Consider the following 230,686-nt stretch of genomic DNA (forward strand, 5'->3'; position numbering starts at 1 on the left):
TCAGGCGAGCGGCCTGCGCACCCGCTGGCTCCACTATGGCTTACTGTGCATGGTGTCGCTGACCATCGTGGCCACTCTAAAGGCGGTGGGGATTATTCTGTCGATTTCACTGCTGATCGCGCCCGGCGCGGTAGCGGTGCTCATCACCCGGCGCTTCCACATGGCGCTGCTGGTGGCGGTCGCCGTTTCAGCCATCGTGTCGGTTAGCGGCGTGTATGCCTCGTTTTATCTCGACAGCGCGCCTGCACCGACCATTGTGGTGCTGTTCGCGGCGGTGTTTATCGTGACGTTTGGGGTTACCAGCGTGAAGGCCCGTCGGCAGGAGAGCGTGACAGCAGGGTGATCGCCTGCTCGCCGTGCTGCTGCCAGTGCAGGGTGAAGGTGGCGCCTTCGTTAAAGCCTGCCAGTTGACGGGTCAACGTCAGCGTAAGCGTCTTATCGTCGAGCATGGTGACGCGGGCGCTGTCAAAACCCATCCAGGCCTGAACCCGCGGGAAGAGGGCCTTGAACAGGCTCTCTTTGGCGCTGAACGCCAGCGTCAGGGCGAGGGCAAACGGGTATCCCGAGTGGGAAAGCACGCGCTCTTCCCAGGCATCAATGATGCCGTCTTTAATTTCTCTGGCTTCATTTTCGGGCAGGATGGTTTCGCAGTCGATGCCGATAAGCGCGAGTCTGTCGCGAACCACCACCGCCATGGCCTGCGTGCCGCTGTGGGTGATACTGCCGGAAACGCCCTCCGGCCAGAGCGGTTCCCCGCTGGGGCCGATGGCGGGAATGGTGCGATCGTTCAATGCGTGCGCAGCAGCGATGCGTCCGGCGAGGTGGTCGGCCTTGCGCTTGCGTCCTGCGTCAGCGAGCTGTGCGTGATGGGGGAGCCAGAGGAGATCGGCGTCGGTGAAGGTGGCGGGATCGAAGGTGACGCGGTGGAGGGTGTGGCCGGCGAGAGAAAATGTGCTGTGGGTGGTGTGCATGGTTTTCCTCTATCAGCAAGTAGTGCGGCCTGATGCCCTCACCCCGGCCCTCTCCCACGGGGAGAGGGAGCAAACATTAAAAACGGCAACGGGGTTGCCGTTTTACTTTTACCTAGAATCGCGTATTCACGCTCATGTACCAGGTGCGACCCGGTTCATTATACGTATACGCACCCGCACCGTACATATACGCACCGGTGGTGGCATTTCCGGTCGTCTGGGCATTACCCGCGCGCCACTGACGCTTGTCGAAGACGTTGTCCACGCCGCCGGTCAGGCTGACGTTTTTGGTCATGTCCCAGGTCGCGCTCAGGCCAACGATGCTGTACGGGCTGATTTCGTCTTTCTCAGACCCGGTCACCGGCTGGCCTTTGTAGTTGTACTTCTTCGGCTGCTGCTTGCCGTACCAGGTAAAGGTCGACTGGAGCGAGACGTCCTGATGCACCTGCCAGCTCAGGGTTGAGTTCAGGGTGTATTCCGGAATGATCGACAGACGGTCGCCGGTCTCCTTGTTCTTGCTCTGCAGCATCCAGGTGATGTTGTTGGTCCAGTTAATCGTGTCGCTGACCGGCACGTTCAGGGAGCCTTCCAGACCTTCCACCACCGCCTTCGGCACGTTTTCCCACTGGTAGATGTCCGTCTGCACTTTACCGGACGAGGTGTGACCGATTGGCGCGTAGCCCGCTTCAATCTTGTCGCGGTAGTCGTTGCGGAACCAGGTCACACCCGCCAGCCAGCCGTTGCGTTTCCACTCCAGGCCAATCTCTTTGTTGATGCTGGTTTCGGCTTTCAGGTCGTCGTTGCCCATCATGTAGCAACCCACGCCGTCAGAGCTAGCGTAGCAGCCCTGGCCTTTACTGTAGAGCAGGTAGTTCGGGTTGGTCTGGTACAGGCTCGGCGCTTTGTAGGCGCGCGCGATCCCCATCTTCAGCGTAAAGTCATCCCCCAGAGCCTGCGACAGGTTAAGCGACGGGCTCCAGTTGTTGCCGACGATGGTGTGATGGTCGAAGCGCAGGGCAGGGGTCAGCATGGTGCTGTCGGTCAGCTCCATGTTGTTTTCGGCGAACAGGGAGAAAATCTCCGCCGAGGTGTACGGGCTGCGGTCGTTGCTCATGCCCGGAATGGTGCCGCCCTGCAGGGTTTGCGTGAAGGAGGTGGAGTCCTTCATGCGCTGCTGGTTCCACTCGGTGCCCAGAGTCAGGTTCTGGTTGACGAGGAAATCGATCGGCAGGTTGATTTCGCTGTGCAGCATCACGTCGGCCAGGTCGGTGTCGGTGAATTTATCGCTGTTGAACAGGCCTTCCGTACCGCCCGCCAGCCCTTCGCCCAGGCGGGAGTTACGGGTGTGTTCGTACTGCGCCCAGTTGCTGGTGGTAATGCCGTTGTCCCAGCCGCCGTTCCAGGTCACTGCGAAGTTCTGGCGATAAATACGGTTAGTCTCTTTGCCGTAGTTCTTCTTCACCAGCGCGCTGTCGTTGTTGGTGTTCTGCGTATCGCCCGCGTAGAGGTTGTTCTGGCGGCTGTAGCCCGCCTCAAACTCCAGAGACTGCATCGGCGCGAAGTCCCAGCGCACCACGCCGTTGATGTCTTTGTTCTCCACCCCTTCACGGCCCGCAGGGAGGGTGTTGGCGTAAGCGCCGGTACGCTCAGACTGGTGGCCCTGGTTGATGTCCCACGCGTCGGCCTGGGTCTTATCCAGGTTACCGAACATGCGGAAGCTGAAGTCGCCGCCCAGCGGGCCGCTGAGGCTGAAGTTGGTGCGTTTGGTGGAACCTTCGTCCTTGTGTTCAGGCGCGTTCAGGTAGGTGTTCCAGGAGCCGTGCCACTGGTCGTCGAATTTTTTGGTGATGATGTTCACCACGCCGCCCGCCGCGCCGTTACCGTAGCGTGCGGCAGCCGGGCCTCGGATGACCTCAATGCGCTCGATCATCTCCGGCGGTACCCAGCCGGTATCGCCGCGCGTATCGCGCTCGCCGCGCCAGCCCAGACGGATGGAGTTACGGCTGGTGACCGGCTTGCCGTCGATCAGGATAAGGGTGTTTTCCGGGCCCATGCCGCGAATGTCAATCTGGCGGTTGTTCCCGCGCTGGCCGCTGGTGGAGTTTCCGGTGAGGTTAACGCCCGGCATGGTGCGGATGATTTCCGCCACGTCGCGCGCGGGCGGGTTTTTGCGGATCTCGTCGGCGGTGATGGTGGAAACCCCGGGCGCCTGCAGGTTCTGCTCGGCGGCGGTGATCACCATGGTGTCTTCGTGCTGCGCGGAGGCGGTGTTGTCGTCTGCCATGGCGGGCAGCGCGACACCATAAATCCCTAAATTGACCAGCAAGGCCAGAGAGTGAATCTTCTTATTCATTGTACGTCCCGCTTTTATGGTTATTTAATGAACGCGCTTCCCACAGCGCGGGCATTACGCTATTGCAAATGCAAATAGTTATCAATAATATTATCAATAAAATTTGTCCTGAAACAAAAAAGTCTGTTAAACATGGGGTTATAAGGGTGACGGCGTTAACAACCGGAAGTGAAGCGTGGTGGCAGTCCAAAAACGGGCCGGAATGGAAGCCTGAACAAGGGAAATATCGCGTCACCTTCTGGTGGCGAGACCCGAAAGGCACGCAGAAAACGTCGGCAATCAAACGCGTTTGGCTCTACGTTACCGGCGTGACCGACCATCATCAGAATGCCCGCCCGCAATCTCTTGAACGCATTCCGGATACCGACGTCTGGCAGTGGCAGGGCGAGTTCAACCCGGAATGGCGCGGCAGCTACTGTTTTATCCCCTCCGTAAATGAAAACGATTTTGCCGATACCGTGTTTGAAGGCCAGCAGCCGGACCGCATGGCGCTGCGCGAAGGCTGGCGCAGGCTGCTGCCGCACGCGGTTTCCGACCCGCTGAATCCGCAGAGCTGGCGCGGCGGGCGCGGTCATGCCGTCTCGGCGCTGGAGATGCCGGAAGCGCCCGTTCAGCCCGGCTGGAATCAGCCCAAAACGCCCTTCAAGGCGCCGATCTGCATTGAATGGGAAAGCGCGCGCCTGAAAAACCGCCGTCGCGTCTGGATTTTCACCACCGGGGATGACGGCCCGGAACGTCCGCTGGCGGTGCTGCTCGACGGGCAGTTCTGGGCCGAAAGCATGCCCGTCTGGCCCGCGCTGGCGTCGCTTACCACCGAGCGCAAACTGCCGCCTGCGGTCTACGTATTAATTGATGCGATCGACATGGAACATCGCAGCCGCGAACTGCCCTGTAACCGCGATTTCTGGCTGGCGGTGCAGGAAGAACTTCTCCCTCATGTAAAACAGCTCGCGCCCTTCAGCGACCGCGCCGACCGTACCGTGGTCGCGGGCCAGAGCTTTGGCGGCCTCTCTTCGCTGTACGCTGGCCTTAACTGGCCGCAGCGCTTTGGCTGCATCCTCAGCCAGTCCGGATCCTACTGGTGGCCGCACCGCGGCGGGCAGCAGGACGGGCTGCTCATCGAACAGCTTAAAGCGGGTGAAAAAAACGCACGCGGGCTGCGCATCATCCTTGAGGCCGGGCGCAACGAGCCGCTTATCTTCCGCGCGAACCAGGCGATTTACGCCGAACTCCGCGCGCAGCAGGTTTACTGGCGTCAGGTTGACGGCGGACACGACGCGCTTTGCTGGCGCGGTGGGCTGACGCAGGGGCTGATGACCCTCTGGCAGCCGCTTATTCAATAACGGAGTCTGTATGGAATTCAGCAATCCTTTCGATAATCCGCAGGGACAGTTCGCCATTTTGCAAAACGACCAGGGCCAGTACAGCCTGTGGCCGCAGCAGTGCGAACTGCCCGCGGGCTGGCGCGTGGTGTGCGAGGCACAGTCTCAGGAGGCGTGCCAGCAGTGGCTGGCCGAACGCTGGCGCACGCTTGAACCGTCCCATTTTGCGGAGGGGAGCGCATGAACCGTCTACCTCTCGTCGCCGCCCAGCCGGGTATCTGGATGGCGGAACAGCTTTCCTCCCTGCCAAACGCCTGGAGCGTGGCGCACTACACCGAGCTGAAAGGCGATATCGACGCGCCGTTGCTGGCTAAAGCCATCGCTGAAGGCATGATGCAGGCCGATACCCTGCGGATGCGTTTTGCCGAGGATAACGGCGAGGTGTGGCAATGGGTGGATGACGCCCTCATTCTGCCGGAGCCGTCCATCGTTCGCGTTACCTCTCATGAAGATGCCGTGGCGCTGATGGAGGCCGATCTCAATCAAAACCTGCGCGTAGAAAGCGGTCAGCCGCTGGCGTTTCACCAGCTGATTCAGGTGGGGGAAAGCCACTGGTACTGGTATCAGCGCTATCACCATCTGGTGGTGGATGGCTTCAGCTTCCCGGCCATTACCCGGCAGATCGCCGCGATTTACGCCGTGTGGAAAAAGGGTGAACCGACGCCCGCATCCCCGTTTACGCCGTTTGCCGAAGTGGTGGAGGAGTACCAGCGCTACCGTCAAAGCGAGGCGTATCAGCGCGACGGCGCCTTCTGGGCAGCGCAGCGCAGGCAGCTTCCTTCTCCGGTCTCGCTCTCTTCCGCGCCGCTGCCGGGACGCGCCGCCACCACCGATATCCTGCGCCTGAAAATTGCAACGGACGCTCGCGCCTTTAGCCAGCTTACGCAGGCGGCAGGGCAGACGCAGCGCACCGATCTGGCCCTTGCGCTGGTGGCGCTGTGGCTGGGCCGCCTGACCGGGCGCCTGGATTACGCCGCCGGGTTTATCTTTATGCGCCGCATGGGCTCCGCCGCGCTGACCGCGACCGGACCGGTGCTCAACGTCCTGCCGCTGGCGGTGAATATCAACCCGCAGGAGAGTCTGCCGGCGCTGGCGCTGCGCCTGGCGAACCAGCTGAAAAAAATGCGCCGTCACCAGCGCTACGACGCCGAGCAGATCGTGCGCGACGGCGGGCGCGCCGCAGGCGACGAAGCGTTATTTGGCCCGGTGCTGAACGTCAAGGTATTCGATTATCAGCTGGATATCGACGACGTGGAGGCCATCACCCACACGCTGGCAACCGGCCCGGTGAACGATCTGGAGCTGGCGCTGTTCCCGGACGAGCAGGGTGGCCTGAGTATTGAGATCCTCGCCAATAAACAGCGTTACGATGAAGTGACGCTCATCCGCCACGTCGCGCGTCTGAACGCGATGCTGCTGCAGTTTGCGGCCAACCCGGACCTGCGCTGTGGCGAAGTGGAAACCGTTTCAGAGCAGGAATATCAGCAGCTGGCTCGCATCAACGATACCGGGCTGGCGCTGCCGTCCACCACGCTGGCGGATCTGGTGGCGGAGCAGGCGAGCAAAACGCCGGACGCCCCCGCGCTGGCGGACGCGCATATTGAGCTTAGCTATCGTGAGATGCGCGAGCAGGTGATCGCGCTGGCAAACCTGCTGCGCGCGCGCGGCGTGAAGCCGGGCGACAGTGTGGCGGTGGCACTCCCGCGCTCGGTGTTCCTGACCCTGGCGCTGCACGGCATCGTTGAGGCCGGTGCCGCGTGGCTGCCGCTCGACACCGGCTACCCGGACGACCGCCTGCGGATGATGCTGGAAGATGCCAAACCTTCGTTGCTCATTACTACCGACGAACAGCGTTCGCGCTTTAGCGATCTGCCGATTACGGCATTTAGTTACAACACACTGTTACCGGCTGCGGAGGTGGAACCGCTGCGCCTGGCCAGGCCGGAGCAGACGGCGTACATCATCTTTACCTCCGGTTCGACGGGGCGCCCGAAAGGGGTCATGGTCGGCCATACCGCCATCGTTAACCGCCTGAAGTGGATGCAGGATCACTACCCTCTGGACGCGACGGACGTGGTGGCGCAGAAAACGCCGTGCAGCTTTGACGTATCGGTGTGGGAGTTCTGGTGGCCGTTTATCGCCGGGGCGAAGCTGGTGATGGCAGAGCCGGACGCGCACCGCGATCCGCAGGCGATGCAGAGCTTCTTCGCGCAGTACGGCGTGACCACCACCCACTTCGTGCCGTCGATGCTGGCGGCCTTTGTCGCCTCGCTGACGCCGGAAAACGTGGCGTGCTGCAAAACCCTTAAGCAGGTGTTCTGCAGCGGCGAAGCGCTGCCGACCGAGCTGTGCCGCGAGTGGGAGCAGTTAACCCATGCGCCGCTGCACAACCTCTATGGCCCAACGGAAGCGGCGGTGGACGTCAGCTGGTATCCGGCTTATGGTCCCGAGCTGGCGGCGGTGGAGGGCAACAGCGTGCCGATCGGCTTCCCGGTGTGGAACACGGGGCTGCGCATTCTGGACGCGATGATGCGCCCGGTGCCGTTTGGCGTGGCGGGGGATCTGTATCTCACCGGCATTCAGCTGGCACAGGGGTATCTGGGCCGTCCGGACCTCACCGCCAGCCGCTTTATTGCCGACCCGTTTGCGCCGGGCGAGCGGATGTATCGTACCGGTGACGTCGCCCGCTGGCTGGACAACGGCGCGGTGGAGTATCTGGGCCGCAGCGACGATCAGTTAAAAATCCGCGGCCAGCGCATCGAGCTGGGCGAAATCGACCGGGCGATGCTCGCGCTGCCGGACGTGGCCCAGGCCGTCGCCCACGCCTGCGTGTTCAACCAGGCGGCGGCGACGGGAGGCGATGCCCGCCAGCTGGTGGGGTATGTGGTCTCCGAATCCGGTTTACCGCTGGACCGCGACGCGCTGCTGGAATCGCTCAAAGCCCAGTTGCCGCCGCATATGGTGCCGGTGGTGCTGCTGCAAATCAGTACGCTGCCGCTCAGCGCCAACGGCAAGCTCGACCGCAAGGCGCTGCCGCTGCCGGAGCTGACCAGCAAAACCTCCGGCCGCGCGCCGGAGACGGAAACCGAAACCGCCGTCGCGCAGGCTTTCTCCGCCCTGCTGGGCTGTGAGGTCAACGATATCGAAGCCGACTTCTTTGCCCTCGGCGGACACTCGCTGCTGGCGATGCGCCTGGCGGCGCAGCTTAGCCGCGTGTTCGAGCGCAAGGTGACGCCGGGGCAGATTATGGTCGCCTCGACGGTGAGCAAGCTCAGCGCGCTGCTGGATTCACAGATGAGCGACGAGCAGGCGCAGCGTCTGGGCTATGAAACCCTGCTGCCGCTGCGCGAAGGCAACGGCCCGACGCTGTTCTGCTTCCATCCTGCGTCCGGTTTTGCCTGGCAGTTTAGCGTGCTGGCGCGCTACCTCAGTCCGCGCTGGTCAATTACCGGCATTCAGTCTCCTCGACCAGAGGGGCCGATGCAGCAGTGTGCGGATCTGGATGGGGTGATTGAGCATCACCTGAATACGTTGCGTAAGCAGCAGCCACAGGGGCCATATTATCTGTTCGGCTATTCTCTCGGCGGCACGCTGGCGCAGGGCATTGCTGCGCGTCTGCGCGAGTTGGGTGAAGAGGTGGCCTTCCTCGGACTGCTGGACACCTGGCCGCCGGAAACCCAGAACTGGGCGGAGAAAGAGGCCAACGGCCTCGACCCGGAGGTGTTGGCGGAAATTGAGCGCGAGCGTCAGGCGTTTATCGCCGCGCAGCAGGGGCAGGGCTCCAGCGAGCTGTTTAACGCTATCGAAGGCAACTACGCCGACGCGGTACGGCTGCTCACCACGGCGCACAGCGCGCGGTTTGACGGCAAAGCGACGCTGTTTGTCGCCGAACGTACGCGAACGATGGATCCGCAGGTCGCGTGGGCGCCGTGGGTGGCGGAGCTTGAGGTGTACAGCCAGGACTGCGCCCACGTGGATATTATTTCACCGCAGGCGTTTGAGAAAATTGGGCCAGTGTTGAAGGATATATTGGGGTAACGTCAAAAGCGCCGGGTGGCGGCTGCGCCTTACCCGGCCTACGGGAGCCGAGTGTAGGCCGGGTAAGGCGTAGCCGCCACCCGGCAATTACCGCCGACCTAACGGCACCACCAGAGGCGTGCCCGCTACCGGATCGTCAATAATCATGCAGCGCATGCCGTAGATCCTCTCGATCAGATCCGGCGTCACAATCTCTTTCGGCGCGCCCTGAGCCACAATCTCACCGTCTCGCAGGGCAATCAGATGCGTAGCGTAGCGGCACGCCTGGTTTAAGTCGTGCAGCACCGCCGCCAGGGTATACCCCTGAGTGCGGTTCAGCTCGCTCAGTAGCTCCAGCAGGTCAATCTGATGGCTGATGTCGAGCCAGGTCGTCGGCTCGTCCAGCAACATGATGGAGGTCTCCTGCGCCAGCACCATCGCGATCCACGCGCGCTGACGCTGCCCGCCGGAGAGTGTGTCCACGCTTTGCCGGGCGAGATCGGTAATTCCCGTCGCCTGCATCGCGCGGTTCACCGCCTCGTCGTCCTCTTTGCGCCAGCGGGTAAACAGCGGCTGGTGCGGGTAGCGCCCGCGTGAGACCAGCTCCTGCACCGTGATGTCTCCCGGCGTGGTGGCGTTTTGCGCCAGCAGCCCGATGCGCTTGGCCACCTCTTTGCTGGCGAAGCGCTGGATCTGCTCCCCGTCGAGGAACACGCTGCCCTCAGCCGGCGTCATCAGGCGGCTCAGCGTGCGCAGCAGAGTCGATTTACCGCAGCCGTTCGGCCCGATAATCGCGGTGAAGTGGCCGTCCGGAATGGCAACGGATAAGTCACGGGCAATGATTTTTTTGCCGTAGCCGAGGGTGAGGTTTTCGCCGCGCAAGCGGGTGGTTGAATCTGTCATTTCTTGCGTGACTCCTGAACGAGCAAGACGATGAGGTAAATCCCGCCGAGGCTGACGGTCACTACGCCCACCGGCAGTTGATAAGGCATAAACAGCCGCTGGGCGCAGAGATCGGCGGCCAGCAGCAGCAGCGCACCGCACAGCGCCGCCTGGGTTAAGCCCCAGCGCGCCGTCCCGCTAAGGCGGCGGGCGATGTGCGGTGCCACGAGGGCGATAAACGAAATCGGCCCGGCAATCGCGGTGGAGGCGGCGGTCAGCAGTACGGCGACCAGCATCAGCATCAGGCGCGAGCGCTCGACGCCCACGCCCAGCGCGCAGGCGCTGTCGTCGCCCATCTCCAGCAGACGCATACGCCGCACCAGCAGCAGCGCGCCGATAAACATCAGCACAATCAGCGGCGCGGCGGGCCAGGTTTTGCCCCACGTCAGGCCGTTGAGGGAGCCGGCGTACCACAGCCCGGCGGAGAGCGCGGTTTCCAGCGAGGCCTGCAGTAAAAGCCAGGTGTTAAAGGCCATCAGCATGGCGCGGATGCCGATCCCGATGACGATCAGGCGGAAGGTGTCGATGCCGTTGCGCCAGGCCAGCGCCCAGATCAGTAAGGACGTCAGAATGCCGCCCGCCATCGCCGTAAAGGTAATCGCCGTCAGGTGCTGACCAAACAGCACCATCGCCACCAGCACGCCGCTCCAGGCCCCGGTATTGAGGCCCATCACGTCCGGGCTGCCGAGCGGGTTACGCATCAGCGACTGGAATATCGCACCGCTCACGCCTAGCGCCGCCCCGACCAGAATCGCCATCGCCACGCGCGGCAGTCGCCACTCCGTCACCACCATGGTGACGTTGCGCGGCGCGCTGCCGAGCAGGGCGTTAACCACCTGAGTAAAGTCGAGCGACACCGCGCCGCTGCGCAGGCTCCAGACCGCCAGCAGCAGAATGGCGAGAAGCAGCAGCGAGACGCTGGTCAGTAAACGGCGGGACGGGGCCATCATGCGCCACCTCCGCGTTTACGACGAACCAGGAAGATCAGCACCGGTGCGCCGATAAAGGCGCTGACCACCGAGACGCGCAGCTCGCCGGGTACCAGCAGGCGGCCCAGCACGTCGGCAAACAGCAGCAGGGCAGGGGTTGCCAGCAGCGTCACCGGCAGCGACCAGCGGTGATCCGCCCCCACCAGCCAGCGCGCCATGTGCGGCATCATCAGACCAATAAAGGCGATCGGGCCGACTACCGCGGTCGCGCTGCCGCACAGAACCGTGATCGCCAGAAGACCAATCAGCTGCGTGCGCGCCACCTGATTGCCGAGGGCGGTGGCGGTGTCGCTGCCGAGGCTCAGGCTGTTGAGCGATCGGCTCAAAAACAGCGTCACGGCGGCAGCGATAGCGACCGGGATCGCCACCACTTTCAGCGTGTCGAGGGTGCGGATATCCAGCGAGCCAGCCTGCCAGAAGCGCAGCTGGTCGTAGACGTCCGGGTTGAGCAGGGCGATGCCGTTGGACAAGCCTTCCAGCACTGCCGCGAGCGCCACGCCCGCCAGCGTCAGGCGTACCGGACTCAGCTGCCCGCCGCCCTGGCTCCCGGTAAAGGCGACGACCAGCGAGGCGGCCAGCGCGCCGCAGAAGGCCATCACCAGCTGTTGGGTGGGCGACGTCAACCCGAACAGCGCCGCGCCGAGCACGATGGCAAAGCTGGCGCCGGAGTTGACGCCGAGAATGCCGGGGTCCGCCAGCGGGTTGCGGGTAAGGGTTTGCATCAGGGCACCGGCAAGGCCAAGCGCGCCACCCGCCAGCAGCCCGGCAAGCGTGCGTGGCAGTCGGGCGTCGAGCACGATAATGCAGTCTGCGCTCTGGCAGGTGCCGGTAAGCGCATCAACGATAACGGACGCGGGCATCGGCTTCGCGCCGATCAGCAGGCTGAGTGCAACCGCAAGGCTCAGGAGCAGCAGTAAAACGGGCGCGGCAGCGGCGCGCACCACAGAAGAGGAAAACGACATAGCAACATCCATGATTTGATAATGATAGTGATTATCGTTATCTATCTTATTTGGCTATGTTAGCATGTGCGCCCATTGAATGGGTAGAAATAGACTCAAGGCTTTGTCATGAATCAAAAATCCTGGCTGCTCAACCTCAGCCTGCTGAAAACGCACCCGGCGTATCGCGCCGTGTTTATCGCTCGCTTTATCTCCATTTTGTCCCTCGGCCTGCTCGGCGTGGCCGTGCCGGTCCAGATCCAGACCATGACGCACTCCAGCTGGCTGGTGGGGTTATCCGTCACCTTAACCGGCGGGGCGATGTTCATCGGCCTGATGGTCGGCGGCGTTCTGGCGGACCGCTACGAGCGTAAAAAGCTGATCCTGCTGGCGCGCGGCACCTGCGGCGTGGGCTTTATCGGGCTGTGTCTGAACGCGATGCTGCCGGAGCCGTCGCTGATTGCCATTTATGCCCTGGGGCTGTGGGACGGCTTCTTCGCCTCGTTAGGCGTGACGGCGCTGCTGGCGGCAACGCCCGCGCTGGTCGGGCGCGAGAATCTGATGCAGGCGGGGGCGATCACCATGCTCACCGTGCGCCTCGGCTCGGTGATTTCACCAATGGTGGGCGGCCTGCTGCTGGCGACTGGCAACGTGGCGTGGAACTACGGGCTGGCGGCGGCGGGGACCTTTATCACCACGCTAACGCTGCTGCGCCTGCCGCTGCTGCCACCTCCGCCGCAGCCGCGCGAGCATCCTCTGAAATCGCTGATGGCCGCGATTCGTTTCCTGTTCAGCAACCCGCTGATTGGCGGCATTGCGCTGCTCGGCGGCCTGCTGACGATGGCGAGCGCCGTGCGCGTGCTCTACCCGGCGCTGGCGGGCGAGTGGCAGATGAGCGCCTCGGAGATTGGCGTGCTGTACGCCGCCATTCCGCTCGGCGCGGCGTGCGGGGCGCTGACCAGCGGCAACCTGGCGCAGAGCGCGCGTCCGGGGCTGATTATGCTGCTTGCCACGCTGGCCTCGTTTATCGCCATCGGCTTCTTTAGCCTGATGCCGGTGTGGGCGCTGGGCGTACTGTGCCTGGTGATTTTCGGCTGGCTGAGCGCCATCAGCTCATTGCTTCAGTACACCCTGATCCAGACCCAGACGCCGGAAGGCATGCTCGGGCGCATTAACGGCCTGTGGACGGCGCAGAACGTCACGGGCGATGCGATTGGCGCGGCGATCCTCGGTGGGCTGGGGGCGATGATGACCCCGGTGGCGTCGGCGAGCAGCAGCGGGTTTGTATTGGCAATTATTGGTGTGATTTTATTAATGACGTTGGCAGAATTGCGCCGGTTCAGGCAGGAGAGTGTGTTGAACGACGGTGCGGCCTGATGCCCTCACCCCGGCCCTCTCCCACAGGGAGAGGGAGGGAAAATACCTACTTAAACAACGCATTCAATCTGTCTAACACCAGCATCGCGCTGTAATAATCCAGGCGGAACGTCTCGGTTCCCAATGCCCAAACCCGTTTGTTTTTCACCGAAGGTAGATGCGCCAGCAGCGGGTTGGCGTAAATCGCATCCACGTCTTTCTGGTCGCCGGCAAACACAAACAGCCCTTCGCCGTTCAGCCCCGTCGCCAGGTTTTCCCCACCTAACTGGATAATGTCGTGGCGTTTGCCCTGACTTTTTGACGTGTGCAGCCCGGCGGGCAGAGCGGCCAGCGTAAAGCCCAGCTGGTGCAGCAGCTTGCCCTGCGCCGATTCCGCGGTCCACAGGTTGGCGCTGTGCGCGGCGGCGGTGTAGACGATGGCGTTCACCGGCTGCGGCGGCAGCTTCATCTGCTCTTTCACCTGCGCGAGCTGTTTATCAAACTCGGCAATGCGCTCTGCGGCCTGTTTTTCCTGTCCGGTAATGCTGCCCAGTTGGGTCAGTAGCGCCTGCCAGCTCTTGTCGTCGTAATTAATGATAAGCGTCGGGGCGATGGCGGAGAGCTGATCGTACAGCGCCAGCGCGGAATCCCCGCCGGTGGCGCCGATCAAAATCAGGTCCGGCATTTGCGCCGCTACCGCTTCGGCGCTCGGCTCGCCGATGTACAGCCGCGCAACCTTACGCTGTTTCGCGATATCACCCCACTGGCGCAGAAAACCTTGTGCATCCGCCACGCGGTTGTTCGGCGTGGTTGCGCCGCTGGCGATGACCGGCGCGTCAATTGCCAGCAGGGAGCCGGTTAAGGTCACGCTGGTGGAGACAATGCGCGTCGGTTTGCGCTCCAGCGTATGCACGCCGCGGCTGTCGGTCACCTGGCGCGGCCAGTCTGCGGCGGTGGCTGAGGTTAGTCCTAAAACAAAAAGTCCTGTCAAAAAGAGGGCATTGCGGCAAACGGCAGGGAATTTCACTGAGCGGCATCCTGTTTTTGTTGAAGATAATGCTTCTCATTTTCATGGTTGTGAGGGAGGGATGCAAGCGTTTGTCGCACAAGTCTTTACCCGATGGTTGACAGCGGGGCGATGTGGGATTAGGTTAGCCGACGAAAATATAAATGATAATCATTATTGCTTCTTTTATCATTTTGAGGAGGATGATATGGACACGTCCCTGGCTGAGGAAGTTCAGCACGCCGCGACCACGCTGGAATCAGACAGCTTTTTCTTTATGTCGCCTTATCGCAGTTTTACTACCTCAGGCTGTTTTGCCCGCTTCTCTGAACCTGCCGTCGGCGGCGACGATCCGGCAGGGCACTTCCAGCAGAAATTAGCCCAGGCTTTCCGGAATGCAAAAGCCAGCGGCATCGCCCATCCCGTCATGGTAGGGGCCATCCCGTTCGATACCCGCAAGCCGTCGTCACTGTTTATTCCGCAACGCTGGGAGACGTTTTCCCGTCCTGCGCGTCAGCAGTCCGCGCGCTATTTCTCCGGCGCGCAGGCGCTGAAGGTGGAACAGCGCACCGAGATCCCCGCTCAGCCCGTTTTTGAAGAGATGGTCGCCCGCGCCGCGTCGCTGACCGCCACGCCGCAGGTGAACAAGGTGGTGCTGTCGCGTCTGATTGATATTGCCACCGACAAACATATGGACAGCGGCGCGCTGATGGAGCGTCTGATCGCCCAGAACCCGGCTAGCTTTAACTTCCACGTGCCGCTGGAAGACGGCGGCGTGCTGCTCGGCGCCAGCCCGGAACTGCTGCTGCGCAAAGAGGGCAGGCACTTTAGCTCTCTGCCGCTGGCAGGCTCCGCGCGCCGTCAGCCGGACGACGTGCTGGATCGCGAAGCGGGTAATAAGCTGCTGGCTTCCGAAAAGGACCGTCACGAGCACGACCTGGTCACCCAGGCGATGAAGGCCATTCTGGCGCCGCGCAGTCACCGCCTGAGCATGCCGTCTTCCCCGCAGCTCATCACCACGCCAACGCTGTGGCATCTGGCGACGCCGGTTGAAGGTGACGCGCGCGAGAACGAAAACGCCCTGACCCTGGCCTGCCTGCTGCACCCGACCCCGGCTCTGAGCGGTTTCCCGCATCAGGCGGCGAAAGAACTGATCGCCGAGCTGGAGCCGTTCGACCGCGAGCTGTTCGGCGGCATCGTCGGCTGGTGCGACAGCGAAGGCAACGGCGAGTGGGTGGTGACCATCCGCTGCGCGCGTCTTCGCGAAAATAGCGTTCGCCTGTTTGCCGGCGCGGGCATTGTCCCCGCCTCCTCGCCGGTGGGCGAGTGGCGCGAAACCGGCGTGAAGCTCTCCACCATGCTCAACGTGTTTGGCCTGCACTAAGGAACACTCATGACCATTCCCTTTACCCGCTGGCCTGAGGAATTCGCCCGGCGCTACCGTGAAAAAGGTTACTGGCAGGATCTGCCGCTGACCCACATCCTGACGGACCATGCGGACAGCGATGCCGTGGCGATTATCGACGGCGATCGGCGCATCACCTACCGCGCGTTTCATCAGGCGGTGAACAATCTGGCGTCCGCCCTTCAGGCGCAGGGGCTGCACCGCGGCGAGACCGCGCTGGTGCAGCTCGGCAACGTGGCCGAGTTCTACATCACCTTCTTCGCGCTGCTGCAGATCGGCGTCGCGCCGGTGAACGCGCTCTTTAGCCATCAGCGCAGCGAGCTGAACGCCTACGCCGTGCAGATCAAACCCGCCGTGCTGATCGCCGATCGCGACCATGCCCTGTTCGCGGGCGATGATTTTCTTAATACCTTCGTGGATGAACACCGCTCGGTTCGCGCCGTGCTGCTGCGCGGCGATAAGGGCGCACATGCTCTGGAAGCGGCGACTGCGCGTCCGGCGGACAACTTCATTCCGAACCCGACGCCCGCCGACGAAGTAGCGTTTTTCCAGCTCTCCGGCGGCAGCACCGGCACGCCGAAGCTGATCCCGCGCACGCACAACGATTACGACTACAGCATCCGCCGCAGCAACGAGATCTGCGGTATCACCGCCGAAACGCGTTACCTGAACGCGCTGCCCGCGGCGCATAACTATGCCATGAGCTCGCCGGGATCGCTGGGCGTCTTCACGGCAGGCGGCTGCGTGGTGCTGGCGAACGATCCGAGCGCCACGCTCTGCTTCCCGCTGATTGAACAGCATCAGATTAACGTCACCTCGCTGGTGCCGCCTGCTGTCAGCCTCTGGCTTCAGGCGATTGCCGACGGGGCGGGCAACGCGCAGCTTAAATCACTGAAGCTGCTGCAGGTGGGCGGCGCGCGTCTGTCCGCCACGCTTGCGGCGCGTATTCCGGCGGAAATCGGCTGCCAGCTTCAGCAGGTGTTCGGCATGGCCGAAGGGCTGGTGAACTATACCGCGCTCGACGATACGCCGGAGCGCATCATCAATACCCAGGGCCGCCCGATGTGCCCGGACGACGAAGTGTGGGTGGCGGACGAGGACGGCAACCCGCTGCCGCGCGGTGAGGTCGGGCGTTTGATGACGCGCGGACCGTATACCTTCCGCGGCTATTTCAACAGCCCGGAACACAACGCCAGCGCCTTCGACGCCGACGGCTTTTACTGCTCCGGCGATCTGATCGCCATTGACGAGCAGGGCTACATCACCGTACAGGGGCGTGAGAAGGATCAGATCAACCGCGGCGGTGAGAAGATCGCCGCCGAAGAGATCGAAAACCTGCTGCTGCGCCACGAAGCGGTGATCCACGCCGCGTTGGTGAGCATGGAGGACAGCCTGCTGGGCGAAAAAAGCTGCGCGTATCTGGTGGTGAAACAGCCCCTGCGCGCGGTCGAGGTGCGTCGTTTCCTGCGCGAGCAGGGCGTTGCCGAATTTAAGCTGCCGGACCGCGTGGAGAGCGTGGATGCGCTTCCGTTAACGCCGGTCGGCAAAGTCGATAAGAAACAGCTGCGCCTGTGGCTTGCTGAACGGGCACAGGGCTGAGGAACAGAGTATGGCCATTCCAAAATTAACCGCTTACGCGCTGCCGACTGCCGCAGAGCTGCCGACCAACAAGGTGAACTGGAGCTTTGAGCCGGAACGCGCCGCGCTGCTAATCCACGATATGCAGGAGTATTTCCTGAACTTCTGGGGCGAAAACAGCGCGATGATGCAGCAGGTGGTGGCGAACATCGCCAGACTGCGCGCCTGGTGCAAAGCGCACAACATTCCGGTGTACTACACCGCCCAGCCGAAAGAGCAGAGCGACGAAGATCGCGCCCTGCTGAACGACATGTGGGGGCCGGGCCTGACCCGCTCGCCGGAGCAGCAGCGCATCGTCGCTGAGCTGACCCCGGACGAAGCGGACACGGTGCTGGTGAAGTGGCGCTACAGCGCGTTCCACCGCTCGCCGCTGGAGCAGATGCTAAAAGAGACGGGCCGCAACCAGCTGCTGATTACCGGCGTTTACGCCCATATCGGCTGTATGACCACCGCCACCGATGCCTTTATGCGCGACATCAAGCCGTTCTTCATTGCCGACGCGCTGGCGGATTTTACCCGCGACGAGCACCTGATGTCGCTCAACTACGTGGCAGGACGCTCGGGCCGCGTGGTGATGACCGACGAACTACTGCCGTCCGTTCCGGCCTCGAAAGCCGCGCTGCGCGAGCTGATCCTGCCTTTACTGGACGAGTCCGACGAGCCGATGGATGACGAAAACCTGATCGACTACGGTCTGGACTCGGTGCGCATGATGGCGCTGGCCGCCCGCTGGCGCAAAGTGCACGGCGATATCGATTTCGTAATGCTGGCAAAAAATCCAACAATCGACGCCTGGTGGGCGCTGCTCTCCCGCGAGGTGAAGTAATGGGTTTTGATTTTACCGGCAAAACCGTCTGGGTAACGGGCGCGGGGAAGGGGATTGGCTACGCGACGGCGCTGGCGTTTGCGGAGGCGGGCGCAGAGGTAACCGGGTTCGACCTGGCCTTCCCGCAGGGCGATTACCCCTTCGCCACCGAGACGCTGGACGTGGCGGATTTTGCTCAGGTCAGCGATACGTGTGGCCGTTTGCTTAATACCCTCGAACGTCTGGACGTGCTGGTCAACGCGGCGGGCATTCTGCGCATGGGGGCGACGGACCAGCTCTCGCAGGAGGACTGGCAGCAGACTTTTGCGGTCAATGTTGGCGGCGCGTTCAACCTGTTCCAGCAGACGATGGGCCAGTTCCGCCGTCAGCAGGGCGGGGCGATTGTCACTGTGGCATCCGACGCGGCACACGCGCCGCGCATCGGCATGAGCGCCTACGGTGCCTCGAAAGCGGCGCTGAAAAGCCTGGCCCTGACCGTCGGGCTGGAGCTGGCGGGCAGCGGCGTGCGCTGTAACCTGGTGTCGCCGGGCTCAACGAACACCGACATGCAGCGCACCCTGTGGAAAAGCGACGATGCGGAGCAGCAGCGTATTCGTGGCTTTGGCGAGCAGTTCAAGCTCGGTATTCCGCTGGGCAAGATTGCCCGTCCGCAGGAGATTGCCAGCACGGTGCTGTTCCTGGCATCCGATGCCGCCAGCCATATCACCCTGCAGGATATTGTGGTGGACGGCGGCTCCACGCTGGGGGCCTGATGATCTGGAAACGTCATTTATCGCCTGAAGAACTGAACGCCACCAGCGTGAACACCCTTGTGGCACATCTGGGCATCGTTTATACCCGCCTCGGGGACGACACGCTGGAAGCGGAGATGCCGGTGGATGCGCGCACCCATCAGCCGTTTGGCCTGCTGCACGGCGGGGCGTCGGCGGCGCTGGCGGAAACGCTGGGCTCAATGGCCGGTTTTCTGATGACCCGCGACGGGCAGAGCGTGGTGGGCACGGAGCTGAACGCCACGCACCATCGCGCCGTCTCTCACGGTAAGGTGCGCGGGGTATGTCAGCCGCTGCATCTGGGGCGTTCGAGTCAGAGCTGGGAGATCGTGGTATTCGACGAACAGGGGCGGCGGTGCTGCACCTGTCGGTTGAGTACGATGGTGCTGGGGTAGGCCATTCGGCTGAAAGTGATCGGCTTAACACTGTGGTGTAAATCTCTGGTTTGACCACGCATTATTGCGTTTCAAAGTTGTTAAATTTTATCCGTTGTTCTAGAAACAAAATGTAACATCTCACTGTTTCACAGCAACGGATAACAGCTATGAACAACTCAGGGAAATACCTTACATGGGCGGTGCTCTCCGTTGTGGGAGCCTTTGCCCTGGGCTATATCGCCCTCAACCGGGGGGAACAGATCAATGCGCTCTGGATCGTCGTCGCCTCCGTCTGCATTTATCTGATCGCGTACCGTTTTTATGGCCGCTATATCGCCAATACCGTGCTGGCGGTTGACGGCACGCGCATGACGCCTGCCGTGCGCCACAATGACGGTCTGGACTACGTGCCGACCGACAAAAAAGTGCTGTTCGGTCACCATTTTGCGGCGATTGCCGGGGCGGGTCCGCTGGTGGGGCCGGTGCTGGCGGCGCAGATGGGCTACCTGCCGGGGATGATCTGGATCCTCGCGGGCGTGGTGCTGGCGGGGGCGGTGCAGGACTTTATGGTGCTGTTCGTCTCCACCCGCCGCGACGGCCGTTCGCTGGGCGAGCTGGTGAAAGAGGAGATGGGGGCAACCGCCGGGGTGATTGCCCTCGTGGCGACCTTTATGATCATGGTGATCATCCTCGCGGTGCTGGCGATGATCGTGGTGAAGGCGCTGACCCACAGCCCGTGGGGGACCTACACGGTTGCCTTCACCATTCCGCTGGCGCTGTTTATGGGGATCTACATACGCTACCTGCGCCCGGGCCGCATCGGTGAAGTGTCGGTGATTGGCCTGGTATTCCTGGTATTCGCGATTATCTCCGGCGGCTGGGTGGCGGAAAGCCCGACCTGGGCGCCGTTCTTCGACTTTACCGGCGTACAGCTGACCTGGATGCTGGTGGGCTACGGGTTTGTGGCGGCGGTGCTGCCGGTGTGGCTGCTGCTGGCCCCGCGTGACTACCTCTCTACCTTCCTGAAAATCGGCACCATCGTCGGGCTGGCGATTGGCATTCTGATTATGCGTCCGACCCTGACCATGCCGGCGCTGACCAAATTTATCGACGGTACCGGTCCGGTCTGGACCGGCAACCTGTTCCCGTTCCTGTTTATCACCATCGCCTGCGGCGCGGTGTCGGGCTTCCACGCGCTGATTGCCTCCGGGACCACGCCGAAGATGCTGGCGAATGAAAATCAGGCCTGCCTGATTGGCTACGGCGGCATGCTGATGGAGTCCTTTGTGGCGATTATGGCGCTGGTTTCCGCCTGTATTATTGACCCGGGCGTGTACTTCGCGATGAACAGCCCGATGGCGGTGCTGGCCCCGGCCGGAACCGCTGACGTGGTGGCCTCTGCCGCGCAGGTGGTGAGCGGCTGGGGCTTTGCGATCACCCCGGAAACGTTGACGCACATTGCTGATGAGGTGGGCGAACAGTCGATCATCTCCCGTGCGGGCGGAGCGCCTACGCTTGCGGTGGGCATGGCTTACATCCTCCACGGCGCGCTGGGCGGGCTGATGGACGTATCGTTCTGGTATCACTTCGCCATTCTTTTTGAGGCGTTGTTTATCCTGACGGCGGTGGATGCGGGAACCCGTGCGGCGCGCTTTATGCTGCAGGACCTGCTGGGGGTGATCTCCCCGAACCTGAAGCGTACCGACTCGCTCCCGGCTAACCTGCTGGCGACGGCGCTGTGTGTGCTGGCGTGGGGCTACTTCCTGCACCAGGGCGTGGTGGATCCGCTGGGCGGGATTAACACCCTGTGGCCGCTGTTCGGTATCGCCAACCAGATGCTGGCAGGCATGGCGCTGATGCTCTGCGCGGTGGTGCTGTTCAAGATGAAGCGCCAGCGTTACGCCTGGGTGGCGCTGGTGCCCACCGCGTGGCTGCTGATCTGTACCCTGACGGCGGGCTGGCAGAAAGCCTTCAGCCCGGACAACAAGGTGGGCTTCCTGGCGATCGCCAACAAGTTCCAGGCGATGATCGACAGCGGTAAGATCCCGGCGCAGTACACCGAGTCCCAGCTGTCGCAGCTGGTGTTTAACAACCGTCTGGATGCCGGGCTGACCATCTTCTTTATGGTGGTGGTCGTGATGCTGGCGTTGTATTCTCTCAAGACCGCGCTGGCGGCGTTGAAAAACGATAAGCCAACAGCGAAAGAGACGCCGTACGAGCCAATGCCTGAAAACCTGGAAGAGATTGTCACCCAGGCGAAAGGGGCGCATTAATTTAACTAAATATATCCCTCACCCCGGCCCTCTCCCCAAAGGGGAGAGGGTGTTCAAATTCCCTCCCCCCCTTTGGGGAGAGGGTTAGGGTGAGGGGAAATAGCGAGAAACGACCTATGTTCGACACCCTTTCCAAAGCAGGTAAGTATCTGGGCCAGGCCGCCAAAATGATGATTGGTGTGCCGGATTACGACAACTACGTCGAGCATATGCGCGTCAACCATCCGGACCAGACGCCCATGACCTACGAAGAATTTTTCCGCGACCGTCAGGATGCCCGCTACGGCGGCAAGGGCGGGGCGAAGTGCTGTTAACCCTCTTTAGGTAAATAGAGGCTGATTTGCTCCTGTTTACAGCCGTAGACGACCGCCAGCTTTTCGCGGGTGCGCTTTTGCGGTCTGGAGTCCAGCGCTTCCAGCTGTGACACGGCAGACTGGCTAATGCCGAGTTTCTCAGCCACCTCTTGCTGGGACATGCCGCGCAGGATACGCCACGCGGCCTGCAGGCTAACGTTCTCGTTATGCATGATGTCGCACACTTCACCCGGTAAACCTACGTTATCGTAGATGTCTGATTCGTAAGGGATGTCTTCCCAGTCGTTTTCATTATCGTCGTCGTACTCCAGCATGGCTAAGCGCATGCGAAAATATTCACCGTAGGGAATGACAACATACTGTTTTTTTCCTTCTTCATCCTTGATGAACTGAATAGTCATATTCCGTATGCTCCTCATGAAGGTAGGTGGTGGTTGTCCGGCGTTTTACCGCCACTACGTAACAGGTGTCACCCGGCGGGTCCCCGAAGGTGTAAATGATCCTGTAATCGCCTAATCGCAACCTGAAGTGGTTTTCGGGAGAAGATAATTTCTTGATATCTGAGACCGGTGACGCTTTATCATCCATCTTCTCCAGCCTGAATTTAATGCGGTTTTGATACCGATTATCGATTTTAGAAAATTGCTTCTCAGCTGTTTTTGACCAGACAATCTTCATCCGTACCTCCACTGTACGCCCACACAAAACATAAGGAAATAATAAGACTATTAGATAAATTCTGAATTTCTAATGGGCTACTGTAGAGCGGAGAAAAAACGGGAGAAAGCGGCAAAACGCAAACCTTCAAGGCTGCTCGGGAAGGCCTCTGCCGGGCGACAGAGGCTTGCAGAAAATATGCGATCAGGCGTTCAAACCGCCGTCTACGTCCAGACCGGTACCGGAGATCTGACCAGCAGCCGGGCTGGCAAGGAAGGTGACCGCCGCCGCGACGTCTTCCGGCTGACCGTAGTGACCCAACGCAATAAGCTGACGCTGAGCGTCAGCCTGTTCCCCGTCTTCCGGGTTCATATCGCTGTTGGTCGGGCCGGGGTGCACCAGGTTAACGGTAATGCCGCGCGGTCCTAAATCACGGGCCAGTCCGCGGGTGAGGGAGTTAAGGGCAGATTTGGTCATCGAGTAAACGGCAATGCCCGGCTGCGCCACGCGGTTTGCCAGACAGCTGCCGATGTTGATGATGCGCCCGCCGTCGGACATGTGCACCAGCGCTTCCTGAATGGCAATCACCACGCCGCGGATGTTGACGTTGATAAGGGCGTCAATGTCCGCCAGCGTCATGGACTCCAGCGGGCCGCCGCGCGCGATCCCGGCGTTGTTGACCAGAATGTCCAGCCCGCCAAGGGAACGCGCCGCATGGGTGACGGCATCCTGAATCGCCTGTGCGCTGGCGCTGTCCGCCTGCACGGCTTCGCTATGTCGTCCCAGTGCCTTAATCTCATCGGCGACCGCCTGGGCTTTATCGGCCGATTTTTCATACGTAATAATCACATCCGCACCGGCGCGCGCCAGCGAGAGTGCAATTGCCCGACCCAACCCGCGGCTGGCGCCGGTAACCAGCGCCTTTTTACCTGTTAAATCGATCTGCATGATGACCTCGTTACGAAAGTGGTAAGAATCATCATTAGGTATAGCCTGTCGGCGAGATTAACGGCTGAAGGATTCCACTTTCTCAAACGCGGCGCGCAGGACGTCAGGCGTTAACGCAACCGGCAGATAGTGAATCGACTCCACCGGGCGCAGGGTGTGGGCAATGACCTTATCCAGCGCTTTCCGGTTATTAATGTCGACGTCCAGCTCGCGAAGCGTGGTCGGCAGGTTAAAGCGCTGGTACGCCGCCACCAGCTGCGCCAGCACGTCGTCCTGACCGAGCAGGGCGCTCTGCACCAGAATGCCGTAGGCTACCTTGGTGCCGTGCAGGTATTTTTCCGTCTGCGGCAGCACGGTTAAGCCGTTGTGTACCGCATGCGCTGCCGCCACGCGCGTATAGCGTTCGCCCAGGCCGCCGACCATCCCGCCGCCGGCGATAATCGCATCCACCACGTCCCGGAACGCCTGCGTCTGTTCACCGCGCTGCTGGTCGGCCAGCGCTTGCTCACTGTGTTCCAGCAGCACGTCGCGGATCGCCAGCGCGCCGTTGATGCCCAGCCGCACCGTTAGCGGCAGATTTTCAGGCTGCGGGGCAAGCACTACCGCCTCATACCACTTCGCCAGCGTATCGCCGATGCCCGCCAGCAGATATTCCGCCGGGGCGTTAAGGACGATCTGCGGCTCCACCAGCACCAGGAAGTTGGCGTCGTCGAAGATCTCAAAATGCAGCGCCTGACCGGCATCGTTGTACCAGACGGAGAGCGGGGTCCACGCCGCGCAGGTGGCGGCAATGGTAGGGATGCCCACAAACGGCACCCCTAAGCGGCGCGCCACGGCCTTGACGGTATCCAGTACCGCGCCGCCGCCGATGCCAATCACCACGCTGGCGTCGCTGCCGGACTCGTTCACCAGATGGGTGACGTCGCGCTCGCTGCAGTGGCCTTTAAACAGCAGGTGTTTCGCCCCCGGCGCGTTAAAGCTCTCCGGCAGGAACGGGCGCGCACCTTCGATAGCGCGCTCGCCGTAGATCCACACCGCGCGGGAAAGCTGTTCCGGGGTAAAGAAGTTATCCAGCTGCGCAAGGCTTCCGGGATGAGAGAAGTAGTTCGCCGGGCCGGGCACGACGCGGATATCGGTGTTGCTCATGGTGTTGTCCTTTTTAGCAAGCGCTAACCCGATGTTATGTCTGGACATCCGGATGGCTAATAATATTTCGCTTTAAGTTATGCCTTTTCCGTCGTTGTCAGTCAACCGGAGCTGTGAAAAATTCGATAAATCAGAAGAGTAATGAAGGATTTACGCGGATGGTTTCCAGTCGCCTTGAAATGCGCGGTATCAGCCTGGCCTTTTCCGGCTTTGAGGCTCTGTCGCGCGTCGACTTTACGCTGAGCGGCGGGTCGGTACATGCGCTGACCGGTGCCAACGGCGCGGGGAAATCGACCCTGATGGCGGTGCTGTGCGGCACGCACGACCACTATGAGGGCGAGATCAGCATCAACAATCAGCCGGTGAGCATCCGTGAACCGCTTGATGCCAAACGGCTGGGGATCCACCTCGTACAGCAGGAGGTGGATGTGGCGCTGATCCCGGGGTTAAGCATCGCTGAAAACATTATGCTCGACCAACTGGCGCTGCCCGGGCATCGCTTCAACTGGCGCGGCGTCCGCCAGCAGGCGAGGCAGGCGCTGGCGCAGCTTGACGTTACGCTGGACGTGCGCCGTTCCATCGACAGCTGTTCGCTGGCCGAAAAGCAGCAGATTTTGCTGGCGCGCGCCTTGTCTCATCACTGCCGTTTTTTGATTCTTGATGAACCCACCGCGCCGCTGGACGCGCACGAGAGCGAGCGTCTGTTTACGGTGGTGAGACGTTTAAAGCAGCAGGGCATCGGCGTGGTGTTTATCTCCCACCGCATTCACGAGCTGAAGGCCATCTGCGACACCTTAACGGTGCTGCGCGACGGCAGGCTGATCGAATCCGGCCCGATGGCCGATCTTAGCGGCGAAGCGATCGTCGAGAAGATGCTCGGCCACGTGCTGAGCGATATCTATCCGCCCGCGCGGCCCCCGCACGGCGAAGAGACGCTGCTGCGCGTTGAGGGGCTGCACGACGACGCGCTGCTGAAAGATATCTCCCTGCACCTGCGCAAAGGCGAAATCCTCGGGATTGCCGGGCTGGCGGGGGCGGGGAAAACCGAACTTTGCAAGGCGCTGTTTGGCGCCACCAAAAGCCGCGTGGCGCGCGGTGAGCTGAATCATCAGGCCTGGACCCCGCGGGACCCGGCGGATTCGGTGCTGCGCGGGCTGGCGCTGGTGCCGGAGGAGCGGCGCAAAGAGGGCATTTTTATCGACGAGCCGGTGAGCATGAACCTTGCCGTGTGCGCCGATAACAGCTTTTCGCGCTGGAGCCTGTTCGGCCATCGTCAGGCGTGGCGCTGGGCGGAAGAGGTGATTGCCCGCGTCGGCGTGCGCGCCCGTGGGCCGGGGCAGGTGCTGCGACGTCTGTCCGGTGGCAACCAGCAGAAGGTCGCCATCGGTAAATGGCTGCGCAATGACGCCAGCGTGCTGATATTCGACGAGCCGACCAAGGGCGTGGACGTGAAGGCCAAAACCGACCTGTTCCAGCTGATTGACGGCCTGGCGCGCGAGGGCAAAGGGGTGATTTACGCCTCGGGCGAATTTGCTGAACTGGTGGGATTGTGCGACCGCATCTGCGTGCTGTGGGACGGGCGTATCGTGGCGGAAATCGCCGGGGCGGAGGCCCGCGAAGAGACACTACTTTATTATTCAACCGGAGGAACGGCGTCGTGAGCAAGGCCCTTTCAGTAACGGCGGCAGCGTCTGGCCGTCAGCAACTTTTTGATTTTCTCTACAGGTGGGGCATGCTGTTGACCGTCGTCGCGCTGGTGGCCGTCTTTGGCCTGGCGTCGGACAGCTTCCTCGATCCGAACAACATCATCAACATTCTGCGCTCGATTGCCATCGTGACGGTGATTGCCGTTGGCGTGTCAATTTCGTTGACCGTTGGCGGGTTCGATCTCTCCGTGGGCTCCACCGCGTCGCTGGCGAACGCGCTGGTGATTTCCCTTTTCGTCTGGCACGGCTTAGGTACCACCGAGTCGATTCTGATCACCCTCGCGCTCTGCACGCTGGTGGGGCTGTTTAACGCCTTTCTGATCGTCATCCTGCGTATTCCGGACATGCTTGCCACGCTTGCCAGCCTGTTCGTCATTCAGGGCGTGGCGATGACCTACAGCTACGGCGGGTCGATTACCGAGAACATGGTGCTGCCGAGCGGCGACATGGCGGAAGGGACCATTCCGGCGGCGTTTAGCCTGCTGGGGCAGGTGCCGACCATTGTGATCGTCATGCTGGTGGTGACCGTGCTGGCGCAGCTTGGCCTTTCGTTGACCACTCACGGACGTCGTATGTACGCCATTGGTGGCAACCCGGAAGCGGCGCGCCTCTCCGGCATTCGCACCACGCGCTACAAGGTGGCGGCCTACGTGATTGCCTCGCTGCTGGCGGGACTGGGCGGGATTTTGCTGGCTTCGCGCATCGGTTCGTCGCAGGTGAATGCGGGCGGCGGATACCTGATGGATGCGGTGGCGGCGGCGTGGATTGGCTTCTCGCTGGCAGGCTCCGGCAAGCCGAACGCGCTGGGCACCCTGGTCGGGGCGGTCATTCTCGGCGTGCTGTCGAACGGGCTGGTGATGCTCTCCGTGCCGTATTACGCCATGGACATTATAAAAGGGCTGGTGCTCGCGGTGGCGCTGGCGATTACCTACATACAAAAACGCTGACAACACAACGGGATAAAAAATGAAAAAGATTGCACTCTCCTTGGTGGCACTTGGATTGCTCACTGCTCTGCCGGGCTTTGCAGCAACACCCGCGCCGCTTCCGGCTGCCATTGCGAACCATGACGGCCCCATTCGCATCGCGGTGATCCGTAACCTGGGCTCGGACGACAACACCACGCAGTTTGTTGCCGGGGCGATTCAGGAAGGGAAAAAGCTCGGCTTTAAGGTCAGCACCTTTTTAAGCAACGGCGATGACGCCAAATTCCAGGACTTCGTTAACCAGGCCATCAGCCAGAAGTATGACGGGATTATTCTCTCTCAGGGGCGCGATCCGTACTCCACCGCGCTGGTGAAGAAAGCGGTGGATGCCGGTATCAAAGTCGCCGTCTTTGATACCGCCGTTAACGGCGAGATCCCGGGCGTGACCGTCACCCAGCAGGACGATGCCTCTCTGACGAACCTCTCTTTCGGCCAGCTGGCGAAAGATTTCAACGGCAAGGCCAATATCGTCAAGCTGTGGGTCGCGGGCTTCCCGCCGATGGAGCGCCGTCAGGCAGCCTATAAAGCGCTGCAAAAGCAGTACCCGGATATTAAAGAGCTGGAGTCCATCGGCGCCGTCTCCTCTGATGTGCAGGGCGATACCGCCAACAAGGTGGGTGCGATCCTGGCGAAATACCCGAAGGGCAAAATCGACGCCATCTGGGGCACCTGGGACGCTTTTAGCCAGGGCGCGTATAAGGCGCTGAAAGAAAATGGACGCACCGAGATCAAGCTCTACAGCATCGACATCTCCAACCAGGATCTGCAGCTGATGCGCGAACCGGGCAGCCCGTGGGCAGTGAGCGTGGCGGTGGATCCGAAGCTGATTGGCGCGACCAACGTGCGCCTGATCGCCAATAAGATTGCCGGGGAAGCGACGCCAGCAACTTACGATTTCAAAGCGGCGGCCATTCCGCAGGCGCTGCTGACCGCCCAGCCAGGGGCGGTGAACGTGGCGTCTCTGGGGAAAATCATTCCGGGCTGGGGCCAGACGGAAGATTTTATCGCGCCGTGGTTTGCGACGCTGGAAGCGAAAAATAAATGAGCATGCTTCCTACGCCAGAATACAGCCGCAATATGCGGCTGATTGGCCACAGCGACCAGGGCGGTCGTCCGGATGGCGTGCAGCTGATGGTGCATCGCGGTTTCGCCTATATCGGCCATATGGTGTCGCAGGGCTTTTCGATTGTTGACGTGCGCGACCCGAAAAACCCGAAAGCGGCGGGCTACGTGCCTGCGCCGCCCGGCACCTGGAACGTGCACCTGCAGGCGCATGACGACCTGCTGCTGGTGATCAACGCCCGGGATCTGTTTGCCGATGCCCGCTTTGCCGACGAGAAGGTCTACTACACCCGCCAGGTGGGGGAGACCGTCAGCGACGTGCAGGACAAAGGCTGGAGCGCCGGGCTTCGAGTGTTCGATATCTCCACGCCGGACAGGCCGCGTGAAATCGGCTTTCTGTCGCTAAGCGGCATCGGCATTCACCGCATCTGGTACGTTGGCGGGCGCTGGGCCTACGTGTCGGCGCTGATCGACGGCTTTACTGACTACATCTTCCTGACCATCGACCTGGCGGACCCGCGTAAGCCCGAGGTAGCGGGGCGCTGGTGGCTACCGGGGATGAACCAGTCCGCAGGCGAACAGCCGAACTGGCCGGAAGGGAAACGCTACGCGCTGCACCACGCGATTATCGCGGGCGATACCGCCTACGGCAGCTGGCGCGACGGCGGCCTGACGCTGCTGGACGTGAAAGACCGCAGTCAGCCGAAGCTCATTAGCCACCGTAACTGGAGCCCGCCGTTTGGCGGCGGGACGCACACCGCGCTGCCGCTGCCGGACCGCTCCCTGCTGGTGGTGCTGGACGAAGCGGTGCTGGATAACCAGCAGGACGGCGAGAAGCTCATCTGGCTGTTTGATATCCGCGAGCCGTCGAACCCGGTAAGCATCTCGACCTTCCCGCAGCCGGATGAAACCGACTACATGGCGAAAGGGGCGCACTTTGGCCCGCACAACCTGCACGAGAACCGGCCCGGGAGCTTTGTCAGCTCGACGCTGATTTTTGCGACGTATCAGAACGCGGGCGTGCGCGCATATGACATTTCCAACCCGTATCGACCGGTGGAAACCGGGGCGCTGGTGCCCGCCGCGCCGGAGAGAATGATGGACACGCGGCCGAATCGCCCGCAGGTGATCCAGTCCTGTGACGTGTTTGTGGACGCGCAGGGAATTATCTACAGCACGGATTATAACGGCGGGCTGTCGGTGATTGAGTATTTGGGGTGAGGGCGGTTGTTGCCCCTCACCCTGACCCTCTCCCCAAAGGGGAGAGGGGAAAAATCAGCTGTACTGCCGCACTCGTGCTACCAGCTCTTCCGCGCTGTCGATGCGGTCGGCAATGACAATCAGCGCTTTACCGAGCGTTATCGCGTGGCGCAGGCACTCGTGGCGCATGGCTTCATCCTGGATGGTGTCGATATCCGCCACGTGGGAAAGCCCGACGCTGCGGCGAATGAGCTCGGTACCGCAGAAGCCGATGGCGTCATGCCATACTTTTTTCAGGAACGCGGAGGCATAGCCTGGCGCGCTGAGCGCGGCGTCGCGGGATTTCTCGTTTGCCAGCGCCTGGAAGCGCTCCGCAAAGGTGTTCCACAGCTCCTGAATATCGGTCAGGCGCTGCTCGCGAGCGGCGGCAGCATCGCGAATGCCCAGATGCCCCGGCAGGCCGCAGAAGTTCAGCAGCAGGTTGCCGATGGCGGTGCCGATGTCAAAGCCAATCGGCCCGAAATAGCCAAACTCGGCGTCGATGGCCTTCAGGCTGCCGTCGGCGACAAAAATTGAGCCGCTATGGATGTCCCCGTGCAGCAGCGCTTCGGCGTGCGAGAAGAAGCGGTGCTTCAGGGAGGCTACGGCAACTTTAAGTTGGGCGTCGTCGCGCAGGGCGGCGACGTCATTTTCCAGCTCGGCCGGGTAGCTGTTGCGCTCGTGGATCTGGTACGGATCGTTGAAGAACAGATCTTCGGTGATCTCGCACATCTCCGGGTTGATGAACTTCGCCACCTGCGCTTTTTTCTCGTGCGGGTGCAGGTAGAAATCGCTGGTGTGGAACAGCGCGTGCGCGAGATATTCGCCCAGCTGCTGCGCCGCCTGCGGGTAGTAAATGTTGTTGATCAGCTCGCCGCGCCAGATGCGATGGCTGGAGAGATCTTCCATCACCATTACCGCCAGTTCCGGGTCAAAATGGTGGATTTTCACGGTGTGCTGCGGGCTGTGCCGGTAGTGCTCGACCAGGGTTTGCGCTTCAAGGCGGGCGCGGTCCAGCGTCAGCGGCCAGGACTCCCCGACGCAGCGCACGTAGGGCAGAGCCTGCTTAACGATGATGCGGCTCACGCCCGCGCTGTCGAAAATTTTAAAAACCAGATTGAGGTTGCCGTCGCCTACCTCCTGCGCCTCTACCAGCGATGAAGGATCGTCAAGCCCGCCAAACTGCCTGGCATACTCCACGGCGTCCTGAGCGGTAAAGGTACGGTATTGCGACATGGCCTGCTCCTCACGAATTTCCTAATTAAGACATGTAGACGTCTATACATCTGGATTTCATCCTGACACAATGTGCTACAACAACGCAACAGGGAATTAACGACATGCAGACATTACAGACGACCAGCCTGCGGGTGGGGGATAATCAGCTCTTTATTCTCGACCAGCAGGCGCTTCCGCAGGAGAAACGCTGGCTGGATGCTTCGACGGTCGAGGCGCTGGTTGGGCACATTCATGCCCTGCGGGTGCGCGGCGCGCCGCTGATTGGTCTCTCTGCAAGCCTGCTGCTGGCGCTGCTGGCGGAAAACGGTAAAAGCCGCGACGAGCTGGCGGTGGCGCTCGAAACCCTGCGCGCATCCCGCCCGACGGCGGTGAACCTGATGAACAACCTCGACCGCATGAAGATTGCCCTGTGGCAGGAAGATTATGTTCCGGCGCTGGTGGCCGAAGCGCTGCGCCTGATTGACGAAGACAAACGGCTTTGCGACGCGATAGCGAAAGCCGGCAGCGCGCTGGTGAAGCCCGGCAGCCGCCTGCTGACCCACTGCAACACCGGCGGGCTGGCAACGGCGGGCGTCGGCACCGCGCTGGGCGTGATTGCTCGCGCGCACCAGGAGGGTAACGTAAGCAGCGTCTGGGTCGATGAAACCCGTCCGCTGCTGCAGGGCGGTAGATTGACAGCGTGGGAGCTCGGCGAGCTGGGTGTGCCGTACCAGCTGATTACCGACTCCATGGCCGCCAGCCTGATGGCGAAAGGGCAGGTAGACGCTGTGTGGGTGGGCGCAGACCGCATTGCCGCCAACGGCGACGTGGCGAACAAGATCGGCACCTATTCTCTGGCGGTGCTGGCGAAATTCCACGGCATTCCGTTCTACGTTGCTGCCCCGCAAACGACCCTCGACCCGGACTGCCCGAACGGTGACGCGATCCCGATTGAGCAGCGCGCCGCCAGCGAGGTGATGGGCGTAGCCGGAAGCTTTGGCGCAGTGCAGTGGGCGCCGGAAGACGCGCAGGTCTATAACCCGGCGTTTGACGTTACACCTGCCTCGCTGATTAGCGGCTGGGTGCTGGATACGGGCGTGGTCACACCGGAAGAGGTGGCAAACGGGAAATTTGCCTGAGTCCGGCTATCCTTTAAGGGGTTCCCTTACGAGGACAATATCGTGACGCTCGATCCTGAAACTGACTTAAAACTGGAGCGTGTGGTGGACGCACCGCGTGACCTGCTGTGGCTCTGCTGGACTACGCCGGAGCACATCAAAAACTTCTTCATTCCTGCTCCCCATAAGGTGACCGAATGCGACCTCGACCTGCGGGTGGGCGGGCGGTTCAACACCGTGTTTGAGGTAGACGGTCAGCGGATGGATAACCGGGGCGTGTTTCTTGAAATCGACCCGGGTAAAAAGCTGGTCTTTACCGACGGCTATACCGAAGGCTGGAAGCCGGCCGAGAAGCCGTTTATGACGGCGATCCTGCTGCTTGAGGATGTGGGCGAGGGCAAAACCCGCTACACGGCGATTGCGCGCCATCCGACGAAGGAAATCCGCGAGCAGCATGAACAGATGGGCTTCCACGAAGGATGGGGGATTGTGCTGGATCAGCTGGTGGGATATGTGAAGGGACTGGAGCGTTGAAGCTCGAGCGGCCTGATGCCCTCACCCCGACCCTCTCCCACAGGGAGAGGGAGCAAACACTAAAAACGGCAGCTATAGCTGCCGTTTTGCTTTTACCTATGCCAGCCTTGGATACGCATCCGCGATCGCATCGCCCGTAAACTGGGCCACCCAGCCCTCCGGGTTATCGAAAATACGAATGGCGGTAAAGTTCGGCTCTGAGCCCATATCAAACCAGTGCGGCGTGCCCGCGGGAACGGAAATCAGGTCGTTTTTCTCGCACAGCACCTGATACACCTCATCGCCAATGTGCAGGCAGAACAGCCCTGCGCCTTCCACGAAGAAGCGCACTTCGTCCTCGCCGTGGGTGTGTTCGTTCAGGAACTTCGCGCGCAGCGCCTCTTTCTGCGGATTGTCGGCGCGCAGGCTGATTACGTCCCAGCTCTGATAGCCTTTCTCCGCCACCAGCTTGTCGATGGCATGCTGATACGCGGCGATCACTGCCTCGGGCGCGGGATCCTGCCCTAAATCACGATCCGCGTCCCAACGTTCAAAACGTACGCCTTTAGCGTTCAGTTGCTGGGCGATCTCGGCGGCGTCGGTGCTGTGCCACTGCGGCTGGCTGGCGTCTTTGTCGGAATAAATGGTCAATGCGCTCATGAAGGGATCTGCTCCGGATTAATCTCGTCAAACTGGTGGACCTGATGGTGATGGCTTGCGCCGTCATCATCGCCGCGAATCAGCTGCAGCGTGCGAAAGCCTGCCCGTTCAGCCGCGTCCAGCTCCTGATGGATATCAGACAGGAACAGGATCTGCGACGGGGCGATGCCCGTTTGCGCCGCAATGTTTTGATAAGACTGCACCTCGCGCTTGGCACCGATGTGGGTATCAAAATAGCCGCTGAACAGATGAGTAATATCACCTTCGTCGCTGTAGCCAAATAACAGTTTCTGCGCGGCGACGGAGCCAGAGGAATATACATAGAGATCAATCCCCTGCGCTTTCCACTTTTCCAGCGCGGGCAGCACGTCCGGGTAAAGGTGGCCGGTAAAGTCGCCGTTCACGTAGCCGTCGTGCCAGACGATCCCCTGCAGCGCTTTCAGCGCCGTCGATTTGCGGTCCTCATCCATAAAGGCAAAAAGGGCCTCGATAAGCTCGCTGACGCTGGCGTGCGGACTACCGATTTCATCACGCAGGTTGTCCAGAATGGATTTGACCGGCTCGGCGTACTGCTGCGCGGTCACAAAGGCCGCCAGCCGCTCACGCGCGTAGGGGAACAAAACATCATGGACAAAACGAATATCGCTGGTGGTCCCTTCAATATCCGTCACAATCGCGCGAATCATACTCTCTCCAGTTGTCGTAAACGCATTTCGCATTCAAATAAGAATTCTAGTCCTTCCAGATGACGCCGGGCCTCGGCCACGTCGCGTCCCCAGCAGGTTAAGCCATGACCGCGCAGAAGAAAACCATAATTAAGCGGGCGTTCCTGGGCGTAATGGGCGATTCGCGAGGCGAGGGCATCGATGTCCTGATCGTTATCAAATACCGGAATGGCGACTGTATCCAGATGCGTGGTCTGCCCGGAGAGCGATTTTTGCATCTCAAAGCCGCTGATGTTCAGCTCGGTATCTTTGACCAGACGCGACAGCACCGTGGCGTTAACGGTATGAACGTGCAGGACGGCGTTGGCCTGCGGGAACAGGCGATAGATGAGGGTGTGCAGTCCGGTTTCCGCCGACGGTTTTCGACCGGACGGCGCGCGGTTGGTGGCGATTTCAACCTGCAAAAAATCTTCCGTCGTCAGGCTGCCTTTGTCTTTACCGGATTCGCTGAGCCAGCACAGGCGTTCGTCCTGGCGCACCGACATGTTGCCGCCGGTGGCGGGAGCCCAGCCTTTAGCGCCAATCCAGCGGCAGGCGTCGACCAGATGTGTGAGTTGCAGGTTGTCTGTCATTTCCTTTTACCCTCGCGGCCAGGAATATTCATATGGTTTATACCCGTCATACTTCAAGTTGCAGGTGCGTTGGCTGCACTCACTCACCCCAGTCACGTACTTTTGTACGCTCCCGGGGATTCGTTCCCTTGCCGCCTTCCTGCAACTCGAATTATTTAGGGTATAGACGTCTAAGCGTCTTGATTGCCAAAGACTAACATCGTGTTATAGTGGCAGCAACATAAGTATTACAAGCAGGCAAAACAAAATGAGCAATAACGCATTGATCCCGCAGAGTAAACTTCCCGGTCTCGGTACCACCATTTTTACGCAGATGAGCGCCCTGGCGCAGCAGCACAACGCCATTAACCTTTCGCAAGGGTTCCCGGATTTTGACGGGCCAGGCTATTTGCAGGAGCGCCTGGCGTACCACGTTGCGCAGGGGGCGAACCAGTATGCGCCGATGACCGGCGTGCAGGCGCTGCGGGAGGCCATTGCGGATAAAACGGCGGAGTTGTACGGCCATAAGCCTGATGCGAACAGCGAGATCACGGTGACGGCAGGGGCGACCGAAGCGCTGTATGCGGCCATTACCGCGCTGGTGCGCGCGGGCGATGAGGTGATCTGCTTTGACCCGAGCTATGACAGCTACGCGCCTGCGGTTGAACTTTCCGGCGGCGTGGTGAAACGCGTGGCGCTGCAGCCGCCGCATTTCCGTCCGGACTGGCAGGCGTTCGCGGCGCTGCTGAGTGACAAAACCCGTCTGGTTATTCTGAATACGCCGCACAACCCGTCGGCGACGGTGTGGCAAAAGGGCGATTTTGCCGCGCTGTGGCAGGCCATCGCCGAACGTGAAATCTATGTCCTGAGCGACGAGGTGTATGAGCACATCTGTTTCGCGAAAGAAGGGCACGCCAGCGTGCTGGCTCATCCGCAGCTTCGTGAACGCGCCGTAGCCGTCTCGTCATTCGGTAAAACTTATCATATGACCGGCTGGAAGGTGGGGTACTGCGTGGCGCCCGCCGCCATCAGCGCTGAGCTGCGCAAGGTGCACCAGTACCTGACGTTTGCCGTAAATACTCCGGCTCAGCTGGCGCTGGCAGATATGCTGCGCGCTGAACCACAGCACTATCGCGACCTGCCGGATTTTTACCGTGCACGCCGGGATCTGTTTGTGACGGCGCTGGGCCAAAGCCGCCTGGAAATTTTGCCGTCTGAAGGAACCTACTTCCTGCTGGCCGATTACAGCGCCATTTCCGATTTGGACGACGTCAGTTTCTGCCAGTGGCTGACGAAAGAGGTCGGCGTGGCCGCCATTCCGCTGTCGGTGTTCTGCGCCGATCCCTTCCCGCACAAGCTGATCCGTCTCTGCTTTGCGAAGCAGGAATCGACGCTGCTGGCCGCGGCGGAGCGTCTGAACACGCTCTGATTATTTCACCGTCCAGGCTTCTGAGTAACGGCGGTCTGCAAACAGCTCCAGCAGGCCGTTGATTTGCTTGAGGCGCAAGACTTCATCGCTGTCCATTCCCAGCTCCTTGCTTATTCTCTCGTCATTCCAGCCAAGCTGCACCAGTTCGCGAACGATCTCCGACATTGCGTTAATCTGGTGTCGACCCCGCGCCCGGTTGTGCCGAATGGTTGCGGCCATACGGTTATGTTTATCCTGTCGATCCTGGCGTAGGCAGGTGACGGGGAGGTATCCCTTAAGCTGGTGCTTCAATGCCGCCCGGTTTTTGCCAATTTCATGCCGATGAAATCCATCCACAATTTCGTAATGTTGCGGTTCGCTTTCGGTCACAACAATAGGTTGGGTGAATCCATCGAGTTCCAGCGACTTACTGAGCAGCCGCTTTTCTGGAGGAGCCACGTTATTGGGGTTGTAGTCGTTAGCGCTAATAGCGTCCTGTCTGATCCAGAGGACGCAGTCTATCGGTTGCTCGCGAAAAGGGCTGTTTTTATGGATCGCTTCGCGAAAAGCATTTATGGCGTTAATGCGATCCTCTTCGGGAAGTGACTGAAGGTACGTTTCCATCTCGGTGATTAGTCTTTGTCGCATAATATTCCCCACTCCTTGCGTTTTGCCTTCACTCTGTCGCTGTAGCGCTGATAATGTTTGGGTTTATTTGGGCTGAACGATAGCGCTCTGCACCAGTAGTCGTTATTAAGGATAACCTTGCAAATACGACGCCAGGAGGGAATGTCTTTGGCACCGATATCACCGTCCTGCGTATCGGGAATATCCTCTATGCCTCTCTTCTGATACCAGTGCAGATAAACGGCGATTTTATTGCGGTAATGCTCAGCGGTATTTTGCGGCATGCTGTCGAGGAGCAGCATGGCATATTCGCGCCAGCAGAGGTGTTCGGGTTTCAGGATTTTCCGGTGGCCGTAAAAATGGTTATCGTGCCCGGCGTAAATCCCCCCGCTGCGCACGCCGCTGACGCGCTCGCACATCATTGCCCAGCGTTCGGGTTCTACAACGTGGTAGAGCCATAATCCCTGACGCTGTTCCGGGCCAAAGGGTTCGCAGATGCGCATGTAGCGTGGCGGCACACCGGCCTGAAACATCAGGTCATAGAGTGGGTTATAGCAACTCCCCGATTTAGCGAACCAGGTCCAGATATCGGCGGTTTTCCAGTCGTAGAGAGGGTAGATATACCAGGCATGCCCCCCCGGCGCGACGGTCGTCCAGGGTTTATCGTCGGCAAACCGCTGCTTTCGTGCTGAAGCGATAGCCAGAAAACGGTTGTAGGATTCATCAGCACGAATACCAATCAGTACGGCCGCCGGGCGGTTGCGTGAATACCAGTCGGAGAAACTGCGAACAAAGACTTCAAACGTCATGCCTGGCTGGTAGAAAGGAAAAAAAGTGGGATCGGTTACTGCATCTTCAGGAGGCTGGCGAACCCAACGGGTGCCCGGTTCCCAGCATTGCCACTCTGGCTGAAATTGCGACAGGGAATTTTGCGTTGTCAGGGGGAGGGCCACCCACCAGAAATGGTCAATGACATCGCTGTACAATTCGCGCATATGTTCAATGTGGGCGATGGTATAAGAAAATTGCGCTTCCCAGTCGATAAACAGCACATCTATTTTTGTTTTCATCTGTCGCGCCCGAAGGGCAACCAGATGCAGCATGACGGTGGAGTCTTTACCGCCAGAAAAAGAGACACAGGTTCTGGGTAAATTCTCGAGAGTCCATTTTATTCGTTCCTGTGTCGCACTAAGAACATCCTGGTGCAGGGGGTACTTATAAATTGACATGTGCATTCTCATCCTGAGTAATTAATGCCGGGCTTAAGTGTCAATACTAAGGTGAGAATTATATCAGTCAAATAATAAATAAATGTATAAAGTTAATGCCGATTGTTTCTATAACGAGGGTGTATGTTTCAGTAATATCGTGGCTCGGCATTCTCAGCGGGAACCACGATGGTTATTCATGGGAGTGTTATTTCTTCAATAAAACTCGCGAATGCTGAGCTATTCAGTGCGGAACGATTATACATCATGTAAATATCAATGCTGGGGAATTGAATATCAGTTTCTACTTTGCGCAGGTTGAGTGCCTGGCCATATTGCTCAAAGGCCGGGGTTGGCGCTAATCCGATGAGGTCCGATGAACTGATCATCGACAACAGAGAAATAAAGGAATCACTACGATAGACAACATTCCTTTCGGTTAAAATGTTTTCGGCTTTTTCATGATAGTCTTTGACGCTGTTCTCATCGCTCAGGTAGGCGGTAAAACTTTCATTGAGGATCTCTTCACGGGTCGGATTTCCGCTCAGGCGGGGGTGGCCCTCACGACAAACAAGGACAAAGGGAAGCTGGTAATACAGCGTGCTGGCGACAGAACGGCTGTTAGAGGTGGCAAAAGAAAATACCAGGTCAGCCTTGCGGTAGGCTAAGAGATCTTCAGCAGAGTCAGGCGCAAGAAAAACATCATGTAATTCAATGGAGTAATTGTACTTATCCATCAGCAGCTTCATAGGGGCAAGCATCGTTTTGGTACTCATAAACTGCGGGCAGTAAATGACAAAGTTCTTCTTTAACCCGCTGCTGTGCATGATGTTGATGGTCTGCTCAAGCTGATTCAGGTTTTGCTCAAGATGATGGTGCAGATTGACCCCGACCGTAGTCGGCGTGATCCCCTTACCTGAACGAATAAACAGCGGATCGTTGAGCTGTCCGCGTAAACGCTGCAGCGACTGGCTTACCGCAGAAGGTGTAATATAGAGTGTCTCAGCGGCTTTACTGATACTCAGATGTTGATAAATGCACTCAAAAATGACCAACAGGTTGAGGTCGAATTTTTTAAGATCGTAGAGGTTTGCCATTTTTCGTCCTGATGATGTCGTGTTTGCTGTGGTTATCACATCACTGATAACTATAGTTTGAAGTTAACCATTTACAATCCTTTCGGTTAACTCTCTTAATTTTAAATTAAACTCACCTTAATATATCACGGCGTCAGATTATTAAAATAGCGCTTCAAAGATGATTAAGATAATTTTATCTTAGAAAGTGAGGTGAAGAGCTTAAATGACAATTGTCATTTATATATCGAGGTATTTTTATCATAAAAAGAAATTTATAACGCCCCGAAATGATGTTCGATACTGCCTATCACAGCCATAGGCAGAAATGCCTCTGTTATGGATTGCTCAATCTCTGCACGGGTGGTGTAATCAAACCGCTGTTACCGCCTTGATATTAAGGGTTGTAGAGCGCAACGCAACGCCAGCTTCGGCTGGTACTGAATGTACCTGCGGGGAATTCAGGTATCAGGGCCGCCCGTCGAGGCGGCCTTTTTACTTTTGGCGTTTCCTTTAAAAGGTTCACCTTACTGTCTTGTTGATGTTGTTAGGTTTGGCTGATTGATTTGATAAAGCATACGCATTAGCCCCGATGAAGAAAGTTGGTTACCTTACATCTCAACGAAAACACGGAGGAAGTACAGATGTCTTTGATTAATACCAAAATTAAACCTTTCAAAAACCAGGCGTTCAAAAACGGTGAATTCATTGAAGTCACCGAGAAAGATACCGAAGGCCGCTGGAGCGTGTTCTTCTTCTATCCTGCTGACTTCACCTTTGTTTGCCCGACTGAACTGGGTGACGTGGCAGACCACTACGAAGAACTGCAGAAGCTGGGCGTCGACGTTTACTCTGTCTCTACCGATACCCACTTCACCCACAAAGCGTGGCACAGCAGCTCTGAAACCATCGCGAAAATTAAATACGCGATGATCGGCGACCCGACTGGCGCCCTGACCCGTAACTTCGACAACATGCGTGAAGATGAAGGCCTGGCCGACCGTGCAACCTTCGTCGTTGACCCGCAGGGCATTATCCAGGCTATCGAAGTTACCGCTGAAGGTATCGGCCGTGATGCTTCTGACCTGCTGCGTAAAGTGAAAGCGGCTCAGTACGTGGCTTCTCACCCAGGTGAAGTGTGCCCGGCGAAATGGAAAGAAGGCGAAGCGACCCTGGCTCCATCCCTGGACCTGGTCGGCAAGATCTAAATTTCCGTCGTCTTTCACGCCATAGCTGCGTTGGCGTCGCCTGCTCACCCCGGTCACTTACTTCAGTAAGCTCCCGGGGATTCTCAGGCTAGCCGCCTTGCTCTGACGCGAAATACTTTGGAAATTGTTTCAGTTATGGGCGCTCCCGCGCCCATTTCATTCCAGCACCATGATGCAAGTTGCATTCAGGCCGCCCCTATAAGGCAGCTTGCATGATGACGTCTTTAGAGAGGGAAGAACCATGCTCGACACTACGATGAAAACCCAGCTCAAGGCTTACCTTGAGAAACTGACCAAACCTGTTGAGCTGATTGCCACGCTGGACGACAGCGCGAAATCGGCAGAGATCAAGGAACTGCTGGCAGAGATCGCTGAACTGTCACCGAAGGTGACCTTTAAAGAAGATAATACGCTTGCCGTCCGTAAGCCTTCTTTCCTGATCGCTAACCCAGGCTCTGACCAGGGGCCGCGCTTTGCCGGCTCTCCGCTGGGACATGAATTTACCTCGCTGGTGCTGGCGCTGCTGTGGACCGGCGGTCATCCGTCTAAAGAAGCGCAGGCGCTGCTGGAGCAGATCCGCGATATCGACGGTGAATTTGAGTTTGAAACCTATTACTCGCTCTCCTGCCACAACTGCCCGGATGTGGTGCAGGCGCTGAACCTGATGTCGGTTCTGAACCCTCGCATCAAACACACGGCGATTGACGGCGGTACGTTCCAGAACGAAATCACCGAGCGCAACGTAATGGGCGTTCCGGCGGTGTATCTGAACGGTCAGGAATTTGGGCAGGGGCGTATGACCCTGACCGAAATCGTTGCCAAAGTGGATACCGGCGCGGAAAAACGCGCGGCGGAAGCGCTGAACCAGCGCGATGCGTACGACGTGCTGATTGTCGGCTCCGGCCCGGCGGGTGCGGCGGCGGCGGTGTACTCTGCGCGTAAAGGGATCCGTACCGGCCTGATGGGCGAACGCTTTGGCGGCCAGGTGCTGGATACCGTAGACATCGAAAACTACATTTCCGTGCCGAAAACCGAAGGCCAGAAGCTGGCGGGTGCGCTGAAGGCACACGTCAGCGACTACGACGTGGACGTGATCGACAGCCAGAGCGCCAGCAAGCTGGTTCCGGCAGCGGTTGAGGGTGGATTACATCAGATTGAAACCGCGTCCGGCGCGGTGCTGAAAGCGCGCAGCGTGATCGTTGCCACCGGCGCGAAATGGCGCAACATGAACGTGCCGGGTGAAGATCAGTATCGCACCAAAGGCGTGACCTACTGCCCACACTGCGACGGCCCGCTGTTCAAAGGTAAACGCGTGGCGGTAATCGGCGGTGGTAACTCCGGCGTGGAAGCGGCTATCGACCTGGCGGGGATCGTTGAGCACGTGACGCTGCTGGAGTTCGCGCCAGAGATGAAGGCCGACCAGGTTCTGCAGGATAAAGTTCGCAGCCTGAAAAACGTTGATATCGTCCTTAACGCGCAAACTACGGAAGTGAAGGGCGACGGCAGCAAAGTGACCGGGCTGGAATATCGTGACCGCGTAAGCGGCGACGTTCATAGTGTTCAGCTTTCGGGTATCTTCGTACAAATTGGCCTGCTGCCAAACACCACCTGGCTTGAAGGCGCGATTGAGCGCAACCGCATGGGCGAGATCATCATCGATGCGAAATGCGAGACCAGCGTGAAGGGTGTGTTTGCCGCAGGCGACTGCACGACCGTGCCGTACAAGCAGATCATCATCGCCACTGGCGAAGGTGCGAAAGCGTCCCTGAGCGCATTTGACTATCTGATCCGCACCAAAACCGCATAATAAAAGAAAGCAAGACGATACCTGCAGTAGCCACCCCATCATGGGGTGGCTTTTTTTTTAGGTTTTTTTTACCCTCAATTATCCTCGTTATTGACTACTTCATGCGTTAATTACCTGCTTCGATCAAAGAAATTAATAAGCCTGCTGATAATATCTCGTCGTTTTCCCGTCGATAAATATTTATATTTAATATGAATGATAAAGATATATTCACCTCTTCAACATATGAGGCGTTAACCTCTTTTGAAATAAAGGGGCTAACGTTTCGCGATTTTTTTAACGCGGCGGATACAACATCGCGATGCGCCTCGTTACACCTTTTATTTCCGGAGAGTCGAGCCTGGCAGCAGGATGAGGCGTTAGAGGTAGAGTATGACTTCAACGCTCTGTTTGTCGGCCCTGCGACGCTGCTGGCACCGCCTTATGCCTCGGTGTATCTGGATGAGGAGCCGCTGCTGATGGGGGCCACTACGCTTAGAGTGCGCGAATTCCTGCAAAACATGGGGCTGTTCGTGACGGAGGAGAATAGCGTTCCCGACGATCACATCAGCTATGAAATGGAGCTGGCGGTGATGCTCTCTGCGCATGCCAGACATTCGCCGCAATATCACGATGCGCTTACCCGCTTTGTACTCGGCCATCTCGAATTATGGCTCCCTGCATTTATCACAAAAATAAATGATTGTGCAAAAACTTCCGCAATGAAATGTCTCGCGTCGCAACTGACTAATTGGTTTGATGAATTAAAAACGAGAGTAATATTATGAGTATTGATAAAGGGCAGCTAAACCGACGCTCCTTTTTAAAAGGACTGATTGCGCTGGGTACCGTCGCCGCATTACCCGGCGGATTATTATCATCCCGATGTGCCATGGCACAGCCTCCCATTCCGTTTAACCCGAAAACCTACAAAATTTTCCGTAACGCTTGCCCGCGTAACTGCTACGACACCTGCAGCTTAAAAACCTGGGTCAAAGATGACGTTATCACCTTTGTCGACGGGGCGAGCGAGTCCACGTTTACGCACGGCGCGCCGTGTGTGAAAGGGCTGACCTACCCGCGCCGGGTCTACTCCCCGGATCGTATTAAATACCCGATGATTCAGGATGGTCGCGGCAGCGGTAAATGGCGTCGCATCTCCTGGGATGAAGCCATGCAGCGCATTGCCAGCAAAATGCTGGAGATTAAAAAGAAAGACGGCTCTATGCTCGGCCTGGCGCTGTCGAAATACTCCGGCAACCTGGGCGTGATGAGCTATGCCGTGGAAGGAATGATGTCTTCTCTCGGTTACACCACGCGGTTTGCCGGTACGCCATGCTGGCCGGCTGGGATCGATGCTCAGCACTACGACATGGGCGACATGTGGTGTAACGACCCGGAAGATCTGGTTAAAGCAAAATACATCATTATCTGGGGGGCAAACCCGGCGTGGTGCTCCATGCACACCATGAAGTACATCTATCAGGCGCGTGAGAAAGGGGCGAAAGTGGTGGTCATTGATCCGCTGTTCTCGCAAACCGCCGCGAAAGCCGATCTGTATTTGCGCGTGCGCCCAGGCTCAGACGGTGCGCTGGCGCTGGGGATGGCGCGCCATCTGCTGGATATAGGCCGCGTCGACCAGGAGTTTGTGAATAACTTCGCGCACGGTTTCCCGGAGTTCGAGCAGTATCTGCGCAGCAATATCACCGTTGAGTGGGCGTCTGAAATCTGTGGCCTGTCGGCAGACGTAATTCGCCAACTGGCGGAAGAGTTCACCGCGGTAAAACCCGCCACCGTCTGGATCGGCTACGGGATGCAGCGCCACGTCAACGGCGGGGCGAACGTGCGCGCCATTGACGCCTTCGTTGCCATGACCGGCAACATCGGTGTGGAAGGCGGCGGTGCCCGCTACGGCCATCTGCAGACCTGGGGCTACAACTACCATGCGATGACGCAGAAGCCACCGGTCGGGTCTGTTGGCATGGTGGGCGAAAGCGGCCCGGTAGGCGAGTTCGTCAGCGACAGTGGCGAGAAGAGCCACTACTCCGACCGCGCGCTGAACCTGAACCAGACCGCGCAGAGCATTCTTGATGCCAACGATCCGCCCATTCGTATGCTCTGGGTGGCGTGTAAGAACCCGTTTGCCCAGGACTTTGACCGCAACAAAATGGAAAAAGCCTTCAGCAAGCTGGAGATGGTGGTCTGCGTCGATCAGTTCTTCAACGAGACAGTGCAGCATGCCGATATCGTGCTGCCGGTGACCACGACCTTTGAGCACTGGAACCTGTCGTCGTCTTACTGGCATTACTGGCTGTCGGTGAATGAACCGGCCATTAAGCCGATGTACGAATGCAAGAGCGATCTGGATATTGCCGTGCTGCTCTCGCGTACCATCAACAAAATGGAGCCGGGCTCCTGTACCTTCCCGCAGGACATTGACCAGAAAAAATGGCTCGACCTTGAGTTTAATGAGGGCATGGCGAAACAGTTCGGCATCCGCTCCTGGGACGATCTGCTGGATGGGCCGGTGAAAGCCAAAATGGTCAGCTCTGCAGCCTGGCACGACCGCAAGTTTAAAACGCCATCGGGCAAGTATGAGTTCCTCTCTGAGCTATGTGAAAAGAACGGCCATAAAGCGCTGCCGGAGTATATGCCGGCCGCAGAGGGCAAGCTGCCGTTCCATCTCTTCACCCCGCACTTGCAGTACGGCCTCCACTCTCAGTTCGTCAACCTCGACTGGATGCAGGTCTTCTGGCCGGAGCCGTTTGTCTATATCCATCCTGCCGCTGCGCAGAAGAAGGGCATTCGCGAGCTGGCAAAAGTCCGCGTGTTTAACGACGTGGGCGAAGTGGAGCTGCGGGCGAAGATCACCACCAACGTGCCGGAAGATTTCCTGGTGATGTATGAGTCCTGGTTTAACAAGCTTAAGTACAACGTGCAGAACGTCGTGAAAGATACGCCAGCCGATATGGGCAAAATGGCAACCGGTGCACCTGGCGCGGCGATCCACAGCCAGTTTGTCGACATTGCCCTTATCGCGAATGAAGGAGCAGACGCATGAGACGCGCATTTTTAGTAAACAGTGATAAATGTATTGGCTGCCGCGGATGCGCCATGGCCTGCAAGAGTTTTAACCAGCTTGAGCCGGATCGTTTCTGGCGCTATGTCTATCCGCTGGATAAAGAAATTTATCCGCATGAGGAGCGTGCGTTTTTCTCGCTGGCCTGTAACCACTGTGAAAACCCGGCCTGTCTGGCGGCGTGTCCGGTGGAAGCCTACACCAAACGTGATGACGGCGTGGTGGTGCATAACCCTGAACGCTGCATCGGCTGTAAAAACTGCATCCGTAACTGCCCGTACGGCGCCCCGCGCTTCAATGAGGAGACGCAAAAGGCTGAGAAGTGCAGCATGTGCTATGAACGTCTGGATATCGGAATGGCCCCGGCCTGCGTTAACGCGTGCCCGGTCGGTGCGCTGACGATTATCGATCTGGATGCCGATCCGCTGCCGAACAATGCTGTGCAGTATCCGCCTGGCTTCCCGAAGATGCCTCAGCTTAATCCGGGTACGCGCTTCATTCTGGCCCGTCAGCCAAAACAGCCGGGGGATAAATAATGGAAAAGTATGAATTACCGCTCGTTATCTTTACCGTGCTGAGCCAGATGTCCGTCGGGATGACGCTGCTCCTGACCTGGCGCACGCTGCGTGGCGAAGTCATTGGCAACCGCATGCACTGGCTGATTACCGGGCTGATTCTGGGCGTGGCCTCCGTCGCCGCGGTGCTGCATCTGGCGCACCCGGAACACGCTTACAATGCGCTCATTAACCTGAAGCATGCCTGGCTGAGCCGTGAAATTCTGGGCGCGACCCTCTACGGCGCCATGATTGGGCTGGCCTTCCTGAGTAAGGGGAACAAAGGCGCGGCGCTGCTGGCGTCCCTGTTCGGGATCCTGCTGGTGGTGGTGCAGGGGATGACCTACGCGGCACCGGCGATGCAGGCTATTGCCAACGGCATCACCATGATGCTGTTCTTTGCGACGGTCTGGGTGATGGGCTGTGCCGCAACGCCGCTGCTTGGGCTGAAAGCATCAAACGCCGCGCTGCGCCAGGGGATTATCGCCCTGATGGCGCTGCTGATTGCCGCGCCGGTGATGTGGCTCAGCGGTGGCACTATCATGAAGATGACCGCTCACGCCTGGCTAAGCTCGCCGCTTTATCTGGGCAGCCTGCTGTGCTGCGTCGTGGGAGGCGTGTTGTCGATGAAGCGCCAGCCGATGCAGAAAGCGGTGTTTGCGCTCCTGCTGGTGGGCGTGGTGCTCAGCCGTCTGACCTTCTTCGGCGATACCGTCAGCACCATCGTCAATATTGGTCACCTGTACTGATAAACAAAACCCCGCGAAAGCGGGGTTTTTTGTTGGTATTTACCGGACCACCATCACCGGAATGTGGGTATGGCGGATCACGCTGGAGGCGTTCGACCCCAGCAGGTGAGTGGTAATGGAAGGATTACGTGAACCGATCACCACCACGTCTGCATCCAGCTCCGCGGCCAGCTCATTGACGGCATCGCGCACGCTACCGAACCGGACGTGGGTTTTGATGCGGGAAGGGTCGATGCTGAAATGCCCGACCATGGTCTGCAGGCGCGTCTCGGCTTCGTGCTGTAAATGCTCCTCAAAGCGACGCACGTCGGCGGCAAAGCGGTGCAGACTCAGGCTGGCAGAGCCCGGTAAGACATGTAAAAGATGAATAATTCCGTCCTGCTGCGCGAGAAATTCCGCGTGGCGCACAGCCTTGTCGCTCAGTTCCATTTCGAAAACATCAACCGGCATAATGATTGTCTTATACATAACCGTTTCTCCTTGTTTATAAACGCTGGATACATTCAACCACAAAATATGAATGGTTTCTGTAAGCGCTTCGGCACTTTTCCTCTCTCGCCAGGATAAATCTCAAAAGGCGCGTATTTCCCGGCAGACATTCAGAGGTAGCTACCCTTTATAAACTTACCTGAAACCTTTCGGAGGTTGCATGAAAGCACTCACGTATCACGGTCCGCACCATGTTCGCGTCGAGAATGTCCCCGATCCCATCATTGAACAGCCCGACGATATCATCCTGCGCGTCACGGCCACGGCGATTTGCGGCTCCGACCTGCATCTCTATCGCGGAAAGATCCCAAAGGTGCAGCACGGCGACATTTTTGGACATGAATTTATGGGCGAGATCGTCGAGTGCGGTCGGGAGGTGAAGGATCTGCAAAAAGGCGATCGCGTGGTGATCCCCTTTGTCATCGCCTGTGGTGACTGCTTCTTTTGCCGTCTGCAGCAGTACGCGGCCTGTGAGAATACCAATGCCGGGCAGGGCGCCGCGCTGAACAAAAAGCAAATTCCCGCGCCGGCAGCGCTGTTTGGCTATAGCCATCTCTACGGCGGCGTGCCGGGAGGACAGGCGGAATATGTGCGTGTGCCGAAAGGCAACGTCGGACCGTTTAAGGTGCCGCAGCTGCTCTCCGATGATAAGGCCCTCTTCCTGTCTGATATTTTACCCACCGCCTGGCAGGCGGCAAAAAATGCGCAAATTGAAAAAGGCTCCAGCGTTGCCGTTTTTGGTGCCGGTCCGGTGGGGTTACTGACTATAGCCTGCGCGCGGCTACTAGGGGCTGAGCAGATCTTTGTTATCGACCATCACCCCTACAGGCTGCGGTTTGCCGAGGCGCGTTACGGCGCCATCCCCATCAACTTCGATGATGATAACGACGCGGCGGAAAAGATCATTGAGCAAACCGCCGGGCAGCGGGGCGTCGATGCCGTCATTGATGCCGTCGGGTTCGAAGCCAAAGGCAGCACGACGGAGACGATCCTCAGCAACCTTAAAATCGAGGGCAGCAGCGGCAAAGCGCTGCGCCAGTGTATCGCTGCCGTCCGGCGCGGCGGGGTAGTCAGCGTACCCGGCGTGTATGCCGGGTTTATTCATGGCTTCCTGTTTGGGGATGCCTTCGATAAGGGGCTGACGTTTAAGATGGGCCAGACGCACGTCCACGCCTGGCTGGGCGAGCTGTTACCGCTGATCGAAAAAGGGCTGCTGACGCCGGAAGAGATTGTGACCCATTATCTCCCCCTGGCGGATGCGGAGCGTGCCTATAAGATTTTTGAAAAACGGGAGGAGGAGTGCCGGAAGGTGATTCTGGTGCCCGGCGCAGAAACGCCTGAGGCCGCCGAGCAAAAAGTGAAGGGCCTGGTGAATGCGTTCCCGGGCGGCGTCGTGTGAGGTCACTCGCCAGTGGCGTTCAGGATACTGTCCCGGGTTGTAGCACAATCGGGTGAAGATGTTCGGAAAGAGGATGCAGGCGCATCCTCTGTGCAACGCGGGTCGCGTTTGTTCAGAATGACATTAACGCAGGTAATCGCCCGCAGCTTCTGGCTGGTAGAGCAGCTCCAGCACTTCCAGATGGGTGGAGGCACCGCCCGGCAATTCCCAGTGGATAGTATCGCCCGTGCGCAGCCCCAGCAGCGCGGCTCCCACTGGAGCAAGAACCGAAAGCTGCGCGCTGCTGTCGGTCATCTGAGCCGGGTAAACCAGCGTGCGGGTCAGCTCTTCACCGGTGGTGAGGTTGCGGAATTTCACCTGGCTGTTCATGGTGACCACGTCATGCGGCATGGACTCTGGCGTGCACATCTGCGCGCGGTCGAGCTCCTCATTCAGGGCGTCGGCCACCGGAAGTGAGGCGAATTCTGCTTTTTCCAGCAGTCTGTCGATACGTTCTGCGTCGAGCTCGTTGATGATAATTGTAGGTCTGGACATTTTTTACTCCATGTCGTTAATGCTGCGTCTAACGCAGAAACCAATCCAAAAGAAAACCCTCGCCGTCTGGCAGCGAGGGTTTTACTCTCCCGATGATACTGGCTGAACGGGCAAGTTTGAAGTGATGAAAGTCACATTCATGGGCCATATGAATTTTTGCTGAAATTTATTCAGTCTTCATTCCTGACGGATTGCGTTACGCTGTGTGTCCTGAACCAGGGCGTTGCCCGCCAACGAGAGAGAACTATGTACTTCTACCAACCGTCTCAGGGTCACGGCCTGCCGCACGATCCGCTGAACGCCATTATTGGTCCACGTCCGATCGGCTGGATTTCCTCATGCGATAAGACCGGGCAGCAGAACCTCGCGCCGTATAGCTTCTTTAACTGCTTTAACTATCGTCCACCGATCATCGGCTTTTCCAGCAACGGCTGGAAAGACAGCGTGCGTAATATTGCTGAAACAAAGGAGTTTGTCTGGAACCTGGCGACGCGCGATCTCGCTGAAGCGATGAATCTAACCTCCGCCACGCTTCCTCACGACCGGGATGAATTCACCTTTTCGGGATTAACGCCTGCCGCAAGCCAGCTGGTGAGCGCTCCCCGTGTGGCGGAAAGCCCGGTCAATTTTGAGTGCCGCCTGTCTCAGTGCATTCAGCTTACCGGCGCCGACGGTACGCCGGTGGATACCTGGCTGGTGCTGGGAGAAGTGGTCGGGATCCATATTGCCGAAACGCTGCTGGAAGAGGGGATATACCAGACGGCGAAAGCGCAGCCCATCCTGCGAGCGGGTGGGCCGACGGCTTACTATGGTATCAGTGACGAACACCGGTTCGACATGGTGCGCCCGACGGTGGGTCAGTAACCGGCTTTATCAATGACAAATTGTTTTCCGCAGTTGCCTGGATGCGGCTGCGGGGCAAAGGATGCCACAGAAAGCGGGGCGTTAATGGTGTCTGCTTTCAGCGAAATCTGCATCTCGGTCAGATACGCAGGATTACCGTTGCAGGTCAGCTTGAAGGCTTTGATATTTTCCTTGCCCCAGGTTTTGGCAACGGCGCTGTCAAAATCAATGCGGCTGACGGTTTTACCGTAATTTTCCGCAAGGAAATGACCGACGGCGCTGTTTTTCATTTCCTGATTCATTCTCACCATGGTGCCGAAATAGGCGTCGGGATCAAAACCAAAGCAGACACCATGTTTGGCATATTCGTACCGTTCCAGACAGGAGTTTCCACCCGCGCCCGGCATGACCTCATTCAGCTTAGCCGCGCCGGAGAGCGACAACCCTGTTTCGGCGGCAGCACACTTCCGGCTGGCCTTCACTTCCGGCATGTTCGGGATGGGACGCGTGGCGCAGCCAAATCGCATCCAACGACGTTCATCCACGCCGCGTGCAGCTATCGATTTTGGCAGGCCTGGCCATAATCCGTGAACGGTCAGAAAATCGGTTTTATTATCGCGCTCTTTTTGCAGACGACATTCATCCGGTTCATTGCGGTTACGCTCAACCATGCTTTGACAAAACCCCGTTTGCCAGGACAAAGCCAGCACATAGCGATCGAAATCGCCGTACTGCGTGGCCTTGAGGGGTTCGGCCTGTGCTGAGAAGAGACTGAGTGCAAGCGCTGCTGCGCCAGACGGGATAACGATATCCTTCCTGAACATGTGATTTCCTGATTGGTTGTGCGCAATTCATTTTTGTGGGTTATTAAAGCACAAAAAGCGCCCTAAGGCGCTTTTTGGCAATCAGGAATTTAACTTAGGCGGCGCCGGGAACCAGCACTTCGGTAGCAATAATGACGATGACCAGGCCAACCAGCACCGGTACTGACGTGCGTTTCACCACTTCAAACGGCGAGATTTTTGCCATCCCGGCAACCGCAACCACCACGCCTGAGACAGGCGAGATGGTACGACCCAGGTTTGAGGCCTGGAGCATGGGAATGGAAAGATAAGCCGGATTGATACCGGACGAGTGAGCCAGCTTAGGGATCATCTCAACGAAGGCGTAAAATGGCGCGTTACCCGAACCCGTGGTCATTGCCGCCAGCATGGTCAGTACCACCAGGACCAGCATCAGGATAATACTGGCTGAGCCAAACGAGGTGGCGATGGAGATCAGGCTCTGGATAAAGCCAATCGTGCTCAGGCCCTGGGCAAAGACGCCCGCCGCAACCAACAGCATCACCACGCCCGCGAAGGCATCCGCCATACCGCGATATGCCACCTCAAGGCCGGAGAAGACTTTTTGCGTGTTGAAACCGCGTATGAACTCCAGCACAGCAGCCAGCAGCATGCAGATAACCAGAATAGTAATAATGTGCAGCTGTGGGCCCCATTTTCCGTCAAAAATGAGCACGCCGATAATCGGCGTGAACGGCAGAATGGCATAGAACGCAGGCGCGGTGGTGGTGATTTCGCTTACATCCATCATTTCATGGCTAATGTTCTCTTTCTTATCGAGATAGCGCTGCCAGAAGAAATGCGCGATACCCATTCCCACAATGGCGACAATCGAGATTGGCAGCGTGGTCTTAAAGGCGAAGTCGATAAGCGACATTTCGGCTGCTTTCGCCGCCAGCACCACGTCACCTGACGTAGGGGAGAGAATAATGGCCGCCGGGGAAGCGCAAATTGCCGCCGCCGCCCCGCGGCTGATGCCCACGTTCACCATCACCGGGAACAGCGTGGCCATTAACAGTACGCCAAGCCCGGTTGCCGATGAAACGGCCAGCGACATCAGGCAGGCGAGGAAATAGGCGGCAACCATCAGCAGATACGGCGAGTTAATGTACTGCAGGGGTTTCGAGGCAAGCTTCACAACCATGTCGTTCGCGCCGATATGGGTCATATAGGCTGCAAAACCGCACAGCATCATGATCATCATACCCAGATCGCCACCGCGGCTCATGAGCAGTATTTTAATATATTCAACAATATCTGTAGCGGTGTAACCCGTGCTGGCTGCGCTGGCAGGTAAAACCTGATGACCCATTACTGCGCTGATAATCAGCAGCGTTAACCCACCAACAAATAAAACGCCTGTGGCTGAGTATCCTTTGATGATGTAACGCGCTACACCCACAATGACGACGACCCCAATTAGGAGCTCGATAAACGTAAGCATGATTTCCCCTGTATCTTTATGCCCTGAGATATAAAAAATTAATATAAAAAGAAGGATGAAAATGTGCCGAATTAATGGCCTGTCCTTGCTGATTAAAATCAATAAACAGACGACTAACGAACAGCATAACAGCGTTTTTGCCGCGGCTCAGGCATTTATGTCATAAGGATCTTGACCGTCAAAGATAGCGTAACATGTCTATCTAATGATAACAAAATGTTAAGATTTTGTGTGATCTGGCCCGTTAATCCTGGAGACGGTTAACGGGCAGTAGGCATACATAGTATGGGTTTATTCAGCGTGTGCAGAACTCCGCTTTAAGAATATTCCCGAAAAGGGGCCTGATATTTAAGAGTAGCGCTGATGCTGTTAAGGCTTGGTTCAATTATTTTATGGTAAACTTTGCCTCGAATATCAAGAATGGTAATTGCATTGTGAGTGTACGTAATACTTTTTTCTCTATTTTATTGTTTATTATTGGCCAGTTAACGTTTTCTTCTGTTGCACAGGCAGAGGACAATGCGACGGATAAAGGCTGGTTCTCTACTTTTACGGATAATGTATCGCAGACCTGGTCAGCACCTGAACATTATGATCTCTATGTTCCGGCAATAACGTGGCACGCGCGCTTTGCTTACGACAAAGAGAAAACGGATAAATACAACGAGCGTCCCTGGGGCGCGGGTTTTGGGCAGTCGCGCTGGGATGAAAAAGGAAACTGGCATGGCATCTATCTGATGGCCTTCAAAGACTCCTTTAACAAGTGGGAACCGATTGGTGGCTACGGCTGGGAAAAAACCTGGCGCCCGTTAGCGGATGAGAACTTCCACGTTGGTCTGGGCTATACCGCCGGGGTGACCGCGCGCGACAACTGGAAGTATATTCCGATCCCTGTGTTGCTGCCTCTGGCCTCTGTTGGCTATGGCCCTGCAACGTTCCAGATGACCTACATTCCGGGGACATACAACAACGGTAACGTTTACTTCGCCTGGATGCGTTTTCAGTTTTAACTGACATAACGTTACTTGGTGGTGAAAAAACGCGCAGTCGTTGATTCATAAGCGATAAAAATCTGCCAGTGAAAATTAACGCGACTTTAGTCACTTTTTGTCAAAGATCCGCTGGACAAAAGGTCCCACAATTGATGTACTGGTAACCGACACAGCATTTGTGTCGTTTTTTAATGTAAAGGTAATTTTGATGTCTAAGATTAAAGGTAACGTTAAGTGGTTTAATGAGTCCAAAGGATTCGGTTTCATTACTCCTGAAGATGGCAGCAAAGACGTGTTCGTACACTTCTCTGCAATCCAGTCTAATGGTTTCAAAACTCTGGCTGAAGGTCAGCGTGTAGAGTTCGAAATCACTAACGGTGCCAAAGGCCCTTCTGCTGCTAACGTAATCGCTCTGTAATTCAGACGCGTCAGCAAGAATTTCAAAACCCGCTCATTGAGCGGGTTTTTTTCGTTATGAATCAGCCAAGCAGGTACATTTTCAGGAAGCTGGCCACGATCAGTACGCTCAACAACACTATGCCTGCGCTCATCAGACTCTGTTTCATTCTGTCACCCTCGTTCAGTATTGCCTCCAGAGTGACAGAGAAAAATTAAGCCAACATTAACGCTCCGGCAGTTAATGCGTGCTGACAGAGGAAAATAACCAAAATGCGATCCCCGTCATCGCGAAGGATCCGATCATGTTGATGGCGATATTCACCAGCGCCCAGCCGATACGACCTTCCTGAAAGAGAAAAACTGTTTCCGCAGAAAAGGTTGAAAAGGTGGTCAAACCGCCGCAGAAGCCGGTGGTAATCAAGACTTTCCACATGGGATCGATGTGCGTCATCCGGTTAAACCAGGCCAGGCCCATACCAATGATAAAAGCACCAATCAGGTTGGCGGCCAGTGTCCCCATTGGAATCGCCTGATGCAGCGGATTAAAACGCATACTCAGGAACCACCTCGCAACGCTCCCTGTGCCTCCACCAATAAAAACAGCTAAAAGGAGTTGTAACACGCTAAATACCTGCTATTTGATGTGTAAGAGTAGCGAGTTTAACGCTGTTTATGATGAGGGGACAAATATGTATGTTGCGGTAGGGCAGTTTGCAGTCACGCCTGACTGGCGGGTTAACGCAGTGCAGTGCGTTAACCTGATGATGCAGGCCCGACGGAAAGGGGCATCGCTGCTGGTACTTCCTGAGGCGCTATTGGCAAGGGATGATCATGACCCTGATTTGTCCGTGAAGTCCGCGCAATCCCTTGACGGCGAATTTTTACAGCAGCTGCTTGCCCAGAGCGTGGGCAGTACGATGACCACCATCTTAACCGTGCACGTTCCCTCAACGCCGGGTCGCGCAGTAAATACGCTCGTGGCTATCCGTGACGGTGCAATTGTTGCGCGCTATGCCAAGCTTCATCTCTATGATGCGTTCAGCATTCAGGAATCGCGACGCGTTGATCCGGGAGATGTTGTTCCGCCGCTCATTGATATCGACGGGTTTAAGGTGGGGTTGATGACCTGTTATGACCTGCGTTTCCCGGAGCTGGCCCTGCATCTGGCGTTGCAAGGGGCGGACGTGCTGGTATTGCCTGCCGCATGGGTTAAGGGGCCGCTAAAAGAGCAGCACTGGGCAACGCTGCTTGCGGCACGCGCGCTGGACACGACCTGCTATGTCGTTGCCTCCGGAGAGTGCGGCAATAAAAACATTGGACAGAGCAGGGTGGTTGATCCGCTGGGCGTCACGATTGCCGCCGCAGCGGAAGCGCCCGTTCTGCTGATGGCGGAGATAATTTTAGAAAGAATTGCGCTTGCGCGTCAGCAATTACCTGTTCTTCGCAACCGACGCTTTGCGCCACCGCAATTATTGTGATGTTTTTTTCAACAATGCTTGATTCACCTTGTTACAGATTGCTATTGTGTGCACGCGCCAAATGACCGTTAATACAATCGGGTTTTGGCGCTGAATGCAGCCTGTTTTATGTAAAGAAGGTATCTATGGGTGAGATTAGTATTACCAAACTGCTGGTGGTTGCCGCACTGGTCGTCCTGCTGTTTGGTACCAAGAAGTTACGCACGCTGGGTGGTGACCTGGGGGCTGCCATCAAAGGCTTCAAGAAAGCGATGAACGACGATGACGCAGCCGCGAAGAAAAGCGCTGAGGACATCCCGGCAGAGAAGCTTTCCCACAAAGAGTAACGGCAATGCCTGAGGGCTTGCGAAAAAAAACCGGCTCATGAGGCCGGTTTTTTTGCATTACTGTAAATGAATATTACTGCGTTATTTGACTTCTTCACCCTTCGCCTGCATGTCCGCGTGGTAAGAAGAACGAACAAACGGACCGCACGCTGCGTGGGTAAAGCCCATCGCCAGCGCTTCGGCTTTCATCTCGTCAAACTCATCCGGGCTGACGTAGCGCTGAACCGGCAGGTGGTGACGGCTTGGCTGCAGATACTGACCGAGCGTCAACATGGTCACACCGTGGCGGCGCAGATCGCGCATAACGTCGATGATTTCGTCATTGGTTTCGCCCAGGCCGACCATCAGACCTGACTTGGTTGGAATATGCGGATGCGCTTCTTTAAAGCGCTCCAGCAGCTTCAGAGACCAGTTATAGTCTGCGCCTGGACGCACCTGACGATAAAGACGCGGAACGTTCTCCAGGTTGTGGTTAAACACATCTGGCGGCGTTGCGGTCAGGATGTCCAGCGCGCGATCCATACGGCCGCGGAAGTCGGGAACCAGCGTCTCGATTTTGATATTTGGGCTTTTTTCGCGAATGGCGGTAATGCAGTCGGCGAAGTGCTGAGCACCCCCATCACGCAGATCGTCACGGTCAACGGACGTGATAACCACATAACGCAGCGCCATGTCGGCGATGGTTTGCGCCAGTTTTTGCGGTTCGTTTGCATCGGGAGCCACCGGGCGGCCATGAGCTACGTCGCAGAATGGGCAGCGGCGGGTACAGATGGCACCCAGAATCATAAACGTCGCGGTACCGTGATTGAAACATTCAGCAAGGTTCGGGCAAGAGGCTTCTTCACAAACTGAGTGAAGGCCGTTCTTACGCATCGCCGCTTTGATCCCCTGGATACGCGAAGAGTCTGCCGGAAGTTTGATTTTCATCCATTCCGGTTTTCTTAACAGCGCCTCGCGCTCTGTAGCCACGTTTTTAACCGGGATAAGGGCCATTTTATCGGCATCGCGGTATTTAACACCGCGTTCCATCACAATGGGTTTACTCATAGCGTGCGTGTTCCAGTTGCGAATATCGAAGGAAAGCGTTTCAATTCAAGGGAATGTTGTATTTATCAACTATTTTTGAACGAACGACAGGCAGTATATCATTGAAAGGGTCTTTAAAGCAGCCTGTCAGGTCGCCAATTTGTAAAATAGTTGTTGTTTTGTGCGTTTTGCCCTGCAAGCGGCAGGAACGTGTACTGGCACGCTCTTTCAGAAGGCCTGACGGATAATGCGGATGACGTTTTCCAGCACCGGATCGCGCAAGCTGAGTTTGTTGTAATGCAGTGAAATCTCGATAGATTCTGCATTGAGCTGGCTGAGCGGGATGCTTTCCAGCGGCCAGCATTTCCGCAGCAGGTTATACAGGCGTGAAGGCATGATGCACAGCATATCGCTGCTGCCGATCAGGGATGCGGTGGTGAACATATTGTAACTGCTGAAGCTGATCTGACGTTCCGGGAAAATTTCATCAATACGCTGACGCAGGGCATGGTTTGACTGTCCTTCGGTCATGAAAGACGAGTGGTCGTAGTTGCGCAGGTTCTCAATGGTTAACGGCTCGCTGAGAGCGGGGTGCTGCTTGCGGCAAACCAGCACCAGGTTATCCGCGTAAAGCACATTTTGCCCCAGCGCCCGGGCACTAAAGCTGCCGCTTTCAATAACCAGATCCGTCTGGAACTGAGCAAGCTGAACGTCAGGTTCGTTGAGAGGCACATTGCGAAGCAGAAGCTGTGGCGCATGCTCTTTTACGGCCTGGAAGATCGCAGGCATCACCAGCACGCCGACAGAAGGAGAACAGCCGATGGTAATGGTTCTCTGTTTGTCATAGCTTCCGGTTAAATCCAGCGCACCCAGAATCGACTCCAGCCCCTGGCTGATGTATTCGTGGAGATGTGTTGCATAGGCCGTCGGCGTGACGCCCTGACCCTTACGGATAAATAAGGGATCGGGAAATATAGCCCGTAACTTTTGAATTGACTGGCTTATTGCAGATGGCGTGAGATTAAGAATTTTCGCAGCGTTAACGATCCCCTTATGGACATATACTGCCTCAAAAATAGTCAGTAAATTGAGGTCAATATTACGTAAAGTCCGAAAAATTTGCGGCTTGTCTTCGCCACCAGGGTCATTCAGGCGTTTGGCTGGTAAATTATTATACTCCACGCTTTCACTCCGTATACATTCACAACATGAATGATAGTTGAATTTATTTATTATGCTTGTAGAGATTCGTAAAGTGTTGGTTTTGTTCCACTTGTTTATCAAAAACAAACAGTTGTGTGATTATCACTCAAGTTACTTAGCCTGTGTATGCCATGCTGTCCGGAGGCTAAATAATATGTAACGGCAATATTCGGGCGCTTCGAAAATATAGAATCTGCGGTTTATTGTAAAGCGTAAAAGCGGTAAATAAACAGTGGCCCGTCAAATTATCGGGCCGCCTGGATGATATATTAAGCAGGGATATATTCGTGTGGGGGGTTGTTAAGTAGTGCTAACATGTTCTTCAGAAGCACGGGGCGTATATTCTCCGGCGTAGCGGTGTCGACCCACTGGCGCATTTGCGTCATTTCCATGCCGGCGTAGCCGCAGGGGTTTATGCGCTGGAAAGGCGTAAGATCCATATTAATATTCAATGCCAGGCCGTGGAAGGAACAGCCTTTACGAATACGTAGCCCCAGAGAGCAGATCTTCATTTCGCCAACGTAGACGCCCGGCGCATCGGCACGCGGATGCGCGTCAATACCATATTCCGCCAGCGTGTTGACGACGGTTTGCTCCAGCAAAGTGACCAGCTCACGCACGCCAAGCTTTCTGCGCTTCAGATTAAGCAGGACGTACATGACCTGCTGACCCGGGCCGTGGTAAGTCACCTGTCCGCCGCGATCGCTCTGGATCACCGGGATATCGCCCGTCATTAATAAGTGTTCCGCTTTTCCCGCCTGGCCCTGCGTAAATACCGGCAGATGTTCGACCAGCCAAATCTCATCAAGGGTAGCGTCATCGCGTGAATCGGTGAACTCGTGCATAGCCTGGGAGACAGGCTCATAAGGTTGCAGCCCGAGATGACGGACCAGAATTTTATCCTGATACAAAACGCGTCTCCGAAGACGAGGAACAAAAGATGAGGGGGAGTATATCACAGCGGGGAAGAGGGGTTACCCGGTAAACCGGGTAACCGCAAAGGGACTACAGCACCATACGAACAATTTCGATATTGCCGAGCTCTTCGTACAGCGTCTCAACCTGCTCGATATGTGTAGCAGTGATGGTAATAGAAACCGAGTGGTAGTTGCCCTTGCTGCTTGGTTTTACTGACGGAGAGTAGTCACCCGGCGCATGGCGCTGTACCACTTCAACCACCTGATCAACCAGCTCAGGTTTCGCCAGACCCATTACTTTGTAGGTAAATGGGGTAGGGAATTCAAGCAGTTCGTTAAGTTTGGTTTTCATGTCAGCTCCGGCGTAACGTCAAAAAGAATAACTCCCACGTCAGGTGGGAGTTATCAGGATAATTAGTATATGGGGATCAAAATCACACTTTCAAGTGTTCGATTTTTAGCCAAACCAGTGATGGAACATCAATTTAATGTAATCAATGATTTTGCCGAAGAAATTGCCTTCAGGAATTTCTTCCAATACCACGAGTGGGCGCTGGTCGATTGTTTTACCGTCCAGCTGGAAATTGATGGTACCCACCACCTGGTTTTTCTGCAGCGGGGCATGCAGTTCGGTGGTGTTGAGCACATAGCTTGCTTTCAGATCCTTCATACGACCGCGTGGAATGGTCAGATACAGGTCTTTATCCACGCCCAGGGAAGCACGGTCGTTATCGCCGAACCAGACGGGTTCAGAAGCAAACTCTTTGCCGGCCTTCAGTGGGTTCACGGTTTCGAAGAAGCGGAAGCCCCAGGTCAGCAGCTTCTTGCTTTCGGTTTCGCGACCTTTGAAGGTGCGCCCCCCCATCACGGCTGAGATCAGACGCATCTGGCCTTCAGTGGCAGAAGCCACCAGGTTGTAGCCGGCTTTGTCGGTGTGGCCGGTTTTGATGCCGTCAACGTTCAGGCTGTTATCCCACAGCAGGCCGTTACGGTTGGTTTGACGAATACCGTTGAAGGTGAACTCTTTCTCTTTGTAAATAGAGTACTCGTTCGGCACATCACGGATCAGCGCCTGACCAATCAGCGCCATATCACGCGCGGAGCTGTACTGACCGTCTGCATCGAGACCGTGTACGGTCTGGAAATGGCTGTTCTTAAGGCCCAGCGCGGTAACGTAGCTGTTCATCAGACCGACGAAAGCATCCTGGCTACCGGCGGCGAAATCGGCCATAGCCACGCAGGCATCGTTGCCGGACTGCAGGTTAATACCACGAATTAACTGAGAAACCGGAACCTGCATTCCTGGTTTCAGGAACATCAGCGAGGAACCTTTGAAAACCGGGTTCCCGGTAGCCCACGCATCGTTACCGATGGTGACCAGATCCGTCTCTTTGAACTTACCGGCTTTCATTGCCTGGCCGATAACATAGCTGGTCATCATTTTGGTCAGGCTGGCCGGGTCACGGCGGGCATCAGCATTCTGTTCTGCCAGCACTTTGCCAGAGTTGTAATCGATCAGGATGTAGGATTCCGCGTCGATTTGCGGAACGCCAGGGATCATGGTCTTGATATTCAGGTCATCAGCATGAGCTGCAGAGAGTGCAGCCGCGCAAAGGGCCGTGGTCAGCGCCATGCGCTGCACAAAACGAGCAGAAAAAGTGGTCTTCATGGTCAGAACTACGACATCCGTGATGGAATTAAAAAAAGTGCCTTACTATAGCAAATGCTATTCAGGCAGGCATCCGACTTTAAGCATGAGTTTGTGAATGTGTTTTACACAAACTGACATTTCGGATACCGCCGATTAATTACTTCGTAACAGCGATAAAGGACTGCAGCTGTGCCTCACTCTGCAAACGCTGCTGCAGGGACGCCGCCTGCGACTTGCTGGAGAACGGCCCCATCTGAATACGCCAGACCGCGCCGTTTTGCTCAACGCGTCCTGGTACGCCAAACTGCTGGCTGAGACGCTGCTGATACTGCTGGGCACGGGCCCGATCGCTCACAGCCCCCACCTGAACGACAAAGCCGCCGCTGGCTGCTGCGGGAGCGGCAACGGCTGCGCTCTGGGTCGTGACCGGAGCCGTTACGGGGGCTGGCTGCTGCACGACGGGGGCGGCAACCGGCGCGGGAGTCGGCTCACTGCCCTCCAGCACGCCCGAGGCCAGGTTCGTTGGTGCGCCAAGGAAGCCGCTGCTTTTTACCGGTGCGCCAGTGGAATCATCGCTTTGCAGGGTGTCATTGCTGATCGGGCGTATTTCTCCCGCCGGCTGAGAAGGCTCTGCTGGCGAGGAGACGCTTCCCATGCCGCCGTCCAGATTTGGGCGGTCGGGGAGGGCATAGGTCTGTTTCGCCACCGTGGTACACGCGGTTCCCGGCCCGGAGAGCGAACCATCCTGCGCCACGATAATCGGGTCAATGCGAACTTTGGTGTTGTTCGAGGTGTTCAGGCGATCGGCTGACGCGCGCGACAGGGAAATTACCCGGTCGTTACCGTACGGGCCGCGGTCGTTAATACGCACGACGATCATTCGGCCGTTCGCCAGGTTGGTGATACGGGCGTAGCTTGGGATCGGTAACGTCGGGTGCGCCGCAGTCAGCTGCATTGGATCAAATGTTTCACCCGATGCCGTCAGGTTACTGCCCGGCTCAGCATCATAAATGGCGGCAAAGCCAGCCTGGCTAAAGCGGGACGGATCCTGCACGATTTTGTAGCTTTTGCCGTCGCGCTCGTAATCCTGATTCGCGCTGGCATTCAGCGGTTCATAAACGGGATCGGCACCGCTGATTTCAACGATTGGGCCATTACACACCGCAGGCTGCGGCGGCGCGACGGTTGCCTGTTGCTGACCATCATCACTTGTGCAGGCCGCAAGTAAACTTGCCGCAATGCAGATCCCCAGCCACTGCTTACGCATTCCGATCCCCTTATTTTTATACGCTTTTTGACAACATTTTTCTGTGGGTGTGGATCGACATCACGATACCAAACCCGGCCATCAACACGATCAGTGCCGAGCCTCCGTAACTCACCAGCGGCAGCGGTACGCCTACCACTGGCAGAATACCACTCACCATACCAATATTTACGAAGACATAAACGAATAAAATCAGCATCAATCCACCTGCCATGACGCGGCCAAAGGTGGTTTGCGCGCGTGCCGCAATCCACAATCCTCGCATGATGAGCAGCACGTAAAGCGCCAGCAGGATCAGGATGCCAACCAGTCCTAGCTCTTCAGCCAGTACCGCAAAGATAAAGTCGGTGTGGCGTTCCGGTAAAAACTCCAGCTGCGACTGGGTACCGTGCAGCCAGCCTTTACCGCGCAGGCCGCCGGAGCCAATCGCAATCTTGGACTGAATAATATGATAGCCCGCACCGAGCGGATCGGTTTCCGGATCGAGAAGCATCATGACGCGCTGGCGCTGGTAGTCATGCATCAGGAAGAACCACAGGATAGGGATAAACGCGGCCACCAGCACCACCGCGATACCAATCAGGCGCCAGCTTAAGCCCGACAGGAACAGGACAAACAGGCCGGAGAGGGCGATAAGGATTGAGGTACCGAGGTCAGGCTGCGCCGCAACCAGCAGCGTCGGCAGGAATATCAGCACCAGGGCGATAGCGGTATTTTTCAGCGACGGCGGACAGACGTCACGGTTGATAAAGCGCGCTACCATCAGCGGGACTGCGATTTTGGCAATCTCCGAGGGCTGGAAACGGACAATGCCCAGATCCAGCCAGCGCTGTGCCCCTTTTGAGATGGCACCGAACGCATCTACCGCCACCAGCAAAATAATACAGAAGATGTAGAGATAGGGCGCCCAGCCTTCATAGACGCGCGGCGGGATCTGCGCCATCACCACCATGATGACCAGACCCATCGCGATCTGGCCGATCTTGCGTTCCATCATGCCGATGTCCTGGCCGCTGGCGCTCCAGATAACCAGGGCGCTGTAAACCAGCAGGGCCAGCAGGATCAGCAGCATGGCTGGGTCGATGTGAATTTTATCCCACAGCGATTTTTTATTTGGATTATCCGTCATGATTATTGGTCCTCCGCCGCAGCGGCGGCCGGGTTTTCAGCCGGCAGTTCGGTGTTGTTATCACCCAGCATAATGTGGTCCAGGATCTGGCGCATGATGGTCCCTACCGCCGGGCCAGCGCCGCCGTTCTCCAGAATCATCGCCACCGCTACCTGCGGGTTATCATAAGGGGCAAACGCCGTCATCAGCTTATGGTCACGCAGACGTTCGGCAATGCGGTGTGCGTTATAGGTTTCATTGGCTTTCAGGCCAAAGACCTGTGCCGTACCGGATTTCGCGGCTACTTTATATGGCGTACCCGCGAAATACTTGTGCGCGGTTCCGTTTGGACGGTTTGCCACACCGTACATACCGTCTTTCGCTATTTCCCAGAAGCCGGAATGGATGTCACCCACCGGCGCTTCATGGGGCTGCACCCACGGCACTTTTTTGCCGTCTTCAACGGTACTTTGCAGCAGGTGCGGGACCTTAACCACGCCGTCGTTGATGAGGATCATCATCGCTTTGTTCATCTGAAGCGGGGTAGCCGTCCAGTAGCCCTGACCGATACCCACCGGTATGGTATCACCCTGATACCACGGCTTCTTAAAGCGCTTCAGCTTCCACTCGCGGGTAGGCATGTTACCGGACCGTTCCTCTGCCAGATCCACGCCGGTGTAGTGTCCGTAGCCGAATTTGCTCATCCACTCAGACAGGCGGTCAATGCCCATGTCATACGCCACCTGATAGAAGAAAGTATCCGCAGATTCTTCCAGCGATTTAGTGACGTTCAGATGGCCGTGACCCCATTTTTTCCAGTCGCGATAGCGTTTTTCAGAGCCGGGGAGCTGCCACCAGCCCGGGTCAAACAGGCTGGTATTGCGGTTGATGACGCCCGCACTCAGCGCTGAGACTGCCACGTAAGGTTTAACCGTTGATGCCGGCGGGTAAACGCCTTGCGTAGCGCGGTTCACCAGCGGGGTGTTAGGGTCATTCAGCAGGCCGGAGTAGTCTTTACTGGAGATGCCGTCAACAAAGAGGTTCGGGTCATAGCTTGGCATAGAAACCATGGCCAGAATGCCGCCGGTGCGCGGGTCTGTGACCACCACGGCCGCACGGCTGCCTGCCAGCAGGGTTTCAATATACTGTTGTAGTTTGAGATCGAGCGTCAGATAGACGTCGTGCCCCGCCTGAGGCGGTACTTCTTTAAGCTGGCGGATGACGCGGCCACGGTTGTTAACCTCAACTTCTTCATAGCCGGTCTGCCCGTGCAGGACATCTTCGTAGTAGCGTTCAATTCCCAGCTTGCCGATATCATGCGTCGCGGCGTAGTTCGCCAGCTTGCCGTCTTTATCAAGGCGCTCGACGTCTTTATCGTTAATCTTGGAAACGTAGCCAATCACATGCGTCAGCGCGGAGCCGTAAGGATAGTAGCGACGCTTGTAACCCTTCACTTCCACTCCAGGGAAGCGGTACTGGTTCACCGCAAAACGGGCGACCTGGACTTCCGTCAGATTGGTTTTCACCGGAATGGAGGTGAAACGGTGCGAGCGGGCGCGTTCCTTTTTGAAGGCCGCGATATCATCATCGTTAAGATCGACAACGCTTCTTAGCGCCTCCAGCGTATTCTGCACGTTATCAACCTTCTCCGGCATCATCTCGACTTGATAGATGGTGCGGTTTAACGCCAGCGGGGTGCCGTTACGGTCGTAGATAATGCCGCGGCTGGGCGCGATAGGCACCAGCTTAATGCGGTTTTCGTTTGAACGCGTCTGGTAATCGGTAAAGCGGACAATTTGCAGATTATAAAGGTTAGCGATTAGCACGCCGGTAAGCAGCAAAATCCCCAAAAAGGCGACCAGCGCCCGGCGCACAAACAGCGCGGACTCAGCCGTATAGTCGCGAAAAGAATTCTGTAGTTTCATCCGCTGCTTAATCTACCCTGGTCAGTCATTACTCGCGGTGATAGGGGTGGTTGGTAGTAATGCTCCACGCGCGATACAAGCTTTCCGCCACCAGGACCCGAACGAGCGGGTGGGGCAGCGTCAGCGCAGAGAGAGACCAACTTTGTTCTGCTGCCGCTTTGCAGGCGGGGGATAACCCTTCAGGTCCGCCAATCAACAGACTGACGTCGCGGCCATCCTGCTTCCAGCGCTCCAGTTCATGCGCTAGCTGCGGCGTATCCCAGGGTTTACCTGGAATATCGAGAGTGACGATGCGGTTCTTGCCTGCGGCAGCCAGCATCAGTTCACCCTCTTTGTCGAGAATACGTTTGATATCCGCGTTCTTGCCGCGCTTTCCGGCGGGGATCTCCACCAGTTCGAACGGCATGTCTTTTGGAAAACGACGCAGATATTCAGTAAAACCGGTTTGTACCCAGTCCGGCATTTTGGTGCCGACGGCGACCAGCTGCAACTTCACGCATTAACCCCAGAGTTTTTCCAGCTCATACAGGCGACGGCTCTCTTCCTGCATGACGTGGACAATTACATCGCCGAGGTCAACAACCACCCAGTCAGCAGTTGCTTCACCTTCAACGCCAAGCGGTAACAGTCCTGCTGCACGCGATTCCTGAACCACATGGTCGGCAATCGAAACAACATGACGCGTAGAGGTCCCGGTGCAGATAATCATGCAGTCGGTAATACTGGATTTACCCTTAACGTCGATAGCGATGATGTCCTGACCTTTCAGGTCATCAATTTTGTCGATAACAAAATCCTGGAGTGCTTTACCCTGCAAGTTTTCCCCCTGGGTGAATGAGATTGTACAACTATGAATTCGTGGCCAGACAGTATACCTGAACTGACGCCCCTGTCGGGACAAATGTCGCCGTCCGGGTTTTTGAAGGCGGGTATCATCCCACCCTCCGCCTGAGATTGCATCGCCATTTTTGTAAAACAATTTCTGTAAAGCAACGTTCGGCGGGAAAGTCTGGCAGCGGAGGATAACAGTATGGCTTAACCTGTCAAGGCAGGATAATCAATATGCTGCTTTTTATGCCTTCCGGCTATTTATCTGCGGTTTTCTGATACAACCCGTGCGTATGAATATACGCCAGCACCGGGGCTGGCAGAAGATCGTCACAGGCTAAACCCTGCTGTAAACGTTCGCGAATAAGGGTGGCTGAGATGTCAAACCACGGCGTCTCCGCCAGATAAATCTTCCCGGCGGGCTGGTTGTGAAGATCTTCAACGTTATCGGTGAGATGGTCTTCAAGCCACTGCTGATATTGCGCTTCTCGCATGGTCAGCGGGTAGCCCGGACGGCGGCAGACGAGCAGGTGGCTGTTCTCCAGAATGGTTTCATACTTGTGCCACGTGGGAAAGTTGAGCAGGGAGTCCTGACCGATAATAAAGGCGAGCGGCTGGTTCGGCCCTTGCTCAGCCCGCCACTCCTGCAGCGTTTGCGACGTCCACGAGGGGGTGTGACGACGCAATTCCCGTTCGTCCAGCCTGAAGAGCGGCTTATCCGCGATAGCCAGAGCGAGCATCTCTTTTCGCTGCTCGCTGGTCGCCTCTGGCTGGGGGCGGTGCGGCGGGACATTATTGGGCATGATGGTAACGCGCTGCAGGCCGATCAGATTCGCCAGAATTTCTACCGGCTTCAGATGCCCGTAGTGTACCGGGTCAAAGGTGCCGCCATACAGGGCCTGTAAAGAGTGCATACTATCCATCAATAAATACGTCAGCCAGCGCCTTGTGGCAGAGCAGCAGGGAAAGGCTTTCCAGCTCCGCCCACACCGACTGGCCGTAATCTTGTTTTAGGGTGAGCTCGGCGCGCATCAGAAGCTGCACAGCCTGGCGAAGCTGTTCATGACTCAGGCGGTTGATGGCCTCGGTGGTCATTGCCCGCCGGTTTTGCCACACCCGGTGTTTATCAAACAGGGAGCGCAACGGCGTATGGGCCGACTGGCGCTTGAGCGTTATTAGCAGCAACAGTTCGCGCTGCAGCGTGCGCAGCAGAATGACGGGTTCACTGCCCTCCAGGCGCAGCTGCTGAAGAATATGCAGGGCGCGTTTGCTTTTCGCCGAGAGCAGCGCATCCACCCAGTGGAACGGCGTAAAGTGCGCCGCGTCGTTCACGGCCTGCTCAACGCGCGGTAAGGTCAGCTTGCCGTCTGGCCAGAGCAGGGAAAGCCTGTCCAGCGCCTGTGCCAGAGCCAGCAGGTTGCCTTCATAGCAGTAGCAGAGCAATTGATTGGCAGCATCGTCCAGCTGAAGGTTGTTCTGCTTTGCTCTCGCCGCCACCCATTTAGGCAGGTGCGCCTGCTCAGGCGTCTGGCAGATGACCAGCACCGCGTGGGTCGCGAGCTGGGTGAACCATGCCGCGTTTTCCTGCGCTTTGGTAAGCTTGCTGCCGCGCACAATTAACAGCAGATCGCTGTGTAACAGGCTCACCAGGGTGGCGAGTTGCTCATTGATGGCCGCGTTAGGGCCGTTTTCCGGCAGCAGGATCTGGATTGTCTGGCGCGATGCAAAAAGGCTCATCGCCTGACAGAGTGAGAAGAGGGCGTTCCAGTCGGTGGTGTTATCCACCTGAACGGTATGGTGTTCATCAAAGCCCTGAGCCGCGGCCGCATGCCGCACGGCATCCAGGCTTTCCTGAAGTAGTAACGGATCGTTTCCGAGCAGCAGATACGCCGCGCGCAGCCCTTCATTGAGCTGCGCGCGGAGTTGTTCAGGATACAGCCTGATCATCATTTACCCAGAGAGGTAGAAACAGGAGGCGTGCTGGCATCCGGTTTTTCAATAATGTCAGAGCCTTCCCGGTTAGACGCTGCAATACCTGGCAGTTTGCGGATCAGCTGTTCCGCCGCCTTGTCGTACATTTCGTTGATGATAATCTGCTGCTCGGCATCTTTTGCCAGCGCGGTTTGCGGGTTATCAAAGAACGAACGATACACTTTTGTGCTGATCGGATAGATGTCTTTACCCGGGATCAGCACAGCCGCGTTGACCGACAGCACCATCTGGTATTCAGCCGTACGACCGTCCTGGAAGATGGACGCCGTATCCTGGCTCAGCGTCATCCCCAGTACACGCAGAGACGGTACGTCCTGGCGAAGCGTACCTTTCTCGATAAGCTCAACGCCGTTCAGGCGCAGCTGATTACGGATAGCCCGGCTGAGCGGGCCATTCGGATCTGATGAGTCGAAAATCATCGTTTTCATTTCAGGTGGCACCGCCGTGGTGTTGCGCAGGTGCCAGCCACAGCCAGCGGTGACAAGCACCGCCAGAGATAAGAGTATTGTTGCCAGTTGTCGCACGTTTCCTCCCGCGCTTAGCCAACGACCAGATTGAGCAGTTTACCCGGTACGTAGATCGCTTTACGTAAGGTAACGCCCTCAAGATATTTCGCAACCAGAGGTTCCTGGCCCGCGCGCTCGCGAACCTGATCTTCAGTTGCATCAACCGCCACGGTAATTTTACCACGGACTTTGCCGTTGACCTGGACCACCACCAGCGTGGTGTTTTCCACCATCGCTGCCTCGTCAGCCACCGGCCACGGCGCGTTGTCGATATCGCCTTCACCTTTCAGCTCCTGCCACAGGGTGAAGCTGACGTGCGGCGTGAACGGGTTCAGCATGCGAACGACGGCCAGCAGCGCTTCACGCATGATGGCACGATCTTGCTCGCCGTCCTGCGGGGCTTTCGCCAGCTTGTTCATCAGTTCCATAATAGCCGCAATTGCGGTATTGAAGGTCTGACGACGACCGATATCATCGGTCACTTTCGCGATCGTTTTATGAACATCACGACGCAGCGCCTGCTGATCTTCGCTCAGCGCAGCGGCGTTCAGTGCCGGGGCATCACCCTGTGCGGTGTGTTCGTACACCAGTTTCCAGACGCGTTTCAGGAAGCGGTTCGCGCCTTCCACGCCGGATTCCTGCCACTCCAGCGTCATATCAGCCGGAGAGGCAAACATCATGAACAGACGCACGGTATCCGCGCCGTAACGCTCAACCATCACCTGCGGGTCGATACCGTTGTTCTTAGACTTGGACATCTTGCTCATGCCGGTATAAACCAGTTCATGGCCTTCAGCGTCTGTCGCCTTAACGATACGGCCCTTCTCGTCGCGTTCAACGATTGCATCAACCGGAGAAACCCAGTTGCGCTCGCCGTTCGCGCCAACGTAGTAGAAGGCGTCTGCCAGCACCATGCCCTGGCACAGCAGTTGTTTAGCGGGTTCGTCAGAGTTCACCATGCCGGCATCGCGCATCAGCTTGTGGAAGAAGCGGAAATAGAGCAGGTGCATGATGGCGTGTTCGATGCCGCCAATGTAGATGTCTACCGGCAGCCAGTAGTTGGCGGCGTCAGAATCCAGCATACCTTCTTTGTACTGCGGGCAGGTATAGCGCGCGTAGTACCATGACGACTCCATAAAGGTGTCAAAGGTGTCGGTTTCACGCAGCGCAGGCTGGCCGTTGACGGTGGTTTTTGCCCACTCAGGATCGGCTTTGATCGGGCTGGTGATGCCGTCCATAACCACGTCTTCCGGCAGGATCACCGGCAGCTGATCTTCCGGCGTTGGCATCACGGTGCCGTCTTCCAGGGTCACCATCGGAATCGGCGCACCCCAGTAGCGCTGACGGGACACGCCCCAGTCGCGCAGACGGAAGTTCACTTTACGCTCGCCCACACCCAGTGAGGCCAGCTTGTCGGCGATGGCGTTGAAGCCCTCTTCGAAGCTCAGACCGCTGAATTCGCCGGAGTTGAACAGGGTGCCTTTTTCGGTCAGCGCTTGCTCGGTCAGGTCGGGTTCAGAACCATCGGCAGCCAGAATAACGGCTTTAATCGGCAGGTTGTATTTGGTGGCAAATTCGTAGTCGCGCTGATCGTGACCCGGAACGGCCATTACCGCACCGGTACCATACTCCATCAGCACGAAGTTTGCCGCCCAGACCGGGATCGCTTCGCCAGTAAGCGGGTGCTTAGCATAGAAGCCCGTCGCAACGCCTTTTTTCTCCATCGTCGCCATGTCGGCTTCGGCCACTTTCGTGTTGCGGCACTCGTCGATGAAGGTAGCCAGTTCCGGGTTGTTCTCTGCCGCTTTCTGCGCCAGCGGGTGACCTGCGGCCACGGCCAGGTAGGTCGCGCCCATGAAGGTGTCCGGACGGGTGGTGTAGACGGTCAGGGTCTGATCGTAGTTCTCAACGTTGAAGGTAATTTCCACGCCTTCAGAACGGCCGATCCAGTTGCGCTGCATGGTCTTAACGGTGTCAGGCCAGTGGTCCAGCGTATCCAGATCGTTCAGCAGCTCATCAGCGTAAGCGGTGATTTTGATAAACCACTGCGGGATCTCTTTACGCTCAACTTTGGTGTCGCAGCGCCAGCAGCAGCCGTCGATAACCTGCTCGTTCGCCAGAACGGTTTGGTCATTCGGGCACCAGTTAACGGCAGACGTTTTCTTGTATACCAGGCCTTTTTTGTACAGCTCGGTGAAGAACTTCTGCTCCCAGCGGTAGTATTCCGGGGTACAGGTCGCCAGCTCGCGGCTCCAGTCATAACCGAAGCCCAGCATTTTGAGCTGGTTTTTCATGTACGCGATGTTGTCATACGTCCACGGTGCCGGAGCGGTATTGTTTTTAACCGCTGCGCCTTCTGCAGGCAGGCCGAACGCATCCCAGCCGATTGGCTGCAGAACGTTTTTTCCCAGCATGCGCTGGTAACGGGCGATCACATCACCGATGGTGTAGTTACGCACGTGGCCCATGTGTAGTCGACCAGAAGGATAGGGAAGCATCGACAGGCAGTAATACTTCTCTTTGCTCTCGTCTTCGGTTACTTCAAAGGTGCGCTTCTCGTCCCAGTGTTGCTGGACTTTTGATTCTATCTCTTCCGGGCGGTATTGCTCTTGCATGGCAGCCAGTGGTCCTGTGTTCAATACAGCTACAAAAATGTAGCCAATGGATGTGGTAATTCAGATCCGCATAGCATAGCCCAAACGCCCGCGTCAAAACAGCCTTTCGCGCAATTGCACTTTGCAGGAATTTACCGGGTCTGTGCTTCACCTGACAAAGCGGCGGTGAAATAAGGTCTATTATTAGAAATAGTTACTTACCCGGGAGGCAAAATGATGAACAAGGTTGCTCAATTTTACCGCGAACTGGTGGCGACACTGACGGAACGGCTGCGTAACGGTGAGCGCGATATTGACGCGCTGGTCGAACAGGCGCGTGCCCGGGTGACGCAAACGGGTGAGTTAACGCGAACCGAAGTGGAAGAGGTGACGCGCGCCGTGCGCCGCGATCTTGAGGAGTTTGCGCGTAGCTACGAAGAGAGCCAGGAAGAGGTCACGGACAGCGTCTTTATGCGGGTGATCAAAGAGAGCCTGTGGCAGGAGCTGGCGGATATTACCGATAAAACCCAACTGGAGTGGCGCGAAGTATTCCAGGATTTAAACCATCACGGCGTGTACCAGAGCGGTGAAGTCGTGGGGCTGGGGAATCTGGTGTGTGAGAAGTGCCATCACCATATTGCGGTGTATACGCCGGATGTGTTGCCGCTGTGTCCGAAGTGCGGGCACGACCAGTTCCAGCGCCGCCCGTTTGAGCCATAAATAAAAGCAAAACGGCAACCCCGTTGCCGTTTTTAGTGTTTGCTCCCTCTCCCCGTGGGAGAGGGCCGGGGTGAGGGCATCAGGCCGCAGAGTAATAAGTCAGTCTCTCCGCCAGCAAATCCACGAACGCCCCACGGTCGATATCCACCATCAGTGTTGTATTCGGTTTATTCCCCGTCAGCGAATAGTAATCCACCACCGTCATCCCCTGGGTGTATTTCCCCTGCGTCTCGACGCCAACCCATCTGTGCACAGTGGTAAACATCTCAGGCTTCAGTAGCCAGGCAATGGTACACGGGTCGTGCAGCGGCGCGCCGTGGAAACCCCACTTTTCGGCTTTGTGATACTCCATAAAGAAGTCGAGCAGTTCGGCCACGGTTGTCGCGACCGTATTACCCACGGAGCGGAAACGCTCAATATCGTCCGCCATAATCTGCGCGCGGTGGGTAACGTCCAGTCCAGCCATCACAATCGGTAGGCCGGACTGGAAGACAATCTCAGCAGCTTCCGGGTCGACAAAGATGTTGAACTCCGCAGCCGGCGTCCAGTTCCCCAGCCCCATCGCGCCGCCCATAATCACAATACGGGCGATTTTACCGTGCAGTTCCGGGTGGCTGTTTAGCAGCAGCGCAACGTTGGTTTGCGGTCCGGTGGCGACCAGCGTCACGGGCTCCGCGCTTTCACGCAGCACCTTCGCCATCAGCTCCACGGCGGTGCAGTTTTGCGGCGCAAAGCCTGGCTCCGGCAGTGCCGGACCGTCCAGGCCGCTTTCCCCATGAACGTTGTCGGCAATGATCAGCTCGCGCATCAGCGGCTTCACGGCCCCGCCGGCGACAGGAATATCGGTGCGTTTGAGCAGCGTCAGCATGCGCAGCACGTTGCGCAGGGTTTTATCAGGCGTTTGGTTTCCAGCGGACGAGGTGACCGCTTTTACATCGAGTTCAGGGGAGGCAAGTGCAAGGACGAGCGCGATCGCGTCATCATGACCCGGATCGCAATCGAGAATAATTGGCTGTGCCATAGCGTTCTCCATACGTAGCGTTATTTTGTGACAAGGTTAACGCTGCAATGTGACGCCGACGAGAGGAACTGAGTGAAAGCGTGAAGCAGTGCGCAATCCGCAGATTGCGCACCGGGAAGATTAGTGCAGGATTTTCGCGAGGAAATCTTTGGCGCGTTCGGATTTCGGGTTGGCGAAGAACTCTTCTTTCGGCGAGTCTTCGACAATTTTCCCTTCGTCCATAAAGATCACGCGGTTGGCCACTTTACGGGCGAAGCCCATTTCGTGCGTCACCACCATCATGGTCATCCCTTCGTGCGCAAGCTCGACCATCACGTCCAGCACTTCGTTGATCATTTCAGGATCGAGCGCCGACGTGGGCTCATCGAACAGCATGGCCACCGGATCCATACACAGCGCGCGCGCGATCGCCACACGCTGCTGCTGGCCGCCGGAAAGCTGTGCCGGGAACTTATCGGCATGCGCAGAAAGCCCCACGCGCTCCAGGAGCTTCAGCCCTTTCTCGCGCGACGCTTTTTTATCACGCTTAAGCACTTTTACCTGCGCCAGCGTCAGGTTCTCAATAATGGAGAGGTGAGGGAACAGCTCAAAATGCTGGAACACCATGCCAACGTGAGAGCGAAGCTGGGCGAGGTTGGTTTTCTTATCGTTCACTTTGGTGCCGTTCACAACAATTTCGCCCTGCTGCACAGGCTCCAGACCATTAACCGTTTTGATCAGCGTGGACTTACCGGAACCGGACGGCCCGCATACCACCACCACGTCGCCTTTTTTGACTTCGGTGGAGCAGTCGGTCAGCACCTGAAAGTGCCCATACCATTTAGAAACATTTTTCAGGGAAATCATTATACCGTCCTTTTCTTCAGCCAGCTGACCAACAGCGACGCGCTTAAACTAATCACAAAATAGACCGCACCCGCGAAGAGCACCATCTCGACCTGCGTACCATCACGTTCACCGATGGTCGACGCGGTACGGAAAAAGTCCGCCAGGCTCAGAACATAAACCAGAGAGGTATCCTGGAACAGCACGATACCCTGGGTCAGCAGGAGTGGAACCATGGCGCGAAACGCCTGCGGCAGAATGATGAGCTGCATGGACTGCCAGTGCGTCATTCCCAGCGCCAGCGCGGCGCTGGACTGCCCGCGGGAGATACTCTGGATACCCGCTCGGATAATCTCTGAATAATAAGCGGCCTCAAACATTGAGAACGCCACCATAGCGGAGATCAGGCGGATATCAGTTTTCGGCGACAGCCCCAGCACGTTCTGTAAGAAGCCGGGGACGATCAGATAAAACCACAGCAGCACCATTACCAGCGGAATAGAGCGGAACACGTTAACGTAGGCGGTCGCAAACCACGCGAGCGGCTTAAAGCTCGACAGTCGCATGACGGCCAGCAGGGTGCCCCAGACGATACCCACGATGATGGCGATCGCGGTGATCTTTAAGGTAATTACCAGACCATCGAGCAGGTAGGGCATGGATGGAACAATAGAACTCCAGTCAAATTCGTACATTATTTGCCCCCCAGATTGCCCGGCAGGCGTACTTTGCGTTCAACCAGGTTCATCACCAGCATGATGAAAGCGTTAATCAGAACATAGGCGAGCGTGATCGCGGTGAAGGATTCCCACGCGTGAGCGGAGTAATCCAGCAGCTTGCCCGCCTGTGCAGCCATATCCACCAGGCCGATGGTTGAGGCGATGGCCGAGTTTTTCACCAGGTTCATCATCTCAGAGGTCATCGGTGGAACGATAACGCGGTAGGCGTTAGGCAGCAGCACATAGCGGTAGGTTTGTGGCAGGGTCAGGCCCATGGCCAGGCCCGCATTTTTTTGTCCGCGCGGCAATGACTGAATGGCGGCACGCACCTGCTCGCAAACGCGCGCAGCGGTAAACAGCCCCAGACACATCATGGAGGAGACAAAGAACTGCACATTCGGATCCAGCTCCGACTTGAACCACATGCCAATATTTTCCGGCAGCAGTTCCGGGATGACCAGATACCAGGTAAAGAACTGCACGATGAGCGGAACGTTACGGAACAGTTCCACATACAGTGTGCCAATGGTTGAAAGGAAACGGTTAGGGACGGTGCGCAGAATACCGAACAGCGAACCGACAAGAAACGCGATGATCCACGCCGTTATCGATAATGCCACGGTAACCTGAAAGCCGCTCCACAGCCAGCCAAGATAGGTGGTGTTGCCGAACGGGGCTTGTTGCAGGAATATGCCCCAGTTCCAGTCTATTGACATAATAAACTCCAGAAAAAAGAGGGTAGCAGCGCTACCCTCGAAGATTGGTGAGAAGCTCATTTTTCGCGCTGAGTGGGGAACGACCACTCAACGTATAGTCTGTCCATGCTTCCCGACAATCGAGAGGGCAGGAGATCCCGCCCCTGTTGTTCTAATTAGTTAAGAGCCTTGTCATTTGGAGATTTGAACAGCGCTTTCATGTCGTCAGACAGTTCAAAATTCATGTTCAGGTTTTTTGGTGGAATTGGGTTCTTGAACCACTTGTCGAACCATTTTTCCGCTTCGCCGGAGGTCTGAACCTGAGCGATGGTGTCATCGATCAGCTTTTTGAACTGCGGATCGTCTTTACGCAGCATACAGCCGTAGGCTTCTTTGGACTGCGCGGTACCGACGATATCCCAGTTGTCTGGTTTCTTCGCCTTCGCACGTTCGCCCGCCAGCAGGGCGTCATCCATCATAAACGCGACGGCACGGCCGCTTTCCAGGGTACGGAAAGAGTCGCCATGGTCTTTCGCGCTGATGATGCGCATGTCCATTTTCTTCTCGTCGTTCAGCTTGTGCAGCAGGACTTCAGAAGTGGTACCGGAGGTCACAACGACCGCTTTGCCTTTCAGGTCAGCAAAATCTTTGATCGCTCCGCCTTTTTTGGTCAGCAGACGGGTACCCACGACAAAGATGGTGTCAGAGAAGGCCGCCTGCTTCTGGCGTTCGAGGTTGTTGGTGGTAGATCCACACTCGAAGTCAAAGGTGCCGTTTTGCAGCAGTGGAATACGGTTCTGTGAAGTGATTGGGATCAGCTTCACCTGCAGGTCAGGTTTGTTCAGCTTTTTCTTCACAGCTTCAACGATGGCGTTGGAGTAATCCTGTGAATAGCCCACGACTTTTTGCGTGTTGTCGTAGTAAGAGAACGGGACGGAAGATTCACGGTGGCCGACCACGATGACGCCGTTTTTGGCAATCTTGTCGAGAGTGCTGCCTGCTGTTGGAGCGTCTTCAGCGTGAACCACGCCTGCGGACATTCCCATAACCAGCATTGCTGTGGCCAGTTTACGTAATTGCATACCCAACTCCTTTCTTATCAGCGCCAGTGACGCATTGATACCCATTGTGATGTTGTTATATCTCGCGCGATGCGAGTGCAGTGTTATGCAAGCTTGTTAACATTTAGTCTGGCTTAATGTAAAGATTTTGCTGCGTTATTGTTTATTTTTGCGAAGCGCGCCGCACCATTCAGAGGCAATAATCTCCCGTTGCACCGTTTCGGTGCTACCGATGATCTACGCTGGTGCGACAAGGTTACACGTTAAGCCAAACTGCGTTTGCGTGAATAAATAAAGCAATAGGCGTGCCAGATTTGGCGTCGGAAGGGAGTTGTCGGGTGACGGCTACGCCTTACCCGACCTACGGGAGTAAAAATGTAGGCCGGGTAAGCGTCAGCGCCACCCGGCAACAGAAGGTAAGACTAGCGACGACGCTGACGCAGGCTCATCAGCACGGCGCCAAAGCCGAACAGCGCGGTCAAAATCCACAGTGGCCAGTTGCCGGTGCGGGCGTACGGCGTAAGTCCCGTGGTTGGCGTGACGTTAGTGGTCAGCACCTCACGGGTAAACTGCGGGATCATGGCCTGGATTTCACCCTGCGGACCAATCACGGCGGTGATGCCGTTGTTGGTGCTGCGCAGCAGCGGACGCGCCAGCTCCAGGGAACGCATGCGCGCCATCTGGAAGTGCTGCCACGGGCCGATAGATTTACCAAACCAGGCATCGTTGGAGATGGTCAGCAGATAGTCGGTATCCGGACGGAAGTTATCCCGCACCTGCTCGCCGAGGATGATTTCGTAGCAGATGGCAGCCGTAAGAGCCAGACCGTGCGCATGCAGCTGGGGCTGAACGTACGGGCCGCGGCTGAAGGAGGACATCGGCAGGTCAAAGAACGGTGCCAGCGGGCGCAAAATCGACTCCAGCGGGACAAATTCACCAAATGGCACCAGGTGGTTCTTGTTGTACCGGTCAGTAGAGTGGTAGCTGTACTCGCTATCTTTCCCAAGCGTAATGATAGTGTTGTAGGTGTCGTAGCGGTTCTGCTGATTCAGCCGCGCATCGACAATGCCGGTAATCAGCGTGCTGCCGCGCGCTACCAGCAGGTCGTTCATCATGTTCAGGAATGGCTGCTGGTTGATTTCCAGATCGGGAATGGCAGACTCTGGCCAGATAATCAGCTGCGATTTACCCATCACCTCTTCAGTGGCGTTGGCGTAGATCTTCAGCGTGTTCAGCAGCTCTTTTTCGTCCCACTTCATGGACTGCGGGATATTCCCCTGCACCATGGAAACCTGCATGGTGCGCTCAGGCTCAGGCGTGAACCACTGGATATAGCGCAGCGGGAAGGGCAGGGCGAACAGCACCAGCGCCACAGCCAGCGGTTTCCAGCAGCGCTGGACCAGCGCCAGGACCAGCAGGCCGCTCACCACCATCAGCAGGAAGTTAATGGCTTCAACGCCCATTACCGGCGCCAGACCTTTCAGCGGGCCGTCAATTTGGCTGTAGCCGAACTGTAGCCACGGAAAACCGGTCAGCACCCAGCCACGCAGGAACTCGGTAATCTGCCAGACTACCGGCGCGGCAATGGCGACGCGCAGCCAGGTGGTTTTAGGCCACAGGCGAGAAAGGATACCGGCGAACAGACCGGTGTACAGCGAGAGATAAGCAGCGAGCAGTACGACCAGGAAGACGTTAACCGGGCCTGGCATCCCGCCAAATTGGGCGATACTGACGTAGACCCAGTTAATGCCGGAACCAAACAGCCCCAGCCCCCAGAAGTAGCCAATGGCGGCGGCCTGTACCGGACGACGGTTCAGGGTCAGGCCCTGAAGCCCCATCAGGGAGAGAATGGCCGCGGGCCAGATATCGTAAGGAGAAAAAGCCAGCGTACCGCTGGCTCCGAGCAACAGCGCCAGCAGCAAACGGACGCGCTGGCGTTCAAGCAATGGGGCAAATGCCATTTACATTAATCTTCCAGTTTTGGCACCGGTGAATCGTCCGGCGTTCTGACGTGAACCTGTATAATACGTCGGCTGTCGGCCATTGCTACTTTGAACTGGTAACCGTCGATGTCAACGGTCTCACCGCGCGCCGGAAGATGGCCAAAGGCCTGCATCACCAGTCCACCAATGGTATCGACCTCTTCATCGCTGAAGTGGGTACCGAAGGCGTCGTTAAAGTCTTCAATCGAGGCCAGCGCGCGCACGGTCCAGGTGTGGCGGCTGAGCTGACGGAAGTCGATATCCTCTTCTTCGTCGTACTCGTCTTCGATTTCACCCACGATCAGCTCAAGGATATCCTCGATCGTGACAAGACCTGAGACGCCGCCGAATTCATCAATAACAATCGCCATGTGGTAACGCTGAGAGCGAAACTCTTTCAGCATCCGATCCACACGTTTACTTTCCGGCACAACCACGGCCTGGCGTAACACTTTTTCCATGCTGAAGGCTTCGGCATCGCTGCGCATAAACGGCAGCAGATCTTTCGCCATCAAAATCCCTTCGATGTGATCTTTATCTTCGCTGATGACCGGGAAACGCGAGTGGGCGGATTCGATGATCACATCGAGGCACTCGTCCAGGGTCTGGTTACGTTTCAGGGTGATCATCTGCGAGCGGGGGATCATGATGTCGCGGACGCGCTGGTCAGCGATGTCCATAACCCCTTCGAGCATTTCGCGCGTATCTTCGTCGATAAGGTCGTTCTGCCCGGAATCACGAATCAGCTCCAGCAGTTCATCACGGTTTTTCGGCTCGCCGTGGAAAAGCTGGTTCAGAATGAGGGAGAAAAATCCCTTTTTACTGGTTGTCGTGTCGCTACTGTGTGAATTGTCGTCGCTCATGGCGTTTGTTAAGGGTTCTCTTATTAGTTCAACGTTAACCACCGCGCTATGTCCCTGCGCGGTGGCATGGTAGTCAGTAACTGACTATTCTTTCTCGGCAATGTACGGATCCTCATAGCCCAGAGCAAGCATTATCTCTGTCTCAAGGGACTCCATCTCTTCCGCTTCGTCATCTTCAATATGATCGTAGCCCAACAGGTGCAGGCTGCCGTGTACCACCATATGCGCCCAGTGGGCTTCCAGCGGTTTCTGCTGCTCTTTGGCTTCCTGTTCCACTACCTGACGGCAGATGATCAAATCACCAAGCAGTGGCATCTCGATGCCCGGCGGCGCTTCGAACGGGAAAGAGAGCACGTTGGTCGGCTTATCTTTCCCGCGATAGGTCAGGTTAAGCTCGTGGCTTTCCGCTTCATCCACCAGGCGAATCGTGACTTCTGATTCTTCCTGAAACTGAGGAATAACGGCATCCAGCCATTTCTGAAACTGTGCCTCTTCTGGCATGCCAGAATTGTCTTCACAGGCCAGCTGTAAATCGAGGATCACCTGACTCATTTCTGTTCTTGCTCCTGCGCTTCGCGCTTACGTTCCGCGGCCTGTTCGGCCCTGCGTTTTTGATCCGCCTCTTCCCAGGCTTCATAGGCGTTAACGATGCGCGCGACCACCGGGTGGCGTACCACGTCTTCACTGTGGAAGAAGTTAAAGCTGATTTCGTCTACCTCTGACAGCACCTCAATGGCGTGGCGCAGGCCGGACTTGGTGCTGCGAGGCAGGTCGATCTGGGTGACGTCACCGGTAATGACCGCTTTCGAGTTAAAACCAATACGCGTCAGGAACATCTTCATCTGTTCGATGGTGGTGTTCTGGCTTTCATCAAGAATGATGAACGCATCGTTCAGCGTACGACCGCGCATGTAGGCGAGCGGGGCAACTTCGATAACGTTACGCTCAATCAGCTTCTCGACCTTCTCAAAGCCGAGCATTTCGAACAGCGCGTCATACAGCGGGCGCAGGTACGGGTCGACCTTCTGGCTCAGATCGCCAGGCAGGAAGCCCAGTTTTTCACCCGCTTCGACGGCAGGGCGGGTCAGCAGGATGCGACGGATCTCCTGGCGCTCCAGCGCATCGACCGCAGCGGCAACCGCCAGATAGGTTTTACCCGTACCCGCCGGACCCACGCCGAAGGTGATGTCATGGTCAAGAATATTAGCGATGTACTGCGCCTGGTTTGGCGTGCGCGGCTTGATGACGCCACGCTTGGTCTTAATGTTGATCGCCTTGCCGTAGTCCGGCACGCTTTCCGCGCTTTGCTCAAGCACTCGCGCCTCTTTAATGGCGAGGTGAATTTGTTCCGGTTCGATGTCCTGAATCTCGCCGCGCATTGGGGCGGTATCGACATACAGGCTGCGCAGAATATCCGCAGCCGCGTTGACGCAGATAGGGCGTCCGGTGAGTTTGAAATGGTTATCGCGACGATTGATTTCGATACCCAGACGTCGTTCCAGTTGTTTGATGTTGTCATCAAACGGCCCGCACAGGCTCAGCAGGCGAGCGTTGTCTGCGGGCTCAAGGCTAATTTCACGCGTATCTATGTTCAAACTGTTCCTCTTTGATTGGTTAACTGACCCGCTGCCACACGGCGCAATAAAACGGTCATTACCGAAATTATTCACGCCACAGAATAAAGGCGCAAGCGTTGCGGAAGATATTGGGGGCGATGAGAGGAAATACAAGGCCTGCCAAAGCGGCAGGCCTGAAGGATTAAGGCTGGTAAATCCCAACGCCAGAATCGTTTTCTTTGCGGGTACGCGAGATCACGGATTCCGGTGACTCTGCGATACGCAGGCCCATTTCGTCCTCGGTGCGTACCACCTTCGCGCGCAGCGAGTTGGTCAGCACCTCGACAATCTCGACGTCCACGAATTTACCGATCATATCCGGGGTGCCTTCAAAGTTCACCACGCGGTTGTTTTCGGTACGACCGGACAGCTCCATAATGCTCTTGCGGGAGGTGCCTTCCACCAGAATGCGCTGGACGGTGCCGAGCATACGGCGGCTCCAGGCGTTGGCCTGCTGATTGATGCGCTCCTGCAGAATATACAGACGCTGCTTTTTCTCTTCTTCCGGCACATCGTCAACCATGTCGGCCGCGGGTGTTCCAGGACGCGCTGAGAAGATGAAGCTGTAGCTGACGTCAAAGTTCACTTCACCGATGAGCTTCATGGTGCGCTCGAAGTCATCAGCGGTTTCACCAGGGAAGCCAACGATGAAGTCGGAGCTGATCTGGATATCCGGACGCGCTTCACGCAGCTTGCGGATGGTGGATTTGTACTCCAGCACCGTATGCGGGCGGCCCATCAGGTTCAGAACGCGGTCAGAGCCGCACTGAATCGGCAGGTGCAGGAAGCTCACCAGCTCAGGCGTATCGCGATACACGTCAATGATGTCGTCGGTAAACTCCATCGGATGGCTGGTGGTAAAGCGGATTCGGTCGATACCGTCAATCGCGGCCACCAGGCGCAGCAGTTCGGCAAAGCTGCCAGTGGTGCCGTCGTAGTTTTCCCCACGCCAGGCGTTAACGTTCTGGCCGAGCAGGTTCACTTCACGGACGCCCTGCGCGGCAAGCTGCGCGATTTCAAACAGAATATCATCTGCCGGGCGGCTGACCTCTTCACCACGGGTGTAAGGCACCACGCAGTAGGTACAGTATTTGTTGCAGCCTTCCATGATGGAGACAAAAGCGGTCGGGCCATCGGCGCGCGGCTCTGGCAGGCGGTCGAATTTTTCGATCTCCGGGAAGCTGACGTCAACAACCGGGCTGCGGTTACCGCGAACCTGATTGATCATCTCAGGCAGGCGGTGCAGGGTCTGAGGGCCAAAGACGATATCCACATACGGGGCTCTCTGGCGGATCAGCTTACCTTCCTGCGACGCGACGCAGCCACCCACGCCGATGATCAGGTCCGGATTTTTCCGTTTCAGAAGCTTCCAGCGGCCTAACACATGAAAGACTTTTTCCTGTGCTTTTTCACGAATTGAACAGGTGTTCAGCAGCAGCACATCGGCTTCTTTCGCATTTTCAGTCAGCTGGTATCCGTGGGTGGTATCCAGCAGATCGGCCATCTTGGATGAATCGTATTCGTTCATCTGACAGCCCCAGGTTTTTATATGGAGTTTTTTAGTCATCGACTTGCTCAGCTCAGGATTGCAAGCCGCGTATTGTAATGCTTTGGTGGGGTTGTGACCAGTGTGACGGTTATGTGTCTCATGACCGCAAAAATCCGGTAAACTTAAGGGATTCTCCAAGAAGGAAAAAATGACCATGACACTCCAACACACCGAAGTTGCCGTTGTCGGCGGCGGTATGGTCGGCGGCGCGCTGGCGCTGGGACTGGCGCAGCAGGGATTTGAGGTAACGGTAATTGAGCAGTCGGCACCGCCGGCATTCGATCCCGCCAGCAAACCGGACGTGCGCATTTCCGCCATCAGCGCGGCGTCCGTCGATCTGCTGCGCGGCCTGGGCGTCTGGGAGGCGGTGCTGGCGATGCGTGCGCATCCTTACAGCCGCCTTGAAACCTGGGAGTGGGAAAATGCTCACGTGTCGTTTGACGCCGCTGAGCTGAAGCTGCCGCGCCTGGGCTATATGGTGGAAAACAACGTGCTCCAGCTGGCGCTCTGGCAGGCGCTGGAGGCACATCCGAAGGTGACGCTGCGTATGCCTGCGTCACTTAAGGCACTGCATCCTCACGAGAGTGGCTATCTACTGATCCTCGACAGCGGCGATGAGCTGGCAGTGAAGCTGGTCGTCGGGGCCGATGGCGCTAACTCGCAGGTCAGGGAGATGGCGGGCATCGGCGTTCATGCCTGGCAGTACCAGCAGTCCTGTATGCTGATTACCGTTCAGTGCGAGAATGCGCCGGGTGAAAGCACCTGGCAGCACTTTACTCCGAACGGTCCGCACGCGTTTTTACCGCTGTATGATAACTGGGCGTCGCTGGTCTGGTACGACAAGCCGGCGCGCATTCGCCAGCTGCAGGGGCTGTCGATGGAGCAGCTGCAGCGCGAGATCTTGCTTCACTTCCCGAGCCGTTTGGGCAACGTGACGCCGGTCGCCGCAGGGGCATTTCCGCTCACGCGGCGCCACGCGTTACAGTATGCCCGTGAAGGGCTGGCGCTGGTGGGCGATGCGGCACACACCATTCACCCGCTGGCGGGGCAGGGAGTCAACCTTGGATACCGTGACGTCGACGCCTTGCTGGATGTTTTAAGCAATGCGCGCGGTCATGCGGAGGCATGGGCCAGCCATCAGGTACTCAAGAGCTACCAGACGCGCCGTATGGCGGATAACTTCATCATGCAGTCGGGGATGGATCTGTTCTATGCCGGGTTCAGCAATGACGTAGCTCCGGTGCGCATTCTGCGTAACATCGGATTGATGGCAGCAGAGCGTGCCGGTGGTCTGAAGCGTCAGGCGCTGAAATACGCCTTAGGACTCTAATCATTATTCCCTCTCCCAGTGGGAGAGGGCCAGGGGTGAGGGCATCAGGCCGCACAATTCTGAGCAACAAAAACAAAAAAGCCCGCAGAGCGGGCTTATTTGTTTTAAGTGGCTGGGGTGCAGGGATTCGAACCCCGGAATGCTGGTATCAGAAACCAGAGCCTTACCGCTTGGCGACACCCCAATTGCGTTAAACATACGGCTTAACGACTTTTTAAATTGGCTGGGGTACGAGGATTCGAACCTCGGAATGCCGGAATCAGAATCCGGTGCCTTACCGCTTGGCGATACCCCAACAATTTTTTATTACCGAAACAAATCGATAATCTTAATTTGGTGGCTACGACGGGATTCGAACCTGTGACCCCATCATTATGAGTGATGTGCTCTAACCAACTGAGCTACGTAGCCAGTACTGCAGTCTTCGATGGCTGGGGTACCTGGATTCGAACCAGGGAATGCCGGTATCAAAAACCGGTGCCTTACCGCTTGGCGATACCCCAATACCGCGGAGAACCGCAAAATCGAAGAAATATGGCTGGGGTACCTGGATTCGAACCAGGGAATGCCGGTATCAAAAACCGGTGCCTTACCGCTTGGCGATACCCCATCCGTGCAACGCTTACCCGGGAATGGTGCGGGAGGCGAGACTTGAACTCGCACACCTTGCGGCGCCAGAACCTAAATCTGGTGCGTCTACCAATTTCGCCACTCCCGCAAAAAGATGGTGGCTACGACGGGATTCGAACCTGTGACCCCATCATTATGAGTGATGTGCTCTAACCAACTGAGCTACGTAGCCATCTTTTTCCGCGTTACCTTATCGGCGTTGCGGGGCGCATTATGCGTATAGACCCTTGCAGCGTCAACACCTTTTTCAACGAAAATAGCCGGAATGTGACTGTTTGGTTAGGTTGCGAACAGCGTGGCCGAATATTCGGCAATTATTGGTTATTAATCGGTTTTCGGTGGTGAAATGTGAGGCAAAAAAAACAGGCCCCTGAGGGCCTGTTTGAAATCGTTGTGATTATTTATAGGCGGACTGGTGAACGCCAACCGCGCGTCCTGATGGATCGTTCATCGCCTTGAAAGATTCATCCCATTCAATGGCTTTTGCGGATGAACAGGCCACGGACGGACCGCCAGGAACACATTCGGCAGCGCTCGGAACCGGGAACAGCTCTTCAAAGATCTCACGGTACAGGTACGCCTCTTTCGAGCCCGGCGTGTTGTACGGGAAGCGGAAGCTTGCGGTTTCCAGCTGTTGGTCAGAAACCTGTTTCGCCGCCACCTCTTTCAGGGTGTCGATCCAGCTGTAGCCAACGCCATCAGAGAACTGCTCTTTCTGACGCCAGGCCACGCTCGCCGGCAGGTAGGATTCAAAGCATTCACGCAGAATATGTTTTTCCATCTTGCCGTTGCCGCACATCTTGTCCTCTGGGTTGATGCGCATCGCCACGTCGAGGAATTTTTTATCCAGGAACGGCACGCGCGCTTCCACACCCCAGGCCGACATCGCTTTGTTGGCTCGCGCACAGTCGAACATGTGCAGCGCCTGCAGCTTACGCACGGTCTCTTCATGCAGCTCTTTGGCGTTTGGCGCTTTGTGGAAGTACAGATAGCCGCCAAACACTTCATCAGAACCTTCACCGGAGAGCACCATCTTGATGCCCATCGCTTTGATCTTACGCGACATCAGGTACATCGGCGTGGAGGCGCGAATAGTGGTCACGTCATAGGTCTCAATGTGATAGATCACATCGCGGATTGCATCCAGACCTTCCTGCACGGTGAAGTGAATTTCATGGTGCACGGTGCCGAGATGGTTTGCCACTTCCTGCGCGGCTTTCAGGTCGGGTGCCCCTTCCAGACCCACCGCGAAGGAGTGCAGCTGCGGCCACCAGGCTTCGGAGCGCTCCTGATCTTCCACGCGACGAGCAGCGAATTTCTTGGTAATCGCGGAGATCACGGAGGAGTCCAGACCGCCGGAAAGCAGTACGCCGTAAGGCACGTCTGACATCAGGTGGCTTTTCACGGAATCTTCCAGCGCCTGACGCAGCTCGGCTTTATCCGTCACGTTGTCTTTAACCGCGTCATAATCGAACCAGTCGCGCTGATAGTACGGACGGATTTCACCGTCTTTACTCCAAAGATAGCTGCCAGCCGGGAACTCTTTAATAGTGCGGCAAACCGGAACCAGGGCTTTCATTTCGGACGCGACATAGAAGTTGCCGTGTTCATCGTGGCCCATGTACAGCGGGATAATACCGATGTGGTCGCGGCCAATCAGCCAGGCGTCTTTTTCGCTGTCGTACAGGGCGAAGGCAAACATGCCCTGCAGATCGTCGAGAAACTCGGGACCTTTCTCCTGATACAGCGCCAGGATCACTTCACAGTCAGACCCTGTCTGGAACGCGTAGCGGTCGCCGTACTCGGCGCGCAGCGCCTGATGGTTATAGATTTCACCGTTGACAGCCAGCGCGTGCGTTTTTTTCTCGTTATACAGCGGCTGTGCACCGGCGTTGACGTCAACAATAGACAGACGTTCGTGAGCCAGAATCGCTTTATCGCTGGCGTATACGCCTGACCAGTCCGGTCCGCGATGGCGCATCAGGCGGGACAGTTCGAGTGCCTTTTTACGCAGTTCGCCCGCGTCAGTTTTAATATCCAGTACGCCAAAAATTGAACACATAACCTTCTCCGTTAACCCTGTTGCATTGTGATGTTGCTTGCTTATGAAAATGCCGCAAAGGGGGGAGGGGCGCAAGGGTTTTACGGGTTAAAACGGAAATAGTGCAATAGTGATTGTGGAATAGTGAAAAAAGAGTACGTCACTCATCCTTTTATTGATGATTATGCAATAAAAAACGCTTTTTGTTAGATGGGGTTTTGTTGGTATGGGCTGAAAATGAAAAACCACGCCCTGAGGCGTGGTTCAGTATCAGATAATGTCGATTTCGTCGACGGAGGGGTAAATCCAGCTTGGCCTGAACGGCATTGAGTCAATGTCATCAATCTGCGAGACGCCGGAAAGCACTAAGATAGTTTCCAGACCCGCCTGGAAACCGGCCAGGATATCGGTGCGCAGGTTGTCGCCGACGATGACCGTTTCTTCAGAGTGGGCCTGCATTTTGTTCAGCGCGGCACGAATGATCCACGGGCTCGGTTTTCCGACCACAAACGGCTGACGACCGGAGATTTTTTCGATACCGGCACACAGCGCGCCGCAGGCAGGATAAAAACCACGCCCGTGCGTGTCCGGGTTGGTGGCGATAAAGCGCGCGCCGCTGGCGACAAAGTAGGCAGCCTTATGCATCATCTCCCAGTTAAAGGAGCGTGTTTCGCCGACAATCACAAAGTCCGGGTTCACATCGGTAATGGTAAAGCCTGCTTTATACAGTTCGTGGATCAGCGCGCCTTCACCCACTACGTAAGCTTTTTTCCCTTCCTGACGCTTCAGAAAATCCGCCGTGGCCATTGCCGAGGTATAAAACACGCTGTCCGGCACGTCGACGCCTGCGGTGGCAAAACGGTTCGCCAGATCCTGACCGGTTTGGGAAGGGTAGTTCGTGAGCAGAACCAGTGGCATTCCTTTGTCGATGATGCGGTGCAGAAACTCCGCAGCACCCGGCACGGCAACGTTGTCGTGCATCAGCACGCCGTCGATATCACAAATTACATTCTTAATGGTCATGGACATTCCGACATCAAAAAAAGAAGGCGTTACTATAAGGTCCGATCAGGATTCCAGCAAATGCTGGAGTAGGATCCCGTTGAGCATGGCGCGCTTGACCAGCGCAAATGCGCCAATCGCCGAGCGATGGTCAAGCTTCGAACGAACCACCGGAAGATTCTGGCGGAATGCTTTCAGCGCCTGGGTGTTAATACAGCCTTCGATGGCGGGCAGCAGCACCTTTTCCGCTTCAACAATCTCTCCGGCGATCACCACTTTTTGTGGGTTAAACAGGTTAATGGCGATAGCGATGGTTTTCCCCAGATGGCGACCTACCTGCTCGATCACCTCACAGGCCAGGGCGTCGCCTTTATTGGCGGCTTTGCAGATGGTGCCTATCTTGCAATCGTCCAGTGAGACGCGGCTTTGATAACCCTGCTCAAGCAGGTGGCGAACGCGCTGCTCGATGGCCGTGTTGGCGGCGATGGTTTCAAGGCAGCCGAAGTTGCCGCAGTGGCAGCGTTCGCCGAGCGGCTCAACCTGAATGTGGCCGATCTCGCCAACGTTACCATTGCGACCAATAAATATACGGCCATTGGAGATAATGCCAGCGCCCGTACCGCGGTGTACGCGCACCAGAATAGAGTCTTCGCAGTCCTGACTCGCACCAAAGTAGTGCTCAGCCAGCGCTAAAGATCGAATATCGTGGCCGACAAAGCAGGTCACCTTAAAGCGTTTCTCCAGCGCGTCGACCAGCGCCCAGTTCTCAACCTGAATATGCGGCATGTAACGGATCACACCGCTTTCCGGGTCGACGAGGCCCGGCAAAATGACGGAGATGGCGATGAGTTCGCGGATCTTGCGCTGACAGCTTTCAATAAAGTGCGCGATGGTATTCAGCAGCGCGTGTTCCAGCGTCTCCTGGGTGCGTTCGGGCAGCGGGTAGTGCTCTTCGGCAATGGCTTTGCTGCTCAGATCGTAGAGCGTGAGCGTGGTGTCATGACGACCAAGCCGGACGCCAATGGCCTGAAAGTTGCGGGTTTCGGTAATAATGGAGATGGCGCGGCGGCCCCCGGTGGAGGCCTGCTGATCGACTTCTTTGATCAAACCGCGCTCAATGAGCTGGCGGGTGATTTTTGTCACGCTGGCGGGAGCAAGCTGGCTTTGTTCGGCTATCTGGATCCGCGAGATTGGACCATGTTGGTCAATCAGGCGATAAACCGCCGCACTGTTAAGTTGTTTAACGAGATCGACATTACCGATTTGAGCTTGTCCGCCTGGTGTCATACTTTTACTTACTCAGTGACGACCTCGTTACCATTAACGATGGTCTTAATAATTTTATAATCGTGTGTGAATGCCGTCAGGTTTGCAACCATACCTGGTGCAATTCCGCCAAGCTGTTTATCCACGCCGATGGCGCGAGCCGGATAAAGGGTGGCCATACGCAGGACTTCATCAAGCGCAATCCCGCAATGCTCAACCAGATTACGCACCCCTTCAATCATGGTCAAAGAGGATCCACTCAGCGTACCGTTTTCATCCACACACAGTCCGTTGCGGTAGTATATTGTTTTACCGGCAAAAATGAACTGCTCAATATTTGCACCTGCTGGCGCAGTGGCATCGGTGACCAGGCAGAGCTTGTCACCTTTCAGCCGCTTGGCATTGCGAATGTTGGTGTAATCAACGTGCATACCATCAGCGATAATGCCGCAGTAGACGTCTGGTTCGTCGAGAATCGCTCCGACCAGACCCGGTTCACGGCCGGTAATATACGGCATGGCGTTGTAAAGGTGCGTGGCAAAGGTAATACCCGCACGGAAGCCCGCTTTGGCTTCTTTCAGCGTGGCGTTTGAGTGGCCTGCGGAAACCACAATCCCGGCGGCAGCCAGTTTGCTGATGACCTCAGTGCCGGTCATTTCAGGCGCCAGCGTCACTTTAGCGATTACATCAGCGTTGGCACACATGTAGTCGACCAGTTCAGCATCAGGCTTGCGCACGTAATCCGGATTATGCGTGCCTTTCTTCACTATATTCAGCCATGGTCCTTCCAGGTGCAGACCCAGCGCCTGATTCGGGTGTTTCGCCAGGTATTCGCGCATCACGCGGATACCCTGTTTCATCAGGTCATCACTGCTGGTGATGAGCGTCGGCAGATAGCTGGTGCAGCCTGATTTCTCGTTAGCTTTCTGCATGATTTCCAGCGTTTCAACCGTCACCGCCTCGGCGGTGTCGTTGAATTGCACGCCGCCGCAGCCGTTCAGCTGTACGTCGATGAAACCGGGGGAGATTACTGCTCCATTGAGTGAGCGCTGTTCAATCTCCGGCGGCAGCTCTGCCAGCGGACAAACACGTTCAATCAGGCCATTGGCGATAACAATCGCATGGTCATCCAGAATTTCATGGCCGGTATAAATCCGACCGTGGGTTAAAGCGTACATAACGACCCCCGGTTAAAAAAAGCGGCCGCCTCTTGTGGAAGAGGCGGTTATTCAATTACAGACCTTTGATGTTCTCTGCTTCTAACTCGTTGAAGTATTTCAGCGTTTTCACTTTCAGCTCCATCGTTGACGGTTCGTCGCAGACGATGACTGATTTAGGATGCAGCTGCAGGCAGCTGATGGTCCACATGTGGTTAACGTTGCCTTCAACGGCAGCCTGGAGCGCCTGCGCTTTCACGCCGCCCAGCACCAGAATCATCACCTCTTCAGCATCCAGCAGGGTGCCTACGCCAACGGTCAGGGCGTATTTTGGAACCTGGTTCACGTCACCGTCAAAGAAGCGGGAGTTTGCCACGCGGGTGTCATGGGTCAGCGTTTTAATGCGGGTACGGGAAGCCAGAGAAGAGGCTGGTTCGTTGAACGCGATATGCCCATCGTTGCCCACGCCACCCATAAACAGGTGGATTTTACCGTAAGAACGGATTTTTTCTTCGTACTGACGGCATTCTGCGTCAATATCAGGCGCATTTCCATTCAGCAGGTTAATATTTTCAGCTGGGATATCAACGTGATCAAAGAAATTGCGGTGCATGAAGCTATGGTAGCTTTCAGGATGTTCTTTTGGCAGGCCAACATATTCGTCCATGTTGAAGGTCACAACATGTTTAAAGCTAACCTGGCCCGCTTTGTGCATTTCAACCAGCGCTTTGTACGCGGTCAGTGGAGTACCACCGGTTGGAAGGCCAAGAACGAACGGACGATCGGCAGTAGGCTTGAAGGCATTAATACGGTTAACGATATGGCGAGCGGCCCATTTACCGACTTGTTCAGCAGTTGCCAGGGGAATCAGTCTCATTGTTCACCTCAAGAGTTAAAGTAGAAGAGTGGGCGGATGGTAATCGGAACCTGATGCTTAAGCGTAACCTGGAACCTTTCAGGCCGGATCAATCCGTCTTGATTTTTTGAATGATAAAATAAGTTTTGGCTGTTAGCCAGTGAAAGGGAGGGGGGATTACGATATTTGGTGACAAAAATCACAAAAAACGGGTGTTTAATTTGCGATACGAATTAATTTTTCACACACTCACAATGCCAGTGAATCATCAACTGTATTAATCGTTGTCGACACAATAAAAACATAGTTACTGCACGAGCCCGATAACGGGCCTCGTAGGGGGAATAGGATGAATATTTTAGGTTTTTTCCAGCGCCTCGGTAGGGCTTTGCAGCTCCCTATCGCCGTGCTACCGGTTGCAGCATTACTGTTGCGATTCGGGCAACCCGATCTTCTTAATGTGCCGTTCATTGCTCAGGCAGGCGGCGCTATTTTTGATAACCTGGCGCTGATATTCGCCATCGGCGTCGCGTCCAGTTGGTCAAAAGACAGTGCAGGGGCTGCGGCTCTGGCAGGCGCAGTCGGTTATTTCATCCTGACGAAAGCGATGGTAACCATTAACCCTGAAATCAATATGGGCGTGCTGGCGGGTATCATTACCGGTCTGGTTGGCGGCGCCGTGTATAACCGCTGGGCAAATATTAAGCTTCCTGATTTCCTGAGTTTCTTCGGTGGAAAACGTTTCGTTCCGATCGCGACGGGCTTCTTCTGTCTGGTTCTGGCAGCGATCTTTGGCTACGTTTGGCCGCCGGTGCAGCATGCCATTCATGCGGGCGGCGAGTGGATCGTTTCTGCGGGTGCGATGGGCGCAGGTATCTTCGGTTTCATTAACCGTCTGCTGATCCCTACAGGCCTGCATCAGGTGCTGAATACCATCGCATGGTTCCAGATTGGTGAGTTTACCAATGCGGCGGGCACAGTTTTCCACGGCGACATCAACCGCTTCTACGCGGGTGACGGCACCGCGGGCATGTTTATGTCCGGTTTCTTCCCAATTATGATGTTTGGTCTGCCTGGTGCTGCGCTTGCTATGTACCTGGCCGCGCCAAAAGCGCGTCGTCCGATGGTTGGCGGCATGCTGCTGTCTGTTGCGATTACCGCTTTCCTGACCGGTGTTACCGAGCCACTGGAATTCCTGTTCATGTTCCTGGCTCCGCTGCTGTACCTCATGCACGCAATCCTGACCGGTATCAGCCTGTTCGTTGCCACCCTTCTGGGTATCCATGCGGGCTTCTCCTTCTCCGCAGGCGCCATTGACTACGTGTTGATGTACAACCTGCCGGCGGCAAGCAGCAACGTCTGGATGCTGGTGGTGATGGGCCTGATCTTCTTCGTTATCTACTTCGTTCTGTTCAGCGCGGTGATTCGTATGTTTAACCTGAAAACGCCGGGCCGCGAAGATACGAAAGAAAATGTTGTTACCAGTGAAGCAAACAGCAATACCGAAGAAGGTTTAACCCAGCTGGCGACCAGCTACATTGCCGCAGTCGGCGGTACCGACAACCTGAAAGCGATTGACGCTTGTATTACTCGTCTGCGTCTGACCGTGGGTGATTCCGCGCGCGTGAGCGATGCGATGTGTAAACGCCTGGGCGCGTCTGGTGTGGTGAAACTGAATAAGCAAACCATCCAGGTTATCGTGGGTGCGAAAGCTGAATCTATCGGCGATGAAATGAAAAAAGTGGTTGCCCGTGGGCCGGTTGCTGCCGCCTCAACGGATAGCGCTCCAGTATCTGAAGCGCCGGTTGCAAAACCGCAGGCCGTGCCAAATGCGGTGACTATCGCTGCGCTGGTGTCCCCGGTCACCGGTGACGTGGTTGCGCTTGAGCAGGTGCCTGACGAAGCGTTCGCCAGCAAAGCGGTTGGTGACGGCGTGGCGGTGAAACCAACGGACAAAACCGTTGTGTCTCCGGCGGCCGGTACCATCGTGAAAATCTTCAACACCAACCACGCATTCTGCCTCGAAACCGAAAAAGGCGCGGAGATCGTTGTCCATATGGGTATCGATACCGTTGCGCTGAACGGTCAGGGCTTTACTCGCCTGGTAGAAGAGGGCGCTGAAGTGGTGGCGGGTCAGCCGATTCTGGAAATGGATCTGGACTTCCTGAACGCCAACGCGCGCTCCATGATTAGCCCGGTCGTTTGCAGCAACATTGATGACTTCAGCGGCCTGGTCATTCAGGCGAAAGGTCAGGTTGTTGCAGGCCAAACACCGCTGTATGAGATTAAAGGCAAGTAATCGCTCCTGAGTAGAGTCATGCCTTAAGCGGCGGGGGATATCCTCCGCCGCTTTTTTTTGCAGCAAATGCCCCCATTATTTTCATCTGATACGTATTTTCCGTAACTAAGGGTTGTCACTACGTCCGGCTTATAAGATCATACGCCGTTATACGTTGTTTACGCTTTGAGGAATCCACGATGAGTGAGGCAGAAGCCCGCCCGAGTAACTTTATTCGTCAGATCATCGATGAAGATCTGGCCAGTGGTAAGCACACCACGGTACATACGCGTTTCCCGCCGGAGCCGAACGGCTACCTGCACATTGGTCACGCGAAATCGATCTGCCTGAACTTTGGTATTGCGCAAGATTACCAGGGGCAGTGCAACCTGCGTTTCGATGACACCAACCCAGTAAAAGAAGACATCGAATACGTTGAGTCCATTAAAAACGACGTGCAATGGCTGGGCTTCAACTGGTCTGGCGATATCTGCTACTCCTCTGACTATTTTGATCAGCTGTATGCCTACGCGGTGGAGCTGATCAATAAAGGTCTGGCATACGTCGACGAACTGTCTGCTGACGAAATCCGCGAGTATCGCGGTACGCTGACTGCGCCAGGTAAAAACAGCCCGTTCCGCGATCGCAGCGTGGAAGAGAACCTGGCGCTGTTTGAAAAAATGCGTGCCGGTGGCTTCGAAGAAGGCAAAGCGTGCCTGCGCGCCAAAATCGACATGGCGTCTCCGTTCATCGTGATGCGCGACCCGGTGCTGTACCGCATTAAATTTGCGGAACACCACCAGACCGGCAACAAGTGGTGCATCTACCCGATGTACGACTTCACCCACTGCATTAGCGATGCGCTGGAAGGCATTACGCACTCCCTGTGTACGCTGGAGTTCCAGGACAACCGTCGTCTGTACGACTGGGTGCTGGATAACATCACCATTCCTGTGCATCCGCGTCAGTACGAGTTCTCTCGTCTGAATCTGGAATACACCGTGATGTCCAAGCGTAAGCTGAACCTGCTGGTAACAGACAAGCACGTTGAGGGTTGGGACGATCCGCGTATGCCAACCATCTCTGGTCTGCGCCGTCGTGGTTACACTGCCGCCTCTATTCGTGAGTTCTGCAAACGTATTGGCGTGACCAAGCAGGACAACACCATCGAAATGGCGTCTCTGGAATCCTGCATTCGTGAAGATCTCAACGAAAACGCCCCGCGCGCGATGGCCGTTATCGATCCGGTGAAACTGGTTATCGAAAACTACCCGCAGGGTGGAAGCGAGCTGGTCTCCATGCCTAACCATCCGAACAAACCGGAAATGGGAAGCCGCGACGTGCCGTTCAGCGGTAAAATCTGGATCGATCGTGCTGACTTCCGTGAAGAAGCCAATAAGCAGTACAAACGTCTGGTGCTGGGTAAAGAAGTGCGCCTGCGTAACGCCTACGTCATCAAAGCCGAGCGCGTAGAGAAAGATGCAGAAGGCAACATCACCACCATCTTCTGTTCGTACGATGCAGAGACGCTGAGCAAAGATCCGGCAGATGGCCGCAAGGTGAAAGGCGTGATCCACTGGGTGAGCGCTTCCCACGCGCTGCCGGTAGAAATTCGTCTGTACGATCGTCTGTTTAGCGTGCCTAACCCGGGTGCAGCTGAAGACTTCCTGGCGACTATCAACCCGGAATCTTTGGTGATCAAACAGGGTTACGCGGAGCCGTCGCTGAAAGCGGCTGAAGCGGGCAAAGCGTTCCAGTTTGAACGTGAAGGTTACTTCTGCCTGGACAGCCGTTACAGCACGGCAGAAAAGCCGGTATTTAACCGTACCGTAGGTCTGCGTGATACCTGGACGAAGATCGGCGAATAATAACGCTGCACTGGTCAATGAGAAACAAACGCCGCTTATAGCGGCGTTTTTTTATTTAATGATCATATCGTTAAAGTAGACCCGTAATTAGGCCAACTAAAATTTTTGGTCAACGTGGTGCTACTTATTTTTCTAAAAAAAGTTTGTCTTTCTGATAAAAAAGTGAATAAAGACAAATACGTGTTTTTTTACGATCTAATACGTTGAAATTACCTGCTTTAGCCCCGCCACACCTCGCATCCGGCTAAATGTTACAAAGCACTACCAATTATGTGCACTTCGTCATAATCCTGACTTTTGCCCACTGAAAAGCATTGATAATTCGCGTCGCGAAAAATAACCTAAAGACGGTAGTTAATTCGAGGGTATTTATAACTACCCCTGACCATTTGGTCTTTTATATTTTCGCCGTTTAAGGCGTTTTAATTCGTCAAAGAGGAATAATCTATGCGTACGTTCAGTGGCAAACGTAGTGCGCTGGCGCTGGCTATTGCCGGTGTGACAGCAATGTCGGGCCTGGTGGTGGCACCAGAGGCGAAAGCAGCAGGTTTCATCGAAGATTCTACCCTCACTGGCGGTATTTATTACTGGCAGCGTGAACGTGACCGTAAAGATGTCACAGAAGATAAATACAAAACCAACCTCTCTCACTCCACCTGGAACGCCAACCTGGACTTCCAGTCAGGCTATGCCGCTGATATGTTCGGTCTGGATATTGCCGCATTTACCGCAATCGAAATGGCGGAAAACGGCGACAGCGGCCACCCGAACGAAATTGCCTTCTCCTCCAGCAATAAAGCCTATGACGAAGACTGGTCCGGAGATAAAAGCGGTATCAGCCTTTATAAGGCTGCAGCGAAATTTAAATACGGCCCGGTCTGGGCGCGCGGGGGCTATATTCAGCCAACCGGCCAGACGCTGTTAGCGCCGCACTGGAGCTTTATGCCTGGTACCTATCAGGGTGCAGAAGCCGGGGCTAACTTTGACTACGGTGACGCAGGTGCGTTGAGCTTCTCCTATATGTGGACCAACGAGTACAAAGCACCGTGGCACATCGAAATGGATAAGTTCTACCAGAACGATAAGAAAACCAAAGTCGATTACCTCCACTCGCTGGGCGCGAAGTACGACTTTAAAAACGATCTGGTTCTGGAAGCCGCATTTGGTCAGGCGGAAGGCTATATCGATCAGTATTTTGCTAAAGCCAGCTACAAATTTGATATCGCCGGTAGCCCGCTGAGCACCAGCTACCAGTTCTACGGTACGCGCGATAAGGTCAGCGATGGCAGCGTAAATGACATTTATAACGGCACCGCGTGGCTTCAGGCGCTGACCTTCGGCTACAAAGTCGGTCAGGTTGATTTGCGTCTGGAAGGGACATGGGTGAAGGCGGAAGGGCAGCAGGGCTACTTCCTGCAGCGTATGACCCCGACCTATGCATCATCCAACGGTCGTCTGGATATCTGGTGGGATAACCGCTCCGACTTCAACGCCGACGGCGAGAAAGCGGTCTTCTTCGGCGCCATGTATGACCTGAAAAACTGGAACCTGCCTGGCTGGGCGGTGGGTGCTTCTTACGCATACGCCTGGGACGCAAAACCAGCAGACATGGCGACGCCGGATGCCTACTACGATCCAAACTATCGTCTGAAAGAGTCCTCCTACAGCCTGGATGCTATCTATACCCTGCAGGATGGCCGCGCGAAAGGCACGATGTTCAAGCTGCACTTCACCCAGTATGACAACCACTCCGATATTCCAAGCTATGCGGGCGGTTACGGCAACATCTTCCAGGATGAACGTGACGTCAAATTCATGGTTATCGCCCCATTCACCATCTTCTGATGAGCACACCGGCGGGCTGAATCCCGCCGGTCTGGAGACTGCACATGATGAAAAAAATCGTAATCGTCGCGTTGCTGGCATCAGGGCTGGTGGCGTGTGCTCAGACTCAGGCGCCGAAAGAGGATTCCCGTCTGAAGGAGGCGTATAGCGCCTGTATTAATACTGCGGAAGGATCGCCGGAGAAAATCGAAGCCTGTCAGAGCGTGCTGAATGTGTTGAAGAAAGAGAAAGCGCATGAGCAGTTCGCGACGCAGGAGAACGTTCGGGTGATGGATTATCAGGCCTGTATTCAGGCGCGTAAAACCGGTAACGATCAGGAAGTGGCGAAGCGTTGCGATAAGATCTGGAACGAGATACGCAATAACAATAAATAAGTTGCTTTACGCCCGGTGGCACTTTGCTTACCGGGCTTTTTTGACGCAAAAAAAAGCCAACCTTGCGGCTGGCTCAGAGTATGAACGCTAACTTATTTTGTGTCGTGAGCGTGTTCATTCTCGCGGCAATCCCCTTCAGCGCAGTGACCGTAAAGGTACAGGCTGTGGTTGGTCAGGCGAATGCCGTGACGAGCTGCGATTTCACGCTGACGCGCTTCGATGGAATCATCGCTAAATTCAATGACCTTGCCGCAATCGAGGCAGATCAGGTGATCGTGGTGATGCTGCTGGGTCAGTTCGAATACAGATTTACCGCCTTCGAAATTATGACGGGTAACAATGCCCGCGTCATCAAACTGGTTCAGCACGCGATAAACGGTGGCCAGCCCAATCTCTTCACCCATGTCGATAAGACGTTTATAAAGGTCTTCCGCACTGACATGGTGATTGTCTGGACCCTGAAGCACTTCGAGGATTTTTAATCGAGGAAGCGTTACTTTCAGGCCAGCCTTCTTTAATGCGGTATTGTTGTCAGTCATGCGGAATCTGTCCTGTTGCTAAACGATTCACTTCTGAAGGAAGTGACAGAAAATGCACCTGGGTTAATGCGTCTCATTATAGAACTGCCATGCCTAAATGAAAACTGCAAGTCTCAGGCAAAGTATGCTTATAAAAACGTGGTATCACCAACAAACTTGCTCAATGGAAACCACATTTTGCCAGGGAGACATTGTACAGGTCTGGGCGAAAAAGTTAAAAGTTTGTAGCAATTAATTTAATCGGTTTTACCTGGAAAACGGGCGCAACCTGCGTTGCGCCGTAGAAAAAATCAGGCGTTGAGAATATCGTCCAAGTGGAGTTCTTCACGGATCTGCTTAACCCACTTCTCTACACGCTCTGCCGTAAGCTCAGGCTGACGGTCTTCGTCAATGGCCAGACCGACAAAATGATCGTCATCGGCCAGGCCTTTAGAGGCTTCGAAGTGGTAACCGGCAGTCGGCCAGTGACCAACAATAACCGCGCCATTCGGCTCAATGATGTCGCGAATCGTCCCCAGCGCGTCACAGAAGTACTCGGCATAGTCTTCCTGATCGCCACAGCCAAACAGTGCGACCAGCTTCCCGTTGAAGTCCACCTCTTCCAGCGTCGGGAAGAAATCGTCCCAGTCGCACTGGGCTTCACCGTAGTACCAGGTTGGAATACCCAGCAGCAGAATGTCATAGCCCTCGAGATCTTCTTTGCTGCTCTTGGCGATGTCATGCACATCAGCAACGTCTTTACCGAGCTGTTTCTGAATGTTTTTTGCGATATTTTCGGTATTGCCGGTATCACTGCCGAAGAAAATGCCGATGATTGCCATGAGTAAAATAACCTCTTGAAACTTAATGGTATGGTGGCGCAATTCGGCCACGGATAAGGGCAATAATAGCAGAACTGGCAACCCTGCGGAAACCGCTATCGCGCAGGACTGCACTCTGTGCTACATGAAAAGGGCGATAAAGGGGTTTTTCAGACTTATGCCTGGCTGCGAAGCGTCTCAAGCTGAGCGATGAGCATCTCTTCAATAAGCTCGCTGCGGCTGATATTACGCGCCTCGGCCAGCTCGTTAAGCGCATCGACAGCGTCAGCGTTGAGCTTCAGTTCGACACGCTTAAGCCCACGATTTTTATCGCGTTTAAGCTGATTGCGTTTATTGATACGCAGCTGTTCATCGCGCGAAAGCGGATTCGTTTTCGGTCGTCCCGGTCGACGCTCATTCGCGAACAGATCTAGTGTCGTACGGTCCGTTTGTTCTTTGGCCATGATTCTGAGACTTCGGGGGGAAACACGCCGCCCTGCTAAAGCCCGGGCGATAAGCGCGCCATCATACATCACCAAAAACGGCACGCCAACGACTGGAAGCCTGTCATCTTCCAGTCGCTCTCTTTTTAATCAATTTGCAGTATCAGCGAGATAGCGGCGGATAGCGCGCAGTACAGCGTCAGGTTTTTCGGCGTGAACCCAGTGCCCGGCCCCGGCAATCACGTGGGCGCGCGCCTGCGGGAACTGTGCCAGCAGCGTGTCGCGGTAAGCGTCGGTAATATAAGGAGAGTGGCCGCCGCGAATAAAGAGAGCAGGGTGCGGCCAGGTGGGGACGGTTTCCCAGCCCACGATGTTGTTGTACTGGTCCCACAGCACCGGCACGTTAAAACGCCATTGCCCGTCAACAAACGACTTCAAAAGGAACTGCACCACGCCTTCTTCATCAAGATGTTCACGCATAACCGTTGCCGCCTGCTGACGTGTGGAAACGCCAGCTGCCGTTACAGCATTAATTGCTGCGAAAATCTCATCATGACGTCGAACGTCGTAGTCCACAGGGGCAACATCAATGACCACAAGCCCGGAAATGCGTTCTGGCGCCAGCGCGGTGAGCGCCATAACCGCTTTACCGCCCATTGAATGCCCGATGAGGGTCACCTTCTGCAGATTGTGCGCATCAAGCGTATCCAGCAGATCCTGCGCCATTGCCGCATAGGTCATTTCGTCTGAGCGGCCGGAAAGCCCGTGATTGCGCATATCAACCTGTAGAATATCGTGATCGGTGACCAAATCGCGGGCCAGCACGCCCAGGTTATCCAGGCAGCCAAAAAGTCCATGAACCAGCACGATGGGGGAATTATTGTTCGGCGATTGTGCAGTTTGCGCTCGGGTATTCAATTTCATGGCAAAGTTCTTTTTTTACGTATGTCAGGTTAGGGTATCATGTTGACCATTCTGCCGCCCGGCTGCAAGGTTCCAGTTTAATCTGACTTTTGCCGCCAACCTGGTTTGACGCTATCCGCTGTTGGGATTTGACCTTATAATCCCAATGACTTGTATTCAGATAAGATATCGCACTGGATTAAGATGAAAACAATCGAAGTTGATGACGAACTCTATCAGTATATTGCCAGCCAGACGCGGCATATCGGGGAGAGCGCGTCCGACATTTTACGGCGCATGCTTAAAATTTCCGCCGCTTCACAGCCTGCCACCCCAGTTACCAAAGATGTCGTGTCTCAGCCGAGCGTTGCTGCACAGGCAAAACCTGCCGTGACGCCGGTAAAAGATAAAGTGCGCGCGATGCGCGAGCTGCTGCTCTCCGACGAATATGCGGAGCAGAAAAAGGCGGTCAACCGTTTTATGCTGGTGCTGTCTACACTTTACGCCCTGGATAACAAAGCGTTTGCTGAAGCGACCGAGTCGCTGCACGGCCGTACCCGCGTCTATTTCGCGGGCGACGAGCAGACGCTGCTGCAAAATGGCAATCAAACCAAACCTAAACATGTCCCTGGCACCCCGTACTGGGTGATCACCAATACCAATACGGGCCGCAAGTGCAGCATGATTGAACACATCATGCAGTCCATGCAGTTCCCGGCGGAATTGATTGAAAAGGTTTGCGGTACAATTTAACCCTTGCATCATAAGGACCCGGTAATGGCAAATCACAGCCGTGCAGGCCAACCTGCACAACAAAGCGATTTGATTAACGTCGCTCAGCTGACCGCGCAGTATTACGTGCTGAAACCGGTCGTGGGCAACGCAGAACACGCAGTGAAGTTTGGTACATCTGGTCACCGCGGCAGCGCGGCGCGCCACAGCTTTAACGAACCGCATATTCTGGCCATTGCTCAGGCCATTGCGGAAGAGCGCGCCAAAAACGGCGTTACCGGTCCGTGCTACGTGGGCAAAGATACCCATGCGCTGTCTGAACCGGCGTTCATTTCCGTGCTGGAAGTGCTGGCGGCAAACGGCGTTGACGTGATTGTGCAGGAGAACAACGGCTTCACCCCAACGCCGGCGGTATCAAACGCAATCCTTGTGCACAACAAAAAAGGTGGCGCACTGGCAGACGGGATCGTTATCACGCCATCCCACAACCCGCCGGAAGACGGTGGTATCAAATACAACCCACCTAACGGCGGCCCGGCTGACACCAACGTCACCAAAGTGGTTGAAGATCGTGCAAACGCGCTGCTGGCTGACGGCCTGAAAGGCGTTAAACGTATTTCTCTTGATGAAGCGATGGCCTCCGGCCACGTGAAAGAGCAGGATCTGGTTCAGCCGTTCGTGGAAGGGCTGGCGGATATCGTCGATATGGCGGCGATTCAGAAAGCCGGCCTGAAGCTGGGCGTGGATCCGCTGGGCGGCTCCGGTATTGAGTACTGGAAGCGCATCGCCAAGCACTACAAGCTGGATCTGACCATCGTGAACGATCACGTCGATCAGACCTTCCGCTTCATGCACCTGGACAAAGACGGCGCGATCCGTATGGACTGCTCCTCCGAGTGCGCGATGGCGGGCCTGCTGGCGCTGCGCGACAAGTTCGATCTGGCCTTTGCTAACGACCCGGATTATGACCGTCACGGCATCGTCACCCCTGCCGGGCTGATGAACCCGAACCACTACCTGGCTGTTGCGATCAACTACTTGTTCCAGCACCGCCCGCAGTGGGGCAAAGAGGTGGCTGTCGGTAAAACGCTGGTCTCTTCTGCGATGATCGACCGCGTGGTGGACGCGCTGGGCCGCAAGCTGGTGGAAGTGCCGGTAGGCTTCAAGTGGTTCGTTGACGGTCTGCACGACGGCAGCTTTGGCTTCGGCGGCGAAGAGAGCGCGGGCGCGTCCTTCCTGCGCTTCGACTGCACCCCGTGGTCAACCGATAAAGACGGCATCATCATGTGCCTGCTGGCGGCGGAAATCACCGCGGTTACCGGCAAGAACCCGCAGGAACACTACAACGAGCTGGCGGCACGCTTTGGTGCGCCAAGCTATAACCGTATCCAGGCTGGCGCGACCTCTGCGCAGAAAGCTGCCTTGTCCAAACTCTCCCCAGAGATGGTCAGCGCAAGCACCCTGGCAGGCGATCCGATCACTGCCCGTCTGACGGCAGCACCGGGCAACGGCGCATCCATTGGTGGTCTGAAAGTGATGACCGAGAACGGCTGGTTCGCCGCGCGTCCGTCCGGTACGGAAGATGCGTACAAAATCTATTGCGAAAGCTTCCTCGGCGCTGAGCACCGCCAGCAGATTGAGAAAGAGGCGGTAGAGATTGTCAGCGAAGTGCTGAAAAACGCGTAAGTAGTGTTCTGGTGCGGGCTGATGCCCTCACCCCGGCCCTCTCCCACAGGGAGAGGGAGAAAAAGGCCCGGTAAGCGTTAGCGCCACCGGGCTTTTTTTAGCTATGTTTGTTCTTCAATTCAAACCGCGGTGACACCAGACCGTATAGCGTCCAGCCCATAAAGGTCACCATCGCGCCATACAGCATCGCCTCCTGGCCGGATGAGTAGAGCGCATAGAAGCTGTAGATTGCCCCAATCAGCGCCACAATATTCGCCGCACGCGCTTTGCGTGGATCAACTTTCGCCACCTTCTGAATGATCGCCAGCGCCGCCATCGACAGAATATACGGAATGATATTCGTTACCACCGCCAGGTTGACCAGCACGTTAAACTGGCTGTTCAGGGACGGGCTAATGGTCATCAGCGACAATCCACTCTGGAAGATGACAATCGCCAGCATCCCCTGCACCGGCGCATCCGCTTTGGTCACGCGGGAGAAGATTTTTGGGAAGTAACCTTCATCAGCCGAGGATTTAAACACCTGTGCGATGGTGAACTGCCAGCCGAGCAGCGAGCCGCAGCAGGACATCACCATCAGACCCATGATCACTTTCCCGACTTCCGGGGTGAACATCTGGGCAAAGGCCAGCCCGAACGGCGCCGTAGAGTTAGCCAGATCCATGTTTGGCACAATCCCGGCAATGACGTTAGTCGAGACGATATAGATCACCGCCGCGCCCAGCGTTCCGCCGAGGACCGCAATCGGCACGTTCTTCTCCGGGTTCTCTACCACTTCCGCGTTCGCGCAGGCGGATTCCAGACCCAGGAAGGCCCAGAGCGTCATGGCGATAGACGAGCCCACTGCCGTAAAGAACGGCACGTGGTGCGGATTCCAGGAGTTGGCGTAGAGCGTTGGGCTGAACCAGAACCAGCCGATGATGCACAGGCCGACAACCGGGATAATCACGCCCCAGACGGTGATGCTGGAGAGCTGACCGGTAATGCGCGCGCCACCAAAGTTGGCCACGGTGCAGATCCACAGAACCCCGATGGTCGCCAGCCCAATTTGTACCGGGCTGAGCGTCACGCCAAACAGCTCCGTGCCGTAGCCGACGGCGGAAATGGCAATCGCCACGTTGGCGATCAGCAGCGATACGCCGTAGGTGTAGTTCGCCATAAAGTTGCCGGACTTACCAAAGGCGTACTCGGCATAGCCGCCCATGCCACCTGACTTGCGGCTGAACATCCCACACTTGGCGAACGCCCACGCCAGCGCCATCGATCCTACGGCGGTAACAAGCCAGGAGATAATCGAAATCGTCCCCACTTCGGCGAGCTTGGTGGGCAGCATAATAATCCCGGAACCCATCATGTTGACCATGGTAAGGATAGTCAGCTGCACCACGCCCATCTTATTGGACTTACTCATAATTTCTCTCCTTTCAGCAGCGCGGGCTGAGCGGCGGATTGTTTGGTGACGTAGCAGCGAACCTGTTTGCGACCGTCACACTCCTCGACATACACGCCCTGCAACTCCGGCGCGAAGCCCGGCAGCAGGTTGATGCCTTCTTCCAGTGCGGCAAAGTAGCGCAGCACGGAACCGCCCCAGACTTCCCCTGGAACCACGCACAGCACCCCCGGTGGGTAAGGGAGCGCACCTTCAGCGGCGATGCGGCCTTCCGCGTTGCGCAGGGAGACCAGCTCGACCTCGCCGCGCAGGTAGGCGTAGTTCGCGTCCTGCGGATTCATCATCACACGTGGGAAGTGAGACTTGCGGAACATCTCTTTTTGCAGCTGCTTCACGTTGTGGCGGGCGTACAGGTCATGCATTTCCTGGCAGATCTGGCGCAGGGTGTAATCTGCGTAACGTTCCGGATGTTGTTTGTAGAGAGAAGGCAAGACCTCTTTCAGCGGAACATCGCTCTCGAGCAGTTTTTCGAAGCGCACCAGCTGTGCCACAAGCTGCTGCAGCTTGCCCATATCTTCCGCCGGCGTGAGCAGGAACAGGATCGAGTTGAGATCGCATTTTTCCGGCACGATGCCGTTTTCGCGAAGGAAGTTGGCAAGGATAGTGGCGGGCACGCCGAAGTCGTCATACTCCCCGGTGCGGGCGTTAATGCCCGGCGTGGTCAGCAGGAGCTTGCACGGGTCGATAAAATACTGGTGCTCAGCGTAGCCTTCAAAAGCATGCCAGTTTTCACCCGGCACGAAGTGGAAGAAGCGTAGATCGGTTGCAATCTCCGCCGTGTCCCAGCTTTCCCACGGACGGCCATCCACCGTCTCCGGCACGAACGGGCGCAGATACCGGCAGTTCTCCAGGATCAGCTTGCGCGCTTCGATACCGTTAACCACGCAGTCCATCCACATGTTGCGGCCGCTCTGGCCTTCATGCATGCGGGCGTTGATGTCCAGCGCAGCGAACAGCGGATAAAACGGGCTAGTGGAGGCGTGCATCATGAAGGCATTATTCAGCCGCTTATGTGGGACATAGCGCTGTTGACCTTTGATATGGCTGTCTTTCTTATGGATTTGCGAGGTCTGCGAGAAGCCAGCCTGTTGTTTATGCACGGACTGGGTGACAAGGATCCCCGGATCGTTTTCGTTCAGCTCCAGCAGCAGCGGCGAGCAGTCGGCCATCATCGGAATAAACTGCTCGTAACCCACCCAGGCCGAGTCAAACAGGATGTAATCACACAGGTGCCCAATCTTATCCACCACCTGACGGGCGTTATAGATGGTGCCGTCGTAGGTACCCAGCTGGATAACCGCCAGACGGAACGGACGTTCGTCGCGCGCGCGGCCCGGCGCCACCTCTGCTACCAACTCGCGCAGATAGCTTTCTTCGAAGCAGTGGGCGTCAATGCCGCCAATGAAGCCGTACGGGTTGCGCGCCGTTTCCAGATAGACCGGCGTTGCGCCAGCCTGGAGGAGGGCACCGTGATGGTTAGATTTGTGGTTATTACGGTCGAACAGCACCAGGTCGCCCGGGGTGAGCAGAGCGTTAAGCACCACTTTGTTGGATGACGAGGTACCGTTCAGCACGAAGTAGGTCTTATCGGCATTAAAGACTTTTGCCGCATGCTGCTGGGCGATGCACGGCGCGCCTTCGTGGATCAGCAGATCGCCCATCGCCACGTCGGCGTTGCACAGATCGGCGCGGAAAAGCGTCTCACCAAAGAAATCGACAAACTGATTGCCGGCAGGATGGCGGCGAAAGAACTGGCCACCCTGATGCCCCGGGCAGTCAAACGCGCTGTTGCCCTGTTTTACATAGTCGACAAGGGCGCGGAAAAACGGCGGGCGCAGCTGGGTTTCATACTTCTGGGCGGCCGCTTCCAGCTGGCGTCCATAAAAGTCGTTGCTGGTGTCTGAGAACTCAAATACGCCATGAATGCGCGATAAATAGTCTGCCGGGATGAACTCTTCTTTGTGTGTTGCGACAAATACGGGAATGCCAAAACCGGTGGCTTCTATTTCGTCCAGAATACCGCTGGCAATATCCGTAACCGTCAGAACAATGGCGGCAACATCAATATAATCAGAGGCGCGGACATCCACCAGTTCACGCTGGGTAGTAAAGCAATCCGGACATGCACGGCTGGCTGCGATTTTTAAACTTTTCATCTTTCTCTCTTTATTTTAGGTAATAAGCGTCCCTCGATTTCTTGCAAGAAAGAAATCGATAATTTTCCGGAAAAAAAAGCAAAGGGTGGCCGCTGATTAAAATCAGTGAATTGCTTTTTTGATGATTGAAATTCAGTCCGCCCGGTGCGGATGAGTCTGAATCAGGATGAATGAGCGCACGAGATCACAGGCAATAGCCTGTAAAATAAGATGTTTAAGGATGGCCTGTAAGCGAGTGCGCCAGAAGTCGAAGGACTACCGGGCATTAAAGAGATGAAAGTCAAAGCAGTTTCGGTGGGCAAACATCATGATATGTGTTGTCCGCCTTATATGGGGCATTAAGCGATTGTTGTTTTCCATGTTTCATTTTCCTTTCAGTAATTGAAAGCATGGTCATTTTATCCAGGAAAAGACGATTAACCGTGAGTTAGATCACCGTTAACCGATCAAATCAGAAATAAATATTCGTTTCAAATGAATATCGCAGATCAAAATTCTGATTTGTTGATGATGCGTTAACGGGTTGTTCTGTTAATGTTTTAAATGAGCGAAAATAACCCGAAAAAATAATGCATGGGTTATTTGTGAAATATTTTCTGAGGGATTTCGTTTTTATTAAAAAATAAAGTGAATAGTTATTCAAAGCATAAACCGATAACCGATACCGGTTTCAGTTAATAAATGGCGAGGGCGAGCGGGGTCGACTTCGAGTTTCTGACGAAGATGTCCCATATATATGCGTAGATAATGACTATGTTCTACAGCATTGGGTCCCCACACCTGACTTAACAGCTGGCGCTGGGTGAGTACCTTGCCGTGGTTGTTAAGCAGTACGGCAAGCAGGCGAAACTCTATTGGCGTGAGGTGAATTTCCTCATCGCCGCGCACAATGCGTCGCGCGGCCAGGTCAACCCGGATATCCCCAAATGTGTAGGTTGGGTCAGCAGGCGTGGTTGCGCTGTGGCGGCGCAGCGCCACGCGCAGGCGAGCCTGTAGCTCGCCGATACCAAAAGGTTTAATCAGATAATCGTCCGCCCCGGCATCCAGCGCCGCGATTTTATCCGTCTCTTCAGTACGGGCCGAGAGCACGAGGATCGGCATCTGGCTCCACTGACGCACTTCCCGGATAAAATCAATGCCGTCACCGTCCGGCAGGCCAAGATCGAGGATCACCAGGTCCGGCTTGCGGGTGGCGGCTTCAATTAAACCCCGCTGAAGCGTACCCGCATCATGAACGCGCAGACCGTCACCTTCCAGCGCAGCGCGCAGAAAACGGCTAATGGCGATCTCATCTTCAACAATCAGAACGTTGATCACAAATCCTCTGGTAATTCATTAAGTTCTGGCGGGGTTTCCAGAGGAAGTGTAACACAAAAACGCGCGCCGCCTTCCGGACGATTCTCCGCGGAGATGGTCCCGCCATGGACGTCAATAATTGCCTGGCAAATCGCCAGCCCCAGCCCCACGCCCGGAATGGCCGACTCTTTATTGCCGCGCGCGAATTTTTCAAAAATAGCCATCTCCTGCCCGGCAGGAATGCCCGGTCCGGTATCCCAGACGTCAAGATGAAGCGTGCCATCGTCCACCGTCGCATCCACGCCAATCCGGGCGCTGGCGCCCGCATATTTGCCGGCATTTTCCAGCAGGTTGATCAGCACCCGCTCAAAGAGCGGGCCATCAACGTGAATTAACGTCAGTGGCTCGGGCATGTTCAGCGCAATATGTCGCCCGCCTAAGCCAGGTTCGAGCATTTTCAGCGCGCTGCCCACCACTTCTTCGAGCGTGAGCCACTCTTTTTTGAGGTTAAAACCGCCTGACTGGATACGCGCCATATCGAGCAAGTTATTCACCAGGCGCGTGGTATTCAGCACATGCTGGCGGATTTCGCTGGCCTGAAGGGCGTGCTTAGAGCCTTCCGCTGCCAGGTCCAGCGTCAGAATTTCTGACTGGCCAAACAGGACGGTAAGTGGCGTACGCAGGTCGTGAGACAGCGCCGCCAGCAGCGAGTTACGAATGCTTTCCCGCTCGCTCGCCAGCCGGGCCTGTTCTTCGCTGGCAGTGAGCGCCAGCCGTTCCAGCGCGCTGGCAACCAGCAGGGTAAAGGTCTCCAGCAGTCGCTGCTGTTCGGGGATCATCAGCTGGCGCAGGTTGGAGGGCTCAACAATCACCAGCCCCTGATTTTTATCGGCACTGCGCAGCGGCAGAATTTGATAGGGTACGCCGGGCAGGGTGTCAGTCCCTGCGCCCGCGGGTAGCCCTTTATCAAAGCTCCAGCGCGCGATGGCTTCATCCCAGGGCGTCATGCCCGAGGCCGACGTCAGCGGGCGCAGCTTACCGTGTTCGTCAGGGAGTAAAATCAGGTTGCTGGCATGAAACGTCGAGCGAATAAACTGCTCGCTGGTCTGCACAATATCCAGCGGCGTACGGCCCACCGCCAGCGATTTAGACATCTCATACAGATGGCGCGTGCGCTGTTCGCGATAGCGGGCGATACGCGCCTGGTAGCGCACGCCGGCCGTCAGGTTCCCGATCACCAGCCCGACGGTGAGCATCACGCCGAAGGTGAGGATGTATTGCACGTCTGAAACCGCGAGCGTCCCGCGAGGATCAATAAAGAATAGATCGAAGCTGATGACGTTGATCACCGTCGCCAGTACCGACGGCCAGCGTCCGTAAAAGAGCGCCACCACCACTACGCCAAGCAGGTAGATCATCACCAGGTTGGCCGCGTCGAAGGCAATCAGCCATTTGCTGGCAATAATAGTGATCAGGGCGCAGAGCACAACGGCGACAAAACAGCCGCGAAGCTGAATACGCCATTTATCGCTGAAGGCACGGCTGTCCGGGGCGCGGCTGGGTAACGGCGTGGGCTTGTCATCCAGCGCCACGATCACCAGGTCCAGATCCGGCGCGCGGCGGGCCAGCTTGTCGGCAAAGGATTCGCGGCTAAACCAGCGGCGATGCTGGCGGCGGCCAATGACAATTTTCCCCAGGTTATGCTCCCGCGCGTAGCGCAGTATGGCTTTATCTTCCTGTGGATCGGAGAGCGTTGCGGTTTCAGCGCCCAGCTCCTGCGCCAGGCGCAGCGAACTCAGGATCGCGCGGCGCTGGTTTTCGGGCAGAGCGTGCAACTGCGGCGTTTCGACATACACCGCATGCCAGACGCTGCCAAATTTGGCCGCCAGGCGCGCAGCGGTGCGGACAAGCTTTTCATTGCCGCTGCCGTGCCCCACGCACAGCAGGATGGCATCCCGCGTATGCCAGACGCGCTCCTGGCCCTGCAGGTCGCGCCAGGCGCGCATCTGATCGTCGACGCGATCGGCAGTACGACGCAGAGCCAGCTCGCGCAGGGCAATCAGGTTACCTTTTCGGAAAAAATGTTCGATGGCGCGCTCGGCCTGGCCGGCGATGTAGACTTTGCCTTCATGCAGGCGCTGGCGTAAATCATCGGGGGGCAGGTCGACCAGCACCACCTCGTCCGCGGAATCAAAGAAGGGATCCGGCACCGTCTCTCGCACCTGAATGCCGGTCACGCCGCTGACCACGTCGTTCAGGCTTTCCAGATGCTGAACGTTAACCGTCGTGAAAACATCGATGCCGGCTTCAAGTAGCTCTTCAACATCCTGCCAGCGTTTTGGATGGCGTGAGCCTGGCGCATTGCTGTGCGCCAGTTCGTCCATCAGGATAAGGGCGGGACGGCGGGCGAGGGCTGCATCAATATCAAACTCAGTGACTAACCGACCACGATGGCTGATGCGGCGGGGCGGCTGGGTAGCCAGCCCCTTCAGCAGCGACGCCGTCTCTTTACGTCCGTGGGTTTCAACCACGCCGATCAGAATATCGAGCCCCTGCGCCCGAAGCCGCTGGGCTTCCGTCAGCATGGCGAAGGTTTTCCCGACGCCCGCGCAGGCGCCAAAGAAAATTTTCAGTTTGCCGCGATGGGCTTCAGCCGTCTGTTCAAGCAGCCTGTCCGGATCCGGGCGCATGGGCTCGTCGGTCATTTAGTTTTTCCTTAGCGCGTCCAGCGCCAGATTCAGCTCAACAATATTCACCACGGGCATGCCGATGAAGCTGACCAGCGGTTTTTGCGTGTGTTCAGCAACCAGCTTGCTCACCTGTTCGATGGTCAACTGACGGGCGGCGGCGACGCGCGGGATTTGCCAGGCCACTGCTGCCGGGGTCAGGCTGTAGTCCAGCCCGCTGGCCGAGGCGGTTACCAGCTCGACGGGCACCTCACGGGTGGCCAGCGGATTGGCAGCGCGCAGGGCTGCCACGCGCTCAGCAACGGCTTTATCCAGCTCAGGGTTGCTGCCCGCCAGGTTACTGCCGCCGGATGCCATCGGATTATACGGGCTTTCGGCAGTGGCGGAAGGGCGACCCTGGAAGTAACGAGCATCCGTAAAGTTCTGACCAATCAGGAGCGAACCGCGATTTTCACCGTTTTGCATAATCAGCGAGCCGTTGGCCTGATCCTTAAACCACCACTGGCCCAGCGCGGTAGTTACCAGCGGGTACAGCCCGCCGGTAATGAGAGACAGCAGAATAAACAGAAGTATAGCGGGGCGTAACATTGTCATTTGATTCACCTTTTAAACCAGCCCGAACAGGGTCAACAGCAGGTCGATAGCCTTGATACCGATGAAAGGCACCACCAGCCCGCCCAGGCCGTAAATCCACAGGTTGCGGCGCAGCATGGCGGCCGCCGTAAGTGGCTTATAGCTCACGCCCTTCAGCGCCAGCGGGATCAGGAAGACAATAATCAGGGCGTTAAAGATCACGGCGCTCAGAATGGCCGATGCCGGGGAGTGCAGGTGCATCACGTTCAGCGCGTTTAATTGCGGATAGGTCGCGGCAAACGCGGCCGGAATGATGGCGAAGTACTTTGCCACATCGTTAGCGATACTGAACGTGGTCAGCGAACCGCGCGTCATCAGCATCTGCTTGCCAATGTGCACCACCTCAATCAGCTTGGTCGGGTTTGAGTCGAGGTCGACCATATTCCCCGCCTCTTTTGCCGCCTGGGTACCAGAGTTCATCGCCACCGCCACGTCGGCCTGCGCCAGGGCAGGGGCGTCGTTGGTACCGTCACCGGTCATGGCGACCAGACGGCCTTCCGCCTGATACTGACGGATCAGCGCGAGCTTCGCTTCCGGCGTGGCCTCGGAAAGGAAATCATCCACGCCCGCTTCGGCGGCAATCGCCGCGGCGGTAAGACGGTTATCCCCGGTGATCATCACCGTTTTGATGCCCATTTTACGCAGCTGGGCAAAGCGCTCCTTGATGCCGCCTTTGACGATATCCTTCAGGGCAATCACCCCCAGCACGTTCGAGCCTTCTGCCACCACCAGCGGCGTGGCCCCCTGACGGGCCACGCTTTCCACCAGGCTGTCCACTTCTGGCGGGAAGTGGCCATTGTTTGCCTCAATGTGGCGACGAATGGCGTCAACGGAGCCTTTACGGATCATCCGGTCCTGAATGTTAATACCGCTCATGCGGGTTTGCGCCGTGAAGGGCACGAAGGTGGCATGCAGGCTCTGAACGTCGCGCTGGCGAAGGTTAAAACGCTGCTTGGCGAGGATCACGATACTGCGACCTTCAGGGGTTTCATCGGCAAGCGAGGAGAGCTGCGCGGCGTCCGCCAGCGTTTTTTCATCCACGCCCGGAGCGGGTAAGAATTCGGACGCCTGGCGGTTACCGAGGGTAATGGTCCCGGTTTTATCCAGCAGCAAGACATCCACGTCACCGGCTGCTTCAACCGCACGCCCGCTGGTGGCGATGACGTTTGCACCGAGCATGCGGCTCATGCCGGCCACGCCGATGGCCGACAGCAGGCCGCCGATGGTGGTGGGGATCAGGCAGACCAGCAGCGCCACCAGCACCGTGATGGTGACCGCGGTGCCGCCGTAAGCGGAGAACGGCCACAGCGTCGCGGTTGCCAGCAGGAAGACGATTGTCAGGGCCACCAGCAGGATGGTCAGGGCGATTTCGTTAGGTGTTTTACGGCGCTGGGCGCCTTCCACCATGGCGATCATCCTGTCGAGGAAAGTTTCGCCCGGGTTGACGCTGCACTGGATCACCAGCCAGTCGGAAAGAATGCGCGTCCCGCCCGTCACGGAGGCAAAATCGCCGCCGGATTCACGGATCACCGGCGCGGACTCTCCGGTAATGGCGCTTTCGTCTACCGATGCGCCACCCTCAATGACTTCACCGTCGCAGGGGATGATGTCTCCGGCTTCCACCAGCACCACATCGCCTTTGCGCAGTTCATCCGCCGGAACGTGGTCCATCTGCGCGCCGTATTTCGGCTCACGCAGCTTGCGCGCAAACGCCGTTTTTTTCACCCCTTTCAGGCTGTTGGCCTGCGCTTTACTCCGGCCTTCCGCCAGCGCTTCCGCAAAGTTGGCGAACAGCACGGTAAACCACAGCCACAGGCTGATGGCGCCGGTAAACATCGCGTTTCCCGGCATGTGGCCCGTCCCCATGGCAATCGCCAGGGCGGTGGTCAGGACGCTTCCCGCCCAGACAATAAACATCACCGGGTTGTGCCACTGCACGCGCGGGCTCAGCTTTTTGACCGCATCCATAAGCGCCTGACGAACTAACGTCGGTTCGAGCAGGGCCAGTTGTTTACGACTCATGACAAATACTCCGCAAAATCAGCGTAAAGAGAGAGTTTCCGCGACCGGGCCTAACGCGAGGGCGGGGATAAAGGTCAGGGCGCCGACCAGCAACACGGTGCCCGTCAGCAGGCCGATAAACAGCGCGCCGTGGGTCGGTAATGTCCCGGTGGTGGTCGGTTGAATTTTCTTATTCACCAGCGATCCGGCAATCGCCATGACCGGCACAATGACCCCGAAGCGACCCACAAACATGCAGAACGCCAGCAGGCAGTTCCAGAACGGTGAGTTGGCGCTTAAGCCCGCAAAGGCGCTGCCGTTGTTGTTGGCGGCAGAGGAGACCGCATAAAGCACTTCACTAAAGCCGTGAATGCCGGGGTTAAAAATGCCGCTGCGTCCGGCCTCGGTCATCAGCGCCAGCGCGGTGCCGAGCAGCACAAGCGCCGGGGTGACCAGAATCGCCAGCGCGGTTAACTTCATCTCGCGAACGTCGATTTTTTTACCGAGGTATTCCGGGGTGCGGCCAATCATCAGACCGGCAATAAATACCGCCAGCAGTACGAACAGCAGCATGCCGTAAAGACCTGAACCCACGCCGCCAAACACCACCTCGCCAATCTGCATCAGCCACATCGGGAGCATGCCGCCAAGCGCGGTGAAAGAGTCGTGCATGGCGTTCACCGCCCCGCACGAGGCCGCCGTAGTGACCACCGCATACAGGCTGCTGGCGAGAATGCCGAAGCGGCTCTCTTTCCCTTCCATATTGATATTGCTATTCGCCCCAAGCTGCATGAAATGGCTGTTACCGTTCCATTCCGCCCACATCACCAGCGCGACACAGACCACGAAGATCAGCGACATGGTCCAGAGTAGGGTGCGGCCCTGACGGCGATCGTTGACCACGTCACCAAAGGCAAAGCAGAGCGCAGCGGGGATCAGGAAGATCGCCAGCATCTGCACAAAATTGGTCAGGGCGGTAGGGTTTTCAAACGGATGCGACGAGTTGGCGTTGAAGAAGCCGCCCCCGTTCGTCCCGAGCATCTTGATAGCTTCCTGTGACGCCACTGGCCCCATCGGCAGGAGCTGTTTTGCGCCTTCAAGCGAGGTATAAGGCGCGTAAGGCAGCAGGTTTTGCAGGCTGCCCTGCTGAATAAAGAACAGCGCGATAAGCAGTGCAATCGGCAGCAGGATCCACAGCGTAATGCGCGTTAAATCCACCCAGGCGTTACCCAGAGTACTGATTTTTTGACGTGCAAACGCACGCGTCAGCGCGAAAATTACCGCGATACCGCTGGCGGCAGAGAGGAAGTTCTGCACGGTTAACCCAGCCATCTGGCTGAAATAGCTGAGCGTGGTTTCACCGGCATAGGACTGCCAGTTGGTGTTGGTAACGAAACTGACTGCCGTATTCAGCGCCAGGTGCCAGGACAGGCCCGGCAACTGTTGCGGATTTAGCGGCAGGATGCCCTGAAGCATCAGCATGGCAAAAAGTGCAATCAGCCCGACAATATTCAGCAGCAGAATGGCGATCAGATATTCACGCCAGCTCATCTCCCGATCGTCGATTCCCAGTACGCGCCAGATCCCTTTTTCAACGCTTCCCGTGCCGGGCAGGGGGACGTTGTTGATAAGCCGTGCCAGTCCCGTTCCCAGCGGCCTTGCCAGAACGAACAATACCACTAAGAAACTGGCAATAAGCAAAAACGCCTGAGCAGTCATCAGAATGCCTCCGCGTTAATCAGGGCATAGACCAGATAACCCAATAACAGGAACACCAGCACGATGCCGGCAATAAGACCTGCACTCACAATCCACCTCCGGGTGACTTTTGTTGTTGTGCTAACAGTAGGATTTACGGCGCAAAGATTTCGCAAAAATGCGGAGGGCGGATGTAAAAAAAGTATAAAAATGCCAAAGGCCACAAATTAACTATTGATAAGTAAACTGTTAACTTTTTTGTAACTTAATTACGGCGGAAGTGTAAATATTCACTAAATGGATAAAAATAAGTGGTCGGATGAGTAGTAAAATTACACGCAAAGCGATATTATTTTATCCAGGTCACAGATTTCACATTTTCCGGAGAAGGTTTCCGGCCAACTACAGGGGAGAAAAATATGGATCTTTATAAAGAGTATCCGGCTCATATCGTGTTCATGCGTCGCACTTTCGCCGTAGTGGCTGGCGTGCTGGCCCTGCCGGTGATGCTGTTCTGGAAAGATCGTGCGCGTTTTTACAGTTATCTGCACCGCGTCTGGGCGAAAACCAGCGAAAAGCCGGTGTGGATGGATCAGGCCGAGAAAGCGACCTGCGATTTCTACTGAAACGACGCTGACGCGTAGCTATAAAAAAACCGCCAATAGCAATATGGCGGTTTTTTTGTCCCTCGGGATTCGCGGTCCGTTGGGTGGTCTTGCAGCCCCTACCCGGGATTTTTATCATACCCTCCTGTAATCAGATGGCAATCCCTCGAAGCCTTTATAAATTCCTAATTTTATTCGAGTATCTTACCTTTATAGCGGATGTTAATTATGATGCTGCGTCCCTTTCCGCCATCTCGCAAATGGGCATCGGTCCTGGGAAAGGTGTATTTACAGCCGTAAAGCAGCCCGCCTACCCGGGCTTGTGTCCACCGACTTATCACCGGTGGTGAACGGTGGAGCGGTTAGCTGCAGGGACCGCATAATGAAACGCTATTTTTGCATCGCGTTCATTGTCGCCAGCGTACTCGTTGTAAAGAGCGATGAACCGAATGTGTTTGTCGCTTTAACCACGATAGCGCAGGACAAGTAGCGTTAAGGCCGCCTTGAGCGGCCTTTTTTATTTCATCCCGTCTACACTTCATGGCAAAGTAGTTCAATGCATGCTTTTTCCTTTTACGGCATGCCCTTATGGACATAATGGATATTCGCCTGGAGTTTTATGCCCACCCATCTGGTTTGGTTTCGCGCGGATTTGCGCGTACATGACAACATCGCACTCGCGGCCGCTTGTCGCGCCAAAGACGCTAACGTATTGGCTCTGTTTATGGCTACGCCCGAGCAGTGGCGGCAGCACGATATGGCTCCGCGGCAGGCGGCTTACCTCAAATCCCATCTGAACGAACTGCAACGCGCGCTTGCCGAAAAAGGCATTCCGCTGATCTACAAAGTGGTCAGCGATTTTACCGCGCAGCTTCATATGCTGCAGGAGATATGTCAGCAGAACGGCGTTACGCATCTTTTTTATAACTACCAGTACGAACTGAACGAACAGCAGCGGGACCGCCAGCTGGATAAAATGCTCGGAGAGGTGGTTTGTGAGGGATTTGATGACAGCGTGATGCTGGCACCGGGCAGCGTGATGACCGGCGGTCACGAAATGTATAAAGTGTTTACGCCGTTTAAAAATGCTTTTGTTAAACGCCTGAAAGAGGCGCTGCCGGAGTGCGTACCTGCGCCCGCCGTCAGAGGGGAGGCTATAACCAATCTGCCTGAATTAACGTTTAGCTATCCCCAACAGGCATTTGATGAACTACTGTTTCCTGCCAATGAGAAGGCCGCTATTGCGAAGCTGCGCCAGTTTTGCAAACAGGGTGCGGGAGAGTACGACGCGCGCAGGGATTTCCCGGCAATTGAAGGGACAAGCCGTTTATCGGCAAGCCTGGCGCTGGGCGTGCTCTCTCCTCGCCAGTGTTTACATCGTCTTCTGGCCGAACAGCCGCAGGCGCTGGACGGAGGGGCGGGCTCGGTGTGGCTGAACGAACTTATCTGGCGTGAATTTTATCGCCATCTGATGACGTATCATCCCGATCTCTGTAAGCATCGTCCGTTCATTCCCTGGACCGATAACGTCAAATGGCAGCACGATGAGGCACTTTTACAGGCCTGGCAAAAAGGGGAGACGGGCTTTCCGATTGTTGATGCCGCCATGCGCCAGCTAAATGAAACCGGATGGATGCACAACCGTCTGCGAATGATTACCGCCAGCTTCCTGGTGAAAGATCTGCTTATCGACTGGCGCGTCGGGGAGCGCTATTTTATTTCTCAGCTGATTGACGGTGACCTGGCGGCGAATAACGGCGGCTGGCAGTGGGCGGCCTCTACCGGCACCGATGCGGCTCCCTATTTCAGGATTTTTAATCCGACTACCCAGGGACAAAAATTTGATGCTAACGGCGACTTTATTCGCCGCTGGTTGCCCGCGCTCAGGAACGTTCCTGCAAAAGCGATCCACGACCCGTGGGCATGGGCGGATAAACAGGGCGTAAAGCTCGATTATCCCCGCCCGATCGTTGACCATAAACAGGCGCGCGTCGCCACGCTGGCGGCGTACGAGGCCGCACGAAAAGTTTGAGAGAATGATGATGAAAAACAGTGAACTGGAACGCCTGATTAACGAAAAGCTTAATACCGCCTCCTTCAGCGACTACGGCCCGAATGGCCTGCAGGTGGAAGGGCGCGAAACGGTGCAGAAAATCATCACCGGCGTGACGGCAAGCCAGGCGCTGCTGGATGAGGCGGTGCGTCAGGACGCCGATGCGGTGATTGTCCATCACGGCTACTTCTGGAAAAACGAATCGCCGATTATTCGCGGCATGAAGCGCAATCGCCTCAAAACGCTGCTGGCGAATGACATCAATCTGTACGGTTACCATCTGCCGCTGGATGCACATCCGGAACTGGGGAATAACGTCCAGCTGGCGCAGCTGTTGGGGATTACCGTAATGGGCGAAATCGAGCCGCTGGTGCCGTGGGGTGAACTGTCGATGCCGGTACCGGGCCTGGAGCTGGCTTCCTGGATCGAGGCGCGCCTGGGGCGTCATCCGCTGTGGTGCGGCGATACCGGGCCGGATAAGGTGAAGCGTGTGGCCTGGTGTACCGGCGGCGGTCAGGGCTTTATCGACAGCGCCGCGCGCTTTGGTGTCGATGCGTTTATTACCGGCGAAGTCTCCGAGCAGACGGTTCACTCTGCGCGCGAGCAGGGGCTGCATTTTTACGCGGCAGGCCACCACGCTACCGAGCGCGGCGGTATTCGCGCCCTCAGCGAGTGGCTGACGGAAAATACCGATCTTGATGTGACTTTTATTGATATTCCTAATCCGGCCTGATGAGAGGTAGTTAAGTGCAGCGAGCGCGTTGTTATCTTCTGGGTGAAACCGCAGTCGTTCTGGAGCTTGAACCGCCGGTTACGCTCGCCACGCAGAAGCGTATCTGGCGGCTGGCACAGCGTCTGCCCGACATGCCGGGCGTCGTTGAGGCCATTCCGGGTATGAATAATATCACGGTGGTGTTGCGTAACCCGCACACGGGGGCGCTGGATGCGATTGAGCGCCTGCAGCGCTGGTGGGAGGAGAGCGAAGCGCTGGAGCCTGAATCGAGGACGATTGAGATCCCGGTTGTTTATGGCGGTAAGGGTGGCCCCGATCTGCGCGTAGTAGCCGAACACTGTGGGCTCACGGAAAAGCAGGTTGTTGAACTGCACAGCTCGGTGGAGTACGTCGTCTGGTTTCTGGGTTTTCAGCCGGGCTTTCCGTATCTGGGCGGACTATCTCCCCGGCTGCATACCCCGCGTCGGGCCGAACCGCGCCTGAGCGTTCCCGCGGGAACGGTGGCGATTGGCGGTGAACAAACTGGAATTTATCCGCTTACCTCACCGGGTGGCTGGCAGCTTATCGGGCACACCTCCATGCCGCTATTTGAACCGGGGCAGGATGCGCCGATCCTCCTGCAACCAGGTGATACCCTGCGCTTTATCCCGCAGAAGGAGGGGGTATGTTAACGCTTATTCGCGCGGGGCTTTACACCTCCGTTCAGGATGCCGGGCGCTTTGGCATGCGCCAGTCCGGCGTGAGCTACTGCGGCGCGCTCGATCGTCCATCTCTGGAGATTGCTAACCTGCTGGTCGGCAACCCGGGCAGTACGGCGGCGCTAGAAATTACTCTGGGTCAGTGTGTGATTGAGTTTGGTCAGGAGACCTGGTTCGCCTTAACCGGCGCGGGCTGCGACGCGACACTGGACGGCAAAGCGGTGTGGACCGGCTGGCGCCTGCGGGCGAAGGCCGGGCAGCGCTTGACGCTCAAACGTCCGCTCCACGGCGTGCGTAGCTATCTTGCGGTGGCGGGGGGCATTGACGTGCCGGAGGTATTGGGGTCATCCAGTACCGATCAAAAAGCGGGCATCGGTGGACATGAAGGGCGCCTGCTGCGCGACGGGGATCGCCTGGCGATTAAGCCGTCAGCGCGCCATTTCTCCACCACGCAGGGCGTAAAACAGCTGCTGTGGGGGAACGTGATCCGCGCCTTGCCGGGACCGGAATATCAGGAGTTTGATGAGGCTTCTAAAGAGTCGTTCTGGCGCGCGCCGTGGAAGATCAGCCCGCAGAGTAACCGCATGGGCTACCGTCTGCAGGGGCAGCCGCTGACCCGCACGACGGACCGGGAGCTGCTTTCCCACGGCTTGCTGCCGGGCGTGATTCAGGTGCCAGGCAACGGGCAGCCCATCGTGCTGATGAACGATGCGCAAACCACCGGCGGTTACCCGCGCATTGCCTGTATTATCGACGCGGATCGCTACCATCTGGCGCAAATTCCTCTCGGCCAGCCGATTCATTTCGTACAGTGTTCGCTGGAGGAGGCGCTGAAAGCGCGGCAAGATCAGCAGCGTTATCTCGAACAGCTGGCGTGGAGGCTTGATGGTAAAGATTGATTTAAACGCCGATCTGGGGGAGGGCAGCAGCGCCGATGCGGAACTGATGACCCTGGTCTCCTCGGTCAATATCGCCTGCGGCTTTCACGCGGGGGATGCTCAAATCATGCTGGAGAGCGTGCGTAATGCCATTAAAAACGGCGTGGCGATTGGCGCTCACCCGAGCTTCCCTGACCGGGAGAACTTTGGCCGCACGGCGATGGATCTGCCCCCTGAGACGATCTACGCGCAAATGCTCTACCAGATCGGTGCGCTGAAGGCGATGGTGCGTGCTGAGCACGGCGTGCTGCGCCACGTGAAGCCGCACGGTATGCTCTACAATCAGGCGGCGAAAGATGCTGCTCTGGCGGACGCCATTGCCCGCGCGGTGCGGGACTGCAATCCGCAGCTGATTTTGGTGGGCCTGGCGGGCAGCGAGCTTATTCGCGCCGGAAAGCGGCTGGGGCTAACGACGCGCCAGGAAGTGTTTGCCGATCGGGGATACATGCCGGACGGCAGTCTGGTTCCGCGCACGCAGGCCGGTGCGCTGATTACTGATGAAGGCAAAGCGCTGGCGCAGACGCTGGAGATGGTGCGCGCCGGGCGGGTTACCGCCGTGGATGGAACTTCGGCAATTGTTCAGGCCGATACGGTGTGTTTACACGGCGACGGTGAGCATGCGCTCCAGTTCGCGCGCCGCCTGCGGGCAGCGTTCTCTGAAGAGGGCATCCTCGTCAGCGCCGAATAATGACGATAAGGACACAAAAATGCCAGAAGGTCCGGAGATCCGCCGCGCGGCGGATAGCCTGGAGGCGGCGATAAAGGGCAAACCCCTGACCGATGTCTGGTTTGCTTTTCCTCAGCTAAAACCGTTTGAATCAGAGCTGGAGGGGCAGACGGTGACCCACATTGAAACGCGCGGCAAAGCGTTGCTCACGCATTTTTCCCATAACCTGACGTTATATAGCCATAACCAGCTTTACGGCGTCTGGCGCGTGGTGGAGTCGGGTGAACAGCCGCAAACCACCCGCGTGCTGCGCGTCAGGCTGCAAACGGCGGATAAGGCGATCCTGCTGTACAGCGCGTCAGATATCGAAATGTTAACGCCGGAGCAACTGCTCACGCATCCATTTCTTCAGCGTGTCGGGCCGGACGTGCTGGACATGCGCCTGACGGCGAGCGACGTGAAGGCACGTCTGTTATCACCAAAATTCCGCAACCGTCAGTTTTCCGGGCTGTTGCTCGATCAGGCGTTCCTGGCCGGATTAGGTAACTACCTGCGGGTGGAGATCCTCTGGGAAGTGGGGCTGGCGCCGCAGCACAAAGCCTCGCAGCTGAGCGATGAACAGCTGGAGGCGCTGTCGGAGGCGCTGCTGGATATTCCGCGGCTGTCTTACAACACGCGCGACGTGGTGGATGAGAACAAACATCACGGGGCGCTGTTCCGGTTCAAGGTGTTTCATCGGGCGGGTAAGAAGTGCGAGCGGTGTGGCGGGATAATTGAGAAGACCACGCTCTCTTCACGACCGTTTTACTGGTGTCCTCGGTGCCAGACGTAAAAAAGCCGGGTGGCGGCTACGCCTTACCCGGCCTACATTTCGCACTTATAGGCCCGGCAAGCGAAGCGCCGTCGGGCGTGTTTATTAGCGCTTAATATCAGACTTAAAATCACGCTGCTCGTAGCCGGTATACAGCTGACGAGGACGAGCAATTTTCATGCCTTCGCTGTGCATTTCGTTCCAGTGCGCAATCCAGCCCACGGTACGCGCCATGGCGAAGATCACGGTGAACATGGAAGACGGAATGCCCATCGCTTTCAGAATAATGCCAGAGTAGAAATCGACGTTCGGGTAGAGTTTCTTCTCGATGAAGTACGGGTCGTTCAGCGCGATGTGTTCCAGCTCCATCGCCACTTCCAGCAGATCATCTTTGGTACCCAGCTCTTTCAGCACTTCGTGGCAGGTCTCACGCATGACGGTGGCGCGCGGGTCGTAGTTTTTGTAAACACGGTGACCGAAGCCCATCAGGCGGAAGGAGTCATTCTTGTCTTTCGCACGACGCACGAACTCAGGAATATGCTCAACGGTGCTGATCTCTTCCAGCATCTTCAGAGCCGCTTCGTTCGCGCCGCCGTGCGCCGGTCCCCACAGGGAGGCGATGCCCGCAGCGATACAGGCGAACGGGTTCGCGCCTGAAGAGCCTGCGGTACGGACGGTAGAGGTAGAGGCGTTCTGTTCGTGGTCAGCGTGCAGGATCAGAATACGGTCCATTGCGCGTTCCAGCACCGGGTTCACTTCGTACTCTTCGCACGGCGTGGAGAACATCATGCGCAGGAAGTTACCGGCGTAGGAGAGGTCGTTACGTGGGTACACAAACGGCTGGCCGATGGAGTATTTGTAACACATCGCCGCCATGGTAGGCATTTTGGACAGCAGACGGAACGCCGCGATATCACGGTGACGCGGGTTATTCACGTCAAGAGAATCGTGGTAGAACGCCGCCAGCGCACCGGTAATACCGCACATCACCGCCATCGGGTGAGAGTCACGACGGAACGCATGGAACAGACGGGTAATCTGCTCATGGATCATGGTGTGACGGGTTACGGTGGTTTTGAATTCATCGTATTGCGCCTGCGTCGGCTTTTCGCCGTTCAGCAGGATGTAGCACACTTCCAGGTAGTTGGATTCGGTGGCTAACTGATCGATGGGGAAGCCGCGATGGAGCAGGATACCTTCGTCACCGTCAATGTAGGTGATTTTGGATTCGCAAGATGCGGTAGAGGTAAATCCAGGGTCAAAGGTAAATACTCCTTTGGAACCCAGCGAACGGATATCAATAACATCCTGACCGAGCGTGCCTTTTAGCACATCCAGTTCAATAGCATCATCACCATTTAGGGTGAGTTTTGCCTTTGTATCAGCCATTTACGGTCTCCTTAGCGCCTTATGCTTAAGACTGCTTTTACCGGATTTGCATTCAGCTGTTAATCACCGTTACCAGATTGTTATTTGGCTTACCGCTCAGCTCACGAGGAGTAACCAGGGTACAGAGCTATGGCGCCTTGCAGGTAAACGAATGAAATATCAGTGAAACAACAGCAAATCAGCGTTTTTGCAGTCCGAATTATTCAAACCTGTATATCACTAATAACTGTCCTGATAACTTCGGTCAATACCATCACACTGTTACATAACTATTTGTCAGGTGAAAGAGAGACCTCATAACTTTTGCGCATTATATGCCTTTTCTGATGACGTTTGTAACAATATTGTTTAACATTTGTCAAATCAGATGATTAAAAATTAAAAAGATGTTGTTATCGTGACCCTGATCACTGTTCCAGAGAAAACCCAACAAACTGTATGTAGGTTAATTGTAATGATTTTGTGAACGGCCTATACTGCCGCCAGGTCTCCGGAACACCCTGCAATCCCGAGCCACCCAGCGTTGTAACGTGTCGTTTTAGCATCTGGAAGCAATGTTTTGCATGACGCGCAGTTATAGAAAAGGAACGCTGCTTGACCCGCATCGCAGTCCGGAGGAAGGAAACAATAAGAACAGCATGTGGGCGTTATTCATGATAAGAAATGTGAAAAAACAAAGACCTGTCAATCTGGATCTGAAAACGATCCGGTTCCCCGTAACAGCAATAGCGTCCATTCTGCACCGTGTTTCTGGTGTGATTACGTTTGTGGCGGTCGGTATTTTGCTGTGGTTACTGGGCACCAGCCTCTCTTCCCCTGAAGGATTCCTCCAGGCTTCGGCCATCATGAACAGCTTCTTCGTGAAATTCATCATGTGGGGCATTCTGACCGCGCTGGCATACCACGTCGTCGTGGGTGTTCGCCATATGCTGATGGACTTTGGCTATCTCGAAGAGACCTTCGAAGCCGGGAAACGCTCCGCAAACATTTCATTTGTGATTACTGTCGTGCTTTCACTTCTCGCAGGAGTTCTCGTATGGTAAGCAACGCCTCCGCATTAGGACGCAACGGCGTACATGACTTCATTCTGGTCCGTGCTACCGCTATCGTTCTCACCCTTTACATCATCTATATGATCGGTTTCTTCGCGACCAGCGGCACGCTGACGTGGGAAATCTGGAGTGGGTTCTTCGGATCCGCCTTCACCAAAGTGTTCACCCTGCTGGCCCTGTTCTCCATCCTTATTCATGCCTGGATTGGCATGTGGCAGGTGTTGACCGATTACGTTAAACCGCTGGCGATTCGCCTCCCGCTGCAGCTGGCCATTGTTGTTGCACTGGTGGTTTACGTTATTTATGGATTCGTTGTGGTGTGGGGTGTGTAATGAAACTGCCAGTCAGAGAATTTGATGCTGTTGTAATTGGTGCCGGTGGCGCAGGTATGCGTGCCGCACTACAAATTTCCCAGAGCGGCCAGACCTGTGCGCTGCTCTCTAAAGTGTTCCCGACCCGTTCCCACACTGTGTCTGCGCAGGGCGGTATCACCGTTGCGCTGGGTAACTCCCACGAAGATAACTGGGAATGGCACATGTACGACACGGTTAAAGGTTCCGACTATATCGGCGACCAGGATGCCATCGAATATATGTGTAAAACCGGCCCGGAAGCGATTCTGGAGCTGGATCACATGGGGCTGCCGTTCTCCCGTCTGGAAAATGGCACCATCTATCAGCGTCCGTTTGGCGGCCAGTCGAAAAACTTCGGCGGCGAGCAGGCGGCACGTACCGCGGCGGCGGCTGACCGTACCGGCCACGCGCTGCTGCACACCCTGTATCAGCAGAACCTGAAAAACCACACCACCATCTTCTCCGAGTGGTACGCGCTGGATCTGGTGAAAAACGCCGATGGCGCGATCGTGGGCTGTACCGCGCTGTGCATCGAAACCGGTGAAGTGGTTTACTTCAAAGCCCGCGCTACCGTGCTGGCGACCGGCGGCGCAGGCCGTATTTACCAGTCCACCACCAACGCCCACATCAACACCGGTGACGGTGTCGGTATGGCTATCCGCGCGGGCGTGCCGGTGCAGGATATGGAGATGTGGCAGTTCCACCCAACCGGTATCGCCGGTGCGGGCGTGCTGGTAACAGAAGGCTGCCGTGGTGAAGGTGGCTACCTGCTGAACAAACACGGCGAGCGCTTCATGGAGCGTTATGCCCCGAATGCGAAAGACCTGGCGGGTCGTGACGTGGTGGCGCGTTCCATCATGATCGAAATCCGTGAAGGCCGCGGCTGTGACGGCCCATGGGGTCCACACGCGAAGCTGAAGCTCGACCATCTGGGTAAAGAGGTGCTGGAATCCCGTCTGCCGGGCATCCTGGAACTGTCCCGCACCTTCGCCCACGTCGACCCGGTGAAAGAGCCGATTCCGGTTATCCCAACCTGCCACTACATGATGGGCGGTATTCCGACCAAAGTGACCGGCCAGGCGCTTACCGTGAACGAGCAGGGCGAAGACGTGGTTATCCCTGGCCTGTTCGCCGTAGGCGAAATTGCCTGCGTGTCCGTACACGGCGCAAACCGTCTGGGCGGCAACTCGCTGCTGGACCTGGTAGTGTTTGGTCGTGCGGTGGGTCTGCATCTGCAGGAATCCATTGCCGAGCAGGGCGCGCTGCGTGACGCAACCGACGACGAAATCGATGCCTCTCTTGAGCGCCTCAACCGCTGGAACGGTAACCGTAACGGCGAAGATCCGGTTGAAATCCGTAAAGCGCTGCAGGAGTGCATGCAGCATAACTTCTCGGTATTCCGCGAAGGCGACGCGATGGCCAAAGGTCTTGAGCAACTGAAAGCGATCCGCGAGCGTCTGAAAAATGCCCGTCTGGACGACACCTCCAGCGAGTTCAACACCCAGCGCGTTGAGTGCCTGGAGCTGGATAACCTGATGGAAACCGCGTTCGCGACGGCGATGTCGGCAAACTTCCGTACCGAAAGCCGTGGCGCGCATAGCCGCTTCGACTTCCCGGATCGTGATGACGAAAACTGGCTGTGCCATTCCCTGTATCTGCCAGAGTCGGAAACCATGACGCGTCGTAGCGTCAATATGGAACCGAAACTGCGTCCGGCGTTCCCGCCGAAGATTCGTACTTACTAATGCGGAGACAGGATAATGAAACTCGAATTCTCAGTTTATCGTTATAACCCGGATGTTGATGATGCTCCGCGCATGCAGGATTACACCCTGGAAGCGGAAGAAGGCCGTGACATGATGCTGCTGGATGCGTTAATCCAGCTGAAAGAAAAAGATCCTACGCTGTCGTTCCGCCGCTCCTGCCGTGAAGGGGTTTGTGGCTCTGACGGGGTGAACATGAACGGCAAAAATGGCCTGGCCTGCATCACGCCAATTTCAGCGTTGCAGCGTCCTGGTCAGAAAATTGTTATCCGTCCTCTGCCAGGCCTGCCGGTCGTGCGTGATTTGGTGGTAGACATGGGGCAATTCTATGCACAATATGAGAAGATTAAGCCTTACTTATTGAATAATGGGCAAAATCCACCCGCTCGCGAGCACTTACAGTCTCCTGAGCAGCGTGAAAAACTCGATGGGTTGTACGAGTGTATTCTTTGTGCATGTTGTTCAACGTCCTGCCCGTCGTTCTGGTGGAACCCGGACAAGTTTATCGGCCCGGCCGGTCTGCTGGCTGCCTATCGCTTCCTGATCGATAGCCGCGACACCGAAACCGATAGCCGTCTGGAAGGACTGAGTGACGCTTTCAGCGTATTCCGCTGCCATAGCATCATGAACTGCGTCAGTGTGTGTCCGAAGGGGCTGAACCCGACGCGCGCTATCGGTCATATTAAGTCGATGCTGCTGCAGCGCAGTGCGTAAGTAGTGAGAGGGGAGCGCTGTTCCCCTCACCCTAACCCTCTCCCTAAGGGAGAGGGAACAGATTGCAGAAACCTTTAAAAACTGCCAGTTAAGTAAATAATCGAGACGTTCAGCGCGAGACAAGGCGCGGCTGAACGAATCCCCTGGAGCATAGTTAACTATGTGACTGGGGTGAGTGAAAGCCGCAACGCAGTCGCAGCCGGAACGACGAAGATTATTTAGACAGTTTCTAAAGGTTCCTTCGCGGGCCAATAAGAGCTCGCAGGTGAACCCCGGCACGTACACGTGGTGTGCGTGGTAGTTTCTACGGCGAAAGTAAGCATAAAAATGCTTAAGGGATCACGATGCAGAACGGCGCAATGAAAGCCTGGCTGGACTCTTCTTACCTCTCTGGTGCGAACCAGAGCTGGATAGAACAGCTCTATGAAGACTTCTTAACCGATCCTGACTCAGTGGACGCAAACTGGCGTTCCATGTTCCAGCAGTTGCCTGGTACAGGGGTCAAACCGGATCAATTCCATTCCAAAACACGTGATTATTTCCGTCGTCTGGCGAAGGATGCCTCACGTTACTCTTCTGCGATTTCCGACCCTGACACCAATGCGAAACAGGTTAAAGTCCTGCAGCTTATCAACGCTTATCGCTTCCGCGGTCACCAGCATGCGAATCTCGATCCGCTGGGACTGTGGAAACAAGACCGTGTGGCCGATCTCGATCCGGCGTATCACGATCTGACCGAGGCCGATTTCCAGGAAAGCTTTAACGTAGGTTCCTTTGCCATCGGCAAAGACACGATGAAGCTGGGCGATCTGATTGACGCGCTCAAGCAAACCTACTGCGGCTCCATCGGCGCGGAATATATGCACATCACCTCTACCGAAGAGAAACGCTGGATCCAGCAGCGCATCGAATCCGTAGCGGGCCACGCGACCTTCTCGGCTGACGAGAAAAAACGCTTCCTGAGTGAACTGACCGCAGCGGAAGGGCTTGAGCGCTATCTGGGCGCGAAGTTCCCGGGCGCAAAACGCTTCTCGCTGGAAGGCGGCGACGCGCTGGTGCCGATGCTGAAAGAGCTGATTCGCCACGCAGGCAAGAGCGGCACCCGTGAAGTGGTGCTCGGCATGGCGCACCGTGGTCGTCTGAACGTGCTGGTCAACGTGCTGGGTAAAAAACCGCAGGACCTGTTCGACGAATTCGCGGGCAAACATAAAGAACACCTCGGCACCGGCGACGTGAAGTACCACATGGGCTTCTCGTCGGATATCGAAACCGAAGGCGGTCTGGTTCACCTGGCGCTGGCGTTTAACCCGTCGCACCTGGAAATCGTCAGCCCGGTGGTTATCGGTTCCGTACGCGCGCGTCTGGATCGTCTGGACGAGCCAAGCAGTAATAAAGTGCTGCCAATCACCATCCACGGCGATGCGGCGGTAACAGGGCAGGGCGTGGTTCAGGAAACCCTGAACATGTCGAAAGCGCGTGGTTACGAAGTGGGCGGTACCGTTCGCATCGTGATCAACAACCAGGTGGGCTTTACTACCTCTAACCCGTTGGATGCGCGTTCTACCCCGTACTGCACCGACATCGGTAAGATGGTACAGGCACCCATCTTCCACGTTAACGCGGATGACCCGGAAGCCGTTGCTTTCGTTACTCGCCTGGCGCTGGACTTCCGTAATACCTTCAAACGCGATGTGTTCATTGACCTCTTCTGCTACCGCCGTCACGGCCACAACGAAGCGGATGAGCCAAGTGCAACCCAGCCGCTGATGTACCAGAAAATCAAAAAACACCCGACCCCGCGCAAAATCTATGCTGACAAGCTGGAAAGCGACAAAGTGGCGACGCTGGAAGATGCGACTGAAATGGTCAACCTCTACCGCGACGCGCTGGACGCGGGTGAATGCGTAGTGAAAGAGCTGCGCCCGATGAACATGCACTCCTTTACCTGGTCTCCGTACCTCAACCACGAGTGGGATGAGAGCTACCCGAACAAGGTGGAGATGAAGCGCCTGCAGGAGCTGGCTAAACGCATCAGCACCGTGCCGGACGCTATCGAGATGCAGTCTCGCGTGGCGAAAATTTACGCTGACCGTCAGTCCATGGCGGCAGGCGAGAAGCTGTTTGACTGGGGCGGCGCGGAAACGCTGGCTTACGCGACGCTGGTTGACGAAGGCATTCCTGTTCGTCTGTCCGGTGAAGATGCGGGCCGCGGCACCTTCTTCCACCGTCATGCGGTGGTTCACAACCAGTCTAACGGTTCAACCTACACCCCGCTGCAGCACGTGCACAACGGTCAGGGCCAGTTCAAGGTCTGGGACTCCGTGCTGTCTGAAGAAGCGGTACTGGCTTTCGAGTACGGTTACGCCACGGCAGAACCGCGCACCCTGACCATCTGGGAAGCGCAGTTCGGTGACTTCGCCAACGGTGCGCAGGTGGTTATCGACCAGTTCATCTCCTCCGGCGAGCAGAAGTGGGGCCGTATGTGTGGCCTGGTGATGCTGCTGCCGCACGGTTATGAAGGTCAGGGTCCGGAGCACTCCTCCGCGCGTCTGGAACGTTATCTGCAGCTTTGCGCCGAGCAGAACATGCAGGTCTGCGTGCCGTCCACCCCGGCTCAGGTCTACCACATGCTGCGTCGTCAGGCGCTGCGCGGTATGCGTCGTCCGCTGGTGGTGATGTCGCCGAAATCCCTGCTGCGTCATCCGCTGGCGGTGTCCAGCCTGGATGAGCTGGCGAACGGCACCTTCCTGCCGGCCATCGGTGAAATTGACGAGCTGGATCCGCAGGCCGTGAAGCGTGTGGTGATGTGTTCTGGTAAGGTTTATTACGACCTGCTGGAACAGCGCCGTAAGAACGATCAGAAAGATGTCGCCATCGTGCGTATCGAACAGCTTTATCCATTCCCGCATCAGGCGATGCAGGAAGTGCTGAAACAGTACGCTCACGTACATGATTTTGTCTGGTGCCAGGAAGAGCCGCTCAACCAGGGCGCATGGTACTGCAGCCAGCATCATTTCCGTGAAGTGATTCCATTTGGTTCAGCCCTGCGCTATGCAGGTCGCCCGGCCTCCGCCTCTCCGGCGGTAGGGTATATGTCCGTTCACCAGAAGCAGCAACAAGATCTGGTCAATGACGCGCTGAACGTCGATTAATTAAAGGATACATAATGAGTAGCGTAGATATTCTTGTTCCCGACCTGCCTGAATCCGTAGCAGATGCGACCGTCGCTACCTGGCACAAAAAACCAGGCGATGCCGTTAAGCGCGATGAAGTGCTGGTAGAAATCGAAACTGACAAAGTGGTACTGGAAGTACCGGCTTCGGCGGATGGCGTTCTGGACGCGGTGCTGGAAGATGAAGGTACCACCGTCACCTCTCGTCAGATCCTGGGTCGCCTGCGTGAAGGCAACAGCGCGGGCAAAGAGTCCAGCGCCAAGTCTGAAGAGAAAGCCTCTACGCCGGCTCAGCGCCAGCAGGCTTCTCTGGAAGAACAGTCTAACGATGCCCTCAGCCCGGCGATCCGTCGCCTGCTGGCGGAACACAGCCTTGACCCGGCAGCCATTAAAGGCACCGGTGTGGGCGGTCGTCTGACGCGCGAAGATATCGACAAGCACCTGGCGAAAGCGCCAGCTCAGGCAGAAGCGAAAGCCCCTGCGGCAGCGCCAGCAGCTCAGCCTGCTCTGGGCGCACGCAGCGAAAAACGCGTGCCAATGACCCGCCTGCGCAAGCGCGTGGCCGAGCGTCTGCTGGAAGCGAAAAACTCCACCGCGATGCTGACCACCTTCAACGAAGTGAACATGAAGCCAATCATGGACCTGCGTAAGCAGTACGGTGACGCCTTTGAAAAACGTCACGGTATCCGTCTGGGCTTTATGTCCTTCTACGTGAAGGCGGTGGTTGAAGCGCTGAAACGCTATCCGGAAGTGAACGCGTCTATCGATGGCGATGACGTGGTTTACCACAACTATTTCGACGTCAGCATGGCGGTTTCTACTCCACGTGGCCTGGTAACGCCGGTTCTGCGTGATGTGGATACCCTGGGTATGGCTGATATTGAGAAAAACATTAAAGAGCTGGCTGTTAAAGGCCGCGACGGTAAGCTGACCGTAGACGACCTGACCGGCGGTAACTTCACCATTACCAACGGCGGCGTATTCGGCTCGCTGATGTCTACCCCGATCATTAACCCGCCGCAGAGCGCGATCCTGGGTATGCACGCCATTAAAGATCGTCCTATGGCGGTAGACGGTAAGGTTGAGATCCTGCCGATGATGTACCTGGCGCTCTCTTACGATCACCGCCTGATCGACGGCCGCGAGTCCGTAGGCTTCCTGGTGGCGATTAAAGAGCTGCTGGAAGATCCAACGCGCCTGCTGCTGGACGTCTAGTTTTGCAGTCTTGCCCGGCGGCGTATGGCTGCCGGGCCAATAAAAGCACGACCTAACGATTACCTGAAGGATGGATAGAACACATGAACTTACATGAATATCAGGCCAAACAGCTGTTTGCCCGGTATGGCTTACCGGCTCCGGTGGGTTATGCCTGTACTACCCCGCGTGAAGCAGAAGAAGCCGCATCTAAAATCGGTTCCGGCCCGTGGGTAGTTAAATGTCAGGTTCACGCTGGTGGCCGTGGTAAAGCGGGCGGTGTGAAGGTTGTTAAGAGCAAAGAAGAGATTCGTGCGTTTGCTGAACATTGGCTCGGCAAGCGTCTGGTGACCTACCAGACAGATGCAAACGGCCAGCCGGTCAACCAGATCCTGGTTGAAGCGGCAACCGATATCGCGAAAGAGCTGTACCTGGGCGCGGTTGTTGACCGTAGCTCCCGTCGCGTGGTGTTCATGGCGTCTACCGAAGGTGGCGTGGAAATCGAAAAAGTGGCGGAAGAAACGCCTCACCTGATCCACAAAGTGGCTATCGATCCGCTGGCGGGCCCAATGCCTTACCAGGGGCGCGAGCTGGCGTTCAAACTGGGCCTGGAAGGCAAGCTGGTTCAGCAGTTCACCAAGATCTTCATGGGTCTGGCGACCATCTTCCTGGAGCGCGACCTGGCGCTGATCGAGATCAACCCGCTGGTGATCACCACCCAGGGCGATCTGATCTGCCTCGACGGCAAGCTGGGCGCTGACGGCAACGCGCTGTTCCGCCAGCCGGATCTGCGCGAAATGCGCGATCAGTCTCAGGAAGATCCACGTGAAGCGCAGGCGGCACAGTGGGAACTGAACTACGTAGCGCTGGATGGTAACATCGGCTGCATGGTTAACGGTGCGGGCCTGGCAATGGGCACCATGGATATCGTTAAGCTGCACGGCGGTGAGCCAGCAAACTTCCTCGACGTGGGCGGTGGCGCAACCAAAGAGCGCGTAACCGAAGCGTTTAAAATCATTCTCTCCGACGACAACGTGAAGGCTGTTCTGGTGAACATCTTCGGCGGTATCGTCCGTTGCGACCTGATCGCAGACGGTATCATCGGTGCGGTAGAAGAAGTGGGTGTTAATGTTCCGGTTGTTGTGCGTCTGGAAGGTAACAACGCTGAACTCGGCGCGAAAAAACTGGCTGACAGCGGCCTGAATATTATTGCAGCGAAAAGTCTGACGGATGCAGCTCAGCAGGTTGTTGCCGCAGTGGAGGGGAAATAATGTCCGTTTTAATTAATAAAGATACCAAGGTTATCTGCCAGGGCTTCACCGGTAGCCAGGGGACTTTCCACTCCGAACAGGCGATTGCCTATGGTACGCAGATGGTTGGCGGCGTAACGCCAGGTAAAGGCGGTACCACCCACCTGGGCCTGCCTGTGTTCAACACCGTGCGTGAAGCGGTAGAAGCGACGGGCGCAACCGCGACCGTGATCTACGTTCCGGCTCCGTTCTGCAAAGACTCCATTCTGGAAGCGATCGACGCAGGCATTAAACTGATCATCACCATCACCGAAGGCATCCCGACGCTGGATATGCTGACCGTGAAGGTGAAGCTGGACGAAGCAGGCGTGCGCATGATCGGCCCGAACTGCCCTGGCGTTATCACCCCGGGCGAATGCAAAATCGGCATCATGCCGGGCCACATTCACAAGCCGGGTAAAGTGGGCATCGTGTCCCGTTCCGGTACCCTGACCTATGAAGCGGTTAAGCAGACCACCGATTACGGCTTCGGCCAGTCCACCTGCGTGGGCATCGGCGGTGACCCGATCCCGGGCTCTAACTTCATCGATATCCTGAAGCTGTTCCAGGAAGATCCGCAGACCGAAGCGATCGTGATGATCGGTGAGATCGGCGGAAGCGCGGAAGAAGAAGCGGCTGCTTACATCAAAGAACACGTGACCAAGCCAGTTGTGGGCTACATCGCGGGTGTGACCGCGCCGAAAGGCAAGCGTATGGGTCACGCAGGCGCGATCATCGCCGGTGGTAAAGGTACGGCTGATGAGAAATTCGCAGCGCTGGAAGCCGCAGGCGTGAAGACCGTTCGCAGCCTGGCGGATATCGGCGAAGCACTGAAATCCATCATTAAGTAAGTCCTCTCTGCTCCCCGAAAGGAGGGCGTTGAAGTATAAAAATGTCCGTTTCGACATGGTTGGCCGCTGTAAAGCGGCCTTTTTTATTGCCTGCGTTTGGCGACAAGCGTGAACTTGTAATCGTCGGTATTGAACACGTTGCGGCTGTATTCAAATACCCGTCCGTCCTTCAGAAACCCGCGGGAGACTTTTTCCAGGATCGGCTTTGCCGGATCGAGCGCCAGCGCGGCAATCGCCTCTTCTGACGGCATGATCGGCACCAGCTCCTGCTCGCTGCGATCGATAACCAGCTTCTTGATCTGCTCAACGTAGTGGTATTTCGAATTCTCCATCACTTCCCAGGTGAGGTCGGGGAACATCGCCAGCGGCATCCACGTTTCTTCCAGATTCACCGGTTTTTGTTTGATAAAGCGGACTCGTTTGACGTGCCAGACTTTATCGTCCGGGTTGATCGCCAGTCGTGCCGCGAGCATATCATCGGCTTTCACCACTTCGAAGACCCTGACGTCGCTGTGCGTATCGACGTTTCGGTCCGCCAGCTTTTCGTAAAATCCGGTGAGCTGGTAAATATCGTAGTTAACCCGCTCCTCTTTTACATACGAGCCGCTGCCCTGAATGCTTTCGACGATCTGCTCATCGGCGAGCAGCTTCAGAGCCTGCCGTACGGTGACACGGCTGACGCTAAAAGCCTCCTGAAGGCTGGACTCCGTCGGGAGTGCGTCCCCGGGTTTTAATTCCCCGGCATTAATTTTCTCGCGGAACGCATCGGCTATCTGCCGGTACATTGGTTTATTGCCCATTTCATCGCGCCTGCTTAATACCTTTTTAGGGCATTATGCATTCAACTAATAATTTGTAAATAATACAACTAAAATACAAATTTGACGGTTAGTGAAAATGATCACATAAATGTATTATTAAGTCTGCCAGAATCCTTCCCAGACAATAACTTTTTATAGGTGAGGATCTTTATGAACCTGACGACTCTGACCGATCCGCGTGCTGTCTGCGTTCAGGCCCAGTTTACTGGCCGTGATGAGGCAATCCGTCAGCTTGCAGCGCGGCTGGTGACGCTGGGCAAAATAGCTGACGCCGATGCCTTTCTGGCGGAAGTTTTCCAGCGTGAATCGCTTGGCCCGACGGCGCTGGGAGAAGGACTGGCAGTACCTCACGGTAAATCAGCAGCCGTGAAGGAAGCGGCTTTTGCCGTGGCAACCCTGAGCGAACCGCTGGAGTGGGAAGGCGTTGACGGGCCGGAAAAGGTTGAGCTGATTTTTCTGCTCGCTATTCCGCCTGCACAAGCCGGTTCGACGCATATTCAGGTGCTAACGGAGCTAACGTCTCGCCTGGCGGATGACGATCTCAGGGCACGGGTGATGGCGGCCTCCACGGCGGAAGAAGTTCTTGCTGCGCTGGAAGCTGCTCCTGATGCGGAAGAGGCCGATGTCGCGGTAAATGCCCCGACAATCGTCTGCGTTACCGCCTGTCCGGCTGGAATCGCCCATACCTACATGGCTGCGGAGTATCTGGAAAAAGCGGGACGCAAACTGGGCGTCAACGTAGTGGTCGAAAAGCAGGGGGCGAACGGCATTGAGGGACGCATCACCGCGCAGCAGCTGCAGGAGGCCAAAGCCTGCATCTTTGCGGCGGAGGTGGCGATCAAGGAGAGCGAACGTTTTCAGGGGATCCCCGCCATTTCAGTGCCCGTTGCGGAACCTCTGCGCCATGCTGAAGCTCTCATTGAACGCGCGCTGGCACTCCAGCCCTCAACCGATGCACGTCAAGTGCATGGCGATCCCGAAACGAAAAAGAGCGTTAAAACTGAACTCAAGCAGGCGCTTCTTAGCGGTATCTCCTTTGCGGTGCCGCTGATCGTCGCCGGCGGGACGGTGCTGGCCGTGTCGGTACTGCTGGCACAAATTCTGGGCCTGCAGCACCTGTTCGACCAGGAAAACTCGTGGCTGTGGATGTACCGCAAGCTTGGCGGCGGCATGCTCGGCATTCTGATGGTACCCGTTCTGGCGGCCTATACAGCTTACTCGCTGGCGGATAAACCCGCGCTGACGCCGGGCTTTGCGGCCGGGCTTGCAGCCAATATGATCGGTTCCGGTTTTCTGGGCGCTATCGTCGGAGGGCTGATCGCGGGTTACCTGATGCGCTGGGTGAAAAATCACATTCGCCTGAGTAGCCGCTTCAACGGTTTTTTAACCTTTTATCTCTATCCGGTTATTGGCGTACTGGGTGCGGGCAGCCTGATGCTGTTTGTGATCGGTGAGCCGGTGGCCTGGCTTAATACTACGCTCACCGCCTGGCTTAACGGTTTATCCGGTGCGAATGCGCTGCTTCTGGGGGCGATCCTCGGCTTTATGTGCTCATTCGATTTGGGTGGCCCGGTCAACAAAGCCTCTTACGCGTTCTGTCTGGGAGCGATGGCTAACGGGGTATACGGTCCCTATGCGATCTTTGCCTCCGTCAAAATGGTGTCGGCCTTTACCGTGACGGCGTCAACGATGCTGGCGCCGAAGTTTTTTAAACCGTTTGAAATTGAAACCGGTAAATCAACGTGGCTGCTCGGCCTGGCGGGCATTACCGAAGGGGCGATCCCAATGGCGATTGAAGATCCGCTTCGCGTCATTGGCTCATTTGTGCTCGGCTCCATGGTAACAGGCGCGATTGTTGGTGCGATGGGGATCGGGTTATCCACCCCGGGGGCCGGTATTTTCTCTCTCTTTTTACTTCACGATGCCGGGTTGAGCGGTGTGGTTGCGGCGGCGGGCTGGTTTGGCGCGGCGCTGGTGGGTACCGCTATCTCCACCTTTATTCTGCTGCTCTGGCGACGCCAGGCGGTAAAAAAGGGCAAATACGTCATTGAAGACGCCATACCGTAAAAACTCACAAAACAGGAAACGAAGATGAAAGCTGTATCTCGCGTTCATATCACGCCGCATATGCACTGGGACCGTGAGTGGTACTTCACCACTGAAGAGTCACGTATTCTTCTGGTCAATAATATGGAAGAGATCCTGACCCGTCTGGAGCAGGACGATGAATATAAATATTACGTCCTCGATGGCCAGACGGCGGTGCTGGAGGATTATTTTGCCGTCGTGCCCGAAAACCGGGCACGCGTGAAGGCGCTAGTCGAGCGCGGAAAGCTCATTATTGGCCCCTGGTATACCCAGACCGATACCACTATTGTCAGCGGCGAGTCGATTGTCCGCAACCTGATGTACGGTATCCGGGACTGTATGGCGTTCGGCGAGCCGATGAAGATAGGTTATCTGCCGGATTCGTTTGGTATGTCCGGCCAGCTTCCGCATATCTATAACGGATTTGGCATTACCCGCACCATGTTCTGGCGCGGCTGTTCTGAACGACACGGGACCGATAAAACCGAGTTTCTCTGGCAGAGCCAGGACGGCAGCGAAGTTACGGCTCAGGTGCTGCCGCTGGGCTACGCGATTGGTAAGTACTTACCGGAGGACGAAGCCGGGCTGCGAAAACGGCTCGATAGCTATTTCGACGTTCTGGAAAAGGCCTCCGTCACCAAAGAGATTTTGCTGCCCAACGGCCACGATCAAATGCCGCTGCAGCAGAACATTTTTGCGGTGATGGATAAGCTGCGTGAAATCTATCCCCAGCGTCAATTTGTGATGAGCCGTTTTGAGGAGGTGTTTAACCATATCGAGGCGCGCCGCGATGAGCTGGCGACCCTGAAAGGGGAGTTTATCGACGGGAAATATATGCGTGTTCACCGGACAATCGGCTCCACGCGCATGGATATTAAAATCGCCCATGCGCGTATCGAGAACAAAATTGTCAATATTCTCGAACCGCTGGCGACGCTTGCCTGGACGCTGGGCTTCGATTACCACCACGGCCTGCTGGAGAAGATGTGGAAAGAGATCCTCAAAAACCACGCTCACGACAGCATCGGCTGCTGCTGCAGCGACAAGGTGCACCGCGAGATTGTCTCCCGCTTTGCGCTGGCTGAGGACATGGCGGACAACCTGGTGCGTTTCTATATGCGCAAGATTGTCGACAACATGCCGCAAAGCGACGCCGACAAGCTGGTGATGTTCAACCTGATGCCCTGGCCGCGTGAAGAGGTGATGAACACCACGATTCGACTGCGCGCCAGCCAGTTCCGTCTGCGGGATGATAAAGGCAACGAGATCCCGTATTTTATTCGCAGCGCGCGCGAGCTCGACCCTGGTCTCATTGACCGGCAGATTGTCCATTACGGTAATTACGAACCGTTTATGGAGTTTGATATTCAGCTCAGCCAGATACTGCCGTCGATGGGCTACCGTACGCTGTTTATCGAACCAAACGTGGCCGGGAAGGTGCTCTCGCCGGTGAAAAACACCGAATCCTTGCTCGAAAACGCCTTCTGGCAGATTGATATTAATAACGACGGTACGCTGCGCCTGCGCGACAAAGAAACCGGGCTGATTTATGACCGCGTGCTGGAAATCGAAGAGAGTTCGGATGATGGCGATGAGTACGACTACTCGCCTTCGCGGGAAGAGTGGAGACTCACTTCTGCACAGGGCGAGCATCAGGTCGAGGTTATACACGAAGGCTGGCAGAGCAGGGCGGTGATTCGCCATCAGATCGCGGTACCATCTAATCTGGCCGAACGCGCGGCGGGTCAGCGAAACGGGTCTCTCGGCGCTGAGTTTGAAATCACGCTTAGCCACCACAGCAGACGTATTGATGTGGCAGTGCGTCTGGATAATCAGGCTGACGACCACCGCGTTCGCGTGCTGATCCCAACGCCGTTTACAACCCAGGGCGTGTTAGCGGATACGCAGTTTGGCACTCTCACTCGTCCGGTGCAGGACGCGGCGATGGAAAACTGGCAGGAGGAGGGGTGGAAAGAAGCGCCGGTTCCGGTCTGGAACTTACTCAACTATGCCGTCCTGCAGGAAAAACGAAACGGGCTTGCGCTGTTCACCGAAGGACTACGCGAGTTTGAAGTAGTAGGCGAGGATAAAAAAGCCTTTGCCCTGACCCTGCTTCGCGGCGTGGGGTTACTCGGCAAAGAAGATTTGCTGTTGCGCCCCGGTAGACCTTCAGGAATCAAAATGCCTGTTCCTGACTCCCAGGTGCGCGGTTCGTTAAGCTGTCGCTTTAGCCTCTTCAGCTTCAGTGGAACGCCGGAAAACGCGGGCGTCGCGCAGCAGGCTAAATCGTGGTTAACACCGGTGCAGTGCTATAACAAAATTCCCTGGGACGCGATGAAGCTCAATCGCTCGTCGTTTACCACGCCGGAAAGTTACAGTCTGCTGGCGCTTTCGCCAACGGGATGCGTGCTCAGTACGCTCAAAAAGGCTGAAGATCGAGACGAGCTCATTCTTCGTCTGTTCAACCCTTCTGAGTCCAGCGCATGTGACGCGACGTTATCCGTGGATCCGACCGTGAAACGGTGCTGCGAAACGGACATGAATGAACGGATAATAGACAATCGTGAAGAAGAGGGCATCGTCGGGGCGTTCAGACCGGGACAGTCACGAACCTTTAGCATTCTTCTTGCCTGAAAACCGCTGACACGATCAAAAGGCCGCAGAGTTTGCGGCCTTTTTTCATTAAGTAGTCACGCTTCGGTGTTAACTTCCGGGATAATAAAAGTAAATAAAATGTAATTTCTAAGGGTTGCAAAAACAAAATGGAAAAATAAACTGGCCCGACTACGCTTATTGTTTGTCTCGCTTCGGCAGGGCGTTTTTCTTTCGCGTTAATTAAAATCACTTCTGTTTATATTTTTTTTCGTCTTCGATAACCAATCGCATCCTTGCATATACATATCATTAACATGGTTTTTACCATTCTTACCGCGACTAAACATGATTAACATCAAGGTTTGTTTTTGATTTAAATCAAAGTTTAATCCTTGGAAAAAGATGCTGAAAAGCGCTAAATTGTCCCCGATCAAAATGGCCGAAAAGTGGTAATTTTGCTATAAATTGATCGCCGTCGAAAAACGTAAATGTGATTCAATAAAAACCTGTTTATTGTAAGGGTTTTGCAGCGTATTATATTTGCGGGATCAATTTGAGTTTTTTATTAACCTATTTGTAACCTGTCGTCATCGTTTTTATCCTTCTCCAGGGTAATAACGACGACCAGGATGCGAATAATTTGTATTGGGGCATGCGTGTGGATCTCTCTCTGATGGGGTTCACTCTCGGAGTCTTCATGCGATGAGCAAGGAGTCATAATGTTAGACGTAGTCGAACTGTCGCGCTTACAGTTTGCCTTGACCGCGATGTACCACTTCCTGTTTGTGCCACTGACGCTCGGTATGGCGTTCCTGCTGGCCATCATGGAAACGGTTTACGTCCTCTCCGGCAAACAGATTTATAAAGATATGACCAAGTTCTGGGGCAAGTTGTTTGGTATCAACTTTGCGCTGGGCGTGGCAACCGGTTTGACCATGGAGTTCCAGTTCGGGACTAACTGGTCTTACTATTCGCACTATGTAGGGGATATCTTCGGTGCGCCGCTGGCCATTGAAGGTCTGATGGCCTTCTTCCTCGAATCCACCTTTGTAGGTCTGTTCTTCTTCGGTTGGGACCGTCTGGGTAAAGTCCAGCACATGGCCGTAACCTGGCTGGTGGCATTAGGTTCGAACCTGTCCGCGCTGTGGATCCTGGTGGCGAACGGCTGGATGCAGAACCCGATCGCGTCTGACTTCAACTTCGAAACCATGCGCATGGAGATGGTCAGCTTTGCCGAACTGGTCCTGAACCCGGTCGCCCAAGTTAAATTCGTTCACACTGTGGCATCTGGCTACGTGTGCGGCGCGATGTTCGTGCTGGGTATCAGCTCCTACTATATGCTGCGCGGTCGTGACTTCGCGTTTGCCAAGCGCTCCTTTGCTATCGCTGCAAGCTTCGGTATGGCTGCAATCCTCTCCGTTATCGTTCTGGGTGATGAATCCGGTTACGAAATGGGTGACGTGCAGAAAACCAAACTGGCCGCTATCGAAGCCGAATGGGAAACCCAGCCGGCGCCTGCTGCCTTTACGCTGTTCGGTATTCCCGATCAGGACGCGCAGGAAAACCGCTTCGCCATTCAGATCCCTTACGCGCTGGGTATCATTGCAACCCGTTCTGTCGATAAGCAGGTAACGGGTCTGAAAGAGCTGATGGTTCAGCACGAAGAGCGTATCCGTAACGGTATGAAGGCCTACTCGCTGCTGGAACAGCTGCGTGCCGGTTCTACCGACCAGGCTGTTCGCGACCAGTTCAACAACGTGAAGAAAGATCTGGGTTACGGTCTGCTGCTGAAACGCTATACCCCGAACGTTTCTGATGCGACGGAAGCACAAATTCAGATGGCGACCAAAGACTCGATTCCTCGCGTTGCGCCACTGTACTTCGCATTCCGTATCATGGTGGGCTGCGGCATCATCATGCTGCTGATCATTGCGGCGTCCTTCTGGTCCGTGATTCGCAACCGCATCGGCGAGAAAAAATGGCTGCTGCGTACCGCGCTGTACGGTATTCCACTGCCGTGGATCGCGATTGAGTCCGGCTGGTTTGTAGCAGAATACGGCCGTCAGCCATGGGCGATTGGTGAGGTGCTGCCAACGGCGGTAGCGAACTCCTCCCTGACGGCAGGCGACCTGATCTTCTCCATGCTGCTGATCTGTGGTCTGTACACCCTGTTCCTGGTGGCTGAACTGTTCCTGATGTTCAAGTTCGCGCGCCTTGGCCCAAGCAGCCTGAAAACCGGTCGCTATCACTACGAGCAGTCCACTGTGACTACTCAGCCGGCACGCTAAGACAGGAGTCATCAAATGATCGATTATGAAGTATTGCGTTTTATCTGGTGGCTGCTGGTTGGCGTTCTGCTGATCGGTTTCGCCGTCACGGATGGTTTCGACATGGGGGTGGGGATGCTCACCCGTTTCCTCGGTCGCAATGACACCGAGCGTCGAATCATGATTAACTCCATCGCCCCTCACTGGGACGGTAACCAGGTGTGGCTGATCACCGCAGGCGGCGCGCTGTTCGCTGCCTGGCCGATGGTCTACGCGGCTGCGTTCTCCGGCTTCTACGTGGCGATGATTCTGGTGCTGGCCTCTTTATTCTTCCGTCCGGTCGGTTTCGACTACCGTTCCAAGATTGAAGACACCCGCTGGCGCAACATGTGGGACTGGGGCATCTTCATCGGTAGCTTCGTTCCACCGTTGGTGATTGGCGTGGCGTTCGGTAACCTGCTGCAGGGCGTACCGTTCCACCTCGACGAATACATGCGTCTTTACTACACCGGTAACTTCTTCCAGCTGCTGAATCCGTTTGGTCTGCTGGCCGGTGTGGTGAGCGTGGCGATGATCATCACTCAGGGCGCAACCTACCTGCAGATGCGTACTGTCGGAGAACTGCACCTGCGCTCTCGTGCTACTGCTCAGGTTGCGGCACTGGTGACGCTGGTCTGCTTTGCTCTGGCAGGCGTGTGGGTGGTCTACGGCATTGATGGTTACGTGGTGACGTCCGCGATTAACCACTCGGCACCGTCTAACCCGCTGACCAAAGAAGTGGCGCGTCAGGCTGGTGCCTGGCTGGTGAACTTCAACAATACCCCTGCGCTGTGGGCGATCCCGGCTCTGGGTGTACTGCTGCCGCTGCTGACCGTGCTGACGTCTCGTCTGGAGAAAGGTGCTCTGGCGTTCGTGTTCTCTTCACTGACGCTGGCGTGCATCATCCTGACGGCGGGTATTGCCATGTTCCCATTCGTCATGCCGTCCAGCACCATGCTGAATGCTAGCCTGACCATGTGGGATGCAACCTCCAGCCATATGACGCTGAACTTAATGACTTACGTTGCTTGCGTGTTCGTTCCGATTGTTCTGGCTTACACCATCTGGTGTTACTGGAAAATGTTCGGTCGTATCACTAAAGAACATATCGAAAGCAACACCCACTCTATGTATTAAGTAAGGAGCTGAATATGTGGTATTTCGCATGGATTTTAGGGACGCTTCTTGCCTGTGCCTTTGGTGTCATTACTGCCCTGGCGCTTGAGCACGTAGAAGCGACCAAAGCGGGTGAAGAAAAACACTGATGAATATTATCGCGAAACTTTACGCGGTAATGGATAAGCGCCCGTTACGGGCGCTTTCTTTAGTGATGGCATTACTGCTGGCAGGCTGTATCTTCTGGGACCCGTCGCGCTTTGCGGCAAAGACCAGCGAGCTTGAGATCTGGCACGGCTTCCTCATCATGTGGGCGGTGTGTGCCGGGGTGATCCACGGCGTGGGCTTTCGTCCAAAAGCGGTTCACTGGCAGGGCATTTTCTGCCCGCTCATTGCCGATCTGGTCCTTCTCGCCGGATTGATTTTCTTCTTCTTCTGAATAAGAAACGTCCTATAACGTTATGGGCTTACCCGAGCCCATAAAAATTTACTCTCCGTTTACTTTCTCCCATTCCAAACCATCTTTCCCGCGCGTATAGTAGCGAAGTTTAAAAGCATTAACTTTTATTGCATTACCAGGATGTAAAGTGAATACAACGCTGTTTCGATGGCCGGTTCGTGTCTATTACGAAGATACCGATGCCGGTGGTGTGGTTTACCACGCCAGCTACGTTGCTTTTTATGAACGGGCACGCACAGAGATGCTGCGCCATCATCACTTTAGTCAACAGGTGCTGTTGGCTGAGCGAGTTGCCTTCGTGGTACGCAAGATGACGCTTGAGTATTTTGCGCCTGCCAGACTCGACGATATGCTCGAAGTCCAAACTGAAATTACATCAATGCGCGGGACCTCACTGGTATTCACGCAGCGGATAGTCAACGCAGAGAACACCGTACTGAACTCAGCTGAAGTACTGATTGTTTGTGTTGATCCAACCATAATGAAGCCTCGTGCGCTTCCTAAGTCTATTGTCGCGGAGTTTAAGCAGTGACTGACATGAATATCCTTGATTTGTTCCTGAAGGCAAGCCTTCTGGTTAAACTTATCATGTTGATTTTGATTGGTTTTTCAATCGCATCCTGGGCCATCATCATCCAGAGAACGCGTATCCTCAATGCTGCTGGCCGTGAAGCGGAAGCGTTTGAAGATAAGTTCTGGTCGGGCATTGAGCTTTCTCGTCTGTATCAGGAGAGCCAGGGACGCCGTGAAAACCTGACCGGCTCTGAACAAATTTTCTATAGCGGATTCAAAGAGTTTGCTCGTCTGCATCGTGCAAACAATCATGCGCCGGAAGCGGTCGTGGAAGGCGCCTCGCGTGCGATGCGTATCTCTATGAACCGTGAGCTGGAAAATCTTGAAACGCACATTCCTTTCCTCGGCACTGTCGGCTCCATCAGCCCGTATATCGGTCTGTTTGGTACCGTGTGGGGGATCATGCACGCCTTTATCGCGCTTGGTGCGGTGAAGCAGGCGACGTTGCAGATGGTTGCACCGGGTATCGCTGAAGCACTGATTGCGACCGCTATCGGTCTGTTTGCGGCTATCCCGGCGGTTATGGCTTACAACCGTCTGAACCAGCGCGTGAACAAACTGGAACTGAACTACGACAACTTTATGGAAGAGTTCACCGCGATTCTGCACCGTCAGGCGTTTACCAGCACCGAGAGCAACAAGGGGTAAACCATGGCCAGATCGCGTGGACGAGGTCGTCGCGAGCTCAAGTCCGAAATCAATATCGTTCCACTGCTGGACGTCCTGTTGGTACTGCTGCTGATCTTCATGGCAACAGCGCCAATCATTACCCAGAGCGTGGAGGTGGATCTTCCGGATGCGACAGAATCACAGGCGGTGAGCACCAATGACGATCCTCCGGTCATCATTGAAGTTTCCGGCGTAGGGCAGTACAGCGTGGTGGTAGAAAAAGATCGCATGGATCAGCTTCCACCCGAGCAGGTGATTGCTGAGGCGCAGCGTCGCCTCGAGTCAAATCCGAAAACGGTCTTCTTAATCGGTGGCGCGAAAGACGTACCCTACGATGAAATTATTAAAGCGCTGAACTTGCTACATAGTGCGGGTGTTAAGTCAGTTGGCTTAATGACTCAACCTATTTGATCATCCGCGTAGTTTTTGGGAACCGATAGTGTCAAAGGCAACCGAACAGAACGACAAGCTTAAGCGAGCGATAATCGTCTCCGCAGTGCTGCACGTTATTCTTTTTGCAGCGCTGATCTGGAGTTCGTTCGACGAGCATATTGATGCATCAGCAGGCGGCGGTGGAGGATCTTCCATTGACGCCGTAATGGTGGATCCCGGTGCGGTAGTGCAGAACTATAATCGCGAACAACAGCAGAAGGCGAGTGCCAAACGGGCTGAAGAGCAGCGTGAAAAACAGGCGCAACAGCAGGCGGAAGAGCTGCGTGAAAAGCAGGCCGCCGAGCAGGAGCGTTTGAAGCAGCTTGAGAAAGAACGTTTGCAGGCGCAGGAAGCAGCGAAAGCGCAGGCGGAACAGCAGAAGCAAGCCGAAGAGACCGCGAAGAAAGCGCAGGAACAGCAAAAGCAGGCGGAAGAGGCGGCTGCCAAAGCCGCAGCAGATGCCAAAGCGCAGGCTGATGCCCAGGCGAAATTAGCGGCAGAAGCGGCGAAGAAAGCGGCTGCGGATGCTCAGAAAAAAGCTGAAGCGGAAGCGGCGAAGAAAGCCGCTGCGGATGCTCAGAAAAAAGCCGAAGCGGAGGCCGCGAAGAAAGCCGCTGCTGATGCTCAGAAGAAAGCTGAAGCCGAAGCCGCGAAAAAAGCCGCTCAGGAAGCAGAGAAGAAAGCGGCTGCCGAGGCTGCGAAGAAAGCTGCTGCTGCCGAGAAGGCTGCTGCAGAAAAAGCTGCCGCCGCGGAAAAAGCCGCTGCAGATAAAAAAGCTGCAGCTGAGAAGGCCGCTGCCGATAAGAAAGCTGCTGCTGAAAAAGCGGCTGCGAAAAAGGCTGCTGCCGCTGAAAAAGCCGCTGCTGCCGCAGGGGTTGACGATCTGCTGGGGGATTTAAGCTCCGGTAAGAATGCACCGAAAACGGGCGGCGGGGCGAAAGGAAACAACGCAGCGCCGACCGGAAGTGGTAACACTAAGAGTAACGGTGCGCCAGGGGCCGAAATCAACGGCTATGCCGCGCAGATTAAATCGGCGATTGAAAGCCGGTTCTATGACGCGTCTTCCTATACCGGTAAAACGTGTACGCTGCGTATAAAACTGGCTCCGGACGGCATGCTGCTTGATATTAAGTCTGAAGGTGGCGACCCGGCTTTATGTACTGCGGCTTTGGCTGCAGCGCGTCAGGCGAAGATGCCTAAACCGCCTTCGCAGGCAGTCTACGAAGTCTTCAAAAATGCACCGCTGGACTTCAAACCTTAAGTTACATTTTCCCCGTGCAAACGGGGAAAAATAGACCAGGTTTAGTCACAGGGTTCTGGTAGTTTTGTCTATTTGAGTTTGTTAACATTCTGCTAAATTATCGTGGGTAAGGTTACCCGGATAAGGGAGATATGATGAAGCAGGCATTACGTGTAGCATTTGGTTTTTTAATGCTGTGGGCAGCAGTCCTGCACGCAGAAGTACGTATCGAGATCACCCAGGGGGTGGACTCGGCACGCCCAATCGGTGTTGTTCCGTTCCAGTGGGCCGGTCCTGGCGCTGCACCTGAAGATGCTGGCGGCATCGTGGCGGCTGACCTGCGTAACAGCGGTAAATTCAATCCGTTAGATCGTTCTCGTCTGCCTCAGCAGCCGGGTAGTGCGCAGGAAGTACAGCCTGCTGCATGGTCTGCGCTGGGTATTGATGCGGTGGTTGTGGGTCAGGTTACCCCTAACCCGGACGGCTCATACAACGTGGCCTGGCAGCTGGTGGATACCGGCGGTGCACCGGGTACCGTTCTGGCACAGAACTCTTACAAGGTCACGAAACAGTACCTGCGCTACGCGGCACACGCGGCCAGCGATGCGGTATTCGAAAAACTGACCGGCATTAAAGGTGCGTTCCGTACCCGTATTGCTTATGTGGTGCAGACCAACGGTGGTCAGTTCCCGTACGAGCTGCGCGTCTCTGACTACGACGGTTACAACCAGTTCCTGGTGAAACGCTCTTCACAGCCGCTGATGTCTCCAGCCTGGTCTCCGGACGGGTCTAAACTGGCGTATGTTACCTTTGAGAGCGGTCGTTCTGCGCTGGTTATCCAGACGCTGGCTAACGGTGCGGTTCGTCAGGTTGCGTCGTTCCCACGTCACAACGGTGCGCCTTCCTTCTCTCCGGATGGGTCTAAACTGGCGTTTGCGCTGTCTAAAACCGGTAGCCTTAACCTGTACGTGATGGACATTGGCTCCGGCCAGATCCGTCAGGTGACCGATGGTCGCAGCAACAACACCGAACCATCATGGTTCCCGGACAGTCAAAACCTGGCGTTTACCTCTGACCAGGCCGGCCGTCCACAAATCTATAAAGTGAACATCAACGGCGGCGCTCCGCAGCGTATTACCTGGGAAGGTTCTCAGAACCAGAACGCAGACGTGAGCAGCGACGGTAAATTCATGGTAATGGTCAGCTCCAATGGTGGGCAGCAGCACATTGCCAAACAAGATCTGGTAGCGGGTGGCGTTCAAGTTCTGTCGTCAACGTTCCTGGATGAAACGCCAAGTCTGGCACCTAACGGCACTATGGTAATCTACAGCTCTTCTCAGGGGATGGGATCTGTGCTGAATCTGGTTTCTACAGATGGGCGTTTCAAAGCGCGTATTCCGGCTACTGATGGACAGGTAAAATCACCTGCCTGGTCGCCGTATCTGTAAATAATAATTAATTGATTACTAAAGGAATCATAGAAATGCAACTGAACAAAGTGCTGAAGGGGCTGATGATCGCTCTGCCTGTAATGGCAATCGCAGCGTGTTCTTCTAACAAGAACGCCAGCAATGACCAGAGCGGCGAAGGCATGATGGGTGCCGGTACCGGTATGGACGCGAACGGCAATGGCAACATGTCTTCTGAAGAGCAAGCGCGTCTTCAGATGCAGCAGCTGCAGCAGAACAACATCGTTTACTTCGATCTGGATAAATACGACATCCGTTCTGACTTCGCTGCGATGCTGGATGCTCACGCTAACTTCCTGCGTAGCAACCCATCTTACAAAGTCACCGTAGAAGGTCACGCGGACGAACGTGGTACTCCAGAGTACAACATCTCCCTGGGTGAACGTCGTGCTAACGCCGTTAAGATGTACCTGCAGGGTAAAGGCGTTTCTGCTGACCAGATCTCCATCGTTTCTTACGGTAAAGAAAAACCTGCAGTACTGGGTCACGACGAAGCGGCTTACTCCAAAAACCGTCGTGCCGTACTGGTTTACTAAGAGAATTGCATGAGCAGTAACTTCAGACATCATCTGTTGAGTCTGTCGTTACTGGTTGGAATAGCGGCCCCCTGGGCCGCTTTTGCTCAGGCACCAATCAGTAGTGTCGGCTCAGGCTCGGTAGAAGACCGGGTCACTCAGCTCGAGCGTATTTCTAACGCTCACAGTCAGCTTTTAACCCAACTCCAGCAGCAACTTTCCGATAACCAAAATGATATTGACTCTCTCCGCGGTCAGATTCAGGAAAGCCAGTATCAGCTTAACCAGGTTGTGGAACGTCAGAAGCAAATCTTGTTGCAGATAGATAGCCTGAGCAGCGGTGGTGCAGCAGCACAGCCAGCGACAGGCGATCAGAGCGGTGCAGCGACCTCCGCACCCGCACCGTCTGCTGATGCTTCAGCCTCAACAGGGGCGCCTGTACAGAGCGGTGACGCAAATACGGATTACAATGCGGCCATTGCCCTGGTGCAGGATCAGTCTCGTCAGGACGACGCGATTGCTGCGTTTCAGAACTTTGTTAAGAAATACCCTGATTCAACCTACCAGCCAAATGCCAATTACTGGCTCGGTCAGCTGAATTACAACAAGGGTAAAAAGGACGATGCGGCGTTTTATTTTGCCTCAGTGGTGAAAAATTACCCGAAATCGCCGAAAGCGCCAGACGCGATGTATAAAGTTGGCGTGATCATGCAGGACAAAGGCGACACGGCGAAAGCCAAAGCGGTTTATCAGCAGGTGGTCGCAAAATTCCCGGGCACCGAAGGTGCTAAGCAGGCGCAAAAACGCCTGAATTCGATGGGATGATTATCGCATGACCAGAAATCGCGTTATTTCTGGTCGTGCAGCATGATTCGTAAGCAGTTAAGTGATCTTCATCGAAATTTTTGTTGCGCAGAATTCTTAAATCAGTAATATATGCCGCCGTTGCCACGGGATATCAAACAACGTGAAAACAGCGTAAAAGTGGGTCGTTAGCTCAGTTGGTAGAGCAGTTGACTTTTAATCAATTGGTCGCAGGTTCGAATCCTGCACGACCCACCACTAAGTCAGGTGGAAGTAGTAGTAAACCGTGAAGGATAACGTTGCGTAAGCAACGGCCCGTAGGGCGAGGCGAAGCCGAGTCATCCTGCACGACCCACCACTTAACGCATTACCGGCAGTACAGAGTGGGTGATTAGCTCAGTTGGTAGAGCATCTCCTTTACACGGAGGGGGTCGGCGGTTCGAGCCCGTCATCACCCACCACTCGGGTCGTTAGCTCAGTTGGTAGAGCAGTTGACTTTTAATCAATTGGTCGCAGGTTCGAATCCTGCACGACCCACCAATTTTATTGGTTCCGAGTGATAATTCAGGCAACACCCAAATGGGTCGTTAGCTCAGTTGGTAGAGCAGTTGACTTTTAATCAATTGGTCGCAGGTTCGAATCCTGCACGACCCACCAGCCTGAATAAATTTGAAGTACATCCCGCAAGGGGTCGTTAGCTCAGTTGGTAGAGCAGTTGACTTTTAATCAATTGGTCGCAGGTTCGAATCCTGCACGACCCACCAGTGTAGAAAGGCGCCCTAAAGGCGCCTTTTTGCTATCTGCGCTACAACAAATGCTCTGCTCATCTATTCCCGGTGACTTTTCACTCCGGATTCGCTATCTTGTTTAGTATATAAAACACAATTGCCGCGCGTTTTGCTTTGTCATGCAAAAGAAAGGCAATATTGTTAAGCCAGTAAAACGAGAAGCCATAATGAGTGTGATGTTCGATCCTGAAGCCGCCATCTATCCGTTTCCGCCAAAGCCTGTTCCGCTGAGCCAGGATGAAAAACAATTCTATCGCGAGAAGATCAAACGGCTTCTCAAAGAGCGCGATGCGGTGATGGTGGCCCATTACTACACCGACCCGGAAATTCAGCAGCTGGCGGAAGAGACCGGGGGCTGTATTTCTGATTCACTGGAGATGGCTCGCTTCGGGGCAAAACATCCCGCTTCCACGCTGCTGGTTGCAGGCGTGCGTTTTATGGGCGAAACGGCAAAGATCCTGAGCCCGGAAAAAACCATTCTGATGCCGACGCTTAACGCGGAGTGTTCACTCGATCTCGGCTGCCCGATTGATGAGTTCACCGCATTCTGCGATGCCCATCCTGACCGAACCGTGGTGGTTTACGCCAACACCTCCGCGGCGGTAAAAGCGCGCGCAGACTGGGTGGTCACGTCGAGCATCGCCGTTGAGCTTATTGAGCATCTGGACAGCCTGGGTGAGAAAATTATCTGGGCCCCTGACCGCCATCTTGGAAAGTATGTCCAGAAGCAGACGGGCGCTGACGTTCTGTGCTGGCAAGGTGCGTGTATCGTTCACGACGAATTCAAAACCCAGGCGCTGGCGCGCATGAAGGCACTTTATCCTGATGCCGCCATTCTTGTTCACCCAGAATCACCACAGTCGATTGTTGATATGGCCGATGCCGTTGGCTCAACCAGCCAGCTTATCAACGCGGCCAGGACGCTGCCGCACAAGCAGCTCATTGTGGCGACCGATCGCGGTATCTTCTATAAGATGCAGCAGGCCGTGCCGGAGAAAGAGCTCCTGGAAGCGCCAACGGCGGGGGAGGGCGCGACGTGCCGCAGCTGCGCGCATTGCCCGTGGATGGCGATGAACGGCCTGAAAGCGATTGCCGAAGGGCTCGAGACGGGCGGTGCGGCGCATGAAATCCACGTCGACGCCACCCTGCGTGAAGGTGCGTTAATTCCGCTTAACCGCATGCTGGATTTTGCGGCTACACTACGTACTTAATTTAAAAACACCCTGGGGAAAAGATGGATTTTTTTAGCACGCAGAACATTCTGGTTCATATACCGATTGGTGCAGGTGGCTATGACCTGTCATGGATTGAAGCCGTAGGCACGCTGGCGGGTTTGCTGTGTATCTGGCTGGCAAGCCTTGAGAAGATCGGTAACTACGCGTTCGGCCTGATTAACGTCACGCTGTTTGCGATTATCTTCTTCCAGATCCAGCTGTATGCCAGTCTGCTTTTGCAGTTGTTTTTCTTCGCCGCCAATATTTACGGCTGGTACGCCTGGTCCCGGCAAAACAGCCAGCAGGAGGCTGAGCTGCAGATCCGCTGGCTGCCCCTGCCAAAAGCCATCGCCTGGTTCGTTGCCTGCGTGGTTGCCATTGGTTTAATGACCGTCTATATCAACCCGGTGTTTGCGTTTCTGACCCGCGTTGCCGTTTCGGTCATGTCCGCTATTGGCCTGAACGTGACGATGCCGGAGCTTCAGCCGGATGCCTTCCCGTTCTGGGACTCTTGCATGATGGTGCTGTCGATTGCGGCGATGGTCCTGATGACGCGCAAATACGTTGAGAACTGGCTGCTGTGGGTCATCATCAACGTCATCAGCGTGGTAATTTTTGCTCTGCAGGGCGTCTATGCGATGTCGCTGGAGTATCTGCTGCTGACCTTCATTGCCCTGAACGGCAGCCGAATGTGGATTAACAGCGCGCGTGAGCGAGGCTCTCACGCGCTTTCCCGCTAATGGTGATGATGATGTGAATGGTCGGGTTGCGCCTCGTTAAGGTGGCAGTCCGGCCCGTTACAGGGCTGATACTCCATCTGGATGGTGGCGTGGCCAATTTCGTAGTGATGTTCAAGAAAATGCTGGATGCGTTCAAGCAGCGCGTCGTGATCATGAGGCGGGATCACCTGGGCGTGCAGCGTCATGACCGGCTTCTCCCCCACCAGCCAAACGTGCACGTGATGCACGTTGCGTACTTCCGGAACTGAGCGGCGCAGGTTACGTTTCAGCTCGTCAATGTCTATGGATGTCGGTGCACCTTCAAGAAGTTCATTGACGCTCTCCTTCAGCAGCCGCCAGGCGCTTCGCAAGACCAGACACGACACCAGCACGGAGAGAATCGGGTCGACGGGCGTCCAGCCGGTATTGAGGATCACCAGCGCAGCGACAATCGCTCCGACCGAGCCGAGTAAATCTCCCAGAACGTGCAGGGCCGCAGCGCGCACGTTGAGGTTCTTTTCCCCGCTGCCGCGGTGCAAAATCCAGAACGCGAGGATATTCGCCAATAGTCCCGCCACGGCAATGACCATCATCGTTGTCCCGGCGATCGGCTGAGGGTGCCTGAAGCGCTGTACGGCCTCCCAGACGATAAGAAGGGTGATCGCCACCAGCGCGATGGCATTAACAAACGCGGCGAGGGTCGTCAGCCTCAGCCAGCCGAAGGTATGGCGTGCGTTGGGCGGGCGGCGAGCAAACTGCACCGCCAGCAGGGCGAAAAGCAGCGCGGCGGCATCGGTCAGCATATGTCCGGCATCAGCCAGCAGCGCCAGAGAGCCGGAAACCAGGCCGCCAATGACCTCAATAACCATAAACGTGGCCGTGACGCCAAAGGCCAGCATGAGTCGTTTTGCGTTGTCATTTCCGGGAGAAGATGCGTGTGAGTGGGTGTGCGCCATGTCTGCTTTCCTGATTCGTTATTATTTTAGTGTAGCGTTTTTAACAGGTTACTCCAAAAAGAAAGGAGAGCCAGGGCTCTCCTTTCGCATTTAAAGCATCAAGAATTACTGGGTTGTGCCATCAGTTTTGGTATTGGCGTCGTTACCCACTTTGTCGTTCGGATCGGGACATTTGCCGTCCTTGCACATCGAGTTCTTATGAACCTCATCCGAGCTCATATTGTCATGATTCATGGTGTCGGAAGCACCACCGTTCGGATGCAGCATGGTGCCGCCGGTATTGGTGTTCCCGGTATTGATCTGGCTGTTATCGACATTGTTCGGGGCGATATTCTGTTTCGCATCAGGCGCTACCTGGCCTGCTGCTGCTGCCGCATTGGCATCACCGTTGCTGTCTGAAGTACCCGTTTCTGCGGCCAGGGCGCTGCCGCTGGCAAGGGTGAGTGTGGCAGTCAGGAAGAGGGTTGTCAGTTTTGTCATTTTCATCATGGTGCTCCTGTTCTTGTCGTTACGCTGGATAACATTCTCCAATAGTGCATCTTTTTAGAGGCGAAAGATTCCGCCTTACGGACTTACGTCAGTATGGAATCGCGTTTAAGCGTGTAAAAATGGTTGTTACAGTTAAAAAGCTTAGGTTAGATCTCATTTTTCGCTATTTTGTGGCGATTTTTAGGCGAATTCCAGGAATTATCTGCGTGAAGTGTAAAACCGTGTTTACACTTCCTGGTCGACAAGATAGATTGAAAGGATTGCTTTCATTACTAAAGATATGGCAGAGCTGGAAAGAAGATGAATTATCAGAACGACGATTTACGCATTAAAGAGATCAATGAGTTATTACCTCCTGTAGCGCTCCTTGAGAAATTCCCCGCCACTGAAAATGCCGCAAACACGGTTTCTCATGCTCGTAAAGCGATCCACAAGATCCTGAAAGGTAATGACGATCGTCTTCTGGTGGTGATTGGCCCGTGCTCCATTCACGATCCTGCCGCTGCGAAAGAGTATGCGGCCCGTCTGCTCGCCCTGCGTGAAGAGCTGAAGGACGAGCTTGAAATCGTGATGCGCGTCTATTTTGAAAAACCGCGCACGACAGTGGGCTGGAAAGGGCTGATTAACGATCCGCACATGGATAACAGCTTCCAGATCAACGACGGCCTGCGCATTGCGCGCAAGCTGCTGCTGGAGATCAACGACAGCGGCCTGCCAGCTGCCGGTGAGTTCCTGGATATGATCACGCCACAATACCTGGCAGATCTGATGAGCTGGGGCGCGATTGGTGCCCGCACCACTGAATCTCAGGTCCACCGCGAGCTGGCTTCTGGTCTCTCTTGCCCGGTGGGTTTCAAAAACGGCACTGACGGTACCATTAAGGTGGCTATCGACGCCATCAACGCAGCGGGGGCGCCGCACTGCTTCCTGTCTGTGACCAAATGGGGTCACTCTGCCATCGTTAACACCAGCGGTAACGGCGACTGCCATATCATTCTGCGCGGTGGCAAAGAGCCAAACTACAGTGCAAAACATGTGGCAGAGGTGAAGGCCGGGCTGGAAAAAGCCGGGCTGCCGGCGCAGGTGATGATCGACTTCAGCCACGCCAACTCCAGCAAGCAGTTCAAAAAGCAGATGGAAGTGGGGGCAGATGTCTGCCAGCAGATCGCCAACGGTGAGAAGGCGGTAATTGGGGTGATGATTGAAAGTCATCTGGTCGAAGGGAACCAGAACCTGGAAGGTAGCGAGCCGCTGGTGTATGGCAAAAGCGTGACTGATGCCTGCATCGGCTGGGACGATACCGATGCCATCCTGCGTCAGCTGGCGAATGCGGTAAAAGCGCGTCGCGGCTGAATTCTCAGGCACAAATAAAAAAGCGCGGAAGGCTCCGCGCTTTTTTTACGTCCGGCGAAAATTACTTCGCTTTACCCTGATTCGCGACAGCCGCTGCTTTCGCTGCGATTTCGTCCGCGTTACCCAGGTAGTAGTGTTTGATTGGCTTGAAGTTTTCGTCGAACTCATACACCAGCGGTACGCCAGTTGGGATGTTCAGTTCGAGGATCTCGTCTTCACCCATGTTGTCCAGGTATTTCACCAGCGCGCGCAGGGAGTTACCGTGAGCGGCAATGATCACGCGCTCGCCGCTTTTCAGACGTGGCAGAATGGTTTCGTTCCAGTAAGGCACAACGCGGTCGATGGTCAGCGCCAGGCTCTCGGTGGTTGGCAGCTCAGCGTCGGTCAGTTTCGCGTAACGCGGGTCGTGGCCCGGGTAGCGCTCGTCATCTTTGGTCAGCTCTGGTGGGGTGACCGCGAAGCCGCGACGCCACTGTTTAACCTGCTCGTCACCGTATTTCTCAGCGGTTTCCGCTTTGTTCAGGCCCTGCAGCGCACCGTAGTGACGCTCGTTCAGTTTCCAGGATTTCTCAACCGGCAGCCAGGCCTGGTCCAGTTCGTCCAGCACGTTCCACAGGGTATGGATGGCACGTTTCAGCACAGAGGTGTAAGCAAAATCAAAGCTGAAGCCTTCTTCCTTCAGCAGTTTACCTGCTGCTTTTGCTTCGCTTACGCCTTTCTCAGACAGATCAACGTCGTACCAACCGGTAAAGCGGTTTTCGTTGTTCCACTGGCTTTCGCCGTGACGCACCAGAACCAGCTTAGTAATAGCCATCTCTTACTCCTCAAGCATTTTTAGAATGATAACAATTCTCATTATATTGCCGTGGCGGTGCCACCAGCAACGCTTAACCCTAACCATAGCGAAAATAGTCTCCGAGTGTAAGATGCTTGTGAATCCAGGGTTATGATTTTGTCTGCGATCGGCGCTATTTTCAGCAAGACGCGCAGAAAAAAGCCCTCCGATGGGAGGGCTGGAAATCAATGCGGAATGAAATGATACTCTGTGACGCTCACGTACTCTTCACCCGGGCGCAGCATGCAGTCCGGCTGCGGCCATTCAGGATGATTGGGGCTGTCCGGCAGGAATTCGCTCTCCAGCGCCAGCCCTTGCCAGTCGCTGTACTCATCGTGTTCGCGCGCCGTGGTGCCGCCAAGATAGTTGCCTGAGTAGAACTGCAGGGCAGGGGCGGTGGTGTACACCGTCATCTGCAGCTTCTCATCCGCAGACCAGACCTGCGCGGCAGGCTGCTTCACATCACCTTTGGCGTGCAGCAGGAACGCGTGATCGTAGCCTTTCACCTTGCGCTGATCGTCATCGCTCAGGAAATCCTGGGCGATAACTTTAGCACTGCGGAAATCAAAGCTGGTCCCGCTCACGTCTTTAAGGCCCTGATACGGAATGCCCATCTCGTCAACCGGCAGATAAGCGTCAGCCAGGATCTGCAGCTTGTGGTTACGTACGTCGCACTGGTTGCCGTCCAGATTGAAGTAGGCATGGTTAGTCAGGTTGACCGGACATGGCTTATCGACCGTCGCACGGTATTCAATGGCGATTCGGTTGTCGTCGGTCAGCGTGAAGCGCGCGGACGCGATAAGATTCCCCGGGAAGCCCTGATCGCCATCAAGCGAATCCAGTGAGAACAGCACTTCCCCGTCGTTTTGACGAACAATCTTCCAGCGGCGTTTGTCAAAGCCGTCCGGCCCGCCGTGCAGCTGGTTCTCACCCTGGCTTGGAAGCAGGGCGTACTGGACGCCGTCGAGCTCAAAGCGGCTCTTCGCGATACGGTTGGCATAGCGCCCTACGGACGCGCCCAGATAGGCGGATTGATTGACATACTGCTCAGGCGAGGCGCAGCCGAGCAGGGTTTCGCGCACGCTGCCGTCCGGCATTGGTACGCGGGCTGATAGCAGGGTCGCACCCCAGTCCATAAGCGTAACCACCATCCCCGCGCTGTTGCGCAGGGTTAACAGGCGATACGGCAGACCATCCGGTGCGAGGGTAGGTGTTTCGTTTAGCACTGTCCGGCTCCTTGTGATGCTTTACATACATAGAACGTTTCTTTGATGCCCGTTTGCGCTTCGTACTGCTTCGCCACGGCGTCCTGGACGGCAGGGACCAGCTCTTCAGGCACCAGCGCGACGATGCAGCCGCCAAAACCGCCGCCCGTCATGCGTACGCCGCCTTTGTCGCCAATGACCGCTTTCACAATGTCCACCAGGGTGTCGATCTGCGGCACGGTGATTTCAAAATCATCGCGCATGGAGGCGTGAGATTCTGCCATCAGTTCACCCATGCGTTTCAGGTCGCCTTTCGCCAGCGCGGACGCGGCTTCAACGGTACGGGCGTTCTCCGTCAGCACGTGACGAACGCGCCTGGCGACAACCGGATCCAGTTCGTGCGCCACTTTGTTAAATTCATTGAGCGTCACGTCGCGCAGGGCAGGCTGCTGGAAGAAGCGCGCACCGGTTTCGCACTGTTCGCGGCGGGTGTTGTATTCGCTGCCCACCAGCGTGCGTTTAAAGTTGCTGTTGATAATCACGACGGCCGCGCCTTTTGGCAGCGGAACGGCTTTGGTGCCCAGCGAGCGGCAGTCGATCAGCAGCGCGTGCTCTTTTTTGCCCCGCGCAGAGATCAGCTGGTCCATAATGCCGCAGTTGCAGCCCACGAACTGGTTTTCCGCTTCCTGGCCGTTCAGCGCAATTTGCGCGCCGTCCAGCGGCAGATGATACAACTGCTGGAAGACGGTTCCCACGGCCACTTCGAGCGAGGCCGACGAACTTAAGCCCGCACCCTGAGGTACGTTGCCGCTGATGACTAAATCGGCACCGCCGAAGTTCTTGTTGCGCTTCTGCAGATGCTTCACCACGCCGCGTACGTAGTTAGACCACTGCTGGCTGTCGTGCGTCACAATCGGGGCATCGAGGGAAAACTCGTCCGTCTCATTACCGTAATCTGCCGCAATGACGCGGACTTTGCGGTCGTCGCGCTTCGCACAGCTGATGACCGTCTGGTAATCGATGGCGCACGGCAGCACGAAGCCGTCGTTATAGTCGGTGTGTTCACCGATCAGGTTAACGCGGCCGGGCGCCTGGATAACGTGGGTGGCAGGGTAGCCAAATTTCTCAGCAAACAGGGATTGTGTTTTATCTTTCAGACTCATTTTTTAGACTCCTGATTCGCGATAGTGGACGTCGCTAACGGCGCGCAGGCGTTCTGCCGCCTGTTCCGCCGTCAGGTCACGCTGGGTTTCCGCCAGCATTTCATAGCCCACCATAAATTTACGCACCGTCGCAGAGCGCAGCAGCGGCGGGTAGAAATGGGCGTGCAGCTGCCAGTGCTGATTCTCTTCCCCGTTAAACGGTGCGCCGTGCCAGCCCATGGAGTACGGGAAGGAGCACTGGAACAGGTTGTCGTAACGGCTTGTCAGTTTTTTCAGCGCCAGCGCCAGGTCGTCGCGCTGCGCGTCGCTGAGATCGGTAATGCGCTGAACGTGCGCTTTCGGCAGCAGCAGCGTTTCAAACGGCCAGGCGGCCCAGTAGGGCACGACGGCCAGCCAGTGCTCGGTTTCCACCACGGTACGGCTGCCGTCGGCCAGCTCACGCTGAGTGTAGTCCACCAGCATGGGTGAGCCGTTTTCTGCGAAATAGGCTTTCTGCAGACGATCTTCACGCTCGGCTTCGTTGGGCAGGAAGCTGTTCGCCCAGATCTGGCCGTGTGGATGCGGGTTAGAGCAGCCCATCGCCGCGCCTTTGTTTTCGAACACCTGCACCCACGGATAGCTCTGCCCCAGCTCAGCGGTTTGCGCCTGCCAGGTGCTGACCACCTCTTTCAGCGCGTCCACGCTCAGCTCTGGCAGCGTTTTGCTGTGATCGGGCGAGAAGCAGATCACGCGGCTGGTACCGCGCGCGCTTTCGCAGCGCATCAGCGGGTCGTGGCTTGCGGGGGCGTCCGGCGTGTCGGTCATCAGGGCGGCAAAATCGTTGGTGAAGACGAAGGTGCCCTTGTAGTCCGGGTTTTTATCCCCGGTGACGCGCGTATTGCCCGGACACAGGAAGCAGTCCGGGTCATGCTGTGGCAGCGTCTGTTTTGCAGGCGTCTCCTGCGCCCCCTGCCAGGGGCGCTTGGCGCGATGCGGGGAAACCAAAATCCATTGCCCGCTTAACGGGTTAAAACGACGATGCGGATGATCGACGGGATTAAACGAAGTCATGACGGATCCTTAGTCCGGATAGCCTTGCGGGTGGCGTGACTGCCAGTGCCAGGTATCCTGTGCCATTTCATCAAGCGTGCGGGTGACACGCCAGTTAAGCTCTTTATCGGCTTTGGTGGCATCGGCCCAGTAAGCAGGCAGGTCGCCATCACGACGCGGAGCGAAGTGGTAGTTCACCGGCTTACCGCAGGCTTTGCTGAAGGCGTTAACCACGTCCAGCACGCTGCTGCCGACCCCGGCGCCGAGGTTATAAATATGCACGCCCGGTTTGTCAGCCAGCTGCTGCATGGCGGCAACATGGCCGTCCGCCAGATCCATCACGTGGATATAGTCGCGCACGCCGGTGCCGTCTTCGGTGGGATAGTCATTACCAAAAATGGCCAGCGACTCGCGACGGCCTACCGCCACCTGGGCGATGTACGGCATTAAGTTGTTCGGAATACCCTGCGGATCTTCACCCATATCGCCGGACGGATGCGCACCGACCGGGTTGAAGTAGCGCAGCAATGCGATGCTCCACTCCGGCTGCGCTTTTTGCAGGTCGGTCAGGATCTGCTCCACCATCAGCTTGCTTTTGCCGTACGGGCTTTGCGGCGTACCGGTCGGGAAGCTTTCCACGTAAGGGATTTTGGGCTGATCGCCATAGACGGTGGCGGAGGAGCTAAAGATAAAGTTTTTGACGTTCGCCGCGCGCATGGCGGAGATCAGACGCAGGGTACCGTTGACGTTGTTGTCGTAATACTCAAGCGGTTTCGCAACCGATTCACCAACTGCTTTCAGGCCCGCGAAGTGGATCACCGCTTCGATGGCGTGGTCGTGAAGGATCTCGGTCATCAGCGCTTCGTTGCGGATGTCGCCTTCTACGAAAGTTGGCTGTTTACCGCCAAGACGTTCAATTACCGGCAGCACGCTGCGCTTACTATTGCACAGGTTGTCGAGGATGATCACATCGTGACCATTTTGCAGCAGCTGCACACAGGTATGACTTCCGATGTAACCGCTACCACCTGTTACCAGAACTCGCATAATTCGCTCCATTGGGCTTATGGTATGTAATAACCATAGCATAACAGAGACGCGAAAAGTGTGACATGGGATAAAATAGTGGAATCGTTTACACTCGTTTTCACACTCGCTTTTTCGATGAGTCAGAGCATTCTAGATCAAAGAGATAGCGATGTATTGATGCAAGTTATCTGAAAAGAGGAGGGCAGTGCCCTCCACGGTTAATCGACGCTGCTGAGAAGGTAGCGATAACCCTCGCCGTCCGCGACAAACTCCAGGCGGTGGGTAATGCAGGAAGGGGCATCTTCGGCATGGTGTGAAACGAACAGCAGCTGCGTTTCACCTTCGCTAATCAGCACGTCTACAAAGCGGCGGATCAGCTGTCGGTTGAGCGGATCCAGCCCCTGCAGCGGTTCGTCGAGGATCAGAAGCGTAGGGTGTTTTACCAGCGCGCGAACGATCAGTGCCAGGCGCTGCTGTCCCCACGACAGGCTATGAAACGGCGCGTCAGCGACCCGGCTGACCATGCCCAGAATATCCAGCCACTGCTGGGCCAGCTTGCGCTGTTTGTCCGACACCGCCTGATAAATGCCGATGGAATCAAAATAGCCGGAAAGGATCACGTTGCGTACCGTGGTACTGACCCGGTAATCAAGATGCAGGCTGCTGCTGACGTAGCCGATGTGCTTTTTGATATCCCAGATGGTTTCGCCGCTGCCGCGACGCCGCCCGAAAAGCGTCAGATCGTTGCTATAGCCCTGCGGGTGATCGCCGACGATCAGGCTCAGCAGCGTTGATTTTCCCGCGCCGTTAGGGCCGACAATCTGCCAGTGCTCGCCAGGATTGACCGTCCAGCTGAGGTGGTTAAGGATCGGACGGTCATCATAGGAAACCACCCCGTCACGCAGAATGATAAGCGGCTGCCGGGGATCGAGACCGTGGCGCGCTGCCGGCGCGTCGGGCTCCGGCAGCGCAATACCCGCCAGCTTTTCGCTGTGCGCAAGCTGGGCAATGAGCGCCTGCTTGAGCAGCGCAGATTTTTCCCCGGTTTCGATCAGGCTGCAGTCTGCCAGCACGCCCGCGTTCTGCACGAAATCAGGAATTTCATCAAAGCGGTTCAGCACCAGTACGATCGTATAACCTTCCTGATTCAGAGAGCCCAGCAGGGCGGCAAGCTGGCCGCGGGAGTGAACATCCAGCCCGTCAAAGGGCTCATCCAGAATTAGCAGCTCCGGCTGGCCCATGAGCGCCTGACACAGAAGCGTTTTCCGCGTCTCGCCGGTAGAGAGGTATTTAAACCGCCGGTTCAGCAGAGCGGAGATGCCAAATTGTTCCGCCAGATGCTGGCAGCGAGCGGGATCTTTCACCTCATCCTGAATAATCTCCGCCGCCGTGCGGCCGGTGTCTTCTTCACCAGGACTGAGTAAATCGGTGTTATTGCGCTGCCACTCGTCGCTTACCAGCTTTTGCAGCTGTTCAAAGGACAGGCGCGTCACGCGTTTGAAATGGCTCTGGTATTCGCCTTTGAGAAGGGGAAGCTTTCCGGCCAGCGCGCGGGCCAGCGCGGATTTACCGCTGCCGTTGGTGCCGACAAACGCCCAGCTTTCACCCGCGCGTATTGTCAGATCGGCAATCGTCAGCGTTCGGGTATCGCTAAGACGAAACGTACCTTGCGAAATATGCAATGATGACATGATGTATCCCATTTTTTGCAGCAACTGCTGTCAGGGATACGCACTGTCGGCACGATTGTCAATGCACTCAGCACAATGTGGCGATAATCACCCGGTCTGCGTTGAAATATGCGGTGACGATAGCACCTTCTTCTAAACCGTCCGCCTCGCTGAGCGGGACCGTCGCGCAAAGGGTTTGTCCGTCTGCCAGGGGCATCAGCACCTCGCACTGCTCTTTGCCGCTTTCGATATGGCTGATGGCGCCGCGCAGCTGGTTATCTGCGGCCTTTGCCTTGTCCGGGTCACGCGTGATGTTGACCCAGGGCGCTTTCAGCAACACCAGCACCTCTTTACCTTCGTCCAGATTGAGGCGCTCTGCGCTCTGCGCCGTTATCGCCGCTTTCAGACGGGTGACGCCATCGGCAAGCAGGATCTCAATATGCTGCTGTACCTGGAGATTATCGCGCGCCGTCACCGTACCAAACCACTGGTTGCGGGCGCTGGTCTGTAACGAGAAGCGGGAAATGGCGGCCAGCAAGCTGTCCAGCGGAACGTTATCGTCGTCACTCAATACATCGAACGCTTTTTGCTGGATTTGTCCCATGAGATCGTAGAGCTGAATCAGACGCTGGCCGTAACGTGTGACGACAGCCCCGCCACCGCCTTTGCCCCCTGTGGCTCTGTCCACCAGCGGTTGTTCGCTCAGGGTGTTCATTTCATTGATGGCATCCCAGGCGCTTTTATAGCTAATCCCGGCATTCCTGGCTCCCTGGCTAATTGAGCCGGTCTGTTCTATCTGTTTAAGCAGGGCAATACGCCGGGGGTCGGCGAAAAGCTTTTGCTGAAGTCGGAGAGTAAGAAGAATTTCGGCCTGCATAACAGTGTCCTGGCAAAAAGAATATTGTGACCCAAATGGTGCAGGGCGCAAAGGGCACCGCACAAAAGGGGATGTTTTTCTTACTTTTCAGGGTAGAATAGCCCATTCACAAAATCTGGAGAAAACCATGTTAGAGTTGTTGAAAAGTCTGGTATTCGCCGTGATCATGGTACCAGTAGTGATGGCCATCATCCTCGGTGCCATCTACGGCCTGGGTGAAGTGTTCAACGTCTTTTCGAATATCGGTCACAGAGACCGTGCGAAAAAGCAGCATTAATTTCCCACAAAACGCCCGGCTTGCCCGGGCGTTTTGCTCTCAAGATTTTTTCATTTTCGCCGATATTATTAAAATATCCGTCCGCCTTACCCCTTGAGCGGTACGATTTACCGCTGGGATCTCCCTGAAGATATCGCTATATTAATTTGTATATAACGCTACTCACAGGAGTTACAGATGGCACGTTCATGGGTACGCCTTTTCGCAGGGGCAACGCTGACGCTTTCACTTACCGGACACGCGCTGGCGGACGAGGGTAAAATCACGGTCTTTGCGGCGGCGTCACTGACCAACGCGCTGCAGGATATCGCGGCGGCGTATAAAAAAGAGAAAAACGTCGAGGTGGTCTCCTCTTTTGCCTCTTCTTCGACGCTGGCGCGCCAGATAGAAGCGGGCGCACCGGCGGATCTGTTCATCTCGGCTGACCAGAAGTGGATGGATTACGCGGCGGAGAAGAGAGCGATTGATGCAACAACCCGCGAAACGCTGCTGGGGAATAGCCTGGTTGTCGTGGCACCAAAAGCCAGCGCGCAGGCGGACATCACCATCAATAAAGAGACCAACTGGATAAATCTGCTGAACGGTGGGCGTCTGGCAGTGGGCGATCCGGAGCACGTTCCGGCCGGGATCTATGCCAAAGAAGCGCTGCAAACGCTGGGGGCATGGGAGACATTGTCGCCGAAGCTGGCCCCGGCGGAAGACGTGCGCGGCGCGCTGGCGCTGGTGGAACGCAACGAAGCTCCGCTGGGCATTGTGTATGGCTCCGATGCCGTTGCCAGCAAAGGCGTGAAAGTGGTGGCAACATTCCCGGAAGATTCCCACAAGAAAGTGGAATATCCTGTCGCGATTGTTGATGGACATAAAAATGCGACCGTAACGGCCTTCCGCGATTATCTGAAGGGGCCGGAGGCGTCCGCAATCTTTAAACGTTATGGATTTACGACTCACTGATGATACTGACCGATCCTGAATGGCAGGCTGTTTTGCTGAGCCTTAAAGTCTCTTCCCTGGCGGTTGCGCTGAGTTTGCCCTTTGGGATCTTCTTTGCCTGGTTACTGGTTCGCTGTCGGTTTCCCGGCAAAGCGCTGCTCGACAGCGTGCTTCATCTCCCCCTGGTTTTACCGCCCGTGGTGGTCGGTTACCTGCTGCTGATTTCGATGGGGCGACGCGGTTTTATCGGCGAAAGGCTCTACGACTGGTTCGGACTCACATTCGCTTTTAGCTGGCGCGGTGCGGTGCTGGCGGCGGCGGTGATGTCATTCCCGCTGATGGTGAGGGCAATCCGCCTCGCGCTGGAAGGCGTGGACATGAAGCTCGAACAGGCGGCCCGCACGCTGGGCGCCGGACGCTGGCGCGTCTTTTTCACTATCACGCTCCCGCTTACGCTGCCGGGCATTATTGTCGGGACGGTGCTGGCCTTCGCCCGATCGCTGGGCGAGTTCGGCGCGACCATCACTTTTGTGTCGAACATTCCCGGTGAGACGCGAACCATTCCGTCGGCCATGTACACCCTGATTCAGACGCCGGGGGGAGAGAGTGCCGCAGCGCGGCTGTGCATCATCTCAATCGTACTAGCCCTGGTTTCGCTGCTGGTTTCTGAATGGCTGGCGCGGCTGAGCCGCGAGCGGATGGGGAAATAACGATGCTGGAACTGAATTTCACCCAGACGCTGGGAAACCATACCCTGACGCTTAACGAGACGCTGCCTGCAAGCGGCATCACTGCCGTCTTCGGCGTGTCGGGAGCGGGAAAAACGTCTCTGATTAACGCCATCAGCGGCCTGACGCGCCCGCAGTCAGGACGTATTATCCTGAATAACCGCGTCCTGAATGACGTGGAGAACAAAGTTTACCTCTCACCGGACAAGCGCCGCATCGGCTACGTTTTCCAGGACGCGCGCTTGTTCCCGCACTACAGCGTGCGCGGCAACCTGCGCTACGGCATGGCGAAAAGCATGGCCGGGCAGTTTGACAAGCTGGTCACGCTTTTAGGCATTGAGCCTCTGCTCGACAGGCTGCCGTCCTCACTCTCCGGCGGAGAAAAACAGCGGGTGGCCATTGGCCGCGCGTTGCTGACCGCCCCCGAACTGCTGCTGCTCGACGAGCCGCTGGCCTCGCTCGATATACCGCGCAAGCGCGAACTTCTGCCTTATCTGCAGCGACTGACGCGTGAAATTAATATTCCGATGCTCTACGTCAGCCATTCGCTGGATGAGATCCTTCATCTGGCCGACAAAGTGCTCGTGCTGGAAGAGGGCAGCGTGAAGGCCTTCGGCAACCTGGAAGAGGTGTGGGGCAGCAGCGTAATGCACCCCTGGTTACCGAGAGAGCAGCAGAGCAGCATCCTGAAGGTCAGCGTTCTGGAACACCATCCGCACTACGCGATGACCGCGCTGGCGCTGGGTGACCAGCATCTGTGGGTCAATAAGATCGATAAACCGTTACAGTCCGCGCTGCGAATTCGCATCCAGGCGTCGGACGTCTCGCTGGTGCTGCAGCCGCCGCTGCAAACCAGTATTCGCAATATTCTGCGCGCCAAAGTGGCGGAGTGTTTTGATGATAACGGGCAGGTGGAGGTGAAGCTTGAAGTCGGCAGCAGGACGCTCTGGGCGCGCATCAGCCCGTGGGCCAGGGATGAGTTAGCAATCAAGCCCGGCCTGTGGCTTTACGCGCAAATTAAGAGCGTCTCAATCACCGCCTGATTACAGCAGGTGGGTATAAATGTACTGCGCGATGCTGTCGGTGGTGTTGTCGCCAATCACCACGTTGGCGCGCGCTTTCACCGCGTCGTCGGCATTGCCCATCGCCACGCCCGTACCGGCGGCTTCCAGCATGCTGATGTCGTTGTAGTTATCGCCGAAGGCGATCACGTCCTGCATCGACCCGCCTTTTGATTCCACATACTGCGTCAGGCGCTTGCCTTTGCTGTTACCCTTGCGGGCAATATCCACCTGGTCATGCCAGGACCATTCGCACTCCAGCCCCAGCGTTTCCTCGACGTGCTTCGCGAAGGTATTCAGTTTGGTGGTGTCTTCATCCGTCAGGGCGAATTTCCAGATAGCCTCAACACCCCGGGCCGCCTGGCGCAGGGAGGAAACCTGGGTAAAGACCGGGCGCTGCGCTTCAGGCAGGGACAATGCCCAGTTGCTGGTGCGCACCACGTGGCCGGTTGGGCGCTCGTACATATTTTTTATCAGTACTGAATGAGAGCACTATAAAAGTTATTGATGCTGAATTTAACCATAATGCAACGCTTACACAAATTTGTTCTAAACAATGATTTTTTTCAAGGAAAAGAATAGATGAAAAGAACATTGTCAGTACTATTGTCGATAATTCCATTAACCACAATAGCGGCTACTATTCCCGATGGGAAACCAGAAAAGCCCTTTGTTATTGGTAATGAAGTTATTTGTCTGAAAGAAATCCAGAAGGATACTATAGGGCTACGGTTACAAATCAACTGTGTGGATTCGGGATTAGACGTGCGTGTAGCTGATCTTGATAACAACTGGTTACAGGAACGCGGCGGCATGTGCCAGCCAGCGTACATGGTACTTGATCGTTCTCAATAACTACCAGCACAGGCATAAGGTCGCGAAAGCGGCCTTTTTTAATGGCAATTAAATGATATCTCAGTACTTCCTGTTTTATGTATTTGTGGCAAAAACGTGAGGTCAATAGCTCAACCTCTGTACAAAACCGTAATGTTAATGTGAGAATTAGAGTCAAAAAAAACAACACGAGTACAGGACGTTATGACCAAAAAGATTTATTTTTATGCACCTGGTACAAACGATTACATCAGCCCAACTTTACTTTTCTCAGTTGCCCGGATGACGGTAAATGATGGCGGGGTTCAGTGGTTAGAGACTCAGTGGGTTGGCGGTGGCAATGTTCAGGGGATGGCTCTTTACACTTCGATTCTTGATGCGGCAATTGCTGCTGAAGTACTGAATCAGGCAGAAACCCCGTCGGAATGGAAGATTTACCCATTCTCTGATCTGAACATTACAGAGATGATGATCAACACGAAAGCCCATAAATCACATTACGGCATGATGCTTGTGTTTGGGTTCTCAATCGACGATTTCAGAAACCTTATACTTCAATCTGATCTATACCGAACTCTGCAATTCCCTGAATCATTCCCTATCGGTGACGGCTTAGATCCCATCACAAACAAGGTAATCCTGAAATTCGATGAATCCCTGTTTGAGGGGATGAATGGTTACTGGCATGAAGAGTTTCTCAGCTACTGTGAATCAATGGAGATCCTGAACTCTCAACCTCTCGACTTCATAAAAGAACATGCCCGGAATGCTGTATCAACGGCACTTGTCACCGCAACACCGATGATCAGCCCGGCAACGCAATACTGTGTATCCACCTATTCCATCAAAAAGCAAATGTGGATCGTATCTTCTCTGGCAGTGAATGGTTCCAAACCTGCTAACAAACTTCATTAAGGATGATTCTATGGCTACTGGTCATTTTTTGAGGATTGGCGACAAAACAACGTGCGGCGGTAGTATTCTTTCAGGGTCCCCAAATCACAGCTTTGGAGGGATTGCGACCGCGAGAAATGGCGATTCAGTCTCTTGTGGTAAAGATGGCAAGGTATACCATATCGCAGGTGGTATACCCACTTACTCGATTCATGGAGTTGCCGCAGCAGGTACCTTGCATAGCCGCAGTACATGCCCCTGTAACGCAAGTTTCATTTCGTCATTCCCAAATGCTTCCTATTGGGTTGAGGAGAAGAAAGCGGTTAAGGCTGTCCCTGTAGTTACTGCCGCCCCTTTAGCTGCTCCACCACCAACAAAAGCGGAAGAACCCGTACAGCACGCCCAGACAGCTAAAAAACCACATAAGGAAGAAACTAAACGTGAACCAGTAGATGCTGGCTTCTGTGTACTTCCTTTCGGTGCTGAAACTGGTGCTTATGAGCGATACTTATTCGAAGGTAGTTCACCAGCAGGTACAAAAGAGCTTTACCGTTCACTGAATGGGGAAGGTAAGGAATATAAAGCGGGTTCTATTATGCTTCTTGTTGATCCTGAAAAGCAGGATGATGAACAGATAGCACATATGCAGTCTGCAAAACAACGTATTGATACAGCATTAGAACCGCTTACACATCAAGAAGCTAACTTCTTACACAATCACTATGGCACAATAGCTAACTTTAGCAACATCGCTGATAAAGGCATTGGCCTTGCTGCTGATCCTGTCGGAAAGTACTTCGAGAATATAGAGAAGATCCTGAAAGAAATTCAGGAAACGTACAAAAATACTTACATGACAAGAGGGGCCTTGATTGGTGAACAGTTCTATGTGAGACGTACACAATTGTTTAAAGAGCTTGAAAGAGAACTAAAAGTAGGTTTCCTAAACAAGGCTATGAAATTTGGCGAGTACACAAAAATAAAAAATGCTCTTGGCTTGTCAACAAGTTCAATTACTCATAAATGGAATGAGACAGGAATAAGTGATATTGATGGCTATGCTACGCATATAAAACGAGCGGCAAAATATGTAGCAGCTATGAGATATGTTGGCTATGTAGGGATCGGCTTTAGTGCCCTTCATTCTATTAATGAAATTAATGAGGCTTGTTCTGTTGGTCGCGAAGATGAATGTACCAAAAAGAAATACACTGAAATAGGTAGTTTTGCAGGTAGCACTGGTGGCGGTATTCTTGCAGGTGGTATGGCTGTTCCACTTTGTATAGCCATTGGCGTTGGTACGGCTGGGACAGGTGGATTAGTTTGTGCTGTTATCGCTGGAGGGACTTTAGGTTATGTTGGTGGGGAAGCTGGCGGCTGGGGGGGCGAAAAGGTAGGAAACACCCTTTATAATGTTATAGAAGGTTCAAAATGAATTCATTGGATCTAATCATAATATGTTTAGCTGCAATATTTGTAACTTCACTGGCGTTTTATCTTATCTATGGGAAATTTACGGAATGTAAATTCGATCTTATCGCGGCTAAGTTTAAACAAAAATTTGGATATACACCATTTTCCATGACTGTTGGTAAAGGTGGAGGCTTTTTCTTTTGGGGATATAAAGAATCCTATCTTATTAGTGCTCTTATATTTCCTAAGTTTCCAGCGACAAAAAAGACACTGACGGAAGAAGAAGTTTCATTCTTTAAAAGTCTAAAAGCCAGTGAAATATCTTGGTTCTATATCAAATATATTGCATTGGTTATCGGATTGTTAAGTTTCATTTGTTTGTTGATTGTACTTAAAGTAAAGCCTGATTAATGTACTGCCAGATAGAACTTAGTCCTTTGTGGCATAACTGATAACTAGCTGATTTGTCATGTAAAATATACATTCTTTAGTTTTCTGAGAAAAGCCGCGAAAGCGGCTTTACTTGTATGTGAATACGAAACCCGCTTAGGTACTGGTGTAAGTATCCCGCATAATCGTGCCATTCATATTTAGAGATCATCCGGCATAATCACTCTGCCAACGAAGGAGATCGCTATGCGTAAAGCCCGTTTTACTGAGCATCAGATCATCGCTGCGATTAAGTCGGTTGAAGCCGGACGAACCGTTAAAGATGTCTGCCGGGAGGCCGGTATCTCTGAAGCCACCTACTACAACTGGAAGTCCAGATACGGTGGCATGGAAGCTTCTGATATTAAAAAAATCAAGGATCTTGAGGACGAGAACCGCCGTCTAAAACAGATGTTTGCCGACCTTAGCCTGGAGAACCGGGCGCTGAAAGACGTTATCGAAAAAAAGCTTTAAAACCAGCCTTTAAGCGTGAGCTGGTCACTCATCTGATAACGACGTTCGGACTCAGTATTCGTCAGACCTGCCGGAGTCTTCATCTGAGCAGAGCGGTTTACCATTACCGCCCGGATACCACACGTGATGAGCCCGTTATTGCCGCATTGCAGGCGGTGGCTGAACGATACCCGCGATATGGTTTTCCGAAGCTTTACCAGGTTTTGCGACGGCAGGGATATCCGTGAAATCACAAAAGGCTCCACCGTATTTACTGTCTGCTGAAGCTGAATTTTCGCCGTAAGGGCAAACAACGGCTGCCGGTACGCAATCCCTCACCACTGGCCACGCCGGAAGCGCTGAACCAGAGCTGGTCTGTCGATTTTATGCATGATGCGCTGGCCTGTGGCCGTCGTTTTCGCACATTCAATGTCGTTGATGACTTTAACCGTGAGGCGTTGTCGATTGAAATCGATCTGAATCTGCCAGCTTTGCGGGTGGTTCGAGTGCTCGACAGGATCGCGGCAAACCGTGGCTATCCGGTCATGCTGCGCATGGATAATGGTCCGGAATTTATCTCTCTGGCGCTGGCTGAATGGGCTGAGAGGCACGCAGTAAAACTGGAGTTTATCCAGCCGGGTAAGCCGACGCAGAATGCTTTCATCGAGCGTTTTAACAGGACATATCGTACAGAAATACTCGATTTTTATCTGTTCAGAACGCTGAATGAAGTGCGGGAAATCACGGAGAAATGGTTATCAGAATATAACTGTGAACGCCCGCATGAATCACTGAACAATATGACACCGGAGGAATATCGACAGCACTATTATTTGGCCGGGATCTCAAAAAATGCCTGGAACTAAAACGGGTCTATTTACAATATAGCGGAAGGGGGTAGGGAAAGGATTCTGACAGTTTAGTACTGTCAGAATCCTTTCGATATCTATCAGAAGATTGAGCAAAAACCGGATCACACTCGATGAAAGTAGTAAATGTTTCACATGTTGACAAAGTTTAGACTGAGTATTCACATTTATCATTTTATGTAATTACGTTATTGTGCTAGGGTGCTGGCTTAAGGTGGTACAGTACTTCCCATCGTTCAACTTGGTGAAATATGGAAAGTACTTTTAGTATTAATTGGTAGTAGCTGATATTTCCTATTGTTGAACGTTAAAAATCAGGTCTATAGCGTGAGATATAGTTAATGGTTGTTGACCAAAACCGCTACGAAATATTGTTTGATCATCTTCTCTTAACGCCTTTGCGTAACCTTCGCGAGTAAGATACTCAGTATTCAGTGCTAACAAGATATGATAGTTGTCTTCTTCCGGTAGTTCAGTAACACCTAGTGCCTCCATGACATGATTTTTGGTTATTGTCCTCTCTTTGATTTTTACGAGTAAACTTTCATCTTTAAGTTTTAGGAATACAGCAATAGCAACTCCAATTTGATACTCCCATTTTAATCCATTATCAAAGCTTGTATTACAAAGAAGTAATAGGCTATAGCATCTTTCGGCATCTCTTAGACTAAAGTTATTGATTCTTAGCAGATAAGATAACACATCCAGTGAAGGTTTAAGATCAATGTTTCTGCTTAATATTTTTTTATTAATATAATTGACGTATTTTGAAAGTGTGTATGATTTCATCCCAGCATTATCATCTTTTGGTAGTGAAACCCATAAATGAATAAATTTATTTAGATACATGCTGGCATCTATGGAACCATATGTTTTTTGTATTACCTTGATAAATTGTTCTTTATCGGTAGAGAGGATGAAGTAAATGTTTTTTGTATTAAAAACATGTTTTATCCTCTCAAGTAACTCAAGAGAGTAATTAGGTCTTGCACGATCTAGTTCATCTATAATAAATATTAACTTTTTTTCAGCGGCAATATCAGAAAGTGTGCTGCGGAAGTGTTCAAGTGTGTTATTCTCTTTATCAAGTTGCGTTATTTTTTCTTCTATATATTTTTCTAACGGGTCATTGATTGCAGAGCTAATATCATCTCCAATATTTTCGAATTCGGAACCTTTCACAGTTCCTAATGTTAGTGCACTGATACCTATTTTAAGAGATGTTTTTAATAATACCGATGCCACTTTTTTGGTGGCGGAGAGATATTTTTCTTTTAAGTTTTCATTGTCTATTTTAGCATATATATGCGATGCTATAGCTATGAAAGGGTCCGATTGAAAATCATTTTGAAATGCATCAAAGTAAACAACATTGAATTTTCCATCTTTGATGATTTCTGCTTCCCACATTTTCAGGAAGGTCGTTTTCCCATTTCCCCATTTTTCATTTAAGGCTATAACAAGGTTTTCATCATCGCTATTTGCAATGATATTTTCAAGTTGAGTGCTGAATTTTTTTCTGTTAAATATATCATTCTCGGTGGTAAATCCTTCGCTACAGTTTATTTCAGGTACAGTAAGTCGCATATAATTCTCCATAATAAATACCCTTCCAGAAAGGTATTAGTAGATTACTATGAACAAAACCTGTTGATATTACTTTTTTTATTATTACCAATCCCATTTAACTGTAGTATCTAGCCCACGCAAATTGGTATGTTCAGTTCGAGTAGCCTTGAGTACTGTTTCACCGGTTTCAATTGAAATGATATCGTATTCTTCGATTTCAGTTTGGCCCATTGTTCCTTTAGTACGGAAATTAGTTCTTATGTATTTGAATTTATCATGAGGATAGTTTTTTTCAAACTGTGTTTCTGTCATTTGACTATTCCCTAAAGTGGGTTCGCAACATTAATATATAAACAACTTCCGAGAGCCTGTACAGAACTGTACAGGCTTTTCTACTTATGCAGGTACTTGTTCAAAGTACTGATTAAGTACCTCAGCAATGCTAGATTCAGTATTAGTACCAATCACAACATTTGCACATGCTTTAACCTCGTCAGAGGCATTACCCATTGCTACACCTAATCCCGCACTTTGTAGCATACTCACATCATTAAAGTTATCGCCAAAAGCGATCACATCCTTCATTGATAAACACTGTGACTCAACCCACTGCGTAAGGCGTTTACCTTTACTATTGCCTGTTTGGGCGATATCAACTTGATCATGCCATGACCATTCACAGGTAAGGCCGATCTCCCTCTCAACCACTTGAGTAAATTTTTTCAACTTATCGATATCACTATCAGTTAGGGCGAACTTCCAGATCTTATCTACGTCACGAGCAGCAGCCCCTAAAGAATCAACGAGTTTGAACACCGGGCGTTGATGTTCAGGTAACGTTCTAGCCCATGTTTCAGTACGTGTAATATGTCCAGTTACTTCACTGTAAAACATTGCATCGTCTGCGTACATTAAGCCATGAACATTATGAGTATCTAGCAGTTTTACAAGTTGCGTAGCCTGATCTGGAAGTAGAGGATCAGAGGTAAGTACTCGTTTTCCTATGTAATCGTAAAGCAATGCCCCGTTACAGCATATAGCGGGTGTATCTAGCTCTAACGCCTGATAGAAAGGATGGATTGCTACATGATGTCGTCCGGTCACGATTACTACCTTTGCACCAGATTTACGGGCATTCTGAAGGGCCAGTATGGATTCAGGGAGTATTTTTTTTTGTGGGGTAAGTAGCGTGCCGTCGAGATCAAGGGCAATAACTTTAAAGGTCATTTCATGTACACATATGAAGTTGATAGATAAAACGATAGTACACCTTATGGGCGATAGGTCAAAAAAGCAGAATGGCAGGTAAAGACTGTGTAAAGTAGTGGGCCAGTCTGCGATTCTAGACGCTCTAAAAGCATCATATGGCGATTTTACATAACAGATTGTAGAAGAGGACTTGATCCGCAACGCCCTAGAGCGGCTTCTATGAGGTTGTGCAAGGTGAATTTGATGAAAGGATTTGTTTAGTTAAATCAATTGGCTGTGTGTTTTGGGTGTTTTTTTGTACAATGCTGCCACTATTCAAATAAGTACCATTACAACAAATTGCAGGTGTATCTAATGCCAGTGCCTGATAAAAAGGATGAATGGCAACGTGATGTCGACCCGTTACGATAAGGAGTTGATATCCTACTTCCTGCGCGCGTTTAAGCGCTTCAAGGGAGGAGGGGAGCAGGGTTTTCTGAGGGGTAAGTAATGTTCCGTCTAAATCCAGTGCAATCACACGCGAGGTCATTTGTTCTTCCGGGTTAATGTTGAATTTTAGGTCTCAGGGGATGTTACGCCGAGAGTAAATCGCTGCAAAATTCCTGGCTAAAATTCAGCATTCACCGTTAAAAATAATCACTTTCACGTGCAGTGAGGAAAGGAGTATTCATGAAACAAACCGTTTATACCGCCAGTCCTGAAAGTCAGCAGATCCACGTCTGGCGCTTGAATGCAGAAGGTTCGCTCACGCTGGTTCAGGTTGTTGATGTGCCGGGCCAGGTGCAACCGATGGTCATCAGCCCGGATAAACGTTTCTTGTACGTGGGTGTGCGCCCGGAGTTTCGCGTGCTGGCCTACCGTATCTCTCCTGACGACGGCGCGCTGACCTACACCGCTGAAGCGCCCTTGCCGGGCAGCCCAACCCACATCTCGACCGATCGTAAAGGCAACTTCGTTTTCAGCGGCTCCTATAATGCGGGCTGCGTCAGCGTGACGCGACTTGAAGATGGTATTCCGACGGATACCGTGGATGTGGTTGAAGGGCTGGAAGGCTGTCACTCGGCGAATATCTCTCCGGACAACCGCACGCTGTGGGTGCCTGCGCTGAAGCAGGATCGTATCTGCCTGTTCACCCTGAGCGACGATGGTCACCTGGTGGCGCAGAATCCGGCTGAGGTCACCACCGTTGAGGGCGCAGGTCCTCGCCATATGGTCTTCCACCCGAACCAGCAATATGCCTACGTCGTCAATGAACTGAACAGCTCTGTGGACGTATGGGAACTGAAAGATCCAAACGGTCAGATTGAGTGCGTGCAGACGCTGGATATGATGCCGTCTGACTTCTCCGATACCCGCTGGGCGGCGGATATTCACATCACGCCGGATGGCCGCCACCTTTACGCCTGCGACCGTACCTCCAGCCTGATTACCGTGTTTAGCGTCTCTGAAGACGGCAGCGTGCTGGCGATTGAAGGTTTCCAGCCAACGGAAACCCAGCCGCGCGGCTTTAATATCGATCACAGCGGTAAATACCTGATTGCGGCGGGGCAGAAATCCCACCACATCGCGCTGTATGAAATCAAAGGCGAGCAGGGGCTGCTGGAAGAGAAAGGACGGTACGCCGTCGGCCAGGGGCCAATGTGGGTAGTGGTAAACGCTCACTAAACCGCTAAAAACAAAAAACCTCGCGAATGCGAGGTTTTTTATGCCCGGTGGTTGCCGGGTGAGCACATCAAAACGTAACCAACACGTCCATCATAATATTGGCTTAAGGTGATGTAAATTCATCATCAACGAAAAAAAGAGATTATGAGACGATGGTGGATATTAATATTCAGTATAAACAGTTACTTATTTGTTTTCTCTTTATAAATTCCTAAACTCCATTTAACTGTTTTTATGTACAGTAATGGTCTGATATCATTCTGTTCGTTGGTTTGATGTGTTGCAGTTCCGCAATTCAGGATCCGTTTCAAGTCCTGGCTGTCGGGTGGTGCCGACAGTGCCTAAACTGCGGAGCACGTCAAAACATAACCAACACACCTCTGGTGACAGGCAGCGGAAAGGTAAATCAGAGGAGAAGTGCTCTATACCAAAGGAGTGGCGTATGAGCGGTGTGGAATGGGCAATTCTGTTCCTGCAACTTATGGTTGCGATTATGCAACTATTGGATGCGTATCTTAAGTTTGGTGCCTGACGTATCCAGTCGCAGTAAAAAGGGGGATTAACATCCCCCTTTTACTCTTATCTTACTGCTTCGGCTCAGCGACCACGTTACTGCCCAGACCGCGGTTGTTGTATTCCCACATGCGGTTGAAGTTCGCGTCGTTCAGGTTGCGCTGCACGTTCCCTTTATCATCCATCGTACCGGTATTGTCGGAGAACGGACGTTTGGAGACAGCGGCATCAGCCCACGGCTTCGCCACGTTAAAGCCTTCGTTGATCACGCTGTCGCGGATAACGACCTGGCCGTTAGTGGCAGAGTCCACGTCCAGAGAGCGGCCCAGCTGCGCCACGCCGTCACCGGCCGCGTTGAAGCGGCTGTTCACGGCCAGGAAGCCGTAGAACAGGTTAGACTGAGTTGCTGGCGCAAACACGTAGCCTTCCTGCTGGGTACGGGAATTCACCACGCGGAAATCGGTGTTATCAAACACTACCGCGCCGCGACCGGACACCAGATCCACGTCACCTTCAACGTAGCTGTTGGTCACCAGCGTACGGGTCAGGCGGTTATTCTGCAGGGTGTTCTGCACGCCGCTGTTGGTCACGAAGAAGGTGTTCTGACGACCCAGAATGTTGACGTTGTTAATCTGCACCTTATCGCCATCGCTACGCAGCGCAACGGCCTGGTGGTTACCGGCATCTACGCTGTCGCCCAGGGTATTCTGGATGGTCAGGTTCTGCAGCTGCAGGCCGTTATTTTGAGACCAGAATACCGCCGAGCACATCACGCCAACGGTGGCGGAACGCTTGCTCTGGCAGTTATCAAACATATACCACGCCGGTTTGCCCGGCATATATTTGCCGGCCGGGTTCACCAGGTGACGCCAGGTGTTGTTGTCAATTTCGGAATCAATCGCCAGGCCAATTTTTACGTCGAGCGCTTTTTCGCCCAGACCGTAAATCGTAATGCTGCCCGGGGCCGCCGGAACATACACGGTGCCTTCATATTCACCCGGCAGGATCGCGATGTACTGGCGAGACGCGCTGTGTTTAGTAATGGCCGCGTCAACCGCAGCCTGAATGGAGGTGTGCGTAACGCCCTGCGCACCCGCCGGGCCAACCACGAAGTCAGGCTGTTTTGGCAGGTTAATTGAAGACGGTGTCCACGGCGCGGCGTTAGGATCCATTGCCGAGAAGTAGTGGGCACGGTCGAAGTTCTTCGCTTCATCTGCGGACAAAATCGGGCGGGAAGCGGTACCGGGCGCTACCTGCTCAGAAGGTCGCTGATCCGGTGGTGTTGAACTGCATGCGGATAATGTCACGCCAAAGGCGAGCGCTAACGCCAGACGGGAAATCCTGGAAATGTTCAAGGTGAAGCTCCTGGGTATGCAAGTCTTTACGGGATAGACGAAATAGCCTGCTTTTTTATACTAAGTTGAGCGAAACGGGAAGATAAAAAGGGTAAAAGTTGCATTTTTTGCCATGAGGTGACGGGAAAGTCATCACAAATAAATAACATTTTCCCTCAAGGCGGTTGACAGCAGACGATGGATGCAAATAAATATCTATACAACCCATGACAAGTGGAATGCCCATGCAGCTTCATCCTGACGATGTAATATGGCGAAATGCGCGACTGGCAACAATGGTTCCCGACACATCCGCGCCCTATGGCCTGAAAGAGCAGCACGCCCTGGTCGTGCGCGGTCAAACTATCCTTGCCGTGATCCCTGAATCTGACATTCCTGCCGGACACCGTCACGTCGTCGATCTTGAGGGACGTCTGGTCACGCCAGGCCTGATTGACTGCCATACCCACCTGGTGTTCGGCGGTGACCGCGCGGCGGAGTGGGAGCAGCGTCTGAACGGCGTCTCTTATCAAACCATCAGCGCCCAAGGGGGCGGGATTAACGCCACCGTGACGGCAACGCGCGGCAGTTCACCGGAAACCCTGCTGACACTGGCGCAGCAACGGCTCCAGCGTCTGATGAATGAAGGTGTGACGACCGTTGAAATCAAATCGGGATACGGACTCAACGCCGAGGCCGAAGAGAAGATGCTGCAGGTTGCCCGCCAGCTGAGCCTCAATAATCCGATCGATATCAGCGCAACGCTGCTGGCCGCACACGCCGTACCAGCGGAATACCGGCAGGATCCGGATGCGTACCTCACGCTGGTCTGTGAGCAGATCCTGCCCACGCTGTGGCAAAAAGAGTTATATGAAGCAGTAGACGTGTTTTGTGAAAACGTCGGCTTTACCCCGTCGCAAACCGAGCGCCTCTTCCAGGCCGCGACCGCGCTCGGAATCCCGGTGAAGGGACATGTTGAACAGCTGTCGAATCAGGGCGGCGCGGCGCTGGTGAGCCAATATAACGGGCTGTCGGCCGATCATATCGAATATCTCGATGACGCAGGCGTTCAGGCGATGGCGGAAAGCGGCACGGTTGCGGTATTGCTTCCCGGCGCGTTCTATTTTCTTCAGGAGCGCCAGCGTCCGCCGGTTGAACGGCTCAGAAAACAGGGGGTCCCGATGGCCGTCGCCACCGACTATAACCCCGGCACCAGCCCGTTTGCCAGCCTGCACCTGGCGATGAATATGGCCTGCGTCCAGTTTGGCCTCACACCGGAAGAGGCCTGGGCTGGCGTCACGCGGCATGCGGCGCAGGCGCTGGGGCGCGGTGCTACCCACGGGCAGTTGCGGGCGGGGTTTGTCGCTGATTTTATCGTCTGGGATGCTCGCTACCCGGTGGAGATGGTCTACGAGCCGGGGCGTAACCCGCTTTATCAACGCGTTTTCCGTGGGGAGGCAGTATGAAGTTATGGCGGCCCGTAGCCGAAACCGTCTGGCAGGGGCGCGACGACAGCGCCGAGGCCAGCAATGCAACGCGCATTTTCCAGACGATACACCATCAGGCGCAGTTTACGCCGCTTTCATCCGGCATTGCGCTGATAGGCTTTGAATGTGATGCAGGGGTTAAACGCAATCAGGGCAGGCCTGGCGCCGTACAGGCTCCTGATATCCTGCGCAAAGCGCTGGCAAATATGGCAAGCCATCAGGGGCACGAACGGCTGGCGGATATGGGCTCGGTGTACGTTGAGGGCGATGAGCTGGAAGCGGCACAGCAGGCGTTAAGCGATGCCGTCACGGCCTGCCAGCAGTCCGGGATGCGCACGCTGGTGTTTGGCGGCGGGCACGAAACCGCCTGGGCGCATGGTCGGGGGATTCTGGATGCGTTCCCTGGAGAGCGTGTGACGGTGATAAATCTGGATGCGCATCTTGACCTGCGCAAGGCCGACCGGGCGACGTCCGGTACGCCGTTTCGTCAGTTGGCTAACTACTGCGATGAACGCGGGAGCGAGTTTCGCTACGCCTGCTTTGGCGTCAGCCGCGCGGCGAACACCCAGGCACTGTGGGATGAGGCCGAACGCCTGAACGTCACGCTGGTAGAGGATCTCCATTTCAGGCGCGAGGCCCTACCGGCGCTGGAAAAGGTGCTGGCGCAGGCCGATCGCGTCTACCTGACGATCGATCTGGACGTTCTGCCCGCAAGCGAAATGCCTGCCGTTTCCGCCCCGGCCGCGTTAGGAGTCCCGGCGCTGGATCTGCTGCCGGTTATCGAACAAATCTGCCGCAGCGGTAAGCTGCAGGCCGCCGATCTGGTAGAGTTTAACCCGCAGTACGATCGGGACGGACAGGGCGCAAAGCTCGCCGCCCGTCTGGCCTGGCAAATTGCTCACTGGTGGGCATAACACTATTTAAGGAGTCATGATGTTTTCACGCTCGCCCCTGCCGCAGCCGAGCCCTCCCGCGCCTTTCTATGAAAAGGTGAAGCAGGCGATCAGCGAAAAAATCGCAACCGGCGTCTGGCGCCCGCACGACCGCATTCCGTCGGAGGCCGAGCTGGTGGCCCAGTTCGGTTTTAGCCGGATGACCATCAACCGGGCGCTGAGAGAGCTGACCGACGAAGGGCTTCTGGTGCGCCTGCAGGGGGTTGGCACCTTCGTGGCGGAACCCAAAGGGCAATCTGCCCTGTTTGAAATCCGCAGCATCGCGGACGAAATTGCCGCGCGTAATCATCATCACCGGTGCGAAGTGCTGGTGCTGGAAGAGACCCAGGCCAGCGTCGAGCAGGCCGCAGAGCTGAACGTCAAAGAGGGCAGCCGCATCTTCCACTCCGTGATGGTGCATTTTGAAAACGACATTCCGGTGCAGATTGAAGATCGCTGCGTCAACGCAGAGCGGATACCGGACTATCTCAACCAGGATTACACCCAAACTACGCCACATGCCTATCTCTCGCTCGTCGCTCCGCTGACGGAAGGGGAGCACATTGTGGAGGCCGTGCGCGCCACGCCGCAGGAGTGCGAACGGCTACGCATTAAAGAGTACGATCCGTGCCTGCTGATCCGCCGTCGTACCTGGTCGTCATCGCACATCGTGTCGCATGCCCGGCTGCTCTTCCCGGGTAACCGTTACCGGCTACAGGGCCACTTTATGTCATAAGTTTTATAAGCGTGATCGCTAACGCAATATAACAAAATTGTATCTTTTTTGTTAAATACGACCTTGTGTGTGCTTGTCTATACAAGTATATCTAAATGTATCATCTGTCCCTTATGAGGAGCACACAATGTCGTCAGGTAAATACCGTCAGCAGGACGTCCGCGCCGCGCGCGGCACCACGCTTACCGCCAAAAGCTGGCTCACCGAAGCCCCGCTGCGCATGTTGATGAACAACCTCGATCCCGAGGTGGCGGAAAATCCCCACGAGCTGGTGGTCTACGGCGGCATAGGCCGCGCCGCGCGCAACTGGGAATGCTATGACGCCATTGTACAATCCCTGACCGAACTCGAACACGACGAAACCCTGCTGGTGCAGTCCGGCAAGCCGGTTGGCGTGTTCAAAACCCATAAAAACGCGCCGCGTGTGCTGATCGCCAACTCTAACCTGGTGCCGCACTGGGCCACCTGGGAACACTTCAACGAGCTGGATGCGAAAGGGCTGGCGATGTATGGCCAGATGACCGCCGGTAGCTGGATCTACATCGGCAGCCAGGGGATTGTTCAGGGAACCTACGAAACCTTCGTGGAGGCCGGTCGCCAGCACTATAACGGCTCGCTCAAAGGCCGCTGGGTATTGACCGCGGGTCTCGGCGGCATGGGCGGCGCACAGCCGCTGGCCGCCACGCTTGCCGGCGCCTGCTCGCTGAACATTGAGTGCCAGCAGAGCCGCATTGATTTCCGTCTGCGCACCCGCTACGTCGATGAACAGGCAACCGATCTGGACGATGCGCTGGCGCGCATTAAAAAATACACCGCCGAAGGCAAAGCCGTGTCGATTGCCCTGTGCGGCAACGCGGCGGATATTCTGCCGGAGCTGGTTGCCCGCGGCGTGCGCCCGGATCTCGTCACCGACCAGACCAGCGCCCACGATCCGCTGCACGGCTACCTGCCAAAAGGGTGGGCGTGGGAAGAATACCAGCAAAAAGCGGAGACCGACCCGGAAGGCACCGTGCTTGCCGCGAAACGCTCTATGGCCGAACACGTTTCTGCCATGCTGGCCTTCAGCCAGATGGGGATTCCGACCTTTGACTACGGCAACAACATCCGCCAGATGGCGAAAGAGATGGGCGTGAATAACGCTTTCGACTTCCCCGGCTTCGTGCCTGCCTATATTCGCCCGCTGTTCTGCCGCGGCATCGGCCCGTTCCGCTGGGTTGCCCTGTCCGGCGATCCGCAGGATATCTACAAAACTGATGCCAAAGTGAAGGAGATCGTTGCGGATGACAAACATCTGCACCACTGGCTGGACATGGCCCGCGAGCGCATCAGCTTCCAGGGCCTGCCGGCGCGCATCTGCTGGGTTGGGCTGGAGTGGCGGCAAAAGCTGGGCCTCGCCTTCAACGAAATGGTGCGCAGCGGTGAAGTCTCCGCGCCGATCGTCATTGGCCGCGACCACCTGGACTCCGGCTCCGTTGCCAGCCCGAACCGCGAAACCGAAGCCATGCGCGACGGCTCGGATGCGGTCTCCGACTGGCCGCTGCTCAACGCCCTTCTGAACACCGCCAGCGGCGCGACCTGGGTATCGCTGCACCACGGCGGCGGCGTGGGGATGGGCTTCTCCCAGCATTCCGGGATGGTCATCGTCTGTGACGGTACCGATGAAGCCGCCGCGCGTATCGCTCGCGTGCTGCACAACGACCCGGCAACCGGCGTGATGCGTCACGCGGATGCGGGTTACGAGATTGCCATTGACTGTGCCAAAGAGCAGGGGCTGAACCTGCCGATGATCCCTGCCACACAAGGAAAGCATGAATGAACGCCTTAACACTCACTCCCGGCTCGCTGACGCTCAAACAGCTGCGTAACGTCTGGCGTAAACCGGTCACCCTTTCGCTGGATGAAAGCGCTCACGCCGCCATTAATGACAGCGTCGCCTGCGTTGAAGCCATCGTGGCCGAGGGGCGCACCGCCTACGGGATTAACACCGGCTTTGGCCTGCTGGCGCAGACCCGCATCGCCACGCACGATCTGGAAAACTTACAGCGTTCGCTGGTGCTGTCGCACGCGGCGGGCGTGGGTCAGCCGCTGGATGATGAGATTGTCCGCCTGATGATGGTGCTCAAAATTAACAGCCTGGCGCGCGGTTTCTCGGGCATTCGCCTGAGCGTCATCCAGGCGCTGATGGCGCTGGTGAATGCAGAGGTCTACCCGTGGATCCCGGCCAAAGGTTCCGTAGGCGCATCCGGCGACCTCGCGCCGCTGGCGCACATGTCGCTGCTGCTGCTGGGCGAAGGCAAAGCGCGTTGGCAGGGCGAGTGGCTGCCTGCGAAGGAGGCACTGAAAAAAGCCGGATTAACGCCAATTACGCTGGCGGCGAAAGAGGGGCTGGCACTGCTGAACGGCACTCAGGCATCGACGGCCTTCGCGCTGCGCGGCCTGTTTGAAGCGGAAGATCTGTTTGCCTCGGCGGTAGTGTGCGGTGCGCTGACCACCGAAGCCGTGCTGGGCTCGCGTCGCCCGTTCGATGCTCGCATCCACGAGGTGCGCGGTCAGCGCGGGCAGATTGACGCCGCCGCGATGTACCGCCACGTGCTTACCGACACCAGCGAAATTGCCGATTCACACCATAACTGCGAGAAGGTTCAGGATCCGTATTCCCTGCGCTGCCAGCCGCAGGTGATGGGCGCGTGCCTGACGCAGCTGCGCCAGGCGGCAGAGGTGCTGCTGGTGGAGGCCAACGCGGTGTCCGATAACCCGCTGGTGTTCGCCCTGGAAAACGAGGTAGTCTCCGGAGGCAACTTCCACGCCGAGCCGGTGGCGATGGCGGCGGATAACATCGCGCTGGCGATTGCCGAAGTCGGCGCGTTGTCCGAGCGCCGCATTGCGCTGATGATGGATAAACATATGTCCCAGCTGCCGCCGTTCCTGGTGCGTAATGGTGGGGTCAACTCGGGATTTATGATTGCCCAGGTGACCGCAGCCGCGCTGGCAAGCGAGAACAAAGCCCTGTCGCACCCGCACAGCGTGGACAGCCTGCCGACGTCTGCAAACCAGGAAGATCACGTTTCGATGGCGCCGGCTGCCGGGCGTCGTCTGTGGGAAATGGCCTCAAACACCCGCGGCGTGCTGGCGGTGGAGTGGCTGGCGGCGTGTCAGGGTATCGATCTGCGTGATGGGCTTAAATCCAGCCCGCTGCTGGAGCAGGCGCGTCAGGAACTGCGCGAGCACGTTACGCACTACGATGATGACCGCTTCTTTGCGCCGGATATTGATAAGGCGATGCAGCTTCTGGAAGAGGGGCGGCTGGTGGGGCTGTTGCCGCCGGTGCTGTGATTTTTTGCCCGGTGGCGCTGCGCTTACCGGGCCTACGCGTGCGAAATGTAGGCCGGGTAAGGCGTAGCCGCCACCCGGCTTCTTTTATGAATACATCGCCGTAATCGACGCGCTCCCCAGCGAATGGAAATGCACGTTAAACCCGACCATCGCGCCGCTCGCCTCTTCATCAACCTCAATCTTCTCCACGTCCAGCGCGTGCACCGTGAAGATATAGCGGTGGGTTTCCCCTTTTGGCGGCGCCGCGCCGCCGTAGCCCGCTTTACCAAAATCAGTGCGGATCTGAATCGCGCCCTCAGGCAGGGCAACCAAATCAGAGCCGGAACCCTGCGGCAGGACGCGCGTGTCGGCGGGCAGGTTCGCTACGATCCAGTGCCACCAGCCGGAGCCGGTCGGCGCGTCCGGGTCGTAGCAGGTCACGACAAAGCTTTTGGTTCCGGCTGGAACCTCGTCCCACGCCAGGTGCGGGGAGATATTATCGCCCTGATACCCCATGCCGTTGAAAACGTGGCGTTCAGGGAGTTTTTCACCGTCGCGCAGATCTTTACTGATGATTTTCATACGGTTTACCCTCGTTATTCACTCGTTCAGGAAGTGTAACGCATGGGGTTAAATCGTGAAATGCGCGGGAATGTTAACGGCTGTTACGACCGCGTCGGTTAATTTACGTAGCTGCTCTGGCGTAATGCTATACGGCGGCATCAGGTAGATAAGCCTGCCGAAAGGCCGCACCCACACGCCCTGGTCCACGAAGAAGCGCTGCAGCGCCGCCATATTCACCGGATGGGTGGTTTCAATCACCCCGATGGCGCCCAGTACGCGCGCGTCCGCCACGAAATTCGCACCGGAGGCGGCGCTCAGTTCCGATTTCAGCTGCACTTCTATCGCCGCAACCTGCGTCTGCCACTCGCCGCTCTCCAGAATCGCAAGGCTTTCACTCGCCACGGCGCAGGCCAGCGGGTTGCCCATAAACGTCGGGCCGTGCATAAAGCAGCCCGCCTCGCCGTCGCTGATGGTGTCGGCAACCTGGCGGGTGGTCAGCGTGGCGGAGAGCGTCATGGTGCCGCCGGTCAGCGCTTTGCCCAGACACAGAATATCCGGCGAAATGCCCGCATGCTCGCAGGCAAACAGCTTGCCGGTGCGGCCAAAGCCGGTGGCGATCTCATCGGCAATCAGCAGAATGCCCTCGCGGTCGCACATCTTGCGAATGCGCCTCAGCCATTCCGGATGGTACATCCGCATCCCGCCTGCGCCCTGCACAATTGGCTCCAGGATCACGGCGGCAATCTCATGACGATGCGCCGCCATCAGCCGCGCGAAACCGACCATATCCATCTCGTTCCACTCGCCGTCGAAGCGGCTCTGCGGGGCAGGGGCAAACAGGTTTTCCGGCAGATACCCCTTCCACAGGCTGTGCATGGAATTGTCCGGATCGCACACCGACATCGCCCCGAAGGTATCCCCGTGATAGCCGTTGCGGAAGGTAAGGAACCGCTGGCGCGCTTCGCCCTTCGCATGCCAGTACTGCAGCGCCATTTTCATCGCCACTTCCACCGCTACCGAGCCGGAATCGGCCAGGAAGACGCACTCCAGCGATTCAGGCGTCATCGCCACCAGGCGACGGCATAAATCCACCGCCGGCTGATGGGTAATCCCGCCAAACATCACGTGCGCCATCTGGTCAATCTGGGCTTTCATTGCCGCGTTCAGGCGCGGGTGGTTGTAGCCGTGAATGGCCGCCCACCAGGAGGACATCCCGTCAACGAGCCGCTCGCCGCTGGCAAGGTGCAGCTCGCAGCCGTGGGCCGAGGCCACCGGATAGACGGGGAGGGGGCGGGTGGTGGAGGTGTAAGGGTGCCAGATATGCTGCTTGTCGAAGGCGAGATCGTCCTGGGTCATAATCGACTTGTAAACCATTTTGAAAAGTTTTAGGTTTACGAGTATAAACCGAACCGAAAATTAACAAAACCCTTTGGAGAAGCCCGATGGCTCACCACGCACGCTGGACGATGTCGCAAGTTACTGAATTATTCAACAAACCTTTCCTTGAGCTGATGTTTGAAGCCCAACAGGTGCATCGTCAGCACTTCGATCCGCGCCATGTTCAGGTCAGCACGCTGCTGTCGATCAAGACCGGCGCCTGTCCTGAAGACTGCAAATATTGCCCGCAGAGCGCGCGCTACAAAACCGGCCTGGAGTCCGAACGGCTGATGGAAGTGGAGCAGGTGCTCGACTCGGCGCGCAAGGCGAAAAACGCTGGCTCGACCCGCTTCTGCATGGGCGCGGCGTGGAAGAACCCGCACGACCGCGACATGCCGTATCTGGAGCAGATGGTGAAGGGCGTGAAGGAGATGGGCCTCGAAGCCTGTATGACGCTTGGCACGCTGAACGAGGAGCAGGCGCAGCGCCTCTCGGCGGCGGGGCTCGATTACTACAACCACAACCTCGATACCTCCCCGGAGTTTTACGGCAACATCATCACCACGCGCACCTACCAGGAGCGCCTGGACACGCTGGACAAAGTGCGTGGAGCGGGGATCAAGGTCTGCTCCGGTGGTATTGTCGGCTTAGGCGAAACGGTGAAAGACCGCGCGGGCCTGCTGCTGCAGCTGGCGAACCTGCCCACCCCGCCGGAAAGCGTGCCGATCAACATGCTGGTGAAGGTCAAAGGCACGCCGCTGGCGGATAATGACGACGTGGATGCGTTTGATTTTATTCGCACCATCGCGGTGGCGCGCATCATGATGCCAACCTCTTACGTCCGCCTTTCTGCGGGCCGCGAGCAGATGAACGAGCAAACCCAGGCGATGTGCTTTATGGCCGGGGCCAACTCCATCTTCTACGGCTGCAAGCTGCTGACCACGCCGAACCCGGAAGAGGACAAAGATGTTCAGCTGTTCCGCAAGCTTGGGCTGAACCCGCACCAGACCGAGGTGCTGACGGGCGATAACGAGCAACAGCAGCAGCTGGAGCAGCAGATTTTCAACGCCGACACCGACCAGTTCTACAACGCGGCAGCCGTATGACCTGGCAGGCACGAATTAATGCCGCGCTGGAAGAACGCCGGGCGGCAGAGGCGTTTCGCGTACGCAGTGTGGTGGAAAACGGCGCGGGCCGTTTTCTGACCCGCGAGGGGCGGCAGTTTTGTAATTTCTCAAGCAATGACTATCTCGGACTGAGCCAGCATCCGGCCATCGTCCGCGCCTGGCAGCAGGGCGCGGAGCGGTTTGGCGTGGGCAGCGGCGGCTCGGGACACGTCAGCGGGTACACCACGGCGCATCAGGCGCTGGAGGAAGAGCTGGCCGACTGGCTTGGCTATTCGCGTGCGCTGCTCTTTATCTCGGGTTTTGCCGCCAATCAGGCGGTCATCGCGGCCCTGATGGGGAAAGAGGACCGCATTGTCGCCGACCGCTTAAGCCACGCCTCGCTGCTTGAGGCGGCAAATTTAAGCCCGGCACAGCTGCGCCGCTTTGCCCATAACGATGCGGGGCAGCTTGCTGCGCTGCTGGATAAACCCTGCGACGGGCAACAGCTGGCGGTCACCGAAGGGGTGTTCAGCATGGACGGCGACAGCGCGCCGCTTGCTGCGCTGCACGAGGCCGCAAAGCGGCAAAACGCCTGGCTGCTGGTGGACGATGCCCACGGGATTGGCGTGATGGGCGATGAAGGTCGCGGCAGCGCATACCAGCAAAACGTGAAGCCCGAGCTGCTGATTGTCACCTTCGGCAAGGGCTTTGGCGCCAGCGGCGCCGCCGTACTGTGCAGCGAGTCCGTCGCTGACTATCTGCTGCAGTTTGCCCGGCATTTGATCTACAGTACCAGCATGCCCCCGGCACAGGCCGTGGCGCTGTCTGCGTCGCTGGCGGTGATCCACAGCGCAGAAGGGGATGAACGTCGCCAGCGGCTGGCAGAGCATATCTCCCGCTTCCGCCAGGGACTGGCGGCGCTGCCCTTCCTCAGTCCAGATTCGCAGAGCGCCATCCAGCCGGTGATTGTTGGTGAAAACGGCCGCGCGCTGGCGATGGCACAGGCGCTGCGCGAGCGCGGCATGTGGGTGACCGCCATCCGCCCGCCAACGGTCCCGCCGGGTACCGCACGGCTGCGTTTAACCCTGACGGCGGCGCATGAAGCTCGGGATATCCAGACGCTGCTGGAGGCGCTCCATGACGCCGGTGAATAAACAGGCCGTTGCGGCGGCATTTGGCCGGGCCGCGCGGAGCTATTCTCAGCACGATGAACTGCAGCGCCAGAGCGCGCAGGGGCTCCTGGCCGCGCTTGGCGGGAACCGCTTTCCGCAGGTACTGGACGCCGGCTGTGGTCCCGGCAGTAACAGCCGCTACTGGCGTGAAGCGGGGAGCCAGGTGACGGCCATCGACCTGTCGCCCGCCATGCTGGACGAGGCGCGCCAGCAGCAGGCTGCGCATCACTACCTTGTGGCTGATATCGAGGCTATCCCGCTGGCGGACGCGCAGTTCGATCTGGTCTGGAGCCATCTGGCGGTGCAGTGGTGCAGCAGCCTGGAACAGGCCTTACGCGAGCTTTATCGCGTCGCCCGCCCGGGCGGGAAGGTGGCCTTTACCACCTTGCTGGAAAGCTCGCTGCCGGAACTAAATCAGGCATGGCAGGCAGTAGATGAGCAACCGCATGCCAACCGCTTCTTATCGCATGACCAGGTCACGCAGGCGCTGGCAGGCTGGCGCTGTCGCAGCACGGTACAGACCATCACGATCAATTTTAGCGACGCGTTCAGCGCGATGCGTTCGCTGAAGGGCATCGGCGCCACGCACCTGCACGCCGGGCGGGAGAAAAAACCGCTGACCCGGGGCCAGCTGCAGCGCCTGGAGCTGGCCTGGCCGCAGCAGCGGGGGTTTTTCCCGCTCTCTTATCAACTTTTTCATGGGATTATCGAACGTGACTGAACGTTATTTTGTTACCGGCACGGATACGGAAGTGGGCAAGACTGTTGCCAGCGCGGCCCTTCTGCAGGCGGCGCGAAAGCTTGGGAAAAACACCGCCGGATATAAGCCTGTTGCTTCCGGCAGCGAGATGACGGCGGAAGGGTTACGCAACACCGATGCGCTGGCGCTCCAGCGTAATAGTACCCTTAAGCTTGCCTATTCGGCGGTCAATCCATACACCTTTGCCGAGCCGACCTCGCCGCACATTATCAGCGCCGATGAAGGCCGTCCGATTGAGTTCGCCGTGCTTTCTGCCGGGTTACGGACACTCGAAAGCCAGGCCGACTGGGTGCTGGTGGAAGGCGCGGGCGGTTGGTTTACGCCGCTTTCGGACACGCAGACGTTTGCTGACTGGGTGCAGGCCGAGCGGCTCCCGGTCATTCTGGTTGTCGGCGTTAAGCTGGGCTGCATCAATCACGCTATGCTGACCGCGCAGGCCGTACGGCAGGCCGGGCTGCGTCTGGCGGGCTGGATAGCCAACGACGTGGTTGCGCCGGGGAAACGACATCAGGAGTATCTGGCGACGCTCAGGCATGTACTTCCCGCCCCGTGCCTTGGGGAAATTCCCTGGCTTGCTGACGGCGCGGAAAATGCCGAAACCGGGCGCTATCTCGACCTCAGCGCCTTGCTTCCCGCGACATCCAGTGGGCAATAAGCTCATCGTTCAGTTCGCTAACGTGGCCGTGCGCCACGTTACGCCCGCGATAAAGCATGCAAAACCGATCCGCCACCCGGCGGATAAACGACAGCTGCTGCTCCGCTAACAGCACCGTCATGCCTAACTCCTGGTTTAAGCGCACCAGCAGCTGCGCCAGCTTCTGGGGAAAGCCGTGTCCCGCGCCGTGCATGGGTTCATCCAGAATCAGCATCCGCGGGCGGTTGACCAGCGCATTCGCCAGCGCGAGCTGATACTGATCCTCCGGCGAAAGGGTGTTGCCTCGCGTCTGACGTCGCGCGTAAAGTTCCGGGAACAGATCGTATACGTCGCTTTTCGCTGCCGGGTCGGGTTTCCCCACCGCCCGCATGGCAATATGCAGATTATCCTCAATCGTCAGCTGAGAAAAAATCCGCCTGTCCTGCGGCACATAGCCTATTCCCGGCCCTGAACGCTCTTCTGACGCCTGGCTGAGCAAATCACGCGGCGGTGCGCCCGCTTCATGCCAGATGATGGTGCCGCTATCGACGGGCACTTTTCCGGTAATGCAGTTCATGAGGGTGGTTTTGCCCATCCCCGGCAGGCCAACGACGCCTGTGCACATCCCTTGCGGAAAATCTAAATCCACGTTCCACAGCGTATGTTGGCTTCCGTAAAACTGATTCACTGCACGCAGACTCAACATCTTTCTCTCCTTAAAAATGTGTCGGTGACGCTCGTTTATGCTTCTGCAAAACCCCTGCCAGAAAGCGTAAATCGATTAAAAAAACGGCTTTTTTTAGGAATAAGCCACCGGTGAATCGTCTAAACGAACGGGGATTGCACATCGGCAGTGCTGGCGATGTTGAATGGTGGTGCAGGACGAAAAATGGCGGAAATGTGAGCAGGATCGCACCGGTTGGTTATGAATGACTCAACTGTTTATCGTCAAAAAATAGCTATAAAAATTTTTTGTTGCCGCCTCGTGGGAAAATCCGGGAATTTGCTGAGCGGCAGTCTGCACGGGCTGGAAGCAGTTATCCACTATTCCTGTGGATAACCATGTGCATTAGAGTTAGAAAACACGCGATAAGCGAGAGAAGACGCGGCTTTCGCCCAAATTGACGCGAAACGCGGCTTTAGAAAATATCCTTTATAATTTAATTGGTTAGATAAAAGCAATTACCGTAATGAAAGTGTCACTCGTTGCCATAAAACTATCATTACCTGGCTTGACAAATGTTAAAAAAGAAAAAGTTCTGGGGATAACCCAGCCTGGCTGGTTTTTTATCTCGTCAGAGCCTAAATTTTGTTCGCTAACGCGCTAATGATTTAGCCGCTACGCTAAATATCCTGACACGCCACTGGTTTTTCATCCAGTGTTTTTTACTGGCATTCCTGGCAACAACGAGTAAAATTACTCACCTGCCGCTTATAACGTCATCAGGTCGTCGCCCATGAGTAAACCGTTCAAACTGAATTCTGCTTTCCGCCCATCAGGCGATCAGCCTGAGGCGATCCGTCGCCTTAAAGAGGGGCTGGAAGACGGGTTGGCGCACCAGACGCTGCTGGGGGTAACCGGCTCGGGCAAAACGTTTACTGTCGCGAACGTGATCGCTGACCTGCAGCGCCCCACGATGGTGCTTGCACCCAACAAAACCCTCGCGGCACAGCTTTACGGCGAGATGAAAGAGTTTTTCCCGGAAAACGCGGTGGAGTATTTCGTCTCCTACTACGATTACTACCAGCCGGAAGCCTATGTGCCGAGCTCTGACACCTTCATTGAGAAGGATGCTTCGGTGAACGAACACATCGAACAGATGCGACTGTCGGCGACCAAGGCGCTGCTTGAGCGTCGCGATGTGGTTGTGGTCGCGTCGGTTTCGGCGATTTACGGCCTGGGCGACCCGGATCTCTACCTGAAGATGATGCTGCACCTGACGCAGGGGATGATCATCGATCAGCGCGCGATTTTGCGCCGTCTGGCCGAGCTGCAATACACCCGTAACGACCAGGCGTTCCAGCGCGGGACGTTCCGCGTGCGCGGTGAGGTGATCGACATCTTCCCTGCGGAATCGGACGATATGGCGCTGCGTGTTGAGTTGTTTGACGAAGAGGTGGAGCGTTTGTCGCTGTTCGACCCGCTGACCGGGCACGTTGAGTCGGTGATCCAGCGTTTTACCATCTACCCTAAAACACACTACGTGACGCCACGCGAGCGTATCGTGCAGGCGATGGAAGAGATCAAAGAGGAGCTGGCAGAGCGCCGTAAGGTGCTTCTGGCGAACAATAAGCTGCTGGAAGAGCAGCGCCTGAGCCAGCGTACCCAGTTCGATCTTGAGATGATGAACGAGCTGGGCTATTGCTCGGGTATCGAAAACTACTCGCGCTTCCTCTCCGGGCGCGGGCCGGGCGAGCCGCCGCCGACGCTGTTTGACTACCTTCCGGCAGACGGTTTGCTGGTGATCGACGAATCCCACGTCACGATCCCGCAGATCGGCGGGATGTACCGCGGTGACCGCGCGCGTAAAGAGACGCTGGTGGAGTACGGATTCCGCCTGCCGTCAGCGCTCGATAACCGTCCGATGAAGTTTGAAGAGTTTGAGGCGCTGGCGCCGCAAACCATCTACGTGTCGGCCACGCCGGGCAACTACGAGCTGGAGAAATCCGGCGATGAGGTGATTGATCAGGTGGTCCGTCCGACCGGGCTGCTGGATCCGATTATCGAGGTGCGCCCGGTTGCGACCCAGGTGGACGATCTGCTCTCTGAGATCCGGGCCCGTTCCGCCATCAACGAGCGCGTGCTGGTGACCACGCTCACCAAACGAATGGCGGAAGACCTGACCGAGTATCTGGAAGAACACGGTGAGAAGGTGCGCTATCTGCACTCGGATATCGACACCGTGGAGCGTATGGAGATCATCCGCGATCTGCGTCTGGGCGAATTTGACGTGCTGGTGGGGATTAACCTGTTGCGAGAAGGTCTGGATATGCCGGAAGTCTCGCTGGTGGCGATTCTGGACGCCGATAAAGAGGGCTTCCTGCGCTCTGAACGTTCGCTGATCCAGACCATTGGCCGCGCCGCGCGTAACGTCAACGGGAAAGCGATTCTGTACGGTGACAAAATCACCCCGTCGATGGCGAAAGCGATTGGCGAAACGGAACGCCGCCGCGAGAAACAGCAGCGCTATAACGAAGAGCACGGCATCACGCCGCAGGGGCTGAACAAGAAGGTGGTGGATATTCTGGCCCTGGGTCAGAACATTGCGAAGACCAAAGCGAAAGGCCGCGGCAAGGCGCGTTCAGTGGTGGAAGAAGATACCGTCGTGCTGACGCCGAAGGCGCTGCAGCAGAAAATCCACGAGCTGGAAGGGCAGATGATGCAGCACGCGCAGAACCTGGAGTTCGAAGAGGCGGCGCAGATCCGCGACCAGCTTCATCAACTGCGGGATCTTTTCATCGCGGCATCGTGAGTAAAGCGTTGTTTTCTCCCTCTCTCAGTGGGAGAGGGCCGGGGTGAGGGCATCAGGCCGCACAAAACGAACCTAACCCAACGCCTGAATCGCCTTCTCCAGCGCGTCGCGCAGCAGGTGACGGTCGTGGCGATACTTGATGTCTGAGGCCTCCAGCGGCTCCTGCACCACCAGACGATCGCCAATCCCTGACACATCCACTTTTGGGCCCACGACTACGCCGTCAATGATCTTCTTCCCGACGTAGTGCTCCATCAAATTGAGTTTGTCCGCCAGCGACAGGCTTGCCGCGGCCGGGCTCAGCTCGCGGCCGAGGTTACCGATGTAAACCATCGGGGCAGGGGTGCGGCGCAGCGCCTGCGCCAGCTCTTTTACCAGCAGAATTGGCATCAGGCTGGTGTAAAAGCTGCCTGGACCGATCAGAATTAAATCCGCTTCCCCGATGGCCTCCACCGCTTCACGCGTGGCGGGCACGCTCGGGTAGGTCATCAGCTCTTTTGGCGGCAGCAGAAGCTGGTCGATATTCACTTCGCCGTACACTTCGTGATCGTCGGCATCAATCGCCATTAAATCCACCGGCTGTTCAGACATCGGGATCAGAAACGCATCCACTTTCAGAAGGTTTCGTATCAAATTGATGGCTTCAAGCGGGCGCACGCTCAGGTGATCCAGCGCTTTGAGCATTAAATTTCCAAGGTTATGCCCGGAAAGTTCGCCATTACCGCCAAAACGGTACTCAAACATCGCCGACGCGACGCTCGGCTCGGTAATTAACTGATTCAGGCAGTTGCGCATATCTCCCCAGGCGATGCCGCCTTCAGCACGACGAATGCGTCCGGTTGAGCCGCCGTTGTCGGTGGTTGTTACTATCCCTGTCAGCCGTGAGCCCAGTGACGACAAAGAGGACATAACGCGGCCCAGGCCGTGGCCTCCGCCAAGAGCGACCACTCGGTCAAGATCCGCAAAAGTGCGACTGCGCATACATATTCCTTTTCACCTGTAATCGCGTAACAGTAACCTAACTACCCCTAAAAGACGATGCCTCACCCGACGCAAAATGACGTATATCAATGCGAAAATACGGTTTTTAAGTATTCTGTAGCGAAAATGCACGATTGATTCGCTATATAGATAATTATATAGCGTGAAGTGATAATGGCGCCGCCAGAATTTCCGCGCTACTATCGCTTAAACCACGTTTTCAACGTTGAAAACATACACTCTAGCCTTGGCGCCTGTGTCGAATGATATGGCGCCCTGGCCGTGGCGGATTTGCCACCAGGGTACAGAAAGAAATGACTGTGCCTCCCGTATCTGGAAAGGTGTACATGGCTTCACAACTTACTGATGCTTTCGCGCGTAAGTTTTACTACTTGCGTCTGTCGATTACCGATGTGTGCAACTTCCGTTGCACCTACTGCCTGCCCGATGGCTACAAGCCGGGCAGCGTCACCAATAACGGCTTTCTCTCCGTGGATGAAGTGCGCCGCGTCACGCGTGCGTTCTCTGAGCTCGGTACGGAAAAAGTCCGTCTGACCGGGGGCGAACCCTCCCTGCGTCGTGATTTCCCCGACATCATTGCCGCCGTACGTGAAAACGAACGTATCCGCCAGATTGCGGTGACCACCAACGGTTACCGCATGGCGCGCGACGTGGCGAACTGGCGCGACGCTGGCTTAACCGCTATCAACGTCAGCGTCGATAGCCTCGATGCCCGTCAGTTCCACGCCATTACCGGCCAGGATAAATTCCAGCAGGTCATGGACGGCATCGACGCCGCATTCGCTGCGGGCTTCGACAAAGTCAAAGTCAACACGGTACTGATGCGTGATGTAAACCATCATCAGCTGGACACCTTCCTGGCGTGGATCAAACCACGCCGCATTCAACTGCGTTTTATTGAGCTGATGGAAACCGGCGAGGGCAGCGAGCTGTTCCGTCGCCATCACATCTCCGGCATGGTGCTGCGCGACGCGCTGCTGAGACGCGGCTGGATCCACCAGATCCGCCAGCGCAGCGACGGCCCGGCGCAGGTCTTCTGCCACCCGGATTACGAAGGTGAGATTGGGCTTATCATGCCCTATGAGAAAGACTTCTGCGCCAGCTGCAACCGCCTGCGCGTCTCCTCCGTTGGCAAGCTCCACCTTTGCCTGTTCGGCGACGGCGGCGTAGACCTTCGCGATCTGCTGGAAGACGATGCGCAGCAGGACTCGCTTGAAGCACGCATTTCTGAAGCGCTGACGCATAAAAAACAGACCCACTTCCTGCATCAGGGCAATACCGGTATTACTCAGAACCTGTCCTACATCGGCGGGTAATCAGGCTTAAGAAGGAATCAGAAGATGAGTCAGGTAAGCGCAGAATTTATCCCGACACGCATTGCTATTCTTACCGTTTCCGACCGCCGTGGTGAAGAAGAAGATACCTCCGGCCACTGGCTGCGCGAGGCGGCACACGAAGCCGGACACCAGATTGTTGATAAAGCGATCGTCAAAGAGAACCGTTACGCCATTCGCGCGCAGGTTTCGCAGTGGATTGCGAGTGACGACGTTCAGGTGGTGCTGATTACCGGCGGCACCGGCTTTACTGCAGGCGATCAGGCCCCCGAAGCGCTGCTCCCGCTGTTCGACCGCGAAGTGGAAGGCTTCGGCGAAGTGTTTCGCATGCTCTCGTTTGAAGAGATCGGCACCTCTACGCTTCAGTCCCGTGCCGTAGCGGGCGTGGCGAACAAAACCCTGATATTCGCCATGCCGGGCTCGACTAAAGCCTGCCGCACCGCGTGGGAAAATATTATTGCCCCGCAGCTGGATGCCCGTACCCGTCCCTGTAATTTCCATCCCCATTTAAAGAAATAAGCTATGTCACAACTAACCCACATTAACGCCGCCGGTGAAGCGCATATGGTGGATGTTTCCGCTAAAGCCGAAACGGTGCGCGAAGCGCGCGCGGAAGCGTTCGTCACTATGCTGCCGGAAACGCTGGCGATGATTATCGACGGCAGCCACCATAAGGGCGACGTCTTTGCCACTGCGCGCATCGCGGGTATTCAGGCCGCCAAGCGCACCTGGGACTTAATCCCGCTCTGCCATCCGCTGATGCTGAGCAAGGTGGAGGTGAACCTGCAGGCGCAACCGGAGCATAGCCGCGTGCGCATTGAGTCCCTGTGCCGCTTAACCGGGAAAACCGGCGTGGAGATGGAAGCCCTGACGGCGGCCTCCGTTGCCGCGCTGACCATCTACGACATGTGCAAAGCAGTGCAGAAAGATATGGTGATTGGCCCGGTTCGCCTGCTGGCGAAAAGCGGCGGCAAATCCGGTGATTTTAAGGTGAACAGCCATGATTAAGGTGCTCTTTTTCGCCCAGGTCCGCGAGCTGGTCAATACCGACAGCCTGATGCTGGATGCGCCCTTCGAAAACGTCGCTGCCCTGCGCGTGCATCTGGCCGCGCAAAGCGACCGCTGGGCGCTGGCGCTGGACGAGGGCAAGCTGCTGGCGGCCGTTAACCAGACGCTGGTGGAGTTCAGCCACCCGCTGGCCGAAGGGGATGAAGTGGCCTTTTTCCCGCCGGTGACAGGGGGCTAAGATGGCGGAAACCCGAATTCTGGTGAGCCCCGAGCGTTTTAACGTGGGGACCGAATACAGCTGGCTGGCGGAACGCGATGAAGACGGCGCGGTCGTCACCTTCACCGGCAAAGTGCGTAACCACAACCTCGGTGACAGCGTAAAAGCGCTGACGCTGGAGCACTATCCCGGTATGACGGAGAAATCGCTCGCGGCAATTGTGGAAGAGGCGCGAGGCCGCTGGCCGCTTGGGCGCGTCACGGTTATCCACCGCATTGGTGAGATGTGGCCCGGTGAAGAGATTGTGTTTGTCGGCGTGACCAGCGCACACCGCGGCAGCGCGTTTGAGGCCGGGGAGTTCATCATGGACTATCTCAAAACAAAAGCGCCGTTCTGGAAGCGCGAAGCCACGCCGGAAGGGGACCGCTGGGTGGAATCTCGCGACAGCGATAAACAGGCCGCCAGCCGTTGGTAGTCGGTTTACGTGGATGTGTTACTCTTAACGTGTGTGTCTTCTTAATCTTAATCAGGAGTGAATCATGGACCGATTTCCGCGTTCCGATTCAATAGTACAGCAGACCCGTAGCGGCCTGCAGACGTATATGGCTCAGGTGTACGGCTGGATGACGGTTGGCCTGCTGCTTACCGCGTTTATCGCGTGGTATGCGGCGAACACGCCTGAACTGATGATGTTTATCTTCTCCAGCAAAATCACCTTCTTTGGGCTGATTATCGCGCAGCTGGCGCTGGTGTTTGTGCTCTCCGGGCTGGTGCAAAAGCTCAGCGCGGGCATGGCAACCACGCTGTTTATGCTCTATTCGGCGCTGACCGGCCTGACGCTTTCCAGCATTTTCATCGTCTACACCTACTCCTCCATCGCCAGCACGTTTGTGGTGACCGGGGGGATGTTTGGCGTGATGAGCCTGTACGGTTACACCACCAAACGTGATCTGAGCGGCTTAGGCAACATGCTGTTTATGGGGCTGATCGGGATTGTGCTGGCGTCGCTGGTGAACCTGTGGCTGAAGAGTGACGCGCTGATGTGGGCCGTGACCTACATCGGGGTGGTGGTCTTTGTTGGCTTAACCGCCTACGACACCCAGAAGCTGAAAAACATCGGCGAGCAGATCGACGTGCGCGACAGTTCCAACCTGCGCAAATACTCGATTCTGGGCGCGCTGACGCTCTATCTGGACTTTATCAACCTGTTCCTGATGCTGCTGCGTATTTTTGGCAACCGTCGCTAGGGTTGTTTTGCCGGGTGGCGGCTTCGCCTTACCCGGCCTACGAAACGCGAACCGTAGGTCGGGTAAGGCGAAGCCGCCACCCGACTTATTCACTTCGCTAACATCCTCTCGTTCTTCGCCCTCAGCTTTTTCGCCCGACTCTCCAGCACCAGATAACAGACCGTGGCCAGTGCCAGCGGCAGGAAGTAATAGAGCATGCGGTAGGCGAGCAGGGCGGCAATTATCGTCCCCTGTGAGACATGCTCTCCGGCCAGCAACGCAATAAATACCGCCTCCAGCACCCCAATCCCTGCCGGGATATGCACAATAACGCCGGCGATACTACTCACCAGCAGCACGCCCAGCACGAAGAAGTAGTTCACGTCCTCGCCAATCAACAGCCAGATGATCGCCCCCATCGCCATCCAGTTGGCGCTGGAAACCGCCATCTGCAGCACCGCGAACTTCCACGACGGCAGGACCAGTTTCTGCCCTTTAATGGTCATATGGCGGCGTCTGGCAAAGGCGCAGGCCCACAAATACACGGCGATGATCAGCAGCAGCACGAAGCCGAGAATGCGCAGCGTGGCTTCGTCGATATACCAGTGCGCGGGCAGCTGTACCACGCCGATGGTAAAAATTACCCCGCCGAGCAGAATATAGCCCAGCCAGTTGGTGGTGATGCTTAATGAGAAAATGCGCGTGATCGTCCCACCCGGCAGGCCAAGCCGCGAGTACAGGCGATAGCGCATGCCAATCCCCCCGACCCAGGTGCTCAGCGTCAGGTTAAAGGCGTAGCAGATAAACGACACCAGCATCACCTGACGTTTAGCCAGCTTGTGTCCGCAGTAGGCGCGGCCGAGCAGGTCATAGCAGCCGTACATCAGGTAGCTCACGATCACCAGCCCAACGGCGCCCAGCAGCACCAGCCGGTTATAGTTGCGGATAACCTTCCACACCTCTTCCCAGTCCACTTTCTGCGCGTAGACCACCAGCAGTACCGCGACCGCGATAAAGAATACCCAGGTGAGGATTTTTTTCGCCAGCCGCCAGCGAGGATGAGATTTTGACATCAGGGTTTGCCTCCATCTTCCGCTTCAACGCGGTCCTGGGTTTCCATTTCGGGTTGTACCGGCGGATCCACCTGCGCCAGCTTCGGCGTATGCGCCGGCAGCCAGCCGACCATCGCCGGGAAGTGGCGCAGGAAGTGGAACACCACCACGCCGACGCCAACGTTCCACCAGCTCCGTTTCGGCACCATGGATTCATCCACCCGCACGCAGTCCTTATTGATAAGTCCCTGAAGGTTATCGCGCAGGGTCTGATTAAACTGGCGGTCATGGATGATCAGGTTCGCTTCCAGGTTAAGCGACAGGCTCAGCGGATCGAGGTTACTGGAGCCAACGGTTGCCCAGTGGTCATCCATCACGGCCACTTTGCCGTGCAGCGGGCGGCGGCGGTATTCATATATCTGCACGCCGCTTTTAACCAGATAGCGGTAGAGCAGACGCGCGCCGACCTTAACAATCGGCATATCCGGCTCGCCCTGCACGATGAGTTTCACCCGGACGCCGCGGCGGGCCGCGTTGCGCATGGCGTGCAGAATGCGGTAGCCGGGGAAGAAATAGGCGTTGGCGATAATCACTTCGCGCTTCGCATTGGCCAGCATCTTCAGGTAGTGACGTTCAATATCGTCCCGATGCTCCTCGTTGTCCCGCCAGACAAACAGCGCCTGCGCTTCGCCGGGCTTGCGGTTCTCTTCCGGGCGATGACGGCGTCGCCACCAGCGGCGAGCGGCCTCTTTACCGGGCAAGTTTTCCAGCACGAACAGCTGGATGTCCTGAACCACCGGCCCTTCAATGCGGATCGCGTAGTCCTGCTTGGCCTCCGGGCCGTAATCCGACATATGCTCAGCGGAGTAGTTAATGCCGCCCACGAACGCCACCGTTTCGTCCACCACAACGATTTTGCGGTGCATGCGGCGGAACAGGTTGGTGCGCATGCCGAACAGGCGAGGACCGGGATCGTAGTAACGGAACACCACGCCGGCTGCGGTGAGTTCATTAACAAATTCATCGCTGAGATCCGGCGAGCCATACCCGTCGAGCAGGGCCTCGATTTTTACCCCGCGCCGGGCGGCATGCAGCAGCGCGCTGTGCAGCTGTCTGCCAACGTCGTCTTCAAACCAGATAAACGTTTCAAGGTAGACTTTCTGCTGCGCGTGGCTAATCGCCTCGAAGACTGCCGGATAAAAGTTATCGCCGTTTTCCAGCAGCGTAATACGGTTACCTTCCTGCCATGTGCATTTCATAAGTGGATCTCCGCGCTCAGCGGGGCATGGTCGGAAAGATGTCGCCAGTTAAGTAACGCCAGCGCCGTCGGGCTGCTGGCATGCGCATTTTTCACGTAGATGCGGTCCAGGCGCAGCAGGGGAAAGCGCACGGGAAACGTCCGTGCGGGACGACCGTGTGCCCGGGTGAAAATCTCCTCCAGCCCCGCATTCACCTTCAGAGGATGGTTGGCCCGCTGCCGCCAGTCGTTAAAATCACCGGCCACCACCACGGGGTCGCCTTCCGGAAGCGCATTGGTCCAGTCAGCCAGCATCTGTAGCTGCGCCTGACGGTGGGCTTCACGCAGGCCAAGGTGAACGCAGCCTACGTGAACGGGAACGTCAAGATCCGGCGGTGCGATGCGGCAGTAAAGCAGCCCGCGCTTTTCGCTCTCTCCAACGGAGACGTCCCGGTTCTCGTAATGTTCGATAGGAAAACGCGACAGCACGGCGTTTCCGTGATGGCCTTCCGGATAGACCGCGTTGCGGCCGTAAGCGTAATCGCTCCACATGGTGTCGGCCAGAAATTCGTAGTGCGGCGTATCGGGCCAGTTTTCGAAATGCATGGGATGCACCTCGTGCGCGCCCATCACCTCCTGCAGGCAGACAATGTCCGCGCTGACGGTGCGTACCGCGTCGCGCAGCTCCGGTAAAATGAAGCGGCGGTTAAATGCTGTGAAGCCCTTATGAATGTTTATCGTCAGCACCTTAAGCGAGAAATGCTGCGTTTTTTTGCTCATAAACACCTTCCTGGGTGACTATCCCGATGAAAATAAAGTGTAGTCGGCGTCACAAAAAGATGCGGCGTTACGGAATTTTCCGTAAAGTGCGGTAGTCTGATTAAGCAGAGAAAAATCCTTCAGGAGAGAAGCCATGAAGTGGCAACAACGTGTTCGTGTCGCAACCGGTTTGAGTTGCTGGCAGATAATGTTGCATTTACTGGTCGTGGCCGTACTGGTGATGGGCTGGATGAGCGGCACGCTGGTGCGTGTTGGCTTAGGACTGTGCGTCCTCTATGGCGTCACCGTGCTGTCGATGCTGTTCTTACAGCGCCACCATGAAGCGCGCTGGCGCGAGGTGGGTGATGTGCTCGAAGAGCTCACCACCACCTGGTACTTTGGTGCCGCGATGATCGTGCTTTGGCTGCTGTCACGCGTGCTGCAAAACAACCTGCTGCTGGCCCTGGCGGGTCTGGCAATCCTCGCAGGGCCAGCGGTGGTGTCGTTGCTCACCAAAGAGAAAAAGCTACGCAATGTTGCGTCTAAACATCGCATAGGCCACTGAGCCCGTCGTGGCCGCTATGACCAGTAGCGGCCACAAACTTCCCCAGACAATGTCCAGACTCGCATCCTTCAGATAGATCTGCTTGGTGATATCCGTAAAGTGTCGAATCGGGTTTATCCACGTTAAATCCTGGAGCCACACCGGCATGTTCTCGACGGGCGAAACGTACCCGGAGAGCAGAATCGCCGGCATCATAAAGACGAATACCCCGATAAACGCCTGCTGCTGCGTCGAGCAGAGCGCGGATATCAGCAGTCCAAATCCCACCAGCGACAGCCCGTAAATCACCATCGTGAAGTAAAACAGCGCCAGCGAACCGGCGAACGGGATCTGGTAGGCCCAAATACCGACACCCAGCACAATAGTGGCCTGGAACGTCGCGACGATCAGCGCCGGCACCGCTTTGCCGACGAAAATTTGCCAGGTGGCGAGCGGGGAGACCAGCAGCTGATCCAGCGTGCCCTGTTCGCGCTCGCGGGCGACGGACAGGGAGGTCACGATCATCACCCCGATGGTGGTGATCATGGCGATCAGTGACGGCACCACGAACCACTTGTAGTCCAGATTCGGGTTGTACCAGTTACGCACCACCAGCTCGCTGTTGTTGGGCTTCGGTTTGCCCTCCATCAGCTCCTGCTGATAATCCTTCACCACCTGCTGCAGGTAGTTGGCCGCTATCTGGGCGCTGTTGGAGTTACGTCCGTCGAGGATCAGCTGCATCGGCGCGGTCTGGAAGGTGTCCAGGTTGCGGGAGAAATCCGCCGGGAAGCGTACCAGCAGCAGCGCTTTTTGCGTGTCGATGGTGGGCTGGATATCCTGCGGGCTTTTCAGCAGCAGGATGTGGGTAAAGGCCTTCGCGCGGGCGAAACGCTGCGTCAGCTCGACGGCGTGTTTGCCGTTGTCTTCGTTGTAAATGGCAATGGTGGCGTTGGTCACCTCAAGGGTGGCGGCAAACGGGAACAGTAAAACCTGAAGCAGCACCGGCAGCACCAGAATGGCGCGGGTTTGCGGCTCGCGCAGCAGGGATTGCAGCTCTTTGCGGATCAGTGTCCATAAACGGTGAAACATGTGCGCTCCTTAATCCAGTCGCCGTTTGGTTTTCATCCACGTCAACCCGATAAACATCACCGCCGACGCCATCAGAAACAGGGTGTTGACGATCAGCACCACCGGAATATTCCCCGCCAGGAACAGGCTCTGCAGCGTGCTCACGAAGTAGCGCGCCGGAATGATGTAGGTCACGGCGCGGATCACCGCCGGCATGCTGTCTATCTGGAAGATAAACCCGGAGAGCATTATCGACGGCAGGAAAGCGGCGTTCAGCGCCACCTGCGCGGCATTAAACTGGTTGCGGGTGATGGTGGAGATGAGCAGCCCCATCCCCAGCGTGCTGAGTAAAAACAGGCTGGTGATAAAGAACAGCACCACCAGCGAGCCGCGGTACGGCACGCCGAGGATAAAGACTGCCACAAGCATGCAGAGCAGCATCGCCAGCATGCCGAGGAAGTAGTAGGGGATAAGCTTGCACAGCAGCAGCTCGACCCGCGTCACCTCGGTGGAGAGCAACGCCTCCATGGTGCCGCGCTCCCACTCGCGGGCGATCACCAGCGAGGTGAGGATTGCGCCGATCACCGTCATGATGATGGTCACCGCGCCCGGAATAATAAAGTGCTGGCTGATGGCGGCGGGGTTAAACCAGTAGCGCGTCTGCACGTCGATAAGCGGTTCAAACGTCTCGCCCCGGTCTTCTGCGCGCTGCATCTGCCAGAGCTGCCAGATCCCCTCCGCGTAGCCCTGTACGAAGTTGGCGGTATTCGGCTCGCTGCCGTCGGTAATCACCTGGATCGGTGCATTGGTATTCGCCCGAGCCATGTTGGCGGCGAAATCCACCGGGATGACGATCAGGCCGCGAATTTTCCCGGCCTGCATGTTCTGGATCAGCTCCTGCCGGTTGTCGCTGACGGTGGCGTCGATATAGGGCGAGCCGGTCATGGCGTGGGTAAAGTCCAGCGCCTCTTCGCTCTGCTGCTCAAGCAAAATCCCGACCCGCAGCTTGCTGGAGTCGAGGTTAATGCCGTAGCCAAAGATAAACAGCAGCAGCAGGGGGATCACCACCGCAATCAGCCAGCTGCTGGGATCGCGCACGATCTGCCGCGTCTCTTTAATACACAGCGCGCGCACCCGGCGCCAGGATATAGCACTACTGCGCATGGGCATTCTCCTTGTCCCAGTCGTGGATGAGGGTAATAAACGCCTGCTCCATAGTCGGGTCTGGCTGTTCTTCGTCAGCGGCCTGCTCCTTCAGGTCGTCTGGCGTGCCGTGGGCGATCAGCTTGCCGCGATAGACCAGCCCGATACGGTCGCAGTACTCCGCCTCGTCCATAAAGTGGGTGGTCACCATCACGGTCACCCCTTTTTCCACCATGCTGTTGATGTGCAGCCAGAACTCGCGGCGGGTGAGGGGGTCAACGCCGGAGGTCGGCTCATCCAGGAAAAGAATATCGGGTTCGTGCATCAGCGAGCAGGCCAGCGCCAGCCGCTGCTTAAAGCCGAGCGGCAATTCGTCGGTGGCATGGGAAGCAATATTTGTTAACCCAAAGGCGTCGCTCATGCGGCGGATTTTTTCATTCTGCGCCCGCCCGCGCAGGCCGTACACGCCGGAGAAAAAGCGCAAATTCTGCTCGACCGTCAGGTTGCCGTACAGCGAGAACTTCTGCGCCATGTAGCCGAGGTGCTGACGTGCCTTGCCGGAGCTGACCTTAAGGTCCATATCCAGCACCAGCGCCTTGCCGGACGTCGGCACCAGCAGGCCGCACATCATCTTAAAGGTGGTCGATTTTCCCGCGCCGTTCGGCCCCAGAAGACCAAAAATCTCGCCGCGCTTCACCGCGAAATTGACGTTATCGGTGGCGGCGAAATCCCCGAACTTTTTGGTGAGCGATTTCGCTTCAATGACCGTTTCGCCCGGCGTGCCTTCCACCGTATGCAGAATGGCGGCAAGCGGCGACTCTGATGTACCCGCGCCGCCCAGTAGGTCGATAAACGCGTCCTCAAAGCGCGGTGCGGTCTCTTCTATCTCGATCTCAGGCATCCCCTGCGCCTGGCGAACGTCGTCGGCGGTGGCCTCTTTTTTGAGAATAATGCGCACCGAGCGGCCCTGAATCATCCCGTCGCCGACCTGCGGCAGCTTCAGCACCCGCTGGAGCAGCCTGCGGTTCGACTCCTGCGGGCTGTGCAGCAGGAAGCTGCGCCCGGCCATGGTTTGCGTCAGTTCGGTTGGTTCGCCCTGATAGAGTAGTTCACCCTCGTTCATCAGCAGCACGTCCCGACACTGTTCCGCTTCGTCGAGGTAGGAGGTACTCCAGAGGATCAGCATCCCGTCGCCCGCCAGCTCGTGCACCATCTGCCACAGCTCGCGGCGGGAAATCGGGTCCACGCCGACGCCGGGCTCATCCAGCAGCAGCACCTTCGGCTCGCCCACCAGCGTGCAGGCCAGACCCAGCTTCTGCTTCATCCCGCCGGAGAGCTTGCCCGCCAGCCGGTCGGTGAACGGGCCGAGGGAGGTAAACTCCAGCAGTCGGGCGAAGGTTTTCTGCCGCGTGTCACCGGTGACGCTGCGCAGGTCGGCGTACAGGTTCAGGTTTTCCATCACCGTCAGATCTTCATACAGGCCAAACTTCTGCGGCATATAGCCGAGCATGGCGTGGAGCGCGCCGTCGTCTTTTATCGGGTCCAGGCCAAGCACGCTGGCCGAGCCTTCGTCCGGCTTGAGCAACCCCGCCAGCATCCGCATCAGCGTGGTTTTCCCCGCGCCGTCCGGGCCGACCAGCCCGGTTACGTAGCCTTTCTGAATGGTGCAGTTCAGCGGCGCGACCGCCGGCTTGTCCATGCCCGCGAAGCGTTTGACCAGACCGTTGAGCTGGATAACCGCATCATTCATGTCGTTCCCCGTCGTTTATGGTCACGGTAACAGGCATGCCCTGACGCAGCGCGTCGTCCGCATCGGTGACGATGATGCGCAGGCGGTATACAAGGTCGGTACGCAGGTCCGGTGTTTCTACCGTTTTCGGCGTAAATTCGGCGGTAGGGGAGACAAAGCCCACCTTGCCGTGATACGGCTTGTCCGGGCGGCCGTCGGTATAGAGCAGCAGCTCGCGGCCCGGCTGCATCTGCCCGAGGTTCGGCTCGTCAATATAGGCGCGCACCCACACCGGACGGGTCAGGGAGAGCGTTAAGACGGTACTGCCCGCGCTGAGCATGCTGCCCGGCTCCACGGCGCGGGTCATCAGCGTGCCGTCAGATGGAGCGATTAAGGTCGTGTCGTGCAGATCCAGTTCCGCCTGCGCCAGCTGGGCCTGCGCCTGTTCAAGGCTGGCTTTCGCCTGGGCAATGTCCTGCTCGCGGTTACCGGAGCGGTACTGGCTTAATTTATCCTGCGCGGACTTCAGCGTTGCCTGCGCCTGGTCCCGGGATGACCGCGCGTTTTCCAGATCGTTGGCGGAAATGGTGCGGCTTTTCCACAGTCCCTGCTGGCGGTTATAGAAGTTCTGCGCATAGTCGTACGCGGCTTTGGCCTGCTTAACGGCGGCGGCGGCCTGGGCAATCTCTTCATCGCGATAGCCTGCCAGCATCAGGTCATACTGCGCCTGCGCGACGGAAACGCCAGCTTTGGCCTGCATCAGCGCGTTCTCAAAAGGGGCTTTATCCAGCGCGCCCAGCGTCTGACCGGCTTTGATGGCATCGCCTTCGTCAACGCTGAGCGAGGCGAGACGTCCGCCAACGCGGAAGCTCATATTCACAGTACGAATATCCACGTTACCGTACAGCGTCAGGCCCCGATCCTGCTGGCTCTGATACCACAGCCAGCCACCGATTCCCGCGGCAAGCAAAACAACAACCACCAGAATGATGGCGACAGGTTTTTTCATGACTTCAGGCTCCTTTGCGTTAAGCCTTGCAGGATCAGATCAAGATGACAGGCGATAACCTGGCTAATCTGCGCGGCTTTATCCTCATCGAATTGTGTCCAGCCGGTGCGTAACAGGATGGTTTCCCGACCCAGACGGAAGGCGAGAATTTCACCCAGCAGGGCGTGGGTATGCAAAATAGTGTCGGTATCGCTGGCGTCCCGCCCGGTATACGCGGCGATCAGCCGGGTCAGGTGGGTATGCATCGGGGCAATTACCCGATCGTGTACCCGCTGGTAGGCGGCAGTCGGGGAGAGCTGTTCCCGGGAAATAAACTTGCTCAGTTTGAGCGTATCGTCGTGCGTCAGCAGGCGAATCATATTATGGCAGGCTTTGAGAATAAGCTGGCGTACGGCGGCGCGATCGGGTGACGGCTGGCTGAGCAGCGCGGTAGCTTCCTCAACGTGCGGGTGAAACTGCGCGCCGATAAAATCGGCGATCCACTCGGCGCAGGCGAGGTATAAATCTTCTTTTGAGCCAAAATAGTAGGTAATCGCCGCAATGTTCTGCCCGGCCAGCGCGGCAATATCGCGCGTGGTCGCATGCAGCCCGTACTCGCCAAACTGCGCCAGCGCGGCGGCGATAAGCTGATTTTTGGCCTGTTCACCTTTGGTTGTTGTGGGTGTCGTATTCATGGCGGCATTAAGAATTAATCAATCGATTGATTAAGATTATGCCTGATTCCCGCTAACGTCGAGGGAATGCTGAGGGATATTTTATGCGCCACGTCACAAAAGCTGCTACACTCCGCCCCTTCGCGACATTGTGGTTTTTGTCCTCCTAATTGTTATATCTCCCTGAAAACTACACCTGTGATGGTCGGGGCGGTTCGGAGTTTTTATGTCTTTTGATTCCCTTGGCCTGAACCCGGAAATTCTGCGCGCCATCGCAGAGCAGGGCTACGTTGAGCCAACCCCAATCCAGCAGCAGGCGATCCCCGCAGTGCTTCAGGGCCGTGACCTGATGGCCAGCGCCCAGACCGGCACCGGTAAAACCGCGGGCTTTACCCTGCCGCTGTTAGAGCTGCTGGTAAAAAACCAGCCGCACGCCAAAGGCCGTCGTCCGGTGCGCGCGCTGATCCTCACCCCAACCCGCGAGCTGGCGGCGCAGATTGGTGAGAACGTGCGTGAGTACAGCCGCTACCTCAACATTCGCTCGCTGGTGGTTTTCGGTGGCGTGAGCATTAACCCGCAGATGATGAAGTTGCGCGGCGGCGTGGACGTTCTGGTGGCAACGCCGGGCCGCCTGCTGGATCTGGAACACCAGAACGCGGTGAAGCTGGATAACATCGAAATTCTGGTGCTGGACGAAGCCGACCGCATGCTCGACATGGGCTTTATCCACGACATTCGCCGCGTGCTGGCTAAGCTGCCCCCGCGTCGCCAGAACCTGCTCTTTTCCGCGACCTTCTCCGACGAGATCAAGGCGCTGGCGGAAAAGCTGCTGCATAACCCACTCGAAGTGGAAGTGGCGCGCCGCAACACCGCCTCCGAGCAGGTGACGCAGCACGTGCACTTTGTGGATAAAAAGCGCAAGCGCGAACTGCTCTCCCAGATGATCGGTCAGGGCAACTGGCAGCAGGTGCTGGTCTTTACCCGCACCAAGCACGGCGCTAACCACCTGGCGGAACAGCTGAATAAAGACGGCATCCGCAGCGCGGCCATTCACGGTAACAAGAGCCAGGGCGCGCGTACCCGTGCGCTGGCGGACTTCAAGTCTGGCGACATCCGCGTGCTGGTGGCGACCGACATTGCCGCCCGTGGCCTCGATATTGAAGAGCTGCCGCACGTGGTGAACTACGAGCTGCCGAATGTCCCGGAAGACTACGTGCACCGTATCGGCCGTACCGGTCGTGCGGCGGCAACCGGTGAGGCGCTCTCGCTGGTCTGCGTGGACGAGCACAAACTGCTGCGCGACATCGAACGCCTGCTGAAGAAAGAGATCCCGCGCATCGAAACCCCGGGTTACGAAGTGGACCCGTCTATCAAAGCCGAGCCGATTCAGAACGGTCGTCAGGGCGGCGGTCGCGGCCAGGGCGGCGGCGGTCGTGGTCAGCAGCCGCGTCGTGCCGAAGGCGGCGCGCCGAAATCATCCGGCAAACCGCCGCGTCGCAACAGCGACGGCAAACCGGCCGGTGAAAACCCGTGGCGCAGCGGCGAAGGCAAGCCGGCAGGGGAAGGGCAGCGCCGACGCCGCCCGCGCAAGCCTGCTAACCCGCAGTAATCTGGAAGCCCGGTCGTAAAGCCGGGCTTTTCTTTTTGCGGCAGAGAAGAGAAAGTGCCACAATAGTGGCTGTTTATACAGTATTTCAGGTTTTCCAATGGCTTTAACCGCGGCGCTGAAAGCGCAAATTGGCGCATGGTATAAGGCGCTACAGCAGCAGATCCCCGATTTTATCCCCCGAGCGCCGCAGCGGCAGATGATTGCCGACGTGGCAAAAACGCTCGCCGGGGACGACGGGCGACATCTGGCGATTGAAGCCCCGACCGGCGTCGGGAAAACCTTGTCATATCTGATTCCCGGCATCGCGATTGCGCGGGAAGAGGACAAAACGCTGGTGGTCAGCACCGCCAACGTGGCGCTGCAGGATCAGATCTTCAGCAAAGATTTGCCCCTGCTGCGCAAAATCATCCCCGATCTGCGGTTTACTGCCGCCTTTGGGCGCGGGCGCTACGTGTGCCCGCGTAACCTGGCGGCGCTTGCCAGCAGCGAGCCGAATCAACAGGATCTGCTCGCGTTTCTGGATGACGAGCTGACGCCAAACAATAAGGCGGAGCAGGAGCAGTGTGCAAAGCTGAAAACCGAGCTCGACGGCTATAAGTGGGACGGCCTGCGGGATCACACCAGCCTGGCGATTAGCGACGACTTATGGCGCAGGCTCAGCACCGATAAAGCAAGCTGCCTGAACCGCAACTGTCACTACTACCGCGAGTGCCCGTTCTTTGTCGCCCGGCGCGAGATCCAGGAGGCGGAGGTGGTCGTCGCCAACCATGCGCTGGTGATGGCGGCGCTCGAGAGTGAAGCGGTGCTGCCGGAACCCAAAAACCTGCTGCTGGTGCTCGACGAAGGTCACCATCTGCCGGACGTGGCGCGGGACGCGCTGGAAATGAGCGCTGAAATTACGGCACCCTGGTTCCGCCTGCAGCTCGATCTCTTCTGCAAGCTGGTGGCGACCTGCATGGAGCAGTTCCGCCCGAAAACCACGCCGCCGCTGGCGGTCCCGGAGCGGCTGAGCGAGCACTGTGAAGAGGTTTATAGCCTCATTTCGTCCCTGAACAACATCCTGAACCTCTATCTTCCTGCCGCCCAGGAAGCCGAACACCGCTTTGCGATGGGGGAACTACCGGAAGAGGTGATGGAGATCTGCCAGCAGTTGGCGAAGCATCTGGAAAAGCTGCGCGGGCTGGCGGAGATGTTCTTAAACGATCTGAGCGAGAAAACCGGCTCGCACGACGTGGTGCGCCTGCACCGCATTCTGCTGCAGATGAACCGCGCGCTGGGGATGTTTGAGGCGCAGAGCAAGCTCTGGCGTCTGGCTTCGATGGCTCAGGCGTCGGGCGCGCCGGTCACCAAATGGGCCACCCGTGAAGTGCGGGATGGGCAGGTCCACCTCTTTTTCCACTGCGTGGGCATTCGCGTGGCCGATCAGCTGGAAAAGCTGATCTGGCGCAGCGTGCCGCACGTGGTTGTCACCTCCGCAACCCTGCGCTCCCTGAACAGCTTCTCCAGGCTGCAGGAGATGAGTGGCCTGAAGGAGAAAGCGGGGGACCGTTTTGTGGCGCTGGACTCGCCGTTTAACCACTGCGAGCAGGGCAAGCTGGTGATTCCGCGCATGAAATTCGAGCCGCTTATCGACAACGAAGAGCAGCACATTGCGGAGATGGCGGCCTACTTCCGTGAACAGGTCGAGAGTAAAAAGTATCCCGGCATGCTGGTGCTGTTTGCCAGCGGGCGGGCGATGCAGCGCTTCCTCGAATACGTCACCGATCTGCGTTTACTTCTGCTGGTGCAGGGCGATCAGCCGCGCTATCGGCTGGTGGAAACCCACCGCAAGCGTATTGATAACGGCGAGCGCAGCGTGCTGGTGGGGCTACAGTCGTTTGCCGAAGGTCTGGATCTGAAAGGGGACTACCTGACGCAGGTGCACATCCATAAAATTGCCTTTCCGCCCATCGACAGCCCGGTGGTGATCACAGAGGGGGAGTGGCTGAAGAGTCTTAACCGCTATCCGTTTGAGGTGCAGAGCCTGCCTGCGGCGTCGTTTAACCTGATTCAGCAGGTGGGGCGTCTTATTCGTAGCCACGGCTGCTGGGGCGAGGTGGTGATTTATGACAAGCGTCTGCTCACCAAAAACTACGGCCAGCGTTTGCTGAACGCGCTGCCTGTTTTCCCGATCGAACAGCCGGAGGTGCCGGAGGTAAAAAAACGCCCGGCAAAACTGGCCGCCGGGCGTGGTAAAAGCATCCGTGCTAAGAGGCGCGGTCCTACTGGTAAGTGAACGTCACCTGCACTACGCTGCTGAACGTGCCGGCCGTGACGGGTATGGCGGTGGCGTAATAGCGTGCGGACAACGGAAACGTGGCCGTGTGGTCACCTGGATTAATGACGGCGTTAAAGGCCGCCTGCGGGGCAATCAGGATTTTGTCCTGACGGTCTGCCAGCTCCAGCGCCAGCCCTTTTGCGCTGCCGATATTGGCGAACTTAGTCGGGTGCGCGCTGTCGGCCTGGCCGTAGAAATAGGCCGTGGCAAGGGCGAGCGTGGCCGGGCAATGTGACACTGAAAGGGAAAAATCTTTCCACTCGCCGGTATCGCCCACGTCTTTAAAATCGCCGGATACTGCCTGGCCTAAATCCACCGTCAGGTTGCGGCTGGCGCTGTCGATGATGCAGGTATTGGCGTAAATGTTGCCCGTCATCTGGATCTGAATATCGTCGGCGTGCGCCTGGGCGATCAGCCCCAGCGCCAGAAGTGCGATTGTCTTTTTCATGTCGGTCACTTATAGGCAAGCGTGATGGTGGCAACGGTATTGGCCGGGCCGGGGGTGACCATGTCGCTGACCTGCTCGTAGCGCACCTCAAACGGTATGGTCAGCGTTTCGTTGGCGATGGCTTCGCTTCGGGTGTTAACGTAGGTATCAAAGGTGGCGATATTGTCGTCGAACAGCATTCTTACGCCGACGCCTGTTGCCGCGCCGGGCTGCTGTGTGAGTTTTAGCACCCCTTCAAACGCCGTTTCATAGCCGTTTGCGCTGGTAATTTTTACCTCAGGTTGTACGGTGCTGTTGCAGTTCACCGTAACGTCAAAGTTTTGTGCCGGGGAAGAGAGCATCCCCACGCTGACGAAATCGCTGACCGGGAAGTCCCCCAGATTGACCGTCAGGTTTTTCGGCAGGACGGAGCAGGTGACGTTCTGGAAATTGACGTTACCGGCGTAGGAGATAATGTTGGGACTTCCGATACCGTCATTGCCATACACACCAATACCAAACTTAGTTTGCGCCTGCTGCAGCGTACCGGACTGCACCGAATTGCTGGTTTTTACGAGCTGAAGGGTCACGTTGAAATCAAAGCTCATCATGCCGTCATTCGATACATAGCCAATCGGCGTACTGCGGGAGTCGCAGGCGGCCAGACCCCCACCCGTGATGCGCTGACCTTTGTCATTCATCAGCGCCACGCCTACGCCGGGTACGCCCGAATCATAAACGCCAGTCAAGCCGGGAATTTCTGAACCACTTCCGTAGTAGCAGGAGATGATCTCCATGCCGCTCTCATAAGGGTGATCGCATTTCCCCGCCACGTGGACCGTCTGTTCCGAACCCGGAATGGTGTCACCTACAGCCAGGGTAGTGGGAACCATAATCGAGGCGACGTTAATCATCTTCGGCATATCCGGCGTGGAACAGGTCGCCTTCGCATGTGGCATAAATAACGCGGCGGTTCCCAGAACCAGTAAGAAAAAGCATTGTTTAATCAGTTGCATAGTCGTTAGCCTGAACGGTGGATCAGTGACACTGCGCGGCAGCGTTAATGATGCTGGTTTTCTCTTTCTCATCCGTTAGCGCATAGTCAGCGACGCAGTGCTCGCTCGCCTCCTGTCCCCAGGAAACGTTGAGATGCCCTTGCTGTGGCAGACCAGAGAGATAGGTCTGCCCGTCGTTACCGACAATAAACTCGCTGTCCTTATCGTCCGTGGTTACCGTTGCACCGAAGGGCAGCGGTTTACCGTTTTGTGTCAACGTCATAAGGACGCGGTTACCCACGCGGGTATTAAAGCTGGCGCGCACCACGGCCCCGCGGGTTGGGGTCACGATCTGCGCCGCGTGGGTGACGTCGGCGTTGTCCGGCAGCGTTTCGGTATCCAGCGCGATGGTGTTATGGCGATACGCGGTAACAAACGGCACGACGGTGTAGCCGCGGAAGTCGGTCTCAACGCCCGTCTGGTTAGTGATATGGGTTCCGTGTGTGCCCGGCGCTTTCACCAGCGCGATGGTCTCACCGAGCGGCTGGCTCAGGGTTATCCCGTTAGCATGGGCAATGACGCCGCCCTGCAAACCGACGTTCACGGTCTGCTGATATTTGTCCTGACTGACCCCTGCGCTCACTTCACCATAGGTTGCTTTGTAGTCGGCATTGACGCTGGTGGAGTTACCGCTGCCGGTGCTGCTCAACCCTTCCTGAATGTTCCAGTTAAGGTTGTCTTCCTTCAGCGCCGTGCCGTTCAGGCCGATGTTCTGCGTCGTGCCGTCTTTGGTGTTGTTCAGGTTGTAGGTGGCCCAGGTGTTATGCATCCAGTGGTCCAGCGGCACGGAGACGCTCAGCGAGAACTGATTGTCGTTCGTTACCTCATTACCGTCTTCATCGCTGTCGCTGGTGTTTTTATTCATGCTGTAGCTGAGGCTGTAGCTCACGCCGTGCCAGCTGTTGTTATAGCTGACACTCATGGAGGTCATGTTCTGGCTCTGGCTCCAGTACGTTTCTTTCACCATGCTCAGGGTGACGGACCCCCAGCCTTCCGGCAGCGTCTGGTCGATGGTGGCTTCGGTTCGGGCGCGGCGCTGCTGCGGTGCAGACCAGTCGTCAGAGCGGGTATACGACTCCATGGTGTCTTCGAGGGTGTAAAACCCTTTGCTGTTGTAGCGGTAGCCGGCCAGCGAGAAGTTGGTGCCCGAGCGGGCGATATCTTTGCTGTAGCGCACGCGCCACGACTGGCCTTTGCTGGCCTGCTGTTTTTTCAACAGGGCTTTGGCGCGGGTGACGTCAATGGAGAACGCCCCTAAATCGCCCATGTTTTTCCCGACGCCAGCCGCCTGAGACTGATAATGGCTACTCTGCTGCACGCCACCGTAGGCGGTAAAGCCGTAGGGTAAACCGTAGATGGCGCTGCCCTGGGCAAACGGGGTCTTCTCCACGTCTTTGTCATAAGAACGATAGCGTCCGGCGGTCACGCTGTAGCGCAGGTTTTTTTCACGCTGCAATACCGGCACGGAGGCAAACGGCACGACGAAATGGCTTTCGCTGCCGTCGGTCTCTTTCACGGTGACCTGAAGGTCGCCGCTGCTGCCGGTGGGGTAGAGATCGTTAATTTCGAACGCGCCCGGTGCGACCGTGTTCTGATAAATGATGTATCCGTTCTGGCGTACCACCACCAGCGCGTTACTGTGGGCGGTGCCGCGAATAATGGGGGCGTAGCCTTTTTCACTGTCTGGCAGCATGTCGTTGTCGGATTTCAGCTCCACGCCGGTGTAGGGGACGCTGTCAAACACGTCAGAAGGGGAGGAACTCTGGCCGACGGTGAGGTCGCTTTTCATCGCCACAATATCGCGCTGCGCGTAGGTATAAACGGAGGTGAATTTCTGTTCCTCCTCCTTACCCGTGGTGCTGCGATTCCAGGTGGAATAGTTGCGAACGCGCCACGCGCCAATGTTCAAGCCAGGACGCAGGTTAACGTACTGGCTGCTGTTGTCCTGTTCACCCTGCTGGCGCGCATGGCTTTGGCTGGCATTGGCGCTGTAGTTAAGCAGGCCTGCGTTGATCCCTTCGTCAAATTCTTTTGGGTCAATGTAACCGCGAGGTACCTGACCGAGCGCCGACTGGGGAATGCTCAGCAGCAGTTGCTGGTTACGAACGCGGAAAGTTGCGGATGCTGCAGGGATGGCGTGTAAATCGGCGCACTGGCCTTTGGCCATCAGCTGCGGATATTTTTTCGTTTTGATGCCGAGGCTTTTTAAATCGTCCAGGGTGAAGCAAGGTTGCAGCGTGCTGTTACCCTGAGCGTCTTTTTGCAGAGTGAAGGTGACATCGCGGGTATCAATTTTATTGTTATTGATAAATACCGCGACCTGATATTTACCCGGCGCCTGGCCAGGGCCTTTTTCATAGACGGACAAATCGGTTTTCCCCTGCTGGGGATTATCAATATCCAGCAGGGCCGGGTTAAAATAATCATCAGCCATAACCTGCTGCGCAAAGATCGCCATTGCCAGGCCACAGAGAATGACCAGCAATGACGAAAATCGGCAGGTGAACGGCTTTTTATCGCTGTACATGATTATTTTATTACCGGGGAAGTATTAATGAACGGATTTCGACCAGGTATGGCTGATGCTGCCGTAATCAGTAATAATGGAATACGTTAAGTTCGTGCCCCCGACATTGCCAGGTAAAGCAAAATGCGTTTCCGTTTTCGGGACGGCCCAGGTGGCTTTAGTGATTTTCTGACCATTTAGCGTAACGGTCTGGAAATTCATATAGAACGGCGTTGGGTTATTCACAACCAGATCGTTACCTTCGCGGCGCCATTCAAGTTTATCGGCCACATCTTCTGGTCTGCCTTTTACCGCGGACGGGCGATAGAGCAATTTAATGCGGGTGTTAATGGCGATTTGCAGCGTGTTTACCCCCTCAATGTGCTTTGAGGAAGGGATCGCTTTAATGTTCAACCAGTACAGGGATTCCCTGTCTTCCGGTAAATTTCCGCCCGTACGCACCACGCGCAGAACGTTATCTTCTTTCGCATCCAGACGGAAAAGCGGCGGGGTGATCAGGAACGGGGCTTTGGCCAGGTTTTTACCGCCGGAATCAACCCAGGACTGCACCAGATAATCCGTCGCATCTGGATTTGAAAGGCCAAGAGATGATTCCTTTTTATCTCCCTGATAGACCAGACGGGTGCCATTAATAACGACACCTGCATGTGCAGTGGCGGCTACCAGTAAAAGAGTGCTCAGTAAATAACCGTGGCGCATAAAGATTTCTCAATAAATAGATGAGATATTAATGCTCGCAAAAGCATTAATATCTCAGGATTGATAAGATCAGTTGTAAATAACGGTGAAGGTCGATACAGAGTTAGCAGGGCCTGCGGTAATCGCAGCGCCGGTTTGGATATAGCGTGCGCCGAACTCCAGATCGTTAACCGCCGTGCCGGAGGCTAATGGATATTGCTGAGACGGCGTATACAGGGTGACCGGCTGCTCTGACGCGTCAACCAGCTGAATAGCGACACCTGTAGCTGCATCGGTATCTGGCGTTAAGGCCAGCGTGGCGTTGTTATTCGCATCCGGCGTACCGCCGAAGTTAATCGCAGCGGAGGTGACCGTTTCCGGGCAGTTCGTTAACTGAATATCAAACTTCGTCAATGTGCTGGTAGAGCCTGCGCCGGTAAATACCGTTTTAGACACTTTTCCCAGCTGAACATTTAATGGGTTACTCAACCCATTCACGACCTGACAAGCAGAATCGATAATTTCACCGGTGAAATTGATCTGACCTTCACCGTTTGTTGTCGCAAATGCGGATGCAGAACATCCTATCGTTGCGGCGATAATTAAACCTAAAGCAACCTTGTTCATAACAAATCCTGGTATGTTTCTGGTGATAGCGTTGCCTGGACGTTTTCACCGTTGACCCTTAATGACTTTCCGCTGGTTATTTAAACAAATATTGATGCGTTAAGAATCTTCTGCAGAAATCACAAATAATTGAAATAATGCTTGAGTTTCATTTTTCGCCATAAAAACAGAACGTTGATTGTGTCGAAAAAAACTAACGTCCAGACGTTCAACGGGGCTATATTGTTAACAAGATGATATTTTCAGGAGAGATGTCGTGGATTATCGCAAGATTATCAAAGAGGTAGGCCGGGGCAAAAACCACGCCCGCGATCTGGACCATGAGACCGCTCGCGCCCTGTATACCCGTATGCTCAATGGCGAGGTACCGGACCTGGAAATGGGCGGCATCCTGATTGCGCTACGTATTAAAGGCGAAGGCGAAGCGGAGATGCGCGGCTTCTACGAGGCGATGCAGGCGCAAACGCTGCGCTTAACGCCGCCGATGGCAAAACCGATGCCGATCGTAATCCCCAGCTATAACGGCGCGCGCAAGCAGGCAAACCTGACCCCGCTGCTGGCGATCTTATTACATAAGCTGGGGTTCCCGGTGGTGGTACACGGGGTCAGCGAAGATCCGACGCGCGTGCTGACGGAGACCATTTTCGGCATGCTGGGGATTGAACCCACGCGTCATGCGGGCCAGGCGCAGGCTAAGCTGGAGGGTCATGAACCGGTTTACATCCCCGTTGGTGCTCTGTGTCCGCCGCTGGAAAAGCAGCTTGATATGCGCTGGCGAATGGGCGTGCGTAACAGCGCGCATACCCTGGCGAAGCTGGCGACGCCGTTTGCTGAAGACGCCGCATTGCGCCTTTCCAGCGTCTCACACCCGGAATACGTGGGGCGTGTTGGGACATTTTTTGAGGAGATTGGCGGCAGGGCGCTGCTGATGCACGGCACGGAAGGTGAAGTTTATGCCAATCCACTGCGCTGCCCTCAGCTGATGCTGATCGATTCTGCCGGTACGCGTGCGGTTCTGGAGCGTGGGGAAGAGAATACGGGAGTCATTCTCCCCGAGGCGAAAGATCCGCTCACCACCGCGCGCTGGATTGAACGGTGCCTTGCCGGAAATGTGCCTGTGCCGCATGCCATTAAGCTGCAGATGGCCTGCTGCCTGCTGGCTACCGGGGAAGCTGACACGGTCGAGGCCGGTCTGAAACGCGTTGAAGCGGCGTTTTAGGCAAAAAAAAGCCCGTCCAGTGGCGGACGGGCAAACAAGGGTAACAACAGGGTCAATGAGGGTTGGAGCAGCTCACCAGAGGGTTTGGCGAGGGTACAGCATTCATTCAGGCGATTATTTGTAGATAACCGCAGTACCGCTCAGTTTGTTATTGGTGTTAGCGGAGGTGATGGTATATCCGCTTGCACCGGCAGCCGCCGCTTTCTCAGCCAGCTTGGCTTCCAGACCGTCCAGCGTGGTTGCGCCTTCTGCACTCACCACACCGATTTTATTCATGCTCTGAGCCTGAGTGGATGAAACTGGCTCTACGGCGAATGCGCCAAAAGACAGAGCGGACAGGGCAACAGCAGCTACAGCATATTTAATGGTTTTCATAATTAATCTCTCGCAGGTGTTTTCTGTTAAGGGGACGATGTTCCGTCGATGTGATAAGTATCACGTTTTTTTCGGTGAGATAAAATCGAAGAGAATTGACGTGGTCAATCAAAAAAATTGAATGACAAATAACTTATTGATTATTAATTAAATCAAAGTTGCGCTTTACACTTCTTGTTGGTGCGCTTTACAGAAGAGAGGTGAAGGGCACATTTTGCTACGCGGTTCGCTAAATTTCGTGAGCGTAAAGGTAAGTTCCCTCGCGGTTAACTTAGGTAAAGGAAAGTCAACGTAGCTGGCTGTCTTTCGATCCTCTGCGATTATAACCTGGATGTGAAGCATTTTTTGAATCTTTATCCTGCTGGCAGGTGATGTATAACCTTACGCCGGGGATGGCTTTACGCCGCGCCTCCGGAATCGGCTCTCCACACTCTTCGCACTCCTTTAAACTTTCACCGCGCGGAATCTCACCGCGAGCGCGCGCAACCGCATCTTCAATCGTACTGTTGATCTGTTCGTTAACGGCGTCGTCATTCGCCCAGCCGGAAGCCATAGCATCCTCCTGAAATTGGTTTATACCCTGCTTTTAATATGGGGTTAAAAAATGAACAATCAAGGTGAAGGGGAAGCGAACTGCATCCGGCAGGCAGATGCAGTTTTATAGAGAGGGAAATTATTTATAGATGGTCGCAGTGCCGTACATATGGTTATCTCCGCCTGCGGAGTTAACCACGAAGCCTTTGGCACCTTCCTGGCGGGCTTTCTCGGCCAGTTTATTTTGCAGATCGTCCAGATTACTTGCGCGGCTTACCGAGACGGTGCCCGCCGGACGCAACTGGCTGGTATCGTTACTCTCGGTCAGCGACTGGACGGCCATTGCAGAAAATGAAGCGGTCGCCAGGACGCCGGCGATAACAGCAAGGGTCAGGTACTTTTTCATAATCACATCCTCATGAGGAAACAACAGGTGATTCCCTCTAAGTTTAGAAGCCTGACGAGTGTGACTTAGCGCAAATATTTGATGATGATCTGCTTATTTTTTGAACGATAAAAACTGACAATTCACTGACAGATCATAGACGTAGAGGTGTTTGATTTACGGTGTTTTTTTAAGCGCCGCAGAGAAAGATTTACCGTTGGGCCAGCACAGGGTATCTTACGCCGCTGTTTAAAGGAGAATGCCATGACTTCCCAAAAGCCGGGATTGCACCCACGAAACCGCCACCGCAGTCGCTACGACATGAACGCCCTGTGCCAAAGCTGCCCTGCGCTGCAGGACTACATTGTCCAGACCCCAGCGGGTGAGCCGTCTGTCAACTTTGCCGACCCGCAGGCGGTGAAAACGCTGAACAAAGCGCTGCTGGCGCATTTTTACGGTGTGGCGCACTGGGATATCCCGGAAGGCTTTCTCTGTCCTCCCGTTCCGGGCCGCGCTGATTACGTTCATCACCTTGCCGATCTTCTCGCCGAAGACCGTGACGGTGCGATCCCGCAGCAGGCTTCCATCCTGGATATTGGTACCGGGGCAAACCTGATTTACCCGCTGATTGGCGTGCATGAGTATCACTGGCGCTTTACCGGGAGCGAAATCGGGGCCGAGGCCTTTGCCAGCGCGCAGGCGATCGTCAGCGCCAATTCCGGCCTGAGCCGCGCTATTCGTCTGCGTCGTCAGAAAGATGCTGCAGCTATCTTCAACGGCATTATTCACAAAAATGAAAGCTATGACGCCACAATGTGCAACCCGCCGTTTCATGATTCGGCGGCAGCGGCCCGCGCGGGCAGCGAGCGTAAACGCCGCAACCTCGGTCAGGCGGAAGACGCCGCGCTGAACTTCGGCGGTCAGCAGCAGGAGTTGTGGTGCGAGGGCGGTGAAGTTGCGTTTATCCTGCGCATGATTGCGGAAAGCAAACAGTTTGGCCGTCAGGTGAAGTGGTTCACGACGCTGGTTTCCCGAGGGGATAACCTGCCGCCGCTTTACCGCGCGCTGACCGAAGCGGGCGCCGTAAAAGTGGTGAAAAAAGAGATGGCGCAGGGCCAGAAGCAGAGCCGCTTTATCGCCTGGTCATTTATGGACGATAACAAACGTCGGAAGTAAGTACCCACAGGCCCGGTAAGCGCAGCGCTACCGGGCAATAGAGTTACAGCGTCGGCTCCTGTGGAGGGAGCGGCGAGGCGGGCGGCGACAATACCTGATACGTCTGCACCGGCATTCTTACGTTCGCCAGATCGAAGTGCTTCTTCACCATGCTGTCGAGGGCAAAGCGCACCGTCCACTGCTTCAGCGGCTGGGTGGTGAACGACACGCGAAGGGTAAATGCCGTGTTCGTCAGCCCGACGATGCCGGCAAATGACGGCTCGCCAATCACCAGCCCGCGAATATCTTCCATCTGCATCAGCTCTTCCACCGCATCTCGCAGCGCCTGCTTCGCTTTATCCGCATCCTCGTGACGATCCACGTCGTAGTTCGCCACAACGGAGCCAATGCCGCGCACAAAGTTGGCGAAGGTGGTGATCGATGACCACGGAATGATGTGGTACGCCCCGGTATCCTGACGCACGCCCACCGAGCGAATCGACATGCGCTCAACGGTGCCGGTCAACGGCCCGATGGTCACCAGATCGCCCGTGTTCATCCCGTTTTCAAACTGGATAAAGATGCCGGTAATAATATCCTTCACCAGCGTTTGCGAACCGAAAGAGATCGCCAGCCCCAGCGCGCCGGCACCTGCCAGCAGCGGGGCGATATTCACGCCGATTTCCGACAGCACGATCATGATGGTGATGGTGCTGATGATCACCGCCAGCGCATTACGGAACAGGGTCAACAGCGTCCGCGCGCGGGCGCTGGGGAGCGGTCTGCCGTGAATATCGGAGACCAGACGGTTCTCGATAAGGCTTGCCAGCAGCGTCCAGCCGACGGCGGAGAAAAATAATATCAACGCAATACGAATTAAAATATCGACGGTCTTCTCGCCTGCGCCGTTATGTAGCCAGTTCCAGAAATCAAACAGGCTCCACGCGTTCAGCAGCAGCATGATTGCCACACAGACGGTCAGAATGCGCGCCACCTTGAGCGAGACCGACATCCAGCCGTTCACCCGTTTTTGCAGTTCCGGGTAATTACGCTGTACCTGCGGCGACAGGGTGATGGTTTTCGAGATCCAGCGGGACAGCAGCCCGGACACAAATGCCGCGATGCCGATAATCGCCAGGCTTTTGAACGTTGCCCCCATCATAAATTTCAGGCTGTTTCCCGGGTCGAACAGCGAGAAGAAGCACAGCACAATAAAGTACGCGCTTGCCAGCCAGTGCCACACCAGCGCGAAGGCGCGAATAAACAGGCTGAAAAACGAGAGGGAACGGTCGGCCAGGTGCAGCAGACTCTCGGTGATCGCCTTTTTATTGTGAAAGATAAGGTACAGAGACCAGACGGTTATACAGAGCATGATCAGCACGTTCGCCAGCGCGCCAAACTGCACGTTAACCTGGTTGGAGATAATCGGCACGGCAACCAGCAGGCCGTAGCCTATCAGGCCGCTGAGGACGCTTAGCCGCACGGCCCAGTATTTCGCGCTGTCGTCGCTGATATTGAAAGGGCGAAGCTCAGGCACGCGCGGGCAAAAGATGACGCGCAGCACCGCTTTAAAAAATTCGATGAGCGCAAACGCATTCAGGAAGAGCGCCTGCTGGAAGGCAATGGTTTTGTTGCCCGTGTTGAGGTGATCCGCAAGCACCTGACCGACAAACAGCGTTAATGCCAGCAGCAGTAAATCGATGATAAACGCTCCGGCAACCATAGCGGGGAGGTGCAGCCAGCTGTTTTTATGCTGGTTCTTTTTCCGCCCCCAGTGGCCCATCCTGCGGTACAGCGGCCAGGCGCACAGGCGCACCAGCCAGTAAAAAATAAACACGGCCGCGGCCAGCATCAAAAACTGGGTGGCGGCGGCGGTAAAGGTTTGCGGGTTAAACGCCTTGTGCTGGGATCCCATCAGGTTGCGGTAGAGCTGGGCAAAGCGCGCGGAAAGCGCTTCACCGTAACGGCGGCTCACGTCGGTGACGTTTTCCAGCACCGTTTTTTGTTCCTCCACCTGCGGCGGGGTGAGGGTCGGAACGGTTTCCTGCGGCGGCGTGGCGGCGGCTTTGCGCAGCTGCTCGATGAGCTCCTTTCGGGAGGCGTCGTTTTCAAGAACGTCGGCAAGCGCGCTGTAAGCCGCTTTTTTTTGTTCAGCATCCGGTTCCGGAGGAGGAGAACTTTGCTGGGACGCGGTTGCTCCGGTGGTGACACCGGGTATCGCCACGGCGAGCGATGGCGCACTAAACAGGCTTATCAACAGCAGCAGGATCCAGGGCACGGCGTCCTCCGACAAAAATATCGTGCAAAATGATAAGTATAGAGGGCGAGGGGAGGAGGGGCGTTTTTGGGAACAATCTGGCGTAAAAAAGCCGGGCAAGCCCGGCTTGGCGTAAAGCGAGGGATCAGGAGACGTGCTGCAGGAACTCCTGTAAACGCTGGCTCGGCGGATTCGCGATCAGCGCCTGCGGGTTACCGTCTTCCGCGATACGGCCTTTATCGATGAAGATCAGGCGGGAGGCCACTTTCTCAGCAAAGCCGATTTCGTGGGTCACGATAACCATGGTCATCCCTTCTTCCGCCAGATCCTGCATGACTTTCAGTACCTCGTGGCGCAGCTCCGGGTCGAGTGCGGACGTCGGCTCATCAAACAGCATCATCTTCGGTTTCACCGCCAGCGCGCGCGCAATTGCCACGCGCTGCTGCTGGCCGCCGGAAAGCTCGGAAGGGTAGTGGTGCGCACGCTCCGCCAGGCCAACCTTCGCCAGCAGATCTTTTGCCAGCGCTTCTGCTGCCGCTTTGTTGGCACCGCGCACGCGCAGTGGGCCAAACATTACGTTTTCCAGCGCCGTCAGGTGCGGGAACAGGTAGAACTGCTGGAACACCATGCCCGCTTCCTGGCGAATCAGACGCTCGTCCACTTTCGGGTCGTTCACCTTCAGACCGTCAACGATCAGATCGCCGCTGGTGATCTCTTCCAGCTTGTTAATGCAGCGCAGCAGGGTGGATTTACCGGAGCCGGATGGCCCGATAATCACCACCACTTCACCCTGCTTGATGTTCAGATCGATATTGTGCAGCACCTGGGTTGGGCCAAAGTGCTTGGAAACGTTTTTAAATTCAATCACAGGATTTTCATCCTTCTTTCAAGACGACGCAGAACGAAGCTCAGAACCAGCGTAATGATCAGGTAGACAACGGCGACCGCACTCCAGATTTCCAGCGCGCGGAAGTTGCCCGCAATAATTTCCTGGCCCTGACGGGTCAGTTCGGCCACGCCGATAACGATGAACAGCGACGTATCTTTAATACTGATGATCCACTGGTTACCCAGCGGTGGCAGCATGCGGCGCAGCGCCAGCGGGAGAATAACGTGGCGGATCGTTTCGCGACGAGAAAGACCTAACGCCAGACCCGCTTCGCTGAAACCTTTATGAATCGACAGAACCGCACCGCGGGTGATTTCCGCAATGTAGGCGCCTGAGTTGATCATAATGGTCACGACGGCTGCGCTGAACGGGTCGATGCGCAGGTCGGTGAACGCCATGGGCAGGGCGAAGTAGATGAACATGACCTGCACGACAATAGGCGTGCCGCGGATCACTTCGATGAAAACCAGCGCGATGTGGTTTGCAATCCAGCCGCCGTAGGTGCGGGCGAAACCGGCGACAAGACCGATAATCAACCCGCCAACCAGACCGAGGACCGAAATCCACAGGGTCATTTTAGCGCCTTCAAGCAAGAGTGGAATGGCAGGCCAGATGGCGCTCCAGTCAAACTGCATGATAATTTCCTGTTACTGTTACCGTGTTTCAAAAATAGCAGGGGCGAAAGGCCGCCCCTGAGTGAACGTCGTTTTTACGTCTTATTATTTAGGCTCGGTACCGAACCATTTTTTGTAGATCTCGTTGTAGGTGCCGTTCTCTTTCAGCGTTTTCAGCGCGCCGTTAACTTTCGTGCGCAGATCGTCGCTGCCTTTCGGGAACGCGATACCGTACTGCTGAGCTTCCAGAGAGTCGCCCACGGCTTTAAACTTGCCGTTACCTGCCGTTTTGATGAAATACAGGATGTTTGGCGTATCGTGCAGAACAGCGTCAGCACGGTTGGTGCCGAGTTCCATGTACGCGTTGTCGATGTTCGGGAACTGACGCAGGTCTTTGGTTTTAATGTTCGCTTTCGCGTAATCCACAGAACCGGTACCGCTCTTCACCGCGACCACTTTGCCGTCGAGGTCTTTCACGCTTTTAACGTCGTTATTATCGGCTTTGACCATCACCAGCAGGCCGCTCTTGTAGTAGCCGTCAGAGAAGTCGATCGCTTTTTTACGTTCTTCGGTAATGGTGATACCCGCCAGCGCCAGATCGACGTTTTTGGTTTGCAGTGCCGGGATGATGCCGCTGAAGTCCATTGGCTTCAGGGTGTAGTCCAGTTTGAGTTCTTTGGCGATAGCGGCCCACAGATCAACATCAAAACCAACGTATTTATCACCCTGCTTAAATTCAAACGGAACGAACGCCGTGTCGGTCGCCACAACCAGTTTGTCGGCAGCCTGAGAGGACACCGCAAAAGCCAGGGTAAGTGCAGCCAGTGAAACTTTTAATACAGACTTCATAGCATTTCCTTTTATATCCACGGGGCGATCCCCTGCGAGAACGACTGGCACAATGAAAAAATCGTGCCAACTTTTCAAGCTGTTGTTTTGCAAAGGGGATGGAGTCATGCATTGCACAAAAAACGTGGCAATGATGTCGTGTTGCACCAGGATGGAGCACCGTTTTGGTGCACTTCGTTTGGGTCAACTGACGGGGAGATATTTAGCGTAAATTCTGACGAAAAAACAATCTTCCATTAACGGTTGTGTGAGGTGATTATTACAATTTCTTCACTTTTGCACCGTATCAGGCAAAAACTGTGCACCATAGATGTGCAAAACCCTCACCAGAGGCGAGGGTTTGATAGAAAAGTCGTATGAATTATTCGATGTTAGATTCGATAAACCACAGGAACTGATCCAGGTCGCGGGACGCGGCGGTGAAAATGTCTGCGGTATCTTCATCTTTGGCTTCGCTAATCGCTTTGCGCACGTCATTGGCCACAATCGCGTAGCGGTCCGCCAGCTCTTTCAGGTGATCCTGAACGGTATGAATATCCAGCGGGTAGCTTTTCAGTGGCGTTTTGCTGTTGATCACCTGCGTGGTCCCAAGCGCGACACCACCCAGCTGTACGGCACGTTCAGCCATCGTATCGAGGTGTGTCACCAGTGCTGTGCGGAAGCCATCCAGCATTTCATGAACGGCAATAAAGTTTGCACCGCGCATATTCCAGTGGGCCTGTTTGGTGATCAGCGAAAGATCGATGAACTGGATCACCTGGCGATTCAGCAACTCAATGGTCGCCTTTTTGTCGCTATCCGATACATCGTTACGGGTATAAAGCAGATTAGACGCTTTCGTTTTCACCAGTTTAGCGGTACTCATAATCTCATATCCTCTTGATGTTTATGTCCCAGGTAATTACGGAACTAAGTATAGCACCGGATTTTTTCTCTGCGGTCTGGCTGTGCCTATCGGTTTAATAGCAAGAAGGAGGTTGATAATTTAATTGCTTGAAATGAATGGGTAATTTTGAAATTGATACAGATCAATCTTAATTCACCGGAAGGGGAATATGCGGGGAAGGATATTTCGATAATATGACCAGGTATGTAAGAAATTATAACGTATGAATTTGTGGCCTTTATTCTGCATGGCCGTGAAGCCATGCAGAATATATGGCATTAGCTGATGTCGATTTTCTCTACTTTGGGCTCCGGGCGCATGGTGAGCGTTGAACCCATTGACGCCGCGATAATTGAGCAGAGCGCCAGCGTCTGGGTAAACGTCAGCGTTTCGCCCAGGAACACCATCCCGGAGATCGCCGCAAGGGCGGGCTCCATGCTCATCAGGGTGCCAAATATGCGCGTCGGCAGACGCGTCAGGGCGATCATCTCCAGAGAATAGGGGAGAGCCGTTGAAAGAACAGCGACCGCCAGCCCGATGGGCATGACTGACCATTGCCAGATAGACTCCGTGGCCTGCGCCATACCGATCGGCACAAAAACGATAGCCGCAATCACGGAACCCAGGGCAACCGTTGCCGGGCCATGTTCTTCACCCGCGCGCTGCCCGGTGAGGATATAAACAGCCCAGCAGGCCCCTGCTCCCAGAGCCAGCGCTGCGCCCGTGAGATCAATCTCAGAGACATTCTGGCCGAGCGGCAGCAAGAACCATAAGCCCAGAACGGCCAGCACGACCCAGATAAAATCCACCGGACGACGGGAGGAGAAAAGCGCCACCGCCAGCGGGCCGGTAAACTCCAGCGCGACGGCGATCCCGAGCGGAATGGTCTGGATGGAGAGGTAGAACATATAGTTCATTGCCCCGAGGGAGAGACCATAAAAAAGCAGGGGAAGACGCTGCTCTTTTTTGAAGCGCAGACGCCAGGGTTTGAAAATGACCACCAGTATCGCCGTGCCCAGCACGATACGCAGGGCCGTCACCCCGGGGGCACCCACCAGAGGAAAAAGCGATTTTGCCAGCGAGGCACCGCTTTGGATAGACAACATGGCAATGAGTATGACGGCTACCGGCAACCAGACCGACGACGTGCGGGATAACCCAGGCATCCTTTCTCCTGTCAGCTAATGTCAAATGGAGTAAAGGTTGCAGTGTAAAGGAAATATACAGCTACGGTTGAGACTCTGTTGAAAAAAAAGGCCCGTGAAATCCGTAAAATGGTTAAGCGCTGGTGGATTTATCGCCTGAAAGATTAGGAATAATCTGGATGAATGTAATGGCGCAGACGCGCAATATGGGCGTTTAGTAGGAAAAATCGCATGTGATTTGAAAGAGTTAGCTGAGGTTGGAAACGTTCTGTTACAGGAAAGGCCTCATTAGACATCACGAATCACAAAGAGTTTCGCAAATTTTTTTGATATATTTAAAACTTACGGACTTACTTGAAGCACATTTGAGGTGGTTATGAAAAAAATTGCATGTCTTTCAGCACTGGCCGCTGTACTGGCTGTTTCCGCAGGTACCGCTGTAGCTGCTACTTCTACTGTAACCGGTGGTTACGCTCAGAGCGATATGCAGGGCGTGATGAACAAAACCAACGGTTTCAACCTGAAGTATCGTTACGAGCAGGATAACAACCCGCTGGGCGTGATCGGTTCTTTCACCTACACCGAGAAAGATCGTACTGAAAACGGCGCATACAACAAAGGCCAGTACTACGGTATCACCGCTGGTCCAGCTTACCGTCTGAACGACTGGGCAAGCATCTACGGTGTTGTAGGTGTTGGCTACGGTAAATTCCAGCAGACCGAAAACCAGGGTCTGAACCGCACTGCAAGCACCAGCGACTACGGCTTCTCCTATGGCGCAGGCCTGCAGTTCAACCCAATCCAGGACGTGGCTCTGGACTTCTCCTATGAGCAGAGCCGTATCCGCAACGTTGACGTTGGCACCTGGATCGCGGGCGTAGGTTACCGCTTCTAATCACTCCGGTGATGAAATAAAAAATCCGCCCAATGTGGCGGATTTTTTTTGCCTTTTCCCTCTCCCTGTGGGCTGAGGAATCCCCAGTAATTTTTAAGCAGAAGCAATAAGGTTGTTTCAGAACGATTTAAGGTTTTCAGCGACGCCCTGGCACGTTCACCGGTCATGTCCTTACAGAGTAGCAAGGAACATAAAGTGAACGGAATGACCACCGGAGCCGTAAGTTCCCCTCACCCCAGCCCTCTCCCTCAAGGGAGAGGGGGGCGTCCATGCAAACATTATTTTGTGGGGATCCCTCAGCCCTGTGGGAGAGGGCCAGGGTGAGGGCATCAGAGCGCACGAGACGGCAGAAACTACTTACTCTTAATATCAAAAATATCCGTACCCAGATGGTTGTAGTCAACTTTCTGTAACTTGAAGTTGGTAACGTACACTGGGGGCGCTTTCTTGTTGGAGATAAACGGGTAACTATTTTTTATCTCTTTGGCCTTAATCCCCGTCCACTGCGAGAAGAACTGCAGGAAATCATTCGCCGAGCGCCGCGCTTTAATAACGCGATGCGTTTTATCATCACTCGACAGCACCATAAACGGTACCTGGAAGTTCTGCTGGAACTGGTCGTCGTGCGCCAGATACTGGACTTCTTTGCCACGCTCTTTAAACGCCAGCCCGTGATCCGAGAAATAGACCACAGAGAAGCTTTCGCCCGTGTTGCGCAGCTGATCGTACAGCTTGCTGAGAAGATCGTCAGTTTGCGTCATGGTGTAGAGATAGCAAGAGGTCTCTTTTGACTGCACAAACTCCGCGTATTTCCCGCCAGTGCGATCGCAGGCCTGCGGGTGCGATCCCATCAGGTGGAGAACAATCAGCTGAGGCTGAGTGCGCGGGGTAGCAAAGACCTGCGCCGTCATCTTCAGCAGCGCCTCGTCTTTGGTGTTTTTGTCGGCTTCAAAGTCGCCGCTCTTCAGGAACTGCACTTCGTCAGCACGCTTAGCAATACTGGCGATGGCCGTGTCGTATTCGCCAATTTGCCCCTGATTGGAGAACCACCAGGTCTGAAAACCGGCGCGGTTGGCCAGCGTAACAAAATTATCCTGATACTGAGGTTTGCCATCCACCACGCGGTTCAGCGTCAGGCCGAGCGATTTCTGCGTCGAGCCGCTGGCTGCAACATAATCGGTAAACAGGGTGCCGTTGACCGAGCTGGCAAACGGCGTGTTATTCCAGTGCCCGCCGAAGGCACCCAGTGCGTCGCGACGTGCGCTCTCGCCAATCACCACCACGTAGGTATGATATTTCGGCTTAACCGCCAGCACGTTCCAGGTGTCTTTCATATTGGAAAGTTCAGCCATGCGGGCCTGCTCGTCGAGAACCTCTTTATTGTTGACAACGACGTCTTTCACGAAGCGGAAAACCGGATAGCCGATATTGATGAGCCTTAGCTTACCGTCCCAGGGAATATTCTGGATGGGGGCGACGAACGCCACGGCAAGGCTGAAGCCCAGACAGAGTATTTCGATTTTACCCCAGGATTTTTTCTCGCCCGACCGACGGCGGATGGCGATAACGCCCAACGCGAAGATGAATAACCCTACCACGTAGCTGTACCACGGGAAAATCGTCAGGATCTCCGTCGACTCTTCCATGTTGGTCGAGTGCAGCGCCAGCAGGGTATTAAAGTTTGGCGAGCCGTAGGCCTGACCAAACGGGAAATACATCGCAGCAACCAGCGAACAGACCCCCACAAACGCTTTCTGCACGCGCGGGGCACTCCTCCACAGTACGTGGAGCACACAGGTGAAAGCCACCGCATAAAGCAGGCTGAAGGGATAGCCGAGCGCAAAGTTAATCAGCAGCGACTGCAAAAAGTAAAATCCCGTCCACGGGCTTAAGGCCCGGCTGCGGGTAACGATGGTATCTATCAGGGTTACATTCATAGGTCACTATCACAAAAACGCCATGTGCTCACCCTGGCGCCAAGGGTCAAAGCCTGCCGGACAGTGCGTGGAAAGGGAATGAGAGGTCCGCTTCAGCGAGCCGCAAATTGTGCAGGGCTGCAAGAAGATAGTGCGAGCGTGAATTAAGGTCAACAGTTGCTAAACAGATGTTTTGCGAAGGGGGCTGCAAATCCGCAAAAATAATCGGGAATTGGTCAGTTTACAGCGGAAATGTGACAGAAAAATGAAGCGGCGTACCGCAACGCCGCTTAGTGGGAAGGTTTGTCGTCCTGATGCGGTTTGTTGTTAAACATATCGCACAGCATGTTCAACAGCATTAAGCGCACTTTAAAAGGAGAGTGGGTAAACACGGTCATACACCTCTTGAATTCGTTCATAAGACCTCCTGATTTTTGATCCCTTCGATCCGTGAAGGGTGACTGCATTACATACAGATATAGCACAGGCTATATTGTATAGCTATGGCTATTTCGTTAATTTTTTGTGCTTGCAGAGCTATGGTTTACAATGTGCGCTCTCGATACCGGGCGCTGGAAGCGTCACCCCACTGAGGAAGTACAATGAACCGTCGTGCAGGTAAGCCAACAATGAGGAAAACGACGCAACTGGTGAATGTTGAAGAACATGTTGAAGGTTTTCGCCAGGTCCGTGAGGCGCACCGGCGTGAACTGATTGATGATTACGTTGAGCTGATTTCCGATCTGATCCGCGAGGTCGGGGAAGCGCGTCAGGTTGATATGGCCGCCAGGCTGGGGGTTTCGCAGCCGACGGTCGCGAAAATGTTAAAACGCCTGGCCTCGGTGGGCCTTATTGAAATGATTCCCTGGCGCGGCGTGTTTCTGACGCCGGAAGGGGAGAAGCTTGCGCAGGAGAGCCGCGAGCGTCACCAGCTTGTCGAGAATTTTTTGCTGGTGCTGGGCGTCAGCCCGGAAATTGCCCGCCGGGATGCGGAAGGAATGGAGCACCACGTTAGCGAAGAGACGCTGGTGAAGTTTCGTGAGTTTACCCTTAAATATGGTCCCTCCGCTGAATGAAAATCCCTGGACTGCAGGCCCTGTCACGCGATCGTTTCTTCCATCTCTTATTAATTATTGGCGCAGCGTTAAGCCTGTTTGTGCCGTTTGCGCCACAGGCCTGGTCTGCGGCGATTGACTGGCGCACCATCATTACCCTGAGCGGGTTAATGATGCTGACCAAAGGGGTCGAGCTGAGCGGCTATTTTGACGTGCTGGGCCGTAAAATGGTGCGCCGTTTTGCCACCGAGCGCAGGCTGGCCCTGTTTATGGTGTTCTCCGCCGCAGTACTGTCAACGTTTCTGACCAACGACGTGGCGCTGTTTATCATCGTGCCCCTCACGCTCACGCTGCGTAAGCTGTGCGAGATCCCGGTCAGCCGCTTGATCATCTTTGAAGCGCTCGCCGTTAACGCGGGTTCTCTGTTGACCCCTATCGGCAACCCGCAAAATATCCTCCTCTGGGGACGTTCCGGTCTGTCGTTCGCTGCTTTTACCTGGCAGATGGCGCCTCTCGCGCTGGTGATGATGCTGTCGCTGTTGGCAGTGTGCTGGTTCGCGTTTCCGGATAAAAAGCTGCAATACCATAGCGGGACCACGGGCCCGCAGTGGCAGCCGCGGCTGGTCTGGAGCTGCCTCGGGCTGTATATCGTCTTTCTGTTCGCCCTGGAGCTGAAGTACGAGCTGGCGGGCGTCCTGCTCGTCGCTGCGGGCTTTGTCGTACTGGCACGGCGCGTGCTGGTGAGCGTGGACTGGACGCTGCTGCTGGTCTTTATGGCGATGTTTATTGATGTGCATCTTCTTATCCAGCTTCCGGTACTGCAAAACGTTCTGCACAGCGTCAGCGGCTTGTCGCAGCCGGGGCTGTGGCTGACGGCGATTGGCCTGTCGCAGTTTATCAGCAACGTGCCTGCCACCATTCTGCTGCTCAACTACGTTCCGCCGGACACGCTGCTGGCCTGGGCGGTTAACATTGGCGGGTTTGGGCTGCTGCCCGGCTCCCTGGCAAACCTGATCGCCCTGCGCATGGCCAACGACCGCCGCATCTGGTGGCGCTTCCATCTCTGGTCGATTCCGATGCTGCTCTGGGCTGCGGCGATCGGTTTCGGACTATTCCTTCTCATATAGTGCGCAATTTGTCAGTTTTTCCTGGCAAACGTATAGCAACGTCCTAGCTTTAGTGAACGGCATAGTGTGATGCCGCTCACTGACAGGACCGTTGCTGAACTATGGCTGAAGATCAAAACCCGCCTGCTGACGAGCAGGACAAAAACAATAATGAGCGTAAGCGCCCGGGCAAGAAACCGTTAATTATCCTCGGCATTGTCGTGGTGGTAATGGTCGTTGTGGCGCTGGTCTGGTGGTTTTTAACCCGTAACGAAGAGACGACCGACGACGCCTTTACCGACGGCGACGTGGTGACGATTGCCCCCAAGACGGCGGGCTACGTTACCGAGCTGCGCGTGCGCGATAACCAGCGTGTGAAAAAGGGCGACCTGCTGGTAGTCATCGATCCGCGTGATACTACCGCGCAGCGCGATCAGGCTCAGGCGCAGCTTGGGCTGGCTATCGCGCAGCTCCATCAGGCCCAGGCGCAGCTGGCGCTCTCAAAAGTGCAGTATCCCGCCCAGCGTGATGAAGCTAAAGCGCAGGTGCTGAAAGCGCAGGCCGATCTGGCGAACGCGCAGGCAGAGTACCGTCGCCAGCGCGGCGTCGACCCGCGCGCGACCACCCAGCAAAGTATTGATTCCGCGAATGCTCAGCTACGCAGCGCCCAGGCCGGTCTGGCCAGCGCCCAGGCGCAGCTGGAAGTGGCGGAGCAGGTTCAGCTGCAAATTCGACAGCAGGAGACCAACGTCGAAGCCCGCGAGCGTCAGGTCGATCAGGCCAAAGCGCAGCTGGAAACCGCCAACCTGAACCTCTCTTACACCGAAGTCCGCGCTCCGTTCGACGGCTTTGTCACCAAACGCAACGTGCAGCCCGGCACGCTGGTGCAGGCGGGCACCGCGCTGTTCTCGCTGGTTTCCCCGAACGTGTGGGTGGTGGCGAACTTTAAAGAGTCCCAGCTTGAGCGCATGAAGCCCGGCGATAAGGTCAGCGTCTCCGTGGATGCCTGGCCGGATATGGAACTTGAGGGCCATATCGACAGCATCCAGCAGGGCAGCGGTTCGCGCTTCTCCGCCTTCCCGTCGGAAAACGCCACCGGTAACTTTGTGAAGATTGTTCAGCGCGTGCCGGTAAAAATCGTCATTGATAAAGGTCTTGATCCAAGCAAGCCGCTGCCGCTGGGGCTGTCGGTTGAACCGAAGGTTACCGTGGAATGACGGATCACAGCCACGATAACTGGAAGCCCGCCAGCAATCCGTGGGCGGTGGCGATTGTCGTCACCCTGGCGGTGTTTATGGAAATTCTGGACACCACCATCGTCAACGTCGCGCTGCCGCACGTTGCGGGGTCGCTCTCGGCCAGCTATGACGAATCCACCTGGGTGCTGACCAGCTACCTGGTGGCGAACGGCATCGTGCTGCCCATCTCGGCGTTCCTGAGCCGGCTGTTTGGCCGCAAGCAGTTCTTCCTGATCTGCATCGTGATGTTTACCATCTGCTCGTTCCTGTGCGGCATTGCCACCGAGCTGTGGCAAATTATCCTGTTCCGCGTGATGCAGGGCTTCTTTGGCGGCGGGCTACAGCCCACCCAGCAGTCGGTGCTGCTCGACTACTTCAAGCCGGAGGACAGGGGCAAAGCGTTCGGGCTTTCCTCGATCGCGATTATCGTTGCGCCGGTGCTCGGCCCGACGCTGGGGGGCTGGATCACCGACAACTACTCCTGGCGCTGGGTGTTCTTTATCAACATCCCGGTGGGGATTGTCACGGTGCTGGCGATCTACCAGCTGCTGGAAGATCCGCCGTGGGAGAGCAAATCAAAAGAGAAGCTGACAATTGACTGGACAGGGATCGGCCTGATCGCCCTTGGTCTCGGTTGTTTGCAGGTGATGCTCGACCGGGGCGAGGATGACGACTGGTTCTATTCGAACTTTATCCGCACCTTCGCGGTGCTGACGCTGGTCGGCATTATCGGCGCAATCTACTGGCTGATGTATGCCAAAAAGCCAGTGGTGGATCTGCACTGCATGAAGGACCGCAACTTCGCGATCTCCAGCCTGCTGATGGCGGGGATGGCGATGATCCTCTACGGCAGCTCGGTGGTGATCCCGCAGCTGGCGCAGCAGGATCTGGGCTATACCGCCACCTGGTCCGGGCTGGTGCTCTCGCCCGGGGCGGTGCTGATTGTGTTAACCATCCCGCTGGTGCTGAAGCTGATGCCGGTGGTGCAGACGCGCTGGATCATCGCCTTTGGCTTTACCTGCCTGGCGGTGTCGTTCTTCTGGTCGCGCACGCTGACGCCGGATATCGACTTCGAAACGCTGGTGCTGTTCCGCAGCGCCCAGTCGATAGGTCTGGGGTTCCTGTTTGTGCCGCTCACCACCATCGCCTTTATCTCGATACCGAGGCGGCTCAACGCCGATGCGGCGGCGCTGTTTACCATGTTCCGCAACGTGGCGGGGTCCATAGGGATTTCGCTCTCGACGGCCGCCATCACCGAGCGCGCGCAGGCGCACAGCGCGCACCTTGCGTACCACGCCTCGCCGTTCAACGAGCAGTTCCAGCTGGCGATACGCGAGAGCGCGCAGGCTATTCAAAACTTCACCACCCAGGTGGGTGACCCTACGGGAATAGCCACCGGGAGGATGTACCAGACGATGATCGAGCAATCGCGCTTTTTGGCCTACATCGACGTCTTCACCATCCTGAGCGCGGTGGCCTTGTTACTGATTCCGTTTTGTTTGTTGCTCTCGCCGGTTAAGAGCGAGGGGAGTGCAGGAGCACATTGATGATACACAGACGTTTACACCCCCTGATGATAGTGATGCTGCTGGTGGGCTGCGCCGTCGGGCCGGACTACCAGCAGCCTGCGCCGCCCGCTGTTACGCACTGGAACGATAAGGGCGACAGCGCGGTGAAATCGCAAACCACCTCCGCCGCGACCAACCCCCGCTGGTGGAAAACCTTCGGTTCGCCGCAGCTCGACAGCCTGGTTGAGCGCGCCATCGCCGGAAACCTGACGCTGCAGCAGACGGTGCTGCGCATCGCCGGGGCGCGTGAACAGATTAACCAGGCGGGCGGGGCATTTTTCCCGTCGGTGAACGGCAATCTGCAGGCGACGCGCCAGCAGCTCGGGCTGGAAGGGGAGCTGAAATCCCACGGCGTTTACGACCAGCTGGATAATGTCGATCCTGAACTCAGAGGCGCGCTGGGGCCGCTGACGCAGCCGATTAACCTCTACCAGGGTAGCTTCGACGCCCAATGGGAAATCGACCTGTGGGGCAAGGTGCGCCGTCAGGTGGAGGCGGCGGAGGCTCAGCAGAAGGCGGCTATAGAGCAGCGTAATGACGCGCTGGTGTCGCTGGAAGCCGAAGTGGCGCGCGCGTGGCTACAGCTGCGCGGGGCGCAGAGCATTATTGCCACCCTGAATACCCAGATTAAAAGCGCCCAGCAGACGTTGGATCTGACCGAAAGCCGCCAGCGGGGCGGGCT

General features: G+C 56.1%; 214 protein-coding genes, 12 tRNA genes, 4 pseudogenes and 1 riboswitch (2 of these 231 running past the window's edge). Of the genes and pseudogenes, 114 read left to right on the forward strand and 116 right to left on the reverse strand.

Annotation, left to right across the window (positions count from 1 at the left end; all coding sequences use genetic code 11):
- Positions 1–343, forward strand: the 3' portion of a protein-coding gene (locus tag HBM95_06125) for a metal ABC transporter permease (protein ID NIH42516.1). The gene continues 497 nt to the left of window position 1, outside the view; 343 of the gene's 840 nt are visible here — the last part of the coding sequence; its start codon lies beyond the left edge, outside the window; its stop codon occupies positions 341–343.
- Here the strand turns inward: HBM95_06125 and entD are convergent.
- Both entD and HBM95_06135 read right to left on the reverse strand, forming a co-directional pair.
- Positions 297–971 (reverse strand): enterobactin synthase subunit EntD, encoded by a 675-nt coding sequence (gene entD / locus HBM95_06130; GenBank protein NIH42517.1) that lies wholly within the window; start codon positions 969–971, stop codon positions 297–299. The two genes, HBM95_06125 and entD, sit on opposite strands and share 47 nt — an antisense overlap.
- 112 nt (positions 972–1,083) lie before the next feature.
- Positions 1,084–3,324 carry a TonB-dependent siderophore receptor gene (locus tag HBM95_06135; GenBank protein NIH42518.1) on the reverse strand — a complete coding sequence of 747 codons (2,241 nt, stop codon included), beginning with the start codon at positions 3,322–3,324 and terminating at the stop codon, positions 1,084–1,086.
- Positions 3,325–3,470: 146 nt separating this feature from the next.
- Between HBM95_06135 and fes the strand changes: the two genes are divergently transcribed.
- From fes to entF, 3 genes are read left to right on the forward strand one after another with little or no spacing between them, the layout of a single operon-like run.
- Entirely contained in the window at positions 3,471–4,667 is a 1,197-nt protein-coding gene (gene fes / locus HBM95_06140; protein NIH42519.1) for an enterochelin esterase, read from the forward strand.
- A gap of 10 nt (positions 4,668–4,677) precedes the next feature.
- Complete coding sequence (locus tag HBM95_06145) at positions 4,678–4,890, forward strand: MbtH family protein (protein ID NIH42520.1); 213 nt, start codon at positions 4,678–4,680, stop codon at positions 4,888–4,890.
- Positions 4,887–8,744 carry an enterobactin non-ribosomal peptide synthetase EntF gene (entF, locus tag HBM95_06150; protein ID NIH42521.1) on the forward strand — a complete coding sequence of 1,286 codons (3,858 nt, stop codon included), beginning with the start codon at positions 4,887–4,889 and terminating at the stop codon, positions 8,742–8,744. The genes HBM95_06145 and entF overlap by 4 nt, the downstream gene beginning before the upstream one ends.
- An 87-nt stretch (positions 8,745–8,831) precedes the next feature.
- Here the strand turns inward: entF and fepC are convergent, their stop codons facing one another.
- From fepC to fepD, 3 genes are read right to left on the reverse strand one after another with little or no spacing between them, the layout of a single operon-like run.
- On the reverse strand, positions 8,832–9,626 hold the full coding sequence (gene fepC / locus HBM95_06155; protein NIH42522.1) for an iron-enterobactin ABC transporter ATP-binding protein: 795 nt from the start codon (positions 9,624–9,626) through the stop codon (positions 8,832–8,834).
- Positions 9,623–10,612 carry an iron-enterobactin ABC transporter permease gene (fepG, locus tag HBM95_06160; protein ID NIH42523.1) on the reverse strand — a complete coding sequence of 330 codons (990 nt, stop codon included), beginning with the start codon at positions 10,610–10,612 and terminating at the stop codon, positions 9,623–9,625. The genes fepC and fepG overlap by 4 nt, the downstream gene beginning before the upstream one ends.
- Positions 10,612–11,616: a Fe(3+)-siderophore ABC transporter permease gene (fepD, locus tag HBM95_06165; protein ID NIH42524.1), complete on the reverse strand. Its 1,005-nt coding sequence runs from the start codon at positions 11,614–11,616 to the stop codon at positions 10,612–10,614. Before fepD ends, fepG begins: the two co-directional genes overlap by 1 nt.
- A gap of 108 nt (positions 11,617–11,724) precedes the next feature.
- On the opposite strand from fepD, the gene entS reads away from it, so the two are divergent.
- Positions 11,725–12,972, forward strand: a complete 1,248-nt coding sequence (entS, locus tag HBM95_06170; GenBank protein NIH42525.1) for an enterobactin transporter EntS — start codon at positions 11,725–11,727, stop codon at positions 12,970–12,972.
- A 46-nt stretch (positions 12,973–13,018) separates the two neighbouring features.
- Here the strand turns inward: entS and fepB are convergent, their stop codons facing one another.
- Positions 13,019–13,978 carry a Fe2+-enterobactin ABC transporter substrate-binding protein gene (gene fepB, locus HBM95_06175; GenBank protein ID NIH42526.1) on the reverse strand — a complete coding sequence of 320 codons (960 nt, stop codon included), beginning with the start codon at positions 13,976–13,978 and terminating at the stop codon, positions 13,019–13,021.
- A gap of 187 nt (positions 13,979–14,165) precedes the next feature.
- Between fepB and entC the strand changes: the two genes are divergently transcribed.
- From entC to HBM95_06210, 7 genes are all read left to right on the forward strand, one after another.
- Entirely contained in the window at positions 14,166–15,341 is a 1,176-nt protein-coding gene (entC, locus tag HBM95_06180) for an isochorismate synthase EntC (protein ID NIH42527.1), read from the forward strand.
- 9 nt (positions 15,342–15,350) lie between these two features.
- Positions 15,351–16,961 carry a (2,3-dihydroxybenzoyl)adenylate synthase gene (gene entE, locus HBM95_06185; GenBank protein NIH42528.1) on the forward strand — a complete coding sequence of 537 codons (1,611 nt, stop codon included), beginning with the start codon at positions 15,351–15,353 and terminating at the stop codon, positions 16,959–16,961.
- Between the two features lie 10 nt (positions 16,962–16,971).
- Positions 16,972–17,826, forward strand: a complete 855-nt coding sequence (locus HBM95_06190; GenBank protein NIH42529.1) for an isochorismatase — start codon at positions 16,972–16,974, stop codon at positions 17,824–17,826.
- A complete protein-coding gene (gene dhbA / locus HBM95_06195; GenBank protein NIH42530.1) occupies positions 17,826–18,578 on the forward strand; it encodes a 2,3-dihydro-2,3-dihydroxybenzoate dehydrogenase in 753 nt (250 codons plus the stop codon). Before HBM95_06190 ends, dhbA begins: the two co-directional genes overlap by 1 nt.
- Positions 18,578–18,991, forward strand: coding sequence for a proofreading thioesterase EntH (gene entH, locus HBM95_06200; GenBank protein ID NIH42531.1), 414 nt, complete (start codon positions 18,578–18,580; stop codon positions 18,989–18,991). Before dhbA ends, entH begins: the two co-directional genes overlap by 1 nt.
- 149 nt (positions 18,992–19,140) lie before the next feature.
- Positions 19,141–21,246 (forward strand): carbon starvation protein CstA, encoded by a 2,106-nt coding sequence (gene cstA / locus HBM95_06205; protein ID NIH42532.1) that lies wholly within the window; start codon positions 19,141–19,143, stop codon positions 21,244–21,246.
- 116 nt (positions 21,247–21,362) lie between these two features.
- Positions 21,363–21,560, forward strand: coding sequence for a YbdD/YjiX family protein (locus tag HBM95_06210; GenBank protein NIH42533.1), 198 nt, complete (start codon positions 21,363–21,365; stop codon positions 21,558–21,560).
- Here HBM95_06210 and HBM95_06215 read toward each other — a convergent pair.
- From HBM95_06215 to HBM95_06230, 4 genes are all read right to left on the reverse strand, one after another.
- On the reverse strand, positions 21,557–21,961 hold the full coding sequence (locus HBM95_06215; protein NIH42534.1) for a helix-turn-helix transcriptional regulator: 405 nt from the start codon (positions 21,959–21,961) through the stop codon (positions 21,557–21,559). The genes HBM95_06210 and HBM95_06215 overlap by 4 nt on opposite strands.
- Positions 21,936–22,238 (reverse strand): type II toxin-antitoxin system RelE/ParE family toxin, encoded by a 303-nt coding sequence (locus HBM95_06220; protein NIH42535.1) that lies wholly within the window; start codon positions 22,236–22,238, stop codon positions 21,936–21,938. The genes HBM95_06215 and HBM95_06220 overlap by 26 nt, the downstream gene beginning before the upstream one ends.
- A 183-nt stretch (positions 22,239–22,421) precedes the next feature.
- Positions 22,422–23,165, reverse strand: a complete 744-nt coding sequence (locus HBM95_06225; protein ID NIH42536.1) for a 3-oxoacyl-ACP reductase FabG — start codon at positions 23,163–23,165, stop codon at positions 22,422–22,424.
- Positions 23,166–23,222: 57 nt separating this feature from the next.
- The gene (locus tag HBM95_06230; protein NIH42537.1) at positions 23,223–24,311 is read right to left on the reverse strand and encodes an oxidoreductase; all 1,089 of its coding nucleotides are present in this window, start codon (positions 24,309–24,311) and stop codon (positions 23,223–23,225) included.
- A 158-nt stretch (positions 24,312–24,469) separates the two neighbouring features.
- On the opposite strand from HBM95_06230, the gene HBM95_06235 reads away from it, so the two are divergent.
- From HBM95_06235 to HBM95_06250, 4 genes are read left to right on the forward strand one after another with little or no spacing between them, the layout of a single operon-like run.
- Positions 24,470–25,972, forward strand: a complete 1,503-nt coding sequence (locus HBM95_06235) for a sugar ABC transporter ATP-binding protein (protein ID NIH42538.1) — start codon at positions 24,470–24,472, stop codon at positions 25,970–25,972.
- The gene (locus tag HBM95_06240) at positions 25,969–26,964 is read left to right on the forward strand and encodes an ABC transporter permease (protein NIH42539.1); all 996 of its coding nucleotides are present in this window, start codon (positions 25,969–25,971) and stop codon (positions 26,962–26,964) included. The genes HBM95_06235 and HBM95_06240 overlap by 4 nt, the downstream gene beginning before the upstream one ends.
- 19 nt (positions 26,965–26,983) lie before the next feature.
- Positions 26,984–28,048, forward strand: a complete 1,065-nt coding sequence (locus HBM95_06245; protein ID NIH42540.1) for a sugar ABC transporter substrate-binding protein — start codon at positions 26,984–26,986, stop codon at positions 28,046–28,048.
- The gene (locus HBM95_06250; GenBank protein NIH42541.1) at positions 28,045–29,286 is read left to right on the forward strand and encodes a hypothetical protein; all 1,242 of its coding nucleotides are present in this window, start codon (positions 28,045–28,047) and stop codon (positions 29,284–29,286) included. The genes HBM95_06245 and HBM95_06250 overlap by 4 nt, the downstream gene beginning before the upstream one ends.
- Before the next feature lie 54 nt (positions 29,287–29,340).
- Here the strand turns inward: HBM95_06250 and HBM95_06255 are convergent, their stop codons facing one another.
- On the reverse strand, positions 29,341–30,540 hold the full coding sequence (locus HBM95_06255) for an S-methyl-5-thioribose kinase (protein ID NIH42542.1): 1,200 nt from the start codon (positions 30,538–30,540) through the stop codon (positions 29,341–29,343).
- A 104-nt stretch (positions 30,541–30,644) separates the two neighbouring features.
- Here HBM95_06255 and mtnA point away from each other — a divergent pair, with 104 nt between their 5' ends.
- Both mtnA and HBM95_06265 read left to right on the forward strand, forming a co-directional pair.
- A complete protein-coding gene (gene mtnA, locus HBM95_06260; protein ID NIH42543.1) occupies positions 30,645–31,661 on the forward strand; it encodes an S-methyl-5-thioribose-1-phosphate isomerase in 1,017 nt (338 codons plus the stop codon).
- A 42-nt stretch (positions 31,662–31,703) separates the two neighbouring features.
- Positions 31,704–32,174 (forward strand): SRPBCC family protein, encoded by a 471-nt coding sequence (locus HBM95_06265; GenBank protein ID NIH42544.1) that lies wholly within the window; start codon positions 31,704–31,706, stop codon positions 32,172–32,174.
- A 96-nt stretch (positions 32,175–32,270) separates the two neighbouring features.
- Here HBM95_06265 and HBM95_06270 read toward each other — a convergent pair whose 3' ends face one another.
- From HBM95_06270 to HBM95_06280, 3 genes are read right to left on the reverse strand one after another with little or no spacing between them, the layout of a single operon-like run.
- Positions 32,271–32,813 carry an acireductone dioxygenase gene (locus HBM95_06270; GenBank protein NIH42545.1) on the reverse strand — a complete coding sequence of 181 codons (543 nt, stop codon included), beginning with the start codon at positions 32,811–32,813 and terminating at the stop codon, positions 32,271–32,273.
- The gene (mtnC, locus tag HBM95_06275) at positions 32,810–33,499 is read right to left on the reverse strand and encodes an acireductone synthase (GenBank protein NIH42546.1); all 690 of its coding nucleotides are present in this window, start codon (positions 33,497–33,499) and stop codon (positions 32,810–32,812) included. Before mtnC ends, HBM95_06270 begins: the two co-directional genes overlap by 4 nt.
- Positions 33,496–34,110, reverse strand: a complete 615-nt coding sequence (locus HBM95_06280) for a methylthioribulose 1-phosphate dehydratase (GenBank protein ID NIH42547.1) — start codon at positions 34,108–34,110, stop codon at positions 33,496–33,498. Before HBM95_06280 ends, mtnC begins: the two co-directional genes overlap by 4 nt.
- Positions 34,111–34,357: 247 nt before the next feature.
- Between HBM95_06280 and HBM95_06285 the strand changes: the two genes are divergently transcribed.
- Complete coding sequence (locus HBM95_06285) at positions 34,358–35,518, forward strand: pyridoxal phosphate-dependent aminotransferase (protein NIH42548.1); 1,161 nt, start codon at positions 34,358–34,360, stop codon at positions 35,516–35,518.
- Here HBM95_06285 and HBM95_06290 read toward each other — a convergent pair whose 3' ends face one another.
- The 3 genes from HBM95_06290 to HBM95_06300 all read right to left on the reverse strand — a co-directional run bounded on the left by HBM95_06290 (position 35,519) and on the right by HBM95_06300 (position 38,429).
- Entirely contained in the window at positions 35,519–36,145 is a 627-nt protein-coding gene (locus HBM95_06290) for a ParB-like nuclease domain-containing protein (GenBank protein ID NIH42549.1), read from the reverse strand.
- On the reverse strand, positions 36,130–37,353 hold the full coding sequence (locus tag HBM95_06295) for a phosphoadenosine phosphosulfate reductase (protein NIH42550.1): 1,224 nt from the start codon (positions 37,351–37,353) through the stop codon (positions 36,130–36,132). Before HBM95_06295 ends, HBM95_06290 begins: the two co-directional genes overlap by 16 nt.
- A gap of 176 nt (positions 37,354–37,529) precedes the next feature.
- Positions 37,530–38,429, reverse strand: coding sequence for a LysR family transcriptional regulator (locus tag HBM95_06300; GenBank protein ID NIH42551.1), 900 nt, complete (start codon positions 38,427–38,429; stop codon positions 37,530–37,532).
- Between the two features lie 623 nt (positions 38,430–39,052).
- Here HBM95_06300 and ahpC point away from each other — a divergent pair.
- From ahpC to HBM95_06330, 6 genes are all read left to right on the forward strand, one after another.
- Positions 39,053–39,616: an alkyl hydroperoxide reductase subunit C gene (gene ahpC, locus HBM95_06305; protein ID NIH42552.1), complete on the forward strand. Its 564-nt coding sequence runs from the start codon at positions 39,053–39,055 to the stop codon at positions 39,614–39,616.
- Positions 39,617–39,857: 241 nt separating this feature from the next.
- Complete coding sequence (ahpF, locus tag HBM95_06310; protein NIH42553.1) at positions 39,858–41,423, forward strand: alkyl hydroperoxide reductase subunit F; 1,566 nt, start codon at positions 39,858–39,860, stop codon at positions 41,421–41,423.
- Between the two features lie 191 nt (positions 41,424–41,614).
- Positions 41,615–42,190: a molecular chaperone gene (locus HBM95_06315; protein NIH42554.1), complete on the forward strand. Its 576-nt coding sequence runs from the start codon at positions 41,615–41,617 to the stop codon at positions 42,188–42,190.
- Positions 42,187–44,463 (forward strand): molybdopterin-dependent oxidoreductase, encoded by a 2,277-nt coding sequence (locus HBM95_06320; GenBank protein NIH42555.1) that lies wholly within the window; start codon positions 42,187–42,189, stop codon positions 44,461–44,463. The genes HBM95_06315 and HBM95_06320 overlap by 4 nt, the downstream gene beginning before the upstream one ends.
- Positions 44,460–45,017: a 4Fe-4S dicluster domain-containing protein gene (locus tag HBM95_06325; protein ID NIH42556.1), complete on the forward strand. Its 558-nt coding sequence runs from the start codon at positions 44,460–44,462 to the stop codon at positions 45,015–45,017. Before HBM95_06320 ends, HBM95_06325 begins: the two co-directional genes overlap by 4 nt.
- Positions 45,017–45,784: a dimethyl sulfoxide reductase anchor subunit gene (locus HBM95_06330; GenBank protein ID NIH42557.1), complete on the forward strand. Its 768-nt coding sequence runs from the start codon at positions 45,017–45,019 to the stop codon at positions 45,782–45,784. The genes HBM95_06325 and HBM95_06330 overlap by 1 nt, the downstream gene beginning before the upstream one ends.
- 39 nt (positions 45,785–45,823) lie before the next feature.
- Here the strand turns inward: HBM95_06330 and uspG are convergent, their stop codons facing one another.
- Entirely contained in the window at positions 45,824–46,252 is a 429-nt protein-coding gene (gene uspG, locus HBM95_06335; protein ID NIH42558.1) for a universal stress protein UspG, read from the reverse strand.
- A 181-nt stretch (positions 46,253–46,433) separates the two neighbouring features.
- Between uspG and HBM95_06340 the strand changes: the two genes are divergently transcribed.
- Positions 46,434–47,672 (forward strand): glutathione-dependent formaldehyde dehydrogenase, encoded by a 1,239-nt coding sequence (locus HBM95_06340; GenBank protein ID NIH42559.1) that lies wholly within the window; start codon positions 46,434–46,436, stop codon positions 47,670–47,672.
- A gap of 123 nt (positions 47,673–47,795) precedes the next feature.
- On the opposite strand, the gene rnk is transcribed toward HBM95_06340, so the two are convergent.
- Positions 47,796–48,206, reverse strand: coding sequence for a nucleoside diphosphate kinase regulator (gene rnk, locus HBM95_06345; GenBank protein ID NIH42560.1), 411 nt, complete (start codon positions 48,204–48,206; stop codon positions 47,796–47,798).
- Between the two features lie 246 nt (positions 48,207–48,452).
- Between rnk and HBM95_06350 the strand changes: the two genes are divergently transcribed.
- Positions 48,453–49,070 carry a flavin reductase family protein gene (locus HBM95_06350; GenBank protein NIH42561.1) on the forward strand — a complete coding sequence of 206 codons (618 nt, stop codon included), beginning with the start codon at positions 48,453–48,455 and terminating at the stop codon, positions 49,068–49,070.
- Here the strand turns inward: HBM95_06350 and rna are convergent.
- A complete protein-coding gene (gene rna, locus HBM95_06355; protein NIH42562.1) occupies positions 49,064–49,873 on the reverse strand; it encodes a ribonuclease I in 810 nt (269 codons plus the stop codon). The genes HBM95_06350 and rna overlap by 7 nt on opposite strands.
- Before the next feature lie 94 nt (positions 49,874–49,967).
- Positions 49,968–51,335: an anaerobic C4-dicarboxylate transporter DcuC gene (gene dcuC / locus HBM95_06360; GenBank protein ID NIH42563.1), complete on the reverse strand. Its 1,368-nt coding sequence runs from the start codon at positions 51,333–51,335 to the stop codon at positions 49,968–49,970.
- A gap of 434 nt (positions 51,336–51,769) precedes the next feature.
- On the opposite strand from dcuC, the gene pagP reads away from it, so the two are divergent.
- Together pagP and cspE are read left to right on the forward strand one after the other, a co-directional pair.
- A complete protein-coding gene (pagP, locus tag HBM95_06365; GenBank protein NIH42564.1) occupies positions 51,770–52,345 on the forward strand; it encodes a lipid IV(A) palmitoyltransferase PagP in 576 nt (191 codons plus the stop codon).
- A gap of 190 nt (positions 52,346–52,535) precedes the next feature.
- Complete coding sequence (gene cspE / locus HBM95_06370; GenBank protein ID NIH42565.1) at positions 52,536–52,745, forward strand: transcription antiterminator/RNA stability regulator CspE; 210 nt, start codon at positions 52,536–52,538, stop codon at positions 52,743–52,745.
- Positions 52,746–52,964: 219 nt separating this feature from the next.
- On the opposite strand, the gene crcB is transcribed toward cspE, so the two are convergent.
- Positions 52,965–53,348 (reverse strand): fluoride efflux transporter CrcB, encoded by a 384-nt coding sequence (crcB, locus tag HBM95_06375; protein ID NIH42566.1) that lies wholly within the window; start codon positions 53,346–53,348, stop codon positions 52,965–52,967.
- A 67-nt stretch (positions 53,349–53,415) separates the two neighbouring features.
- Between crcB and HBM95_06380 the strand changes: the two genes are divergently transcribed.
- The gene (locus HBM95_06380) at positions 53,416–54,204 is read left to right on the forward strand and encodes a deaminated glutathione amidase (GenBank protein NIH42567.1); all 789 of its coding nucleotides are present in this window, start codon (positions 53,416–53,418) and stop codon (positions 54,202–54,204) included.
- 125 nt (positions 54,205–54,329) lie between these two features.
- On the forward strand, positions 54,330–54,530 hold the full coding sequence (gene tatE / locus HBM95_06385; protein NIH42568.1) for a twin-arginine translocase subunit TatE: 201 nt from the start codon (positions 54,330–54,332) through the stop codon (positions 54,528–54,530).
- A gap of 81 nt (positions 54,531–54,611) precedes the next feature.
- Here tatE and lipA read toward each other — a convergent pair whose 3' ends face one another.
- The 14 genes from lipA to leuS all read right to left on the reverse strand — a co-directional run bounded on the left by lipA (position 54,612) and on the right by leuS (position 69,568).
- Positions 54,612–55,577, reverse strand: coding sequence for a lipoyl synthase (lipA, locus tag HBM95_06390; GenBank protein ID NIH42569.1), 966 nt, complete (start codon positions 55,575–55,577; stop codon positions 54,612–54,614).
- A 207-nt stretch (positions 55,578–55,784) separates the two neighbouring features.
- The gene (locus HBM95_06395) at positions 55,785–56,738 is read right to left on the reverse strand and encodes a DNA-binding transcriptional regulator (GenBank protein NIH42570.1); all 954 of its coding nucleotides are present in this window, start codon (positions 56,736–56,738) and stop codon (positions 55,785–55,787) included.
- 290 nt (positions 56,739–57,028) lie between these two features.
- Positions 57,029–57,670, reverse strand: a complete 642-nt coding sequence (gene lipB / locus HBM95_06400; GenBank protein NIH42571.1) for a lipoyl(octanoyl) transferase LipB — start codon at positions 57,668–57,670, stop codon at positions 57,029–57,031.
- 94 nt (positions 57,671–57,764) lie between these two features.
- Entirely contained in the window at positions 57,765–58,028 is a 264-nt protein-coding gene (locus tag HBM95_06405) for a YbeD family protein (GenBank protein ID NIH42572.1), read from the reverse strand.
- A gap of 105 nt (positions 58,029–58,133) precedes the next feature.
- The gene (gene dacA, locus HBM95_06410) at positions 58,134–59,345 is read right to left on the reverse strand and encodes a D-alanyl-D-alanine carboxypeptidase DacA (GenBank protein NIH42573.1); all 1,212 of its coding nucleotides are present in this window, start codon (positions 59,343–59,345) and stop codon (positions 58,134–58,136) included.
- A gap of 139 nt (positions 59,346–59,484) precedes the next feature.
- Positions 59,485–60,594: an endolytic peptidoglycan transglycosylase RlpA gene (gene rlpA, locus HBM95_06415; protein NIH42574.1), complete on the reverse strand. Its 1,110-nt coding sequence runs from the start codon at positions 60,592–60,594 to the stop codon at positions 59,485–59,487.
- Between the two features lie 16 nt (positions 60,595–60,610).
- Positions 60,611–61,723, reverse strand: coding sequence for a peptidoglycan glycosyltransferase MrdB (gene mrdB / locus HBM95_06420; GenBank protein NIH42575.1), 1,113 nt, complete (start codon positions 61,721–61,723; stop codon positions 60,611–60,613).
- Positions 61,724–61,725: 2 nt separating this feature from the next.
- Positions 61,726–63,627, reverse strand: a complete 1,902-nt coding sequence (gene mrdA, locus HBM95_06425; protein NIH42576.1) for a peptidoglycan DD-transpeptidase MrdA — start codon at positions 63,625–63,627, stop codon at positions 61,726–61,728.
- Positions 63,628–63,655: 28 nt separating this feature from the next.
- The gene (rlmH, locus tag HBM95_06430; protein NIH42577.1) at positions 63,656–64,123 is read right to left on the reverse strand and encodes a 23S rRNA (pseudouridine(1915)-N(3))-methyltransferase RlmH; all 468 of its coding nucleotides are present in this window, start codon (positions 64,121–64,123) and stop codon (positions 63,656–63,658) included.
- Between the two features lie 3 nt (positions 64,124–64,126).
- On the reverse strand, positions 64,127–64,444 hold the full coding sequence (gene rsfS, locus HBM95_06435; GenBank protein ID NIH42578.1) for a ribosome silencing factor: 318 nt from the start codon (positions 64,442–64,444) through the stop codon (positions 64,127–64,129).
- 268 nt (positions 64,445–64,712) lie between these two features.
- Positions 64,713–65,378 carry a nicotinate-nucleotide adenylyltransferase gene (gene nadD, locus HBM95_06440; protein NIH42579.1) on the reverse strand — a complete coding sequence of 222 codons (666 nt, stop codon included), beginning with the start codon at positions 65,376–65,378 and terminating at the stop codon, positions 64,713–64,715.
- Positions 65,371–66,402, reverse strand: a complete 1,032-nt coding sequence (holA, locus tag HBM95_06445; GenBank protein NIH42580.1) for a DNA polymerase III subunit delta — start codon at positions 66,400–66,402, stop codon at positions 65,371–65,373. The genes nadD and holA overlap by 8 nt, the downstream gene beginning before the upstream one ends.
- A complete protein-coding gene (lptE, locus tag HBM95_06450; protein ID NIH42581.1) occupies positions 66,402–66,971 on the reverse strand; it encodes an LPS assembly lipoprotein LptE in 570 nt (189 codons plus the stop codon). The genes holA and lptE overlap by 1 nt, the downstream gene beginning before the upstream one ends.
- A 14-nt stretch (positions 66,972–66,985) precedes the next feature.
- Positions 66,986–69,568 carry a leucine--tRNA ligase gene (gene leuS, locus HBM95_06455; protein ID NIH42582.1) on the reverse strand — a complete coding sequence of 861 codons (2,583 nt, stop codon included), beginning with the start codon at positions 69,566–69,568 and terminating at the stop codon, positions 66,986–66,988.
- Positions 69,569–69,784: 216 nt separating this feature from the next.
- Here leuS and HBM95_06460 point away from each other — a divergent pair, with 216 nt between their 5' ends.
- Complete coding sequence (locus HBM95_06460; protein ID NIH42583.1) at positions 69,785–70,267, forward strand: zinc ribbon-containing protein; 483 nt, start codon at positions 69,785–69,787, stop codon at positions 70,265–70,267.
- Between the two features lie 79 nt (positions 70,268–70,346).
- On the opposite strand, the gene rihA is transcribed toward HBM95_06460, so the two are convergent.
- The 10 genes from rihA to miaB form a co-directional block, all read right to left on the reverse strand.
- Complete coding sequence (gene rihA, locus HBM95_06465) at positions 70,347–71,288, reverse strand: pyrimidine-specific ribonucleoside hydrolase RihA (GenBank protein ID NIH42584.1); 942 nt, start codon at positions 71,286–71,288, stop codon at positions 70,347–70,349.
- A gap of 120 nt (positions 71,289–71,408) precedes the next feature.
- Complete coding sequence (locus HBM95_06470) at positions 71,409–72,134, reverse strand: amino acid ABC transporter ATP-binding protein (protein ID NIH42585.1); 726 nt, start codon at positions 72,132–72,134, stop codon at positions 71,409–71,411.
- Positions 72,134–72,808, reverse strand: a complete 675-nt coding sequence (gene gltK / locus HBM95_06475) for a glutamate/aspartate ABC transporter permease GltK (GenBank protein ID NIH42586.1) — start codon at positions 72,806–72,808, stop codon at positions 72,134–72,136. The genes HBM95_06470 and gltK overlap by 1 nt, the downstream gene beginning before the upstream one ends.
- Positions 72,808–73,548 carry an amino acid ABC transporter permease gene (locus HBM95_06480; GenBank protein ID NIH42587.1) on the reverse strand — a complete coding sequence of 247 codons (741 nt, stop codon included), beginning with the start codon at positions 73,546–73,548 and terminating at the stop codon, positions 72,808–72,810. The genes gltK and HBM95_06480 overlap by 1 nt, the downstream gene beginning before the upstream one ends.
- Before the next feature lie 155 nt (positions 73,549–73,703).
- A complete protein-coding gene (locus HBM95_06485) occupies positions 73,704–74,609 on the reverse strand; it encodes an amino acid ABC transporter substrate-binding protein (protein ID NIH42588.1) in 906 nt (301 codons plus the stop codon).
- A 401-nt stretch (positions 74,610–75,010) separates the two neighbouring features.
- Complete coding sequence (gene lnt, locus HBM95_06490) at positions 75,011–76,549, reverse strand: apolipoprotein N-acyltransferase (GenBank protein NIH42589.1); 1,539 nt, start codon at positions 76,547–76,549, stop codon at positions 75,011–75,013.
- A gap of 5 nt (positions 76,550–76,554) precedes the next feature.
- Positions 76,555–77,433 carry a CNNM family magnesium/cobalt transport protein CorC gene (gene corC, locus HBM95_06495; protein NIH42590.1) on the reverse strand — a complete coding sequence of 293 codons (879 nt, stop codon included), beginning with the start codon at positions 77,431–77,433 and terminating at the stop codon, positions 76,555–76,557.
- Between the two features lie 84 nt (positions 77,434–77,517).
- Positions 77,518–77,985 carry an rRNA maturation RNase YbeY gene (gene ybeY, locus HBM95_06500; protein NIH42591.1) on the reverse strand — a complete coding sequence of 156 codons (468 nt, stop codon included), beginning with the start codon at positions 77,983–77,985 and terminating at the stop codon, positions 77,518–77,520.
- Positions 77,982–79,028, reverse strand: a complete 1,047-nt coding sequence (locus tag HBM95_06505; protein ID NIH42592.1) for a PhoH family protein — start codon at positions 79,026–79,028, stop codon at positions 77,982–77,984. Before HBM95_06505 ends, ybeY begins: the two co-directional genes overlap by 4 nt.
- Positions 79,029–79,191: 163 nt before the next feature.
- Entirely contained in the window at positions 79,192–80,616 is a 1,425-nt protein-coding gene (gene miaB / locus HBM95_06510; GenBank protein NIH42593.1) for a tRNA (N6-isopentenyl adenosine(37)-C2)-methylthiotransferase MiaB, read from the reverse strand.
- Positions 80,617–80,752: 136 nt separating this feature from the next.
- Here miaB and ubiF point away from each other — a divergent pair, with 136 nt between their 5' ends.
- A complete protein-coding gene (gene ubiF, locus HBM95_06515; protein NIH42594.1) occupies positions 80,753–81,928 on the forward strand; it encodes a 2-octaprenyl-3-methyl-6-methoxy-1,4-benzoquinol hydroxylase in 1,176 nt (391 codons plus the stop codon).
- A gap of 109 nt (positions 81,929–82,037) precedes the next feature.
- On the opposite strand, the gene HBM95_06520 is transcribed toward ubiF, so the two are convergent.
- The 12 genes from HBM95_06520 to nagB form a co-directional block, all read right to left on the reverse strand.
- Positions 82,038–82,112: transfer RNA gene (locus tag HBM95_06520), tRNA-Gln, on the reverse strand.
- Between the two features lie 36 nt (positions 82,113–82,148).
- Positions 82,149–82,223, reverse strand: a tRNA-Gln gene (locus tag HBM95_06525).
- 39 nt (positions 82,224–82,262) lie between these two features.
- Positions 82,263–82,339: transfer RNA gene (locus HBM95_06530), tRNA-Met, on the reverse strand.
- A 17-nt stretch (positions 82,340–82,356) separates the two neighbouring features.
- A tRNA-Gln gene (locus HBM95_06535) sits at positions 82,357–82,431 on the reverse strand.
- Positions 82,432–82,463: 32 nt separating this feature from the next.
- Positions 82,464–82,538, reverse strand: a tRNA-Gln gene (locus HBM95_06540).
- 23 nt (positions 82,539–82,561) lie between these two features.
- Positions 82,562–82,646: transfer RNA gene (locus HBM95_06545), tRNA-Leu, on the reverse strand.
- A 7-nt stretch (positions 82,647–82,653) separates the two neighbouring features.
- Positions 82,654–82,730, reverse strand: a tRNA-Met gene (locus HBM95_06550).
- A gap of 225 nt (positions 82,731–82,955) precedes the next feature.
- Positions 82,956–84,620, reverse strand: coding sequence for an asparagine synthase B (asnB, locus tag HBM95_06555; protein ID NIH42595.1), 1,665 nt, complete (start codon positions 84,618–84,620; stop codon positions 82,956–82,958).
- Positions 84,621–84,869: 249 nt separating this feature from the next.
- Entirely contained in the window at positions 84,870–85,622 is a 753-nt protein-coding gene (gene nagD, locus HBM95_06560) for a ribonucleotide monophosphatase NagD (protein NIH42596.1), read from the reverse strand.
- Between the two features lie 45 nt (positions 85,623–85,667).
- Complete coding sequence (locus HBM95_06565; protein NIH42597.1) at positions 85,668–86,888, reverse strand: ROK family transcriptional regulator; 1,221 nt, start codon at positions 86,886–86,888, stop codon at positions 85,668–85,670.
- A gap of 8 nt (positions 86,889–86,896) precedes the next feature.
- Complete coding sequence (gene nagA / locus HBM95_06570) at positions 86,897–88,045, reverse strand: N-acetylglucosamine-6-phosphate deacetylase (protein NIH42598.1); 1,149 nt, start codon at positions 88,043–88,045, stop codon at positions 86,897–86,899.
- Positions 88,046–88,100: 55 nt separating this feature from the next.
- The gene (nagB, locus tag HBM95_06575; protein ID NIH42599.1) at positions 88,101–88,901 is read right to left on the reverse strand and encodes a glucosamine-6-phosphate deaminase; all 801 of its coding nucleotides are present in this window, start codon (positions 88,899–88,901) and stop codon (positions 88,101–88,103) included.
- A 328-nt stretch (positions 88,902–89,229) separates the two neighbouring features.
- Between nagB and nagE the strand changes: the two genes are divergently transcribed.
- From nagE to HBM95_06595, 4 genes are all read left to right on the forward strand, one after another.
- A complete protein-coding gene (gene nagE / locus HBM95_06580) occupies positions 89,230–91,179 on the forward strand; it encodes a PTS N-acetyl glucosamine transporter subunit IIABC (GenBank protein ID NIH42600.1) in 1,950 nt (649 codons plus the stop codon).
- A 179-nt stretch (positions 91,180–91,358) separates the two neighbouring features.
- The gene (glnS, locus tag HBM95_06585; GenBank protein ID NIH42601.1) at positions 91,359–93,026 is read left to right on the forward strand and encodes a glutamine--tRNA ligase; all 1,668 of its coding nucleotides are present in this window, start codon (positions 91,359–91,361) and stop codon (positions 93,024–93,026) included.
- A gap of 447 nt (positions 93,027–93,473) precedes the next feature.
- Positions 93,474–94,871 (forward strand): chitoporin, encoded by a 1,398-nt coding sequence (chiP, locus tag HBM95_06590; GenBank protein ID NIH42602.1) that lies wholly within the window; start codon positions 93,474–93,476, stop codon positions 94,869–94,871.
- Positions 94,872–94,918: 47 nt separating this feature from the next.
- Complete coding sequence (locus HBM95_06595; protein ID NIH42603.1) at positions 94,919–95,245, forward strand: hypothetical protein; 327 nt, start codon at positions 94,919–94,921, stop codon at positions 95,243–95,245.
- A 92-nt stretch (positions 95,246–95,337) separates the two neighbouring features.
- Here HBM95_06595 and fur read toward each other — a convergent pair whose 3' ends face one another.
- From fur to ybfF, 4 genes are all read right to left on the reverse strand, one after another.
- Positions 95,338–95,784, reverse strand: a complete 447-nt coding sequence (gene fur / locus HBM95_06600) for a ferric iron uptake transcriptional regulator (protein ID NIH42604.1) — start codon at positions 95,782–95,784, stop codon at positions 95,338–95,340.
- A gap of 290 nt (positions 95,785–96,074) precedes the next feature.
- Entirely contained in the window at positions 96,075–96,656 is a 582-nt protein-coding gene (gene fldA, locus HBM95_06605) for a flavodoxin FldA (GenBank protein NIH42605.1), read from the reverse strand.
- 104 nt (positions 96,657–96,760) lie between these two features.
- Positions 96,761–97,048 (reverse strand): LexA regulated protein, encoded by a 288-nt coding sequence (ybfE, locus tag HBM95_06610; protein NIH42606.1) that lies wholly within the window; start codon positions 97,046–97,048, stop codon positions 96,761–96,763.
- A 129-nt stretch (positions 97,049–97,177) separates the two neighbouring features.
- On the reverse strand, positions 97,178–97,951 hold the full coding sequence (ybfF, locus tag HBM95_06615) for an esterase (GenBank protein ID NIH42607.1): 774 nt from the start codon (positions 97,949–97,951) through the stop codon (positions 97,178–97,180).
- 183 nt (positions 97,952–98,134) lie between these two features.
- On the opposite strand from ybfF, the gene seqA reads away from it, so the two are divergent.
- Together seqA and pgm are read left to right on the forward strand one after the other, a co-directional pair.
- Positions 98,135–98,683, forward strand: a complete 549-nt coding sequence (gene seqA / locus HBM95_06620) for a replication initiation negative regulator SeqA (protein NIH42608.1) — start codon at positions 98,135–98,137, stop codon at positions 98,681–98,683.
- 24 nt (positions 98,684–98,707) lie between these two features.
- Entirely contained in the window at positions 98,708–100,348 is a 1,641-nt protein-coding gene (gene pgm, locus HBM95_06625; GenBank protein ID NIH42609.1) for an alpha-D-glucose phosphate-specific phosphoglucomutase, read from the forward strand.
- A 97-nt stretch (positions 100,349–100,445) separates the two neighbouring features.
- Here the strand turns inward: pgm and potE are convergent, their stop codons facing one another.
- The 9 genes from potE to kdpF all read right to left on the reverse strand — a co-directional run bounded on the left by potE (position 100,446) and on the right by kdpF (position 112,379).
- Positions 100,446–101,759, reverse strand: coding sequence for a putrescine-ornithine antiporter (gene potE, locus HBM95_06630; GenBank protein NIH42610.1), 1,314 nt, complete (start codon positions 101,757–101,759; stop codon positions 100,446–100,448).
- Entirely contained in the window at positions 101,756–103,954 is a 2,199-nt protein-coding gene (gene speF, locus HBM95_06635) for an ornithine decarboxylase SpeF (protein NIH42611.1), read from the reverse strand. Before speF ends, potE begins: the two co-directional genes overlap by 4 nt.
- A 255-nt stretch (positions 103,955–104,209) precedes the next feature.
- Positions 104,210–104,314 carry a DUF2618 domain-containing protein gene (locus tag HBM95_06640; GenBank protein NIH42612.1) on the reverse strand — a complete coding sequence of 35 codons (105 nt, stop codon included), beginning with the start codon at positions 104,312–104,314 and terminating at the stop codon, positions 104,210–104,212.
- A gap of 279 nt (positions 104,315–104,593) precedes the next feature.
- Positions 104,594–105,271, reverse strand: coding sequence for a two-component system response regulator KdpE (gene kdpE / locus HBM95_06645; GenBank protein NIH42613.1), 678 nt, complete (start codon positions 105,269–105,271; stop codon positions 104,594–104,596).
- A complete protein-coding gene (gene kdbD / locus HBM95_06650) occupies positions 105,268–107,955 on the reverse strand; it encodes a two-component system sensor histidine kinase KdbD (protein ID NIH42614.1) in 2,688 nt (895 codons plus the stop codon). The genes kdpE and kdbD overlap by 4 nt, the downstream gene beginning before the upstream one ends.
- Positions 107,956–108,531, reverse strand: coding sequence for a potassium-transporting ATPase subunit KdpC (gene kdpC, locus HBM95_06655; GenBank protein ID NIH42615.1), 576 nt, complete (start codon positions 108,529–108,531; stop codon positions 107,956–107,958). It abuts the gene before it with no gap.
- Positions 108,532–108,543: 12 nt separating this feature from the next.
- Positions 108,544–110,592: a potassium-transporting ATPase subunit KdpB gene (kdpB, locus tag HBM95_06660; protein NIH42616.1), complete on the reverse strand. Its 2,049-nt coding sequence runs from the start codon at positions 110,590–110,592 to the stop codon at positions 108,544–108,546.
- An 18-nt stretch (positions 110,593–110,610) separates the two neighbouring features.
- On the reverse strand, positions 110,611–112,290 hold the full coding sequence (gene kdpA / locus HBM95_06665) for a potassium-transporting ATPase subunit KdpA (protein ID NIH42617.1): 1,680 nt from the start codon (positions 112,288–112,290) through the stop codon (positions 110,611–110,613).
- Positions 112,290–112,379, reverse strand: a complete 90-nt coding sequence (gene kdpF, locus HBM95_06670) for a K(+)-transporting ATPase subunit F (GenBank protein NIH42618.1) — start codon at positions 112,377–112,379, stop codon at positions 112,290–112,292. Before kdpF ends, kdpA begins: the two co-directional genes overlap by 1 nt.
- 309 nt (positions 112,380–112,688) lie before the next feature.
- Between kdpF and HBM95_06675 the strand changes: the two genes are divergently transcribed.
- From HBM95_06675 to nei, 7 genes are all read left to right on the forward strand, one after another.
- Positions 112,689–112,895 (forward strand): YbfA family protein, encoded by a 207-nt coding sequence (locus HBM95_06675; protein ID NIH42619.1) that lies wholly within the window; start codon positions 112,689–112,691, stop codon positions 112,893–112,895.
- A 598-nt stretch (positions 112,896–113,493) separates the two neighbouring features.
- On the forward strand, positions 113,494–114,906 hold the full coding sequence (gene phrB, locus HBM95_06680) for a deoxyribodipyrimidine photo-lyase (GenBank protein ID NIH42620.1): 1,413 nt from the start codon (positions 113,494–113,496) through the stop codon (positions 114,904–114,906).
- A gap of 10 nt (positions 114,907–114,916) precedes the next feature.
- Entirely contained in the window at positions 114,917–115,660 is a 744-nt protein-coding gene (locus HBM95_06685; GenBank protein ID NIH42621.1) for a type 2 GTP cyclohydrolase I, read from the forward strand.
- 14 nt (positions 115,661–115,674) lie between these two features.
- Positions 115,675–116,331, forward strand: coding sequence for a 5-oxoprolinase subunit PxpB (gene pxpB / locus HBM95_06690; protein ID NIH42622.1), 657 nt, complete (start codon positions 115,675–115,677; stop codon positions 116,329–116,331).
- Positions 116,325–117,257 carry a biotin-dependent carboxyltransferase family protein gene (locus HBM95_06695; GenBank protein NIH42623.1) on the forward strand — a complete coding sequence of 311 codons (933 nt, stop codon included), beginning with the start codon at positions 116,325–116,327 and terminating at the stop codon, positions 117,255–117,257. Before pxpB ends, HBM95_06695 begins: the two co-directional genes overlap by 7 nt.
- Positions 117,244–117,984, forward strand: coding sequence for a 5-oxoprolinase subunit PxpA (pxpA, locus tag HBM95_06700; GenBank protein ID NIH42624.1), 741 nt, complete (start codon positions 117,244–117,246; stop codon positions 117,982–117,984). The genes HBM95_06695 and pxpA overlap by 14 nt, the downstream gene beginning before the upstream one ends.
- A gap of 19 nt (positions 117,985–118,003) precedes the next feature.
- The gene (gene nei / locus HBM95_06705; GenBank protein ID NIH42625.1) at positions 118,004–118,795 is read left to right on the forward strand and encodes an endonuclease VIII; all 792 of its coding nucleotides are present in this window, start codon (positions 118,004–118,006) and stop codon (positions 118,793–118,795) included.
- Positions 118,796–118,879: 84 nt separating this feature from the next.
- Here nei and HBM95_06710 read toward each other — a convergent pair whose 3' ends face one another.
- Positions 118,880–120,163 carry a citrate synthase gene (locus tag HBM95_06710; protein ID NIH42626.1) on the reverse strand — a complete coding sequence of 428 codons (1,284 nt, stop codon included), beginning with the start codon at positions 120,161–120,163 and terminating at the stop codon, positions 118,880–118,882.
- A 638-nt stretch (positions 120,164–120,801) separates the two neighbouring features.
- Between HBM95_06710 and sdhC the strand changes: the two genes are divergently transcribed.
- The 8 genes from sdhC to sucD all read left to right on the forward strand — a co-directional run bounded on the left by sdhC (position 120,802) and on the right by sucD (position 130,551).
- On the forward strand, positions 120,802–121,206 hold the full coding sequence (sdhC, locus tag HBM95_06715; protein NIH42627.1) for a succinate dehydrogenase cytochrome b556 subunit: 405 nt from the start codon (positions 120,802–120,804) through the stop codon (positions 121,204–121,206).
- Entirely contained in the window at positions 121,200–121,547 is a 348-nt protein-coding gene (gene sdhD, locus HBM95_06720; GenBank protein ID NIH42628.1) for a succinate dehydrogenase membrane anchor subunit, read from the forward strand. The genes sdhC and sdhD overlap by 7 nt, the downstream gene beginning before the upstream one ends.
- Positions 121,547–123,313: a succinate dehydrogenase flavoprotein subunit gene (sdhA, locus tag HBM95_06725; protein NIH42629.1), complete on the forward strand. Its 1,767-nt coding sequence runs from the start codon at positions 121,547–121,549 to the stop codon at positions 123,311–123,313. Before sdhD ends, sdhA begins: the two co-directional genes overlap by 1 nt.
- 15 nt (positions 123,314–123,328) lie before the next feature.
- Entirely contained in the window at positions 123,329–124,045 is a 717-nt protein-coding gene (gene sdhB, locus HBM95_06730) for a succinate dehydrogenase iron-sulfur subunit SdhB (protein ID NIH42630.1), read from the forward strand.
- Positions 124,046–124,389: 344 nt separating this feature from the next.
- Positions 124,390–127,197, forward strand: a complete 2,808-nt coding sequence (gene sucA, locus HBM95_06735; GenBank protein NIH42631.1) for a 2-oxoglutarate dehydrogenase E1 component — start codon at positions 124,390–124,392, stop codon at positions 127,195–127,197.
- A gap of 14 nt (positions 127,198–127,211) precedes the next feature.
- Complete coding sequence (gene odhB / locus HBM95_06740) at positions 127,212–128,432, forward strand: 2-oxoglutarate dehydrogenase complex dihydrolipoyllysine-residue succinyltransferase (GenBank protein ID NIH42632.1); 1,221 nt, start codon at positions 127,212–127,214, stop codon at positions 128,430–128,432.
- A gap of 83 nt (positions 128,433–128,515) precedes the next feature.
- On the forward strand, positions 128,516–129,682 hold the full coding sequence (gene sucC, locus HBM95_06745) for an ADP-forming succinate--CoA ligase subunit beta (protein ID NIH42633.1): 1,167 nt from the start codon (positions 128,516–128,518) through the stop codon (positions 129,680–129,682).
- A complete protein-coding gene (gene sucD, locus HBM95_06750; protein ID NIH42634.1) occupies positions 129,682–130,551 on the forward strand; it encodes a succinate--CoA ligase subunit alpha in 870 nt (289 codons plus the stop codon). The genes sucC and sucD overlap by 1 nt, the downstream gene beginning before the upstream one ends.
- A gap of 83 nt (positions 130,552–130,634) precedes the next feature.
- Here the strand turns inward: sucD and HBM95_06755 are convergent, their stop codons facing one another.
- Positions 130,635–131,351: a GntR family transcriptional regulator gene (locus tag HBM95_06755; GenBank protein ID NIH42635.1), complete on the reverse strand. Its 717-nt coding sequence runs from the start codon at positions 131,349–131,351 to the stop codon at positions 130,635–130,637.
- Between the two features lie 171 nt (positions 131,352–131,522).
- On the opposite strand from HBM95_06755, the gene mngA reads away from it, so the two are divergent.
- From mngA to HBM95_06855, 20 genes are all read left to right on the forward strand, one after another.
- Positions 131,523–133,439, forward strand: coding sequence for a PTS 2-O-a-mannosyl-D-glycerate transporter subunit IIABC (gene mngA, locus HBM95_06760; protein ID NIH42636.1), 1,917 nt, complete (start codon positions 131,523–131,525; stop codon positions 133,437–133,439).
- Between the two features lie 24 nt (positions 133,440–133,463).
- Positions 133,464–136,094, forward strand: a complete 2,631-nt coding sequence (gene mngB / locus HBM95_06765) for a mannosylglycerate hydrolase (protein NIH42637.1) — start codon at positions 133,464–133,466, stop codon at positions 136,092–136,094.
- Between the two features lie 680 nt (positions 136,095–136,774).
- Entirely contained in the window at positions 136,775–138,343 is a 1,569-nt protein-coding gene (gene cydA / locus HBM95_06770; protein ID NIH42638.1) for a cytochrome ubiquinol oxidase subunit I, read from the forward strand.
- Between the two features lie 15 nt (positions 138,344–138,358).
- The gene (cydB, locus tag HBM95_06775) at positions 138,359–139,498 is read left to right on the forward strand and encodes a cytochrome d ubiquinol oxidase subunit II (protein ID NIH42639.1); all 1,140 of its coding nucleotides are present in this window, start codon (positions 138,359–138,361) and stop codon (positions 139,496–139,498) included.
- A gap of 14 nt (positions 139,499–139,512) precedes the next feature.
- The gene (gene cydX, locus HBM95_06780) at positions 139,513–139,626 is read left to right on the forward strand and encodes a cytochrome bd-I oxidase subunit CydX (protein NIH42640.1); all 114 of its coding nucleotides are present in this window, start codon (positions 139,513–139,515) and stop codon (positions 139,624–139,626) included.
- Positions 139,626–139,916, forward strand: coding sequence for a cyd operon protein YbgE (ybgE, locus tag HBM95_06785; protein ID NIH42641.1), 291 nt, complete (start codon positions 139,626–139,628; stop codon positions 139,914–139,916). Before cydX ends, ybgE begins: the two co-directional genes overlap by 1 nt.
- A gap of 148 nt (positions 139,917–140,064) precedes the next feature.
- Complete coding sequence (gene ybgC / locus HBM95_06790) at positions 140,065–140,469, forward strand: tol-pal system-associated acyl-CoA thioesterase (protein NIH42642.1); 405 nt, start codon at positions 140,065–140,067, stop codon at positions 140,467–140,469.
- Positions 140,466–141,158: a Tol-Pal system protein TolQ gene (tolQ, locus tag HBM95_06795; GenBank protein NIH42643.1), complete on the forward strand. Its 693-nt coding sequence runs from the start codon at positions 140,466–140,468 to the stop codon at positions 141,156–141,158. Before ybgC ends, tolQ begins: the two co-directional genes overlap by 4 nt.
- Before the next feature lie 3 nt (positions 141,159–141,161).
- Entirely contained in the window at positions 141,162–141,590 is a 429-nt protein-coding gene (gene tolR / locus HBM95_06800) for a colicin uptake protein TolR (GenBank protein ID NIH42644.1), read from the forward strand.
- Between the two features lie 28 nt (positions 141,591–141,618).
- Positions 141,619–142,872 (forward strand): cell envelope integrity protein TolA, encoded by a 1,254-nt coding sequence (tolA, locus tag HBM95_06805; GenBank protein ID NIH42645.1) that lies wholly within the window; start codon positions 141,619–141,621, stop codon positions 142,870–142,872.
- Between the two features lie 134 nt (positions 142,873–143,006).
- On the forward strand, positions 143,007–144,299 hold the full coding sequence (gene tolB, locus HBM95_06810) for a Tol-Pal system protein TolB (GenBank protein ID NIH42646.1): 1,293 nt from the start codon (positions 143,007–143,009) through the stop codon (positions 144,297–144,299).
- A 35-nt stretch (positions 144,300–144,334) separates the two neighbouring features.
- On the forward strand, positions 144,335–144,856 hold the full coding sequence (pal, locus tag HBM95_06815; protein ID NIH42647.1) for a peptidoglycan-associated lipoprotein Pal: 522 nt from the start codon (positions 144,335–144,337) through the stop codon (positions 144,854–144,856).
- A 9-nt stretch (positions 144,857–144,865) separates the two neighbouring features.
- Entirely contained in the window at positions 144,866–145,660 is a 795-nt protein-coding gene (cpoB, locus tag HBM95_06820; protein ID NIH42648.1) for a cell division protein CpoB, read from the forward strand.
- Positions 145,661–145,821: 161 nt separating this feature from the next.
- Positions 145,822–145,897, forward strand: a tRNA-Lys gene (locus tag HBM95_06825).
- Positions 145,898–146,024: 127 nt separating this feature from the next.
- Positions 146,025–146,100, forward strand: a tRNA-Val gene (locus HBM95_06830).
- A 3-nt stretch (positions 146,101–146,103) separates the two neighbouring features.
- A tRNA-Lys gene (locus HBM95_06835) sits at positions 146,104–146,179 on the forward strand.
- A 41-nt stretch (positions 146,180–146,220) separates the two neighbouring features.
- Positions 146,221–146,296 (forward strand) — tRNA-Lys (locus HBM95_06840).
- Positions 146,297–146,327: 31 nt separating this feature from the next.
- Positions 146,328–146,403: transfer RNA gene (locus HBM95_06845), tRNA-Lys, on the forward strand.
- Between the two features lie 191 nt (positions 146,404–146,594).
- Positions 146,595–147,638 carry a quinolinate synthase NadA gene (gene nadA / locus HBM95_06850; protein NIH42649.1) on the forward strand — a complete coding sequence of 348 codons (1,044 nt, stop codon included), beginning with the start codon at positions 146,595–146,597 and terminating at the stop codon, positions 147,636–147,638.
- Between the two features lie 23 nt (positions 147,639–147,661).
- The gene (locus tag HBM95_06855) at positions 147,662–148,381 is read left to right on the forward strand and encodes a nicotinamide riboside transporter PnuC (GenBank protein ID NIH42650.1); all 720 of its coding nucleotides are present in this window, start codon (positions 147,662–147,664) and stop codon (positions 148,379–148,381) included.
- Here HBM95_06855 and zitB read toward each other — a convergent pair.
- Positions 148,378–149,316, reverse strand: a complete 939-nt coding sequence (gene zitB, locus HBM95_06860) for a CDF family zinc transporter ZitB (GenBank protein NIH42651.1) — start codon at positions 149,314–149,316, stop codon at positions 148,378–148,380. The genes HBM95_06855 and zitB overlap by 4 nt on opposite strands.
- 105 nt (positions 149,317–149,421) lie before the next feature.
- A complete protein-coding gene (locus HBM95_06865; GenBank protein NIH42652.1) occupies positions 149,422–149,802 on the reverse strand; it encodes a hypothetical protein in 381 nt (126 codons plus the stop codon).
- Between the two features lie 303 nt (positions 149,803–150,105).
- On the opposite strand from HBM95_06865, the gene aroG reads away from it, so the two are divergent.
- Entirely contained in the window at positions 150,106–151,158 is a 1,053-nt protein-coding gene (gene aroG, locus HBM95_06870; GenBank protein ID NIH42653.1) for a 3-deoxy-7-phosphoheptulonate synthase AroG, read from the forward strand.
- Between the two features lie 61 nt (positions 151,159–151,219).
- Here the strand turns inward: aroG and gpmA are convergent, their stop codons facing one another.
- The 7 genes from gpmA to modE all read right to left on the reverse strand — a co-directional run bounded on the left by gpmA (position 151,220) and on the right by modE (position 158,966).
- A complete protein-coding gene (gene gpmA / locus HBM95_06875) occupies positions 151,220–151,972 on the reverse strand; it encodes a 2,3-diphosphoglycerate-dependent phosphoglycerate mutase (protein ID NIH42654.1) in 753 nt (250 codons plus the stop codon).
- Between the two features lie 206 nt (positions 151,973–152,178).
- Positions 152,179–153,219, reverse strand: a complete 1,041-nt coding sequence (gene galM / locus HBM95_06880; GenBank protein ID NIH42655.1) for a galactose-1-epimerase — start codon at positions 153,217–153,219, stop codon at positions 152,179–152,181.
- Positions 153,213–154,361 (reverse strand): galactokinase, encoded by a 1,149-nt coding sequence (galK, locus tag HBM95_06885; protein NIH42656.1) that lies wholly within the window; start codon positions 154,359–154,361, stop codon positions 153,213–153,215. Before galK ends, galM begins: the two co-directional genes overlap by 7 nt.
- A 3-nt stretch (positions 154,362–154,364) precedes the next feature.
- Positions 154,365–155,411, reverse strand: coding sequence for a galactose-1-phosphate uridylyltransferase (galT, locus tag HBM95_06890; GenBank protein NIH42657.1), 1,047 nt, complete (start codon positions 155,409–155,411; stop codon positions 154,365–154,367).
- Between the two features lie 9 nt (positions 155,412–155,420).
- Positions 155,421–156,437, reverse strand: coding sequence for a UDP-glucose 4-epimerase GalE (gene galE, locus HBM95_06895; GenBank protein ID NIH42658.1), 1,017 nt, complete (start codon positions 156,435–156,437; stop codon positions 155,421–155,423).
- A gap of 200 nt (positions 156,438–156,637) precedes the next feature.
- A complete protein-coding gene (modF, locus tag HBM95_06900) occupies positions 156,638–158,110 on the reverse strand; it encodes a molybdate ABC transporter ATP-binding protein ModF (protein ID NIH42659.1) in 1,473 nt (490 codons plus the stop codon).
- 67 nt (positions 158,111–158,177) lie between these two features.
- Entirely contained in the window at positions 158,178–158,966 is a 789-nt protein-coding gene (gene modE / locus HBM95_06905; GenBank protein NIH42660.1) for a molybdenum-dependent transcriptional regulator, read from the reverse strand.
- A gap of 127 nt (positions 158,967–159,093) precedes the next feature.
- On the opposite strand from modE, the gene HBM95_06910 reads away from it, so the two are divergent.
- The 4 genes from HBM95_06910 (at position 159,094) to modC (ending at position 161,944) form a co-directional block, all read left to right on the forward strand.
- Entirely contained in the window at positions 159,094–159,243 is a 150-nt protein-coding gene (locus HBM95_06910) for a multidrug efflux pump-associated protein, AcrZ family (GenBank protein ID NIH42661.1), read from the forward strand.
- Between the two features lie 177 nt (positions 159,244–159,420).
- Positions 159,421–160,194 (forward strand): molybdate ABC transporter substrate-binding protein, encoded by a 774-nt coding sequence (gene modA / locus HBM95_06915; protein NIH42662.1) that lies wholly within the window; start codon positions 159,421–159,423, stop codon positions 160,192–160,194.
- A complete protein-coding gene (gene modB / locus HBM95_06920; protein NIH42663.1) occupies positions 160,194–160,883 on the forward strand; it encodes a molybdate ABC transporter permease subunit in 690 nt (229 codons plus the stop codon). Before modA ends, modB begins: the two co-directional genes overlap by 1 nt.
- A 2-nt stretch (positions 160,884–160,885) precedes the next feature.
- On the forward strand, positions 160,886–161,944 hold the full coding sequence (gene modC / locus HBM95_06925; GenBank protein ID NIH42664.1) for a molybdenum ABC transporter ATP-binding protein ModC: 1,059 nt from the start codon (positions 160,886–160,888) through the stop codon (positions 161,942–161,944).
- Here the strand turns inward: modC and HBM95_06930 are convergent.
- Positions 161,945–162,427, reverse strand: a pseudogene (locus tag HBM95_06930) (pyridoxal phosphatase). It abuts the gene before it with no gap.
- Between the two features lie 117 nt (positions 162,428–162,544).
- Between HBM95_06930 and HBM95_06935 the strand changes: the two are divergent.
- From HBM95_06935 to HBM95_06960, 6 genes and pseudogenes are all read left to right on the forward strand, one after another.
- Positions 162,545–162,817, forward strand: a complete 273-nt coding sequence (locus HBM95_06935; protein ID NIH42665.1) for a hypothetical protein — start codon at positions 162,545–162,547, stop codon at positions 162,815–162,817.
- Positions 162,818–163,000: 183 nt separating this feature from the next.
- Positions 163,001–163,711, forward strand: coding sequence for a hypothetical protein (locus HBM95_06940; protein NIH42666.1), 711 nt, complete (start codon positions 163,001–163,003; stop codon positions 163,709–163,711).
- A 10-nt stretch (positions 163,712–163,721) separates the two neighbouring features.
- The gene (locus HBM95_06945; protein NIH42667.1) at positions 163,722–165,125 is read left to right on the forward strand and encodes a PAAR domain-containing protein; all 1,404 of its coding nucleotides are present in this window, start codon (positions 163,722–163,724) and stop codon (positions 165,123–165,125) included.
- Positions 165,122–165,301 (forward strand): annotated as a pseudogene (locus HBM95_06950) (hypothetical protein). Before HBM95_06945 ends, HBM95_06950 begins: the two are co-directional and overlap by 4 nt.
- A gap of 27 nt (positions 165,302–165,328) precedes the next feature.
- On the forward strand, positions 165,329–165,514 hold the full coding sequence (locus tag HBM95_06955) for a hypothetical protein (GenBank protein ID NIH42668.1): 186 nt from the start codon (positions 165,329–165,331) through the stop codon (positions 165,512–165,514).
- A gap of 225 nt (positions 165,515–165,739) precedes the next feature.
- Positions 165,740–166,851, forward strand: a pseudogene (locus HBM95_06960) (IS3 family transposase).
- A gap of 297 nt (positions 166,852–167,148) precedes the next feature.
- Here the strand turns inward: HBM95_06960 and HBM95_06965 are convergent.
- The 4 genes and pseudogenes from HBM95_06965 to HBM95_06980 form a co-directional block, all read right to left on the reverse strand.
- Positions 167,149–168,441 carry a hypothetical protein gene (locus HBM95_06965; GenBank protein ID NIH42669.1) on the reverse strand — a complete coding sequence of 431 codons (1,293 nt, stop codon included), beginning with the start codon at positions 168,439–168,441 and terminating at the stop codon, positions 167,149–167,151.
- 84 nt (positions 168,442–168,525) lie between these two features.
- Positions 168,526–168,735, reverse strand: coding sequence for a hypothetical protein (locus HBM95_06970; GenBank protein ID NIH42670.1), 210 nt, complete (start codon positions 168,733–168,735; stop codon positions 168,526–168,528).
- An 84-nt stretch (positions 168,736–168,819) separates the two neighbouring features.
- Positions 168,820–169,650 (reverse strand): pyridoxal phosphatase, encoded by an 831-nt coding sequence (locus HBM95_06975; protein NIH42671.1) that lies wholly within the window; start codon positions 169,648–169,650, stop codon positions 168,820–168,822.
- Between the two features lie 298 nt (positions 169,651–169,948).
- A pseudogene (locus tag HBM95_06980) lies at positions 169,949–170,161 on the reverse strand (HAD-IIB family hydrolase).
- A gap of 140 nt (positions 170,162–170,301) precedes the next feature.
- On the opposite strand from HBM95_06980, the gene pgl reads away from it, so the two are divergent.
- Together pgl and tisB are read left to right on the forward strand one after the other, a co-directional pair.
- Entirely contained in the window at positions 170,302–171,297 is a 996-nt protein-coding gene (pgl, locus tag HBM95_06985; GenBank protein NIH42672.1) for a 6-phosphogluconolactonase, read from the forward strand.
- 442 nt (positions 171,298–171,739) lie between these two features.
- The gene (tisB, locus tag HBM95_06990; GenBank protein NIH42673.1) at positions 171,740–171,829 is read left to right on the forward strand and encodes a type I toxin-antitoxin system toxin TisB; all 90 of its coding nucleotides are present in this window, start codon (positions 171,740–171,742) and stop codon (positions 171,827–171,829) included.
- Between the two features lie 52 nt (positions 171,830–171,881).
- Here tisB and HBM95_06995 read toward each other — a convergent pair whose 3' ends face one another.
- A complete protein-coding gene (locus HBM95_06995) occupies positions 171,882–173,165 on the reverse strand; it encodes a putative acyl-CoA thioester hydrolase (GenBank protein ID NIH42674.1) in 1,284 nt (427 codons plus the stop codon).
- A 224-nt stretch (positions 173,166–173,389) separates the two neighbouring features.
- Here HBM95_06995 and HBM95_07000 point away from each other — a divergent pair, with 224 nt between their 5' ends.
- The 5 genes from HBM95_07000 to hutH all read left to right on the forward strand — a co-directional run bounded on the left by HBM95_07000 (position 173,390) and on the right by hutH (position 179,632).
- Positions 173,390–174,610, forward strand: a complete 1,221-nt coding sequence (locus HBM95_07000; protein NIH42675.1) for an imidazolonepropionase — start codon at positions 173,390–173,392, stop codon at positions 174,608–174,610.
- Positions 174,607–175,545 (forward strand): formimidoylglutamase, encoded by a 939-nt coding sequence (locus HBM95_07005; GenBank protein NIH42676.1) that lies wholly within the window; start codon positions 174,607–174,609, stop codon positions 175,543–175,545. Before HBM95_07000 ends, HBM95_07005 begins: the two co-directional genes overlap by 4 nt.
- Positions 175,546–175,564: 19 nt before the next feature.
- Entirely contained in the window at positions 175,565–176,299 is a 735-nt protein-coding gene (locus HBM95_07010) for a histidine utilization repressor (protein ID NIH42677.1), read from the forward strand.
- 127 nt (positions 176,300–176,426) lie between these two features.
- Positions 176,427–178,115: a urocanate hydratase gene (gene hutU, locus HBM95_07015; protein NIH42678.1), complete on the forward strand. Its 1,689-nt coding sequence runs from the start codon at positions 176,427–176,429 to the stop codon at positions 178,113–178,115.
- Positions 178,112–179,632: a histidine ammonia-lyase gene (hutH, locus tag HBM95_07020; protein ID NIH42679.1), complete on the forward strand. Its 1,521-nt coding sequence runs from the start codon at positions 178,112–178,114 to the stop codon at positions 179,630–179,632. The genes hutU and hutH overlap by 4 nt, the downstream gene beginning before the upstream one ends.
- 84 nt (positions 179,633–179,716) lie before the next feature.
- Here the strand turns inward: hutH and HBM95_07025 are convergent, their stop codons facing one another.
- Entirely contained in the window at positions 179,717–180,193 is a 477-nt protein-coding gene (locus HBM95_07025; protein ID NIH42680.1) for a kinase inhibitor, read from the reverse strand.
- A 48-nt stretch (positions 180,194–180,241) separates the two neighbouring features.
- Positions 180,242–181,549, reverse strand: a complete 1,308-nt coding sequence (gene bioA, locus HBM95_07030; GenBank protein ID NIH42681.1) for an adenosylmethionine--8-amino-7-oxononanoate transaminase — start codon at positions 181,547–181,549, stop codon at positions 180,242–180,244.
- Between the two features lie 68 nt (positions 181,550–181,617).
- Between bioA and bioB the strand changes: the two genes are divergently transcribed.
- Genes bioB through bioD form a run of 4 tightly spaced genes read left to right on the forward strand, consistent with a single transcriptional unit; the run spans position 181,618 to position 185,245 of the window.
- Positions 181,618–182,658 (forward strand): biotin synthase BioB, encoded by a 1,041-nt coding sequence (gene bioB, locus HBM95_07035; GenBank protein NIH42682.1) that lies wholly within the window; start codon positions 181,618–181,620, stop codon positions 182,656–182,658.
- Positions 182,655–183,812, forward strand: coding sequence for an 8-amino-7-oxononanoate synthase (gene bioF, locus HBM95_07040; protein NIH42683.1), 1,158 nt, complete (start codon positions 182,655–182,657; stop codon positions 183,810–183,812). Before bioB ends, bioF begins: the two co-directional genes overlap by 4 nt.
- Positions 183,796–184,551, forward strand: coding sequence for a malonyl-ACP O-methyltransferase BioC (gene bioC, locus HBM95_07045; protein ID NIH42684.1), 756 nt, complete (start codon positions 183,796–183,798; stop codon positions 184,549–184,551). The genes bioF and bioC overlap by 17 nt, the downstream gene beginning before the upstream one ends.
- On the forward strand, positions 184,529–185,245 hold the full coding sequence (gene bioD, locus HBM95_07050; GenBank protein ID NIH42685.1) for an ATP-dependent dethiobiotin synthetase BioD: 717 nt from the start codon (positions 184,529–184,531) through the stop codon (positions 185,243–185,245). Before bioC ends, bioD begins: the two co-directional genes overlap by 23 nt.
- On the opposite strand, the gene HBM95_07055 is transcribed toward bioD, so the two are convergent.
- A complete protein-coding gene (locus tag HBM95_07055; GenBank protein ID NIH42686.1) occupies positions 185,208–185,930 on the reverse strand; it encodes an ATP-binding cassette domain-containing protein in 723 nt (240 codons plus the stop codon). The genes bioD and HBM95_07055 overlap by 38 nt on opposite strands.
- A 751-nt stretch (positions 185,931–186,681) precedes the next feature.
- On the opposite strand from HBM95_07055, the gene uvrB reads away from it, so the two are divergent.
- The gene (gene uvrB, locus HBM95_07060; GenBank protein ID NIH42687.1) at positions 186,682–188,697 is read left to right on the forward strand and encodes an excinuclease ABC subunit B; all 2,016 of its coding nucleotides are present in this window, start codon (positions 186,682–186,684) and stop codon (positions 188,695–188,697) included.
- A gap of 72 nt (positions 188,698–188,769) precedes the next feature.
- On the opposite strand, the gene yvcK is transcribed toward uvrB, so the two are convergent.
- The gene (gene yvcK / locus HBM95_07065; protein ID NIH42688.1) at positions 188,770–189,678 is read right to left on the reverse strand and encodes a uridine diphosphate-N-acetylglucosamine-binding protein YvcK; all 909 of its coding nucleotides are present in this window, start codon (positions 189,676–189,678) and stop codon (positions 188,770–188,772) included.
- A gap of 225 nt (positions 189,679–189,903) precedes the next feature.
- Positions 189,904–190,038: riboswitch (molybdenum cofactor riboswitch) on the forward strand.
- Here yvcK and moaA point away from each other — a divergent pair.
- The 6 genes from moaA to HBM95_07095 all read left to right on the forward strand — a co-directional run bounded on the left by moaA (position 190,026) and on the right by HBM95_07095 (position 193,505).
- Positions 190,026–191,015 (forward strand): GTP 3',8-cyclase MoaA, encoded by a 990-nt coding sequence (moaA, locus tag HBM95_07070; protein NIH42689.1) that lies wholly within the window; start codon positions 190,026–190,028, stop codon positions 191,013–191,015. It overlaps the preceding riboswitch by 13 nt.
- A gap of 24 nt (positions 191,016–191,039) precedes the next feature.
- The gene (gene moaB, locus HBM95_07075) at positions 191,040–191,552 is read left to right on the forward strand and encodes a molybdenum cofactor biosynthesis protein B (protein ID NIH42690.1); all 513 of its coding nucleotides are present in this window, start codon (positions 191,040–191,042) and stop codon (positions 191,550–191,552) included.
- Positions 191,553–191,555: 3 nt separating this feature from the next.
- A complete protein-coding gene (moaC, locus tag HBM95_07080) occupies positions 191,556–192,041 on the forward strand; it encodes a cyclic pyranopterin monophosphate synthase MoaC (GenBank protein NIH42691.1) in 486 nt (161 codons plus the stop codon).
- Entirely contained in the window at positions 192,034–192,279 is a 246-nt protein-coding gene (moaD, locus tag HBM95_07085; protein NIH42692.1) for a molybdopterin synthase sulfur carrier subunit, read from the forward strand. Before moaC ends, moaD begins: the two co-directional genes overlap by 8 nt.
- Before the next feature lies 1 nt (position 192,280).
- Positions 192,281–192,733, forward strand: a complete 453-nt coding sequence (moaE, locus tag HBM95_07090) for a molybdopterin synthase catalytic subunit MoaE (GenBank protein NIH42693.1) — start codon at positions 192,281–192,283, stop codon at positions 192,731–192,733.
- Between the two features lie 64 nt (positions 192,734–192,797).
- Positions 192,798–193,505: a Bax inhibitor-1/YccA family protein gene (locus tag HBM95_07095; GenBank protein ID NIH42694.1), complete on the forward strand. Its 708-nt coding sequence runs from the start codon at positions 192,798–192,800 to the stop codon at positions 193,503–193,505.
- Between the two features lie 89 nt (positions 193,506–193,594).
- On the opposite strand, the gene HBM95_07100 is transcribed toward HBM95_07095, so the two are convergent.
- From HBM95_07100 to HBM95_07110, 3 genes are read right to left on the reverse strand one after another with little or no spacing between them, the layout of a single operon-like run.
- A complete protein-coding gene (locus HBM95_07100) occupies positions 193,595–194,557 on the reverse strand; it encodes a UPF0104 family protein (protein NIH42695.1) in 963 nt (320 codons plus the stop codon).
- Complete coding sequence (gene clsB / locus HBM95_07105; GenBank protein ID NIH42696.1) at positions 194,557–195,795, reverse strand: cardiolipin synthase ClsB; 1,239 nt, start codon at positions 195,793–195,795, stop codon at positions 194,557–194,559. Before clsB ends, HBM95_07100 begins: the two co-directional genes overlap by 1 nt.
- Positions 195,792–196,553, reverse strand: a complete 762-nt coding sequence (locus tag HBM95_07110) for an endonuclease/exonuclease/phosphatase family protein (protein ID NIH42697.1) — start codon at positions 196,551–196,553, stop codon at positions 195,792–195,794. Before HBM95_07110 ends, clsB begins: the two co-directional genes overlap by 4 nt.
- A gap of 133 nt (positions 196,554–196,686) precedes the next feature.
- On the opposite strand from HBM95_07110, the gene HBM95_07115 reads away from it, so the two are divergent.
- Positions 196,687–197,097, forward strand: a complete 411-nt coding sequence (locus HBM95_07115) for a hypothetical protein (protein ID NIH42698.1) — start codon at positions 196,687–196,689, stop codon at positions 197,095–197,097.
- Here the strand turns inward: HBM95_07115 and HBM95_07120 are convergent.
- The 5 genes from HBM95_07120 to cecR are packed head-to-tail and all read right to left on the reverse strand — an operon-like array spanning position 197,059 to position 202,699.
- Complete coding sequence (locus HBM95_07120; protein ID NIH42699.1) at positions 197,059–198,165, reverse strand: ABC transporter permease; 1,107 nt, start codon at positions 198,163–198,165, stop codon at positions 197,059–197,061. The genes HBM95_07115 and HBM95_07120 overlap by 39 nt on opposite strands.
- Before the next feature lie 9 nt (positions 198,166–198,174).
- Complete coding sequence (locus HBM95_07125) at positions 198,175–199,308, reverse strand: ABC transporter permease (protein NIH42700.1); 1,134 nt, start codon at positions 199,306–199,308, stop codon at positions 198,175–198,177.
- Positions 199,298–201,037: an ABC transporter ATP-binding protein gene (locus HBM95_07130; GenBank protein ID NIH42701.1), complete on the reverse strand. Its 1,740-nt coding sequence runs from the start codon at positions 201,035–201,037 to the stop codon at positions 199,298–199,300. Before HBM95_07130 ends, HBM95_07125 begins: the two co-directional genes overlap by 11 nt.
- Positions 201,030–202,025: a secretion protein HlyD gene (gene hlyD / locus HBM95_07135; GenBank protein ID NIH42702.1), complete on the reverse strand. Its 996-nt coding sequence runs from the start codon at positions 202,023–202,025 to the stop codon at positions 201,030–201,032. Before hlyD ends, HBM95_07130 begins: the two co-directional genes overlap by 8 nt.
- Positions 202,022–202,699 carry a transcriptional regulator CecR gene (cecR, locus tag HBM95_07140; GenBank protein ID NIH42703.1) on the reverse strand — a complete coding sequence of 226 codons (678 nt, stop codon included), beginning with the start codon at positions 202,697–202,699 and terminating at the stop codon, positions 202,022–202,024. Before cecR ends, hlyD begins: the two co-directional genes overlap by 4 nt.
- Before the next feature lie 205 nt (positions 202,700–202,904).
- Here cecR and rhlE point away from each other — a divergent pair, with 205 nt between their 5' ends.
- Both rhlE and dinG read left to right on the forward strand, forming a co-directional pair.
- The gene (rhlE, locus tag HBM95_07145; protein ID NIH42704.1) at positions 202,905–204,287 is read left to right on the forward strand and encodes an ATP-dependent RNA helicase RhlE; all 1,383 of its coding nucleotides are present in this window, start codon (positions 202,905–202,907) and stop codon (positions 204,285–204,287) included.
- 97 nt (positions 204,288–204,384) lie between these two features.
- The gene (gene dinG, locus HBM95_07150) at positions 204,385–206,562 is read left to right on the forward strand and encodes an ATP-dependent DNA helicase DinG (GenBank protein NIH42705.1); all 2,178 of its coding nucleotides are present in this window, start codon (positions 204,385–204,387) and stop codon (positions 206,560–206,562) included.
- Here the strand turns inward: dinG and HBM95_07155 are convergent.
- From HBM95_07155 to HBM95_07175, 5 genes are all read right to left on the reverse strand, one after another.
- On the reverse strand, positions 206,549–207,052 hold the full coding sequence (locus tag HBM95_07155) for a type 1 fimbrial protein (protein ID NIH42706.1): 504 nt from the start codon (positions 207,050–207,052) through the stop codon (positions 206,549–206,551). The genes dinG and HBM95_07155 overlap by 14 nt on opposite strands.
- Before the next feature lie 5 nt (positions 207,053–207,057).
- Entirely contained in the window at positions 207,058–208,047 is a 990-nt protein-coding gene (locus tag HBM95_07160) for a fimbrial protein (protein ID NIH42707.1), read from the reverse strand.
- Positions 208,048–208,069: 22 nt separating this feature from the next.
- Positions 208,070–210,613: a fimbrial biogenesis outer membrane usher protein gene (locus HBM95_07165; protein ID NIH42708.1), complete on the reverse strand. Its 2,544-nt coding sequence runs from the start codon at positions 210,611–210,613 to the stop codon at positions 208,070–208,072.
- A gap of 24 nt (positions 210,614–210,637) precedes the next feature.
- On the reverse strand, positions 210,638–211,312 hold the full coding sequence (locus HBM95_07170; protein ID NIH42709.1) for a molecular chaperone: 675 nt from the start codon (positions 211,310–211,312) through the stop codon (positions 210,638–210,640).
- 69 nt (positions 211,313–211,381) lie between these two features.
- Positions 211,382–211,918 (reverse strand): fimbrial protein, encoded by a 537-nt coding sequence (locus HBM95_07175; GenBank protein NIH42710.1) that lies wholly within the window; start codon positions 211,916–211,918, stop codon positions 211,382–211,384.
- A 256-nt stretch (positions 211,919–212,174) separates the two neighbouring features.
- Between HBM95_07175 and ybiB the strand changes: the two genes are divergently transcribed.
- On the forward strand, positions 212,175–213,137 hold the full coding sequence (ybiB, locus tag HBM95_07180; GenBank protein NIH42711.1) for a DNA-binding protein YbiB: 963 nt from the start codon (positions 212,175–212,177) through the stop codon (positions 213,135–213,137).
- Positions 213,138–213,251: 114 nt separating this feature from the next.
- On the opposite strand, the gene HBM95_07185 is transcribed toward ybiB, so the two are convergent.
- From HBM95_07185 to HBM95_07195, 3 genes are all read right to left on the reverse strand, one after another.
- Complete coding sequence (locus HBM95_07185; protein NIH42712.1) at positions 213,252–213,512, reverse strand: DUF1471 domain-containing protein; 261 nt, start codon at positions 213,510–213,512, stop codon at positions 213,252–213,254.
- Positions 213,513–213,798: 286 nt separating this feature from the next.
- On the reverse strand, positions 213,799–214,065 hold the full coding sequence (locus HBM95_07190) for a DksA/TraR family C4-type zinc finger protein (protein ID NIH42713.1): 267 nt from the start codon (positions 214,063–214,065) through the stop codon (positions 213,799–213,801).
- Positions 214,066–214,185: 120 nt separating this feature from the next.
- The gene (locus tag HBM95_07195; protein ID NIH42714.1) at positions 214,186–214,452 is read right to left on the reverse strand and encodes a DUF1471 domain-containing protein; all 267 of its coding nucleotides are present in this window, start codon (positions 214,450–214,452) and stop codon (positions 214,186–214,188) included.
- 243 nt (positions 214,453–214,695) lie between these two features.
- On the opposite strand from HBM95_07195, the gene rlmF reads away from it, so the two are divergent.
- Positions 214,696–215,607 (forward strand): 23S rRNA (adenine(1618)-N(6))-methyltransferase RlmF, encoded by a 912-nt coding sequence (gene rlmF, locus HBM95_07200; protein NIH42715.1) that lies wholly within the window; start codon positions 214,696–214,698, stop codon positions 215,605–215,607.
- Positions 215,608–215,650: 43 nt separating this feature from the next.
- On the opposite strand, the gene ybiO is transcribed toward rlmF, so the two are convergent.
- The 6 genes from ybiO to rhtA form a co-directional block, all read right to left on the reverse strand.
- A complete protein-coding gene (gene ybiO / locus HBM95_07205; protein ID NIH42716.1) occupies positions 215,651–217,864 on the reverse strand; it encodes a mechanosensitive channel protein in 2,214 nt (737 codons plus the stop codon).
- 124 nt (positions 217,865–217,988) lie between these two features.
- Positions 217,989–218,711, reverse strand: a complete 723-nt coding sequence (glnQ, locus tag HBM95_07210; GenBank protein ID NIH42717.1) for a glutamine ABC transporter ATP-binding protein GlnQ — start codon at positions 218,709–218,711, stop codon at positions 217,989–217,991.
- On the reverse strand, positions 218,708–219,367 hold the full coding sequence (gene glnP, locus HBM95_07215; protein NIH42718.1) for a glutamine ABC transporter permease GlnP: 660 nt from the start codon (positions 219,365–219,367) through the stop codon (positions 218,708–218,710). The genes glnQ and glnP overlap by 4 nt, the downstream gene beginning before the upstream one ends.
- 84 nt (positions 219,368–219,451) lie before the next feature.
- Complete coding sequence (glnH, locus tag HBM95_07220) at positions 219,452–220,195, reverse strand: glutamine ABC transporter substrate-binding protein GlnH (GenBank protein NIH42719.1); 744 nt, start codon at positions 220,193–220,195, stop codon at positions 219,452–219,454.
- A 361-nt stretch (positions 220,196–220,556) separates the two neighbouring features.
- Positions 220,557–221,060 (reverse strand): DNA starvation/stationary phase protection protein Dps, encoded by a 504-nt coding sequence (dps, locus tag HBM95_07225; GenBank protein ID NIH42720.1) that lies wholly within the window; start codon positions 221,058–221,060, stop codon positions 220,557–220,559.
- A gap of 299 nt (positions 221,061–221,359) precedes the next feature.
- Positions 221,360–222,247, reverse strand: a complete 888-nt coding sequence (gene rhtA, locus HBM95_07230; protein ID NIH42721.1) for a threonine/homoserine exporter RhtA — start codon at positions 222,245–222,247, stop codon at positions 221,360–221,362.
- Positions 222,248–222,602: 355 nt separating this feature from the next.
- Here rhtA and ompX point away from each other — a divergent pair, with 355 nt between their 5' ends.
- A complete protein-coding gene (ompX, locus tag HBM95_07235; GenBank protein NIH42722.1) occupies positions 222,603–223,121 on the forward strand; it encodes an outer membrane protein OmpX in 519 nt (172 codons plus the stop codon).
- Between the two features lie 353 nt (positions 223,122–223,474).
- On the opposite strand, the gene HBM95_07240 is transcribed toward ompX, so the two are convergent.
- Together HBM95_07240 and mntS are read right to left on the reverse strand one after the other, a co-directional pair.
- Complete coding sequence (locus tag HBM95_07240) at positions 223,475–225,058, reverse strand: phosphoethanolamine transferase (protein NIH42723.1); 1,584 nt, start codon at positions 225,056–225,058, stop codon at positions 223,475–223,477.
- Between the two features lie 269 nt (positions 225,059–225,327).
- Positions 225,328–225,456, reverse strand: a complete 129-nt coding sequence (gene mntS, locus HBM95_07245; protein ID NIH42724.1) for a manganase accumulation protein MntS — start codon at positions 225,454–225,456, stop codon at positions 225,328–225,330.
- A 183-nt stretch (positions 225,457–225,639) separates the two neighbouring features.
- Between mntS and mntR the strand changes: the two genes are divergently transcribed.
- From mntR to HBM95_07270, 5 genes are all read left to right on the forward strand, one after another.
- Complete coding sequence (mntR, locus tag HBM95_07250) at positions 225,640–226,113, forward strand: manganese-binding transcriptional regulator MntR (GenBank protein NIH42725.1); 474 nt, start codon at positions 225,640–225,642, stop codon at positions 226,111–226,113.
- The gene (locus HBM95_07255) at positions 226,110–227,219 is read left to right on the forward strand and encodes an anion transporter (protein ID NIH42726.1); all 1,110 of its coding nucleotides are present in this window, start codon (positions 226,110–226,112) and stop codon (positions 227,217–227,219) included. Before mntR ends, HBM95_07255 begins: the two co-directional genes overlap by 4 nt.
- A gap of 101 nt (positions 227,220–227,320) precedes the next feature.
- Positions 227,321–228,415 carry an HlyD family secretion protein gene (locus tag HBM95_07260; GenBank protein ID NIH42727.1) on the forward strand — a complete coding sequence of 365 codons (1,095 nt, stop codon included), beginning with the start codon at positions 227,321–227,323 and terminating at the stop codon, positions 228,413–228,415.
- On the forward strand, positions 228,412–229,983 hold the full coding sequence (locus HBM95_07265) for a DHA2 family efflux MFS transporter permease subunit (protein NIH42728.1): 1,572 nt from the start codon (positions 228,412–228,414) through the stop codon (positions 229,981–229,983). Before HBM95_07260 ends, HBM95_07265 begins: the two co-directional genes overlap by 4 nt.
- Positions 229,983–230,686 carry the start of an efflux transporter outer membrane subunit gene (locus HBM95_07270; GenBank protein ID NIH42729.1) on the forward strand. The gene runs 820 nt beyond the window's last position, so only the first 704 of its 1,524 coding nucleotides appear in the window; it begins with the start codon at positions 229,983–229,985; the stop codon falls past the right edge of the window. Before HBM95_07265 ends, HBM95_07270 begins: the two co-directional genes overlap by 1 nt.

The sequence above is a fragment of the Enterobacter asburiae genome (assembly GCA_011754535.1).
In the GTDB taxonomy this organism is placed as follows: domain Bacteria; phylum Pseudomonadota; class Gammaproteobacteria; order Enterobacterales; family Enterobacteriaceae; genus Enterobacter; species Enterobacter cloacae_N.

Excerpts from the sequence above, each read along its gene's own strand:
- HBM95_07120 (NIH42699.1), bottom strand. The coding sequence starts at position 198,165 with ATGTTTCACCGTTTATGGACACTGATCCGCAAAGAGCTGCAATCCCTG.
- HBM95_06975 (NIH42671.1), bottom strand. The coding sequence starts at position 169,650 with ATGACCTTTAAAGTTATTGCCCTTGATCTCGACGGCACGCTACTTACC.
- HBM95_06695 (NIH42623.1), top strand. The coding sequence starts at position 116,325 with ATGTTAACGCTTATTCGCGCGGGGCTTTACACCTCCGTTCAGGATGCC.
- HBM95_06640 (NIH42612.1), bottom strand. The coding sequence starts at position 104,314 with ATGGAAAACAACAATCGCTTAATGCCCCATATAAGGCGGACAACACAT.
- sdhC (NIH42627.1), top strand. The coding sequence starts at position 120,802 with ATGTGGGCGTTATTCATGATAAGAAATGTGAAAAAACAAAGACCTGTC.
- HBM95_06405 (NIH42572.1), bottom strand. The coding sequence starts at position 58,028 with ATGAAAACCAAACTTAACGAACTGCTTGAATTCCCTACCCCATTTACC.
- mntR (NIH42725.1), top strand. The coding sequence starts at position 225,640 with ATGAACCGTCGTGCAGGTAAGCCAACAATGAGGAAAACGACGCAACTG.
- modE (NIH42660.1), bottom strand. The coding sequence starts at position 158,966 with ATGCAGGCCGAAATTCTTCTTACTCTCCGACTTCAGCAAAAGCTTTTC.
- fepG (NIH42523.1), bottom strand. The coding sequence starts at position 10,612 with ATGGCCCCGTCCCGCCGTTTACTGACCAGCGTCTCGCTGCTGCTTCTC.
- rlmF (NIH42715.1), top strand. The coding sequence starts at position 214,696 with ATGACTTCCCAAAAGCCGGGATTGCACCCACGAAACCGCCACCGCAGT.
- yvcK (NIH42688.1), bottom strand. The coding sequence starts at position 189,678 with ATGCGCAGTCGCACTTTTGCGGATCTTGACCGAGTGGTCGCTCTTGGC.
- fepD (NIH42524.1), bottom strand. The coding sequence starts at position 11,616 with ATGTCGTTTTCCTCTTCTGTGGTGCGCGCCGCTGCCGCGCCCGTTTTA.
- HBM95_06710 (NIH42626.1), bottom strand. The coding sequence starts at position 120,163 with ATGGCTGATACAAAGGCAAAACTCACCCTAAATGGTGATGATGCTATT.
- rhtA (NIH42721.1), bottom strand. The coding sequence starts at position 222,247 with ATGCCTGGGTTATCCCGCACGTCGTCGGTCTGGTTGCCGGTAGCCGTC.
- potE (NIH42610.1), bottom strand. The coding sequence starts at position 101,759 with ATGAGTAAGTCCAATAAGATGGGCGTGGTGCAGCTGACTATCCTTACC.
- pgm (NIH42609.1), top strand. The coding sequence starts at position 98,708 with ATGGCAAATCACAGCCGTGCAGGCCAACCTGCACAACAAAGCGATTTG.
- HBM95_07160 (NIH42707.1), bottom strand. The coding sequence starts at position 208,047 with ATGCAACTGATTAAACAATGCTTTTTCTTACTGGTTCTGGGAACCGCC.
- mrdB (NIH42575.1), bottom strand. The coding sequence starts at position 61,723 with ATGACGGATAATCCAAATAAAAAATCGCTGTGGGATAAAATTCACATC.
- HBM95_06320 (NIH42555.1), top strand. The coding sequence starts at position 42,187 with ATGAGTATTGATAAAGGGCAGCTAAACCGACGCTCCTTTTTAAAAGGA.
- galK (NIH42656.1), bottom strand. The coding sequence starts at position 154,361 with ATGAGTCTGAAAGATAAAACACAATCCCTGTTTGCTGAGAAATTTGGC.
- zitB (NIH42651.1), bottom strand. The coding sequence starts at position 149,316 with ATGGCGCACACCCACTCACACGCATCTTCTCCCGGAAATGACAACGCA.
- kdpA (NIH42617.1), bottom strand. The coding sequence starts at position 112,290 with ATGACTGCTCAGGCGTTTTTGCTTATTGCCAGTTTCTTAGTGGTATTG.
- HBM95_06135 (NIH42518.1), bottom strand. The coding sequence starts at position 3,324 with ATGAATAAGAAGATTCACTCTCTGGCCTTGCTGGTCAATTTAGGGATT.
- HBM95_07255 (NIH42726.1), top strand. The coding sequence starts at position 226,110 with ATGAAAATCCCTGGACTGCAGGCCCTGTCACGCGATCGTTTCTTCCAT.
- ahpC (NIH42552.1), top strand. The coding sequence starts at position 39,053 with ATGTCTTTGATTAATACCAAAATTAAACCTTTCAAAAACCAGGCGTTC.
- rnk (NIH42560.1), bottom strand. The coding sequence starts at position 48,206 with ATGTCCAGACCTACAATTATCATCAACGAGCTCGACGCAGAACGTATC.
- mrdA (NIH42576.1), bottom strand. The coding sequence starts at position 63,627 with ATGAAACTACAGAATTCTTTTCGCGACTATACGGCTGAGTCCGCGCTG.
- HBM95_06295 (NIH42550.1), bottom strand. The coding sequence starts at position 37,353 with ATGTCAATTTATAAGTACCCCCTGCACCAGGATGTTCTTAGTGCGACA.
- HBM95_06940 (NIH42666.1), top strand. The coding sequence starts at position 163,001 with ATGACCAAAAAGATTTATTTTTATGCACCTGGTACAAACGATTACATC.
- HBM95_06340 (NIH42559.1), top strand. The coding sequence starts at position 46,434 with ATGAAAGCACTCACGTATCACGGTCCGCACCATGTTCGCGTCGAGAAT.
- HBM95_06330 (NIH42557.1), top strand. The coding sequence starts at position 45,017 with ATGGAAAAGTATGAATTACCGCTCGTTATCTTTACCGTGCTGAGCCAG.
- aroG (NIH42653.1), top strand. The coding sequence starts at position 150,106 with ATGAATTATCAGAACGACGATTTACGCATTAAAGAGATCAATGAGTTA.
- HBM95_06225 (NIH42536.1), bottom strand. The coding sequence starts at position 23,165 with ATGCAGATCGATTTAACAGGTAAAAAGGCGCTGGTTACCGGCGCCAGC.
- bioB (NIH42682.1), top strand. The coding sequence starts at position 181,618 with ATGGCTCACCACGCACGCTGGACGATGTCGCAAGTTACTGAATTATTC.
- holA (NIH42580.1), bottom strand. The coding sequence starts at position 66,402 with ATGATCAGGCTGTATCCTGAACAACTCCGCGCGCAGCTCAATGAAGGG.
- rihA (NIH42584.1), bottom strand. The coding sequence starts at position 71,288 with ATGGCACAGCCAATTATTCTCGATTGCGATCCGGGTCATGATGACGCG.
- rna (NIH42562.1), bottom strand. The coding sequence starts at position 49,873 with ATGTTCAGGAAGGATATCGTTATCCCGTCTGGCGCAGCAGCGCTTGCA.
- lipA (NIH42569.1), bottom strand. The coding sequence starts at position 55,577 with ATGAGTAAACCCATTGTGATGGAACGCGGTGTTAAATACCGCGATGCC.
- sucC (NIH42633.1), top strand. The coding sequence starts at position 128,516 with ATGAACTTACATGAATATCAGGCCAAACAGCTGTTTGCCCGGTATGGC.
- HBM95_06190 (NIH42529.1), top strand. The coding sequence starts at position 16,972 with ATGGCCATTCCAAAATTAACCGCTTACGCGCTGCCGACTGCCGCAGAG.
- HBM95_06970 (NIH42670.1), bottom strand. The coding sequence starts at position 168,735 with ATGACAGAAACACAGTTTGAAAAAAACTATCCTCATGATAAATTCAAA.
- phrB (NIH42620.1), top strand. The coding sequence starts at position 113,494 with ATGCCCACCCATCTGGTTTGGTTTCGCGCGGATTTGCGCGTACATGAC.
- cpoB (NIH42648.1), top strand. The coding sequence starts at position 144,866 with ATGAGCAGTAACTTCAGACATCATCTGTTGAGTCTGTCGTTACTGGTT.
- HBM95_07195 (NIH42714.1), bottom strand. The coding sequence starts at position 214,452 with ATGAAAAAGTACCTGACCCTTGCTGTTATCGCCGGCGTCCTGGCGACC.
- cydB (NIH42639.1), top strand. The coding sequence starts at position 138,359 with ATGATCGATTATGAAGTATTGCGTTTTATCTGGTGGCTGCTGGTTGGC.
- dacA (NIH42573.1), bottom strand. The coding sequence starts at position 59,345 with ATGAAGACCACTTTTTCTGCTCGTTTTGTGCAGCGCATGGCGCTGACC.
- cecR (NIH42703.1), bottom strand. The coding sequence starts at position 202,699 with ATGAATACGACACCCACAACAACCAAAGGTGAACAGGCCAAAAATCAG.
- moaB (NIH42690.1), top strand. The coding sequence starts at position 191,040 with ATGAGTCAGGTAAGCGCAGAATTTATCCCGACACGCATTGCTATTCTT.
- HBM95_07000 (NIH42675.1), top strand. The coding sequence starts at position 173,390 with ATGCAGCTTCATCCTGACGATGTAATATGGCGAAATGCGCGACTGGCA.
- HBM95_06350 (NIH42561.1), top strand. The coding sequence starts at position 48,453 with ATGTACTTCTACCAACCGTCTCAGGGTCACGGCCTGCCGCACGATCCG.
- hutU (NIH42678.1), top strand. The coding sequence starts at position 176,427 with ATGTCGTCAGGTAAATACCGTCAGCAGGACGTCCGCGCCGCGCGCGGC.
- bioF (NIH42683.1), top strand. The coding sequence starts at position 182,655 with ATGACCTGGCAGGCACGAATTAATGCCGCGCTGGAAGAACGCCGGGCG.
- rlpA (NIH42574.1), bottom strand. The coding sequence starts at position 60,594 with ATGCGTAAGCAGTGGCTGGGGATCTGCATTGCGGCAAGTTTACTTGCG.
- HBM95_06480 (NIH42587.1), bottom strand. The coding sequence starts at position 73,548 with ATGTCAATAGACTGGAACTGGGGCATATTCCTGCAACAAGCCCCGTTC.
- pxpA (NIH42624.1), top strand. The coding sequence starts at position 117,244 with ATGGTAAAGATTGATTTAAACGCCGATCTGGGGGAGGGCAGCAGCGCC.
- cspE (NIH42565.1), top strand. The coding sequence starts at position 52,536 with ATGTCTAAGATTAAAGGTAACGTTAAGTGGTTTAATGAGTCCAAAGGA.
- HBM95_06470 (NIH42585.1), bottom strand. The coding sequence starts at position 72,134 with ATGATTTCCCTGAAAAATGTTTCTAAATGGTATGGGCACTTTCAGGTG.
- tatE (NIH42568.1), top strand. The coding sequence starts at position 54,330 with ATGGGTGAGATTAGTATTACCAAACTGCTGGTGGTTGCCGCACTGGTC.
- lnt (NIH42589.1), bottom strand. The coding sequence starts at position 76,549 with ATGGCATTTGCCCCATTGCTTGAACGCCAGCGCGTCCGTTTGCTGCTG.
- mtnA (NIH42543.1), top strand. The coding sequence starts at position 30,645 with ATGCAGACATTACAGACGACCAGCCTGCGGGTGGGGGATAATCAGCTC.
- HBM95_07165 (NIH42708.1), bottom strand. The coding sequence starts at position 210,613 with ATGTACAGCGATAAAAAGCCGTTCACCTGCCGATTTTCGTCATTGCTG.
- entD (NIH42517.1), bottom strand. The coding sequence starts at position 971 with ATGCACACCACCCACAGCACATTTTCTCTCGCCGGCCACACCCTCCAC.
- moaE (NIH42693.1), top strand. The coding sequence starts at position 192,281 with ATGGCGGAAACCCGAATTCTGGTGAGCCCCGAGCGTTTTAACGTGGGG.
- HBM95_07170 (NIH42709.1), bottom strand. The coding sequence starts at position 211,312 with ATGCGCCACGGTTATTTACTGAGCACTCTTTTACTGGTAGCCGCCACT.
- tisB (NIH42673.1), top strand. The coding sequence starts at position 171,740 with ATGAGCGGTGTGGAATGGGCAATTCTGTTCCTGCAACTTATGGTTGCG.
- modB (NIH42663.1), top strand. The coding sequence starts at position 160,194 with ATGATACTGACCGATCCTGAATGGCAGGCTGTTTTGCTGAGCCTTAAA.
- sucA (NIH42631.1), top strand. The coding sequence starts at position 124,390 with ATGCAGAACGGCGCAATGAAAGCCTGGCTGGACTCTTCTTACCTCTCT.
- hutH (NIH42679.1), top strand. The coding sequence starts at position 178,112 with ATGAACGCCTTAACACTCACTCCCGGCTCGCTGACGCTCAAACAGCTG.
- HBM95_06460 (NIH42583.1), top strand. The coding sequence starts at position 69,785 with ATGAACAAGGTTGCTCAATTTTACCGCGAACTGGTGGCGACACTGACG.
- miaB (NIH42593.1), bottom strand. The coding sequence starts at position 80,616 with ATGACTAAAAAACTCCATATAAAAACCTGGGGCTGTCAGATGAACGAA.
- nadD (NIH42579.1), bottom strand. The coding sequence starts at position 65,378 with ATGGATAGTATGCACTCTTTACAGGCCCTGTATGGCGGCACCTTTGAC.
- sucD (NIH42634.1), top strand. The coding sequence starts at position 129,682 with ATGTCCGTTTTAATTAATAAAGATACCAAGGTTATCTGCCAGGGCTTC.
- gltK (NIH42586.1), bottom strand. The coding sequence starts at position 72,808 with ATGTACGAATTTGACTGGAGTTCTATTGTTCCATCCATGCCCTACCTG.
- modF (NIH42659.1), bottom strand. The coding sequence starts at position 158,110 with ATGTCATCATTGCATATTTCGCAAGGTACGTTTCGTCTTAGCGATACC.
- pal (NIH42647.1), top strand. The coding sequence starts at position 144,335 with ATGCAACTGAACAAAGTGCTGAAGGGGCTGATGATCGCTCTGCCTGTA.
- mntS (NIH42724.1), bottom strand. The coding sequence starts at position 225,456 with ATGAACGAATTCAAGAGGTGTATGACCGTGTTTACCCACTCTCCTTTT.
- HBM95_06935 (NIH42665.1), top strand. The coding sequence starts at position 162,545 with ATGAAAAGAACATTGTCAGTACTATTGTCGATAATTCCATTAACCACA.
- nadA (NIH42649.1), top strand. The coding sequence starts at position 146,595 with ATGAGTGTGATGTTCGATCCTGAAGCCGCCATCTATCCGTTTCCGCCA.
- fur (NIH42604.1), bottom strand. The coding sequence starts at position 95,784 with ATGACTGACAACAATACCGCATTAAAGAAGGCTGGCCTGAAAGTAACG.
- HBM95_06285 (NIH42548.1), top strand. The coding sequence starts at position 34,358 with ATGAGCAATAACGCATTGATCCCGCAGAGTAAACTTCCCGGTCTCGGT.
- nagD (NIH42596.1), bottom strand. The coding sequence starts at position 85,622 with ATGACCATTAAGAATGTAATTTGTGATATCGACGGCGTGCTGATGCAC.
- HBM95_06485 (NIH42588.1), bottom strand. The coding sequence starts at position 74,609 with ATGCAATTACGTAAACTGGCCACAGCAATGCTGGTTATGGGAATGTCC.
- bioA (NIH42681.1), bottom strand. The coding sequence starts at position 181,549 with ATGGTTTACAAGTCGATTATGACCCAGGACGATCTCGCCTTCGACAAG.
- sdhD (NIH42628.1), top strand. The coding sequence starts at position 121,200 with ATGGTAAGCAACGCCTCCGCATTAGGACGCAACGGCGTACATGACTTC.
- nagA (NIH42598.1), bottom strand. The coding sequence starts at position 88,045 with ATGTACGCTTTAACCCACGGTCGGATTTATACCGGCCATGAAATTCTG.
- HBM95_06325 (NIH42556.1), top strand. The coding sequence starts at position 44,460 with ATGAGACGCGCATTTTTAGTAAACAGTGATAAATGTATTGGCTGCCGC.
- corC (NIH42590.1), bottom strand. The coding sequence starts at position 77,433 with ATGAGCGACGACAATTCACACAGTAGCGACACGACAACCAGTAAAAAG.
- HBM95_07025 (NIH42680.1), bottom strand. The coding sequence starts at position 180,193 with ATGAAAATCATCAGTAAAGATCTGCGCGACGGTGAAAAACTCCCTGAA.
- HBM95_06290 (NIH42549.1), bottom strand. The coding sequence starts at position 36,145 with ATGCGACAAAGACTAATCACCGAGATGGAAACGTACCTTCAGTCACTT.
- entS (NIH42525.1), top strand. The coding sequence starts at position 11,725 with ATGAATCAAAAATCCTGGCTGCTCAACCTCAGCCTGCTGAAAACGCAC.
- HBM95_06965 (NIH42669.1), bottom strand. The coding sequence starts at position 168,441 with ATGCGACTTACTGTACCTGAAATAAACTGTAGCGAAGGATTTACCACC.
- leuS (NIH42582.1), bottom strand. The coding sequence starts at position 69,568 with ATGCAAGAGCAATACCGCCCGGAAGAGATAGAATCAAAAGTCCAGCAA.
- dcuC (NIH42563.1), bottom strand. The coding sequence starts at position 51,335 with ATGCTTACGTTTATCGAGCTCCTAATTGGGGTCGTCGTCATTGTGGGT.
- HBM95_06755 (NIH42635.1), bottom strand. The coding sequence starts at position 131,351 with ATGGGCAATAAACCAATGTACCGGCAGATAGCCGATGCGTTCCGCGAG.
- HBM95_07155 (NIH42706.1), bottom strand. The coding sequence starts at position 207,052 with ATGAAAAAGACAATCGCACTTCTGGCGCTGGGGCTGATCGCCCAGGCG.
- moaA (NIH42689.1), top strand. The coding sequence starts at position 190,026 with ATGGCTTCACAACTTACTGATGCTTTCGCGCGTAAGTTTTACTACTTG.
- HBM95_06280 (NIH42547.1), bottom strand. The coding sequence starts at position 34,110 with ATGACAGACAACCTGCAACTCACACATCTGGTCGACGCCTGCCGCTGG.
- HBM95_06945 (NIH42667.1), top strand. The coding sequence starts at position 163,722 with ATGGCTACTGGTCATTTTTTGAGGATTGGCGACAAAACAACGTGCGGC.
- HBM95_07125 (NIH42700.1), bottom strand. The coding sequence starts at position 199,308 with ATGCGCAGTAGTGCTATATCCTGGCGCCGGGTGCGCGCGCTGTGTATT.
- cydX (NIH42640.1), top strand. The coding sequence starts at position 139,513 with ATGTGGTATTTCGCATGGATTTTAGGGACGCTTCTTGCCTGTGCCTTT.
- nagE (NIH42600.1), top strand. The coding sequence starts at position 89,230 with ATGAATATTTTAGGTTTTTTCCAGCGCCTCGGTAGGGCTTTGCAGCTC.
- HBM95_06595 (NIH42603.1), top strand. The coding sequence starts at position 94,919 with ATGAAAAAAATCGTAATCGTCGCGTTGCTGGCATCAGGGCTGGTGGCG.
- HBM95_06235 (NIH42538.1), top strand. The coding sequence starts at position 24,470 with ATGGTTTCCAGTCGCCTTGAAATGCGCGGTATCAGCCTGGCCTTTTCC.
- gpmA (NIH42654.1), bottom strand. The coding sequence starts at position 151,972 with ATGGCTATTACTAAGCTGGTTCTGGTGCGTCACGGCGAAAGCCAGTGG.
- ompX (NIH42722.1), top strand. The coding sequence starts at position 222,603 with ATGAAAAAAATTGCATGTCTTTCAGCACTGGCCGCTGTACTGGCTGTT.
- HBM95_07130 (NIH42701.1), bottom strand. The coding sequence starts at position 201,037 with ATGAATGATGCGGTTATCCAGCTCAACGGTCTGGTCAAACGCTTCGCG.
- moaD (NIH42692.1), top strand. The coding sequence starts at position 192,034 with ATGATTAAGGTGCTCTTTTTCGCCCAGGTCCGCGAGCTGGTCAATACC.
- rhlE (NIH42704.1), top strand. The coding sequence starts at position 202,905 with ATGTCTTTTGATTCCCTTGGCCTGAACCCGGAAATTCTGCGCGCCATC.
- HBM95_06215 (NIH42534.1), bottom strand. The coding sequence starts at position 21,961 with ATGACTATTCAGTTCATCAAGGATGAAGAAGGAAAAAAACAGTATGTT.
- uvrB (NIH42687.1), top strand. The coding sequence starts at position 186,682 with ATGAGTAAACCGTTCAAACTGAATTCTGCTTTCCGCCCATCAGGCGAT.
- sdhB (NIH42630.1), top strand. The coding sequence starts at position 123,329 with ATGAAACTCGAATTCTCAGTTTATCGTTATAACCCGGATGTTGATGAT.
- HBM95_07240 (NIH42723.1), bottom strand. The coding sequence starts at position 225,058 with ATGAATGTAACCCTGATAGATACCATCGTTACCCGCAGCCGGGCCTTA.
- nagB (NIH42599.1), bottom strand. The coding sequence starts at position 88,901 with ATGAGACTGATTCCCCTGGCAACTGCTGAACAAGTCGGTAAATGGGCC.
- HBM95_06270 (NIH42545.1), bottom strand. The coding sequence starts at position 32,813 with ATGAGCGCATTGACCATTTATTCCGACAAAGACGCCAGCCAGCCGCAG.
- HBM95_07055 (NIH42686.1), bottom strand. The coding sequence starts at position 185,930 with ATGTTGAGTCTGCGTGCAGTGAATCAGTTTTACGGAAGCCAACATACG.
- ahpF (NIH42553.1), top strand. The coding sequence starts at position 39,858 with ATGCTCGACACTACGATGAAAACCCAGCTCAAGGCTTACCTTGAGAAA.
- HBM95_07185 (NIH42712.1), bottom strand. The coding sequence starts at position 213,512 with ATGAAAACCATTAAATATGCTGTAGCTGCTGTTGCCCTGTCCGCTCTG.
- HBM95_06300 (NIH42551.1), bottom strand. The coding sequence starts at position 38,429 with ATGGCAAACCTCTACGATCTTAAAAAATTCGACCTCAACCTGTTGGTC.
- dinG (NIH42705.1), top strand. The coding sequence starts at position 204,385 with ATGGCTTTAACCGCGGCGCTGAAAGCGCAAATTGGCGCATGGTATAAG.
- bioC (NIH42684.1), top strand. The coding sequence starts at position 183,796 with ATGACGCCGGTGAATAAACAGGCCGTTGCGGCGGCATTTGGCCGGGCC.
- kdbD (NIH42614.1), bottom strand. The coding sequence starts at position 107,955 with ATGACCGACGAGCCCATGCGCCCGGATCCGGACAGGCTGCTTGAACAG.
- mngA (NIH42636.1), top strand. The coding sequence starts at position 131,523 with ATGAACCTGACGACTCTGACCGATCCGCGTGCTGTCTGCGTTCAGGCC.
- ybgE (NIH42641.1), top strand. The coding sequence starts at position 139,626 with ATGAATATTATCGCGAAACTTTACGCGGTAATGGATAAGCGCCCGTTA.
- cydA (NIH42638.1), top strand. The coding sequence starts at position 136,775 with ATGTTAGACGTAGTCGAACTGTCGCGCTTACAGTTTGCCTTGACCGCG.
- HBM95_06255 (NIH42542.1), bottom strand. The coding sequence starts at position 30,540 with ATGTCGCAATACCGTACCTTTACCGCTCAGGACGCCGTGGAGTATGCC.
- HBM95_07190 (NIH42713.1), bottom strand. The coding sequence starts at position 214,065 with ATGGCTTCCGGCTGGGCGAATGACGACGCCGTTAACGAACAGATCAAC.
- hlyD (NIH42702.1), bottom strand. The coding sequence starts at position 202,025 with ATGAAAAAACCTGTCGCCATCATTCTGGTGGTTGTTGTTTTGCTTGCC.
- cstA (NIH42532.1), top strand. The coding sequence starts at position 19,141 with ATGAACAACTCAGGGAAATACCTTACATGGGCGGTGCTCTCCGTTGTG.
- glnS (NIH42601.1), top strand. The coding sequence starts at position 91,359 with ATGAGTGAGGCAGAAGCCCGCCCGAGTAACTTTATTCGTCAGATCATC.
- modC (NIH42664.1), top strand. The coding sequence starts at position 160,886 with ATGCTGGAACTGAATTTCACCCAGACGCTGGGAAACCATACCCTGACG.
- HBM95_07095 (NIH42694.1), top strand. The coding sequence starts at position 192,798 with ATGGACCGATTTCCGCGTTCCGATTCAATAGTACAGCAGACCCGTAGC.
- chiP (NIH42602.1), top strand. The coding sequence starts at position 93,474 with ATGCGTACGTTCAGTGGCAAACGTAGTGCGCTGGCGCTGGCTATTGCC.
- HBM95_06145 (NIH42520.1), top strand. The coding sequence starts at position 4,678 with ATGGAATTCAGCAATCCTTTCGATAATCCGCAGGGACAGTTCGCCATT.
- HBM95_06685 (NIH42621.1), top strand. The coding sequence starts at position 114,917 with ATGAAAAACAGTGAACTGGAACGCCTGATTAACGAAAAGCTTAATACC.
- entF (NIH42521.1), top strand. The coding sequence starts at position 4,887 with ATGAACCGTCTACCTCTCGTCGCCGCCCAGCCGGGTATCTGGATGGCG.
- glnP (NIH42718.1), bottom strand. The coding sequence starts at position 219,367 with ATGCAGTTTGACTGGAGCGCCATCTGGCCTGCCATTCCACTCTTGCTT.
- asnB (NIH42595.1), bottom strand. The coding sequence starts at position 84,620 with ATGTGTTCAATTTTTGGCGTACTGGATATTAAAACTGACGCGGGCGAA.
- bioD (NIH42685.1), top strand. The coding sequence starts at position 184,529 with ATGGGATTATCGAACGTGACTGAACGTTATTTTGTTACCGGCACGGAT.
- HBM95_06910 (NIH42661.1), top strand. The coding sequence starts at position 159,094 with ATGTTAGAGTTGTTGAAAAGTCTGGTATTCGCCGTGATCATGGTACCA.
- fepC (NIH42522.1), bottom strand. The coding sequence starts at position 9,626 with ATGACAGATTCAACCACCCGCTTGCGCGGCGAAAACCTCACCCTCGGC.
- pgl (NIH42672.1), top strand. The coding sequence starts at position 170,302 with ATGAAACAAACCGTTTATACCGCCAGTCCTGAAAGTCAGCAGATCCAC.
- HBM95_07010 (NIH42677.1), top strand. The coding sequence starts at position 175,565 with ATGTTTTCACGCTCGCCCCTGCCGCAGCCGAGCCCTCCCGCGCCTTTC.
- HBM95_07175 (NIH42710.1), bottom strand. The coding sequence starts at position 211,918 with ATGAACAAGGTTGCTTTAGGTTTAATTATCGCCGCAACGATAGGATGT.
- seqA (NIH42608.1), top strand. The coding sequence starts at position 98,135 with ATGAAAACAATCGAAGTTGATGACGAACTCTATCAGTATATTGCCAGC.
- ybfF (NIH42607.1), bottom strand. The coding sequence starts at position 97,951 with ATGAAATTGAATACCCGAGCGCAAACTGCACAATCGCCGAACAATAAT.
- sdhA (NIH42629.1), top strand. The coding sequence starts at position 121,547 with ATGAAACTGCCAGTCAGAGAATTTGATGCTGTTGTAATTGGTGCCGGT.
- HBM95_06315 (NIH42554.1), top strand. The coding sequence starts at position 41,615 with ATGAATGATAAAGATATATTCACCTCTTCAACATATGAGGCGTTAACC.
- modA (NIH42662.1), top strand. The coding sequence starts at position 159,421 with ATGGCACGTTCATGGGTACGCCTTTTCGCAGGGGCAACGCTGACGCTT.
- tolR (NIH42644.1), top strand. The coding sequence starts at position 141,162 with ATGGCCAGATCGCGTGGACGAGGTCGTCGCGAGCTCAAGTCCGAAATC.
- entE (NIH42528.1), top strand. The coding sequence starts at position 15,351 with ATGACCATTCCCTTTACCCGCTGGCCTGAGGAATTCGCCCGGCGCTAC.
- mngB (NIH42637.1), top strand. The coding sequence starts at position 133,464 with ATGAAAGCTGTATCTCGCGTTCATATCACGCCGCATATGCACTGGGAC.
- HBM95_06675 (NIH42619.1), top strand. The coding sequence starts at position 112,689 with ATGGATCTTTATAAAGAGTATCCGGCTCATATCGTGTTCATGCGTCGC.
- HBM95_07260 (NIH42727.1), top strand. The coding sequence starts at position 227,321 with ATGGCTGAAGATCAAAACCCGCCTGCTGACGAGCAGGACAAAAACAAT.
- kdpC (NIH42615.1), bottom strand. The coding sequence starts at position 108,531 with ATGACAATGTTACGCCCCGCTATACTTCTGTTTATTCTGCTGTCTCTC.
- ybfE (NIH42606.1), bottom strand. The coding sequence starts at position 97,048 with ATGGCCAAAGAACAAACGGACCGTACGACACTAGATCTGTTCGCGAAT.
- uspG (NIH42558.1), bottom strand. The coding sequence starts at position 46,252 with ATGTATAAGACAATCATTATGCCGGTTGATGTTTTCGAAATGGAACTG.
- HBM95_07005 (NIH42676.1), top strand. The coding sequence starts at position 174,607 with ATGAAGTTATGGCGGCCCGTAGCCGAAACCGTCTGGCAGGGGCGCGAC.
- ybeY (NIH42591.1), bottom strand. The coding sequence starts at position 77,985 with ATGAGTCAGGTGATCCTCGATTTACAGCTGGCCTGTGAAGACAATTCT.
- galT (NIH42657.1), bottom strand. The coding sequence starts at position 155,411 with ATGACTTCGTTTAATCCCGTCGATCATCCGCATCGTCGTTTTAACCCG.
- dhbA (NIH42530.1), top strand. The coding sequence starts at position 17,826 with ATGGGTTTTGATTTTACCGGCAAAACCGTCTGGGTAACGGGCGCGGGG.
- galE (NIH42658.1), bottom strand. The coding sequence starts at position 156,437 with ATGCGAGTTCTGGTAACAGGTGGTAGCGGTTACATCGGAAGTCATACC.
- HBM95_07100 (NIH42695.1), bottom strand. The coding sequence starts at position 194,557 with ATGTCAAAATCTCATCCTCGCTGGCGGCTGGCGAAAAAAATCCTCACC.
- HBM95_07115 (NIH42698.1), top strand. The coding sequence starts at position 196,687 with ATGAAGTGGCAACAACGTGTTCGTGTCGCAACCGGTTTGAGTTGCTGG.
- ubiF (NIH42594.1), top strand. The coding sequence starts at position 80,753 with ATGACACTCCAACACACCGAAGTTGCCGTTGTCGGCGGCGGTATGGTC.
- HBM95_06230 (NIH42537.1), bottom strand. The coding sequence starts at position 24,311 with ATGAGCAACACCGATATCCGCGTCGTGCCCGGCCCGGCGAACTACTTC.
- HBM95_06855 (NIH42650.1), top strand. The coding sequence starts at position 147,662 with ATGGATTTTTTTAGCACGCAGAACATTCTGGTTCATATACCGATTGGT.
- HBM95_07265 (NIH42728.1), top strand. The coding sequence starts at position 228,412 with ATGACGGATCACAGCCACGATAACTGGAAGCCCGCCAGCAATCCGTGG.
- HBM95_06220 (NIH42535.1), bottom strand. The coding sequence starts at position 22,238 with ATGAAGATTGTCTGGTCAAAAACAGCTGAGAAGCAATTTTCTAAAATC.
- nei (NIH42625.1), top strand. The coding sequence starts at position 118,004 with ATGCCAGAAGGTCCGGAGATCCGCCGCGCGGCGGATAGCCTGGAGGCG.
- moaC (NIH42691.1), top strand. The coding sequence starts at position 191,556 with ATGTCACAACTAACCCACATTAACGCCGCCGGTGAAGCGCATATGGTG.
- HBM95_06865 (NIH42652.1), bottom strand. The coding sequence starts at position 149,802 with ATGAAAATGACAAAACTGACAACCCTCTTCCTGACTGCCACACTCACC.
- HBM95_07110 (NIH42697.1), bottom strand. The coding sequence starts at position 196,553 with ATGAGCAAAAAAACGCAGCATTTCTCGCTTAAGGTGCTGACGATAAAC.
- HBM95_06210 (NIH42533.1), top strand. The coding sequence starts at position 21,363 with ATGTTCGACACCCTTTCCAAAGCAGGTAAGTATCTGGGCCAGGCCGCC.
- entC (NIH42527.1), top strand. The coding sequence starts at position 14,166 with ATGGACACGTCCCTGGCTGAGGAAGTTCAGCACGCCGCGACCACGCTG.
- odhB (NIH42632.1), top strand. The coding sequence starts at position 127,212 with ATGAGTAGCGTAGATATTCTTGTTCCCGACCTGCCTGAATCCGTAGCA.
- tolB (NIH42646.1), top strand. The coding sequence starts at position 143,007 with ATGAAGCAGGCATTACGTGTAGCATTTGGTTTTTTAATGCTGTGGGCA.
- entH (NIH42531.1), top strand. The coding sequence starts at position 18,578 with ATGATCTGGAAACGTCATTTATCGCCTGAAGAACTGAACGCCACCAGC.
- HBM95_06380 (NIH42567.1), top strand. The coding sequence starts at position 53,416 with ATGTATGTTGCGGTAGGGCAGTTTGCAGTCACGCCTGACTGGCGGGTT.
- kdpB (NIH42616.1), bottom strand. The coding sequence starts at position 110,592 with ATGAGTCGTAAACAACTGGCCCTGCTCGAACCGACGTTAGTTCGTCAG.
- HBM95_06565 (NIH42597.1), bottom strand. The coding sequence starts at position 86,888 with ATGACACCAGGCGGACAAGCTCAAATCGGTAATGTCGATCTCGTTAAA.
- dps (NIH42720.1), bottom strand. The coding sequence starts at position 221,060 with ATGAGTACCGCTAAACTGGTGAAAACGAAAGCGTCTAATCTGCTTTAT.
- speF (NIH42611.1), bottom strand. The coding sequence starts at position 103,954 with ATGAAAAGTTTAAAAATCGCAGCCAGCCGTGCATGTCCGGATTGCTTT.
- glnH (NIH42719.1), bottom strand. The coding sequence starts at position 220,195 with ATGAAGTCTGTATTAAAAGTTTCACTGGCTGCACTTACCCTGGCTTTT.
- mtnC (NIH42546.1), bottom strand. The coding sequence starts at position 33,499 with ATGATTCGCGCGATTGTGACGGATATTGAAGGGACCACCAGCGATATT.
- clsB (NIH42696.1), bottom strand. The coding sequence starts at position 195,795 with ATGAAATGCACATGGCAGGAAGGTAACCGTATTACGCTGCTGGAAAAC.
- HBM95_06250 (NIH42541.1), top strand. The coding sequence starts at position 28,045 with ATGAGCATGCTTCCTACGCCAGAATACAGCCGCAATATGCGGCTGATT.
- HBM95_06245 (NIH42540.1), top strand. The coding sequence starts at position 26,984 with ATGAAAAAGATTGCACTCTCCTTGGTGGCACTTGGATTGCTCACTGCT.